Source organism: Nocardioides sp. LHD-245 (assembly GCF_030929495.1).
GTDB lineage: Bacteria > Actinomycetota > Actinomycetes > Propionibacteriales > Nocardioidaceae > Nocardioides.
This window is the reverse complement of sequence record NZ_JAVFWN010000003.1, coordinates 57,672-284,652: the sequence shown is the minus strand read 5'-3', so window position 1 is coordinate 284,652 and position 226,981 is coordinate 57,672. Positions and strand designations below refer to the sequence as shown.

The 226,981-nt window shown below is 72.0% G+C and carries 215 protein-coding genes, 1 tRNA gene and 1 pseudogene (2 of these 217 only partly in view); 91 read left to right on the top strand and 126 right to left on the bottom strand.

Annotation, left to right across the window (positions count from 1 at the left end):
- A protein-coding gene (locus RB608_RS06405) for a nuclear transport factor 2 family protein (protein ID WP_308086981.1) crosses the window boundary here: on the top strand, window positions 1-238 show its 3' portion. 137 nt of this gene lie to the left of the window's left edge; 238 of the gene's 375 nt are visible here — the last part of the coding sequence; its start codon lies off the left edge, out of view; its stop codon occupies window positions 236-238.
- Here the strand turns inward: RB608_RS06405 and RB608_RS06400 are convergent.
- The 3 genes from RB608_RS06400 to RB608_RS06390 all read right to left on the bottom strand — a co-directional run bounded on the left by RB608_RS06400 (window position 231) and on the right by RB608_RS06390 (window position 3,717).
- Window positions 231-1,685, bottom strand: a complete 1,455-nt coding sequence (locus RB608_RS06400) for a carboxyl transferase domain-containing protein (RefSeq protein ID WP_308086980.1) — start codon at window positions 1,683-1,685, stop codon at window positions 231-233. The genes RB608_RS06405 and RB608_RS06400 overlap by 8 nt on opposite strands.
- A 74-nt stretch (window positions 1,686-1,759) precedes the next feature.
- On the bottom strand, window positions 1,760-2,410 hold the full coding sequence (locus RB608_RS06395) for a response regulator transcription factor (protein WP_308087151.1): 651 nt from the start codon (window positions 2,408-2,410) through the stop codon (window positions 1,760-1,762).
- 26 nt (window positions 2,411-2,436) lie between these two features.
- Window positions 2,437-3,717 carry a sensor domain-containing protein gene (locus tag RB608_RS06390; RefSeq protein WP_308086979.1) on the bottom strand — a complete coding sequence of 427 codons (1,281 nt, stop codon included), beginning with the start codon at window positions 3,715-3,717 and terminating at the stop codon, window positions 2,437-2,439.
- A 131-nt stretch (window positions 3,718-3,848) separates the two neighbouring features.
- Here RB608_RS06390 and RB608_RS06385 point away from each other — a divergent pair, with 131 nt between their 5' ends.
- The 5 genes from RB608_RS06385 (at window position 3,849) to RB608_RS06365 (ending at window position 9,360) form a co-directional block, all read left to right on the top strand.
- Window positions 3,849-4,592 (top strand): ABC transporter ATP-binding protein, encoded by a 744-nt coding sequence (locus RB608_RS06385; protein ID WP_308086978.1) that lies wholly within the window; start codon window positions 3,849-3,851, stop codon window positions 4,590-4,592.
- Window positions 4,592-6,478: an FtsX-like permease family protein gene (locus tag RB608_RS06380; RefSeq protein ID WP_308086977.1), complete on the top strand. Its 1,887-nt coding sequence runs from the start codon at window positions 4,592-4,594 to the stop codon at window positions 6,476-6,478. The genes RB608_RS06385 and RB608_RS06380 overlap by 1 nt, the downstream gene beginning before the upstream one ends.
- Window positions 6,441-7,340, top strand: a complete 900-nt coding sequence (locus tag RB608_RS06375) for a diacylglycerol kinase family protein (RefSeq protein WP_308086976.1) — start codon at window positions 6,441-6,443, stop codon at window positions 7,338-7,340. The genes RB608_RS06380 and RB608_RS06375 overlap by 38 nt, the downstream gene beginning before the upstream one ends.
- Window positions 7,341-7,373: 33 nt before the next feature.
- Window positions 7,374-9,098, top strand: coding sequence for a lysine--tRNA ligase (lysS, locus tag RB608_RS06370; protein WP_308086975.1), 1,725 nt, complete (start codon window positions 7,374-7,376; stop codon window positions 9,096-9,098).
- A gap of 88 nt (window positions 9,099-9,186) precedes the next feature.
- The gene (locus RB608_RS06365; protein ID WP_308086974.1) at window positions 9,187-9,360 is read left to right on the top strand and encodes a hypothetical protein; all 174 of its coding nucleotides are present in this window, start codon (window positions 9,187-9,189) and stop codon (window positions 9,358-9,360) included.
- 10 nt (window positions 9,361-9,370) lie between these two features.
- On the opposite strand, the gene RB608_RS06360 is transcribed toward RB608_RS06365, so the two are convergent.
- The 4 genes from RB608_RS06360 to RB608_RS06345 are packed head-to-tail and all read right to left on the bottom strand — an operon-like array spanning window position 9,371 to window position 11,245.
- Window positions 9,371-9,721 (bottom strand): helix-turn-helix domain-containing protein, encoded by a 351-nt coding sequence (locus RB608_RS06360; RefSeq protein ID WP_308086973.1) that lies wholly within the window; start codon window positions 9,719-9,721, stop codon window positions 9,371-9,373.
- A gap of 13 nt (window positions 9,722-9,734) precedes the next feature.
- The gene (locus RB608_RS06355) at window positions 9,735-10,157 is read right to left on the bottom strand and encodes a DUF3151 domain-containing protein (protein ID WP_308086972.1); all 423 of its coding nucleotides are present in this window, start codon (window positions 10,155-10,157) and stop codon (window positions 9,735-9,737) included.
- The gene (locus RB608_RS06350) at window positions 10,154-10,696 is read right to left on the bottom strand and encodes a PDDEXK nuclease domain-containing protein (RefSeq protein ID WP_308086971.1); all 543 of its coding nucleotides are present in this window, start codon (window positions 10,694-10,696) and stop codon (window positions 10,154-10,156) included. Before RB608_RS06350 ends, RB608_RS06355 begins: the two co-directional genes overlap by 4 nt.
- Window positions 10,697-11,245: a DUF1016 N-terminal domain-containing protein gene (locus tag RB608_RS06345; RefSeq protein WP_308086970.1), complete on the bottom strand. Its 549-nt coding sequence runs from the start codon at window positions 11,243-11,245 to the stop codon at window positions 10,697-10,699.
- An 81-nt stretch (window positions 11,246-11,326) separates the two neighbouring features.
- Between RB608_RS06345 and RB608_RS06340 the strand changes: the two genes are divergently transcribed.
- Window positions 11,327-12,811, top strand: coding sequence for a DHA2 family efflux MFS transporter permease subunit (locus RB608_RS06340; RefSeq protein ID WP_308086969.1), 1,485 nt, complete (start codon window positions 11,327-11,329; stop codon window positions 12,809-12,811).
- Window positions 12,812-12,847: 36 nt separating this feature from the next.
- On the opposite strand, the gene RB608_RS06335 is transcribed toward RB608_RS06340, so the two are convergent.
- From RB608_RS06335 to fbaA, 4 genes are read right to left on the bottom strand one after another with little or no spacing between them, the layout of a single operon-like run.
- Window positions 12,848-13,186 (bottom strand): type II toxin-antitoxin system PemK/MazF family toxin, encoded by a 339-nt coding sequence (locus tag RB608_RS06335; protein ID WP_308086968.1) that lies wholly within the window; start codon window positions 13,184-13,186, stop codon window positions 12,848-12,850.
- Window positions 13,170-13,367, bottom strand: a complete 198-nt coding sequence (locus RB608_RS06330; RefSeq protein WP_308086967.1) for a hypothetical protein — start codon at window positions 13,365-13,367, stop codon at window positions 13,170-13,172. Before RB608_RS06330 ends, RB608_RS06335 begins: the two co-directional genes overlap by 17 nt.
- 42 nt (window positions 13,368-13,409) lie before the next feature.
- Window positions 13,410-14,705 (bottom strand): threonine ammonia-lyase IlvA, encoded by a 1,296-nt coding sequence (gene ilvA, locus RB608_RS06325; protein ID WP_308086966.1) that lies wholly within the window; start codon window positions 14,703-14,705, stop codon window positions 13,410-13,412.
- Entirely contained in the window at window positions 14,702-15,733 is a 1,032-nt protein-coding gene (fbaA, locus tag RB608_RS06320) for a class II fructose-bisphosphate aldolase (RefSeq protein ID WP_308086965.1), read from the bottom strand. The genes ilvA and fbaA overlap by 4 nt, the downstream gene beginning before the upstream one ends.
- A 116-nt stretch (window positions 15,734-15,849) precedes the next feature.
- Here fbaA and RB608_RS06315 point away from each other — a divergent pair, with 116 nt between their 5' ends.
- Window positions 15,850-16,704, top strand: a complete 855-nt coding sequence (locus RB608_RS06315) for a hypothetical protein (protein ID WP_308086964.1) — start codon at window positions 15,850-15,852, stop codon at window positions 16,702-16,704.
- Entirely contained in the window at window positions 16,701-17,198 is a 498-nt protein-coding gene (locus RB608_RS06310) for a SigE family RNA polymerase sigma factor (protein WP_308086963.1), read from the top strand. Before RB608_RS06315 ends, RB608_RS06310 begins: the two co-directional genes overlap by 4 nt.
- A 7-nt stretch (window positions 17,199-17,205) precedes the next feature.
- Here RB608_RS06310 and RB608_RS06305 read toward each other — a convergent pair whose 3' ends face one another.
- Window positions 17,206-17,853, bottom strand: a complete 648-nt coding sequence (locus tag RB608_RS06305) for a TrmH family RNA methyltransferase (protein ID WP_308087150.1) — start codon at window positions 17,851-17,853, stop codon at window positions 17,206-17,208.
- A gap of 85 nt (window positions 17,854-17,938) precedes the next feature.
- Between RB608_RS06305 and RB608_RS06300 the strand changes: the two genes are divergently transcribed.
- Both RB608_RS06300 and RB608_RS06295 read left to right on the top strand, forming a co-directional pair.
- On the top strand, window positions 17,939-18,694 hold the full coding sequence (locus RB608_RS06300) for a VTT domain-containing protein (protein WP_308086962.1): 756 nt from the start codon (window positions 17,939-17,941) through the stop codon (window positions 18,692-18,694).
- A gap of 61 nt (window positions 18,695-18,755) precedes the next feature.
- Window positions 18,756-19,196 (top strand): VOC family protein, encoded by a 441-nt coding sequence (locus tag RB608_RS06295; protein WP_308086961.1) that lies wholly within the window; start codon window positions 18,756-18,758, stop codon window positions 19,194-19,196.
- Window positions 19,197-19,220: 24 nt separating this feature from the next.
- Here the strand turns inward: RB608_RS06295 and pyrE are convergent, their stop codons facing one another.
- On the bottom strand, window positions 19,221-19,769 hold the full coding sequence (gene pyrE / locus RB608_RS06290; RefSeq protein ID WP_308086960.1) for an orotate phosphoribosyltransferase: 549 nt from the start codon (window positions 19,767-19,769) through the stop codon (window positions 19,221-19,223).
- Between the two features lie 184 nt (window positions 19,770-19,953).
- On the opposite strand from pyrE, the gene RB608_RS06285 reads away from it, so the two are divergent.
- Window positions 19,954-21,129 carry a pyridoxal phosphate-dependent aminotransferase gene (locus tag RB608_RS06285; protein ID WP_308086959.1) on the top strand — a complete coding sequence of 392 codons (1,176 nt, stop codon included), beginning with the start codon at window positions 19,954-19,956 and terminating at the stop codon, window positions 21,127-21,129.
- 43 nt (window positions 21,130-21,172) lie between these two features.
- Here RB608_RS06285 and RB608_RS06280 read toward each other — a convergent pair whose 3' ends face one another.
- The 3 genes from RB608_RS06280 to RB608_RS06270 form a co-directional block, all read right to left on the bottom strand.
- Complete coding sequence (locus RB608_RS06280; RefSeq protein ID WP_308086958.1) at window positions 21,173-22,252, bottom strand: hypothetical protein; 1,080 nt, start codon at window positions 22,250-22,252, stop codon at window positions 21,173-21,175.
- 135 nt (window positions 22,253-22,387) lie between these two features.
- On the bottom strand, window positions 22,388-24,997 hold the full coding sequence (gene clpB, locus RB608_RS06275) for an ATP-dependent chaperone ClpB (RefSeq protein ID WP_308086957.1): 2,610 nt from the start codon (window positions 24,995-24,997) through the stop codon (window positions 22,388-22,390).
- Between the two features lie 135 nt (window positions 24,998-25,132).
- The gene (locus tag RB608_RS06270) at window positions 25,133-25,876 is read right to left on the bottom strand and encodes a Calx-beta domain-containing protein (protein ID WP_308086956.1); all 744 of its coding nucleotides are present in this window, start codon (window positions 25,874-25,876) and stop codon (window positions 25,133-25,135) included.
- Between the two features lie 365 nt (window positions 25,877-26,241).
- Between RB608_RS06270 and RB608_RS06265 the strand changes: the two genes are divergently transcribed.
- Window positions 26,242-27,735 carry a helix-turn-helix transcriptional regulator gene (locus tag RB608_RS06265; protein WP_308086955.1) on the top strand — a complete coding sequence of 498 codons (1,494 nt, stop codon included), beginning with the start codon at window positions 26,242-26,244 and terminating at the stop codon, window positions 27,733-27,735.
- A gap of 40 nt (window positions 27,736-27,775) precedes the next feature.
- Here RB608_RS06265 and RB608_RS06260 read toward each other — a convergent pair whose 3' ends face one another.
- Together RB608_RS06260 and RB608_RS06255 are read right to left on the bottom strand one after the other, a co-directional pair.
- Window positions 27,776-28,687, bottom strand: a complete 912-nt coding sequence (locus RB608_RS06260) for an Abi-alpha family protein (protein WP_308086954.1) — start codon at window positions 28,685-28,687, stop codon at window positions 27,776-27,778.
- A gap of 13 nt (window positions 28,688-28,700) precedes the next feature.
- Window positions 28,701-30,035 carry a hypothetical protein gene (locus tag RB608_RS06255; protein ID WP_308086953.1) on the bottom strand — a complete coding sequence of 445 codons (1,335 nt, stop codon included), beginning with the start codon at window positions 30,033-30,035 and terminating at the stop codon, window positions 28,701-28,703.
- Window positions 30,036-30,297: 262 nt separating this feature from the next.
- On the opposite strand from RB608_RS06255, the gene RB608_RS06250 reads away from it, so the two are divergent.
- The gene (locus RB608_RS06250; RefSeq protein ID WP_308086952.1) at window positions 30,298-36,240 is read left to right on the top strand and encodes an Ig-like domain-containing protein; all 5,943 of its coding nucleotides are present in this window, start codon (window positions 30,298-30,300) and stop codon (window positions 36,238-36,240) included.
- 33 nt (window positions 36,241-36,273) lie between these two features.
- Here RB608_RS06250 and RB608_RS06245 read toward each other — a convergent pair whose 3' ends face one another.
- The 6 genes from RB608_RS06245 to RB608_RS06220 all read right to left on the bottom strand — a co-directional run bounded on the left by RB608_RS06245 (window position 36,274) and on the right by RB608_RS06220 (window position 42,091).
- On the bottom strand, window positions 36,274-36,660 hold the full coding sequence (locus RB608_RS06245) for a heat shock protein transcriptional repressor HspR (RefSeq protein ID WP_308086951.1): 387 nt from the start codon (window positions 36,658-36,660) through the stop codon (window positions 36,274-36,276).
- A gap of 62 nt (window positions 36,661-36,722) precedes the next feature.
- The gene (gene dnaJ / locus RB608_RS06240) at window positions 36,723-37,946 is read right to left on the bottom strand and encodes a molecular chaperone DnaJ (protein WP_308086950.1); all 1,224 of its coding nucleotides are present in this window, start codon (window positions 37,944-37,946) and stop codon (window positions 36,723-36,725) included.
- Between the two features lie 19 nt (window positions 37,947-37,965).
- Window positions 37,966-38,556 carry a nucleotide exchange factor GrpE gene (gene grpE / locus RB608_RS06235; RefSeq protein ID WP_308086949.1) on the bottom strand — a complete coding sequence of 197 codons (591 nt, stop codon included), beginning with the start codon at window positions 38,554-38,556 and terminating at the stop codon, window positions 37,966-37,968.
- Window positions 38,553-40,412, bottom strand: coding sequence for a molecular chaperone DnaK (dnaK, locus tag RB608_RS06230; protein WP_308086948.1), 1,860 nt, complete (start codon window positions 40,410-40,412; stop codon window positions 38,553-38,555). The genes grpE and dnaK overlap by 4 nt, the downstream gene beginning before the upstream one ends.
- 170 nt (window positions 40,413-40,582) lie before the next feature.
- Window positions 40,583-41,356: a sulfite exporter TauE/SafE family protein gene (locus RB608_RS06225; protein ID WP_308086947.1), complete on the bottom strand. Its 774-nt coding sequence runs from the start codon at window positions 41,354-41,356 to the stop codon at window positions 40,583-40,585.
- A gap of 108 nt (window positions 41,357-41,464) precedes the next feature.
- The gene (locus tag RB608_RS06220) at window positions 41,465-42,091 is read right to left on the bottom strand and encodes a GntR family transcriptional regulator (protein WP_308086946.1); all 627 of its coding nucleotides are present in this window, start codon (window positions 42,089-42,091) and stop codon (window positions 41,465-41,467) included.
- Between the two features lie 118 nt (window positions 42,092-42,209).
- Between RB608_RS06220 and RB608_RS06215 the strand changes: the two genes are divergently transcribed.
- Window positions 42,210-43,553, top strand: coding sequence for an SLC13 family permease (locus RB608_RS06215; RefSeq protein WP_308086945.1), 1,344 nt, complete (start codon window positions 42,210-42,212; stop codon window positions 43,551-43,553).
- A gap of 18 nt (window positions 43,554-43,571) precedes the next feature.
- Here RB608_RS06215 and RB608_RS06210 read toward each other — a convergent pair whose 3' ends face one another.
- Genes RB608_RS06210 through RB608_RS06195 form a run of 4 tightly spaced genes read right to left on the bottom strand, consistent with a single transcriptional unit; the run spans window position 43,572 to window position 45,842 of the window.
- Window positions 43,572-44,237 (bottom strand): HAD family hydrolase, encoded by a 666-nt coding sequence (locus tag RB608_RS06210; protein ID WP_308086944.1) that lies wholly within the window; start codon window positions 44,235-44,237, stop codon window positions 43,572-43,574.
- 16 nt (window positions 44,238-44,253) lie between these two features.
- Entirely contained in the window at window positions 44,254-44,856 is a 603-nt protein-coding gene (locus tag RB608_RS06205) for a hypothetical protein (RefSeq protein WP_308086943.1), read from the bottom strand.
- 42 nt (window positions 44,857-44,898) lie between these two features.
- Complete coding sequence (locus tag RB608_RS06200) at window positions 44,899-45,333, bottom strand: nuclear transport factor 2 family protein (RefSeq protein WP_308086942.1); 435 nt, start codon at window positions 45,331-45,333, stop codon at window positions 44,899-44,901.
- 23 nt (window positions 45,334-45,356) lie between these two features.
- Window positions 45,357-45,842 carry a nitroreductase family deazaflavin-dependent oxidoreductase gene (locus tag RB608_RS06195; protein WP_308086941.1) on the bottom strand — a complete coding sequence of 162 codons (486 nt, stop codon included), beginning with the start codon at window positions 45,840-45,842 and terminating at the stop codon, window positions 45,357-45,359.
- 47 nt (window positions 45,843-45,889) lie between these two features.
- Here RB608_RS06195 and RB608_RS06190 point away from each other — a divergent pair, with 47 nt between their 5' ends.
- Window positions 45,890-46,777 (top strand): TIGR03619 family F420-dependent LLM class oxidoreductase, encoded by an 888-nt coding sequence (locus RB608_RS06190; RefSeq protein ID WP_308086940.1) that lies wholly within the window; start codon window positions 45,890-45,892, stop codon window positions 46,775-46,777.
- Window positions 46,777-47,937 carry a hypothetical protein gene (locus RB608_RS06185; protein WP_308086939.1) on the top strand — a complete coding sequence of 387 codons (1,161 nt, stop codon included), beginning with the start codon at window positions 46,777-46,779 and terminating at the stop codon, window positions 47,935-47,937. Before RB608_RS06190 ends, RB608_RS06185 begins: the two co-directional genes overlap by 1 nt.
- 106 nt (window positions 47,938-48,043) lie before the next feature.
- Here RB608_RS06185 and RB608_RS06180 read toward each other — a convergent pair whose 3' ends face one another.
- Window positions 48,044-48,892, bottom strand: coding sequence for an aldo/keto reductase (locus RB608_RS06180; RefSeq protein ID WP_308086938.1), 849 nt, complete (start codon window positions 48,890-48,892; stop codon window positions 48,044-48,046).
- Between the two features lie 116 nt (window positions 48,893-49,008).
- On the opposite strand from RB608_RS06180, the gene RB608_RS06175 reads away from it, so the two are divergent.
- Together RB608_RS06175 and RB608_RS06170 are read left to right on the top strand one after the other, a co-directional pair.
- Window positions 49,009-49,803, top strand: coding sequence for an SDR family oxidoreductase (locus RB608_RS06175; RefSeq protein ID WP_308086937.1), 795 nt, complete (start codon window positions 49,009-49,011; stop codon window positions 49,801-49,803).
- Window positions 49,796-50,953 carry a sulfotransferase gene (locus RB608_RS06170; protein WP_308086936.1) on the top strand — a complete coding sequence of 386 codons (1,158 nt, stop codon included), beginning with the start codon at window positions 49,796-49,798 and terminating at the stop codon, window positions 50,951-50,953. The genes RB608_RS06175 and RB608_RS06170 overlap by 8 nt, the downstream gene beginning before the upstream one ends.
- A gap of 239 nt (window positions 50,954-51,192) precedes the next feature.
- On the opposite strand, the gene RB608_RS06165 is transcribed toward RB608_RS06170, so the two are convergent.
- On the bottom strand, window positions 51,193-51,552 hold the full coding sequence (locus tag RB608_RS06165) for a VOC family protein (protein WP_308086935.1): 360 nt from the start codon (window positions 51,550-51,552) through the stop codon (window positions 51,193-51,195).
- Window positions 51,553-51,687: 135 nt separating this feature from the next.
- Here RB608_RS06165 and RB608_RS06160 point away from each other — a divergent pair, with 135 nt between their 5' ends.
- Window positions 51,688-52,194 carry a hypothetical protein gene (locus tag RB608_RS06160; protein WP_308086934.1) on the top strand — a complete coding sequence of 169 codons (507 nt, stop codon included), beginning with the start codon at window positions 51,688-51,690 and terminating at the stop codon, window positions 52,192-52,194.
- Here the strand turns inward: RB608_RS06160 and RB608_RS06155 are convergent.
- The 3 genes from RB608_RS06155 to RB608_RS06145 all read right to left on the bottom strand — a co-directional run bounded on the left by RB608_RS06155 (window position 52,175) and on the right by RB608_RS06145 (window position 56,891).
- The gene (locus RB608_RS06155) at window positions 52,175-53,596 is read right to left on the bottom strand and encodes a cytochrome P450 (protein ID WP_308086933.1); all 1,422 of its coding nucleotides are present in this window, start codon (window positions 53,594-53,596) and stop codon (window positions 52,175-52,177) included. The genes RB608_RS06160 and RB608_RS06155 overlap by 20 nt on opposite strands.
- 93 nt (window positions 53,597-53,689) lie before the next feature.
- Window positions 53,690-56,686: an AAA family ATPase gene (locus tag RB608_RS06150; protein WP_308086932.1), complete on the bottom strand. Its 2,997-nt coding sequence runs from the start codon at window positions 56,684-56,686 to the stop codon at window positions 53,690-53,692.
- Between the two features lie 52 nt (window positions 56,687-56,738).
- Window positions 56,739-56,891 (bottom strand): hypothetical protein, encoded by a 153-nt coding sequence (locus tag RB608_RS06145; RefSeq protein WP_308086931.1) that lies wholly within the window; start codon window positions 56,889-56,891, stop codon window positions 56,739-56,741.
- A gap of 108 nt (window positions 56,892-56,999) precedes the next feature.
- Here RB608_RS06145 and RB608_RS06140 point away from each other — a divergent pair, with 108 nt between their 5' ends.
- Both RB608_RS06140 and RB608_RS06135 read left to right on the top strand, forming a co-directional pair.
- Window positions 57,000-57,665, top strand: coding sequence for a nitroreductase family protein (locus RB608_RS06140; RefSeq protein WP_308086930.1), 666 nt, complete (start codon window positions 57,000-57,002; stop codon window positions 57,663-57,665).
- On the top strand, window positions 57,665-59,641 hold the full coding sequence (locus tag RB608_RS06135) for an ABC transporter ATP-binding protein (RefSeq protein ID WP_308086929.1): 1,977 nt from the start codon (window positions 57,665-57,667) through the stop codon (window positions 59,639-59,641). Before RB608_RS06140 ends, RB608_RS06135 begins: the two co-directional genes overlap by 1 nt.
- Window positions 59,642-59,721: 80 nt before the next feature.
- Here the strand turns inward: RB608_RS06135 and RB608_RS06130 are convergent, their stop codons facing one another.
- On the bottom strand, window positions 59,722-60,393 hold the full coding sequence (locus tag RB608_RS06130) for a response regulator transcription factor (protein ID WP_308086928.1): 672 nt from the start codon (window positions 60,391-60,393) through the stop codon (window positions 59,722-59,724).
- Window positions 60,390-61,349, bottom strand: coding sequence for a sensor histidine kinase (locus RB608_RS06125; RefSeq protein WP_308086927.1), 960 nt, complete (start codon window positions 61,347-61,349; stop codon window positions 60,390-60,392). The genes RB608_RS06130 and RB608_RS06125 overlap by 4 nt, the downstream gene beginning before the upstream one ends.
- A gap of 113 nt (window positions 61,350-61,462) precedes the next feature.
- Between RB608_RS06125 and RB608_RS06120 the strand changes: the two genes are divergently transcribed.
- From RB608_RS06120 to RB608_RS06110, 3 genes are read left to right on the top strand one after another with little or no spacing between them, the layout of a single operon-like run.
- Window positions 61,463-61,921 (top strand): hypothetical protein, encoded by a 459-nt coding sequence (locus RB608_RS06120; RefSeq protein WP_308086926.1) that lies wholly within the window; start codon window positions 61,463-61,465, stop codon window positions 61,919-61,921.
- Window positions 61,908-62,393 (top strand): TrkA C-terminal domain-containing protein, encoded by a 486-nt coding sequence (locus tag RB608_RS06115; RefSeq protein WP_308086925.1) that lies wholly within the window; start codon window positions 61,908-61,910, stop codon window positions 62,391-62,393. The genes RB608_RS06120 and RB608_RS06115 overlap by 14 nt, the downstream gene beginning before the upstream one ends.
- Window positions 62,390-63,685 (top strand): ArsB/NhaD family transporter, encoded by a 1,296-nt coding sequence (locus RB608_RS06110; protein WP_308086924.1) that lies wholly within the window; start codon window positions 62,390-62,392, stop codon window positions 63,683-63,685. Before RB608_RS06115 ends, RB608_RS06110 begins: the two co-directional genes overlap by 4 nt.
- A gap of 68 nt (window positions 63,686-63,753) precedes the next feature.
- Here the strand turns inward: RB608_RS06110 and RB608_RS06105 are convergent, their stop codons facing one another.
- Window positions 63,754-64,935: a helix-turn-helix domain-containing protein gene (locus RB608_RS06105; RefSeq protein ID WP_308086923.1), complete on the bottom strand. Its 1,182-nt coding sequence runs from the start codon at window positions 64,933-64,935 to the stop codon at window positions 63,754-63,756.
- Window positions 64,936-65,041: 106 nt separating this feature from the next.
- On the opposite strand from RB608_RS06105, the gene RB608_RS06100 reads away from it, so the two are divergent.
- Together RB608_RS06100 and phaZ are read left to right on the top strand one after the other, a co-directional pair.
- Window positions 65,042-66,733 (top strand): alpha/beta fold hydrolase, encoded by a 1,692-nt coding sequence (locus RB608_RS06100; protein WP_308086922.1) that lies wholly within the window; start codon window positions 65,042-65,044, stop codon window positions 66,731-66,733.
- Between the two features lie 11 nt (window positions 66,734-66,744).
- Window positions 66,745-67,551: a poly(3-hydroxyalkanoate) depolymerase gene (gene phaZ / locus RB608_RS06095; protein ID WP_308086921.1), complete on the top strand. Its 807-nt coding sequence runs from the start codon at window positions 66,745-66,747 to the stop codon at window positions 67,549-67,551.
- Between the two features lie 10 nt (window positions 67,552-67,561).
- On the opposite strand, the gene RB608_RS06090 is transcribed toward phaZ, so the two are convergent.
- Window positions 67,562-67,750, bottom strand: a complete 189-nt coding sequence (locus tag RB608_RS06090; protein WP_308086920.1) for a DUF1918 domain-containing protein — start codon at window positions 67,748-67,750, stop codon at window positions 67,562-67,564.
- 59 nt (window positions 67,751-67,809) lie between these two features.
- On the opposite strand from RB608_RS06090, the gene RB608_RS06085 reads away from it, so the two are divergent.
- The 3 genes from RB608_RS06085 (at window position 67,810) to RB608_RS06075 (ending at window position 70,411) form a co-directional block, all read left to right on the top strand.
- A complete protein-coding gene (locus tag RB608_RS06085) occupies window positions 67,810-68,331 on the top strand; it encodes a DUF1992 domain-containing protein (RefSeq protein ID WP_308086919.1) in 522 nt (173 codons plus the stop codon).
- A 92-nt stretch (window positions 68,332-68,423) separates the two neighbouring features.
- Window positions 68,424-69,515, top strand: a complete 1,092-nt coding sequence (locus RB608_RS06080) for a CoA ester lyase (protein WP_308086918.1) — start codon at window positions 68,424-68,426, stop codon at window positions 69,513-69,515.
- A complete protein-coding gene (locus RB608_RS06075) occupies window positions 69,515-70,411 on the top strand; it encodes a CoA ester lyase (protein ID WP_308086917.1) in 897 nt (298 codons plus the stop codon). The genes RB608_RS06080 and RB608_RS06075 overlap by 1 nt, the downstream gene beginning before the upstream one ends.
- A 159-nt stretch (window positions 70,412-70,570) precedes the next feature.
- Here the strand turns inward: RB608_RS06075 and RB608_RS06070 are convergent, their stop codons facing one another.
- On the bottom strand, window positions 70,571-71,755 hold the full coding sequence (locus RB608_RS06070) for a helix-turn-helix domain-containing protein (protein ID WP_308086916.1): 1,185 nt from the start codon (window positions 71,753-71,755) through the stop codon (window positions 70,571-70,573).
- Between the two features lie 94 nt (window positions 71,756-71,849).
- Between RB608_RS06070 and RB608_RS06065 the strand changes: the two genes are divergently transcribed.
- Together RB608_RS06065 and RB608_RS06060 are read left to right on the top strand one after the other, a co-directional pair.
- Window positions 71,850-73,004 (top strand): ferredoxin reductase, encoded by a 1,155-nt coding sequence (locus RB608_RS06065; RefSeq protein WP_308086915.1) that lies wholly within the window; start codon window positions 71,850-71,852, stop codon window positions 73,002-73,004.
- A 36-nt stretch (window positions 73,005-73,040) separates the two neighbouring features.
- Complete coding sequence (locus tag RB608_RS06060) at window positions 73,041-74,282, top strand: acyl-CoA desaturase (RefSeq protein ID WP_308086914.1); 1,242 nt, start codon at window positions 73,041-73,043, stop codon at window positions 74,280-74,282.
- 6 nt (window positions 74,283-74,288) lie between these two features.
- Here the strand turns inward: RB608_RS06060 and RB608_RS06055 are convergent, their stop codons facing one another.
- From RB608_RS06055 to RB608_RS05930, 26 genes are all read right to left on the bottom strand, one after another.
- Window positions 74,289-74,765 (bottom strand): hypothetical protein, encoded by a 477-nt coding sequence (locus RB608_RS06055; RefSeq protein ID WP_308086913.1) that lies wholly within the window; start codon window positions 74,763-74,765, stop codon window positions 74,289-74,291.
- Entirely contained in the window at window positions 74,762-76,066 is a 1,305-nt protein-coding gene (locus RB608_RS06050; protein WP_308086912.1) for an amidohydrolase, read from the bottom strand. Before RB608_RS06050 ends, RB608_RS06055 begins: the two co-directional genes overlap by 4 nt.
- A gap of 37 nt (window positions 76,067-76,103) precedes the next feature.
- Window positions 76,104-77,123 (bottom strand): alcohol dehydrogenase catalytic domain-containing protein, encoded by a 1,020-nt coding sequence (locus RB608_RS06045; RefSeq protein WP_308086911.1) that lies wholly within the window; start codon window positions 77,121-77,123, stop codon window positions 76,104-76,106.
- A gap of 30 nt (window positions 77,124-77,153) precedes the next feature.
- Window positions 77,154-78,629 carry an aldehyde dehydrogenase family protein gene (locus tag RB608_RS06040; protein ID WP_308086910.1) on the bottom strand — a complete coding sequence of 492 codons (1,476 nt, stop codon included), beginning with the start codon at window positions 78,627-78,629 and terminating at the stop codon, window positions 77,154-77,156.
- Between the two features lie 196 nt (window positions 78,630-78,825).
- Window positions 78,826-79,506: a GntR family transcriptional regulator gene (locus tag RB608_RS06035; protein WP_308086909.1), complete on the bottom strand. Its 681-nt coding sequence runs from the start codon at window positions 79,504-79,506 to the stop codon at window positions 78,826-78,828.
- Between the two features lie 80 nt (window positions 79,507-79,586).
- Window positions 79,587-80,555 carry a hypothetical protein gene (locus tag RB608_RS06030; protein ID WP_308086908.1) on the bottom strand — a complete coding sequence of 323 codons (969 nt, stop codon included), beginning with the start codon at window positions 80,553-80,555 and terminating at the stop codon, window positions 79,587-79,589.
- Window positions 80,556-80,559: 4 nt separating this feature from the next.
- On the bottom strand, window positions 80,560-81,537 hold the full coding sequence (locus RB608_RS06025) for an LLM class flavin-dependent oxidoreductase (protein WP_308086907.1): 978 nt from the start codon (window positions 81,535-81,537) through the stop codon (window positions 80,560-80,562).
- Window positions 81,538-81,582: 45 nt separating this feature from the next.
- The gene (locus tag RB608_RS06020) at window positions 81,583-82,722 is read right to left on the bottom strand and encodes a M20/M25/M40 family metallo-hydrolase (protein WP_308086906.1); all 1,140 of its coding nucleotides are present in this window, start codon (window positions 82,720-82,722) and stop codon (window positions 81,583-81,585) included.
- A complete protein-coding gene (locus RB608_RS06015) occupies window positions 82,719-83,882 on the bottom strand; it encodes a CoA transferase (protein WP_308086905.1) in 1,164 nt (387 codons plus the stop codon). Before RB608_RS06015 ends, RB608_RS06020 begins: the two co-directional genes overlap by 4 nt.
- On the bottom strand, window positions 83,879-85,471 hold the full coding sequence (locus RB608_RS06010) for a methylmalonyl-CoA mutase family protein (protein ID WP_308086904.1): 1,593 nt from the start codon (window positions 85,469-85,471) through the stop codon (window positions 83,879-83,881). Before RB608_RS06010 ends, RB608_RS06015 begins: the two co-directional genes overlap by 4 nt.
- Window positions 85,461-85,889, bottom strand: coding sequence for a cobalamin-dependent protein (locus tag RB608_RS06005; protein ID WP_308086903.1), 429 nt, complete (start codon window positions 85,887-85,889; stop codon window positions 85,461-85,463). Before RB608_RS06005 ends, RB608_RS06010 begins: the two co-directional genes overlap by 11 nt.
- Window positions 85,886-87,094 (bottom strand): M20/M25/M40 family metallo-hydrolase, encoded by a 1,209-nt coding sequence (locus RB608_RS06000; protein ID WP_308086902.1) that lies wholly within the window; start codon window positions 87,092-87,094, stop codon window positions 85,886-85,888. The genes RB608_RS06005 and RB608_RS06000 overlap by 4 nt, the downstream gene beginning before the upstream one ends.
- A 152-nt stretch (window positions 87,095-87,246) precedes the next feature.
- A complete protein-coding gene (locus RB608_RS05995) occupies window positions 87,247-88,125 on the bottom strand; it encodes a sulfite exporter TauE/SafE family protein (protein WP_308086901.1) in 879 nt (292 codons plus the stop codon).
- Window positions 88,122-89,507 carry an MBL fold metallo-hydrolase gene (locus tag RB608_RS05990; protein ID WP_308086900.1) on the bottom strand — a complete coding sequence of 462 codons (1,386 nt, stop codon included), beginning with the start codon at window positions 89,505-89,507 and terminating at the stop codon, window positions 88,122-88,124. The genes RB608_RS05995 and RB608_RS05990 overlap by 4 nt, the downstream gene beginning before the upstream one ends.
- On the bottom strand, window positions 89,504-91,804 hold the full coding sequence (locus RB608_RS05985; protein WP_308086899.1) for a xanthine dehydrogenase family protein molybdopterin-binding subunit: 2,301 nt from the start codon (window positions 91,802-91,804) through the stop codon (window positions 89,504-89,506). Before RB608_RS05985 ends, RB608_RS05990 begins: the two co-directional genes overlap by 4 nt.
- Window positions 91,801-92,289 (bottom strand): 2Fe-2S iron-sulfur cluster-binding protein, encoded by a 489-nt coding sequence (locus RB608_RS05980; RefSeq protein ID WP_308086898.1) that lies wholly within the window; start codon window positions 92,287-92,289, stop codon window positions 91,801-91,803. Before RB608_RS05980 ends, RB608_RS05985 begins: the two co-directional genes overlap by 4 nt.
- Entirely contained in the window at window positions 92,286-93,158 is an 873-nt protein-coding gene (locus RB608_RS05975; RefSeq protein WP_308086897.1) for a xanthine dehydrogenase family protein subunit M, read from the bottom strand. The genes RB608_RS05980 and RB608_RS05975 overlap by 4 nt, the downstream gene beginning before the upstream one ends.
- A complete protein-coding gene (locus tag RB608_RS05970) occupies window positions 93,158-93,778 on the bottom strand; it encodes an SRPBCC family protein (protein WP_308086896.1) in 621 nt (206 codons plus the stop codon). The genes RB608_RS05975 and RB608_RS05970 overlap by 1 nt, the downstream gene beginning before the upstream one ends.
- Before the next feature lie 12 nt (window positions 93,779-93,790).
- On the bottom strand, window positions 93,791-94,165 hold the full coding sequence (locus RB608_RS05965) for a RidA family protein (RefSeq protein ID WP_308086895.1): 375 nt from the start codon (window positions 94,163-94,165) through the stop codon (window positions 93,791-93,793).
- On the bottom strand, window positions 94,162-94,986 hold the full coding sequence (locus RB608_RS05960; RefSeq protein ID WP_308086894.1) for a sulfurtransferase: 825 nt from the start codon (window positions 94,984-94,986) through the stop codon (window positions 94,162-94,164). Before RB608_RS05960 ends, RB608_RS05965 begins: the two co-directional genes overlap by 4 nt.
- Window position 94,987: 1 nt before the next feature.
- The gene (locus tag RB608_RS05955; protein ID WP_308086893.1) at window positions 94,988-95,707 is read right to left on the bottom strand and encodes an ABC transporter ATP-binding protein; all 720 of its coding nucleotides are present in this window, start codon (window positions 95,705-95,707) and stop codon (window positions 94,988-94,990) included.
- On the bottom strand, window positions 95,704-96,492 hold the full coding sequence (locus RB608_RS05950; protein WP_308086892.1) for an ABC transporter ATP-binding protein: 789 nt from the start codon (window positions 96,490-96,492) through the stop codon (window positions 95,704-95,706). The genes RB608_RS05955 and RB608_RS05950 overlap by 4 nt, the downstream gene beginning before the upstream one ends.
- A complete protein-coding gene (locus RB608_RS05945) occupies window positions 96,489-97,562 on the bottom strand; it encodes a branched-chain amino acid ABC transporter permease (protein ID WP_308086891.1) in 1,074 nt (357 codons plus the stop codon). Before RB608_RS05945 ends, RB608_RS05950 begins: the two co-directional genes overlap by 4 nt.
- Window positions 97,559-98,440: a branched-chain amino acid ABC transporter permease gene (locus RB608_RS05940; protein WP_308086890.1), complete on the bottom strand. Its 882-nt coding sequence runs from the start codon at window positions 98,438-98,440 to the stop codon at window positions 97,559-97,561. Before RB608_RS05940 ends, RB608_RS05945 begins: the two co-directional genes overlap by 4 nt.
- Before the next feature lie 3 nt (window positions 98,441-98,443).
- Window positions 98,444-99,631, bottom strand: coding sequence for an ABC transporter substrate-binding protein (locus RB608_RS05935; protein ID WP_308086889.1), 1,188 nt, complete (start codon window positions 99,629-99,631; stop codon window positions 98,444-98,446).
- A 102-nt stretch (window positions 99,632-99,733) separates the two neighbouring features.
- A complete protein-coding gene (locus tag RB608_RS05930) occupies window positions 99,734-100,525 on the bottom strand; it encodes an N-acyl homoserine lactonase family protein (RefSeq protein ID WP_308086888.1) in 792 nt (263 codons plus the stop codon).
- 272 nt (window positions 100,526-100,797) lie between these two features.
- Here RB608_RS05930 and RB608_RS05925 point away from each other — a divergent pair, with 272 nt between their 5' ends.
- On the top strand, window positions 100,798-101,460 hold the full coding sequence (locus tag RB608_RS05925; protein WP_308086887.1) for a TetR family transcriptional regulator: 663 nt from the start codon (window positions 100,798-100,800) through the stop codon (window positions 101,458-101,460).
- A 45-nt stretch (window positions 101,461-101,505) separates the two neighbouring features.
- Window positions 101,506-103,167 carry an AMP-binding protein gene (locus RB608_RS05920; protein WP_308086886.1) on the top strand — a complete coding sequence of 554 codons (1,662 nt, stop codon included), beginning with the start codon at window positions 101,506-101,508 and terminating at the stop codon, window positions 103,165-103,167.
- Window positions 103,168-103,171: 4 nt separating this feature from the next.
- On the opposite strand, the gene RB608_RS05915 is transcribed toward RB608_RS05920, so the two are convergent.
- The 11 genes from RB608_RS05915 to tenA (RB608_RS05865) all read right to left on the bottom strand — a co-directional run bounded on the left by RB608_RS05915 (window position 103,172) and on the right by tenA (RB608_RS05865) (window position 113,234).
- Entirely contained in the window at window positions 103,172-103,603 is a 432-nt protein-coding gene (locus RB608_RS05915) for a VOC family protein (protein WP_308086885.1), read from the bottom strand.
- Window positions 103,596-105,029: an aminobutyraldehyde dehydrogenase gene (locus RB608_RS05910; protein ID WP_308086884.1), complete on the bottom strand. Its 1,434-nt coding sequence runs from the start codon at window positions 105,027-105,029 to the stop codon at window positions 103,596-103,598. The genes RB608_RS05915 and RB608_RS05910 overlap by 8 nt, the downstream gene beginning before the upstream one ends.
- Window positions 105,026-106,255 carry a D-arabinono-1,4-lactone oxidase gene (locus RB608_RS05905; protein ID WP_308086883.1) on the bottom strand — a complete coding sequence of 410 codons (1,230 nt, stop codon included), beginning with the start codon at window positions 106,253-106,255 and terminating at the stop codon, window positions 105,026-105,028. Before RB608_RS05905 ends, RB608_RS05910 begins: the two co-directional genes overlap by 4 nt.
- Before the next feature lie 48 nt (window positions 106,256-106,303).
- The gene (gene tenA / locus RB608_RS05900; RefSeq protein ID WP_308086882.1) at window positions 106,304-106,996 is read right to left on the bottom strand and encodes a thiaminase II; all 693 of its coding nucleotides are present in this window, start codon (window positions 106,994-106,996) and stop codon (window positions 106,304-106,306) included.
- 55 nt (window positions 106,997-107,051) lie between these two features.
- Window positions 107,052-108,059 carry an amidohydrolase family protein gene (locus RB608_RS05895; protein ID WP_308086881.1) on the bottom strand — a complete coding sequence of 336 codons (1,008 nt, stop codon included), beginning with the start codon at window positions 108,057-108,059 and terminating at the stop codon, window positions 107,052-107,054.
- Between the two features lie 205 nt (window positions 108,060-108,264).
- On the bottom strand, window positions 108,265-108,903 hold the full coding sequence (locus tag RB608_RS05890; RefSeq protein WP_308086880.1) for a GntR family transcriptional regulator: 639 nt from the start codon (window positions 108,901-108,903) through the stop codon (window positions 108,265-108,267).
- Between the two features lie 193 nt (window positions 108,904-109,096).
- Window positions 109,097-109,795, bottom strand: a complete 699-nt coding sequence (gene tenA, locus RB608_RS05885; protein ID WP_308086879.1) for a thiaminase II — start codon at window positions 109,793-109,795, stop codon at window positions 109,097-109,099.
- On the bottom strand, window positions 109,792-110,820 hold the full coding sequence (locus tag RB608_RS05880; protein WP_308086878.1) for an ABC transporter substrate-binding protein: 1,029 nt from the start codon (window positions 110,818-110,820) through the stop codon (window positions 109,792-109,794). The genes tenA (RB608_RS05885) and RB608_RS05880 overlap by 4 nt, the downstream gene beginning before the upstream one ends.
- Window positions 110,817-111,665, bottom strand: a complete 849-nt coding sequence (locus tag RB608_RS05875) for an ABC transporter permease (RefSeq protein ID WP_308086877.1) — start codon at window positions 111,663-111,665, stop codon at window positions 110,817-110,819. The genes RB608_RS05880 and RB608_RS05875 overlap by 4 nt, the downstream gene beginning before the upstream one ends.
- Window positions 111,662-112,462, bottom strand: a complete 801-nt coding sequence (locus RB608_RS05870; RefSeq protein ID WP_308086876.1) for an ABC transporter ATP-binding protein — start codon at window positions 112,460-112,462, stop codon at window positions 111,662-111,664. The genes RB608_RS05875 and RB608_RS05870 overlap by 4 nt, the downstream gene beginning before the upstream one ends.
- A 73-nt stretch (window positions 112,463-112,535) precedes the next feature.
- Entirely contained in the window at window positions 112,536-113,234 is a 699-nt protein-coding gene (tenA, locus tag RB608_RS05865; RefSeq protein WP_308086875.1) for a thiaminase II, read from the bottom strand.
- A 114-nt stretch (window positions 113,235-113,348) separates the two neighbouring features.
- Here tenA (RB608_RS05865) and RB608_RS05860 point away from each other — a divergent pair, with 114 nt between their 5' ends.
- From RB608_RS05860 to RB608_RS05845, 4 genes are all read left to right on the top strand, one after another.
- Window positions 113,349-114,917, top strand: a complete 1,569-nt coding sequence (locus RB608_RS05860) for an amidohydrolase family protein (RefSeq protein WP_308086874.1) — start codon at window positions 113,349-113,351, stop codon at window positions 114,915-114,917.
- A 179-nt stretch (window positions 114,918-115,096) separates the two neighbouring features.
- Window positions 115,097-115,903 carry a crotonase/enoyl-CoA hydratase family protein gene (locus tag RB608_RS05855; protein WP_308086873.1) on the top strand — a complete coding sequence of 269 codons (807 nt, stop codon included), beginning with the start codon at window positions 115,097-115,099 and terminating at the stop codon, window positions 115,901-115,903.
- A gap of 146 nt (window positions 115,904-116,049) precedes the next feature.
- A complete protein-coding gene (locus RB608_RS05850) occupies window positions 116,050-116,190 on the top strand; it encodes a hypothetical protein (protein ID WP_308086872.1) in 141 nt (46 codons plus the stop codon).
- Between the two features lie 108 nt (window positions 116,191-116,298).
- On the top strand, window positions 116,299-116,454 hold the full coding sequence (locus RB608_RS05845) for a hypothetical protein (protein ID WP_308086871.1): 156 nt from the start codon (window positions 116,299-116,301) through the stop codon (window positions 116,452-116,454).
- Between the two features lie 22 nt (window positions 116,455-116,476).
- Here RB608_RS05845 and RB608_RS05840 read toward each other — a convergent pair whose 3' ends face one another.
- From RB608_RS05840 to RB608_RS05825, 4 genes are all read right to left on the bottom strand, one after another.
- Window positions 116,477-117,199, bottom strand: a complete 723-nt coding sequence (locus RB608_RS05840) for a hypothetical protein (RefSeq protein WP_308086870.1) — start codon at window positions 117,197-117,199, stop codon at window positions 116,477-116,479.
- Window positions 117,200-117,327: 128 nt separating this feature from the next.
- Window positions 117,328-118,107: a FadR/GntR family transcriptional regulator gene (locus RB608_RS05835; protein WP_308086869.1), complete on the bottom strand. Its 780-nt coding sequence runs from the start codon at window positions 118,105-118,107 to the stop codon at window positions 117,328-117,330.
- Between the two features lie 24 nt (window positions 118,108-118,131).
- The gene (locus RB608_RS05830) at window positions 118,132-118,806 is read right to left on the bottom strand and encodes an HAD family hydrolase (RefSeq protein ID WP_308086868.1); all 675 of its coding nucleotides are present in this window, start codon (window positions 118,804-118,806) and stop codon (window positions 118,132-118,134) included.
- Window positions 118,803-119,201: a hotdog domain-containing protein gene (locus RB608_RS05825; protein ID WP_308086867.1), complete on the bottom strand. Its 399-nt coding sequence runs from the start codon at window positions 119,199-119,201 to the stop codon at window positions 118,803-118,805. The genes RB608_RS05830 and RB608_RS05825 overlap by 4 nt, the downstream gene beginning before the upstream one ends.
- Window positions 119,202-119,333: 132 nt before the next feature.
- Between RB608_RS05825 and RB608_RS05820 the strand changes: the two genes are divergently transcribed.
- Genes RB608_RS05820 through RB608_RS05790 form a run of 7 tightly spaced genes read left to right on the top strand, consistent with a single transcriptional unit; the run spans window position 119,334 to window position 126,528 of the window.
- Window positions 119,334-120,545 (top strand): branched-chain amino acid ABC transporter substrate-binding protein, encoded by a 1,212-nt coding sequence (locus RB608_RS05820; protein WP_308086866.1) that lies wholly within the window; start codon window positions 119,334-119,336, stop codon window positions 120,543-120,545.
- Window positions 120,545-121,483: a branched-chain amino acid ABC transporter permease gene (locus RB608_RS05815; protein ID WP_308086865.1), complete on the top strand. Its 939-nt coding sequence runs from the start codon at window positions 120,545-120,547 to the stop codon at window positions 121,481-121,483. The genes RB608_RS05820 and RB608_RS05815 overlap by 1 nt, the downstream gene beginning before the upstream one ends.
- Window positions 121,483-122,604, top strand: coding sequence for a branched-chain amino acid ABC transporter permease (locus RB608_RS05810; protein ID WP_308086864.1), 1,122 nt, complete (start codon window positions 121,483-121,485; stop codon window positions 122,602-122,604). Before RB608_RS05815 ends, RB608_RS05810 begins: the two co-directional genes overlap by 1 nt.
- Window positions 122,601-123,380 carry an ABC transporter ATP-binding protein gene (locus RB608_RS05805; RefSeq protein ID WP_308086863.1) on the top strand — a complete coding sequence of 260 codons (780 nt, stop codon included), beginning with the start codon at window positions 122,601-122,603 and terminating at the stop codon, window positions 123,378-123,380. The genes RB608_RS05810 and RB608_RS05805 overlap by 4 nt, the downstream gene beginning before the upstream one ends.
- On the top strand, window positions 123,377-124,105 hold the full coding sequence (locus RB608_RS05800) for an ABC transporter ATP-binding protein (RefSeq protein ID WP_308086862.1): 729 nt from the start codon (window positions 123,377-123,379) through the stop codon (window positions 124,103-124,105). Before RB608_RS05805 ends, RB608_RS05800 begins: the two co-directional genes overlap by 4 nt.
- Window positions 124,106-124,138: 33 nt before the next feature.
- Entirely contained in the window at window positions 124,139-124,939 is an 801-nt protein-coding gene (locus RB608_RS05795; protein ID WP_308086861.1) for an enoyl-CoA hydratase/isomerase family protein, read from the top strand.
- On the top strand, window positions 124,936-126,528 hold the full coding sequence (locus RB608_RS05790) for an AMP-binding protein (RefSeq protein ID WP_308086860.1): 1,593 nt from the start codon (window positions 124,936-124,938) through the stop codon (window positions 126,526-126,528). Before RB608_RS05795 ends, RB608_RS05790 begins: the two co-directional genes overlap by 4 nt.
- Here the strand turns inward: RB608_RS05790 and RB608_RS05785 are convergent.
- The 5 genes from RB608_RS05785 to RB608_RS05765 all read right to left on the bottom strand — a co-directional run bounded on the left by RB608_RS05785 (window position 126,494) and on the right by RB608_RS05765 (window position 132,894).
- Window positions 126,494-127,420 (bottom strand): oxidoreductase, encoded by a 927-nt coding sequence (locus RB608_RS05785; protein ID WP_308086859.1) that lies wholly within the window; start codon window positions 127,418-127,420, stop codon window positions 126,494-126,496. The genes RB608_RS05790 and RB608_RS05785 overlap by 35 nt on opposite strands.
- A 9-nt stretch (window positions 127,421-127,429) precedes the next feature.
- Entirely contained in the window at window positions 127,430-128,245 is an 816-nt protein-coding gene (locus tag RB608_RS05780; protein ID WP_308086858.1) for a maleylpyruvate isomerase family mycothiol-dependent enzyme, read from the bottom strand.
- Between the two features lie 207 nt (window positions 128,246-128,452).
- Window positions 128,453-129,550: a family 43 glycosylhydrolase gene (locus RB608_RS05775; RefSeq protein ID WP_308086857.1), complete on the bottom strand. Its 1,098-nt coding sequence runs from the start codon at window positions 129,548-129,550 to the stop codon at window positions 128,453-128,455.
- Between the two features lie 66 nt (window positions 129,551-129,616).
- Window positions 129,617-132,115 (bottom strand): FtsX-like permease family protein, encoded by a 2,499-nt coding sequence (locus RB608_RS05770; RefSeq protein WP_308086856.1) that lies wholly within the window; start codon window positions 132,113-132,115, stop codon window positions 129,617-129,619.
- The gene (locus tag RB608_RS05765) at window positions 132,115-132,894 is read right to left on the bottom strand and encodes an ABC transporter ATP-binding protein (RefSeq protein ID WP_308086855.1); all 780 of its coding nucleotides are present in this window, start codon (window positions 132,892-132,894) and stop codon (window positions 132,115-132,117) included. The genes RB608_RS05770 and RB608_RS05765 overlap by 1 nt, the downstream gene beginning before the upstream one ends.
- 108 nt (window positions 132,895-133,002) lie before the next feature.
- On the opposite strand from RB608_RS05765, the gene RB608_RS05760 reads away from it, so the two are divergent.
- Both RB608_RS05760 and RB608_RS05755 read left to right on the top strand, forming a co-directional pair.
- Window positions 133,003-134,235: a sensor domain-containing protein gene (locus RB608_RS05760; protein ID WP_308086854.1), complete on the top strand. Its 1,233-nt coding sequence runs from the start codon at window positions 133,003-133,005 to the stop codon at window positions 134,233-134,235.
- Window positions 134,223-134,861, top strand: coding sequence for a response regulator transcription factor (locus tag RB608_RS05755; protein ID WP_308086853.1), 639 nt, complete (start codon window positions 134,223-134,225; stop codon window positions 134,859-134,861). Before RB608_RS05760 ends, RB608_RS05755 begins: the two co-directional genes overlap by 13 nt.
- A 101-nt stretch (window positions 134,862-134,962) precedes the next feature.
- Here the strand turns inward: RB608_RS05755 and RB608_RS05750 are convergent, their stop codons facing one another.
- Window positions 134,963-136,828, bottom strand: a complete 1,866-nt coding sequence (locus RB608_RS05750) for an acyl-CoA dehydrogenase (RefSeq protein ID WP_308086852.1) — start codon at window positions 136,826-136,828, stop codon at window positions 134,963-134,965.
- A gap of 206 nt (window positions 136,829-137,034) precedes the next feature.
- Here RB608_RS05750 and RB608_RS05745 point away from each other — a divergent pair, with 206 nt between their 5' ends.
- A complete protein-coding gene (locus tag RB608_RS05745) occupies window positions 137,035-137,493 on the top strand; it encodes an Rrf2 family transcriptional regulator (protein ID WP_257427916.1) in 459 nt (152 codons plus the stop codon).
- A gap of 78 nt (window positions 137,494-137,571) precedes the next feature.
- On the opposite strand, the gene RB608_RS05740 is transcribed toward RB608_RS05745, so the two are convergent.
- A complete protein-coding gene (locus tag RB608_RS05740; protein ID WP_308086851.1) occupies window positions 137,572-138,240 on the bottom strand; it encodes a hypothetical protein in 669 nt (222 codons plus the stop codon).
- A gap of 131 nt (window positions 138,241-138,371) precedes the next feature.
- Here RB608_RS05740 and RB608_RS05735 point away from each other — a divergent pair, with 131 nt between their 5' ends.
- Both RB608_RS05735 and RB608_RS05730 read left to right on the top strand, forming a co-directional pair.
- Window positions 138,372-138,824, top strand: a complete 453-nt coding sequence (locus tag RB608_RS05735) for a nuclear transport factor 2 family protein (protein WP_308086850.1) — start codon at window positions 138,372-138,374, stop codon at window positions 138,822-138,824.
- A gap of 47 nt (window positions 138,825-138,871) precedes the next feature.
- Entirely contained in the window at window positions 138,872-139,363 is a 492-nt protein-coding gene (locus RB608_RS05730; RefSeq protein ID WP_308086849.1) for an FBP domain-containing protein, read from the top strand.
- A 7-nt stretch (window positions 139,364-139,370) separates the two neighbouring features.
- On the opposite strand, the pseudogene RB608_RS05725 reads toward RB608_RS05730, so the two are convergent.
- A pseudogene (locus tag RB608_RS05725) lies at window positions 139,371-139,580 on the bottom strand (DUF2461 family protein); the annotation flags it as partial.
- A 545-nt stretch (window positions 139,581-140,125) separates the two neighbouring features.
- On the opposite strand from RB608_RS05725, the gene RB608_RS05720 reads away from it, so the two are divergent.
- From RB608_RS05720 to RB608_RS05700, 5 genes are all read left to right on the top strand, one after another.
- Window positions 140,126-141,136, top strand: a complete 1,011-nt coding sequence (locus RB608_RS05720) for an ABC transporter substrate-binding protein (RefSeq protein ID WP_308086848.1) — start codon at window positions 140,126-140,128, stop codon at window positions 141,134-141,136.
- A complete protein-coding gene (locus RB608_RS05715; protein ID WP_308086847.1) occupies window positions 141,133-141,939 on the top strand; it encodes an ABC transporter ATP-binding protein in 807 nt (268 codons plus the stop codon). The genes RB608_RS05720 and RB608_RS05715 overlap by 4 nt, the downstream gene beginning before the upstream one ends.
- A gap of 13 nt (window positions 141,940-141,952) precedes the next feature.
- A complete protein-coding gene (locus RB608_RS05710) occupies window positions 141,953-142,810 on the top strand; it encodes an ABC transporter permease (RefSeq protein WP_308086846.1) in 858 nt (285 codons plus the stop codon).
- 89 nt (window positions 142,811-142,899) lie between these two features.
- The gene (locus RB608_RS05705) at window positions 142,900-143,454 is read left to right on the top strand and encodes an HD domain-containing protein (protein ID WP_308086845.1); all 555 of its coding nucleotides are present in this window, start codon (window positions 142,900-142,902) and stop codon (window positions 143,452-143,454) included.
- A 103-nt stretch (window positions 143,455-143,557) separates the two neighbouring features.
- Window positions 143,558-144,727, top strand: a complete 1,170-nt coding sequence (locus RB608_RS05700; RefSeq protein ID WP_308086844.1) for a mandelate racemase/muconate lactonizing enzyme family protein — start codon at window positions 143,558-143,560, stop codon at window positions 144,725-144,727.
- A gap of 83 nt (window positions 144,728-144,810) precedes the next feature.
- Here the strand turns inward: RB608_RS05700 and RB608_RS05695 are convergent, their stop codons facing one another.
- From RB608_RS05695 to RB608_RS05680, 4 genes are all read right to left on the bottom strand, one after another.
- Window positions 144,811-145,443, bottom strand: a complete 633-nt coding sequence (locus tag RB608_RS05695) for a DUF2461 domain-containing protein (protein WP_308086843.1) — start codon at window positions 145,441-145,443, stop codon at window positions 144,811-144,813.
- Between the two features lies 1 nt (window position 145,444).
- The gene (locus RB608_RS05690; protein WP_308086842.1) at window positions 145,445-146,221 is read right to left on the bottom strand and encodes a DUF3592 domain-containing protein; all 777 of its coding nucleotides are present in this window, start codon (window positions 146,219-146,221) and stop codon (window positions 145,445-145,447) included.
- A 305-nt stretch (window positions 146,222-146,526) separates the two neighbouring features.
- Window positions 146,527-146,599, bottom strand: a tRNA-Gly gene (locus RB608_RS05685).
- A 30-nt stretch (window positions 146,600-146,629) separates the two neighbouring features.
- A complete protein-coding gene (locus RB608_RS05680) occupies window positions 146,630-147,403 on the bottom strand; it encodes an SGNH/GDSL hydrolase family protein (protein WP_308086841.1) in 774 nt (257 codons plus the stop codon).
- A gap of 64 nt (window positions 147,404-147,467) precedes the next feature.
- On the opposite strand from RB608_RS05680, the gene dcd reads away from it, so the two are divergent.
- Both dcd and RB608_RS05670 read left to right on the top strand, forming a co-directional pair.
- Window positions 147,468-148,043: a dCTP deaminase gene (gene dcd, locus RB608_RS05675; RefSeq protein ID WP_308086840.1), complete on the top strand. Its 576-nt coding sequence runs from the start codon at window positions 147,468-147,470 to the stop codon at window positions 148,041-148,043.
- Between the two features lie 32 nt (window positions 148,044-148,075).
- On the top strand, window positions 148,076-149,065 hold the full coding sequence (locus tag RB608_RS05670) for a siderophore-interacting protein (RefSeq protein WP_308086839.1): 990 nt from the start codon (window positions 148,076-148,078) through the stop codon (window positions 149,063-149,065).
- 83 nt (window positions 149,066-149,148) lie between these two features.
- Here RB608_RS05670 and dmpG read toward each other — a convergent pair whose 3' ends face one another.
- The 3 genes from dmpG to RB608_RS05655 are packed head-to-tail and all read right to left on the bottom strand — an operon-like array spanning window position 149,149 to window position 151,975.
- Window positions 149,149-150,180, bottom strand: coding sequence for a 4-hydroxy-2-oxovalerate aldolase (dmpG, locus tag RB608_RS05665; protein ID WP_282402689.1), 1,032 nt, complete (start codon window positions 150,178-150,180; stop codon window positions 149,149-149,151).
- The gene (locus RB608_RS05660) at window positions 150,177-151,133 is read right to left on the bottom strand and encodes an acetaldehyde dehydrogenase (acetylating) (RefSeq protein WP_308086838.1); all 957 of its coding nucleotides are present in this window, start codon (window positions 151,131-151,133) and stop codon (window positions 150,177-150,179) included. Before RB608_RS05660 ends, dmpG begins: the two co-directional genes overlap by 4 nt.
- A gap of 2 nt (window positions 151,134-151,135) precedes the next feature.
- A complete protein-coding gene (locus RB608_RS05655) occupies window positions 151,136-151,975 on the bottom strand; it encodes a fumarylacetoacetate hydrolase family protein (protein ID WP_308086837.1) in 840 nt (279 codons plus the stop codon).
- Between the two features lie 68 nt (window positions 151,976-152,043).
- On the opposite strand from RB608_RS05655, the gene RB608_RS05650 reads away from it, so the two are divergent.
- Window positions 152,044-152,808 (top strand): IclR family transcriptional regulator, encoded by a 765-nt coding sequence (locus RB608_RS05650; RefSeq protein ID WP_308086836.1) that lies wholly within the window; start codon window positions 152,044-152,046, stop codon window positions 152,806-152,808.
- Window positions 152,809-152,815: 7 nt separating this feature from the next.
- Here RB608_RS05650 and RB608_RS05645 read toward each other — a convergent pair whose 3' ends face one another.
- The 6 genes from RB608_RS05645 to RB608_RS05620 form a co-directional block, all read right to left on the bottom strand.
- Complete coding sequence (locus tag RB608_RS05645) at window positions 152,816-154,891, bottom strand: CocE/NonD family hydrolase (protein ID WP_308086835.1); 2,076 nt, start codon at window positions 154,889-154,891, stop codon at window positions 152,816-152,818.
- 85 nt (window positions 154,892-154,976) lie between these two features.
- Window positions 154,977-155,102 (bottom strand): hypothetical protein, encoded by a 126-nt coding sequence (locus tag RB608_RS05640; RefSeq protein WP_308086834.1) that lies wholly within the window; start codon window positions 155,100-155,102, stop codon window positions 154,977-154,979.
- Window positions 155,084-156,139 (bottom strand): hypothetical protein, encoded by a 1,056-nt coding sequence (locus RB608_RS05635; RefSeq protein ID WP_308086833.1) that lies wholly within the window; start codon window positions 156,137-156,139, stop codon window positions 155,084-155,086. Before RB608_RS05635 ends, RB608_RS05640 begins: the two co-directional genes overlap by 19 nt.
- 124 nt (window positions 156,140-156,263) lie before the next feature.
- A complete protein-coding gene (locus RB608_RS05630) occupies window positions 156,264-157,100 on the bottom strand; it encodes a DUF4097 family beta strand repeat-containing protein (RefSeq protein ID WP_308086832.1) in 837 nt (278 codons plus the stop codon).
- 57 nt (window positions 157,101-157,157) lie between these two features.
- A complete protein-coding gene (locus tag RB608_RS05625) occupies window positions 157,158-157,703 on the bottom strand; it encodes a toxin-antitoxin system HicB family antitoxin (RefSeq protein WP_308086831.1) in 546 nt (181 codons plus the stop codon).
- A gap of 205 nt (window positions 157,704-157,908) precedes the next feature.
- Complete coding sequence (locus tag RB608_RS05620) at window positions 157,909-159,534, bottom strand: AMP-binding protein (protein WP_308086830.1); 1,626 nt, start codon at window positions 159,532-159,534, stop codon at window positions 157,909-157,911.
- A 135-nt stretch (window positions 159,535-159,669) separates the two neighbouring features.
- Here RB608_RS05620 and RB608_RS05615 point away from each other — a divergent pair, with 135 nt between their 5' ends.
- Entirely contained in the window at window positions 159,670-160,647 is a 978-nt protein-coding gene (locus RB608_RS05615) for a hypothetical protein (RefSeq protein WP_308086829.1), read from the top strand.
- Between the two features lie 67 nt (window positions 160,648-160,714).
- Here the strand turns inward: RB608_RS05615 and RB608_RS05610 are convergent, their stop codons facing one another.
- Entirely contained in the window at window positions 160,715-164,107 is a 3,393-nt protein-coding gene (locus tag RB608_RS05610; RefSeq protein WP_308086828.1) for a (Fe-S)-binding protein, read from the bottom strand.
- Window positions 164,108-164,303: 196 nt separating this feature from the next.
- On the bottom strand, window positions 164,304-166,901 hold the full coding sequence (locus tag RB608_RS05605) for a hypothetical protein (protein ID WP_308086827.1): 2,598 nt from the start codon (window positions 166,899-166,901) through the stop codon (window positions 164,304-164,306).
- Between the two features lie 397 nt (window positions 166,902-167,298).
- Between RB608_RS05605 and RB608_RS05600 the strand changes: the two genes are divergently transcribed.
- The 3 genes from RB608_RS05600 (at window position 167,299) to RB608_RS05590 (ending at window position 170,592) form a co-directional block, all read left to right on the top strand.
- The gene (locus tag RB608_RS05600) at window positions 167,299-168,306 is read left to right on the top strand and encodes an amidase domain-containing protein (RefSeq protein ID WP_308086826.1); all 1,008 of its coding nucleotides are present in this window, start codon (window positions 167,299-167,301) and stop codon (window positions 168,304-168,306) included.
- Between the two features lie 2 nt (window positions 168,307-168,308).
- Window positions 168,309-169,016, top strand: a complete 708-nt coding sequence (locus tag RB608_RS05595) for a hypothetical protein (protein WP_308086825.1) — start codon at window positions 168,309-168,311, stop codon at window positions 169,014-169,016.
- A gap of 100 nt (window positions 169,017-169,116) precedes the next feature.
- Complete coding sequence (locus RB608_RS05590) at window positions 169,117-170,592, top strand: M1 family metallopeptidase (protein WP_308086824.1); 1,476 nt, start codon at window positions 169,117-169,119, stop codon at window positions 170,590-170,592.
- A 5-nt stretch (window positions 170,593-170,597) separates the two neighbouring features.
- Here the strand turns inward: RB608_RS05590 and RB608_RS05585 are convergent, their stop codons facing one another.
- A complete protein-coding gene (locus RB608_RS05585) occupies window positions 170,598-171,647 on the bottom strand; it encodes a serine/threonine-protein kinase (protein WP_308086823.1) in 1,050 nt (349 codons plus the stop codon).
- Window positions 171,648-171,739: 92 nt separating this feature from the next.
- Here RB608_RS05585 and RB608_RS05580 point away from each other — a divergent pair, with 92 nt between their 5' ends.
- Window positions 171,740-172,594 carry a DUF1707 domain-containing protein gene (locus RB608_RS05580; protein WP_308086822.1) on the top strand — a complete coding sequence of 285 codons (855 nt, stop codon included), beginning with the start codon at window positions 171,740-171,742 and terminating at the stop codon, window positions 172,592-172,594.
- A gap of 179 nt (window positions 172,595-172,773) precedes the next feature.
- Here RB608_RS05580 and RB608_RS05575 read toward each other — a convergent pair whose 3' ends face one another.
- From RB608_RS05575 to pdhA, 3 genes are read right to left on the bottom strand one after another with little or no spacing between them, the layout of a single operon-like run.
- Window positions 172,774-174,117 (bottom strand): dihydrolipoamide acetyltransferase family protein, encoded by a 1,344-nt coding sequence (locus RB608_RS05575; RefSeq protein WP_308086821.1) that lies wholly within the window; start codon window positions 174,115-174,117, stop codon window positions 172,774-172,776.
- A gap of 9 nt (window positions 174,118-174,126) precedes the next feature.
- A complete protein-coding gene (locus RB608_RS05570; RefSeq protein WP_308086820.1) occupies window positions 174,127-175,104 on the bottom strand; it encodes an alpha-ketoacid dehydrogenase subunit beta in 978 nt (325 codons plus the stop codon).
- Complete coding sequence (gene pdhA / locus RB608_RS05565) at window positions 175,104-176,234, bottom strand: pyruvate dehydrogenase (acetyl-transferring) E1 component subunit alpha (RefSeq protein WP_308086819.1); 1,131 nt, start codon at window positions 176,232-176,234, stop codon at window positions 175,104-175,106. The genes RB608_RS05570 and pdhA overlap by 1 nt, the downstream gene beginning before the upstream one ends.
- 557 nt (window positions 176,235-176,791) lie before the next feature.
- Here pdhA and RB608_RS05560 point away from each other — a divergent pair.
- Together RB608_RS05560 and RB608_RS05555 are read left to right on the top strand one after the other, a co-directional pair.
- The gene (locus RB608_RS05560) at window positions 176,792-177,457 is read left to right on the top strand and encodes a hypothetical protein (protein ID WP_308086818.1); all 666 of its coding nucleotides are present in this window, start codon (window positions 176,792-176,794) and stop codon (window positions 177,455-177,457) included.
- A gap of 19 nt (window positions 177,458-177,476) precedes the next feature.
- Window positions 177,477-178,316, top strand: coding sequence for a hypothetical protein (locus RB608_RS05555; RefSeq protein WP_308086817.1), 840 nt, complete (start codon window positions 177,477-177,479; stop codon window positions 178,314-178,316).
- A gap of 62 nt (window positions 178,317-178,378) precedes the next feature.
- Here the strand turns inward: RB608_RS05555 and RB608_RS05550 are convergent, their stop codons facing one another.
- Genes RB608_RS05550 through RB608_RS05540 form a run of 3 tightly spaced genes read right to left on the bottom strand, consistent with a single transcriptional unit; the run spans window position 178,379 to window position 180,756 of the window.
- Window positions 178,379-179,257 (bottom strand): hypothetical protein, encoded by an 879-nt coding sequence (locus RB608_RS05550; protein ID WP_308086816.1) that lies wholly within the window; start codon window positions 179,255-179,257, stop codon window positions 178,379-178,381.
- Between the two features lie 27 nt (window positions 179,258-179,284).
- Window positions 179,285-180,310: a hypothetical protein gene (locus tag RB608_RS05545; RefSeq protein WP_308086815.1), complete on the bottom strand. Its 1,026-nt coding sequence runs from the start codon at window positions 180,308-180,310 to the stop codon at window positions 179,285-179,287.
- On the bottom strand, window positions 180,310-180,756 hold the full coding sequence (locus tag RB608_RS05540; protein ID WP_308086814.1) for a hypothetical protein: 447 nt from the start codon (window positions 180,754-180,756) through the stop codon (window positions 180,310-180,312). Before RB608_RS05540 ends, RB608_RS05545 begins: the two co-directional genes overlap by 1 nt.
- A 40-nt stretch (window positions 180,757-180,796) precedes the next feature.
- On the opposite strand from RB608_RS05540, the gene RB608_RS05535 reads away from it, so the two are divergent.
- The 4 genes from RB608_RS05535 to RB608_RS05520 all read left to right on the top strand — a co-directional run bounded on the left by RB608_RS05535 (window position 180,797) and on the right by RB608_RS05520 (window position 183,444).
- On the top strand, window positions 180,797-181,480 hold the full coding sequence (locus RB608_RS05535; protein WP_308086813.1) for a GntR family transcriptional regulator: 684 nt from the start codon (window positions 180,797-180,799) through the stop codon (window positions 181,478-181,480).
- Window positions 181,481-181,546: 66 nt separating this feature from the next.
- Window positions 181,547-181,939, top strand: coding sequence for a phage holin family protein (locus RB608_RS05530; RefSeq protein WP_308086812.1), 393 nt, complete (start codon window positions 181,547-181,549; stop codon window positions 181,937-181,939).
- A gap of 10 nt (window positions 181,940-181,949) precedes the next feature.
- On the top strand, window positions 181,950-182,465 hold the full coding sequence (locus RB608_RS05525) for a low molecular weight protein-tyrosine-phosphatase (protein WP_308086811.1): 516 nt from the start codon (window positions 181,950-181,952) through the stop codon (window positions 182,463-182,465).
- A gap of 124 nt (window positions 182,466-182,589) precedes the next feature.
- A complete protein-coding gene (locus RB608_RS05520; protein WP_308086810.1) occupies window positions 182,590-183,444 on the top strand; it encodes a 3-hydroxybutyryl-CoA dehydrogenase in 855 nt (284 codons plus the stop codon).
- 79 nt (window positions 183,445-183,523) lie between these two features.
- Here the strand turns inward: RB608_RS05520 and RB608_RS05515 are convergent, their stop codons facing one another.
- From RB608_RS05515 to RB608_RS05495, 5 genes are all read right to left on the bottom strand, one after another.
- Entirely contained in the window at window positions 183,524-185,251 is a 1,728-nt protein-coding gene (locus tag RB608_RS05515) for an AMP-binding protein (RefSeq protein ID WP_308086809.1), read from the bottom strand.
- Between the two features lie 83 nt (window positions 185,252-185,334).
- A complete protein-coding gene (locus RB608_RS05510; protein WP_308086808.1) occupies window positions 185,335-186,843 on the bottom strand; it encodes an aldehyde dehydrogenase family protein in 1,509 nt (502 codons plus the stop codon).
- 80 nt (window positions 186,844-186,923) lie between these two features.
- Window positions 186,924-187,667, bottom strand: coding sequence for a VWA domain-containing protein (locus tag RB608_RS05505; protein WP_308086807.1), 744 nt, complete (start codon window positions 187,665-187,667; stop codon window positions 186,924-186,926).
- A gap of 209 nt (window positions 187,668-187,876) precedes the next feature.
- Window positions 187,877-188,776 (bottom strand): MoxR family ATPase, encoded by a 900-nt coding sequence (locus tag RB608_RS05500; protein ID WP_308086806.1) that lies wholly within the window; start codon window positions 188,774-188,776, stop codon window positions 187,877-187,879.
- Window positions 188,776-189,888: an NDMA-dependent alcohol dehydrogenase gene (locus tag RB608_RS05495; RefSeq protein ID WP_308086805.1), complete on the bottom strand. Its 1,113-nt coding sequence runs from the start codon at window positions 189,886-189,888 to the stop codon at window positions 188,776-188,778. Before RB608_RS05495 ends, RB608_RS05500 begins: the two co-directional genes overlap by 1 nt.
- Before the next feature lie 178 nt (window positions 189,889-190,066).
- Between RB608_RS05495 and RB608_RS05490 the strand changes: the two genes are divergently transcribed.
- Window positions 190,067-191,677: a helix-turn-helix domain-containing protein gene (locus tag RB608_RS05490; protein ID WP_308086804.1), complete on the top strand. Its 1,611-nt coding sequence runs from the start codon at window positions 190,067-190,069 to the stop codon at window positions 191,675-191,677.
- 30 nt (window positions 191,678-191,707) lie between these two features.
- On the opposite strand, the gene RB608_RS05485 is transcribed toward RB608_RS05490, so the two are convergent.
- Complete coding sequence (locus tag RB608_RS05485) at window positions 191,708-192,211, bottom strand: MarR family transcriptional regulator (protein WP_308086803.1); 504 nt, start codon at window positions 192,209-192,211, stop codon at window positions 191,708-191,710.
- 93 nt (window positions 192,212-192,304) lie between these two features.
- Here RB608_RS05485 and icmF point away from each other — a divergent pair, with 93 nt between their 5' ends.
- The 3 genes from icmF (at window position 192,305) to RB608_RS05470 (ending at window position 197,425) form a co-directional block, all read left to right on the top strand.
- Window positions 192,305-195,475 (top strand): fused isobutyryl-CoA mutase/GTPase IcmF, encoded by a 3,171-nt coding sequence (icmF, locus tag RB608_RS05480; protein ID WP_308086802.1) that lies wholly within the window; start codon window positions 192,305-192,307, stop codon window positions 195,473-195,475.
- Window positions 195,476-195,686: 211 nt separating this feature from the next.
- Window positions 195,687-196,070, top strand: coding sequence for a YciI family protein (locus RB608_RS05475; protein WP_308086801.1), 384 nt, complete (start codon window positions 195,687-195,689; stop codon window positions 196,068-196,070).
- An 83-nt stretch (window positions 196,071-196,153) separates the two neighbouring features.
- Window positions 196,154-197,425 (top strand): sigma-70 family RNA polymerase sigma factor, encoded by a 1,272-nt coding sequence (locus RB608_RS05470; RefSeq protein WP_308086800.1) that lies wholly within the window; start codon window positions 196,154-196,156, stop codon window positions 197,423-197,425.
- On the opposite strand, the gene RB608_RS05465 is transcribed toward RB608_RS05470, so the two are convergent.
- On the bottom strand, window positions 197,406-198,341 hold the full coding sequence (locus tag RB608_RS05465) for an AraC family transcriptional regulator (RefSeq protein ID WP_308086799.1): 936 nt from the start codon (window positions 198,339-198,341) through the stop codon (window positions 197,406-197,408). The two genes, RB608_RS05470 and RB608_RS05465, sit on opposite strands and share 20 nt — an antisense overlap.
- A 209-nt stretch (window positions 198,342-198,550) precedes the next feature.
- Here RB608_RS05465 and RB608_RS05460 point away from each other — a divergent pair, with 209 nt between their 5' ends.
- Both RB608_RS05460 and RB608_RS05455 read left to right on the top strand, forming a co-directional pair.
- Complete coding sequence (locus tag RB608_RS05460) at window positions 198,551-199,132, top strand: flavin reductase family protein (protein WP_308086798.1); 582 nt, start codon at window positions 198,551-198,553, stop codon at window positions 199,130-199,132.
- A 10-nt stretch (window positions 199,133-199,142) separates the two neighbouring features.
- A complete protein-coding gene (locus RB608_RS05455) occupies window positions 199,143-200,735 on the top strand; it encodes a 4-hydroxyphenylacetate 3-hydroxylase N-terminal domain-containing protein (RefSeq protein WP_308086797.1) in 1,593 nt (530 codons plus the stop codon).
- Window positions 200,736-200,785: 50 nt separating this feature from the next.
- Here the strand turns inward: RB608_RS05455 and RB608_RS05450 are convergent, their stop codons facing one another.
- Genes RB608_RS05450 through RB608_RS05430 form a run of 5 tightly spaced genes read right to left on the bottom strand, consistent with a single transcriptional unit; the run spans window position 200,786 to window position 205,126 of the window.
- On the bottom strand, window positions 200,786-201,154 hold the full coding sequence (locus RB608_RS05450) for a hypothetical protein (RefSeq protein WP_308086796.1): 369 nt from the start codon (window positions 201,152-201,154) through the stop codon (window positions 200,786-200,788).
- Window positions 201,155-201,164: 10 nt separating this feature from the next.
- The gene (locus RB608_RS05445; protein ID WP_308086795.1) at window positions 201,165-201,473 is read right to left on the bottom strand and encodes a hypothetical protein; all 309 of its coding nucleotides are present in this window, start codon (window positions 201,471-201,473) and stop codon (window positions 201,165-201,167) included.
- Window positions 201,470-203,044: a radical SAM protein gene (locus tag RB608_RS05440; RefSeq protein WP_308086794.1), complete on the bottom strand. Its 1,575-nt coding sequence runs from the start codon at window positions 203,042-203,044 to the stop codon at window positions 201,470-201,472. Before RB608_RS05440 ends, RB608_RS05445 begins: the two co-directional genes overlap by 4 nt.
- Window positions 203,041-203,820 carry a prolipoprotein diacylglyceryl transferase family protein gene (locus tag RB608_RS05435; RefSeq protein WP_308086793.1) on the bottom strand — a complete coding sequence of 260 codons (780 nt, stop codon included), beginning with the start codon at window positions 203,818-203,820 and terminating at the stop codon, window positions 203,041-203,043. The genes RB608_RS05440 and RB608_RS05435 overlap by 4 nt, the downstream gene beginning before the upstream one ends.
- Window positions 203,821-203,866: 46 nt before the next feature.
- Entirely contained in the window at window positions 203,867-205,126 is a 1,260-nt protein-coding gene (locus RB608_RS05430) for an MFS transporter (RefSeq protein ID WP_308086792.1), read from the bottom strand.
- A gap of 145 nt (window positions 205,127-205,271) precedes the next feature.
- Here RB608_RS05430 and RB608_RS05425 point away from each other — a divergent pair, with 145 nt between their 5' ends.
- Window positions 205,272-205,769: a thioesterase family protein gene (locus tag RB608_RS05425; RefSeq protein ID WP_308086791.1), complete on the top strand. Its 498-nt coding sequence runs from the start codon at window positions 205,272-205,274 to the stop codon at window positions 205,767-205,769.
- Window positions 205,770-205,859: 90 nt separating this feature from the next.
- A complete protein-coding gene (locus tag RB608_RS05420) occupies window positions 205,860-207,077 on the top strand; it encodes a DUF480 domain-containing protein (RefSeq protein WP_308086790.1) in 1,218 nt (405 codons plus the stop codon).
- Between the two features lie 168 nt (window positions 207,078-207,245).
- Here RB608_RS05420 and RB608_RS05415 read toward each other — a convergent pair whose 3' ends face one another.
- Entirely contained in the window at window positions 207,246-207,593 is a 348-nt protein-coding gene (locus RB608_RS05415) for a YrdB family protein (protein ID WP_308086789.1), read from the bottom strand.
- A gap of 17 nt (window positions 207,594-207,610) precedes the next feature.
- Between RB608_RS05415 and RB608_RS05410 the strand changes: the two genes are divergently transcribed.
- The 3 genes from RB608_RS05410 (at window position 207,611) to RB608_RS05400 (ending at window position 208,958) form a co-directional block, all read left to right on the top strand.
- On the top strand, window positions 207,611-208,354 hold the full coding sequence (locus tag RB608_RS05410; RefSeq protein WP_308086788.1) for a helical backbone metal receptor: 744 nt from the start codon (window positions 207,611-207,613) through the stop codon (window positions 208,352-208,354).
- A gap of 4 nt (window positions 208,355-208,358) precedes the next feature.
- Window positions 208,359-208,640, top strand: a complete 282-nt coding sequence (locus RB608_RS05405) for a hypothetical protein (RefSeq protein WP_308086787.1) — start codon at window positions 208,359-208,361, stop codon at window positions 208,638-208,640.
- A gap of 102 nt (window positions 208,641-208,742) precedes the next feature.
- Window positions 208,743-208,958, top strand: a complete 216-nt coding sequence (locus RB608_RS05400) for a hypothetical protein (RefSeq protein ID WP_257427806.1) — start codon at window positions 208,743-208,745, stop codon at window positions 208,956-208,958.
- Window positions 208,959-209,058: 100 nt separating this feature from the next.
- On the opposite strand, the gene RB608_RS05395 is transcribed toward RB608_RS05400, so the two are convergent.
- On the bottom strand, window positions 209,059-210,711 hold the full coding sequence (locus RB608_RS05395; protein WP_308086786.1) for a helicase HerA-like domain-containing protein: 1,653 nt from the start codon (window positions 210,709-210,711) through the stop codon (window positions 209,059-209,061).
- A gap of 148 nt (window positions 210,712-210,859) precedes the next feature.
- Here RB608_RS05395 and RB608_RS05390 point away from each other — a divergent pair, with 148 nt between their 5' ends.
- Together RB608_RS05390 and RB608_RS05385 are read left to right on the top strand one after the other, a co-directional pair.
- Window positions 210,860-211,156, top strand: coding sequence for a type II toxin-antitoxin system VapB family antitoxin (locus tag RB608_RS05390; RefSeq protein ID WP_203047238.1), 297 nt, complete (start codon window positions 210,860-210,862; stop codon window positions 211,154-211,156).
- 2 nt (window positions 211,157-211,158) lie between these two features.
- Window positions 211,159-211,701, top strand: a complete 543-nt coding sequence (locus tag RB608_RS05385) for a LytR C-terminal domain-containing protein (RefSeq protein WP_308086785.1) — start codon at window positions 211,159-211,161, stop codon at window positions 211,699-211,701.
- Window positions 211,702-211,779: 78 nt separating this feature from the next.
- On the opposite strand, the gene RB608_RS05380 is transcribed toward RB608_RS05385, so the two are convergent.
- Window positions 211,780-213,273, bottom strand: a complete 1,494-nt coding sequence (locus RB608_RS05380; protein WP_308086784.1) for a potassium/proton antiporter — start codon at window positions 213,271-213,273, stop codon at window positions 211,780-211,782.
- A gap of 73 nt (window positions 213,274-213,346) precedes the next feature.
- On the opposite strand from RB608_RS05380, the gene RB608_RS05375 reads away from it, so the two are divergent.
- Window positions 213,347-214,846: an FAD-binding protein gene (locus RB608_RS05375; protein ID WP_308086783.1), complete on the top strand. Its 1,500-nt coding sequence runs from the start codon at window positions 213,347-213,349 to the stop codon at window positions 214,844-214,846.
- 69 nt (window positions 214,847-214,915) lie between these two features.
- Here RB608_RS05375 and RB608_RS05370 read toward each other — a convergent pair whose 3' ends face one another.
- Window positions 214,916-218,311 carry an HtaA domain-containing protein gene (locus RB608_RS05370; RefSeq protein WP_308086782.1) on the bottom strand — a complete coding sequence of 1,132 codons (3,396 nt, stop codon included), beginning with the start codon at window positions 218,309-218,311 and terminating at the stop codon, window positions 214,916-214,918.
- 217 nt (window positions 218,312-218,528) lie between these two features.
- Between RB608_RS05370 and RB608_RS05365 the strand changes: the two genes are divergently transcribed.
- The 4 genes from RB608_RS05365 to RB608_RS05350 are packed head-to-tail and all read left to right on the top strand — an operon-like array spanning window position 218,529 to window position 222,592.
- The gene (locus tag RB608_RS05365; protein WP_308086781.1) at window positions 218,529-219,698 is read left to right on the top strand and encodes a pyridoxal phosphate-dependent aminotransferase; all 1,170 of its coding nucleotides are present in this window, start codon (window positions 218,529-218,531) and stop codon (window positions 219,696-219,698) included.
- Window positions 219,699-219,756: 58 nt separating this feature from the next.
- Window positions 219,757-220,209 carry a putative T7SS-secreted protein gene (locus tag RB608_RS05360; protein ID WP_308086780.1) on the top strand — a complete coding sequence of 151 codons (453 nt, stop codon included), beginning with the start codon at window positions 219,757-219,759 and terminating at the stop codon, window positions 220,207-220,209.
- A gap of 8 nt (window positions 220,210-220,217) precedes the next feature.
- A complete protein-coding gene (locus RB608_RS05355) occupies window positions 220,218-221,165 on the top strand; it encodes a hypothetical protein (RefSeq protein WP_308086779.1) in 948 nt (315 codons plus the stop codon).
- Window positions 221,162-222,592 carry a hypothetical protein gene (locus RB608_RS05350; protein WP_308086778.1) on the top strand — a complete coding sequence of 477 codons (1,431 nt, stop codon included), beginning with the start codon at window positions 221,162-221,164 and terminating at the stop codon, window positions 222,590-222,592. The genes RB608_RS05355 and RB608_RS05350 overlap by 4 nt, the downstream gene beginning before the upstream one ends.
- Window positions 222,593-222,669: 77 nt before the next feature.
- Here RB608_RS05350 and RB608_RS05345 read toward each other — a convergent pair whose 3' ends face one another.
- The gene (locus RB608_RS05345) at window positions 222,670-223,218 is read right to left on the bottom strand and encodes a hypothetical protein (RefSeq protein WP_308086777.1); all 549 of its coding nucleotides are present in this window, start codon (window positions 223,216-223,218) and stop codon (window positions 222,670-222,672) included.
- A 212-nt stretch (window positions 223,219-223,430) separates the two neighbouring features.
- Between RB608_RS05345 and RB608_RS05340 the strand changes: the two genes are divergently transcribed.
- The 4 genes in view from RB608_RS05340 to RB608_RS05325 are tightly spaced (at most 22 nt apart) and all read left to right on the top strand, a layout consistent with a single transcriptional unit that may run on beyond the window.
- On the top strand, window positions 223,431-224,435 hold the full coding sequence (locus tag RB608_RS05340; RefSeq protein ID WP_308086776.1) for a diiron oxygenase: 1,005 nt from the start codon (window positions 223,431-223,433) through the stop codon (window positions 224,433-224,435).
- Window positions 224,436-224,457: 22 nt separating this feature from the next.
- Complete coding sequence (locus RB608_RS05335) at window positions 224,458-226,158, top strand: FAD-dependent oxidoreductase (protein WP_308086775.1); 1,701 nt, start codon at window positions 224,458-224,460, stop codon at window positions 226,156-226,158.
- Window positions 226,159-226,178: 20 nt separating this feature from the next.
- Window positions 226,179-226,889, top strand: coding sequence for a TetR/AcrR family transcriptional regulator (locus RB608_RS05330; protein WP_308086774.1), 711 nt, complete (start codon window positions 226,179-226,181; stop codon window positions 226,887-226,889).
- Window positions 226,890-226,981, top strand: the beginning of a protein-coding gene (locus tag RB608_RS05325; RefSeq protein ID WP_308086773.1) for an NAD(P)/FAD-dependent oxidoreductase. It continues 1,375 nt past the right edge of the window; 92 of the gene's 1,467 nt are visible here — the first part of the coding sequence; it begins with the start codon at window positions 226,890-226,892; its stop codon lies off the right edge, out of view.

The window sequence follows — 226,981 nt, the reverse complement described above, 5'->3', positions numbered from 1 at the left end:
CACCACCCGCGAGCAGATCGCCGAGTTCTACGCCGCCCTCGACGGCCTGGAGCAGACCGGGCGCCTGCTCTTCGCCCGGGTCGCCGGCAACGAGGCGGCGTTCTCCTTCGAGCTGGTCACGAAGGCCGGCGACCAGACCTACACCCTCGCCCCGATCGACGTGATGACCTTCGACGACGACGGCCGGATCACCAGCATGCGGGCGTTCTGGGCGGGCGAGGACATGGTCGTCAGCTGAACCGCGGGTCGGCGAGGCGGGCGGCGATCTCCGCCACGACCGCGCGGGCGAGGGTCTCCGGGGTGTCGTCCTCCCGCTCGGGTACGACGCCGTGGACGTTGCCGTCCGCGAGCAGGTCGAGCGCGCCGACCTTCTGGTGGGCGGCCATCTCCGCCGCGTGGGACGGGTCGCCGTGGACGATGACACTGGCCCCCTCCGGCGGCAGCGGCGAGAGCCAGCCGCGGGAGGTGGCGAGGACGGTCCGCGCGGGGAGCAGGGCGAGCGCGCCGCCGCCGCAGCCCTGGCCGAGGATCACCGACACGGTCGGGACCGTCATCGTGACCAGGCCGGCGATGCAGCGCGCGATCTCGCCGGCCATCGCACCCTCCTCGGCCGACTGCGAGAGCTCGGCGCCGGGGGTGTCGATGACGGTGACGAGCGGGAGGCGCAGTTCCTCGGCGAGCTCCATCGCGCGGCGCGCCTCGCGCAGCGCACCGGGCCCCATCGGGGTCGCGGGCGTCTGGCGGGAGCGGTCCTGGCCGACCAGCACGCACGGGCGGCCGTCGAGACGGGTGAGGGCGATGAGGACGGTGTCGTCACGCTCCCCCTCGTCGGTGCCCTTGAGGCGCAGGGTGCTCGCGGCGCCGTACCGGATCAGGTCGCGGACCCCCACCCGTCCGGCCGCGCGGGTGGCCTCGATGTCCTCCCAGACCGGGTGGTCGAGCAGGGTCCCCGCCTCGACCGGGGTACGTCGCTCGAGGCCGGCCTCGCCGGCCGGGTCGACGAGCACACCGAGGGCGTGGTCGACCAGCGCCGGCAGGTGCTCGACCGGGACGACCGCGTCGATCACCCCGTGCGCGGCGAGGTTCTCGGCGACCTGTACGCCGGGCGGGAAGGGCCGCCCGTTGAGCGCCTCGTAGACCTTGGGCCCGAGGAAGCCCACGAGCGCACCCGGCTCGGCGACGGTCACATGGCCGAGCGAGCCCCACGACGCGTACACGCCGCCGGTGGTGGGGTGGCGCAGGTGGACGAGGTACGGCAGCCCGGCCCCGCGGTGCTCCATCAGGGCCCGCGAGATCTCGACCATCTTCACGAAGGCGCGGGTGCCCTCCTGCATGCGCGTGCCGCCCGACGAGGTGCTCGCCAGCACCGGCAGCCCCTCGGCGGTCGCGCGGCGGACCGCGGACGCGATCCGGGTCGCGGCGGCGACGCCGATCGAGCCGGCCAGGAAGCGGAACTCGTTGACCACGAACGCCACCGGCCGCCCCCGCACCGTCCCACGGCCGGTCAGCACGGACTCGTCGGTGCCCGCCTTGTCCGCCGCCGCGCGCAGCTCGGCCTGGTAGCCCTCGTCGTGGCCGCTGATGTCGACAGGTACGTCCCACGACTCGTAGGAGCCCTCGTCGAGGACCAGATCGATCAGCTCGCGTGCGGTCCAGCGGCGGGGCGTGCTCTCGGCCGTGCTCATGGACCGGATCCAACCACGCTCCAGCGGAGCGTACGTCGGCAACTTCTGCCGAAGAGCCGCACCGTCATTGGCGATCAGCCACGCAGATAGGTCAGCACGGCGGAGACCCTGCGGTCGCTGTCCGGGTCGAGGTCGAGCTTGGCGAAGATGTTGCCGACGTGCTTGCGCACCGCGGCCTCGCTGACGACGAGCTCGGCGGCGATCGAGCCGTTGGTGCGGCCCTCGGCCATCAGCGAGAGCACCTCGCGCTCCCGCTCGGTCAGCGCAGTGAGCGGGCCGTCGTCGCGCCGTCGGGCGAGGAGCTGACGGACGACGTCGGGGTCGACGACGAGGCCACCGGCGGCGACCCGGTCGACGCTGTCGAGGAACTCCCGCACGTGGCCGACCCGGTCCTTGAGCAGGTAGCCCATCCCACCGGTGCCGCCGCCGCTGTCGGTCTGGAGCAGGCCGTCGAGGTAGGCGTCGGCGACGTACTGGGAGAGGACGAGGATGCCGATGCCCGGATGGTCGGCGCGGATCGCGGCCGCGGCGCGCAGGCCCTCGTCGGAGTGGCCGGGCGGCATCCGGACGTCGGTGACGACGAGGTCGGGCGGATCCCGCCGGACGTACGCGAGCAGCGCCTCGGCCGTCTCCACCGCGGCGAGCACCTCGTGTCCCGCGCGCTCGACGATGCCGACCAGGCCCTCCCGGAGCAGGGCGAGGTCCTCCGCGATCACCACCCGCAGCCGCCGGCCGCCGGTCAGCGAGCCCGTCACGGGGTCTCGGTCCTGCACGGGCACTCCATCCTCACCTCGGTCGGCCCACCCACGGGGCTGCGTACGCCCAGCGTGCCACCGAGGGCGTCGAGCCGGGTCACCAGACCCGCCAGCCCGGTGCCCGCGCCGACCCGGGCGCCGCCGACGCCGTCGTCGGTCACCGTCACCACGAGGTCGTCGCCGGCCAGCCAGCCGGCCACGCCGACCGTGCGGGCGCCCGCGTGGCGCGCCACATTGGTCAGCGCCTCGCTCACCACGAAGTACGCCGCCGCCTCGACCGGCCCCGGCAGTCGCGGCAGGTCGAGGCCGACCGTCACCGGCACCGGCATCCGGTCCGCGACCTCGCGCACCGCGGCGGCGATCCCGTGGTCGACCAGCACCCGCGGATGGATGCCGCGCACCGCCTCGCGCAGGTCGGCCAGCGCCGCCTCGGTCTCGCGGTGCGCCTGCCGCACCAGGTCGAGCCCCGGGCCCGCCGGCACGTCCAGCTCGGCGCGGCCCAGCGTCATGCTCAGCGCGACCAGTCGCTGCTGGACACCGTCGTGCAGGTGCCGCTCGATCCGCCGGCGCTCGGTCTCGAAGGCGTCGACGAGGTCGAGCCGGGACCGGCGCAGCTGGCGGATCCGGCGCTCCAGCTCCTCCTCCCCCGGCTCGAGCAGCAGCCGGGCGAGCGCGGCCTGGGCGGCGGCCAGCACGGTGACGACGTACGCGCTCAGCACGAAGGCGAGGGGCGCCCCGATCAGCAGCAGGGGGAGCGCCTCGCCGGCCGAGTCCGGCGTCCACGCGAAGACGACCACCTGGTCGACCGCCGCGAGCAGCGGGGCCGCCACGAACACGCCGGTCAGGAACACCGCGTTGAACGCGACCACCGCGTCGACCAGCCAGAGCAGGGTGACCAGCAGGACGACGTAGCCGGCCTCCCGGCCCGACGGCGGCTCGCGCCGGCGCTGCCGCAGCCAGGCCCGCGGGCCGCCGGCGACGGGCGGGCGCGGCTCCCCCAGCGGTACGGCGCCCGGCTGCATCAGCCGGATCCGGCGCCGTTCCAGCGCCAGCACGGCGACCGCGACGAGCGGGATGGCGCCGATGAGGAGGAAGCCGACCACCACGACCGCCGTGAGCGCACCGGCGAACAGCAGGCCGAGGAGGACGACCAGGAGCGCGAGGCCGACGACGGCCGTGCTCGCCAGGTAGGCGAGCGAGCGCCACGGCCACGACGACAGCAGGAACCGCACCGGGTTGCCGCGCAGCGCACTCCAGGCGGACTCCGGGCGGGACATGCGCCCAGCGTAGGGATCCGCGGGTCCGCCCGGAGGGGGCCTGGCGCCCGGCCGCGGGTGGCGCCGGCGCTACCCCCGCTCTCGCGCGCGGGCCAGGGCGCGGACGGCCGCCGCGCGGTTGGCTCGTCGTCATGAGCACCGCGACCCTCGCCCCGCCCGCGATCGTCCTCGACGGCGTCACCCGCAGCTACGGCTCCCGGGCCGGCCGGGTGGACGCGCTGCGCGGCGTCACCCATGCCTTCGCGCCCGGCAGCTTCACCGCGATCATGGGCCCGTCGGGCTCCGGCAAGTCCACCCTCCTGCAGTGCGCCGCGGGGCTGGACCGGCCCACGGCGGGCCGGGTCCTCGTCGCCGGCCACGACCTGGGCCGGCTCGACGAGGCGGCGCTGACCCGGCTGCGCCGCAGCGCGATGGGCTTCGTCTTCCAGGCCTACAACCTGCTGCCCGCGCTCACGTCGTACGACAACGTGGCACTGCCCGCCCGGCTCGCGGGCCGCCGTCCCGCCCGCGCCGAGGTGGCTGGCGCGCTGGCGCGGGTCGGGCTGGAGGCGCACCAGCGCCGCCGGCCCGCCGAGCTGTCGGGCGGCCAGCAGCAGCGGGTCGCCATCGCCCGCGCCCTGGTGACCCGCCCGCAGGTCGTGTACGCCGACGAGCCGACCGGCGCGCTCGACCGCACCACCGGCCGCCAGGTGCTGGAGCTGCTCCGCTCGACCGTCGACGCCGAGGGGCTCACGGTGGTGATGGTGACCCACGACCCGCTCGCCGCGTCGTACGCCGACAGCGTGCTCTTCCTCGAGGACGGCCTCGTCGTCGGCCACCTCGCCCGCGGCACCGCGGCCCAGATCGCCGCCGCGATGAGCGAGCTGGAGCGGTGATGCCCCCGTCGATCCACCTCGGGCTGAGCTCGGTACGCCAGCACCGGGCGCTCTACGCCGGCTCCTTCGTCGCCGTCGCGCTCGGGGTGGCGCTCATCGCCGGCGTGGTCCTGCTGACCGTCTCGATCGGCGACCAGGGCCCGGAGGTCCAGGACGCCCTCTCCCTGTTGGGCGTGATGGCCGGCTTCGCCGGGTTCATGGCGATCTTCGTCGTGTCGAGCACGTTCTCGTTCGCGGTGACCGCGCGGCGACGCGAGCTCGGCCTGCTGCGGCTGGTCGGCGCCGCCCCGCGCCAGGTACGACGCCAGGTGCGGGTCGAGGCCCTCGTGGTCGCCGTCCTGGCGGCGGTCACGGGCGCGGTCCTGGGCCGGCTGGTCGCCCTGGCGCTGGCCGTCCTGCTCGCCGCCCAGGGCGTGACGCCCGAGCGGGTCCCCCTCACCTGGGACGTGCTGCCCCTGGTGATCTCGGCCGGCTGCGGCGTCGGCGTCGCGCTGCTCGGCGCGTGGGCCGCGGCCCGGCGGGCGGCCAAGGTGCCACCCGCGCAGGCACTGCAGGAGGCGACCGACACCGGCCGCCGGATCGGCGTGCTCCGCGGCGTCGTCGGCACGCTGTGCCTGGTCGGCGCGGGACTGATGCTGGTCGGGATCCGGGCGGGCGACCCGGTCCTGGCCCTGCTGCTCTCGATCTTCGTGCCGGAGCTGGTCGTCGTCGGCCTGGTCTGCTGGGGGCCGGTCCTGCTCCCCCTGCTCGTGCGGACGCTGACCGCACCCGTGCGGGAGCACCCCGTGCTCGGGCTGGCCCGCGCGAACGTGGGCAACCAGGCCCGGCGGACCACCTCGCTCGCCGCGCCGGTGCTGGCGATCTCCGCGATCGCGGGCTCGCTGATCCTCAGCCTGAGCTTCGCGGCGGACTGGGACCAGGGCATCACCCGCCAGCAGCTCGCCGCCCCGGTCGTCGTCACCGGCACGACGACAGCCCCCACGGCACCGGCCGGCGCCGTGGTCGACGGCCGCAATGTCGTGGCCGTGGCGACCGGGGGCGAGCTGGCGAGCGACTGGACGGCCGAGGGGATCGATCCCGCGACCGCCGTGGCCACGCGTGGCATCCGCACCCACGCCGGCGACCTGTCGCGGCTGACCGGACGCACCATGGCGATCAGCCGCTCCGCCGTGTTCGACGCGGGCTTCGGGCTCGGGTCGCAGGTGCGGGTGCGCTTCCCCGACGGCGCCCGGATGCGGCTGCGCGTGGTCGCCGTCGTCGAGGACGCCGCCACCCTGCACGACGACCTGCTGCTCCCGCGGAAGCTGGCCCGCGCCCACGGCGCGCGGCCGACCGGCACCTGGTTCGTGCTGCCCGCGCCCGGCACCGACGCCGCCGCGCTGCGCAGCCTGCTGACCAGAACCAGCACCGGAACCGGCACCGGCACCGGCGAGGTGCTGACCGCCGAGCAGTGGATCACCCGCATCGACCGGGCCCAGCGCGACCAGAACCAGGTCGGGCTCGTCGCGATCCTCGGCCCCACCGGGCTCTACGCCGGGATCGCGATCGCCAACACCCTGCTCATGGGCAGTCTCCAGCGGCGCCGGGAGTTCTCGGTGACCCGGCTGGTCGGCGCCACCGCCGCCCAGGTGCGCCGGATGGTGCTCGCCGAGTCCGCGATGGTCGCGACCGCGGCCCTGCTGCTCGGCGCCCTGGTCACCGTGACCGTCGCCGCGCTGCTCCGTGCGCCGATGACGGCCGGCCTCGACGACGTACCGCTGACGGTGCCGTGGGCGAGCCTGCTCGCGATCGCCGGCGCCTGCGCGGCGGTCACGGTCGTGGCGGCCGTGCTGCCCGTAGTGTGGCTGCGTGGCCACCCCTCCCCTGCTGCTGATCACCAACAGTGACGCCGGGACGGCGGACCAGGAGGCGGTCGACGCCGCGCTGGCGGTCCTCCGCGAGAGCGCCGAGGTCGACGTCCGCGGCACCTCGTCCCCCGAGGAGCTCGACGACGTGCTGGCCGCGGCCGGCGAACGGACGATCGTGGTGGCGGGCGGCGACGGCAGCATCCATGCGGTGGTCCAGGCGCTGCACACGCGGGGGGACCTGTCCGCGCGGACGCTCGCACTGATCCCCCTCGGCACCGGCAACGACTTCGCGCGCACCCTCGACCTGCCGCTGGAACCGGTCGCCGCGGCTCGGGTCGTCCTGACCGGCACACGCCGCCCCACCGACCTCGTCGTCGACGAGGCCGGTCAGGTCACCGTCAACAGCGTCCACCTCGGCGCCGGCGCGGAGGCCGGGAAGCGCGGCGCCCGCTGGAAGGCGCGGCTGGGCCGGATCGGCTATCCGATCGGCGCCCTGCAGACCGCGCTCAATCCGCCCAGCCTGCGGCTGCGGGTCGAGGTCGACGGCGCCGTGGTCGCGGACGCCGGCCGGCCCGTGCTCATGGTCGCCGTCGGCAACGGCGCCTCCGTGGGCGGCGGCACCGAGCTCACCCCGGACGCGGAGCCCCACGACGGTGAGGTGGACGTGCTGATCGCCACCCCGGCGAGCCCGCTGGCGCGCCTCGGCTATCTGGTCCGGCTGCCCTTCGCGCGGCACGAGGAGCACGGCGACGTCCGCATCGTGCGGGGGCGCACGGTCCGGGTGAGCGGCGACGCCTTCGACTGCAACAGCGACGGCGAGATCGACGGGCCGGTGACCGAGCGCGCGTGGCGGGTGCTGCCGGCGGCGTACGCGATGGTGGTCCCCGCCAGGGCTTTGTAAGTTATTGCGTTTAGCGCAATAGGCTTGCCTGTCGTGGCACGAGGACAGCGCAACCAGCAGGGCGACCAGCAGCAGGACCCCATCGACTGGGTGACCCGGACCGCCGACCTGGCGCTGCGGCACGCCGAGCAGGTCCATGCCCGATCCGGGGGAAGCGGAACGCTGCCGGAGCTGGTCACCTGCGCGTCCGGGATCAGCCCGTCCGGCCCGATTCACCTCGGCAACCTGCGCGAGTTCCTCACCGTGCACTTCGTGGCCGAGGAGATCCGCCGCCGCGGCATCGCCGTGCGCCATCTGCACAGCTGGGACGACTACGACCGGTTCCGCAAGGTGCCCGCCGGCATCGACACCGCCTGGAACGAGCACATCGGCCGCCCGCTGTCCGCCGTCCCCGACCCGACGGGCGAGTTCGCCAACTGGGGCGAGCGCTACAAGGCGCCGCTGCGCGCCGCGCTCGTCGAGATGGGCTGCGACATGGTCGAGGTCGACCAGACCGCGATGTACCGCTCCGGCGCCTACCGCGAGCAGGTGCTCACCGCGATCCGCAAGCGCGGCAAGATCGAGACGGTGATGTCCCGCTTCCGCACCAAGAAGGCCGACGGGGTGGAGGGAGCCGGGGAGACCTCCGCGGAGGAGGAGTCGGAGCACGGCTCGACCGAGGACCTCGCGCGCTTCCCCTACAAGCCCTACTGCCGCGGCTGCGGTCGCGACACGGTCACCCTGACGTCGTACGACGACGCCACCACCGACCTCGCCTACACCTGCGACGTGTGCGGCGACTCCTATGTCACCAACGTCGCCACCCAGGACGAGGGCAAGCTGGTCTGGAAGGTCGACTGGCCGATGCGCTGGACCTTCGAAGGGGTCCACTTCGAGCCCGGCGGGGTCGACCACGCCTCCCCCGGCTCGTCGTACACCGTCGGCAAGGAGCTCGTCGGCCCGATCTTCGGCGGCTCCGCGCCGTCCTTCGTCGGCTACTCCTTCGTCGGCGTGGCCGGCATGCCGAAGATGTCGTCCTCCAAGGGCGGCGTGCCGACCGCGGCCGAGGCACTGCGGATCCTGGAGGCCCCGATCCTGCGCTGGCTCTACGCCCGCCGCCAGCCGAAGCAGGCCTTCAACGTCGACTTCGGCCAGGAGGTGCTGCGGCTCTATGACGAGTGGGACGCCCTCACCAAGAAGGCCGCGGTCCCGGAGAAGCGCGACGCCGCCGTGCTCGCCTGGGAGCGGGCCTCCGCGACGTCGACGGCCGGGACGCTGCCGACCCCGGCGGTCGTCGTACCGTTCCGGATGCTGTCGTCGGTGGCCGACGTCACCGCCGGCTCGCGCGAGATCACCGCTCGCACGGTCGGCGCGAGCGAGGCCGACCTGGAGCCGCGGCTGTCGAAGGCGGCGACCTGGATCGAGTCGTACGTCGACCCCGAGGACCGCACCACCGTCCGCGACAGCATCGACGCCCAGCGGCTGGGGTCGCTGTCGGACCAGGAGTCGCTCTGGATCGGACTCCTGGTCAAGCGTCTCGCCGCGGCCTACGGGGCCGACGACCAGCTCGACATGCTCACCACGGTGATCTACGGCGTGCCCAAGATCGCGCGGGGGCTCACCCTGGCCGATGCGCCCACCGACGAGGTGAAGGCCGACCAGAAGGCCTTCTTCAAGCTGCTCTACGAGCTCCTGGTCGCCGCCGAGCGCGGCCCCCGGCTGCCCACGCTGTTCGCCGCCCTCGGCCACGACAAGGTGCGCTCGCTGCTCGTCCCCTGAGGCCCGCCTGCGGGAAATCTCCGAAATCCGCGTGATGAACGCCCCCGGATCCCGTCCGGTCAGGTGAAGTCTCGGAGAAGGAGATCCCATGCGGACCACCCAGCTGACCCACAAGCACCGCTCGACCGAGCCCGTCCCCGCCGGCGAGCGACCGGCGGCCACCCGGGCGCACCGTGCCTCCCGGGCGAGCGACCTGCCGATCGCGGCGGCCCTCGGCCTGATCCTGCTGGTCGCGGCCGCCTACCTCGCCCTCCGCTCCTGAACAGCCCGGCTCAGCGGCGAGCCGCACCCCGCCGCGGCCACGGCCACCACCAGCGCCGCGGGCGCGGGTGCTCGGGTGCGACGGCGTCGTCCGGCTGGCGCAGCCGGCCGCGCTCGACCCGGCCCACGATCCGGTAGCGGGTCGCCGGGTCGAGCTCACGCTCCTGCACCCACATCGGCTCCGCGCCCGGCTCCGTGCTCACCCGCACCAGGCCGGCCCGCTCGAGCTTGCGCAGGTGGCCGCGGATCGAGTCCGGCGCGATGCCGGCGTCCGCGGCGAGCTGACCGACCGTCTTGGGGGTGTCGACCGCGAGGTAGACCCACCACACCCGGGGCCCCAGGCGCGGCAGGTCTCCCGCCATCGAGGTACCTCGCTCAGCCGAGCAGCGCGTCGTACGCCGTCGGGCTGGAGTCGCGCAGGAACGTGGCGCAACGCTCCCACTCGTCGGTCTCGCCGATCGCGCGCGCGCTCAGCGCGAGCAGGGCGAGGGCGCGCAGGAAGCCGCGGTTGGGCTCGTGCTCCCACGGGACCGGACCGTGTCCCTTCCAGCCGTTGCGGCGGAGCATGTCGAGCGAACGGTGGTAGCCGACCCGGGCGTAGGCGTAGACGGTGACGTCGTCGACGCCACCGTCGCGGGCCTGCTCGGCGAGGGTGGCCCAGGCCAGCGGCGACGACGGGAGCCGGCGCACCACGTCGACCGGCTCCCGGCCCTCGGCGAGCAGAGCCTCGGCGGGGTCGACGGGCAGGTGCGTGGGAGGAGGGCCGGCCATCAGGTCGGCACCGGGTGTGATGCTCATGGCGTCCATTCTTGCGCAGGCCCTCTCGGCCGTCCCTGACCGTCCGAGAGCTCGTCCACCAGCACAGCCTCGAGCTCGCCCGCTCTTGGCAGTGCCGCCCGTGCATCATCGGGAAGTCCGAAGTAGTCCGCGACCGCCAACGGCGCGGCAGCGGAGGCCAGCGCGTAACGGACGGTCGGGCCGCTCTTCCCGGTGCAGAGCAGGATGCCGACCGTCGGGGCGTGGATCCGCGACCGCCGGTACTGGTCGTCGACGATGGCGACGTACGTCCCGAGTTGGCCGACGTGCGCGGGCTCGAGCTTGCCCACTTTGAGCTCGACCACCACGTAGCGCAATTGCTCGGTGGAGAAGAACAGCAGGTCCACGTAGAACTCGTCGACCTCATCGCTGCGGTCGTCAGGCACGGTGAGACGGACCTGCCTGCCGACGAAGGCCATGCCGCGGCCGAACTCCAGCATGGTGTCCTGGAGGCGGTCCATGAGTGCCTGCTCGACGTTGCGCTCGTCGGTCTTCTCGACCAGTGCCAGGTGCTCGAACACCTAGGGGTCCTTGACCAGTTGCTGAGCCAGGTCCGAGTCCGGCGCGTCGAGCACCGCCGGAAAGTTCGACGGCGCAGACCCCACGGCGCCTCGGAGACCGACCTTGATCTGGTGCTCCAGGACTCCGCGCGACCAACCCTCCTCGGCTGCTCGGGCGGCGTACCAGTCGCGGTCCTCGCGGCTATCGAGCCGGCTCAAGAGGACCGTGACGTGGCCCCAGGGCAATCGTGCAACGGCTTGTTGCACGAACTCGACCTCGGTCGGCCAGACCTCTGCGGCCTTCCGCATGTACAGAAGGTTCCGCCGCGACCAACCACGCTGGTCGGGGAACTCACGCTGGAGGTCCGCCGCCAGTCGGGTGACGACCTTGCTCCCCCACCCGTTCGTCTGCTGGCGACGGAGGATGTCGCGGCCGATCGACCAGTAGAGCCGGAGCACCTCGGCGTTGGCGGCGCGCGCCGCGCGCACCTGGGTCCCCCGCACCCTGGCCTTGAGGTCGGCCAGCAGATCCGCATAGCCGTCGATCTCGACGTCACTGTCCCGAGTCATGGTCGGCACGCTAGGACCAGCCCTCGACACATGCTGACCGGCGGGCAAGACCTGTCGGCGTTCGGGTGTTGACTGGTGTTCGTGACCAGCAACGCTCCCGGACCCGTCGCCTCGTCAGCTCCCGGACAGGCGACGACCAACCCCTGGCCCGCGCTGTGGGCCCTGGTCCTCGGGTTCTTCATGATCCTGGTCGACCTCACGATCGTCACCGTGGCGACGCCGACCCTGATCGAGGACCTCGACGCGTCGGTCAACGACGTCGTGTGGGTCTCCAGCGCCTACATGCTGGCCTACGCCGTCCCGGTGCTCATCACCGGACGACTCGGCGACCGCTACGGCGCGAAGTACCTCTACCTCATCGGTCTCACGGTCTTCACCCTCGCCTCGCTGGCCTGCGGTCTGACGACGACCGTCGAGGCACTCATCGTGGCGCGGGTCGTGCAGGGCCTCGGCGCCTCGCTGATGACACCCCAGACGATGGCGATCATCACCCGCATCTTCCCGCCGGCGCAGCGCGGCAGCGCGATGGCGGTCTGGGGCGCCACCGCCGGTGTGGCGATGGTCGTCGGCCCCCTGCTCGGCGGCGTGCTGACCGACGGCCTGGGCTGGGAGTGGATCTTCTTCGTCAACCTGCCGGTCGGTCTCCTCGCCTTCGTGATGGCGTGGCGGCTGGTGCCGGCCCTGCCCACCCATGCGCACCGGTTCGACTGGATCGGGGTGGCCCTGTCCGGCGGGGCGATGTTCCTGCTCTGCTTCGGCATCCAGGAGGGCCATCAGAAGGACTGGGCGAGCTGGATCATCGCGATGATCGCCGGCGGCAGCGTCGTCCTGGTCGCCTTCATCGTGTGGCAGCGGCTCAACCGCGCCGAGCCACTGGTGCCGCTCGACCTGTTCCGCGACCGCAACTTCTCGGTGTCCACGATCGCCATCACCTGCATGGGCGCCATCGCCGCGTCCTTCGGCTTCCCCCTCATGCTCTACGCCCAGGCCGTGCGCGGCTACTCGCCGACCCAGGCGGCGCTGCTGATGCTCCCGATGGCGGTGATGTCGATCCTGCTCGCGCGGCTGGTCGGCCGCCTCTCGGACCGCCAGCACCCGCGCCGGGTGCTGGGCTTCGGCTTCGCGGCCAGCCTGGTCGGCTTCCTCGCGCTCATCTGGCGTCTCGAGCCCGGGGTCCCCGTGTGGGAGCTCGCCGTCCCGATGGCCCTGATCGGCGTCGGGAACGCCTTCATCTGGGCCCCGACCGCGACCACCGCCAACCGCAACCTGCCGATGCACCAGGCCGGAGCCGGAGCCGGCGTCTACAACGCCACCCGTCAGGTCGGCTCGGTGCTCGGCGCCGCCGCGATCGCCGTGATCATGGACAGCCGGCTGGCGCACTACCTGCCCGGCTCCGCCGCCCACGGCGAGGCCGGCGCGGCCCGGATCCCCGATCCGCAGGTGGCCGAGCTGTTCAGCCGGGCGATGCAGCAGTCCCTGTGGCTGCCCGCCCTGGTCTATGTCGTCGGCCTAGTCGCGGTGATGTTCTACGAGAAGCCCCGGCACGAGGGCTTCGCGACGCACTGAACCCGGGGAAAGCAAGGGCTCACCCGACGGACGCTCTCAGGCGTCGTTGATGGTCGCCACGACGTCCCGGATCTGCCGAAGCACGACCGGACCGACATTGCCGACGCGCGCCCCCACGCGCGACGTAGCGACGGAGCGGAGGTGCTGGCACTGCGCGGCGGACACCGCGATGAGCCCGTTGTGCTCATCAGGCTCGACGGCGACCTCGGAGCCACTATCACGGATCGCACGGGTGAGGGGGACCACCTGGATGACGTTCGGCCCACCCCGGAGGATGCGCTCGGCGGTGATCACGACGGCGGGCCTGCGCAGACCCGCCTCGGCTCCCGCGGGAGTGCCGAGATCCAGCTCGACGACGTCACCCGGCGTCAGCATCGAGCCAGGCGATCTCGTCGTCGCGCAGTGGCGCGGCGAGGTCGGCTCCGATCACCTCTTGTTCGAGCAACCGCACGGCACGGGAGACGGAGTCGATCACGGTCTCGCCGCGCCGAGCGGCCAGGTCGTTGAGCGCGTCGCGGGTGGCGCGGCTGACCCGGATCGTCGTCGTGTCGCTCATCCCCCCAGCGTAGCTCCTGTAGACGATCGGGTCTACAACGCCTCAGGAGAGCACGAACCCGAACAGCGGGCTGTCCGGTGGGACCTTCTCGACCCGCAGCCGCGACTCCTCCATCCGGGCCAGCAGCCCGGCGAGGTCGTCGGGCGACTGCATCTCGATGCCGACCAGCGCGGGGCCGGTCTCCCGGCTGTTGCGCTTGGTGTACTCGAAGAGGGTGATGTCGTCGTCGGGACCGAGCACGTCGTCGAGGAACCGGCGCAGCGCGCCCGGCTCCTGGGGGAACTCGACGAGGAAGTAGTGCTTGAGCCCCTCGTGGACCAACGCCCGCTCGACGATGTCGGCGTAGCGCGAGACGTCGTTGTTGCCGCCGGAGACCACCACGACGACCCTGGAGCCGGGGGCGAGGCCCGCCAGGACCGGGTCGGCGGCCGGCAGGCGCAGGGCCGCGGGGGCCAGGGCACCGGCGGGCTCGGCGATGATGCCGTCGACCTGGTAGAGGTCGAGCATCTCCACGCAGATCAGCCCCTCGGGCACGGCCGCGATCGACAGGTCGACCAGAGCGCCCGCCCCGGCGACGGCCCGGTAGGTCAGGTCGCCGACCCGGCGCACCGCGGCGCCGTCGACGAACGGGTCGACGGTGTCGAGCTCGACCGGACCGCCGGCGTCGAGTGCCGCGGCCAGCGAGGCGGCGCCCGCCGGCTCGGCGGCGACGACGCGTACGCCGGGGAGCCGCTCCCCGAGCACGGTGAGGCAGCCGGCGATCAGCCCGGCACCGCCCACGGGGAGCACCAGCGCGTCGGGCTGCCAGCCGAGCTCGGCCGACTGGGCCAGGATCTCGGCGGCCACGGTGCCCTGGCCGGCGACGATCCCGGCGTGGTCGAAGGCCGGGACCACCGTGGCCCCGGAGGCCGCTGCGAAGTCGGCGGCCGCGACCGCCGCGTCGTCGTACGCCTCGCCGGCGATGACGACCTCCACCTGGTCGCCGCCGAGGGCGGCGACCCGGTCCCGCTTCTGACGCGGGGTCGTGCGCGGCAGGAAGATCGTCGCGTGCACGCCTGCCCGGGCGCAGGCGAAGGCGACGCCCTGGGCGTGGTTGCCGGCGCTCGCGCAGGTCACGCCGCGCGAGCGCTCCTCCTCGGTGAGACCCGCGAGCACGGTGTAGGCGCCACGCGCCTTGTACGAGCGGACCGGGGTCAGGTCCTCGCGCTTGAGCCAGACGTCGAACCCGGTGAGGGCCGAGAGCCGGTCGGCGCGCTGCAACGGGGTCGGCGGGATCACCGCGCCCAGCAGGGCGGCCGCCCGGTCGACGTCAGCGGCGGTGGGAAGCGTCTGCGTCACCCGACGGTCTTGCCGGCCGAGCGCAGGTTCTCGGCGGCCTCGACGACGCGGGCGGCCATGCCGGCCTCGGCGGCCTTGCCCCAGGCGCGCGGGTCGTAGGCCTTCTTGTCGCCGACCTCGCCGTCGACCTTCAGCACGCCGTCGTAGTTGCGCAGCATGTGGTCGGCGGCGGGACGGGTGAAGGCGTACTGCGTGTCGGTGTCGACGTTCATCTTCACCACGCCGTAGTCGACCGCGGCGGCGATCTCCTCCGCGCTGGACCCGGAGCCGCCGTGGAAGACGAGGTCGAACGGCTTCGCGTCCGCCGCGAGACCGAGCTCGGCGACGACGGCGGCCTGCGCGTCGCGCAGGATCTCGGGGCGGAGCTTGACGTTGCCCGGCTTGTAGACGCCGTGGACGTTGCCGAAGGTGAGAGCCGTCAGGTAGCGGCCCTTCTCCCCCACCCCGAGCGCGCGCACGGTGGCCAGCGCGTCCTCGGCCGTCGTGTAGAGCTTCTCGTCGATCGCCCCGACGATGCCGTCCTCCTCGCCGCCGACGACACCGACCTCGATCTCGAGGATGATCCGCGCCGCAGCCGCCTTGGCAAGCAGCTCCTCGGCGATCTGCAGGTTCTCGTCGAGCGGTACGGCGGAGCCGTCCCACATGTGCGACTGGAACAGCGGCGCCTCGCCCCGACCCACGCGCTCGGCGGAGATCGCGAGCAGCGGGCGGACGAAGCCGTCGAGCTTGTCCTTCGGGCAGTGGTCGGTGTGCAGGGCGATGTTGACCGGGTAGTTCTTCGCGACCTCGGCGGCGTACGCGGCGAAGGCGGCGGACCCGGTGACCATGTCCTTCACGGACGGACCGGAGAGATACTCCGCCCCGCCGGTCGACACCTGCACGATGCCGTCGGAGCCAGCGTCGGCGAAGCCCTTGAGCGCCGCGTTGAGCGTCTGCGAGGACGTCACGTTGATGGCCGGGAAGGCGAACGCGCCGGCCTTCGCGGCGTCGAGCATCTCGGCGTACTTCTCAGGGGTGGCGATAGGCATGCTGGCTGGCTCCTGCGCGGGGTCCGGTTACGTCCGTCTCAACCTACCGTGACAACCGATCGGGATCGGCGTGCGTATCCGTGGTTGAGTGAATCGTTCCGACCCCCGGAGGACCCGTGCAGGACATCAGCGACCGGCTTCAGACGGCCCTCGGTGAGCCGCGTACCCCGCCCGCGACCTTCGAGATCGGCACGACGATCGGCGCCGGCCGCCGCGCCGTACGCCGCCGCCGGCTGGCCCGGGGCGGAGCGGCCCTGACCCTCGCGCTCGTCGCGGGCGGCACCCTGTGGGCCGCGACCGGCCCGTCGGGCGAGCACCGCGAGGACCGGACGCTCCAGGTCGCGGCGGCCGAGGGGATCCGCACCGACGACCTCCACGCGACCGGCGACCTATCCGCCGACTTCCCCGTCGGGTACGACGCCCAGACGGGTGACACGCTCGTGCAGCGCGGCTGGACCGTGGTCGACCGCGTCAACGAGCCGATCACCGGCAGTGAGCTCGACGACGACTCCCGCATCGTCGCGTCGATCGCACTCGCCGTCCGCAACGGTGACCAGGTCGTCTGGACCATGCTCTACAAGGCCGGGGCCGAGGACGACGGCAGCAGCGCCTCCCAGAGCGGCAGCGGGGTCGCCGATCCCGAGGCGAGCGGCGTCTTCCCCGACCTGGACAGCTGGGTCGCCTACCAGGCGGACCTGCTCTTCACCGGATCCACCGACCAGCTCGTCGCCTTCGGCGACGACGGCCGGCTCGAGGCCCGGTACGGCGTGCGGCTGATGCGCCAGGGCGACCCGCTGCCCTTCCTCTCCGGTGGCGTGCCGGTCCGGCTGCGGGTCGGCTCCGAGCAGGTGTGGGGTGTGGCCCACCAGGTCGACGACCTGACCCTGCTGACCGTCGAGACCGACTACCCGCCGACCGCGGGGCGCGGCACGATGACCGGCTTCGTCGACTTCCTCCGGACCGGCCGGTGAGGCGCACCCAGCGCGAGGCGGCGTACGTCGAGTTCGCCACCGTCCGTCGCGACCAGCTGCGCCGGATCGCCTACGGCATGTGCGGCGACTGGCACCGCGCCGACGATCTCGTGCAGACCGCGCTGGTCCGGCTCTACGTCGCCTGGCCACGGGTCTCCCGCAACGGGACCGAGGACGCCTACGTCCGCAAGATCCTGCTCAACGCCGCCATCGACGAGTCCCGGCGCGCCGTACGACGCGAGGTCCCGACCGACACCCTGCCCGAGCTCGCCGCCTCTCCCGGACTCGGTGTCGAGGACCGCGACTCGCTCGTCGCGGCGCTCCAGGAGCTGCCCGCCCAGCAGCGGGCCGTCGTACTGCTGCGCCACTGGCTCGGGCTCCCGGTCGCCGAGGTCGCCGCCGAGCTCGGCATCTCCGAGGGCACGGTCAAGAGCCACACCTCACGCGGCCTGGCCGCGCTGCGGGGCCGGCTGGCGGAGGTCGAGACCGGCTGACCCGGCCTCAGCCCCGCCAGGCCCCGTCGCCGCCGAGGTCGGCGTGCTGGCGCACCCAGGAGTGCATGGCGATGGCCGCGGCGGCGGAGGCGTTGATCGACCGGGTCGAGCCGAACTGGGCGATGGAGAAGGTCCCGTCGCACGCCTCCCGCGCGCCCTCCGAGAGCCCGGGGCCCTCCTGGCCGAACAGGAAGCAGACCCGCTCCGGCAGCACCATCGTCTCGAGGTGGTCGGAGCCGGGCAGGTTGTCGATGCCGAGCAGCGGGACGTCGGACTCGGCCAGGTAGGCGTGGAGGTCGGCGACGCCGGGGTGGTGCCGGACGTGCTGGTAGCGGTCGGTGACCATCGCGCCGCGGCGGTTCCAACGACGATTGCCGACGATGTGCACCTCGGCGGCGAGGAAGGCGTTGGCGGAGCGCACGATGGTGCCGATGTTGAAGTCGTGCTGCCAGTTCTCGATCGCGACGTGGAAGCCGTGCCGGCGCTGATCGAGGTCGGCGACGATCGCCTCGACCGTCCAGTAGCGGTAGCGGTCGACGACATTGCGCCGGTCCCCGTCACGCAGCAGCGCCTCGTCGTAGACCTCGCTGCCGGCCCCCTCGGGCCACGGTCCGGGCCACGGACCGACCCCGACCTCGGGCTGCCCGTGGGGCATCGGGTCGTACGGCGCCCGCTCCTCCTCGACCACGAACCCGACCCTATCGACCAACCCGTTGGGCGGTGACGGGTAGCGTGGCGCCGTGAACTCGCTGGTCGCGACCCCGCTCGTCGTGCCGATGCTGCTCGGCATCAAGTGGCTCGATCCCGAGTGGCTGCAGCATGAGTACGGCACCATGTTCATCTGGATAGCGATCGGCATCGTCTTCGTCGAGTGCGGTCTCTTCTTCCCGTTCCTGCCCGGCGACACGCTGCTGTTCGCCCTCGGGCTGTTCATCGCGGGCAGCAACAAGACCGGCTACTCCGTCGTCGGGATCTCGAACGAGCCGGTCGAGCTGGTCATCGCGATGGCGCTGCTCATCATCGCGGCCTTCGCCGGCAATGTCGCGGGCTACGAGATCGGCCGCAAGCTCGGCCCGCCGCTCTACGAGCGCGAGGGCCGGATCCTGAAGAAGAAGTACTTCGACAACACCAGCGCCTTCTTCGACAAGCACGGCAACAAGGCCCTCGTGATCGGCCGGTTCGTGCCGTTCGTGCGCACCTACATCACCGTCGTCGCGGGCGTCACCATGATGGAGCGCCGCCGGTTCTTCACCTGGAGCGCGATCGGCGCCGTCCTGTGGGTCGTCTCCATCACGCTGCTGGGCTACTTCCTCGGTGCCGCGATCCCGGCGCTGGGCGAGAACATCGACTACGTCACGCTCGCGATCCTCGCCTTCTCCGCGGTCCCGCTGGGGTGGGAGTGGTGGCGCCACAAGCGCCCCGCCGCCAAGCGCCGCAAGGAGCTCGCGAGCTCCACCGAGGGTGCCGTGGAGGGTTCTGTCGCCGAGGAGCGATGAGTTCATCTCGAGGTGGCAGTCTTCCCGGCATCGAGTCCACCACCAGACACCGGGAGCAGCGATGAGCATCAACCTCAACCCCTACATCAACTGGCGCGGCCAGGCCCGCGAGGCGATGGAGTTCTACCAGTCCGTCCTCGGCGGCGAGCTCACCGTGATGACCTTCGCCGACATGGGCGGCACCGCGCAGGAGGTCGCCGAGAGGGACGGCGAGGTCGACTGGGTCATGCACGCGGCCCTGTCGGTGTCCGACTCGGTGCTCCTCATGGGCGCCGACCACCCGACGCACGTCCCGGGCGAGCCGCAGACCCAGCAGGTCAGCATCAGCGGCCCCGCCGAGGACGGAGACACCCTCCGCGCCTGGTGGCAGGGCCTGTCCGACGGCGCCACCGTCCACCAGCCGCTCGAGCAGGCGCCGTGGGGCGACAGCTTCGGCATGCTGCAGGACAAGTACGGCGTCGACTGGCTGGTCAACATCGCCGGCGCGCCCAGCGAGGGCTGAGCCCCTCCGGCAGGGTCGGGCGGATCAGGCCTGGCCGGCGGCGGGCCGGGCCCGGTCCAGCTCCGCCTTGGTCAGCACCGCGCGTACCTCGAGGTCGACGTCGGCGAGCGGGTTCTCCCCGGCCGGGCTGCGGTCGATCGCGCAGACCACGGTCTCGACCACGGCACCGCCCGCGCGCAGCGCGCTCGTCGCGTCGCGGACCGCGCCGCCGGTGGTGATCACGTCCTCGATCAGCACCACCTTGCGACCGTCGTACGACGGCCCCTCGGCCAGCTTGGCGGTGCCGTACTCCTTGGCCCTCTTGCGGACGAACACCACCGGCAGGCCGACGAGCTGGCTCACCGCGGTGGCGATCGGGATGCCGCCCATCTCCAGGCCGCCGAGCACCTCGGCGTCGCCCGGCAGCAGCTGCGCGACCTCGCGCGCGACCCGGGCGAGCAGCAGCGGGTCGGCCTCGAAGAGGTACTTGTCGAAGTACTCGTTGCTCACCTGGCCGGACCGGAGCACGAACTCACCCGTGAGGCGGCAGGTGGCGTCGATGTCGGCGGCGAGGTCGGTGTCGGTGGTCGTCACGGTCCCGAGGCTATGCCCTGGCGGGACCGGTGGAGGACGCGGGCAGACGGAAGGCCCCGCAGCCATGCTCGGCGCCCTCCCGGTCTCGGGTCATCATGGAAGGAGCACCGACGATCTCCGTGCCGGGACACGACGAGGTCGAGCTCGACCTCCGGGAGATCTTCTCGCAGTAGGGTCGGGTCTCGTGCACCACCCTGCCGCCCAGCGCATCACCGGGATGGGCGCGACCATCTTCGCCGAGATGTCCGCCCTCGCCGCCCGGACCGGCGCCGTCAACCTCGGCCAGGGCTTCCCCGACACCGACGGTCCGCCCGAGCTGATCGACGCGGCCGTCGCCGCGCTGCGCGAAGGGGCGAACCAGTACGCCCCCGGCATCGGTGTCCCGGCGCTGCGCGGGGCGATCGCCCGGCACCAGCGGCGGCACTACGGCATCGAGCTCGACCCCGACCGGGAGGTCGTGGTCACGACCGGCTGCACCGAGGCGATCGCCGGGGCCCTGCTCGGACTCGTCGACCCGGGCGACGAGGTCGTCGTGCTCGAGCCGTACTACGACTCCTACCCGGCGATGATCGAGTTCGCCGGCGGCGTACGACGCCCGGTGACCCTGCGCGCGCCGGACTTCCGCCTCGACCCGGCCGAGCTCGAGGCGGCGGTGTCCGCGCGGACCAGGCTGATCCTGCTCAACACCCCGCACAACCCGACCGGGCGGGTGCTCGACGCCGGTGAGCTGGCCGCCGTGGCCCGGGTGGCGATCGAGCACGACCTGATCGTGGTGACCGACGAGGTCTACGAGCACCTCACCTTCGACGACCACCGGCACGTGCCGATCTCCACGCTGCCCGGCATGGCGGAGCGGACGCTGACCCTGTCCAGCGCCGGGAAGTCCTGGTCGGTCACCGGCTGGAAGATCGGCTGGGCGACCGGGCCGGCGGAGCTCGTCGCGGCCGTGACAGCCGCCAAGCAGTGGCTCACCTTCACCTCCGGCGCTCCCCTGCAGCCCGCCGTGGCCGCGGCTCTCGACGCCGGCGACGCCTTCCCGACGGCTCTGGCCCACGACCTCCAGGAGCGGCGCGACCAGCTCGTCACCGGGCTGCGCGCCGCCGGCCTGAGCACCCATGTCCCGGAAGGCACCTACTTCGCCACCACCGACGTGGGCGAGCTGGGCTGGGCCAGCGGCGGCGACTTCTGCCGCGCCCTGCCCGAGCGGGCCGGCGTCGTGGCGATTCCCTCGGAGGTGTTCTACGACGCCCCGGACGCGCCGGGCAGCGGACGCCACCTGGTCCGCTGGGCGTTCTGCAAGCGCCCCGAGGTCGTCGCCGATGCGGTACGCCGCCTCGCGGCGGCCGACCTGACCCGCTGACCCGGGCGTCGGCCCGGGGCGCTGACCGCCCGTGGGCCCGGGCTCAGCGTCCGGCGTACCAGCGCCCGACCTCGGGCCGCACCAGCAGCCAGACCGTGCCGGCCATGGCGGCGACCAGCATGACCAGCGGCCAGGCGCTGAGGGCCAGCGCGAGCGAGAGCAGGGTAGCGGTGGCGGCCGAGACGGCGAGGGCGATCCGCGCCCAGTTCTGGCCGACGAGGGCCAGCCCGGCGAGCGCGGCCGCCGCGAGGGTCCATACGACCAGCCCGGCGATGAGGACGTAGAGGATCGCGACCAGGTCCTGCTCGCCGAGCTGGGACTCCTCAAGCATCTGCGGCTGCTGACGCTGCATCTCGGCGTACAGCTCCTCGCTCTGCGAGGGCAGGACCGCCGCGAGGACCGCCAGCACGACCACCACGAGGCCCGCAGTCAGCCAGGTGAGCGAGCAGGCCGCGACCAGCGCCCGGGGACGCACGCCGCGACGGACGGCGCGGTGGCCGCCCGGTGGCAGCGGCGCCGGGGCCGCCAGGACCGGGGCGCCGGGCTGCGGCGCGGTGGGGGCCGGCGGCGCGGGCCACCCGGACGCCGCCGGGGTGGTGGGCGGGTCGGCCGGCGGCGCGGCCGGCTGCTGCGGCGTGCTCGGCGGGCGCACCCCCGCGAGCCGGGCGGCGCGGCGCTCCTCGTAGCGCTGGATCCACGGGCGGCCGGCGTACCAGTCGCGGGTGGGCTGCAGCCAGAGCAGCGCGATGCCGGCCAGCACCATGGGCGCGAGGAAGCCGGCCGTGGCGAGGCCGCCGACGAACAGCAGCGGCGAGAGCGCGGTCAGCGCGATCCGCGCGCTCGCCGAGCGCTTGAACACCTGGATGCCGAGGATCGTGGAGGCCGTCGCGGCGCCCGCGCCGATCAGGCACAGGACCCGGATCAGCGTCGCCAGCGCGTCGACGCTGAGGCCGAGGTCGCCGGTCATCGGCTCGGTCAGGATCCGCTGGAGCTCCTCCTGCACCTCCAGGGTGTGGAGGGTGGAGACCCGCTGCCAGGCGGCGAGGACGACGAACACCGAGCCCCCGATGATGAGGGCGCCGGCCAGCGTCGCCTGTCCCGGACGGGGCTGCTCGTCGCTCATGGGTCCATTCCATCAGACCGCCCCACACGGCGTACCTCTCGGCCGGTTCTTGCGCTTGTCGACCGTCGCAAAGGCCGAGAAGCGCGGGAATCGCCGCTTCAGCGGCGATTCCCGCGCCTCCGTGGCCACCCGCCGTCAGCCGCCGGTGGTGAGCACCAGCCCGTCCTCGCCCCGGTCGACACTGACGGACCCGCCGTCGGTGACCTCGCCGCCGATCAGCAACCGCGCGAGCGCATCGCCGATGGCGGTCTGGACGAGCCGGCGCAGCGGACGGGCGCCGTACGCCGGGTCGTAGCCGACGTCGGCCAGCCAGCGCCGCGCCTCGGGGGTGACGCTCAGCGTGATCCGTCGCGCGGCGAGCCGCGCCTCGAGGAGCCGCAGCTGCAGCTCGACGATCCGCGCGAGGTCGTCGCGCGAGAGCGCGTCGAAGGTGACGATCTCGTCGAGGCGGTTGAGGAACTCCGGCTTGAATGCCTGCCGCACCACACCCATCACGGCCTGCTTCTGCGCGACCGGGTCCATGTCCGGGTCGACGAGGAACTGCGAGCCCAGGTTGGAGGTGAGGATCAGGATCGTGTTGCGGAAGTCGACCGTGCGGCCCTGGCCGTCGGTGAGGCGTCCGTCGTCGAGCACCTGCAGCAGCACGTCGAACACCTCGGGGTGCGCCTTCTCGACCTCGTCGAGCAGCACGACGGAGTACGGGCGCCGTCGCACCGCCTCGGTGAGCTGGCCGCCCTGGTCGTAGCCGACGTAGCCCGGAGGGGCACCGACGAGCCGGGCCACCGAGTGCTTCTCGGCGTACTCGCTCATGTCGATGCGCACGATCGCGCGGTCGTCGTCGAAGAGGAAGTCCGCCAGTGACTTGGCGAGCTCGGTCTTGCCGACGCCGGTGGGACCGAGGAAGAGGAAGGACCCGGTGGGCCGGTTGGGGTCGGAGATCCCGGCCCGAGCCCGGCGTACGGCGTCGCTGACCGCGCGCACCGCATCGGCCTGCCCGATCAGCCGCGCGCCGATGGCGAGCTCCATGTCGAGCAGCTTGGCGGTCTCGCCCTGCAGCAGCCGGCCGGTGGGGATGCCGGTCCAGGCCTCGACGACCTCCGCGATCTGGGTCGCGCCGACCTCCTCGCCCACCAGCTTCTCGCCCGGGAGGACGGCGTCCTCGGCGGCCTCGACCGCCTTGATCTGCTGCTCCAGCGCGGGGATCTGGCCGTAGAGGATCGCGCTGGCGCCGCCGAGGTCACCCTCGCGCTGCAGCCGCTCGGCATCGCTCCGGAGCTGGTCGAGCTGCCGGCGCAGCGCGCCCTCGCCCTCGAGCTCCGACTTCTCCCGCTCCCAGCGGATCTCCAGGCCGCGCAGCTCCTCCTCCTTGTCGGCGAGGTCGGCACGCAGCACCTCCAGCCGGTCGCGGGAGGCGTCGTCCCCCGCCGATGACACGTCCTTGGCGAGCGCGAACTCCTCCATCTTCAGCCGGTCGACCTGACGACGGAGCTGGTCGATCTCCTCCGGGGAGGACTCGATCTCCATCCGCAGGCGGGACGCCGCCTCGTCGACGAGGTCGATCGCCTTGTCGGGGAGCTGACGACCGGTGATGTAGCGGTCGGACAGCGTCGCGGCCGCCACCAGGGCGGCGTCGGTGATCCGCACCCCGTGGTGCGCCTCGTACTTCTCCTGGATGCCGCGCAGGATCTGGATGGTGTCCTCGACGGACGGCTCCCCGACGAAGACCTGCTGGAACCGGCGCTCCAGGGCGGGGTCCTTCTCGATCGACTCGCGGTACTCGTCGAGGGTGGTGGCACCGATCATGTGCAGCTCACCGCGCGCGAGCATCGGCTTGAGCATGTTGCCCGCGTCCATCTGCGAGTCGCCGCCGGCACCCGCGCCGACGACGGTGTGCAGCTCGTCGATGAACGTGATGACCCGGCCCTCGGACTGCTTGATCTCGTCGAGGACGGCCTTGAGCCGCTCCTCGAACTCGCCGCGGTACTTCGCTCCCGCGACCATGCCCATCAGGTCGAGCGAGAGGACCCGCCTGCCCTTGAGCGAGTCGGGGACGTCGCCGGCGACCACGCGCTGGGCCAGACCCTCCACGACGGCGGTCTTGCCGACGCCGGGCTCGCCGATGAGGACCGGGTTGTTCTTGGTCCGGCGCGACAGCACCTGGATGACCCGGCGGATCTCCTGGTCCCGCCCGATCACCGGGTCGAGCTTGCCCTCCTCGGCCGCGGTGGTGAGGTCGACGGAGTACTTCTCCAGCGCCTCGTACGTCGCCTCCGCGTCCTGCGAGGTGACCCGGCGGTTGCCGCGGACCGCCGCGAGCGACTCGCGCAGGACGTCGGTCGACAGGCCCGCGTCGGCCAGCACCTTCTGGGCGGTCGACTCGACGGTCGCGAGGCCGATGAGCAGGTGCTCGGTGGCGACGTACTCGTCGGTCATGGACCGGGCGAGGTCGAGCGCGGAGGCGAGGACCCGGGTCAGCGCGGCCGACCCGGCCGGCTGCTGGACCGTGGCGCCGCTGGCACGGGGAAGGCTGTCACGGGCGGTCGACGAGGCATGGACCAGCGAGGAGACGTCGACGCCCGCCTTGGCGACGAGGTGGGCGGCGGTCCCGTCCTCCTGCAGCAGCAGGGCGACGAGCAGGTGGATCGGCTCGACGCTGGTGTTGCCCGCCGTGGTCGCGGCGAGCTGGGCGGCCTCGATCGCCTCGCGGCTGCGCGTGGTGAACTTGTCGGCCCCGAATTGGCTCATGTGCAGAGTCTCTCCTGTGTCGTGGGGGAGGTACGAGTTACTACGCCAACGTCAGGAAAGCTTAGTCTGTTCCACTCAACTTTGTGGTGGAACGAAACCCGGGCGGCGCCGACGGCGCGGGCGGCTCGCGACCCGCTATTCCCCGGCGAAGCCCCCGATCGCGCCCATGCTGCCACGCACGGTCAGTCGGCACACCGGGTTCGTCCCAGCGGGCAGGCAGGCGCCGGACCAGCCCGTGAAGGTGGTCTCGGTGTTGTTCGGATCGGCCGTCAACGTCACCTCCGTGCCCGCCGCGAAGGTGAAGACGCAGGGCCTGCGCGTGCCGTTGTTGCAGACCAGGTTCCCCGGCATGATCCTGACCAGTCCGTAGCCGGCCGGACTCCCGAAGGTGAGGACGGTCAGGGAGGCCGGGCCGGCGTCCGGGGTCACCACAGGATCGTCGTCCGCGATCTGCCCGGTGCCGAGCGCGTCCCCCAGCTGAGCCGGCCCGCGCACGCGCGCCAGGCTCAGGTACATCTGCTCGGGACCCTCACTCCGGTCATCCCCGACGACCTCGATCGTGACCACGCGGGACGGCCGCCGCGGCGTCAGCCGCACGGTCCCCGTCGTGGCGACGAAGTCCTCCGCCGCGCTGGCCGACCCCGGCTGGGTCCGATAGGCGACCCGCACCGGCTGACGCGGCTTGGCCGACAGCCTGATCCGGAAGCGGAGGGCGCTCGTGCCGGCATCGACCTCCGTCGCGGAGGCGTCCGCGACCGACACCTTGAGCGGACCCGGCCGGGAGGGTGTCGCGCCTGCCTGCTGCCCGGAGGACAGCAGCGCGGCACCGAGGACGATCGACGTGGCGACCGATCCCAGCAGCGACACCCCGCGCCTCATGGCCGGAATCTACCAGCGCCGACGCGATCCTGAGGGCCGTTGGCCGCGGGCCCGACAGTCATCGGGACGGGCCCAGCGGCAGCTCCCCGCAGCGTCGGGCGGGGCCGAGCCGACCCGAGAGTGGACGTGGTGGGTGGACAGGCCTCGGGCCCGTCCACCGACCATGGGTCGTCGCGGTCGACCCGGGCCGCACTCCTCGTCCCCGGAGCAGGACGCGACCCCACATCGCGCCGGCGCCAGGGCCGACCGCGCTCGGACGACGGTCGCACGCCGCCACAGCCGGCCGCGGATTGTTTCGCCTCGGGCCCCGGGCGAAACAATCCGTTTCCACCGCCGAGCCCCGCCGACGGTGCCAGCATGACCGGGTGGCTCGGCGCACGGATGAGATCGACGACCCCACCCCTCTCGCCGGGGCGAGGATCGACATCGCGGCGCGGATCGGGTGGCTGCTGCGCATCAGCCGGGTGATGGCGGGAGTGCCGCTGCGCGAGCTCGCGGGGCGCGCCGGCGACGGCACCCGGCTCTCGCCGGCGACGCTGTCCCGCGTCGAGACCACGGGCCGGCGCAGCGGCACCGTGGTCGCGGCGTACGAGCGGGCGCTCGGCCTGCCCCACGGGCAGCTGCGCGCCCCCATCGACGTGCTCTGCCGGACCTTCTCCTATGCCCCGGCCGACACCGAGCCGTACGCCCCGGATCCGACGCTGGCCGGCTTCACCGCCGCCGTCGACGCCGTCCGGTCCGACGGGCCGAGCGCCCACGACTGGCTGCGGTTCGCCGAGTACCACGTCCGCACCCCCTTCGGCACCGACGCGCACACCATCCGCCCCCTCCTCGCCCGTCTCGTCGACGAGGTGGGCCGCTCGGCCGGTCGCGGCTATCAGCTGCGCTACGAGGCGCTGAGCAAGCTGCGCTGCAGCCCGTACGCCGACCTGGTCGCCGAGGTCGTCCGGGCGGCCGTCGAGCAACCCGGCATGCAGCGCCCGGCCGATCTGATGAGCGCCGTGACGGAGTATCCGACCCCCGACCTCGTCGCCTGGTGCGGCGAGCTGCTCACCCACGAGTCGTGGGTGATAGCACGCGCCGCGTGCCTGGGCATCCAGAACATGCGCAGCGTCGGCGGCCTGCGTCGGGCCGACTGGCCACCCCTTGTGCCCGTCTTCGCCGCCGCGTGCGACGCGGCGGTCGGCGACCCCCTGCGACAGCCGATCCTCAGCGCCACCCTGGCCTGCTGCCCACCCGAGTTCCGTACGGCGGTCCGCGGCCTCCTCGCCGCGGAGCTGGTCGAGCCGCGGCGGGCCGCCGCCTGGACCCGGACCCGCCGCAACCGTCACTTCACCTATGCCGCGGCGCTGGCCGCCGAGATCGCGGAGACCAGCGCCGGGGAGGCGATGCTCGCCCGGCTGCTCTTCGAGGTGCTCTACGACTTCCGCGCCACCCACGTGACGACGTCGTCGTTCCTGCTGGTCGCCTCACCGTTCGCCGACGACGTCCGCGCGCTGGTCTGCCGCTCCGCCCTGGAGGGCCCGGACGAGGTCACCCGGCACGGCGCCGCCTTCGCGTTCGCCAACCTGATGATCCCGTTCGACACGGCCGATCCCGCGCCGTGGCTGGCCTCCGACGACCCGGTCCTACGCGGGGCGGGCCTGAGCATCTGCGGCTTCGCCGGTGTCCCGCTGGCGAGCGACCTGCTCCACGGGCTCGTGGCACGCGACGACCAGATCGGGTACGAGGCGATGTTCGCCGCCGGGATGGCCCAGCAGCCGGAGCTGGCCGCGCTGGCCTCCGCGGCGCACCTGCCCGCCGCCGTACGGGAGGCGGCGGCGTGGTGGCTCGCCAGCGGCGGGCGCATCGTCGGCTGAGCGACCCGCTCGACCCGCTCGACCCGTCAGACCGTCCAACTCAGCCGTCGATCTCTGGCGGCGCCTCGTGCTCGGGGAGGTCGTCGCTCGCGGCGGTCACCTCGTCGACCAGGGCCAGCTTGCAGAACTCCTCACCGAACGGCGTGAGATGCACGCTGCGACGGACCACCTTGGCGAACTTGACCGAGTGCATGGCGGCCAGCACGTCGGGCTGGGCCTCGAGCACCTGGTACTCGAGGTGATCGCGCACCGCCTCGCGGGAGAACCAGACCAGGCCCAGCCGGAACAGGTTGTTGAGGTAGGACGGCACCTGCTCCAGGTAGCGCAGGCCGGCCCGCGGGCCGATCATGTTGAGCCCGGGCGCGATCAGCTGACTGCTGACCATGCCGATCGGTCCGCCGGTGCGGACGTCGACCGAGGGCTGCGGGCCGTCGCGCAGCAGCATCACGAGGATCCGTGCCTCGTCGGGGGCGAGCTCGTCGAGGATCCGGTCGAACGCCGGATGCCGGTCGTCCTTGCTCCACACGTCACGGGAGCGATGCAGCAGGTCGTTGCCGCGCTCGCGCAGCGACTGGGGGCGGGACCCGAGCACCTGGCCGTCGACCACCGGGCTGGCGACGACCTCGCGCGGACGGTCGGCGCCGCCGAGCGACTCGCCGGCCCGCAACAGGGCGGTCGCGACCGGCACCCCGTCGGAGACCTGCTTGGCGACCTCGCCGAGCGCGCCGACGTACGACCCGACGTCGCGGATGAGCGAGGCGGCCTCGTCGCGGCTGGTCACGGCCCGGCCGACCCGCATCCAGTTGCGCGTCGTCGTACGCAGACCCCAGCCGGCGGTGTGCAACGCAGCCGACCCGGCCACCCGGGCCAGACCCGGCAGCGACTCCGCGACCGCGGGCCCGGTCAGCGCGGGCAGGCGCGGCAGGCCGTCCTTGTCGAGGTCCTCGGTCATGTCACCCTTCCGGTCATGATGGCGGGAAGCCGGGGAGCCAACCCCAATTGAAGATCCCCAGGTGGAGGAAGCCGCCGGCGGCACCCATGATCGCGCCGTGGGCGTAGAGCATCCACTCGTCCTCCTTGATCGCCGCGCGCATCATCTCGACGAAGTCCTTCGGCGGGAGCTCCTTGGTGCGCCGCGCGATGAGGACCCGGATCTTCTCGGACTGCTGCTTGCTGAAGCCCGGGTCGCGGAAGGGCGTGATGGTGCGGCCCACCGCCTCCTTCGCGAAGGAGTCCTTGATGCTGTCGTACCTCCGGCCGCCCATCGCGACGTTGACCGCGCCCCGCAGCGGGCCCGCGGCCTTGTCGATCGCGGGGCGCATGGCGGTCGCGATCATCTGCCGGGTGCGGTCCCCTCGAGGACCGTCCATCAGGAAGTCGCCGATCCGCTCGAGCGTGATCACGTCCTCGGCGATGATCCGGGCGTAGACCTCTGCGCACTCGTCCTGTCGGCGCAGGAACAGGCCCTGCACCTTGATGCCGAGGATCCGCTTCGCCTCCGGCGGGTCGAAGATCAGCCACATGCCGAGCAGGTTGGTGGTCCAGCCGACGACGATGCCGAGCAGCGGAAGCAGCCACCAGATGTGCCAGGTCTGGTCGACGATCGCGACCGGGATGCCGAGCAGGAAGCCGAAGATGAAGCCGAAGGCGACCATCAGGTTGAGCTCGCGCTGCCCGACGTCCTTGAAGACCCGGACCACCAGCTCGGGGTTCTTGCGGAAGTGGTCGATGACCATGATCTTCGGGTCGAGCAGCTGGTTGATGTGGACGCCGATCTCGTCGGTGATCGTCTTGACGACCCCCGGCAGCTGCGCCTGGACCCGGTCGATGACGGCCTGGCGCACGGGGCGGGGCAGGTCGCGCCACAGCCGCGGGTGCTCGCGCATCATCACGTCGTCGACCAGCGCCGGCAGGTCCGGACGGAAGACGTTGACGATGTGCTCGGCTATCTGGTCGGGCTCGAGCTGCGCGTAGAACTCCGCCGGGGTGCCGAGCTTGGCGATGACCTTGTCGACCGCGATGCTGCCCATCTTGGCGGCACGGGCGGGCACGATGCCCTGCCAGCCCAGACCGCCGTCCATCCAGCCGGGGATCTCCTGCACCTTGCGCGGCAGGACGCCGGCCACCTCACGCAGGCCCGGGACCCGGACTCCGTAGAAGTTGATCGGCTTGAAGAGCATCCACAGCCCGGACCAGTTGATCAGCCAGCCGATGATCCCGGTGAAGAACGGGATCGACACGAACGCGAACCAGTCGACGTGGTCGGCCCAGTCACCGAGCCAACCCAGCACTGCGTCCACGCGTACCTCTCGTCCTGCGGATCCCGCCCCGCGCCCCCATGCGCCCGGCGGACCCGACGGATGGAGGTTAACCCGTGCCGCGGCCGACGGCACAAGGATCTCGCGTCGCGCCCTCACGGCGTCCGGGGCACCGCCCGACGGGGCCCGGCCGTGCGAGCGCGAGCGGCCGGATCCGGCCATCACCCCACACGATCTTGAGACGTAGGTCACACTTTCGTAGCCTGAGCCGATTGCAACGTTTCAAAGAGACAAAGGAACCGCCATGCCTGCTCTTCGCCCCGTTTCCTGGCGCGGCACTCTCGGGCGGATCGTCGTCGTACCCCTGCTGGTGCTGCTCGCCCTGCCCGTCGTCGCGACGACGCAGCCGGCGCACGCCGCGCCAGGCAAGATCTGCGCGGTGGCGCTGAGCAGCGGCGTGAACCGCGACGTTCAGCTGTCGCTGCCGACCACCGGAGGCACCGGCACCGACTCCTACGCCGGCGGCCACCTGGCGCCGGCCGCGGCGGCGGAATGGACCGACTACTCGCTCGAGGGCGACGCCACGACGCAGAACACGCTCGCGGTCTCCTTCCGGCAGGACGCTCGCAACGGCCCCGCCCTCCAGTTCTCGGCGGGCCGGAACGCTCTCGACCCGCTCCGGCTGGAGAACGGCGGCTGGGCGGCGGACGGCAGCTTCCCGCTGCCGGCCAAGACGCTCGCGGCCGGCGTTCCCTTCCACTTCAAGATTGAGGTGCGCGGCCAGCAGGTCACCGCCTGGATCGACGGCATCAAGCATGCGGAGTACTCCCGCGCCTGGCTGCCGGCCTCCGGCTCCATCGGCGTGCGAGTCTCCGGTGACGAGACCGGCACGCTGGACAACCTGGTCGTCCGGCGCCTCGACACCGGCGCCTACCTCTACGCCGACGACTTCGACGATCGGGCGCTCGGTGCGGCCGGCGCCACCGCGGCCGGCTACCAGGGCCTGGAGATCACCGACGTCTGCACCGTGCCCGACTCGCCGACCGACGCCTACTGGATCTGGAGCTCGGACGCGTCCTCGGTGAACAACTGGACGGCGTTCCGCAGGACCTTCACGATCGACGACCTCGCCGCGCTGCCGGACACCGTGAACGCACGGATCGCCGTCGAGACCAAGTACTGGCTTTACCTGAACGAGGAGCTGATCGTCTTCGAGGGCGGCGTGAAGCGTGGCCCCGACCGCGAGGACTCCTACGTCGACAACGTCGACCTGCGGCCGCACCTGAAGGCCGGCGAGAACACCCTCGCGGTCCTCGCGGTCTCCTACGGCCGTGGCGGGTACTCAGCGCCGTACTCGGGCCGGGCTGGACTGTTCTTCGAGGCGGAGGACATCGACCTGCGGTCCAACGACAGCTGGAAGGCGCTGAAGCTCGACGCCTACGGTGCGATGTCGGTCGACACCAACTACCGGCTGGCCGAACCGAACGTGAGGTACGACGCCGGGGCCGAGATCGCCGGCTGGGCGGACTGGCGGACGACCGGCTTCGACGATGCCGCCTGGCCGGACGCGGTCACCCACGGCAACGAGGGAAGCGCACCGTGGAACGACTTCGTCGACCGGCCGATCCCGTTGCTGAAGTACGACGCCGAGGTCACCACGTTCGCGGTCACGGACCCGGCGGTCACGGTGCGCACCCAGGGGGCGGTCACGGAGTACGAGGTGCGGATGCCCGTGAACCATCAGCTCACGCCCTATGTGCGGCTCGGCGCGGCCACGGAGGCCGGCAGGACGGTGGGCCTCAAGACCGATCACGCCACCGTCCGAGGCGGCGGGATCGAGCAGGCCGTCCAAGGTGAGTACGTCACCCGGGCCGGCGCCCAGGACCACGAGTCCCTGATCTGGATGAACGGCGACAAGCTGACCATCACCGCGGAGGACGGCGCGGAGGTCGAGGAGATCGGCTACCGCCTGTCCGGCTACGCCACCGAGTTCGACGGCTCCTTCGTCTCCGACGACGCGTACCTGAACAAGCTGTGGACGATGGCGCGGGACACGCTCTACGTCACGATGCGCGACTCCTACATGGACTGCCCCGACCGGGAGAGGTCCCAGTGGTGGGGCGACGCGACGAACGAGCTCGAGGAGGCCTTCTACGCCCTCGATCCCGCCGCCGCCGACCTCGCCCGCAAGGGCATCACGAACCTGATGGGCTTCCGCAACGGCGACCTGATCCCGACCCAGGCTCCGGCGGCGGACTTCTCGGAGCTCCCCGCACAGTCGCTGGCCGCGGTGATGAGCTTCTGGATGTTCTACGAGTACTCCGGCGACACGACGGCGCTCGAGGAGACCTATCTGCCGTCGGTGGCCTACCTGCGGACCTACAACATGGCGGCCGACGGGCTGCTGCAGCACGACCACGGCGGGACGTGGCACTGGCACGACTGGGGCTACGGCGAGGACGGGCGGCTGATCGACACGCTCTGGTACTACATCGCGCTGAACTCGACGCTCAAGTCGGCCGCCGCGCTCGGCGTACCGTCCGACGACGCCCAGATCGCGTGGATGCGAGGCCGCGCCGACTCGATCAGGGACAACATCGACAGGTTCTGGGTCGACGGCAAGGGCTACTACGAGTCCACGGGGGACGGCGGGGCCGACGACCGCGCCAACGCCCTGGCCGTGTACGCCGGCCTCGCGGACGAGGCCCACTACGAGCAGATCCGCGACGTGCTCGTCAACGTGAAGAAGTCCAGCCCCTATATGGACAAGTACGTGCTGGAGGCGCTGTACCTGATGGGCTACCCGGACGACGCGATCGCGCGGATGAAGGACCGCTACGCACCGATGGTCAACGACCCCGACCACTCGACGCTGTGGGAGTTCTTCGCCGGTCCCGAGCAGGATGCGGCAGGCACGTTCAACCACGCCTGGACCGGCGGCCCGCTGACCATGATGAGCCGCTACGCAGCCGGCATCCGGCCGCTCACCCCGGGCTTCGCCGAGTTCGTCGTGAACCCGGATCTCGGCTCGTTGAAGACCATCGACGCCACGGTCCACAGCGTCAACGGCATGATCGAGGTGACGATCGACGCGACCGATCCCCACGCCTACGCGCTGGACCTCTCCGTGCCCGAGGGCACCGTGGCCGAGGTGCACCTGCCGACCGGCGAGCTGGGGGACGTGTCGGAGTCGGGGGCACCGTTGAGCGCGTCGACGCCGGGGGTGCTCGACGTGCGGGTCGACGACGCCACCGGCGACACGGTGGTGCGGGTCGAGTCGGGCGCGTACGTCTTCGCGGTCGCCGGGCCGCCGGCCGAGGTCGCCGTCCCCCGGGTGGGAAAGGTGAGCCCCGGTCAGAGCGCGGCGGGCGTCGTGACCGTCGAGAACACCGGCCTGTCGGCGATCGACTCGATCTCCGGCGTGGTCACGATTCCGGGGTTGACGGCGCCGGTGACGCTGACCGGTGGCCCGGTCGCGGTGGGCGAGCGTGCGGAGCTGCCGTTCACGATCGCCGTGCCCGAGGGCGCGCGCAGCGGCTCCTCGTTCGACGCCGAGGCGGAGGTGACGGTCAGCTACGGCAGTCAGCAGCGCACCTTCACGCTGCCGGTCTCGAGCTATCTGCAGGTCGCTGCCGACGTGGCCATCGAGGCGGTCGAGCTCGGACAACGCACCGGCGCCTACCCGAGGACCGGCGCGTGGACCGTGACCGCGACCGTCCGCAACGACGGCCCCGTCCCCGTGACCGGGCGGGTGGCGGCGCGATCCGTGGCCGGCGTCCTGGAGGCGGGCGCGCCGTCGGAGCAGGTGACCGTCCCTGCGGGCGGGTCGGTGCAGGTGCCCGTCACGGTGTACGGCGGTGGCGAGTACGGGCTGCCCATCATGCAGTCGGTCACGGTCGACTTCGTCGACCGAGGATCGGTCCTGACCAGTGCCACGAGCAGCACCCGGATCAAGTGGTACGGCCCGCGCGGTCAGGGCTGGAACGCCACCGGTGCGGCGGCGGTGGCCGGTGCCACCGACTTCGTCGACTTCGGGGACGGTGGCCCCGGCTCGACGGGCAACGCTCCGGCGAACGTCAAGCCTGGTCCGACCGAGCTGGCGCACAACCTGACGTGGAACTACCGCGCCGGGATCCCGGTGGGCGGGACGAACACCGAGGGCGGCCTGAGCCGACGCTTCACCTGGGCCCGCGACGGCAGCTCGTATGCCGTCGACGTCGACGTGACCACGGGCGAGCCGTTCGTGCTGACCATGCGGGAGACGGCGGACACCTCCGGGCCCACCAGTCTCGCTGTCGTCCAGACCCGGCCCAAGGCCTACCAGATCCTGGTCGACGACGTGGTGGTCCGCCGGGTGAGGTACCTGATGCCCAACGAGGGCGTCGTCGGCAACACGCTCGCCAACTACCGGGTGCTGGTCGACGACCCGGACGCGCTGGACGCCGACGGTGACGGGAAGGTGCGCGTCACCTACCTCTACACCGGGCCCGACGAGGCGACCTACGACCCGTCGCTGACCGACCTGTGGGTGTCCGAGCCGACCACGCCGGAGACCGATGATCGTGCTCCGACGGTGTCGGCCGCTCCGGCCGACGCGACGGTCTACGGGAACAACGGCTGGATCACCGCGCCGACCGAGCTGCGGGTGGAGGCGGTCGACGACGTCGATCCGTCGCCGTCCGTCACCGTGGCGCTGGACGACGGACCACCCACGCCGTACGCGGGACCGGTCGTGGTCGGCGCCGACGGCACCCACGTGCTGCGGTACGCCGCCTCGGACGCCTCGGCCAACAGCTCCGAGGAGAAGGAGCTGAGCGTGCGGATCGACACCACCGCACCGGTGCCGGCGTTCGGCCCGTGGCCGGCCGGGCCGCTCCGGCCGGAGGACGTCCCGGACGAGCCGGCATGCCTGGGCACCGACGCCACCTCCGGCGTCGCCTCGTGCCAGCAGACGGGATACTCGAGGGCCGTCGGCCAGCACACCATCACCCAGACGGTCGTGGACAACGCCGGCAACCGGGCGACCGGGACGCTCTCCTACGTGGTGGCCGCCGTCGACAGGTCCGCCCTGGAGCTCGCGTTGCTCGAGCGCTCGGCCCTCGATCCCGACGAGTACACGACCTCGTCGTGGGCCGCGCTGACCGGCGTCGTCGAGGGTGACGCGGGCGCCCAGGCCGTCTACGACGACGCGGACTCCAGCCAGGAGGAGGTCGATGCCGCGACCGAGGCGGTGAACGCGGCCGTCGAGGCCCTGGAGAGGCGGGGCGATCCGACGGCGCTGGCGACGTTGATCGGCGCTGCCGAGGCGTTGGAGGGCTCGTTGGACGGCTTCACCGACGCGTCCGCCGACGCGCTGCGCGACGCCCTGGCCATGGCGCAGGCCGTCCACCAGGATCGGGCCGACAAGACCCAGGAGCAGCTGGACAGCGCTTCCGGCAGTCTCCAGGCGGCGCTGGGCGGTCTGACGGTGCGGCCCGCGACGAGCGACCGCACGGTCCTGCGCCACGTCTACACCGCGGCGAAGGAGCTGTCGAACGCGAACCGCACCTTCACCGAGGCGTCATGGGCCACTCTGCAGGACGAGCTGGCCGACGCCGCCGCGGTCCTGGCGGACCCGTCGGCGACGCAGTCCCAGATCGACGGCGCCGTCCAGGAGCTGACCTCGGCCGTCACGGGCCTGACGCCCGTGCCGGCAGCGGCCACGGGAGGCTCAGCCGCGGTCGTGTCGTCGGTCAAGCTGAACCAGAGGCAGCTGCGACTGGTCCGGGGCGACGCCCTGCGGTTGGCGGAGGCCGTCTACTACGCGGACGTGCATCCGGCCTACGCCGGCGCGGTCGTGTGGACGTCATCCGACCCGAAGGTGGCGACGGTGAGCTCCACCGGCGTGGTGAGGGCGAAGCGGGCGGGGAAGGCGACGATCACCGCGACCACGGTGGGGACGGACGCGTCCGGGCAGCGTCTGTCGACGAGCATCACGGCGCGAGTCGTCACGTCGAAGCCGAAGGCGAAGGTCACCAAGGTCCGGGCCGTCGTACCCCGGAGGATGCAGGTCGGTCAGTCGGTCTTCATCACCGGGAGATACCGCTCGGCGAAGGCGACCGGCGTCACGGTGACCTACCGCTCCTCGAGGCCCGGCGTCGCCGATGTCGACGCAGCGGGCCGCATCCTCGCGACCTCCCCCGGCGTGGTGACGATCACCGTCCGGGCCGGAGACCGGTCGAAGCGCTACCGGGTGAGGGTGGAATGAGGTGACCGGTCGAGGCGCCGCGACTCCGACAGGTCAGGGGTTGCGGCGCCAGACCACCACGGACTGGCCGACGGTGGCGCTCGGCAGCGCGGGCAGGTTCGACCGCGGGACCGCAGGGCGCGCCGCGGCCGCCTGCCGGAGCGCCTCGCGGGCCGCCTCGAGCTCGGCGACGAGCTCGGCGTTGCGGACCCGCAACGCGGTGACGGCGTTCTCGAGGTCGAGGATCCGCTTGACGCCCTCGATGCCGATCCCGGACGCGGTGAGCTGCGCGATCTCGCGCAGCCGCTCGATGTCGCGGTAGGAGTAGCGCCGGCCACCGCCACCGGTGCGCCCCGGCGTGATCAGCCCGACCCGTTCGTAGGTCCGCAGCGTCTGGGGGTGCAGGCCGCTGAGCTGGGCCGCGACGCTGATGACGTACACCGCCTCCTCCTCGCCCGGAGGGCCGAGGGGCCCCGGACGGCCGGAGGCGTCGCGGCCCACCATCAGCTCACGTCCTGCCGTCGGTCGCCGCGCTCCCCGCCGGCCCCTTCGGCACCGTCGGCGAACAGGCCCGAGCGCAGCCGGGTGTCGGCGGTCGCGGCCGCGTAGGCCTCCAGGGCCTCCTTGGCGTCGGCCCCGAGGCTGCTCGGCACCTGCACCTCGACCGTCGCCAGCAGGTCGCCGCGCGAGCCGTCGGCCTTGGCCGCCCCCTTGCCGCGCACCCGGAAGGTGCGCCCGTCGGGGGTGCCGGCGGGGACCTTGAGGGTCACCGGCGTGCCGCCGAGCGTGGGGATCCTGATCTCGGCACCGAGGGCGAGCTCGGCGAAGGAGACCGGTACGTCGATGGTGAGGTGCTCCCCCTTGCGGCCGAACACGCGGTGGCCCGTGACCTTCACCGTCACGTAGAGATCACCGGCCGGGCCGCCGTTCTCGCCCGGTACGCCCTTGCCGCGCAGCCGGATCCGCTGCCCGTCCTTCACCCCGGCCGGGATCTTCGCCTGGATGGTCCGGGTGTTGCGGCCCAGGCCCGAGCCGTGGCAGGTGGGGCACGGGTCGTCGTAGACGAGCTGGCGCCCACCGCACGTCGGGCAGGTCTCGTTCATGGAGAACGCGCCGCCGACCGACGCGGTGACGAACCCGCTGCCCTCGCACGTCGGGCAGACGTGCGGCTGGGTGCCGGGCTTGCCGCCCGTGCCGTGACAGGTCGCACAGGCACCGTCGGAGCTGACCCGCAGCGACACCGTGGCGCCGTCGAGCGCCTCGGTGAAGCCGATGGTCGCGGTCGTCTCCAGGTCCGCGCCCCGGGTGGCGCGCGGAGCACGGGCCCGGCCCCGGCCGCCTCCGAAGAGGTCGCCGAACAGGTCACCGAAGCCACCCCCGCCACCGCCCGCCCGGTCGCGCAGCAGGTCCTCGACGTTGACGCCGCCACCGAAGCCGCCGGCGCCCCCGAAGCCGGCCCCGGCGGGGAACCCGCCGCGGCCGAACAGCTCGCGGGCCTGGTCGTACTTCTTGCGCTTGTCGGCATCGCCGATGACGTCGTACGCCTCGGCCACCGCCTTGAACCTGTCGTGCTTGGCGGTGTCGCCGGGGTGCGAGTCGGGGTGGTTGGCGCGCGCGAGCTTGCGGTAGGCCTTCTTGATCTCGTCCTGCGTCGCCGACTTCGCGACGCCGAGCTCCTGGTAGAAGTCCTTGTTCGCCCAGTCGGACCGGATCCCGTCGTCACTCATCTCGTACCACCTCCCGTCGTCAGCCTTCCGCCGGGTCGACCACCAGCACCTGCGCGGCGCGCACCACCCGGTCACCCATCTTGTAGCCGGCCTTCGCGATCACCTTGCACGTGGTCACCTCGACCTCGGTGTCGGTGCCGATGTGCGAGAGCGCCTCGTGGATCGTCGGGTCGAACGCGTCGCCGACCTCGCCGAACTTCGTCAGGCCCAGGCCGGCGACCACGCGCTCCAGCTGATCGGCCGTGGCCTTGAAGCCGTCCTCGAGCGGAGCGTGCTCGCGGGCCCGGTCGATCGTGTCGAGGACGTCGATGATCGGCGTGAGCGCGGCGTACGTCGCGTTCTCCCGCAGCAGCTCGCGGTCACGGTCGACCCGGCGCTTGTAGTTGAGGAACTCCGCCTGCAGCCGCTGCAGGTCGAGGGTGCGCTCCTCCAGCTCCATCCGGGTGACAGTCAGCTCGTCGGCCTCGGGCGTCACCTCGTCGGCCTGGCCGGTCCCGTCGGCGCCCTCGGTGGCGGCCGCCTCGACCGGCTCGGCCTCCTGGCCCTCGGGCGAGGGAGCCGCAGTCTCCTGCAGCTCCCCCTCCTCCGGGTTGAGGTTCTCCTCGGTCACTTGGCGTCGCCCTCGGTGTCCTCGTCGACGATCTCGGCCTCGACGACGTCGTCGTCCGACTCACCGGTCGCGCCGGTGCTGCCGCCCGCGGCAGCGGAGTCGGCCTCGGCGGCGGCGTACATCGCGGCGCCCATCTTCTGGCTGGACTCGCCCAGCTTGGAGATGGCGGCGGTGAGGTTCTCCGGGTCGGTCTCCTCGGTCGCCAGCGCCGTCTTGAGCGCCTCGACGTCGGCGGAGACCTCGGTCTTCACGTCGTCGGGCAGCTTGTCGCCGTTGTCGGCGAGGAACTTCTCGGTCGTGTAGACGAGCTGCTCGCCCTGGTTGCGGACCTCGACGGCCTCGCGACGCTTGGCGTCCTCCTCGGCGTACTGCTCGGCCTCCTTGACCATCCGGTCGATGTCGTCCTTGGACAGCGCGCTGCCGCCGGAGATCGTCATCGACTGCTCGCGGCCGGACGCCTGGTCCTTGGCGGAGACGTGGACGATGCCGTTGGCGTCGATGTCGAAGGTGACCTCGATCTTCGGCACGCCGCGCGGAGCCGGCGGGAGGCCGGTCAGCTCGAAGTTGCCGAGGCCCTGGTTCTGCGACCAGATGGCCCGCTCGCCCTGGGCGACCTTGATCTCGACCGACGGCTGGTTGTCGTCGGCGGTCGTGAAGATCTCCGAGCGCTTGGTCGGGATCGTGGTGTTGCGCTCGATCAGCGTGGTGAACACGCCGCCCTTGGTCTCGATGCCGAGGGACAGCGGGGTGACGTCGAGGAGCAGCACGTCCTTGACCTCACCGGCCAGGACGCCGGCCTGGAGGGCCGCACCGACGGCGACGACCTCGTCGGGGTTGACGCCCTTGTTGGGCTCCTTGCCGCCGAGCATCTCCTTGACCAGGTCGGTCACGGCCGGCATCCGGGTCGAGCCGCCGACGAGGACCACGTGGTCGATCGCGGAGAGCGCCACGCCGCCGTCCTTGAGGACGTTCTGGAAGGGCGCCTTGGTGCGCTCGAGGAGGCTCGCGGTCAGCCGCTGGAACTCGGAGCGGGTGAGCCGCTCCTCGAAGTGCAGCGGGCCGTTCTCGCCGTGGGTGATGTAGGGCAGGTGGATCGTGGTGTCGCTGGACGACGACAGCTCGATCTTGGCCTTCTCGGCGGCCTCCTGGAGGCGCTGGGCGGCGATCTTGTCCGCGGCCAGGTCGACGCCGTTGGCGTCCTTGAACTTCTTGACCATCCACTCGACGATCGCGTTGTCCCAGTCGTCGCCACCGAGGTGGTTGTCGCCACTGGTCGCCTTGACCTCGACGACGCCCTCACCGATCTCGAGCAGGGACACGTCGAACGTGCCGCCACCGAGGTCGTAGACGAGGATCGTCTGGTCGTCGCCCTTGTCGAGGCCGTAGGCCAGCGCGGCCGCCGTCGGCTCGTTGACGATGCGGTCGACAGTCAGGCCCGCGATCTCGCCGGCCTCCTTGGTCGCCTGACGCTGGGCGTCGGAGAAGTACGCCGGGACCGTGATCACCGCGTTGGTGACGGTCTCGCCGAGGTAGGCCTCCGCGTCGCGCTTCAGCTTCTGCAGGATGAACGCCGAGATCTGCTGGGGCGTGAAGTCCTTGTCGACGGGGTCGCCGATGTGCTGGGTCCAGTCGGTGCCCATGTGGCGCTTGACCGACCGGATGGTGCGGTCGACGTTCGTGACCGCCTGGCGCTTCGCGACCTCGCCGACGAGCACCTCACCGCTCTTCGCGAAGGCGACGACGGACGGCGTGGTCCGGGCCCCCTCCGCGTTGGCGATGACCGTGGGCTCGCCGCCCTCGAGGACCGCGACGACGCTGTTCGTCGTACCGAGGTCGATGCCGACAGCTCGTGCCATGTGTGTTTCTCCTCCGTGCGTGAAGATGGTGATGCAAGTTAGTTGAGCCGGATGGACTCAAGTCTGACACAGGCTGCAACGGGCCGATCCGCCGGGTTGTTCCCGAGGCCGGGGAGCAGATTTCCGAGGCACCCGGAGCGCACGACCTGCGCGGCCCGGCGCGGTGCCACTCAGCCGACGAGCATCACCGTCGACGCGCTCACGCCGGCCACGACCACGAGCATCCGCAGCACCGCCGCCGGAAGGCGTCGGGCGATCCGGGCGCCGACATAGCCGCCGACGATCGAGCTCACCGACAGCAGCGCCACGGCGAGCCAGTCCACCTCGGCGACGACGACGAACACGAGCGCGGCCACGAGGTTCGACGCCAGCAGGGCGATCGTGCGGATGCCGGCGATCACGCGCAGGTCGATGTCGAGCGAGAGCGCGAGGGTCGCGATCATCATCACGCCGGCCCCGGCCCCGAAGTAGCCGCCGTAGACGCCGGTCAGCAGGACGAAGCCGGTCGCCATGGCCGAGAGCCGCAGCCGCGGGTGCACCTCGCGGCCGCCCCGGCCCCGCTGGGCCGCCAGCCAGGCGGAGAGCCGCGGCTGGACGCCGACCAGGAGGCAGGTGCCGAGGATCAGCCAGGGCACGACGGCCTCGAAGACGCCGGGCGGCAGGGCCAGCAGCAGCGCCGCGCCGGCCGCGCCGCCCATGCCGGTCAGCACCATGACGGCCGCGGTGATCCGCGGATGGACGCGCAGCTCCTCGCGGTAGCCGATGCCACCGCCGACACCCGAGGGCACCAGCCCGATCGTGTTGCTCACGTTCGCGACGACCGGCGGCAGCCCGACCGCCAGCAGCACCGGGAAGCTCAGCAGCGACGCGACGCCGACGGTGGTGCTCAGCACGCCGGCACCGAGACCGGCCAGGACGACGACGAGCTGCTCGAGGCCGCTCACGGAGGGCCTGGGGACACGGGCGGGGTCACGGAGGACATGGTGACATTGTCTCAGTGGCTAGGCCACCGGCCCACAGGTCCGGCGATCGGGCCGCTCGCTCCACGCGGGTCAGCCGTCGCCGAGCAGTCCGACGCAGGCCGTGGCCGCGCCGGCCGCGTCGCCGCGGATGATCGCGTCGGCCAGATCGCCGAGACCGGCCTGGAGGGCGGCCGCGGGGGCCGGGTCGGGGGCGTGGGCGGACAGGCTGTCGTCGAGATCGGCGAGCAGGGCGGAGTCGGCGAGACGGCGTACGCACCGCCAGGTGTGCTCGAAGCTGCGCGGCCGGCCGTCGTCGGCGAGCATCGCCAACCGCAGCGAGCTCTGGGGGTTGACCGCGGCCGCACGGGCGATGCCGGCGAGCACCGCCTCGCGGGCGGCGACCACCTCGGCGCGCGGGCGGGCGTCGAAGCCCGGCAGCAGCGTCCCGGCACCGGGCTCGGCCGCGGCGTCGCGCACCAGCGCGCCCACACCGTGGCGCACCTCGATCCGGCCCCGGGTCTCGAGGGAGGCGAGCGCGCGGGACAGGGTCGCCCGGCTCACACCCAGCTCGGCGGCCAGCTGGCGCTCCGGCGGCAGTCGATCGCCGCCGACCAGGCCCTGGGCCTCGATGAAGTCCGAGATGTGGCTCGCGAGGCTCTCGTAGAGCCGCTCCCGCCGCAACGGCGGCACCTGTGGGCGATCACGCGGGTCGGACATGGCGCCATCGTAGTGGTCCGGACCGCCTAGTGGACAGGTGGCCTAGCCACTGGCACACTCGACTCCGCTGTATGACACCGGTCACGTCCGCGGCCGGTCACCGACCCCAGGGGGAGCCATGTCCCACGAGCTGATCTCGCTCGCCGTCCTCGTCATCGTCTTCCTGATCGCCACGGTGCGGGGCGTCAACATGGGTGCGCTCGCCCTGGTCGCGTCGTTCATCGTCGGCCTGGCGGTGTACGACGCCACCACCGAGGACGTCCTGGCCGGCTTCCCCAGCGGGCTCTTCGTGATCCTGGTGGGCGTCACCTACCTCTTCGCGCTCGCGAAGAACAACGGCACCGTCGACTGGATCGTGCACGGTGCCGTCCGCGCCGTCGGCGGGCGGGTCGCCCTCGTGCCGTGGGCGATGTTCCTCGTCTGCGCCGCGGTGACCGCGATCGGGGCGGTGAGCCCCGCGGCGGTCGCGATCGTCGCGCCCGTCGCGATGGGCTTCGCCCTGCGCTATCAGATCCACCCCGTGATGATGGGGATGATGGTCGTGCAGGGCGCGACCGCCGGCAGCTTCTCCCCCATCGGCATCTTCGGCTCGATCACCAACGGCGTGGTCGACACCAACGACCTGCCGGGCAACCAGGGCGTCCTGTTCCTCACCACCTTCCTCGCCGCCACCGTCGTCGCGGCGATCACCTACGTCGCCTTCGGCGGGCGCGAGCTGGTGGCCCGCGGCCGTCAGGCCGTCACGCTCGGCGGCGAGGCCGAGCAGGCCGGGTACGCCGCGACCCGCGGCACCGGGCCGGCCACCCCGCACTCCGCGGTCGAGGCCCGTCGCAGCACCCGCGCCGACGCCCCCGACGACGCCACCCGCCTCGACCCGCAGCGCTCGCTGACGCTGGTCGGCCTGGCCGCCCTCATGGTCGGCGCGCTCGGGTTCGACCTCGACGTCGGCTTCACCGCACTCACCATCGCGGTCGCGCTCACTCTCGCGTTCCCGGCCTCGGCCAAGGGCGCCGTCGAGAAGATCAGCTGGGGCACCGTGCTGCTGATCGGCGGCATCGTGACCTACGTGACGCTGCTGCAGAACCAGGGCGTGGTCGACTGGCTCGGCGACGGCGTCGCCGATGTCGGCTCGCCCCTCGTCGCGGCGCTGCTCATCTGCCTGATCGGGGCCGTGGTGTCGGCCTTCGCCTCGACCACGGGCATCATCGGCGCCCTGATCCCGCTCGCCGTCCCGTTCCTGCTGACCGACCAGGTCAACGCGATCGCCCTGATCGCCGCGCTGGCGATCTCCAGCTCGGTCGTCGACTGCAGCCCCTTCTCCACCAACGGCGCCCTCGTCGTGGCGAACGCCGACACCGACCAGCGGGAGATGGTGTTCAAGCGGCTCATGCAGTGGGGCATGTCGATCGTCGTCGTGGCCCCGCTCGTCGCCTGGGCGCTCCTGGTCGTCCCGACCGCCTGAGCCCGGCTCCGGGCTGTGCTACCCGGCGCGCAGGACGCCCGCGAGCTCGCGGGCGTCGCTCAGCTCGACCGCCGGGCGAGGCCCGTCCGGGTCCACGGCGTGGCCCGGGCGGGCCAGCCTGACGACGCTGATCCCCGCCTCCAGCGCACCACGCACGTCGCGCGCGGACGCCGCGACGTGGACCAGCCGCGCCGGCGCCACCGCCCGCACCGCACCGAGGTAGATCGCCGGGTCGGGCTTGAAGGCGCCGAGCCGCTGCGAGGTCAGCAGCAGGCCGGGGTCGACCAGCTCCGCCGCCCGGGTACGCCGGGCGAGGTGGTCGTCGACGTTCGACAGGAGGCCGACGCGGGCGAGCGCGGCGACCTCGCGCACGCCCTCGGCCACGTCGGGCCACAGCGGCCATTCGCCGATGCCGTCGTGCAGGCGGGCCAGGTCGGCGTGGGCGAGACCCGGATCGAGACCGAGCTCGTCGTAGGCCAGCCGCAGCGCCTCCCGTGAGACCTCGGTGAAGGTTCGGGGCGGCCGGGCCTGCCGCTGCAGCCGCTTGTTGTGGCGGTCCCACACGTCGTACAGGTCACCACCGTCAAGTCCCCAGCCGCGCTCCTCGGAGATCGAGCCGAGGTCCGCGCCCGCGCCGGCGCGGGTGTCGGTCGCCGCGCTGAACAGGTCGAAGGTGACGATCACGGCAGGGCCTGCCCGGTCAGCCGACGGTGACGCTGATCTCGTTGCTCGTCGTACCGCTGTCGCGGTCGACCACGCGGAAGCGGTTGACGCCGCTGACGCCGGTGAAGATGTAGCTGGAGAAGGTGCCGTTGGTGACCCCGACGCTGGCCGGGAAGTCGGCCCAGTCGCCGTTCTCGAAGCGCTGGACCCACAAGATCGCGCCCTCGCCGCCCGGGTAGACGCCGCTGAAGTAGATCCGCTCGCCACTCGCGACGGACGTCGCGAGGGCCTGCAGCGAGATCTCGCCGGCGGCCTCGCTGGTGAGCTCGGTCGTCGGCTCGTCCTCGGGGAGCTCGGTCTCGGCGTCGCCGGACCCGGCCGGCTCGTCGGGGTCCTCGGTGTGCAGCGTAACCAGCGGTCCGGTGGCCTCGTCGGTCTCGACCGGGCTCGGCAGGTACATCGACTGGCGCACCGTCGACTCTCCGGCCGCGTCGCCGTCGTCATCGCCGAGGCCGAGCACCTGCGAGCCGACCAGCGCCACGAGGGCGAGGATGAGGCCGACGCCGAGGGCGACCGCGAGCAGCGCCACCAGCCCGTTGAGCACGGGACGGCCGGTAGGGGGCTGCTGCTGGTCGCTCACCCGACCATTGTCCAGACCCGCCCGAAAAACCCGAAACCGCAGTCAGAAGCCGCGCGTCCAGACGACCTGCTCGTGCAGCCGGCGCGAGCGCCAGCCGTCGGTCGTGCGGACGAACGTGTGCCGGTAGCGGCCACCGACCTCCACGACCCGCTCCCCGCCGGTCGCCCCGTCCGCGATCCGCATCGGGTTGTGGAAGTACGCCGTCACGTCGGCCTCGTCACGGGTGCCGGCGAAGTCGACGGCGACCTGCCCGACCAGGTGCACGCGGTGCTTCGAGAAGCCGGGCAGCGCCTCGGCCAGCCAGGCCTTGACGACCGGGTAGCTGTCGGCGACGCCGCCGCTCTCGGTGTAGTCGATGTGGGCGTCCGGCGTGAAGACGGTGTCGAGGGCGTCGAAGTCGCCGTCGTCGACGGCGAGGGTGTAGCGGGTGATCGCGTCGGTGATCTCGGCGCGGTCGATCAGCTCCTGCAGGTCCATGGCGTCTCCTCGGTGCGTGCTGGTCAGCGGGGCTCGAGGACGACGACCGGGATCTCCCGGTCGGTCCAGGCCTGGTAGTTGTCGAAGTCGGCGTACAGGTCGACCAGGCGCGGCCACAGGGCGGCGCGCTCCTCGGACCCGGCGACCCGGGCCCGGACCGGCCGGCTCCGCTCCCCCGGTACGGCGACGGTGGTGTCCGGGCTCGCGATGAGGTTGTGGAACCACTGGGGGTTCTTCGGCAGCCCGCCCTGGGAGCCCACGACGACCAGGTCCGGCCCGTCGGCCAGGTAGAGCAGCGGCGTCGTGAACCGGGTCCCGCTGCGGCGGCCGACGTGGTCGAGCAGCAGCACCGGAACCGGCTTGCGCCACCCCGCACCGATCCGCCACTTCGCGCCGATCCGGCCGTTGGTGAGTCGGTAGATCCACACGTTGGCCCGGGCGCCGTACTTGATGATCTTCGCGACGACGGGCTTGTCGAGGCCGTCGGGCTTCGGCTTGGTCGCTGCCATGGAACTCACTCTGGCAGAAATCTAGAACAGGTTCTAGTGTGGCGGGCATGCGCTTCTCCTTCGCCGAGGGCATGACCCACGCCGACTACTACGCTCCGCTCGCCCAGGCCTGCGAGGCGACCGGCTACACGTCGATGACCATCGCGGACAGCCTGATCTACCCACAGGAGTCCGACTCGAAGTACCCCTACACCGACACCGGGGACCGCGAGTTCCTGCTCGGCAAGCAGTTCATCGAGACCTTCATCCTGTGCAGTCACCTCTTCGCCGTGACCAGCAGCCTGCGGCTCACGCCCTTCGTGCTCAAGCTGCCGATCCGGCCGCCCGTGCTCGTCGCCAAGCAGGCGTCGTCGCTGGCGTTCCTCTCCGGCAACCGGCTCGGCCTGGGCGTCGGGCTCTCGCCGTGGCCCGAGGACTTCGCCGCCCTCGGCGTCCCGTGGGAGAAGCGCGGGAAGCGGATGGACGAGTGCATGGACATCCTGCGCGGCCTCACCCAGCCCGGCGACGAGCCGACGTTCTTCGGCTACCAGGGCGAGTTCTACGACATCGAGCCGCTCCAGCAGTGCCCCGCCCCGACCGAGCGGATCCCGCTGCTCGTCGGCGGCCACTCGGACGCCGCCCTGCGGCGCGCCGTACGCAAGGGTGACGGCTGGATGCACGCCGGCGGCGACGGCGAGGAGCTCGACCGCCTGCTCACCCGGCTCGCCGAGATCCGCGCCGAAGAGGGCGACACCCGCGACGACTTCGAGGTCCACGTGATCTCGTACGACGCCTACACCCTCGACGGCGTCAAGCGGCTCGAGGAGAGGGGCGTCACCGACTGCATCGTCGGCTTCCGGGTCCCCTACATCAAGGGCCCCGACACCGAGCCGCTGGAGACCAAGATCAAGCATCTCGAGCAGTACGCCGAGAACATCATCGCGAAGGTCTCCTGATGTCGGCGTCGCTCGAGCTGACCCAGCCCCTCCAGGACGCGATCGCCGAGGCCGAGGAGCTGATCGCGAACGCCCCGTTCATCGACAGCGAGGCCGACCGGATCGAGGGCTACGAGTACCTCGCCGGACGGATCCGGATGGCGCTGCAGACGGCGTTCGACTACGACCTCGAGCAGCCGCTGTTCATCAACCCGACCCATCAGTTCTCCAAGCAGGGCCTGGACAACCCGGACGCGATCTACTTCAACGCCTACCTGCGCGAGGGCGTCGAGTACGTCGTGCGCGGCCGGCGGGGGACCTCGGCCGACCTGTCCTTCCAGGTGATGGGCGGCGCCTACAGCGCCGACGCGGCCGCCACCTCGCTGATGGCCTTCGACGAGCGCGAGCTGGACATCGGGCCGGACGGCTCCTTCGAGTTCACCTACGTCGCCGAGCAGGGCGCCAAGACGCTGATCGTGCGCGAGGTCTTCAACGACTGGGACACCGAGGAGCGCGGCACGCTCACCATCGAGCGCCCCGACACCCTCGGCAAGCCGCGCCGGGAGCCGACCGAGGACCTGCTGCGGAGGAAGTACGAGATCGCCGCGCGCTCGCTGATCGGCTCGATCCAGACCTGGTTCGCCTTCCCCCACTTCTTCCAGTACAAGGAGCCGGTCAACACACTGACCGCACCCGCCTCGACGCCGGGGGGCCTGTCGTCGCAGTTCTCCTCGATCGGGCACTACGCGCTGGCCGAGGACGAGGCGATGATCGTGTCCGTCCCGCGCTGCGACGACTGCACCTACCAGGCGATCCAGGTCGGCTCCGACTGGTACGCCTCGACCGACTACGAGACCCACCAGACCTCGCTGACCAAGGCTCAGGCCGTCACCGATGACGACGGCGTGATGCGGTTCGTGATCTCCGAGCGACCGCCCGGCCCCGGCGGCGCCCCGGTCGCCAACTGGCTGGAGACCACCGGCCACCGCACGGGCCCGATCATGCTCCGCTGGCAGCAGCTCGCCCGCGCACTGTCGGCGGCCGACGGACCGGTCGTCGAGATCGTGCCGGTCGACGAGGTGCCGAAGCACCTGCCCGGGCTCGTCGGCCTGTCCACGGAGGAGTACGCCGAGCGGATCGCCGCCCGGCAGCGTGCGGTCGCGCGGCGGATGATCTCGTAGCGCGGCGGCGCCCACCGGGCGTCGTACCCGGCATTCGGGTCGTCATTGGGAGGCTCTGACGACCCGAATGCCGGGTATGGCACCCGGCGGGATCAGGTCCGGTCGATCAGGCCGGGATCCAGTCGAACGTGTCCGGGTTCGGGCCCTGACGGCCCGCCTCGCCCTTGTCGAGCGCGGCGAGGGCGGCCACCTCGTCGTCGGTGAGCGCGAAGTCGAAGACCTCGGCGTTCTCCGCCAGCCGCGCCCTGCTCAGCGACTTCGGGAAGACGATGTCACCGCGGTCCAGCGCCCAGCGCAGGAGCACCTGCGCGGGCGTCTTGCCGTACCGCTCGGCCAGCGCCGTCACGGCCGGGTCGGTCAGCTCGCCGCCGCCCTGGCCGAGCGGGGACCAGGCCTGGACGTGGGCGCCGTGGCCCGTGGTCGCCGCGCGGACGGCGTCGTTGGCGAAGTAGGGATGCGCCTCGACCTGGTTGACCGCCGGGACGACCCCGGTGGCCGCGACGATGCGGTCGAGGTGGTCGGGCTGGAAGTTGGAGACGCCGACCGAGGTGGTCAGGCCCGCCTCGCGCAGCTCGACGAGCGCCTCCCAGGTCGAGACGAAGTCGCCGTCGTACTGCGTGGGCAGCGGCCAGTGGATGAGGAACAGGTCGACCCGGTCGAGGCCGAGCTTGTCCAGCGAGACCCGCAGCGAGTCCTTCGCGGCGGCCGGGGCGTGCCGGTTGTTGTTGAGCTTGGTGGTGACGTACAGGTCCTCGCGGGCCAGCCCGGAGCGCGCGATCGCGGCGCCTACACCCTCCTCGTTGCCGTACATCTGGGCGGTGTCGACGTGGCGGTAGCCGAGCTCGAGGGCGTCGGAGACCACGCGCTCGGCGTCCTCCTGCGGCACCTGCCAGACGCCGAGGCCGAACTGGGGGATGGAGGTCTGGTCGTTGAGGTCGATCCGCGGAGTGCTCACCCCGGTTGCAACGACGAGCCCGGCCCGCTATTCCCGGCGTCATCCCGACGGACGCCCGCGGCCGTTTCGGCACGAACCCCTTTCCCAAAACTGAAACACGTTCTACTCTGTCCGCCATGGTGGATCTGCTGACGGACAAGGTCATCGTGCTCTCCGGCGTCGGGCCGGGGCTCGGACGCTCGCTCGGCGAGGAGGCGGCGAAGATGGGCGCCGATCTGGTGCTCGCGAGCCGGACCCCCCACCGCCTGGAGAGGATGGCGGAGACGGTGCGGTCTCACGGACGTCGCGCGCTCGTCGTACCGACCGACATCACCGACGAGGACCAGCGCAAGGCGCTGGTCGAGGCAGCCCTCGACGAGTTCGGCAGGGTCGACTGCCTGATCAACAACGCCTTCGGCATCCCGCCGATGGATCCGATCAGCACGCTCGACCTCGACGGCCTGCGCACGGCCAACGAGACCAACGTCTTCGCGCCGCTGCGCCTGTCCGCCCTCTTCGCCGACGCGCTCGCCCAGACCGAGGACAAGGTCGGCGGCTCGGTGATCATGGTCAACTCCTGCGTGATCTACAGCAGCCAGCCGGAGTACTCCGGCTACAAGCTCTCGAAGGGCACGCTCGAGCACCTCGCGCAGTCGCTCGCGACCGAGCTCGGCCCGCGCGGCATCCGGGTCAACAGCGTGGCGCCGTCGTACATCTACGAGGACGTCAACAAGGCCTACTTCGACTGGATCGCGCAGGAGTCGGGCCGCACCCACGAGGACGTGTACGCCGAGAAGGCGGCACCCACCGACCTCAAGCGGCTCGCCACCCCCGACGAGGTCGCCCGGGCCACGCTGTTCCTCGCCTCGGACCTCGCCTCGGCCGTCACCGGCCAGATGCTCAACGTCGACTGCGGCGAATTCCATGCCTGAGCCCCGCCAGCGCGCGGACGTCGGCAGCTTCGAGGACATCTGCGCCGCCGCGACCCGCACCACCGGCCTGACCGACTTCGGCTTCGCGGACGCCCCCGGCCACGAGGAGGCGTTCCGGATCCTCGTGGAAGACCTCGGCTCCGCCGAGGCGGGGCTGACCGGAGTCGGCAACTACTTCATGCGCTCGCAGGTGAAGAGCGCCCTGGTCGCGCGCCTGCTCACCCAGGCCCGGTTCACGGAGTTCCCGCAGCACGCCGACGTCGCGATCGAGCGGCCGATCTTCGTGGTCGGTCTCCCCCGCACCGGCACCACCGCGCTGAGCCGGCTGCTCTGCGCGGATCCCGGGCACCAGGGCCTCGAGATGTGGCTGACCGAGTTCCCCCAGCCCCGCCCGCCGCGAGACACCTGGGAGGACGACCCGATCTTCACCGCCATGCAGGCGGCGTTCCAGGAGCACCACGTCACCAACCCGGAGTTCATGGGAATCCACTACTCCGACGCCACCGAGCCGGAGGAGTGCTGGCGGGTGCTGCGCCAGACCGGCAAGTCACTCGGCTTCGAGTCGCTGGCCCACCTGCCGGCGTACTCCCGCTGGCTGGCGACACAGCCGTGGACCGACGCCTACGAGCGGCACCGTCGGAACCTGCAGCTGATCGGCCTCAACGACCAGGACCAGCGCTGGGTCCTGAAGAACCCGTCGCACCTGATCGCGCTCGAGGCGCTGCTGGAGGTCTACCCGGACGCGCTGGTCGTGATGACCCAGCGCGACCCGGTCACCTCCGTCGCGTCGGCCTGCTCACTGTCCGCCGAGGCCACCGCCGGCCACTCGACGACCTTCGTCGGCGAGACCCTCGGCCGCGACCAGCTCGGCCACCTCACCCGGCAATGGGACGCGTTCTGGCAGGCCCGCGAGAAGTACGACGAGGGCCAGTTCTTCGACGTCGACTACCGCGGCTTCGTGCAGGATCCCGTCGGCACCGTCGGCGCCATCTACGACGCGTTCGGCCTCACCTGGAGCGCCGAGGCGCAGGCCGCCGTCCGACGGCTCGACGAGGAGTCGCGCAGCGGCCCGCGCCGCCCCGCCCACCGCTACGACCTCGCGGACTACGGCATCACCGAGGACGAGGTGCGGGAGTCCTTCGCCCGCTGACCCCACCGATCCGACACGCTCACGCCAGACACGCGTGGCAGCGTGGCGGACGGCGGCGCAGCCGCATCGTGCGATGCCCGCGGTCCGAGCGGAGCGAGGGCCGGGCGGTGAGCGCGATATCCGACACGCTCACGCCAGACACGCGTGGCAGCGTGGCGGACGGCGGCGCAGCCGCATCGTGCGATGCCCGCGGTCCGAGCGGAGCGAGGGCCGGGCGGTGAGCGCGATATCCGACACGCTCACGCCAGACAGAGACAGAACGGATGGCCGGCGGGGTCGAGGAAGACCCGGAACGTCGTGCCGGGCTGGTGCTCGTGCTTGGTCGCCCCGAGCGCCAGGGTGGCCGCCTCGGCCTCGTCGAGGTCGTCGACGTCGACGTCGAGGTGGACCTGCTGGGGCACGTCCTGGCCGGGCCACTGCGGCGCGCGGTAGTCGTCGACCTGCTGGAAGTGGATGGGGTGGTCCCCCGACGAGACGGTCGCCCAGGTGCCGTCGGGGTCGACCTCGGGCGGCCGGCCGAGGAGGGCGCCGTAGAACTCGGCGAGCGCCTTCGGGTCGGGGCAGTCGAGGACGAACTGGGGATTGCGTGCGATGGCCATGTCCAGACCCTAGGAGGAGGTACGGACATCGCCGGGCACGCGAGCGGGTCCTTCCGACGCCGCCGGGCCGGCTCCCGTCCACAGGCCCGGGCGAGCGAGGTTTGTCCACAGCGCGGCGCTGCCGAGGCTCCGCGCATGAGTCTCACCGTGTCCCTCGCCGTCCCCCGCCGCTGGTCCACCCGCGACGCCCCCGCCCCGGGCGTCGTGGTCCTCGCCCGGGCGCCCGCGGCGACCCGGGCGGGCTTCACGCCCGAGCTGACCGTGCGCACCTGCCCGGTCGAGGGCGCGACCTCCCTCGTCGAGTGGCGCGCCACCGCGATGGCGGCGCTCGCCGGGCAGCTCGTCGATCTCGAGGTCGAGGACGCCGACGCGTTCGAGCTCGAGGGCGAGCCGGTCGTCTATCACCGGTTCTCCCACCGGCTCGGCGGCGCCGACGCGGTCGGCGGGATCGACGGGATCGACGTCTTGTGCGACCAGTGGGCCTGGCTGCGCGACGGGGTCGGCGTGACGCTGACCGGCACCGTCGCCCGCGCGGACTACGGCGACTACTACGACCTCTTCGAGGACGTCGCCGCGACCGTGGAGCTGGTGCCGGCCGCGACCGCCGGGTCGGCCGGAGGGCTCAGCGAGCGCGCCGGCTGACCCGGATCCGCGCACCCCGCCGCGGCACGCTGGTGATGTTGCGGACCTTGGGGACGTCGGTGCCGACGGCGGTGACGTCGTAGGCCTCGAAGACCTGGCGGAGCACCTCGACCCCCTCCATGAGCGAGAACCCCGCGCCGATGCAGCGCCGGACGCCGCCACCGAACGGGATCCACACGTTGAGCGCGGGCACGTCGTCCCCGAGGAAGCGCTCGGGACGGAACACGTCGGGATCGGCGAAGTTCGACTCGCGCTGGTGGCTGACCACGATCGACGGGCCGACGGTGGTGCCGCGGGGCAGGTCCCAGCCGCCCACGGTCGCCGGCCGCATCAGGGTCCGCACGACCATCGGGATGATGGGGTGCAGCCGCATCGACTCCTTGAGCACCGCCTCCAGCCACGCGTCGTCGCCGTCGTCGACCGCGCGCTGCGTGCGAGCCAGGAGGTCGGGGCTGCGGCCCACCTCGACCAACGCCCACGACAGCGCGGACGCGGTGGTCTCGTGCCCGGCGAGCAGCAGCGTGACCAGCTGGTCGCGGAGCTCGACGTCCGAGAGCCCGCCCGCCCCCGGACCCGGGTCAGCGCGATCTTCCACGTCGTGGGCGGCGAGCAGCCGGGAGAGCACATCGGAGCGGTCGGCGAGATCGGTGGCCGCCCGGCGCTCGCGGATCTCGGCGTACATCAGGCGGTCCAGCTCGACCTGGTTGTCGACGGTACGCCGCCAGGGGCCGAGCCGCTGCAGCCGCGGGTAGGCCCAGCCGAGCAGGATCGCCGGGCTGATCTCGACCGTCCGGTTGACCGCGGGCCGCAGCCGGGCCAGCCGGCGATCGTCGGTGACGCCGAAGACGACCCGCAGGATCACCTCCAGGGTCAGGGCGTTCATCCGCTCCAGGGCACGGAACTCCTCGCCCTCGCGCCAGCTCGCGACCTCGTCGCCGGCCACCTCGGCCACCATCGAGCGATAGCCGCGCAGCGCGTGGCCCAGGAAGGCCGGCATGAGCAGCTTGCGCGCCCGGTGGTGCTCCGCGGAGTCCTGCAGGAGCAGCGAGTGCTCGCCCATGATCGGGCCGAGGATCGCGTTGCCCCGCCCGGCGTGGAAGACCTCGGGATCGCCGGCGAAGATCTCCTTCGTCACCGCCGGTGCGGTGAACAGCACCAGCGGCCGGTTGCCCGGGATGAGGTTGAGGGTGAACGCCTCGCCGTACCTGCGGTGCAGCCACGGGTGGAACCAGTGCCGGAACCGCATCAGCGCCGCCGTCTGGACGAACGCCGGCCAGCGCGGGCCGGGCGGCAGCTGGTCCATCGGGACCGGTGGCAGGTCACCGCCCCCGACGACGCTCATCCGGCGGAAGCGCCGCATGGTCAGCGGCAGCGTGTCCTCGCGGTCCTCGGTCGTCGTCACCGAGCCGACGCTACGCCGCGGGTCGCGCCCGGGCACCCTCCCACGGTAGGAGATCGCTCCGGACCCCGGCGAGCCGCCCGACGGCCGGGATCCCTACGGCAACAGGTGGTCGCGGCGGGCGATCGCGGCGGCCTCGGTGCGTCCGGCGGCGCCGAGCTTGCCGAGGATGTTGGAGACGTGGACGCTCACGGTCTTGGTGCTGATGAACAGCTGCTTGCCGATCTCGCCGTTCGTGCGGCCCTCGGCCACCAGGGCCAGGATCTCGAGCTCGCGGGCGGTCAGGGTGACCGCGGGGGTCGCGCCGGGCGTCGGGGCCGCGGCGTTCGGGCCGGCGGCGGGTCGGTCACCGACCAGGTCGGCGACCAGCCGGGGCGCGCCCAGCCGCTCGGCGAGCGTACGCGCGGCGGCGGCCTCGTCGCGGGCCCGGGCGGTGTCGCCCAGGAGTCGGTGGATCTGGGCGAAGGCGGCTCGGATCCGGGCCGTCTCGGGAACATGACCGAAGCCGACCGCCCGCTCGAGCGCGAGCGACCAGGCCTCGACCAGCTCGTCACGCGGACCGGGGACGCCGGCGAGCCAGCGGACCCGGAGGTGCTCGGCATGCACGCGCGCCTCCCACATCCGTCCCTCGGGACCCCAGGGGCTGGCCCGCTCGCGGTGCCAGGCGAGCACCGCGTCGCTGTCGGCGCGCAGCTGGTCGGCGCGGGCCAGGAGCGCACGACGCTCGGTGGCGCTGGCGCGCGGCATCGCCCGGGCGACGGCGTCGAGCGTGCTCGCGACGAGCCGGACCCGCCCACCGAAGTGGTCGTGCCAGATCTGGGAGAGGACGTCGATGACCTCGTCGTACGTCGTGAGCGCGGTCGCCGCGTCGTTCCTGGCGGCCGCGACCTCGATCTCGACGCCGGCGGCGAAGACGGCGACCCCGCCCTCGTCGCGCCACAGTCGCCGGAGCCGGGCCAGGCCGGCGCGGACGTCGTCGGGCGCGACTCCCCGGGCGTTGAGCACGGCATAGCGGGCGGGCTCGAGGATGCCGCGTGGGATGTCGGGTCCGGCCTGGTCGTCGACGACCGAGACGAGGGAGAGTACGTCGTCCCAGTCGCCCAGGAGGTAGCGGATCCAGGTCAGCTGCCAGCGGGAGTCGATGACATAGGGCGCCCACACCAGGCCGGTCCGGTCGGTGCCGCCCACGGCCGACTCGAACCACCGCACGGACGGCTCCCAGTCGCCCGTGTCCTGGTAGGAGCGGCCCAGCAGCCACCGGCCGCGGACCTCGGCATCGATCGCCCCGGCGGCCACCGCGTGCTCGACGGCGGCGACGAGCGCCTCGCGCAGCCGGCTCTGCTCGTCGCCCTCGGCGATCTTGACCCGCAGCCCACCCAGCGTGGTGACGATGTCGGCGGTGAGCGCGGGCATCGCCAGGCGCTCGGCGAGGGCGAGCGCCTCGGTCGCGAACGCCTCGGCCTCGTCGGCCCGGTCGGGGTGGTAGCTGACCAGGATCCGGGCGTGCGTCGCGAGCACCTTGGCCCGCAGCATGCTCTCGCCCACCGGGCTGAGGGCGACCGCCTCGGCAGAGAGCGCGACCGCGTCGAGTGCGATCTCGGTCATCAGCAGGATGTCGGCATAGCGGCTGAGCATCCGGGCCCGGGCCGGGTCGGGCATCCCGTCGGGCTGCCGGGCGGTCGCGCTCAGCTGCGCGCCGAGCAGCTGGGCCGCACGCAGGGCGTCGCCGCCGGCGGTGAGTGCATCAGCGGCCTTGACGACGACCTTGGCGCGGTCGAGACCGAGCCGCTCGGCGCGCTCGGCGTCCTCGAGCAGCTCGAGCGCCTGCTGGTAGTGGTCCGCCGCCTCGTCGGGGCCACCCACCTCCATCGCCTCGTCGCCGGCCTCGACGCTGGCGGCGGCCGCCCGGTCGAGGTCGTTGGCGCGCCGGGCGTGGAGGGCGAGCTCGGCGGCGGTGCCGAGCCCCGGGCTGGCCGCGAGTGCGTCGGCGTAGCGCGCGTGGAGCCGGACCCGCTCGCCCGGGAGGAGATCGTCGTACACCGCCTCGCCCAGCAGGGCGTGCCGGAAGGAGTAGCGGTCACCGCCGGCCTCGATCACGTTCATCTCGACCGCTTGGCGGATGCCGTCGTCGAAGGCGCCCGACGACAGGTCGGCCGTGCCGGCGAGCAGGTCGTGGGAGACCCGCCGGCCCGCCACACTCGCCACGCGGACGACGTGACGCGCGGCCTCGCCGAGCAGGTCGAGCCGGACCAGCAGCAGGTCCGCGAGGTCGTCGGGGACGTCGGCGCAGTGGCCGGACGCGACGAGCTCCTCGACGAAGAAGGCGTTGCCCTCGGCCCGCTCGACGATCCGGGTCACCGCGCGGGCGTCGAGACCCCGCGGCTGGAGCTCGCGGACCAGCGCCCGGACGGCCGTCTCGGGCAGCGGCGCCAGTGGCAGCCGGTTGACCTGGGGCAGCCGGGACCACTCCGCCACCTGACGGCGCAGCGGGTGCCGGCGGTGCAGGTCGTCGGAGCGGTACGACGCGACGATCGCGACTGGCTGCTCGAAGGTGCGGGTGAAGAGGTAGCCGAGCATGTCGCGGGTGGACTGGTCGGCCCAGTGCAGGTCCTCGACGACGAGGAGCACCGGGGCCTCGGCGGCCGCCGCCTCCAGCACGGCCTGGACCGCGTCGAAGGTGTCGGCGCGGTCGGTGCCGCGACGGTGGTCGTCGACGTCGGCATCCCCCGCCGAACGGGTACGCCGCCCCGGCCGGAGCCGCTCGAGCGCCGGGTGCCGCGCGGCGACCTCGTCGACCAGCTCGGGACGCTGGGCGGCGATGCGACCGAGCACCTCGCTGAACGGCAAGTAGGGCAGCGCACTGTCCCCGAAGTCGAGACAGTGGCCGGCGAGCACCTGCCAGTCGCGGTCGAGGGCGTGGTCGCGGAGGGCGCGCAACAGCCGGGTCTTGCCGACGCCCGCGTCGCCCGAGAGGAGCACGACGCGGTGCGGCGTGCCGGTCTCGGCCGAGCGGACGGCGTCGTCGAGCACCGCGCTCGCCTCGGCGAGCTCGGCGTCGCGCCCGACCATGGTCAGGCTGCTGTGTGCGGCCACGGACACCATCATGTCGTCCGCCACCGACAAGGTGGGCACGGGTGGCGCCGCCTCAGCGCGAGCGGCGCTCCACGCTGGGGTCGGTCGCCACGATCCGCCGCAGCCAGGAGGCGCGGCTGCGTCCCGCCCGGCTGGCGGCCATGCCTCGGGCCGCCTGCTGGCGGCGGTAGTCGTTCTCCGCGTTGATGAAGTAGTCGTTGCTCATGACGTAGAGACTCGTCGCCTGAGGTAGGCCCCCACATCGGACAACTGCCCTATCCGCACCGCCCGGCTACCTCAGGTTGCCGGGAGGGGCCACCCCTAGGCTGGGCGGGTGGAGTTCTCCGAGGTGGTACGCCGACGGCGGATGACCCGCGCCTACACCTCGGACCCGGTGGACCCGGCGGTGCTGGAGCGGGCGCTCGACCACGCCACCCGGGCGCCCAGTGCCGGGTTCTCCCAGGGCTGGGCGTTCGTCGTGCTCGACACGCCCGATACGGTCGGCGGGTTCTGGTCCGCGCAGACCGACGCCGCCGGCCCGGACGGCGCCCCCGACCGTTGGCTGGCGGGCATGATGAGCGCTCCCGTGGTGGTCGTTCCGTGCAGCCGCCGCGCGGCCTATCTCGACCGGTACGCCGAGCCCGACAAGCGGCGCGCCGGCCTCCACGAGCACGACGAGAGCCGCTGGGCGATGCCCTACTGGCACCTCGACACCGCGATGGCGGCGCTCCTGCTGCTGCAGTCGGTGACCGATTCCGGCCTCGGCGCCTGCTTCTTCGGGCTGGTCCCCGGCCGGGTCGAGGCCGTGAAGGACGTGCTCGGCCTGCGCGACTCCGCGCAGGAGGAGGCGCCGCACCCGATCGGGGCGATCACGATCGGCCACCCGGCTCCGCGGGCGACGGGCGCGCGCGGCTCCGCGAGCCGCCGGCGTCGTACGCCGTGGCGGGAGGTGGCCCACCGCGGCCGCTGGGGCGCCGGCTGGTCCGGCCAGGAGGCCTGATGCCCCGCCCCAGTCCGGTCGTCACCCACCTGACCGCGGCCGACCTGCGCGGGCGGACGCCGGTCCTGCCCCGGATCGCCCGACTGCTGCGTCCCTATCGCGGCAAGATCGCGCTGGTCCTGGTGGCCGTGGTGGCCGCGGCGGCGCTGCAGGCGATGGTGCCGTTCCTGACCAAGGCGGTCTTCGACGACGCGCTGTTCCCGCTCGACGGCGGCGGCCCACGCCTGGACCTGCTGGCGTGGCTGATCGCCGGCATGTGCGCGATCCCGATCGTGGCCGCCCTCATCGGCATCGTGCAGATGTGGCTGACCTCGACGGTCGGGAACTCAGCGATGGCCGACCTGCGCGGCGACCTCTTCGAGCACCTGCAGAAGATGGAGCTGGCGTTCTTCACCGCCACCAAGACCGGCGCGATCCAGTCCCGGCTGGCCAACGACGTCGCGGGCGTGCGGACCGTGCTCACCGACACCGCGACGACGATCGTGCAGAACTCCGTCACCGTCACGGCGGCGTTCGTGTCGATGGTGGTGCTGTCGTGGCAGCTCACCGTGCTCACGCTGTTCGTGATGCCGCTGTTCATCGGCCTGCAGTTCCGGGTCGGCCGTGCGCGGCAGCGGCTCGCGCGGCGCACCCAGGAGTCCCTCTCGGAGATGACCGCGATCACCGAGGAGGCCCTCTCGGTGAGTGGGATCCTGCTCGCCAAGGTGTTCAACCGGTCCGCGTCGGAGGTCGAGCGCTACCGCGAGGCGAACCGGCGTCAGACCCGGCTCCAGGTCGACCAGGCGATGACCGGCCGGACCTTCTTCGCGATGGTGCAGACCTTCTTCGCGATCACGCCGGCGCTGATCTACCTCGTCGCCGGCTGGATCATCACCGGCAACGTGCCCGTGGGCGCCGACACGATCACCGCCGGCACCCTGGTGGCGTTCACGACCCTGCAGAGCCGGCTGCAGATGCCGCTGCTCCAGCTGATGCGGGTGACGCTCGACGTCCAGACGTCGATGGCGCTGTTCCGGCGGATCTTCGAGTACCTCGACCTCGAGCCCGCGATCACCGAGCGGCCCGGTGCCGTCGCCCTCGACCCGGACCAGCTGCAGGGGCACGTCGAGCTGCGCGGCGTCCGCTTCCGCTACCCCGAGCCGCGCTCACTCTCCGGCACGGTCAACCGCGACCGGTTCGGCGAGTCGGGGGTGCGGATCGACGACGACCTCGACCCGGACGGCATCGAGCGACCCGCCGGGCCGCTGTGGGCGCTCGACGACGTCTCGCTCGTCGTCGAGCCCGGACAGCTCGCGGCCATCGTCGGGCCGTCGGGCAGTGGCAAGACCACGGCGACGTACCTCGTCCCGCGGTTCTACGACGTCACCGAGGGCACCGTCCTCATCGACGGGTACGACGTGCGCGACCTCACCCTCTCCTCCCTGGCCGACGCCGTCGGGATGGTCACCCAGGAGCCGTATCTCTTCCACGGCACCATCCGCGACAACATCGCCTACGCCCGGCCCGACGCCAGCCCGGAGGAGATCGTCCGCGCGGCGCGCGACGCCAACATCCACGACCGGATCATGAGCTTCCCCGAGGGCTACGAGACGATCACGGGCGAGCGTGGCTACCGGCTCTCCGGTGGCGAGAAGCAGCGGCTCGCCATCGCCCGGGTGCTGCTCAAGGACCCGCGGATCCTGATCCTCGACGAGGCGACGTCCGCGCTCGACAACGAGACCGAGCGGCTGGTGCAGGAGGCGCTGGAGCGGGCCACCCGCTCACGCACGACCATCGCGATCGCCCACCGGCTCTCGACCATCCGCTCGGCCGACGTGATCTTCGGGCTGGAGGACGGGCACCTCGTCGAGCAGGGCAGTCACGACCAGCTGATGGCCGCCGGCGGCCTCTACAAGCGGCTGTACGACGAGCAGTTCTCCCGTGCCCCCGCCGGCACCCCCTGGTGCGACCCGCGGCGCGCCGACGTCCCGCTGTGAGCCGCCCGCCGCGGTAGTCCCTGCCTAAAAGCACCGTGGGACGGTGGATTTCGGTGCTTTTGGGCAGGGACTATCGGGGGTCACGGCTCCACGAGACCGGCCCGGATGGCGTACCGGGTCAGCTGCGTGCGATCGCTCATGCCCAGCCGGGCCAGGATGTTCGAGCGGTGCTTCTCGACCGTCTTGAGGCTGATCGACAGCAGTGCGGCGATCTCGCGGGACGAGCGACCCTCGGCGATCAGCTTGAGCACCTCGTCCTCGCGCGGGGTCAGCACCGTCTCCGGGACCCGTTCCCCGCGGGCCAGCCGGTCGAGGTAGTCGCGCACGATCGCCCCCATCGCGCCGGGGTAGACGAAGGCCTCGCCGCGCATGGCCGCCCGGCACGCCTCGACCAGGTCCTCGTCGACGACGGACTTGAGCACATAGCCGCTGGCGCCCAGCTTGAGCGCCTCGAAGAAGTACTGCTCGTTGTCGTGCATCGAGAGCATCAGGATCCGCGGCGGCTCGCGGCGGCGATTGATCTCCCGGGCCGCCTGCAGCCCGGTCATGGTGGGCATCGCGATGTCGAGCACGACGAGGTCGACCTCGTGCTCGCGCAGCAGCGCCACCGCCTCGGCCCCGTCGGAGGCCTCGGCGACCACCTCGATGTCGGGCTGCTGCTCGAGGATCAGCCGCACGCCGTGCCGGACCAGCCGGTGGTCGTCGGCCAGCAGCACCCGGATCCGGCCGCCCGCGGCGTCCGGGCGGCTCATGCGGGCACCCGCAGCCGCACCGTCGTGCCCTGGCCCGACGAGACGACCTCCACGGACCCGGCGATCAGGTCGGCCCGGTCGCGCATGCCGGCGATGCCGGTCCCGGTGCTCCCGCCGCCGGCCGGCGGCAGGCCGTGGCCGTCGTCGACGACCTCGAGCACCACCTCGTCGCCCAGCCGCAGCAGGGACAGCTCGACCCGGGACGCCCCCGCGTGGCGCACGACATTGGTCAGCGCCTCCTGCGCGACCCGGTAGATCACGATCTCCGCCTGGGGCGACAGGTCCGGCAGCCCCGGTCCGAAGGTACGCCGCACCGCGGGCCCGCCGTGCCGCGCGACGTCGGTCGCCAGCGACGCGAGCGCCGCCTGGAGACCGAGGTCGTCGAGGACCCCGGGCCGCAGCTCACGCGCCACCCGGCGTACGTCGTCCAGGCCGGCGCGGGCGCTCTCCCGGACCGCCGCGAGCTCGGCGCGCAGGTCCGGGGGCGCCTGCTCCTCGAGCCGCTTGAGACCCAGCAGTACGACGGTCAGGCTCTGGCCCACCTGGTCGTGCAGCTCCTGGGCGATCCGGTGCCGCTCGGCCTCCTGCGCGGCCAGCGCCTGGGCACTGCTGGCGCGGCGCTCGTCGTCGAGCCGCTCCAGCATGGCGTGGTAGCTCCGCACGAGCTGGGCGCCCGGACCGTCACCTCCCGCGTCGAGCCGCCGGCCGACCCCGCCCAGGCGGACCGTCGCCATCTCGTTGATGACCCGGTCGACCGGCGCGAGCGCCCGGCGCAGCAGCACGGCGGTGACGCCCAGGACCAGGGCCAGCCCGACCACGAGCACCACGGCCTCGGAGACCACGACCTGCCGCGAGACGCGGGCCGGTGAGAGCAGCAGCACCAGCAGGCTCGCGCACAGCACGGCGCCGTTGATCAGGGAGACCTTCCAGTAGAGGGAGGAGTTCGCGAGCCGCACGGTGTCCACCTTCGCCGACCGGGGCGCCGCGGACCAGGCACCACCCCCATCGGCACCGAAAATGGGGGGTAGCACCCATACCGTCGCACGCGCCCGGCGACTTGGCTTGAGCCATGGCGTCCACCCTCTCCTCCTTGCGTCGTGCCCTCGGCCTGCGTTCCGGCGGGAGGCGCGACCCCGCGCGGCCCCGGGGCGGGGACGCCCCGGGACAGCCCGTGTTCGTGGTGCCCGTGACCGTGCGCGACCGGACCGACGACGACGCCGACATCCGGCTCCTGCTGGAGGCGAAGCTGTCGTCGGCCACCCTGCCGCGCACCGAGGTCGACCGGATCACGCTCGCGCTCGTCGTACCCGCCGCGCGGGCGTGGGTACGCCGCCAGCGGCTCGCCGCCCTGGAGGACGCCCTGGGACCCCGGCTGCGCGAGGTCGAGGAGGGCGTGTGTCACCAGACCCGTGCGCTCGGCGCCGACCTGCTCTCCGTCGAGGTCGTGGCCGTGGAGCACCTGCTCGTGTCCCCGTCGGCCGACGCCGACCCCGACATCGCGCAGGGCGGTGAGCATGGGGACCGCTGAGCTGGAGCTGGCCGTCGCGGTCGGGATGCTCTGCGCGGCGCTCGGGTTCGCGATCGGCCTGGCCGTCGGGCGCGGCCGGCAGCCGCGATGGGCTGAGAAGGGCAGCTTCGTGCACAAGGTCTCGATCGGGTTCGCGACGCTCGACCGGATGGACGCCGTCCTGCTGCGGTTCGAGGTCGAGCCCGAGTCCAAGATGGCCGGCGTCGAGGTCGGCGAGCTCCGGCTGCCGCCCGGCGCCGCGATCGCGCTGGTCACCCGCGGGCCGGCGGCGCTGGTGCCTCAGGAACGGACCACCCTGCGCACCGGTGACCAGGTGCTGGCGGTCGCGGGCCTCGGCCAGGTGAGCGAGGTCGAGGACCGACTGCGCTCGGTGAGCAGGTACGGCCGGCTGGCCGGCTGGTACGAGTCGATGGAGCCGGCGAGCTCGGCGCGGAGCTTCGGCGTCCGCGGCCTCGGGCGGGGTGCGGCGTGATCCTGACCTCCGCCGCCCTCTCCATCTTCATCGTCGCCTACGCCCTCATCGCCACCGAGCGGGTCCATCGCGTGGCCGCCGCCCTCGGCGGCGTGGCGGGCATGGTGGTCATCGGGCTGGTCGACGCGAAGTCGGCCTTCTTCGACCACGAGACCGGCATCGACTGGAACGTCATCTTCCTGCTCTTCGGGATGATGGTGATCGTCGGCGTACTCAAGCAGACCGGGCTCTTCGAGTTCCTCGCGCTCTGGGCGGCCCGCAAGTCGGGCGGGCATCCCTACCGGCTGCTGGTCCTGCTCGTGCTGATCAGCGCCGTCGTCGCGCCGATCCTCGACAACGTCACCTGCGTGCTGCTGGTCGCGCCCGTCACGATCTCGGTCTGCCGTCAGCTGGGGCTGCCCTCGGCGCCGTACCTCATCTCGCTGATCCTCGCCTCCAACATCGGGGGCACGGCGACGCTGATCGGCGATCCGCCCAACATCATCATCGGCAGCCGGGCCGGCCTCAGCTTCTCCGACTTCCTGATCCACTCGCTGCCCCTCACCGTGGTCCTGCTCGCGCTGTTCGTGGTGATGGCGCGCTGGCTGTTCCGCAAGTCCTTCGGCGAGGCCGTCGACGTCGGCGACGTGCTGGGCGACCTGCGCCCGCGCGACGCGATCACCAACATGCGGATGCTGGTGCGCTGCCTGGTCGTGCTCGGGCTGGTGATGGTCGCGTTCAGCCTCCACACCGTGCTCCACCTCGACCCGTCGGTCGTCGCGATGATGGGCGCCGGCGCCACCGTGCTGGTCTCCCGCACCGAGCCGGAGGAGTTCCTCGAGGAGGTCGAGTGGGGCACCCTCGCCTTCTTCATGGCGCTCTTCGTGCTCGTCGGCTCACTCGTCCAGGTGGGCGTCATCGGCCGGGTCAGCGAGTTCGCCGCGGACGCGATGGGCGACCGCGAGCTGCTGGCGGCGACCGCCCTGCTCTTCGGCTCGGGGGTGGTCGGCGCCTTCGTCGACAACATCCCCTACACGACCGCGACCGTGCCTATCGTGGAGGAGATGGTGGCCTCGACGGCGACCTCGGGCGCCGACAGCCCGCTGTGGTGGGCGTTCGTGTTCGGCGCCGACCTCGGCGGCAACGCGACCGCCGTGGCCGCCGGCGCCAATGTCGTGGTCCTCGGCATCGCCGCGAAGGCCGGGGAGCCGATCAGCTTCTGGCAGTTCACGAAGTACGGCGTCGTGGTGACGGTGATGACCCTGCTCGTGGCCTGGCTCTACGTCTACCTGCGCTACTTCGCGCTGGCCTGACCCCCGTCGTACCGGACAAAACGGTCGTCAAATGGCCGGTTTTGCGACCGAATTGTCCGGTACGACGCTCAGCCGAGTCCGAGGATGCGGACGCACTCCAGCGCGACGTACAGCTCGGCGGCGTCGACCGGGCGGGCCAGGTCGCGGCCGGTGATCTCCTCAAGTCGCCGGATCCGGTAGCGCACGGTGTTGCGGTGCACATGCAACTCGCGGGCGGCGGTGGAGGTGGAGCCGCCGGCGGCCAGCCAGGCGCGGGCGGTGGCGAACACGACGTCGCGGTCGTCGGGCGGCAGCGCGAGCACCGGCGCCAGGACGGCGTCGACGAGCACCCGGGCCTGGTCGGGACTCGCGGCGAGGAGGACGGCGAGCGGGTCGGCGCCGAACCGCCCCACGGCGGCCGCGCCAGGCGAGACCGAGGCGCAGGCGACCCGGGCCTGGCGCCGCGCCTCCTGGACCTCGTCGAGGCGGGCCACGACGCGACTGATCCCGACCCGGGCGCGAGCCAGGCCGGTGAGCAGCTCGACCAGGTGGTCCACGCCGAAGCCGGGGCGCAGCGCGACCACGCCCTCCTGGTGGTCGTGGTCGAGCCGCCACGCCGAGCGGACGTTGGTACGCCGCAGCGCACGCTCGATGTCGGGCAGGCCCTCGCTGCCGGGCGTGGGCGATTCGGCCGAGACCACGACGTACTCCGCGGCGCGACCGAGGTCGAGCATGCCGGCCGTCTCCCCGACGTACGACGTCGCGTCGGCGTCGCCGTCGAGCAGGGAGCCGACCAGGACCGCCCGCATCTGACCGTCGCGGCGGGCGCGGTCGGCCATCGCGCGCCGGTAGGCGTCGGTGACGTCGGCCGCGAGCTGGTCACTGACCGCCCAGATGTCGGCGGCGGCGAGCAGCAGCCGGTCGCGGTCCTCGGGGTCGGCCCGCTCGACCAGAACCTCCCAGAGGAAGCGCGAGCCGACCCGGAACGCCTGCAGCACCATGGCGTACGGCACGCCCTGCTCGGCCCGGGTCGTCCCGGTCCGGGTGGGGACCTCGACCGCCGCCACGTCGCCGGCGAGATTGCCGAGGATGTAGCGGGCGTTGACGGTGCAGGAGGCGATCAGCTCGTCGTGCGTCACGACCTCGCCGTCGTCGTACACGGGGATCTCGGCGCGGATCCGGTCGGCCATCGCCGCCCCGAGCAGCTCGGCCTCGGGCAGCAGTCGCGCGCTGAGCTTGCGCACCTCGGCGCTCACGTCCGGACCACTCACAGGACTGACAGTAGGGCTCCCGTTGTGCATGCGCACACACGAAGCCGGGGAAAGTCGGTGCCGACAGCCGAAGCGCCGGGCCCGCCTCGCGACGGACTCTTGGCGCATGAGCTCCTCGACCACCACTCGCCTGGCCGACGCCGCCGCTCCGCTCGACGTACTCCTCGTCGACGCCGCCCTCGGCCCGGTCCGCCGCTTCCTGCCCGATCTGTCCACCACCCGATGGGCCGTCTCCCTCGCCCGCCGTCCGCGGACCACCGCCCGTCGCCTGGGTGCCCTCGCCGGCGAGACGGCCAAGGTCGTCGTCGGTACGTCGGACGTCACGCCCAAGCGCGGCGACCGCCGCTTCACCGACCAGGGCTGGGCCGAGAACCCGCTGCTGCGCCGCCTGGTGCAGGTCTACCTCGCGAGCGGCCGCACCGTCGACCAGCTCGTCGACGACGCCGAGCTCGACCCGCGCGACCGCAAGCGGGTCCGCTTCCTGGTGGAGAACCTCGTCGAGGCGATCGCGCCGAGCAACGTGCCGCTGGTCAACCCGGCGTCGGCGAAGGCCGTCATCGACACCGCCGGCCTGAGCCTGGTCCGCGGCGGCACCCAGCTGGTCAAGGACCTCGCGTCGGCGCCACGGGTGCCCGAGATGGTCGACACCTCCGGCTTCACCCTCGGCGAGAACATCGCCGCGACGCCGGGCGCCGTCGTCTTCCGCAACGAGGTGCTGGAGCTGATCCAGTACGTGCCGCAGTGCGACGAGGTCAGCGAGGTCCCGGTGCTGATCGTGCCGCCGACGATCAACAAGTTCTACGCGATCGACCTCTCGCCCGGCCGCAGCCTGGTGGAGTTCAGCGCGCGGAGCAACCGCCAGATGTTCGTCCTCTCCTGGCGCAACCCGGACACCCGGCACGCGGCATGGGGCTTCGACGCCTACGTCGGCGCGATCCTCGAGGCCCTCGACGCCGTCGAGGAGATCACCGGCAGCGCGCGGACCATGCTCGCCGGGATCTGCTCGGGCGGCATCCTCGCCAGCATCACCGCGGCGTACCTCGCGGGCATCGGTCGCCAGGACCGCCTCGCCGGCGTCGTCCTCGCCGTGACCGTGATCGACAACCACGACGCCGGCGCGGTCGGAGCGCTCAGCGACCCACGGATGGCCGCGCTGGCCAAGGCGCGCTCGGCACGGACGGGCTTCCTCGACGGCCGGGCGCTGGCCGAGGTGTTCGCGTGGCTGCGGCCCAGCGACCTGATCTGGAACTACTGGGTCAACAACTATCTGCTCGGCAAGCGGCCCCCGGCGTTCGACATCCTGTTCTGGAACGCCGACACCACCCGGATGCCGGCCGGCCTCCATGCCGACTTCGTCGACCTGGCGGTCGAGAACCAGCTCACCCGGGCCGACGCCCTCACGGTCCTCGGCCAGCCGATCGACCTCGGCAGGGTCACCGTCGACAGCTACATCGTCGCCGGGATCGCCGACCACATCACGCCCTGGGAGAACTGCTACCGCACCACCCAGCTCTTCGCCGGGACCACCCGGTTCATCCTGTCCACCAGCGGTCACATCGCGGCGCTGGTCAACCCGCCGGACAACCCGAAGGCGAGCTTCCACACCAACGACGACCACGGCACCGACGCTCGCGCCTGGCTCACCGGGGCCCAGGCCCACCAGGGCTCGTGGTGGAACGACGTCTCGGGGTGGCTCGACCAGCGCTGCGGCGACCTCCGGCCGGCGTCCCAGGAGCTCGGCTCGACCCGCCTGCAGCCGCTGGCCGAGGCGCCCGGCACCTACGTCTTCGACAAGTGAGGTCACCCGCGTTGGAACTCGGTCTGCGCCGGCTCACCGTTCTCGGGCACGAGATCCGGGCGGCCGTCCGCCCCGGCACCGAGCCCGGACCCCCACTCCTGCTCTGCAACGGCATCGGGGCCAGCCTCGACCTGCTGCAGCCGTTCGTCGACGCGCTCGACCCGCGGATCGGGGTGGTCCGCTTCGACGTACCCGGCGTCGGCGGCTCGCCCGACCCCAGGCTGCCCTACAACTTCCCGCTGCTCGCGCTGGGCGTCGGGGCGATGATGACCCGGCTCGGCTTCGACGAGTACGACGTCCTCGGCATCTCGTGGGGTGGCGGGCTCGCCCAGCAGGTCGCCTTCCAGCAGCCCCGTCGCTGCCGCCGCCTCGTGCTCGTGAGCACGGCCACCGGCTCGCTGATGGTCCCCGCTGCCCCGGGCGTGCTGCGCAAGATGGTGACACCCCAGCGCTACCGCGACGCCGACTACGCCGTCCAGGTCGCCGCCGAGCTCTACGGCGGCCGGATGCGCGACCGGCCCGACGACGTACGCGGCCTCATGCACGCGCACTCCCGCGTCGGCTCGCGGCGCGGCTACCTGCTCCAACTGCTCGCCGGCGCCGGCTGGTCGAGCCTGCCCGGCCTGCCCTTCCTCCGGCAGCCGACCCTGATCCTCGCCGGCGACGACGACCCGATCATCCCGCTCGCCAACGCCCGGATCATGGCGCGGCTGATCCCTCGCGCCCGGCTGCACGTGTACGCCGACGGGCACCTCGGGCTGGTCACCAGCGCCGACGTGCTGGCACCACTGGTCGCCGACTTCCTGCGGCCCGCCTGAGCAGGGCCGGTCAGGTCGGGGCGGGCACCACGTGCGCGTCGGGCCCGGGAAAGGCCAGGGACTCGTGCCCGTCCTCCCAGCGCACGAGATAGGGCGGCCCGCCGTCCGCTCCGCGCACCTCGAGCACCTCGGCCTCGCGGCGGTGCATCGAGACCGTCCGCCCCTCGACGACCAGACGGTCGCCCACCCGCGCGTGCATGTCTCCACCATGCGCCTGACCGGGCGGGGGCACAAGGCCCTTCGGGGCATAGTGGAGGCATGGAGGAGCAGCCGGCGCCGGATCCCCGGTCGGAGCACCAGCCGGACCCGAGGGCGGGGAAGGCAGCCGCCCGCGCCCGGATCGAGCAGCAGCAGACCTGGGTCGACCTCCAGGTCCGCCAGGCGATGGAGCGCGGCGACTTCGACGACCTGCCCGGCGCCGGCAAGCCGATTCCCGACCTCGGGACCACGCACGACCCGGACTGGTGGGTGAAGCGGCTCGTCGAGCGGGAGCGGATCACCGTCCTCCCGCCCGCACTCCAGCTCCGCAAGGACGACGCCGAGCTCGACGCCGCCCTCGACGCGTTGGGGTCCGAGCGCGAGGCCCGGGCGTTCGTCGAGGACTTCAACGCCCGGGTCATCCGGGCCCGCTACACCCCGGTCGACGGGCCGCCGCTGATCACCATGCCCCGCGACGTCGACGCGACGCTCGCGGCCTGGCGGGAGCGCCGGGCCGTCCGGCGTACGACGACCTCGGCCGCCGCGCCCCAGCGGCGACGCTGGTGGCGGCGCCGGCGCTAGCCTGCTCGCTTCCCGGGATCAGGTCATCCGGCGCGTCTCGCGAGACATCCGTCATACCCGGACGGCAGGTCTCACGGGTAGGTTCAGCCGACGTGAGCCACAAGAGCGCCAAGGACTTCTTCCGACCGCTGGCGGTGGGTGCGCCCCAGCCGCTGCGCGAGATCCCCGCCCGGCCGAGCCGCGCGATCCACTTCTTCGATCCCAGCAACGCGAAGATGGCCGCCAAGGTCCCCGCGATGGTCGGCACCGTGGACGTGCTGCTGGGCAACCTCGAGGACGCGATCAAGGCCGACAACAAGGTCGCCGCGCGCGAGGGGCTGGTGAAGATCGCCCAGGAGACCGACTTCGGTCCCACCCAGCTCTGGACGCGCATCAACGCGCTCGACAGCCCGTGGGTGCTCGACGACCTCACCACCCTCGTCCCCGCCATCGGCGAGAAGCTCGACGTGATCATGGTCCCCAAGGTGCAGGGCGCCGAGGACATCCACTACGTCGACCGGATCCTCGCGCAGCTCGAGGCGAAGGGCGGGATCACCAAGCCGATCCTGATCCACGCGATCTTGGAGACCGCCCGCGGCGTCGCCAACATCGAGGAGATCTGCGGTGCCTCCCCGCGCATGCAGGGCCTCTCCCTGGGCCCGGCCGACCTCGCCGCGGACCGCCGGATGAAGACCACCCGCGTCGGCGGCCCACACCCGGGCTACCTCGTCCGCGCCGACGCCCCGCGCACCGACGACGGCGGCTTCGCCTACGACGCCGCGCGCACGACGTACCAGCAGGACCTCTACCACTACACGATCGCCCGGATGGTCGACGCGTGCGTGACCCACGGGATCTACGCCTACTGGGGCCCGTTCGGCGACATCAAGGACACGGTCGCCTGCGAGGACCAGTTCCGCAACGCCTTCCTGCTCGGCTGCGTCGGCGCCTGGTCGCTGCACCCCGCGCAGATCAAGATCGCCAACAAGGTGTTCGCGCCTTCGCCTGAGGACATCGCCCACGCCCGCCGCGTGGTCGCCGCGATGGGCGACGGCACCGGCGCGGTCATGATCGACGGCAAGATGGAGGACGACGCCTCCCTCAAGCAGTGCCTGGTGCAGGTCGAGCTCGCCGAGCAGCTCGCCGCGATCGACCCCGACCTGAAGGCGATGTACGACGCCATTCCCGCCCCCGAGGAGGCCTGATGTCTCGCCCCGAGTCCACCGCGTTCAAGCCGCTGCGCTCCGTCCTCTACATGCCCAGCTCCAACGAGCGGGCGCTGGAGAAGGCCAAGACGCTGCCCGCCGACGCGATCATCTTCGACCTCGAGGACGCCGTCGCCCCCGACGCCAAGGTCGCCGCCCGGGCGTCCGCCGCCGCCGCCGTGCAGTCCGGTGAGTACGGCCGCCGTCACCTGGTCATCCGGGTCAACGGCATCGGCACCGAGTGGCACGACGACGACATCCGCGCCGCCGCCGCGGCCGGCCCCGACGTCGTACTCGTGCCCAAGGTGAACTCCGCCGAGGAGGTCCACCAGCTCGTCGCCGCCCTCGACGCTGCGGGCGCCCCCGCGAAGACCACCCTGTGGGCGATGGTCGAGACCCCGATCGGCATGCTCAACGCGCTCGCGATCGCCCAGGCCTCGGACCGGCTCACCGGCTTCGTGATGGGCACCAACGACCTGGTCAAGGAGCTGTACGCCGAGCACGTCCCCGGCCGCCGGCCCGTGATCACCGGCCTCGGCCTCGCCCTGCTCGCGGCTCGCGCTGCCGGCATCGTGATCATCGACGGCGTCTACAACGACGTGAAGAACATCGACGGCTTCCTCGCCGAGATCGAGCAGGGCCGCCAGATGGGCTTCGACGGCAAGACCCTGATCCACCCCGGCCAGGTCGAGGGCGCCAACGCCGGCTTCGCCCCCAGCGAGCAGGCCGTCGAGGACGCCCGCGGGCTGATCCAGGCCTGGGAGGACGGACGGAGTGCTCTCGGTGGGGCAACCGGCGTCGTCACCTACAACGGCAAGATGGTCGAGAGCCTCCATGTCGAGTCCGCCGAGCGCACGCTCGCGATCCACGAGGCGATCCAGACTCTGCAATCCTGACCGACCCGTCGCAGATTGAACTCAGAACACCGCCGACCCGGCGCAGATTGAACTCCTGCTGTTCAATCTGCGCCGGGTCGGCGCGGTTTTCTGTGGTGGATTCAATCCGGGCCGTGGCCGGCACCCGCCGAGCCGGTGACGCCGTCCCCGACCGGCTGATCAGCGCTCCTCGACACCGAGGGCGATGGTGAGCGCGAGCACGGTGTCGGGCTCCTCGAGTCGGTCGCCGTACAGCTCGCGGACCTGCGTCATCCGGTAGCGGATCGTCTGTGGGTGCACGAACAGCGCCGCCGCCACCTCGTCGCGCCGGCCCTGGTGGAGCAGCCAGGCACGCAGCGTCTCGCGCAGCTTGGCGGCGGTGGCGGGACGCAGGTCGTCGAGTGGCGCGAGGACCCGGGACCGGAGGTCGGCGAGCGCGGCCGGGTCGGCGGTCAGCACCAACCGCGGCAGGTGCGCCTCCGTGTCGCCGGCCAGGCCGAGGTCGCGGGCCCGCACCGCGCGGTCGTACGACGAGCGCACCTCCAGCCACGCACGCGGCGGCCCGACGACGCAGTCGCGACCCTGCACCGACCGCAGGAGGGTCGGCCGCCTGCGGTCGTGGGCGTCGGGCACGAGCAGCAGCGCGGCACCGTCGAGCTCGGGCAGGTCACTGGCCTGGATGGTGCCCCGCCGCAGGGACTGCTGCAGCGCGCCGGCCCGGGACTCGGGGACGATGACCGCGGTCAGGGTCGCGGGCGGCGCCCACTCCGCCCGTTCGGCGGCCGCCAGGACGCTCGCCTCGGGCGCTCCGGTCAGGAGCTGGCGGGCCAGCCGCTCCATCATCCGCTGCCGGACCCGGCCCTCGGTCGCGGTCTCGTCCTGGTGGCCCGCGACACAGGCCGCGGACAGCTCGTCGATGTAGGCGAAGACCAGGGCGGCGAAGGAGGCCATGGTCGCGGGCTCCATCCCCTCCTCGACCGCGCGGGCGGAGAGCCGCTGCCAGCACACCCGAGCACCGATCCGGAAGGCTGAGAGCAGGGCGTCGGTGCTGCGCCCGCTGCGCGCCTCGCCCCGGCCGAGCTGGTACGCGCCGTCGACCGCGGACGCCCGCGGCGCGAGCGCGTCGGGCCCGCGTCGGTCGCTGGTCAGCGAGAGGAAGCCGCCGAGCGCGACCTGGACCGCGCCGCGGATCGTCTCGCCCATCGGGCCGCCGAAGGCGTCCTCATAGGCGGGGACGTCGCGGATGATCTGGTCGACGACGTCGTCGGCGACGGCCGCGAGCTCGGCCCGGATCGCGGATACCGTGGCCGGCGGGAGCAGGACCCGCTCGTCCGGCCCGGCCTGGCGCAGCACCCGACGCGACATCTCGCCCCCTCTTTGTCCCTGTCGAACAAAACCGGCAGGTGGATTCACCGGCTGAGGTCATGAGTTTAACCGCCCCGACTGGGACTCTAGAGATGTGAGTACGACGACCGCCGCCCCCGACGCGGCCGCCCGGACCGGACGCCTCCGCGCCGGCCTCCGCTCGCTCCTCGACGCAGCCGTGACGCCGCTGAGCGTCGACGACCTGCTCGACCACTTCGCCCCCCTCCGCACCGGCGCCGCGACCGGCCTCCAGGGCCGGATCGTCACCGTCGAGAAGGAGACCGCCGACGCTGCGACCCTGGTGATCAAGCCGGGTCGCGACTGGGCCGGCCACATCCCGGGGCAGTACGTCCGGGTCGGCGTCGACGTCGACGGCACCCGCCTGTGGCGCACCTACTCGCTGACCCACGGCCCGCGCCGCGACGGCCACATCTCGATCACCGTCAAGGCGATCCCCGGCGGCGCGGTCTCGCAGCACCTGGTCCGGGGCGCCCGCGCCGGCCAGATGCTCCACCTGGCCCAGGCGGAGGGCGACTTCGTGCTCACGCCGCCGCAGTCCGGCCGCCGCCAGAAGCTGCTGCTCGTCACCGCCGGCTCCGGCATCACCCCGGTCATCGGGATGCTGCGCAACCTCTACTCGCGCCACGCCGCCGAGGCGAAGGCCGCCTACGACATCGTGCTCGTGCACTCGGCGATGCAGCGCGACGAGGTCATCTTCGGCGCCGAGCTCCGCGCCCATGCGGACGCCGGCCGGCTGCGCCTGATCGAGCGGCACACCGACACCGACGGCCTGCTCACCACCGCCGACCTCGAGGCCGAGGTCCCCGACCTGGCCGAGCGCGCGGCGTACGCCTGCGGCCCCGCGGGCCTCCTCGACACGCTCGAGGCCTACTACGACGAGCGGCGGCTCACGCTGCACACCGAGCGCTTCCGCCCGACCCTGGTCGACGTGGCCGCGATCGGCGCGGGGGGCGGCACCCTCACCTTCGCCGGCGCGTCCGCCGTGAGCGTCGAGACCGACGGCACCGTCCCGATCCTCGACGCCGCCGAGTCGGCCGGCGTGCTCATGCCGAGCGGCTGCCGGATGGGCATCTGCATGGGCTGCGTGCTGCCCATGAAGTCCGGCGTCGTCCGCGACCTGCGCAACGGTGAGCTCACCGTCGCCGTCCCCGGCGAGACCCACCCCGACGGCGTGAAGATCCAGACCTGCATCAGCGCCGCCGCCGGCGACTGCACCCTCGACCACTGAGACCACTGACTCCCACCCCCTGAAGGAGCCATCCCCATGACGACGATCACCAACAAGACCGAGAACCCCATCGCGCACCTGTCCGCCGAGGACGTCGAGGCGCTCGGCGCCGAGCTCGACGCCATCCGCCAGCAGGTGCTCGACGCACGTGGCGAGAAGGACGCGGCGTACATCCGCAGGATGGTCGACGTGCAGCGCAAGCTCGAGCTGGGCTCCCGCGCGGTGCTGCTGGTCAGCGCCTTCCCGCCGGCCTGGCTGCTCGGCACGGCCGGCCTGTCGGTGGCGAAGATCCTCGAGAACATGGAGATCGGCCACAACGTCATGCACGGCCAGTGGGACTGGATGCGTGACCCGAAGATCCACTCGACCACCTGGGAGTGGGACAACGCGTCGACCGCCGAGGGCTGGAAGCACTCGCACAACGAGGTGCACCACACCTACACGAATATCGTCGGCAAGGACAACGACCTCGGCTACGGCATCATGCGCGTCGACGAGGAGCAGCGCTGGTACCCGCTCTATCTCGCGCAGCCGCTGTGGAACTTCATCAACGCCTGCTTCTTCGAGTACGGCATCGCGGCGTACGACCTCGAGCTCGGCCGCAACCTGCGCCTGCCCAAGGAGAAGCGCAGCGAGGAGTTCACGCGGAGCCTCAAGAACACCCTCAAGAAGATCCGCAAGCAGGCGACCAAGGACTACGTCGTCAACCCGGCGCTCGCCCTGCCTACCGGTTCCTTCCTGCCGGCCCTCGCCGCCAACTTCACCGCCAACCTGGTCCGCAACCTGTGGTCGCACTCGGTGATCATCTGCGGCCACTTCCCCGAGGGCGTGGAGACCTTCGAGCTGAAGTCGATCCCGGAGAAGGAGACCCGCGGCGAGTGGTACCTGCGCCAGATGCTGGGCTCCGCCAACATCTCGGGCTCGAAGCTGATGCACATCATGACCGGCAACCTGTCGCACCAGATCGAGCACCACCTCTTCCCCGACCTGCCCAGCAGCCGGTACGCCGAGGTGGCGCCCCAGGTGCGCGCCGTCTTCGACAAGTACGGCCTCAACTACCACTCCGCGCCGCTCCCCCAGCAGGTCGCGAGCGCCTGGCACCGGGTGATCCGGCTGTCCTTCCCGAACGGCTGGCTCGCGACGACCAACGCGAAGAACCTGCCCGGCCAGCTCAAGCTGCTCTACGCGATGACGACGGCCGACAAGCGCAAGCGCCGCGTCATGCAGCGCCTCCTGGAGAGCGCCGCCGCGAAGAAGGAGATGGCCAAGGCCGCCTGAGGCGGCTCAGTCGGCAGCAGGAGGATGTGCTCGGCCGACGGCCCAGACGAAACCCTCCGTCGGAGCGTAGAGCCGGGCGAACGTCGCGGGATCGCGTAGCGCCAGCCACTCCCGAAGGCCGACGAATCCGGCGACCGACCCGAGGTGGGGGAAGCGCTCCCCCACCGTCGGGCTCCGGTCGTCCGCCCGCCGCGCGGGACTCCCTCCGTGCACGGCGAGGCGATCTCCGAGCACCACCGGGACGGCGTCGCGAACGTGCTCGAGGTAGTCGGACTCGCCGAACGTCAGCGAGCTGAGGAGTCGCGGGTGACCGCAGATCCACGCGGTCGTCCCCGTGATGCGGCCGAGCTCCTCCCAGTCCGCGAGCTCGAGGACCTCACCGAGGCACCGGCCCACCGCCGTCGCGAGCACGGCGGGGTCCAGGTCGTCCCGCCACGGTTGCGTGATCGACCGGCTCCCGCCACCGCCCGCGACGGCGGTCATGGCCGGATGCGGTCGAGGACGCGTTGGAAGGCCTCGTTCGCCTTCGCCAGGATCTCGTCCTGGTCGAGGTTCAGCAGACGACGCTCGCGCATCACGATCTGGCCGTCGATGATGCTGGAGTCGACACAGCTCCCATTGGCGCTGAAGACCAGGTGGGAGTAGAGGTGGTCCGGGTCGCCGTGGATCAGCGGTGTGAACATCTCGTTGCGGAGGTCGAGCGTGATCACGTCGGCCTTGCGTCCCACGGCCAGCTGACCGGTGTCGTGCTTGAGCGCGGCCGCGCCGTTGCGGGTCGCCATCCGTACGACGTCGGGCGCCTGCTGGAGGCTGGGGTCCACACGCGCGGCCCGGTGCATCAGCGAGGCGAACTTCATCACCTGGAAGGGGTCCCGGCTGTTGTTGCACTCGGCCGCGTCGTGGCCCAGACCGACGTTGATGCCGGCCTCGAGCATCTCCGGCAGGCGGGCGATCCCGTTGCCCAGCTTGGCGTTCGAGCTGGGGTTGTGGGAGATGTGCGTCCCGGTCTCCCGCATGAGGGCGATCTCGACGTCGGACAGCCAGACGCAGTGCGCGGCGATGCAGTCCGGCCCGAGCAGGCCTGCCTCGTAGGCCACCTCCGTCGGACGCTTGCCGAAGCGCTTGACGCTGTCCTGGACCTCGGTGAGCGACTCGTTGAGGTGGATGTGGATGCCGGTGTCCAGCTCGTCGGCCAGTGCCCGCGCGTCCCGCAGCAGGCCGGGGTCGGCGAGCGGGAGCCACTCGATCCCGACGTAGACCTGGATCCTCCCGTCGCCCCAGCCGTCGACCTCCCGGTGGGCGGCGAGGTTGTCCTCGAGGGTGTCGAGATCGTGCTCGGCGAGGGCGACGTCGTTGGAGAGCACCGCCCGGATGCCGATGTCACGCGCCGCGCGGGCGAGGTCGGGCAGCCTTCGGTACATGTCGTTGACCGTGGTCACGCCGGACCGGATCGACTCCATATAGCTCGCCGCGGCCGCCCAGTAGGCCGCCTCGGCGTCGAGGTTGCGGATCAGCGGGTACCAGCAGGTGTCGAGGTACTCCCACAAGGGGAGGTGATCGCTGTATCCCTTGCCGATCGCGGTGTGGTAGTGCAGGTCGACCAGACCCGGCATGACCAGCTGTCCGGACGTGTCGATCACGACGTCGCCGGACCGGCTGGGCGCGTCGCCCGCGCCCACCTGGACGATGCGGTCCTGTTCGATGACGACGTGGCCCTCGGGGTGCACGGACCCGTCGTCGTCCATGGTGAGGACGGTGCCGCCGTTGAGGACGATTCTGCTCATCGCAGCCTCCTGGGGGTGTGGGATTCGGGCATCTCTCTCACCAGACGATGACGTTGCGGCCGTTGACCTCGCGCCGGCGCAGGCGATCCAGACCGGTCCCGACCTCGTCGATGCCGTACCTGGTGTCGATCTGGGCGGAGAGCTGGCCCCGGGCGGCCAGGGCGATCGCCGTCTCCAGATCCTGCTTGGCCGCGGCAACCGAGCCCATCACTCGGACCTCCGAGAGGATCAGCTCGACCGGGTTGATCACCAGATCCTCGCCGGTGTAGCCGATGATCACGGCGCTCCCGTGCCGGCCGAGTCCGCGGATCCCCGCCAGCATGCTGGCGCTGGTGCCGACCAGCTCGAAGAAGTGGTCGGCGCCGAGCCCGTCCGTGGCCTCCTTGATGCGCTCGGCCACCGACTCGTAGCCCGCGTCGTCGAGGACGATGACGTCACCGGCCCCCGCCTCCCGGGCGAGCTCCGCCTTGGCCTCCGCGTCGGCGATCGCGATGACCCGGGCACCCGCGGCCCGGGCGACCTGGATCACCATGAGTCCGACGCCGCCGACACCGTCGACGACGACCGTGTCGTCGAGAGCGACCTCCGAGAGGCGCAGCGCGTGCACGGCGGTCATCCCGCTGCAGCTGAGCAGGGCGGCGTCCTCGAAGGTCACGTTGTCCGGCAGCTTGATCAGGTTCGCGGCGGGCACCGGGATCACGTCGCGGAAGGTGCCGTCCTGGGTGAAGCCGATCTGGCCGGCCGGGTCCGCGCACACCTCCTCACGGCCGGTGCGGCACCACAGGCACTGTCCGCAGCCGATGAAGTTGTAGATGGCGACGCGGTCGCCGACCGCGAGCCCCGTGGTCCCCGGGGGCACGTAGCGGACCACGCCCGCGCCCTCGTGACCGAGGATGAACGGGTAGGCGGGCGGCTCGAGCATGCGGTCGAGGATGTGGAGCTCGGTACCGCAGATGCCGGCGGCACGCGCCTCGACGAGGACGAGATCGCTCTCGTCCGGCTCCTGCACCTGCTCGACGTCGAATGACCCGTCGGCGCTCATCACTACGGCTTTCATGGCTGTCCTTTCGCAAGCAAGGGGTGGTGCTCAGTCGAGGTTGACCCAGACCGTCTTGGTCTGGAGGTAGTGGTCCAGGGCCTCCTCGCCGAGCTCCTTGCCGAAGCCGCTCATCTTGAAGCCCCCGAACGGAACGGCGGGGTCGAAGTAGCCGTAGGTGTTGGCGTACACGGTCCCCGCGTGGATCGCGGCGGCGATCCGGTGCACCCGGGCCACGTCGCGCGTCCAGACACCCGAGCAGAGCCCGTACGCCGTGTCGTTGGCCGCGGCGATCGCCTGCTCCTCGGTGGAGAACCTGCCGACCATCGCCACCGGCCCGAAGATCTCCTCCCGCATGATCCGCATGTCGGGGCGGACGTCGGTGAAGACGGTCGGGCGGACGAAGCTGCCGACCTCGGGGACCGCGGAGGCGGGGTCGGAGGCGATGCTCGCGCCCTCCTCCAGACCGGACCTGATGTAGCCGTTGACCCGCGCCTGCTGCTCCGCGCTGACGAGCGGACCCATCGTCGTACGCGGGTCGAGGCCGGAGCCCAGGCGGACCTCACCGACCCGATCGACGAGGCGCTTGGTGAACTCGTCGTAGATGTCGTCGTGGACGTAGACCCGCGCACCGGCGATGCAGCACTGGCCCTGGTTGAAGAAGACCGCGCCGAAGGTGCCCTCGACCGCCGCGTCGAGATCGGCATCCGCGAAGACCAGGCTCGGCGACTTGCCGCCGAGCTCCAGCGACACCTTCTTCATGTTGCCCTTCGCGGCCTCCATGATCTTCTGACCGGTCGAGGTCTCCCCGGTGAAGGTGACCTTGTCGACGTCGCCGTGCGCGGCCAGGGGGGCGCCGGCCGAGGGACCGAGACCGGTGACGATGTTGACCACGCCCGGCGGGAACCCGACCTCGGCGAGGACCTCCGCCAGCCGCAGCGCCGCGAGCGGCGTCTGCTCGGCGGGCTTGAGCACGACGGTGTTGCCCGCGGCCAGGGAGGGCCCCAGCTTGTAGCCGCACATCAGGAGCGGGAAGTTCCACGGGATGATGGCGCCGACGACGCCGACGGGCTCACGACGGGTGTAGACGTGGAAGTTCGCGCCACCCATGGGCGCGATGGTGCGCCCCTCGATCCTGCTCACCGCGCCCGCGTAGTACTTGAACAGCCCGGCCGTGAGCGGTACGTCGACGGCCAGCGACTCCGAGGTGGGCTTGCCGTTGTCGATGGCCTCGAGCTGGGCGAACTCCTCGGCGAGCTCCTCCAGGCGCGCACCGAGCCGCCACAGCAGCTCGCCGCGCTGGGCCGGGGGCAGTGCCGCCCAGCCCGGCAGCGCCGCGCGGGCGGCGGCGACCGCCGCGTCGACGTCCTCGGCGTTGGCCGAGGCGACCGTGGTCAGCAGGCCTCCCGTCGCGGGGTCGTGGACGTCGATGCGTTCGCTTCCACGTGACGCGACGAACTCTCCCCCGATGAAGAGCTGGTGCTCCCGGGACGAGAACGCCTCTACTGACTCGAGCAGTGCAACCATGGCGCATCCTCACATGTAATATCTGAGATCTGACATCCACTTTAGGCGGGCCATGTGATCTGCGTCAACGGCTTGCGGCGACCAGTCCACGTTCGTCCGCGACCCGGCGCCGGGTACGCCGATGCGCTCGCCCACCACCCGGATCACGCGGATCCGCGGCGGCGGGCGAGCGATGCCGGCCGTCGCGAGCGCCGGCTCAGGCCTCCTCGACGCGGAAGCTCCGCAGCTGATCGGTCATCACCGACCGCACATGGGCGCGCATCCGCTTCTCGGCCGCGGCGGCGTCACGCTTGAGGATCGCGGCGCAGATCTTCTCGTGCTCGCTCAGGGAGTGCTCGATCCGCCCGGGGATGCCCACGGTGAGCCGTCCGATCCGCCGCTGGTGCCCGTCGAGATCGTGGATGATGTCGTTGATCCACTTGTTGTCGGACCCCGAGTAGATCAGGCGGTCGAAGTTCTCGAAGAGCTCGATGACCCGCTCGAGCCGGTCCTCCTCCACCGCTTGGCGAGTCTCCTCGACGTTGCGCTGCAGGTCGGCCCGCAGCTGGTCGTCGTCGGCCTCGGCCGCCCGCGCGGCGCAGCGCCCCTCGAGCAGCTCGCGCACCTCGTACATCTCACGGAGATCACGCCTGCTGTAGCCGGCGACCACCGCGCCGCGGTAGGGGATCAGGTCGACGAAGCGGTCCTTCTGCAGACGGACGAAGGCCTCGCGCACGGGGGTCTTGCTGACCCCCAGGGAGGTCGAGATGTCGACCTCGCGCAGAGCCGCGCCGATGGCGAAGTCCCCGCCGATGATCGCGTTGCGCAGGTGCTCGTACACCCGGTCCTTGAGCTGGAGGTGGCGCAGCTCCCCACCTATGCGTTCCGTCGTGCTCATCGTCGGCACCTCCTCGAGACTCCTCGTGATCCGGACCGGCCACGGCGGCCGTTACGATCTCACATTGGAGATACAATATTCTACTTGTCGGTCACGAGGATTCCGTCGACCATCACGGGACGGCCGTCGAGCTCCAGGGTGGCCCGCTGCATCACGCAGTCCAGGTGGGCCGGCGCGTCCACGGTCCCGCCGTAGGCGATCGAGTTGCCGAGTGCGACGTGCGCGCTCCCCAGCGTCGACTCGGTCTCCATCGGCACGCCGCAGACCCGGCCGTTGGGGTTCAGGCCGAGGGAGACCTCGGCCAGGTTCTCCATCCGGCCGTCCGCGCACCGCTCGATCATCGAGGTCAGCCGCTCCCCCTCGGCGCCCTCGACCCGGCGGAGCGCGCCGTCCGCGAAGTGCAGCGCCACCGGCTCGTCGACCGGACCGCGCCCCATGAACAGGAAGTCACCGTCGACCACCACGACACCCGTCGAGCTGCCCTCCACCGGCGCCGTGCCCGACTCGACGTCCGGTGGGCACATGTAGGCGCCCGGCTCGCGGGCGATGCCGTACAACGCGCGTCCGCCCCGGCCCCGCACCGAGCCGCTCAGGTCGGTGCCCGCGGGGGTGGTCAACCGGTAGGTGTCGGCCGACGCCCACGCCTCGGCCAGCCGCTCGGTGACCGAGCGGAGCTCGTCGAAGTCCACGTCGAGGGGACCCCCCAGACGGAAGGTGTCGGCCACGACGCCGGGCATGCACAGGTAGCGGGTGCCGCCCGCCGTCGCCTGCTGGCGGGCCCGGCTGGACCCGATGAACGTCGAGGTCAGCTCGATGGCCGCCGAGGCGCCGTCGAGGAGCCGCGCCACGGCGTCCGGAGGCTCGCTCCCCGGCACGGCGTAGCGAGGCATCCGGGTCACCACCGCGACGCAGCCGCGGTGGTCGAGGCCCCCCACCAGCGCCTCGACCACGACGGGGTCGGTCTCCTCGTCCACGAGGAGCACCACCTCCTCGCTTCCCCGGACGCCCAGGCACTGGTCGAGGACGGTCGCGAGGGTCCGGTCGGGCACCGGGTCAGGAGACACGGGTCGCCCCCGTGACCTGGTCGAAGACCTCCTTGAAGTTGCGCATGGTCGCGAACCGGTCCTCCCCCAGCGGGAAGACCGTGATGCAGTCGATGCCGAGATCGAGCATGTTCTCGACGTGGGCACGGGCGCGGTCCGCGCCGCCGGCGAGAGCCATCCGGTGCACGAACTCGTCGGGCAGCAGACGCGCGGCCTCCTCGGCCTCCTGGAACTCGCCGCCGACGTACATCGCGCGGACCTTGTCGATCAGCTCCCGCGACAGGCCGGCCATCTCGCAGTAGCCCGGGGCGGTCTGCGGGAACCACGCGGCGATGGTCCGGCCGGCGGCCAGGGCCGCCTCCTCGTCCTCGTCGACGGCGCCGTAGGCGAACACCGTGATCTTCGGTCGCTGCGACCGGCCGGCCGCGGCGACGCCCCGGTCGATGTGCTCGAGCGCCCACTGCAATCCCTCCGGATGCAGGCCCGCCAGCAGGATGACCCCGTCGGCCACCCGTCCCGCGAGCTCCAGGGTCTTGGGACCGCTGCAGGAGACGTAGATCGGGATCTCACGGTCGGAGGCGACGCGCATGTGGGCGTCGTCGAGGCTGAACCCCGCCCCCTCGAGGGTCACGTGCTCGCCGGTCCAGAGCTGACGGATCGCGTCGATGGACGACTCCAGGCGCGCGAGCGTCGCCGGCTTGGACCCCAGTGCCAGGAGCGGCCGGTCGCCGGCGCCGATCCCCAGCGAGAAGCGACCTTCGCTGATCTCGTCGATGGTCGCGGCGGCCGTGGCCGTCACCGCGGGGTGGCGGGTCACCGGGTTGGTCACCGCGGTGCCCAGCCGCAGGGTGGAGCTGTGCCGCGAGGCGAGCGCCAGGTAGGCGTACACATTGCGCGCGTGCAGGGAGGAGTCGGTCAGCCAGAGCTCGTCGAACCCGGTCCGTTCGATCTCCTCGACCGCGTCCTCGAACTCCCGAGGCGGGTCCACCGGCTGAAGAGCGACACCACTGAGCATTGTTCCGTCCTTTCGAGGTCAAGCTGACCGTTCGGTGATGGTACGAGCGAGCGCGTGCAGGCCGAGCCGGATCGCGTCGGGGTCGATCCACTCGTCCTCGGTGTGGGTGCCGTCGCCGTAGGTGATCCCGAGGGTCACGGCCGGGATCCCGGCCGCGTAGGCGATATTGGCGTCGGTGCTGGCAGCGGTCAGCCGCGCGGTGATGCCGACCTCGGCCAGGGCACCCACCGCCGTGCGCACCAGAGGATCGTTCGGGTCGATGCGACCGGCAGGCCGGTGCCCCAGGGGCGTGACCTCGACGTCGATCCCCTCGGGTGCCTGGCCGACGATCTCGTCGACGGCGGTGTCCAGCTCGGCGAGCGCGGCAGGGTCCTCCGCGCGGAGATCGACGTCGAAGCTCGCCTGGATGGCGCGGGAGTTGATGGACTCGCCGCCCCGCAGCAGTCCGACATTGCGCGACGTTCGGACACCGGACGGCTCCGGCAGCTGCGCGACGGCATGCACCATCGCGGCAGCGACGTGCACCGCACTCGGCGCGTCGGCGTCCTCCCAGGCGTGACCACCTCGGCCGGTGATCCGCACGCGCTTGCGCACCGACCCGACCCCCACGACGTTCACCCGGCCGAGGTAGTTGCCCTCGAGCGCGATGAAGGCCTCGACCGGCCCTGGTGGGTCCCGCAGGGCGGCGCGCGCACCGGCCAGGTCGCCCAGTCCCTCCTCGCCCACCGTCGCCAGGACCCACACCGGCGCCGCGGTCCGGGACGGCAGGAGCACGTCGAGGACCGACAGGGCGGCGACGGCGACGGTGTCGTCCCCACATCCTGGTCCCACGACCCGGCCCGCGTCGTGACGCAGCCCGTGGCGCACCTCGCGGCTGAAGACGGTGTCGAGGTGGGCGGCCACGACCACCGCGCCCCGCCCCGGCTCGGTCCCCTCGCGCAGACGGGCCCAGAGGTTGCCGACCGGTTGCCGCTCGACGTCGAGTCCGTCGGCGCGCCACCACTCGGCGACGCGCGCGGATCGGTCGCGCTCCTCGAGCGGTGGCGCGGGGACCAGGGCGAGCTCGAAGGTGCGCTCCAGGACCCGGGTCGCCTCCGTGGCGCAGCGGGACCCGAGCGCGCCCGGGTCGGCGTCGACCCCCCGCTCGGTGCCGCTCATCGAGCACCCGGTCGGGAGCGCAGCTCGGCGAGGATCTCCTCGGTGTGCTCGCCCAGCCGCGGCCACCGCCCCGCGCTCGGGAGCGGCCCGTCGATCTGGAGCGGGACGCCCAGGACGGGCGTCATCGCCGGCGCTCCCGGATCGGCCCGGACCAGCCCGAGGTGGCGCACCTGGGCCGAGTCGAGGACCTGGGCGAGATCGCGAACCTCGGCCGCGGGGACCTTCGCCGCGCCGAGCAGGCCGAGCCAGTGCGCCCGGTCGCAGCGCCCCAGACGGGCTTCGAGCTCGTCGGTCAGGACGGAGCGGTGGCGGACCCGTGCCGCGTTGTCGACGAAGCGCGGGTCCTCCGCGAGCTCCGGAGCTCCCAGTACCTCGCACAGCCGCCGCCACAGGGCCTCGCTCCCCGCGCCGGCGATGACGAGATGGCCGTCCCGGGCGCGGAAGGCACCGTAGGGCGCGAAGGTCGGCGAATGGCTGCCGATCCGGCCCGGCACCTCGCCGTCGACGAAGTACGACGGCGCCACGCTGGTGAAGGTCGCCACCGCGAACTCGAGCAGCGACGCGGCGACGTGCGCTCCCCGGCCGGTGCGGTTGCGCCCGTAGAGCGCCGCCACGACGCCGAGGGCGCAGGAGACGGCGCTGCCGATGTCGAGTGCCGGCACGCCCACCTTGACCGGGCCGCTGTCGGGCTCTCCGGTCACGCTCATCACCCCTCCCTCGGCCTGGAGGATGAGGTCGAAGCCGCCGCGCTCGGCGTCCGGGCCGCTCTGGCCGTAGCCGGAGATCGAGCCGTAGACGACGTGGGGGAAACGTGCCGCGACGCCTGCCGCGTCGAGGCCGAGCTTGACCAACGCCCCGGGCCTGCCGTTCTCCAAGAACACGTCGGCGGTCTCCAGGAGCGCGTCCAGCTGTGCCCGGCCCTCGGCGGCGGCGAGGTCGAGGAGGATCGACCGCTTGCCGCAGTTGAGCGCACCGAAGAGCGCGCTCTCGCCCTCCACGAAAGCCGTGCCCTGCTGGCGATAGGGGTCGCCCGTCTCCGCGGCCTCCACCTTGATGACGTCCGCCCCGAGCGACGCCAACAGCCTCCCGGCGTAGGCGCCGGACACGAACCGGGTCAGGTCCACCACCCGGATGCCGGCCAGCGGCAGGTCGCCGCTCACCACGGCTGTGGCTCCCGATAGACGCCGAAGACCTCGCGCATCGTGTCGGCGATCTCGCCGAGCGTGGCGCCCACCCGGCCGGCCTGCATGATGTGGGGCATGCTGTTGGTCCCGTCGACCAGCGCCGTTCGCAGGGTCGCCAGCGCGGCGGCGACCGCTGCTCCGTCGCGGCCGGCGAGCCGAGCGGCGAGTCGCTCCCGCTGGCGCGCGGCGCTCGCCGCGTCGACCTCGAACAGCGGCGGCGCGACGCCGTCGTCGTCGACGTACTTGTTGACGCCGACCTTGACCCGTTCGCCCGAGCGGACCTCCTGCTCGTAGCGGTACGCCGACTCCGCCACCCACCGCTGGGGCACCCCCTGGGCGAGCAGCTCGACGAGGCCCCCGCCCTCCTCGACCCGGCGGACGAGCTCCCAGGCCCGCGCCTCGATCTCGTCGGTGAGGTGCTCCACGAAGTAGGAGCCCGCGAGGGGATCGATGACCTTCGCCACCCCGGACTCGTGGGCGATGATCTGCTGGGTCCGCAGCGCCAGGCGCACCGACTCCTCGGTGGGGATCTCCAGCGCCTCGTCGTAGCCCATGACGTGGATGGACTGCGCGCCGCCGAGCACCGCGGCGAGGCACTGCAGCGTGGAGCGGACGACGTTGTTGAGGGGCTGCTGCGCCGTCAGCGTCGCGCCCGAGCAGCCGGAGAAGAAGCGGAGCCGGGCGGAGGTCTCCTTCTGCGCCCCGAACCTCTCCAGGGCCAGGCTGCTCCACATCCGGCGCGCCGCGCGGACCTTCGACGCCTCCTCGAACAGGTCGAGCTGACTGGAGAAGTGGAACGAGAGCCGTGGCGCGAACGCGTCGAACTCCAGGCCGCGGGCGAGGAACGCCTCCGTGTAGGCGATCGCCGAGGCCATCGTGAGGCCGATCTCCTGGATCGCGTCGCATCCCGCCTCACGCGCGTGGTAGCCCGTGATCGAGATGCCGTTGAACCGCGGCAGGTGCTCCGAGCAGTACTCCACGACGTCCGCCACCAGGCGGATGGAGTGGTCCGGCGGGAAGATGAACGTCTTGCGCGCCAGGAACTCCTTGAGGATGTCGTTCTGGAGGGTGCCGGCGACCTGCGCCATGTCGGCACCCTGCCGCTCGGCGGCCACCAGGTAGAACGCCAGGATGATCGGGGCGGTCCCGTTGATGGTGAAGTTCACCGACAGCTGGTCGATCGGCAGGCCGGCGAAGACGGCCTCCATGTCCTCGACCGAGTCGATCGCCACGCCGACGCGACCCACCTCGGAGAGGACCAGTTCGTCGTCGGAGTCGTAGCCGAGCTGGGTCGGCAGGTCGAACGCGACCGAGAGCGCCGTCTGCCCCTGGTCGAGCAGGTAGCGGAAGCGCGCGTTGGTGTCGTCCGCCGAGCCGTAGCCGGCGTACTGGCGCATGCTCCACAGCCGCTCGCGGTACATCGTCCGGTAGGGCCCGCGGGTGAACGGCGGCTCCCCCGGACGGCCGAGGCGACCCGCCAGGTCCGCGGCGACGGAGGCCGCGTCGTAGACCGGGTCGAGCGGGATGCCCGAGTCGGTCACCACGGCCCGGGGCTCACTGCTCATCGGACACCTCCTCCTCGGCGGCGATCGCGAAGATGCGCGCGACCAGGTCGTCGAGCGGCGTCCCGACCGGGAAGACGTCGCGGACACCGAGGTCCCGCAGGCGGGTGACGTCGGCGGGCGGGATGGTGCCGCCGACCACCAGCGGTACGTCGCCGAGGTCCTCGCCCGCACAGGCGGCGAGGACCTGGCGGGCCGCATCGACATGGACGCCGGAGAGTACGGAGAGTCCGATCACGTCGGCGTCCTCCGCGGCCGCCGCACGGGCGATCTGGGCCGCCGTCTGCTGGAGCCCGAGATAGACGACCTCGGCGCCGGCGTCCCGCAGCGCCATGCCGACCACCTTGACCCCCCGGTCGTGCCCGTCGAGCCCCGGCTTGGCCAGCACCACGCGGGGGCGCGGGCGCACCCCTGTGCTCACGCCGATTCCCGGGGAGTGAGCGCGCGGACGGCGAACTCGGTGTAGACGCGGGTGGCCTCCACGATGTCGGCGACGGAGAGGTGCTCGTCGGGGCAGTAGACCGGCTCCCCGCCGGGGCCGAAGATGACGGTCGGGACCTTGTCGCCGAAGCTCGCCGTGTCACCCAGCCACCCGGCCGCCTGCAGCGGGGGCTCGGCACCCCCACGCACCGAGCGCACCGAGTCACGCATCAGCTCGACGACCTCGTCGCCCGGCTCGGCGAGATAGCCCTTCTTGACGTCGACGAGCTCGACCTCGGCGCGGAAGCGACTGTCGCGCGTGCGCGCGGCGGCCAGGCAGTGCTCGATCTCGGCCCGGACCTCCTCGACCGTCACCCCCGGCTGCGGCCGGCAGTCCACCCGGATCACGCACTCGTCGGGGATCATCGACGGACCGCCCGGCGGCAGTCCGCCGTAGACGCGTCCGGGAGCCATGTAGGTCTCGGCTCCGAACAGGTCGACCACCCAGTCCTCGAGTGCCGGCGTCAGGCGCGACTGGTCGAGCTCGATGATCGCGTGCGCGGCCAGCAGGTTCGCGTTGACCGCGAGCGGCTTGTGGCAGGTGTGCGCCGAGCGGCCCTGCACCGTGATGTCGAAGTAGTAGCGGCCCCGGTGACCGAGGAAGATCTCGTTGCCCGACAGCTCGCCGAGGACGGCGAGGTCCGCCGCGTACTCGTCGAAGTAGCGGATCGAGCCGAGCTGGTCGCCCATGTGGTCGGACACCGCGGCCATGGCGACCGTGCCGGCCAGGTCGACGCCGGAGTCACGCAGCGCCTCCATGGCCACGATCTGGCACACCAGTGCTGCCTTCATGTCCATGATCCCGTGCCCGTAGATGGCTCCGTCGATCAGCTCACCGGAGAACGGCGAGGTCTTCTCCCATCCGATGGACACGGGCTTGGTGTCCATGTGGCCGGTGAACACGATCCGCTTGCCCGTGCCGAAGCCGAGCTCGCCGACCGCGTTCGGCCGCTCGCCGACGACGTCCTGCAGGCCGACGCCCTCGAACCCGGAGTTCTTCATGTAGTCCGCGAGGAAGCTCGCCAGCGGACCCTCGTCGCCGAGGATGCTCGGGATCCGGCACACCTCCTGCACGAGCTCGTTCAGGCGGTGGTAGTCGATCGCCTCGACAGCCTTCTGGGCCGCGGCATCGATCAGGTCGGTCATGGATGGGTCCCTTCTACCCGGGCGAGGTGCACATATCTCGCGCTTGAGATCTGATATTCAATGTAGCGGTACCCGCGACAGCGCGCCAGCCCCCGGGGGCAACTGCCGGGACGAGGACGAGAAGAGCGGCGGGCCGGGCGCCCTACGACGGCTCAGCCCGGCGTACGGCGCCCGGCCCGGGGCGAGCGCGCCGAGGAGGCCGAGCGGGACCGGGGCCACCACCGCCGCCGGCACGCGACCGCGCAGCCGGCGACCGCGAGCACCACGGTCCCCGGCCCCAGCCACGCCGTCGGGGCGGCCTCCTGGAGAAGCACGAAGCTGCCGACGACCAGCACGAACCACCCGAAGCTGCGCCGCAGCCGGGTCTCGGACGTGCGGCCGGCGAGTCGGCTGCCGACGACGCTGCCCGCGACGGCGGCGACGGTGACTCCGGCCGCCAGGCCCCACGGGACGGACACCTGGGTGACGTAGCCGGCGAATCCCGCGCTCGACTTCATCACGATCACGACCAGCGACGTGCCGACTGCCGCCGACATCGGGATGCCGCCGCGCAGGACGAGGGCGGGCACGACGAGGAAGCCGCCCCCGGCACCGACCAGGCCCGTGACGGCCCCGACCACGACGCCGTCGACGAGCGCTCCCACCACCTGGGGTTCCTCGGTCGCCTCGATCTCGCGGGCATCGCGCAGCATCGCCAGGGCGGTGGCCAGCATCATCAGCGCGAAGCCGACGAGCAGCAGGTGACCGGGCACGCGCGCGCCGAGAATCCCCCCGCCGAGGGCACCGACGGTCCCGCCCGCTCCGAACAGCAGCCCGGTGCGCCAGCGGATCCGCCGGGCCCGCGCGTGGGACAGCGCGCCGACCGCCGACGTGACCCCGACGACCAGCAGGGAGGTGGCGATCGCCTGCTTCGGCTCGAGGCCGGCGACGTAGACCAGCAACGGGACCGTGAGGATCGACCCGCCGCCGCCCAGGGCGCCGAGAGCCACCCCCACCAGGAGCGCCAGCGCGAGGACGACCGCGAGCGTCACCCGCTCGCGACCGTGACGGGAAGACCGGCCGCGCCGGCCGCGGCGAAGTGGTCGTCGACCGCGACGACGCGGCGCCCGGCCGTGAGCAGGAAGGAGGCGGCGATCGACGCCCGGTAGCCGCTCTGGCAGTGGACCCAGACCTCGTCGTTCGGCACCTCGCCGATCCGGGACCTCAGCTCGTGGAGCGGGATGTTGCTCGCCCCGACGACGTGCCCGGCCGCGAACTCGTCGGCGCGTCGTACGTCGAGCACGGGGACGTCGCGAACCGCCGCCTCCGCGGCGAGCGCTGCGAAGTCGGCCTGATCGAAGCGGGCCGGCTCATGCTCGCTCCACTGCCGTGGCTCGCCGGTGGCAGCGCCCGAGGGTCGGTCGATGCCGATGCGGACCAGCTCCCGCTGGGCGTGCGCCAGGTCGTCGGGCGTGGCCGCGAGCAGCGTGAGCGGGGTGTTCCAGTCGATGAGCCAGCCCAGGTTGGTCGCGAACGCGCCGTCGGTGCCGAAGTTGTAGCTGCCCGGCACGTGTCCTCCGGCGAACTGCGAGCGATGCCTCAGGTCGACCACCCACTCCCCCGCCTCGATCCGGCGGCGGATCTCGTCGGCGCCCACCGCCCGCGGCGGGCTGAGGTCCGCCGCCGCGGGACCGGCGGTGTTGAGCGGCGCGATGTGCGCGTAGTAGTCGGGCCACGGCCCCAGACCTGCCAGCAGGTCGCGGACGTAGTCGACCTCGTCCTGGAGGAGGACGGCGTTGCTCGCGCGCTCCTCGCCGATCGTCGACCGGGAGGCGCGCGACTGCGACGCCGCGCAGAAGGACCCGAACCCGTGCGTCGGATACAGCGCCGCACCGTCGGGGAGCAGGGCGCCGAGGCGCCGCGCCGAGGCGTGCTGGAGGCGCGCGAGGCGATCGGTGTGCTCGGCGCCGAGGAGGTCGGGGCGACCGGTCGAGCCGTAGAGCAGGGAGCCGCCGGAGAAGACGGCCATGCCCATCGCCCCGTCACCGTCGCGCAGGACGTAGGAGAGGTGGTGGAAGGTGTGTCCGGGAGTGGCCACCGCCTCGACGCGGATCCGGTCGCCCACGGCGAGCACCTCCCCGTCCTCGACCGGATGCCGGCGGAACGCCACCTCGTCCCGGGCGCTGACGACGTAGTCGGCTCCGGTGGCCCGGGACAGCGCCAGGCCGCCGGTCACGTAGTCGTTGTGGACGTGGGTCTCCAGGACGTGGGTCAGCGTCAGGCGCTCGCGGTCGAGCATCTCGAGGACCCGGTCGATGTCCCGCTGCGGGTCGACCACGAAGGCCGCGGAGCCGTCGTGGACGACGTAGCTGCGATCGCCCAGGCTCGGGGTGTCGAGCGGTACGACGTGCAGGCCCTCCGCGACGTCGCTCACGACCTCGTCCCCTCGTCGATGCACGACCGCACCCGCTCGGCGAGCATCGGCAGCGTCGTCGGCCGAGCCCCGACGGCGTCCTCGACGGCACTCGCGAGGGTGGCCGCGCAGGGCCCGATCGGCGGCTCGCCGATGCCGCGTGCGTTGAACGGACCGACCCCCTCGCCGGACTCCAGGACGACCGCCTCGATCTCCGGGCAGTCGGCTGCGGTCGGGATCGCGTACTGGTAGAACGCCCCGGTCAGGTTGACCCCCTCGTCGTAGACGATGCGCTCGGACAGCGCGTAGCCGATCCCCTGGACCACCGCTCCCTCGATCTGGCCGCGCACGCTGGCCGGGTTGATGGCGCGGCCCACGTCGTGGGCGGCGACATAGCGCAGCGGGCGGACCTCCCCGGTGCGGGTGTCGACCTCGACGTAGGCGGCATGCGCGCCGAAGGTGAAGTCGGGGACGATCCGCTCGGCGTCGACCCGCTGGGCGACCGGCGGAGCCGTCGGGGCGAAATAGGTCTCCATCGCGTTGATCGCGACGCCGTTGGCCAGGCACATCATGACGACCTCGGCGAGGGGGACCACCCCGTCGGGCGTGATGACGCCACCCTCCGCCAGCGTCAGCGCCGCGGTCGCGTGGCCCGAGCCCCGGCCCACGCCCTCGACCAGCTGGGCGCGCAGCGCCCGGGCGGCGGCGAGCACGGCATTGCCGGACATGTAGAGCTGACGGGTGGCGGTCGTCCGTCCGGCGAGCGGGGTGCGGGCGGAGTCGCCGAAGTGGACGGTCACCTTCTCCATCGGGACGTGGAGGACCTCCGCCGCGATCTGCGCCAGCGATGACACCTGACCGCCACCGACATCGGGGACGCCGCAGCGCACCACCACGTCGCCGTTGCGCTCGCAGCCGACCCAGGCGGAGGCGGAGTCGTTCATCCAGGCCACCCGGCCGTAGGGCTGGACGTTGCAGGCCAGGCCGAGACCCACCCGGTGGTCGGGCGACGACGGCTCAGGACGGGGGCCGATCCGCTCGAGCACGGCGTCGATGCACTGCGGCAGCCACACCGCCGTCTCAATCCGCTGGCCGGCCGGGATCCGGTCGCCGGCGGTGAAGGCGTTCCGTTTGCGGATCTCCACCCGGTCCTGGCCGGTGGCGTCGGCGACCTTGTCGATCTGGGCCTCGTAGCCCAACACGGGCTGCATGCCGCCGAAGCCGCGGAAGGCCGAACCGGGGGTGTTGTTGGTGTAGGCCGCGCGGGAGCGGACGCGGACGTTGTCACACCGATAGGGACCTGCCGCGTTGAGCGTGATGTAGAGCAGCACGAATCCGCTCAGCAACGGGTAGGCGCCCGCGTCGGAGACCACCTCGATGTCGTGGGCCAGCAGCTGTCCGTCCGCCGTCGCGGCGGTGCGGTAGGACATCCGGACCGGGTGTCGCTTGGCCCGCGCGGTCAGCGACTCCTGGCGCGTCCAGGTCATCTTGACCGGCCGGCCCGTGCGCTGGACCGCGAGCGCGATGTACGGCTCGACGGTCATGTCCTCCTTGCCGCCGAAGCCGCCGCCCAGGTACGGCGACTGCACCCTCACCTTGGAGTCGGAGAGCCCGACCACGTGGGCGATCCGGCGGTAGTGCTCGATCTCCTGGGTCGAGACGCGGATGTTGATCACCCCCTCGTCGTCGAGCCAGCCGACACCCGTCTCGGGCTCGAGGTAGGCGTGGTCGACGACCTGCGCCTCGTAGCGTCCTTCGACCACGACATCGGCGTCGGCGAAGGCGGCGTCGACGTCGCCTCGGTCGATCTCCCACTGGCTGAGCAGATTGCCGCCCTCGTGCACCTCCGGTCCGTCCGGCTCGAGCGCGCGCTCGGGATCGGAGACCACCGGCAGCAGGTCGTACTCCACCTCGACGGCTGCCTCGCCGGCGGCCAGGGCACGCGGGTTCGCGGCGACCACGAGGGCGACCGGCTCTCCGTGGTAGCGGACCCGGTCGGTCGCCAGCACCCACGACGGGGGCAGCGGGCGGCCCTTGATGCCGGCGGTGTTGGTGGGGATCTCGTTGTTCGGCACGTCCTCACCGAAGAGGACGGCGACGACGCCGGGGATCGCCAGGGCGGCACTCGCGTCCTTGGCGACGATCCGGGCCGACGGGACGGGCGAGCGGACCAGCCGGGCGTGGAGCTGGCCGGCGACGTCGAAGTCGCCGGCGTAGCGGGTGCGACCGAGCAGCTTCTCCCGCGCGTCGTTGCGCAGGACCGACGTGTTGACCACCCGGGTCGGGCGTCGTACCTGATCGCGGACCGTCTCCGTCATCGGGTCGCCCCCTCCTCGGCCGCGCGGACCACGGCATCGACGATGGCTTGGTAGCCCGTACAGCGGCACAGGTTGCCGTGCAGGTGCTCACGCACCGTGGCGGGCGTGACCTCCTCGCCCGAGCGCAGCAGCTCCACGGCCGACATCAGCATCCCCTGGGTGCAGAACCCGCACTGGGCGGCACCGCTCTCCCAGAAGCAGGCCTGCAGTGGGCTCAGCTCGTCGCCGTCGGACAGCGAGACGCTGGTCTCCACTTCACTGCCGGCGACCTGGACCGCGAGGGTCGTGCAGCCGGTCGCGGCGCGACCGTCGACGAGGACGGTGCACGTGCCACAGGTCCCCTCGTTGCAGCCCTCCTTGACCTCGTAGGCGTGCGCCTGCTCGCGCAGCCACCGCAGCAATGTGGTGTCGGCCGGTGCGTACCCGGTGACCTCCGCGCCGTTCAGGGTGATCGTCGTCTCCACGCTTCCCATCGCCTCGGTCACGGCCGGCCCTTCCTCACATCGGCGCACGCGTCGCGCACGGCTCGCTCCACCATCACCTCGATCAACCGGCCGCGGTCCGCGCCGGCGCAATAGGGGTCGTCGGCCACCGTGAGCTCGGCGGCCAGACCGGCGACCGAGCGGACGGCCGATGCCACGCCCTGCCCGGTCAGACTCCGCTCCAGCTCGCCCAGGCGGATCGGCCGGTCGGCCGCTCCGGTCACCGCGATCGCCACCTCGCCGATCCGTTCGCCTTCCAACCGGACGCCCACGGCGGCGGAGGCCAGTGCGAAGTCGCCGGCACGCCGGGAGTACTCCTGGAAGCCCCATCCGTGCCCGGGGCGCAGCGGCACCCGGATGGCGGTCACCAGCTCTCCCGGTGCCAGGTCTGTCTGGTAGTAGCCCTGCGAGAACGGACCCGCTGCCCGCAGCTCGGCACCGGTCGCACTCTCGATCCGGTAGTCCGCCTCGAGCGCGTGGCAGCTCACCGGCAGCTCGGCCGCGGCGTCCCCATGGGCCACCGAGCCACCGATGGTGCCGCGGTTGCGGATCCGCTGGCTCCCGATGTGACGGGCGGCGTGGGCCAGCAGGGGAGCATGCTCGGCCACGAGCGGGTCGCTGGTGAGCTCCGCGTGGGTGACCGCGGCGCCGATGACCAGGTGCTCGCCCTCGACCGTGATCGTCCGCAGGCCCGGAACGGCCGAGACGTCGACGAGGAAGGCCGGCGCCGCGAGACCGAGGTTCATCATGGGCACCAGGCTCTGGCCCCCCGAGATCGGACGCGCGTCCTCGCCACCCTCGGCGAGCAGGACGAGTGCCTCGGGCACGCTGCGCGCCCGCTCGTAGGCCATCGTGGTGAGCACGTCGGACATCAGCGGCTCCCGATCGTGCGCAGGCGCCGGCCGAGCAGCACACCGACCACCACCGCCGCCAGCGCCACCGCCCCACCGGCAAGCGCCCGGGTCGGCACCAGCGACGCGTCGAGCAGGTTGATCGGTTCGGCCGGCGCGGGCGTGGCCGCCTCCGTACCGGGTGCGTCCACGGCCTCGGGCAGGTCGATCCTGGTCGCGAGGCAGTCGGCGAACTGGCCCATCAGCTTGGCGCTGACCTCCTTGATCGGCCCCTGGCCCAGCTGGGCGACCCGGCCGGTGAGCGCGAGCTCGGTCGACAGGCTCACCTCCGAGCCCCCCGGGACCTCGGCCAGCGCGGCCTTGATCGTCGCCGTGACCGCGCCGCCACCGCGACCGTCGCGTCCGCCCGCCCGGATCGTGGCGATCCGGTTGACGTCGTCCTTGACCACGAAGGCGGCCTCGCCCGCGTAGTTCATGCTCATCGGCCCGATGCGGAGCGCCACGCGACCGCTGAGTACGTCGTCCGCGACGGACTCCACCGTGGCCCCCGGCAGGCACGGGGCGACCCGGGCAAGGTCGGTGAGGAACTCCCAGGCCCGCTCCGGGCTGGCGGGGACGGTGAACCGGTTGTCGATGCGCACGCTTGCTCCTGACTAGTCCTGGTCGCGGGTCACGGCGATCGCCTGGACCTCGAGGCGCCATGCCGGGTCGAGGAGGCCGGAGACCTCCACCACGGTGCTCGTCGGCCGGTGGTCCCCGAAGAACCGACCGCGCACGGACGAGACCGCGGGCCCGTCGGCGATGTCGCGCAGGAAGGTCGTGATGGACACGACGTCGGTCATCGCGAGGCCTTCGTCGGCCAGACAGGCCGCGAGGTTGGAGAACACCTGCTCGGCCTGCCCGGCGACGTCGTCGCGGTGCTCGCCGTCGCCGTCGACCGGCACCTGGCCCGAGACGAAGCACAGTCCGGCCACGGTGATCGTCTGCGCGTAGGCACCGAGCGGCGCCGGTCCACGGGTCGTGCTCATGCGTGCTCCTCCACGGGGTTCTCCTCGTGGCGCGACCACTCCGACCACGAGCCGTCGTACAGCGACAGGTTGTCGTAGCCGGCCTCACGCAGCGCCACGAGTACGGCGGCCGCCGAGACGCCGCCGCCGCAGTAGAGGAGGGTCGGTCCGTCGCGGTCGACCCCGGCGGCCGCGGCCAGTGCGGCCACCTCCTCGCCCCGTCTGAACCGGCCGTCGTCCCCCACCAGGGTCGGTGCGGGGAGCCGAGTGGCGCCGGGGATCCGCCCCGCCGACGCCGAGAAGGTCTCGTCCATGCGGCAGTCGACCAGACGCACGCCGTCGCGGTCCAGCAGCGAGCGGACCTCGGCCATCGAGCGGCGCAGTCCGCCTGTGGGCCGGACGGCGAAGCGCGCGGGCTCCGGGACGGCGCTCGTCTCGTCGGTCACCCGCAACCCGGCCCGCTCCCACGCGGGCAGGCCACCGTCGAGGACGGCGACCCGCTCGTGGCCGTGGTGCAGCAGCGCCCAGGCCAGGCGCGAGGCGGTGAAGAGCGTGTTGTCGTCGTAGGCGACGACCAGGGTGTCGTCACCGATGCCCAGCCGCGACATCGCCGCCGCGAACTCCTCCGCCTCGGGCAGCATTCCCTCGACACCGTCGACGGTCGTGCCCCAGTCGGCGAGCCAGTCGGCATGGACCGCGCCCGGGATGTGCCCCGCCGCCCACAGGTCCCGGCCGCGGGGGCCGTCGGCCAGGGACGCCCGGGTGTCGACGACACGGATGTCACGGAGGTCGGGCCGGTCGAGCAGCGCCGCCAGCGCGGTCGGGTCGAGATAGAGGTCCACGTCATGCTCCCAGGTAGATCGCTCGGACACGTGCGGAGTCGGCCAGGTCGCCGGCGACGCCGTCCTCGACGACGTGGCCGGTCTCGAGGATGTAGGCGTGATCGGCGAGCTCCAGCGCCAGATGGGCGTTCTGCTCGGAGAGGAGGATCGTGAAGCCCTGGTCACGCAGCGCGACCAGCGCCTCGTAGATCCGGTTGACCAGCACCGGGCTCAGGCCCATCGAGGGCTCGTCGAGGACCAGCATCTCGGGACGCGCCATCATCGCCCGCCCCATGGCCAGCATCTGCTGCTGACCGCCGGACAGCAGTCCCGCGCGGCTGTCGCTGCGCTCGCTCAGCTCGGGGAACAGGTCATAGACCTCCCCCAGTGTCGTGGTGTCGCGCCAGCCGCCGCTGCGACGGACCGCACCCATCCGGAGGTTCTCCAGCACGGTGAGGTCGGCGAAGACCCGCCGGCCCTCGGGCACCAGCGCGATGCCGCGCCTGGCCACGGCGTGCGGCGGTATCCCGCTCAGCGAGTGCCCGTCGAAGGTGACCTGCCGGGCCCGGCTGGACTGGAGCCCCAGGACGCCGCGGATGGTCGTCGTCTTTCCGGCGCCGTTGTTGCCGACCAGGCAGGTGACCTGGCCGGGCAGGGCACGGAAGTCCACCCCGTGCACGACCTCGACCCGGCCGTACCGCACCGTGAGGCCCTCGACGACCAGTCCCTCGCCGCCGCTCATCGCGTGAGCTCCTCGGTGGTGGTCGGGCCGGGCCCCAGGTAGGCCTCGATCACCCGGCTGTCCTGCTGCACCTGCGCCGGCGTGCCCTCGGTGAGCACCTGGCCCTGATCGAGGACCACGACGTGCTCGGAGATGCTCATCACGAGCTTCATGTTGTGCTCGATGAGGAGAACGCCGATGCCGTCCGCCGCCATGCCCGCGATCGTCCGCGCCAGAGGCAGCGCGCTCGCCGGAGGCAGGCCGGCCGCCGGCTCGTCGAGCACCACCACCTCCGGCTCCATGGCCAGTACGCGCACCATCTCGACCAGCTTGGCCTCGCCGAACGGCAGCGACTCCACCAGTGAGTCGGCCCGTCCCCCGAGCCCGAACCTGTCCAGCAGCGCCCACGCCGCCTCGTCGGCCGCCCGCTCGTCGCGACGGGCCCGAGGGCCGCGGACGAGGTCGGCCAGATGGCCTCCGCGCTGACGCGAGTAGGCGCCCATCGCGACGTTCTGCAGCACCGTCATCCCGGTGAACACCTCGAGGTTCTGGAAGGTCCGGCCCAGCCGGCGCGACGCCCGGGTCATCGCACGCCCCGGCGGCAAGGTCGTGCCGTCGACGGCGACCGTGCCCGCGTCCTGGGTGACGAACCCGGAGATCACGTTGGCGAGGGTGCTCTTGCCCGCGCCGTTGGGACCGATCACCGCGGTGATCGAGCCGGCGGGAGCGCTCAGGGTGACGTCACGGAGGACCTGCAGGCCGCCATAGGCCTTGCTGACGCCACTGATCTCCAGGCCGGTGCTCATCGCCGCAGCTCCTCGGTCATCGCCGGGGTACCGACGTCCGTCCTCGTCGTTCCAGCCGGCGCCGACGAGTCGCCGAGCGACTCCCCGCTGCGCTGGGCACGCTCACGCCGGTCCTCCCAGCGGGCCGCCAGCTCGCCGGCGACACCGCGCGGGAACAACTGCACCGCGACCAGGAAGATCACGCCCATGATCAGCGGCTCGTAGTCGGCGTAGTCGGCCGCGAACACCTCGATGCCGGTGAGCAGCAGGGCACCGAGGATCGGCCCGACCATCCGGCCGGCGCCGGAGACCACCAGCGCGACGACCAGCAGCACCGCCGTCATGAAGTCGAACGTCGACGGGCTGATGAAGCGCGCGTCGAACGCCTCGAGGGCACCCGCGACGCCGGCGTAGAAGCCGCTCAGGCCGAAGGCCAGCAGACGCAGCCGGAAGGGGCTGGCACCGACGGCCAGGGCGGCCGGTTCCGAGGCGCCGTAGGCCCGCAGCGCCCGCCCGGTCCGGGACACCAGGAGGTTGTGCGCCACCACGGCGCCCAGGGCCGCCAGGACCGCGACCAGGGCGTATCTCATGATCGGCTCGGTGAACTCCAGCCCGCCGATCGAGAAGGGCGGGATGCCGACCAGCCCGTTGGGGCCGCCGGTCAGCTCGACCATCCGCCCGAACAGGAGGAAGAGCACGAACCCGGCACCGAGGGTCGCCATCGTGAAGTAGATCTCCTTGAGCCGCATCGACAGCACGCCCACCAGCAGCGCGACCAGCGTGACGACCACCGGCGCCACGACGAGCGCCGCGAGTGGTGGCAGGTCATAGCGCACGGCGGAGATCCCCGCGGCGTACGCACCGAGACCGAAGAAGCCCGCCTGCGCCAGGGAGGTCATCCCGGCCACGCCCTGGATCAGGTTCAGGCCGGTGAGCAGGATCAGGAAGATCGCCATCCGGGTCCAGATGTGCAGGGAGTAGTCCGTCGCGGAGATCAGCGGCAACACCACCAGCAGCCCGATCGTGATCCACAGCTCCCAGGCCTTGCGTCGGCGCCGGACCACACCGGCCGCGTCGCGACGGCCCCTCATGTCCGCACCGCCCGCGCCGTGCCGAACATGCCGGTGGGCCGCAGCGTGAGGATCGCCAGCAGCACGACGAAGGCGACCACGTCGGCGTACGCCGCAGCGCCGTAGCCCGACATGACGGCCTCGGCGATCCCCAGCAGCAGGCCTCCGGCCAGGGCGCCCCGCGGGTTGCCGAGCCCGCCGAGCATCGCGGCGGCGAAGCCCTTGAGCCCGAGCAGGGTGCCCGAGTCGAACGACATGACCGTCAGCGGTGCCAGCCCGGCGCCGGCCAGGGCCCCCAACGCAGCGGCGATGACGAACGCCCAGCGCGCGGTGGTCCGGTAGGAGACACCGAAGGTCTGGAGCGTCTCCGAGTCACCGGCTGCCGCCCGCAGGGTCGTGCCCAGCTTGGTGCACTGGAAGAACAGGGTGAGCGCCGCAACCGCCGCGACCGCGAGGAGCAGGTTCAGCACCGTCTGCCGACTCGTCGAGGCGCCCAGCACCTGCAGCGAGTCCGTTCCGAGGACCGACGGCAGGGCGTAGGTGTCGCGGTCGGAGATCAGCATCGCCGAGCCCTTGACGATCACGGCGATCGCGATGGTCGCGATGGTGATGCTCGCGGGGGTGCGCAACCGTCCGAAGCCGAGCAGGCCGAACTCGGTGAGCACACCGAGCAGGACCGTCACGGCGACCGCGGCCACGATGGCGACCAGGACGGGCACGTCCCAGGCCTCGTAGAGCATCGCCGCGCTCAGACCGCCGACCATGACGTACTCGCCCTGGACGAAGTTGATCGCCCCCGTGGCGTTGAAGATCACGCCGAAGCCGACCGCGACGAGTGCGTAGATCGCGCCGACGCTGAGCCCGGACAAGATGACCTGGATGAGCAGACCGGTGTCCATGGATCACTCCACGGGAAGGAAGCGGGAGCCGTCCCACTGGATCACGGCGACGTCGTCCACCGTGAGACCGCTGTGGTCGTCGGCGGTGAACTTGAAGGCGCCGGTCACGCCCACATGGGTGCCCAGGCCCTCGATGGCGTCGGCGATCTTCTCCCCGTCCGTGTCTCCGCCGGTGGCGCGCAGGGCTGCGACGGCGACCATCATCGCGTCATAGGCCTGGCCCGCGTAGACGTTGGGCTGCTCGCCGCCGTACTCCTCGGCGTAGGCGGTGGCGAAGTCCTCCATGACCGGCTGCTGCGGGTCGCTCGCGTCGATCTGGTCCCAGACGGGCAGCTTCGGCGAGACCAGGATCGTGCCCGTCGACGCCGCCCCGGCCTGCTCCATGTACCGGTCGTCCACGAACCCGAAGCCGTGCATCACCATCACGTCCCGCTCGCCGATCACGCTGCGGATGTTCTTGAGGAAGGTCACCCCCGCGGGGGTGATCGTCCAGGCCAGGTAGGCCTGTGGGTCGTTGCCGGCCAACCGCTTCACCTGCGGGGTGAGGTCGTTGGCGGCCGGGTCGAACGCAGCTGTGAAGACCTTGATCCCCGCCTCGGGGGCGAGCCGCTCGAGCTCCTCCTGCGCCGACTGCCCGAAGCTCGACGTGTCCGGCATGAAGGCGACCCGCGTGATGCCGTTGGCCTTCCAGAAGGCGATCAGCCGCTCCACCATGACGGTGTCGTTGAAGGTGGTCTTGAACGTCAACGGATGCGCTTCGGCAGCGGGCTCGACGATCTGGCGGGCGCCCTCGGTCGCGATGAACGCGACACCGCGGCCGCTGGTGATCGGGTCCATCGCCAAGGCGATGCCCGATGAGCCGCCACCGCCGACGACCAGCTCGACGCCGTCGCTGTCGAGCATCCGGTTGGTCTGCTGCACAGCCGTGGAGGTGTCTCCCGCGGGGTCGTAGAACACCCAGTCGATCTTCTTGCCGTCGATGCCGCCGTCGGCGTTGACCTGCTTGACGGCCAGCTCGGCGCCCTTGCGCATCTTGTCGCCGAGGTTGGCTCCCGCTCCCGAGACCGAGAAGAGGGTGCCGATCTTGATCGTGTCGTCGCTGTCGGTGTCGGAGCCCGAGCTGCCGAGGCCGCAGGCGGACAGGGCCAAGAGGACCGAGCAGGTCAGGAGCGTGGAGATCTTCTTCCGCATGTGTCTCCTCCGTGGAGTCGTCGCGCACATCACGTGAGTTCGGGTCGCCGGGTTCGGGCGGGGTGACGGATCGGGAGAGGGGTGGGCGAGGGAATGGGTGGGTCAGTCGGGCAGGGTTCCGATCTGGCCGAGGTCGAAGGCCTCGGTCATGTGCAGCGGCAGCACGTTGTCGCCGCCCAGCTCCTTGAGGCGCACCATCTGGTCGTACGCCTGGAAGAGGTCGGTGTGGCCTCCGGGGGGGATGACCTGGAAGTGCTCGGCCTCCTCCTCGGAGGGGTAGAAGTTCTCCTTGAGCACGCACATGCCGGCGATCACGTAGGTGCCCTCCGACGTCTTGACCACCGCGGACTGCCCCCCGTGGGTGTGGCCCGGAGTGAGCAGGAGGTCGAAGCCGTCGGCGATCTGGTAGTCGCCGTCGAGCTGGGTCAGCCCCATGTCCTCGACCCGCTGGTAGTGCTCGGCCGGGGCGAACGACGTCGCGAACATCTCGTGCGAGGGCGTGCGCTGCCACTCCTCCCGCTGCACCAGGATCTCGCTGTTGCCGAAGGGCTCCATCGTCATGCAGTGGTCCCAGTCGAGGTGGGTCAGGATCGTGACGTCGATGTCCGAGGGCTTCATGCCGCGCTCGCGCAGGTGCGACTCGATGGGCTTGACGTCGACGACGTCGGCGAAGACCTGGCCGACGTGCACCAGCTCGCGGTCGACCGGACGGATGTGCTGGTTGTAGTCGTCGGCGCTGCACCCGACGTCGACGAGAGCGGCGAACCCCTGTCCCCGCACCAGCCAGGCGACGTACGGGATGTCGATGGGCACGCCGGCGTTGTGCATGTAGGTGAACCGGCTCTTCTCGCGGTGCGGGCCGTAGGCCACGACCAGCGGCTCGATGGTGAACAAGGGACGATCCTCCTCCGGCGCCGATCCGGCGCCTCCTGGGCCTGTGCCGGACCCGGGGTCCGAGCCCGAGCCTTAACTGAACGCTGATACAGCTAGTGGGTGACGGCCGTCGATTCGGCCTGTTTTCCTGCTGTGAGTCGGGACACTAGCCGAGAATTGAGGTGCTGGGAAGTACTAACTAGACGATCAAATAGTTAGGAAGAACCGAGCATCGTGCGCGGTTGTGCCGTACTCTGCGGGGGAACACGACCGGAACCCAGGGACGGAGGCCGATGAACGAGCAGGTGGACACGGCGCCGGCCGGAAAGCGGGCCGGACGGGTCCGCGACGCGGATCGATCACGGGCGGCGATCCTCGACGCGGCCGAGCGGCTCTTCGCCGACCTCGGCTTCCAGGGCGCCTCGCTGGCCGCGATCGCGGATCGTGCGCACGTCTCCGTCGGACTGCCCGGCTACTTCTTCGGCTCCAAGGAGGAGCTGCACGACGCCGTGCTGCAGCGTGTGTTCGATCGGCGCAACGAGGCACTGGACGAGGTGGCGACCCAGGCCGAGCAGGTCCTGGATCAAGCCCCCGAGGCCGGCGAGGAGGCGCTGCGTCTGCTCATCCGCGGTTACGTCGACTTCCTTCTCGCCAACCCGACCTTCGTCTGGTTGTTGACCCGCGACGCCCTGGAGCACGCGGGTCGGCGCGAGGAGCTCCCCCGCCACGACCAGCGCTTCGCCGACCGGATGGTCGCGGTGATGACCCGGGCAGGGGTCGCCGAGGCGACCCTCGCCCCCGACCAGCTCTTCCTGAGCCTCATCGGCATGTGCTATTTCCCCCTCGAGCACGACGCCACGATCGTCGCCGGCATGGGCCAGCGGGGATGGACCCGAGCGTTCCAGAACCGGCGCGTGGACCACATCGTGCGGCTGCTCCTGCACCAGATCCCGTAGTAGCGAGGACCGACCGCCGGCTCGGTCCCATACCAGGAGGTCCCGATGGAGAACAGGCGGTGGACCGCCCTCTACACCGACGCGGTCAAGCGGGCCGAGCTCACCCCCGCCCGCTCCCTGGTCGACGCGTGGCGCGCCCGGGTCGATCGCCGGCCGGACGCACCGGCGCTCGCCTACTTCGACACGGTGCTGACCGCACGCGAGGTCGATGAGCTCACCGACGCGCTGGCCGCCGGCTTCCACTCCCTCGGCACCCGTCGCGGCGACCGGGTCGGGATCCACCTGCAGAACATCCCGCAGTTCGCCCTGTGTCTCATCGCCCTCTGGAAGCTCGGCGCGGTGGGCCTGGTGCTGAACCCGATGTACCGCGGGCAGGAGCTGCGCCGGCTGATCGACGACGCGGAGGCCGTCGGCATCGTGTGTGCCGACGCCGAGGTGCCCGACGCCGCGGAGACCCTGGTCGGCAGCACGGTCGAGTGGATGGTCAGCACCAGCGCCCTCGCCTTCCAGTCCCGCAACGACCCCCGCGTGTTCGCGGACGCCGCGCACCGCCTCGTGCCCGCGGAGTACGACGTCGAGGAGCTGATCGCGGAGTTCCGCGACACCGGGCCCCTGCCGGTGCGGCTGACCGGCAGCGACATCGCCCTGCTGACCTACACGTCCGGCACCACGGGCCCTCCGAAGGGTGCCATGAACACCCATGCCAACCTGCTCGCCGTCGCCGGCACCTACGCCAGCTGGATCGAGCTCCGCCCCGGGGACGCCGTGTTCGCCATGGCCCCGCTGTTCCACATCACCGGAGCGGTCATCAATGCGACACTCGCGCTGCTCCACGACGCTCTGCTCGTGATGACGGGGCGGTTCGACCCCGAGGTGGCGATCGACGCCTTCGTGGAGCATCGGGTCACCTTCACGATCGGCTCGATCACCGCCTTCAACGCCATCGCCCAGCTCCCGCACGCGTCCCGCGAGCACTTCGCCTCGCTGAGGTCGGTGTACAGCGGCGGAGCACCCATCCCGCCCGCGACGATCGGTCGGTTCCGCGAGCGCTTCGGGGTCTACATCCACAACATCTACGGCATGACGGAGACGTCGTCCGGCGTCATCGCCGTGCCCCTGGGTGCGGAGGCTCCGATCGACGAGGCCAGCGGAACCCTGTCGATCGGAGTGCCGCTCCCGGGACTCGACGCGCAGGTCGTGGACCCCTCGGGGCATCCGGTGTCCCCCGGCGAGCAGGGCGAGCTGGTGCTCCGGGGCCCGCAGGTCGTGCCCGGGTACTGGCACAAGCCGGAGGAGACCGCGGCGGCTCTGCCCGGCGGCTGGCTGCACACCGGCGACGGAGCGATCATCGACGCCGACGGCTGGGTGTATCTGGTCGACCGGCTCAAGGACCAGATCAACACCTCGGGCTACAAGGTCTGGCCCCGGGAGGTGGAGGACACCCTCTACCTGCATCCGGCGGTGCACGAGGCGGCGGTCGTCGGCGTCCCGGACGACTACCGCGGGGAGGTGGTGATGGCCTACGTGTCACTCGAAGCCGGAGCGTCCGTGACACCGGAGGAGCTGGTCGCGTTCGTCCGCGACCGGCTCGCGGCCTACAAGTGCCCACGGGTCGTGCACCTCGTGCCGGACCTGCCGAAGACCCAGACCGGCAAGATCCGGCGCAACGTGCTGCGGGACCAGGAGGTGGCCCGCGCCGGGCGGTGAGCGGTCAGGTCCGGGCGGGCGGGGAGGTCTCCACGAGCTCGACCAGGACCCCGCCGAAGGAGCGCGGGTGCGTGAAGGCGATCCAGTGCCCGCCCCCGCCCCGCCGCGGGGACGGGTCGATCAGCTCGACACCGTTGTCAGCGAGATGGCGGAGCACGGCCGCGAGGTCGTCGACCTCGAAGGCGATGTGGTGCAGTCCCGGGCCACGACGTGCGAGCGAGCTGCGCACGACACCGTCGCCGGTCGCCTCGAGAGCCTGCAGATGGCAGTCGCCGACCGGGAGCATCCGCTCGACGAAGCCGGGCGCCCTCTCCTCGCTGTCGACCTCGACGCCGAACAGCTCCTGCAGGCGTCCCACCAGCGCGGCGCCCTCCTCCTCCGCGAAGGCGACGTGGTGGATCCGCCGCAGGACCGGCACCGCCGGGGCCTCAGCCATGGCGGAGGAGGACGTGCTTGACGAAGGTGTACTCCTCCAGCGCATAGCTGGACAGGTCCTTGCCGTAGCCCGACTGCTTGCAGCCGCCGAAGGGCATCTCCGGGGTGACCGGGAAGTGGTCGTTGACCCAGACGGTCCCGAACCTCAGCGCCTTCGTCATCCGCATCGCCCGGCCGACGTCATGGGTCCAGACCGACGCGACCAGGCCGTACGGCGTCGCGTTCGCCGCGCGCACCGCCTCCTGCTCGTCGGCCACCCGCTGGATCGTCACGACCGGACCGAAGATCTCCTGCTGGATCAGGTCGTCGGCGTCGCTCGCTCCCGTGACGACCGTCGGCTCGAAGTAGAACCCCGGCCGCTCGGGGGCGACGCCCCCGGTCAGGACCTCCACCCCGGGCCCACGCCCCTCGACCAGACCCGCGACCCGCGCACGCTGGGACGCGCTGATGAGCGGACCGAGGGTCGTCGCCGGGTCGCCCGGGTCGCCCAGGACCAGGCCGCGGGCGCCGCGGACGACCTCCGCGACCAGCTCGTCGTAGCGGGCCGGCGTCACCAGGACCCGGGTCGCGGCGGTGCAGTCCTGTCCGGCGTTCCAGAAGCCGCCGCCCACGATGGCGGCTGCGGCCGCCGCGACGTCGGCGTCGTCGAAGACCACGACCGGCGCCTTCCCGCCCAGTTCGAGGTGTACCCGCTTCAGGGTGGTCGCCGCCGCCCGGGCGATCGCGCGGCCGGTCGCGACCGAGCCGGTCAGCGCGACCATCGCGACGTCGGGATGCTCGACGATCGCGGCACCGACATCGTTGCCGCCGGCGACCACGTTCAGCACACCGGGCGGGAGCACCTCGGCCGCCACGGCCGCCAGGCGCAGGGTCGACACCGGGGTCAGCGGAGCCGGCTTGAGCACGACGGTGTTCCCGGCCGCCAGTGCCGGCCCGATCTTCCACAGCGCCATCATCAGCGGGTAGTTCCACGGGGCGATCTGGCCGACCACGCCGACCGGCTCCCGGCGCACCAGCGAGGTCGCGCCGGGCAGGTACTCCCCGGCGCTCCTGCCCTCCAGGACCCGCGCCGCACCCGCGAAGTAGCGCAGGCTGTCGAGACCGCCGTCGACCTCGTCGCCCACCGTGCCGATCGGCTTCCCGGCGTTCTGGGAGTCATCGGCGACGAACGCGTCGCGCTGCGCGGCGATGGCGTCGGCCAGCGCGAGCAGCACACCCGACCGGTGGCCCGGCGTCGTCTCGCCCCAGGTACGAGCCGCCCGGGTCGCCGCGGCGACCGCACGGTCGACGTCCTCTCGTCCCGAGTCCGGCGCCGTCGTGAAGGCCTCCCCCGTCGAGGGATCGACGACCGGGAGCCGTGCTCCCGACTCGGCCTCGATCTGCTTTCCGTCGACCAGGTTGGCGAAGGGGGCGGGTGCGATGGTCATCGGGCGGCTCCGGATCCGATCGGCCCGAGCAGGTGCTCGAGATAAGGGTTGGTGAAGGTGCCGCCGGGGTCGAAGGCGGCCCGGACGGCGCGGAAGTCCTCCCACGCCGGGTAGCGGCGGGACAGGTCGGCGGCGCCGTACGGATGCCACTTGCCCCAGTGCGGTCGGCCGCCGAACTGCGCGAACACCCGCTCGCAGTCGGCGAACACCGCGGCGTTGTCCGCTCCCATCACCCCGGACACGGAGATGGCACACGACGCCCGCGCCGCGAAGGGGCTGAGGTAGGCATCGTCCGCCGCGACGAACCGCACCTCCAGGGGCAACGGGTGCTCCGGGTGGCCTGAGCGCAGCATCGTGCGCAGCTCACCGAGCGCGTCGACGGCCCGCTCGAGGGGGACCATGAACTCGAGCTCGTGGAAGGTCGGCTCGCACGGGTCGGCGAAGACCCGGTACGCGCGGTCGATCCGGCGCGGCGTCTCTTCCGCTTCCGCGTCCGCGGGCACCTGGTCCATCGTCTTGATCAGCACGGTGTCGTCGCCCAGCGGCGGATCGAAGGTGAACCAGGCCCGCGCTGCCGCCGAGCTCGGGAACCAGTAGCAGAGGAAGTGCCGGTGTCGCGCCAGGCGCTCGCGCCAGGTGTCGGCCAGCTCGGCGAACGTGCAGGGCTCGAGCTCGGCAGCCAGGCAGTAGGCGTCGGCGACCTGGAGGGTCAGCTCGGTCAGGACGCCGAGAGCGCCCAGCGACGTCCGCGCGGCACGCAGCCACTCCGGTGTCGACGCGTCGATGGATACGACGCTGCCGTCGGCCCGCACCAGGCGGGCCCCAACGACCGCGCTCGACAACGACCCGAGCTGCCGACCCGTTCCGTGCGTGCCGGTCGCGATCGCGCCCGCGATCTGCTGTCCGTCGATGTCGCCCTGGTTGGCCAGGCTCAGGCCGTGCTCCCACAGCAACGGCCCCAGGTCGTGGATCCGGGTGCCCGCGCGCACCCGCACCTGCCGCGCCTCCCGGTCGACGTCGACCAGGCCGGTCAGCTCACGCAGGTCGAGGACCTGACCGTCGGTCGGCACCAGCGCGACATTGGAGTGGCCGGAGCCGGCTGCCCGCACCACCTGTCCGTCCCGGACGGCCCGCTCGACGGCCGCGACCACCTCGTCCTCGGCACGGGGCCGCAGCACCGCGGCCGGCGAGCACGTCTGGTTTCCGTACCAGTTGGACCATGGCATGACTGCGCTCCTGTCGTCGTATGTCGTGGGTGCGGGCGGGGACCCGGCTCAGTCCGGCGCCACCGCGAGGTCCGGCCACTGGCGGCACTCGTAGGCCATGTCCCAGAACGCGACCTCGAGCCGGCTGGCGGTGGCGAACTCCTCGCGCAACAGCTCGCGCCGGCCCGGACCGGCACGCTCGGCGAGCTCGTCGAGGTTCGCCTGCATCCGGGCCAGCCGGGCGCCGTAGAAGTCGCCGACGAAGAACTCCATCCAACCGGTGTAGAGCGAGTCGGGAGCGATCTGGTCGACGAGCTCCAGCGCGATCTCCCGATAGCTCACCGCACACGGCATGATCACCGTCATCACGTCGAGGGCGTCGCCGCGGTAGGCCGTCGAGGTGAGGAACGAGGTGTAGGCCAGTGTCGTGGGCGCCATGCCCCTCGAGCCGCCGCGGTCCCGCGCCCCGAGGTCGATCACCCGTTGCAGCAGCTCCCGGTTCTTCGGCAGCTCGTTGTCCACGATGTTGTCCATGGAGTCCCGGAGCCAGGCCACCTCGTCGACCGACCGGGCTCGCGCCGCACCCAGGGCCATGCACTTGGCGTACTCGACCAGGTACATCGTGTCCTGCTCGAGGTAGAACCGGAAGCGCTCCAGGCTCAGCGTCCCGGTGGCCATGTCCCGCAGGAACGGATGCCCGTGCAGTGAGCCCCAGACCTGCGGACAGGACGCCCGCAGCCAGCGTGCGGTCGACTCGGCCATCTCCGGCTCGCCCTCTCCTCGCGCTGCCCGCGCCACTCTGCCTCCGTCGCCCATCTCAGTCGACCAGCCTCATGATCCGGGCGAAGTTGTCGCCGACGATGCCGTCGAGCTTGACCTGCGCGATCTCCGGCATGTCCAGCCGACGTGCGACCTCGTTGACCCCCAGCACCTTGTCCCGCAGCAGCACCGGGTCGTAGGTGAAGCCCGGGTAGTCCGACCCGAAGACCACCTTCTCCAGCGGCACGAACATCTGCTCCAGGTGCAGCAGCCACCGGTACAGCTCCTCGGAGGTCACGGTGGACACGTGGTAGCTCAGCTCGGCGAAGAAGTTCGGGTGCTTCGTGCACATGAACATGGCCTCCTCGACCCACGGTGTCCCGCAATGGGCGATGAGGAGGCGCACGTCGGGGAAGTGGCGACCGACGTCGTCGAGGAGCGCCGGACGGGCGAACTCCATCCGCGCATCGACCCGGGTGGAGCCTGCCTGGTGCACCAGCACCGGGATGTCGAGCTCCGCCGCCTTCTCGAAGATCGGGAAGGACAGGATCGGGTCGGCCGGTGACCAGTGCTGGTACATCGGGTACAGCTTGAGGCCCCGGAGGCCGAGCTCGACCACGGACCTCTCGAGCTCGGCGACAGCGGCCTTCACCCCCCGATGGTTGGGGTTGACCGAGCCGAAGCCGATGAACACGTCCGGGTGCTGGGCCTGCAGGTCGGCGATGTAGTCGTTGCACTTCTCCGGCGTCGGCGGTCCCGCCACCGACGTGACACCGAGGTTGTCGACCGTGCCGATCAGCCGGCCGTCGAGGAACTGCGGTGACATCGCCAGCAGGACGATCCGGTCGAATCCCGGATGCGCGGCGATCATCTCCTCCGGGCCGATCTCCAAGAACCCGTCGTGGGCGAGCCCGCAGGCGCCGTACTCCGCCTCGGTGGGCATCCGGTGGCTGGGCAGCTCGCCCCGCGCGCGGTAGATGCACAGGGCGCCCTCGCGGCCGTACCTCGCGGTGAACTCGGGATCGGCGGCCAGGCCGAGGATGTGGGTGTGGGCGTCGATGATCACGGGGCGGGTCCTTCGGATCAGGGCCGGGAAGTCAGATCATGTTTTGCATGTGAGATCTGAAATCGTAGCCCGTCGACGACGAGGCGACAATGGCCCGGACGAGATCAGTGAGGTCAGCCGGACGGCGCGACGCGGCGGCGGTGGCGCCCATGGCGTACGTCGCCGGCCCCGGCGACGTACGCCAGGCGGCGAGAGGAGGGCGCGGTCAGGAGGCCCGGACGAACGCCTTCAGCCGGTCGTCCATGACGCTGGCGATGTGGGACTGCATCGCGCGCTCGGCCCGACGCTCGTCACGGTTGCGGATCGCGTCGAGGATCCGCTGGTGCTGGTCGACCGACTTCTCGAGCCGGCCGGGGATGTCGACCGTCAGCCGCCCGATCCGGCGCTGGTGGCCCTCCAGGTTCTCCACGAGCTCGTCGAGCCACTTGTTGCGGGAGTGGCGGTACATCAGCTGGTCGAAGGCGTCGAGGAGCTGCGCGACCCGGTCCACCCGGCCCTTGCCCAGGGCTTCGCGGGACTGCTCGACGTTGCGCTCGATCTCGGCGACGTCCTGCTCGGTCGCATGCCGAGCTGCGGACCGCGCGCACGCGCCCTCGACGAGCTGGCGGACCTGGGAGATCTCCTCGAGGTCGGCGGCGGTGTAGCCGGCGACCACCGCGCCACGGTAGGGGATCAGCTCGACCAGACGGTCCTTCTCGAGACGGACGAAGGCCTCACGGACGGGGGTCTTGCTGACGCCGAGCCGCGACGCGATCTCGACCTCGCGCAGCGCCGCGCCGACGTCGTAGGTGCCGTCGATGATCCCGTCGCGCAGGTGGTGGTAGACGCGATCCTTCAGCTGCATGTGCTCCAGTCGACCCTGGTCGTCCACGCCCATGTGACTCCCTCGAGTGATGTCGATGTGGTGGAGCGAGACTACTGCACCAGGCACCGCGCACCCGATATCGCGCGTCCTCCCGCACAGCACCTGTCGCGCCACGCCCCCGGGCTCGCGTACCGCGGCGGAGGACGGCGCGCGGCCGGCCTCCGCCGCGGGATCAGACGAGTGCCGGCCACTGCTCCCCGGCATAGGCCGCGTCCCAGAACATCCACTCGTAGCGCGTCGCCGTGAGCGCGATCTCGCCGGCCCGCGCCCGCTCCTGACCGCCGGTCACCTGCGCCAGGACGTCGACGTCGTCGAGGATCCGGTCGACCTCGTCGAGGTAGCCGGAGCCCGCGTAGTTGTCGATCCAGCGCTGGTACGCCGGATGCGAGGACCCCCGCGCCACGAGGTGCACGCCCACCTCGGCATAGACCCACATGCACGGCAGCACGGCCGCCAGCCCCTCGAAGAACGAACCCGTGTGCACCCGCGCGGTCACGAAGTCGACGTACGCCGCAGCGGTGGGACTGGGCTCCACCCGCGCGAGGAGGTCGGCCGGCGCACCCAGCAGGGAGACCAGCTCCGCGTGCAGGGTCGACTCGGCCGCGACCGCACCGGACGCGTGCTCGAGCAGCGAGCGGGTCAGCGCCATCGTGGGCGCGGTCGCGCTGAGGGCCGCGAGCGAGCGGGCGTACTCGTTGACGTAGTAGGTGTCCTGGGCCAGGAAGCGGAGGAACGCCTCGGGCGCCAGCTCACCGGTCGTGAGGCCGGTGATGAACGGGTGCTCGAGGATGCGCAGATGGGTGGGCTCGATCGCCTCCCACAGCTCACCCGTCCAGCCCTCGCGCCGACGCTGGGCGACCTGGACCGTCATTGCGCGGCACCGCCGGCCGGCAGGAAGTCGGTGTTCACGACATCGGCCGCGTCGACCTCCTTGTCCAGCTGTCCGTTCGCGAGCAGCCAGTCGGCCAGCGCCTGCCACTCGGCGACGTCCATCTGCCCGAAGCCGTCGGGGTTCTCCAGCAGGGGCGCGGTCAGGTCGACCATGTCGCGCAGGCTCTCCTCGCTGTAGCCCTTGGCCACCGGCTTGATCGCTTCGAGTGCCGCCTCGGGGTCCTCCTGCGCACGAGCAGCGCCCTCGGCCACTCCGGCCAGGAACCGCTTGACGACGTCCTGGTAGTCCTCGTCCTTGGCCAGCTTGGACCGATTGGCGATGAGCACGAGCTCGTCGTACTTCGGGACGCCGACGTCGCCCACCGCGTAGGAGACGGGGTCGAGTCCGTTCTCCTTGAGCTCCACGCTCTCGATGTTGGGGTAGGCGCCGATGATCGCGCTGACCTGGCCGGAGATCATCGCCGGCGAGTAGCCCTGGTTGATCGCGACGAACTTGATGTCCTTGTCGGTGAACCCGTTCTCCTTGAGCGCGTACGCCCACATGGCCTCCGAGACCGGGTCGCCCGAGGAGCCGATCGGCTTGCCCTTGAGGTCCGCGATCTCCTGCACGTCGTCGGTGCGGTTGAGGATCAGGGAGTTGAGGGTGGTCGGGATCAGGGCCGCTACGGCCACGACGTCGAGCCCCTGCGCCTCGGCGTTGATCACCGCGTTGGCATAGGAGATCGCCAGCGGCATCTGCCCCAGGCTGACCATCTTCAGGGAGTCGGTGTTGTTGGACGGCGGCTGGAACTTGACCGTCAGGTCCTCGTCCTCGAAGGCTCCGATGTCCTGGGCGGTGTAGAGCGAGATGTGGTCGGGATTGGGGAACCACTCCAACAGCACGCTCACCTTGCCGTCGGCACCCGAGCCGGCGCCGTCGTCGCCGCACGCCGTCATGATGCCGGCAGCGAGCAGCAGACTGGTCCCGAGAAGAGTCGCCCTCCGGCGGACGCTGAGATTGCTCATCGGCGATCTTCCTTTCTTGCCCAAGGGCACACGAGCCGTTCGACGATCGATACGGCCAAGAAGAGTGAGATGGACATGAACGTGAGGATGAAGATCGCCACGAACACCATGTCCGTCTGCAGTTGCGACGTCGCCTGGATCATCACGTAGCCCAGCCCGTCCAAGGACCCGGCGAACTCACCGAAGACCGCGCCCACGGAGGCATAGGTCGCCGAGATCCGCAGTCCGGTGAAGAACGACGGGAGCGCCGCGGGGATCTCGACCCGCCGCAGGATCGCCCACCGGCTCGCGTCGAGGGTGCGCATCACCTTGATGAGCTCGGGGTCGACGGACGAGAGGCCGTGCATGGTGTTGACCACGATCGAGAAGAAGCAGATCAACGCCACCACGATCACCTTCGGCATCAAGGTGTAGCCGAAGATGATGGCCAGGACCGGCGCGATGACGACGATCGGCACGGCCTGCGAGCCGATGAGCAGCGGCATGAAGGCGGTCCGCAACGTAGCGGACAGGTGCAGCGCCAGCGCGATGACGACACCCACGGCGATCGCGAAGGCGAAGCCGATCAGCACCTCCTGCAGGGTCACCCACGTCGCGCTGGAGAAGGTGTCGGACCAGCGCTCGCTGGCCGAGGTCCAGATGTCGCTCAGCGAGGGCAGGATGTACTTCGGGACGCCGAAGGAGTCGCTGGCCACCTGCCAGAGGACCCCCACGACCAGGAGGATCCCGGTCGGCGGGAGGATCCGCTTCACGACCGCGGCCAGCCGCCGCTGACGTCTGGCCTGCCGATCGCCGGGCGTCGGCGCCTTGGTCCGGGACGACCGGACGGTCTCGGCGAGCGTCATTCGGCCACCTCCAGCAGGGACAGGAGCTCGTCGCGCAGCTCGGCGAAGGCCGGGTGGCGGATCAGCTCGCGTCGGTTCTCCGTCTGCGGGAGCTCCACGTCGACGGTCTGCACGATGCGGCCCGGCCGCGCGCTCATCACGACGACGGTGTCGCCCAGCAGCAGTGCCTCCTCGACGTCGTGCGTCACCAGCACCGTCGTACGCGGCGCCTCCTCGAGGGTGCGGCGCAGCCATTGCTGGAGGTCCGCACGGGTGATGGAGTCGAGTGCACCGAACGGCTCGTCGAACAGGAGCACGTCCTTGCCCGCCGCCATGGTCCGCAGGAAGGAAACCCGCTGCCGCATGCCGCCCGAGAGCTGGTGCGGGAACTTCCGTTCGAAGCCGGACAGGCCGAACCGGTCGATCAGCTCGAGCACCCGCTCGCGGGACTCCTTCTTGGAGATCCCGTGGTTCTCCAGCGCCAGGGCGGCATTGCCCGCGACATCGCGCCAGGGCAGGAGGAGGTCGCGCTGCGGCATCCACGCGCACCGCGCGAGCCGCTCCTTCATCGTCGTCGCACCCTCGACCCGGACGACTCCCTCGGTCGGGTCGAGCAGACCCGAGATCATCGACAGGATCGTCGACTTCCCGCATCCACTGGGGCCGATGATCGACATGCGACCGTGGCGAGGCAGGGAGAGGTCGGCTCCGGAGACGGCAACGGTCTCCCCGAACCGTTTCACGACATTGATGAGATCGACGCCGTCGCCCGAGCGGCTCTGTGCGGAGGGGAGCTGGCTCCCGGTTTGTGAGCGCATGTCACTCCAAGGTTCGGATGTGAGATCTGACATATGATGTCCACAGCAGCATAGAGGTGGACCTGCGGGTTGACTAGCCCGAAATCACGGGAAGGCGCGCCGCGTCCATCGCCATGTCCCAGAACTCGCTCTCGAGCCGGGTCGCATCGGCGAAGATGCGGGTCAGCCGGTCCACCTCGGCCGGCGGCAGCGGCGCCACGTCGGCATCCAAGCGCTCCCGCATCCCGGCCACCAGCGCGGCGTACTCCGCCGTGGCGAAGAAGCGGAACCACTCGGCATAGACCGGGTGCTCAACCACCCGGGCGGCGTGCCGCCGCGCGATCTCGCCGTAGCTCCACGCGCACGGCAGGATCGCCGCGCCGATCGCCACGACGTCGCAGCGCCCCGCGACGCCGAGCAGATACGAGGTGTAGTTGCGGGTCCCGGCCGCCATCACGACCTGCGTCTCCTCCTGGTCGTCGCACAGCTCGCGGACCCGGTCCAACAGCCGTCGGTTCTGCGGGATCTCGACGTCGACGATATTGGCGAGGGCGTCGGCGTAGCGGCGGAGCTCGTCGTCGTCGCGCGCCTTCGCGACAGCCATCGCGATCGCGCGCGCGTAGTGCGGCAGATACAGGAGGTTCTGGGTGACGTAGTGCCGATAGACCCGCGGCGGGAGCGAGCCGTCCGCCATCCCCCGCACGAACGGGTGCTCCGGCAGCGCGTCCCACACCTGCACCACCGCGCGTCGGGCGGACTCACTGAAACCGGCGTCGAGCGCCTGTGCGGTCATCTCATCACCTTTCGCATATCAGATATAAGATGACAGTAGCCGCGGCGCCACATCAGGTCAACGGCCTCGCCACGAGGGTTGACGTGCTCGCCGAAATCGCATCAGATATGCGATATGCCTGCTCTTCGCACTCTCGTCCTGGGCGATCCGGTCGTGTCGCTCGACCGGACCGCGACCATCGAGGACGGGGCGGTCATCGTCACGGGCACCACCATCGAGGCCGTCGGGCCCCGCGCGGACCTGGCCGCCCGCGGGCCGTTCGACCGGATCATCGGCGGCCCCGACCATGTCGTGATGCCGGGCCTGGTCAACGGGCACTTCCACTCCGAGCTCTCCGTGGGCCCCGGGCACTACCAGTACGTCTTCGAGCAGGCGAACGTGCACGTGCACGGCGGCTACGGCCCAGCCCTGGAACGCGACCTCTACCTCATCGCCCAGCACTCCATCGCCGCGATGATCCGAGGCGGACAGACCGCGGCGGTCGACATGTACTACGGCCGCCCGTCCCTGCCGCGGTTCGGCACCGAGCCGGTGCTACAGGCCTACGCCGACAGTGGCTTCCGGGTGGCCTTCGGGCTGGTGGCACGCGATCAGCACATCTACGCGCACGAGGCCGACGAGTGCTTCCTCGAGCGACTCCCTCCCGAGCTCGCGGCCGAGGTGCGGGCCTCCCCCATGGGCTACGCCTGGCCGCTCGACGAGGTCCTCGGCACCTACGAGCACCTGGCCCGCGCCTGGGACGGGTACGACGGCCGGATCCGCACCGTGCTGGCCCCCGACTGGACGCCGGCCTGCTCCGACGAGCTCTACCTGCGCTGCCGCCGGCTGGCCGACGAGTACGACACGGGCATCACCTCGCACGTCCTGGAGACCCGGGCCGAGATGCACTTCAGCCACGACCGCTACGGGATGTCGGCCGTCGAGCGCCTCCACCGCCTCGGCGTGCTCGGCCCCGACATGGTCTGCGCCCACTTCGTGTGGGTCACCGACGAGGAGCTGCGGATCTTCGCCGACAGCGGGGCGGTGGCGTCGAACAACCCCGGGTCGAACCTGCGGCTGTCAGCGGGCATCGCGCGCACCCGCGACATCATGGCGACCGGCGGCCGGGTCGCCTTCGGCACCGACGGCATCTCCTTCAACGACGACGAGGACATGTTCGCCGAGCTGCGCCTGGCGTCGTACCTGTATCGGGATCCGCGCGACTTCGAACACGTCCGCGCCGACAGCGAGCGGCTGCTGCGGACCGCCGGGGAGAACGGCGCGCGCGCCGTCCGCCACGACGATCGGATCGGGCGCCTCGCACCCGGGCTGCTCGCCGACCTGCTCGTCCTCGACCGCACCCGCATCACCGCGCCCGCTGGCCGCTACGACACGACTCCGTTCCTCGACATCCTGATCGACCGCGCCCAGCGCCACGACCTGCGCACCGTGCTGATCAACGGACAGGTCGTCATGGACGACGGTGTCCTGACGACCATCGACGAAGCGGCCCTCGCGATCGAGCTGGAGTCCGCGCTGCGCTCGCGGGTCTACCGGCCGGACGCACGCACCCGGCGACACCAGGAGCTGGGGCATCTCGTCAGCGGTGTGCTACCCGACATCTACCGCGATCCCTACGCCCGCGAGGTCGTCGGCGGGACGCTCTTCAACGCACGCTCCGTGCCGCGACACGGTCGCCCCTGAGCCGCCCGATCCCTGGCGGGGGCCTCTGTTTCATCACGGTATGTAGGTGAGCCGGTGCTTCTGTAGCGGTGCCCCGCTACAGAAGCGACGCTTCGGCTACATAACGTGATGAAGCCGTGCCCCCGGCCCCGGCCGACACCCACTCGACCCCGATGTTACCTGCGGGTAGCATCGGGGCCATGAGCACCCGCGACGGCCAGGTCAGCTGCACCCTCACCGACGGCATCGCCCACGTCCGGCTGGACCGTCCCGACAAGCTCAACGCGCTGACGCTCGACATCCTCGAGGACCTCGTCACGACGGCACACGACCTGCGGCGCGACAAGACGCTGCGCGCGGTCGTCGTCAGCGGCGAGGGGGACGCGTTCTGCGCCGGCCTCGACTTCGCGTCGGTGATGCGCAACCCGGCGGGGATCGCCAAGGCGTTCGTCCCCCGGCCGCTGCGAGGCACCAACACCTTCCAGGAGGCCCCGTGGGCCTTCCGGCGGATTCCGGTCCCCGTGATCGCGGCGGTCCACGGGCACTGCCTCGGCGGCGGCCTCCAGATCGCGCTCGCCGCGGACTTTCGGATCGCCACCCCCGACTCGCGCTGGTCGGTGCTCGAGGGCAAGTGGGGCCTGATCCCCGACATGTCCGGCGTCCAGGCCCTCAAGGAGCTCGTCGGCATCGACCAGGCCAAGCTCCTCACCATGACCGCCGAGGTCGTCGACGGCTCCCGCGCCCACGAGCTCGGCCTCGTCACCCGGCTCGACAACGACCCGGTCTCCGGTGCCCTCCGCCTGGCTGAGGAGCTCTCCCGTCGCTCGCCCGACGCCCTCGCCGCCGCCAAGCGCCTCTTCAACGACACGTGGACGTCCTCCCCCCGTCGTACCTTCGCTCGCGAGCGGATCGAGCAGGCCTACCTCCTCGCCGCGCGCAACACGAAGGCGGCCCGCGAGGCCGCGTTCAAGAAGGCCGACGCGGTCTACGGCCCCCGCGGCCGCTGAGCCCTTGGCCCGGTCGGGTCACACCCTGGTCCGTCCGGACCATCCCGGTTCGGGCCCGAACGGCCGATGAGTCGGGAGTCGCGATCGGGTCATCCTGGTCGGACCGTCGCAGCACCGCGCCGAACGAGCCGAGAGGAGGGGCCACCATGGACCGCGCCGAGCACCTCAGCCACGACCTGCCCTGCCTCGCCTGCGGGCACGCGGCGCACCCCTTCCTCGCGTGCAGCGACACCTGCGCCTGCGCCCCGACCGTGATGCCCGGGTCCGCCGCCTTCGCCGTCGCCTGACCGGCTTCCGGGATTTCCGCAAGGTTCCCGCGTCCACCGTGTCGTATCCGTACGCCCGGCTTCGTCGTCCTTGTAGAAGCAGGCACCGATCACGAAGGAGACGCGGCCATGTGGACCACCACCCCGAGCACCCAGCACCAGCACCTCAGCCACGACCTGCCGTGCCCCGCGTGCGGCCACGCCGTGCACACCTTCCTCGCGTGCAGCGACAGTTGCGACTGCGCGCCGACGGTGCTGCCGGGCTCCGCCGCCCTGGCCGCCTGAGACGATCGCGGGGCTCCGCGGATCACCCCTCGTCGCGGACCTCGTCGCGGACCTCGTCACTCCCGTCGCCGGTCCTCGCCCGCTCCTCGGCCGGCAGCTGCTGCCCTCGGCGCCGACGGATCTCGGCGCGGGCGACGACGAAGGCGACCACCACCGGTACGACGTACTGGGCGTTGTCGAGGACGAACTCGACCCAGCCCGGCACCGTGACGTCCGGCAGGTCGACGCTCGGCCACGGGATGCTCGGCAGGTCGATGCTCGGCCAGGGGATGCTCGGCAGGTCGATGTCGGGCCACGGGATGTCCGGCCAGGGGATCTTCGTCGCGAGGCGGGCCAGCAGGGCGATGACCACGATCGGGACGATGACGCCGGCGGCGGCGCCCAACGTGGTGATCGCGGTGTAGCGGCGCGGATGCGCGAGCACCTTGTCGTGGTGGACCGCGACCGGAGAGCCCGGCGCCGGTGTGAGGTCGATCCCGCCGATCAGCTCCTCCGGCCCCAGCACGGTCGCCCGCCGGGGCCGGGTCGAGAGCCGGGTGGTCCGTACGACGAGCCGCACCGCGGCGCCCTCACGCTCGTGCGGCTCGGCGAGCATGACCTTGGCGTCGGTGACCTTCTTGGTCGCCACGGGCTCGTCGTCGATGGTCCAGGAGATGAGAGGTATCAGTCCGCCGCTCATCTCGACGCGGTGGTGACGTCCCTCGACGACTCCCTCCCACACCTGCACCGGGGGCTTGTTGCTCATGATGCCTCCACGGTAGGAGGGGAGCCGACCGCGCACATCCTCCGACGGACCGGTTCCGTCCGACTTTGGTCGGGGATGGCCCGCCGGTACGGCGCCCGGAGCGCCGCGCCTCGGGACGAGATCGTGTCCTAGCCGACCGGCAGCAGGAGCAGCCGGATCCGGGCCCGCTCGTCCGGGCTCAGGTGCGGCCCGTAGTAGTCGACGAGGTCCTGGCGGGCCAAAGCCTCGGCAGTCCGGCCGTCCCGGTCGCGGATCGCCTGCAGGTAGGCGCCGTGGCGCCGCAGCGTCTCCTGGATCCGCTCCGACGGGTCCCCGGACTCTTTGAGGTTCTCGGTGGTCAGCGCCAGCACCGTGTCCCGCGCGAACTCGCTGCAGGCGCTGAAGAGCGAATTGCTCGAGCACGACGCGACAGCGAGGTGGAAGGCGACGTCGGCCGCGGAGAACGCCTCGTAGGAGACGCCGGCCGCCTCCTCCATCCGGGCGAACGCCTCCTCCATCGCCCCCAGCGCGGCCTCGTCGTGCAGCTCGGCCGCCAGGCGCACGGCGCTGCCCTCGACCACCATCCGGAACTCGATCAGCTCGCCGACGCCGATCTGACCGAGCTTGACGAAGGTCGTCAGCGCCTTCGCCAGCCGCGCCGAGGAGTTCGCCTGGACCGTGGCGCCGCCCGGGTCGCCGGGACGCGACCGGATCAGGCCGCCGCTCTCCAGGACCCGCAGCGCCTCGCGGACGGTGCCGCGCGAGACGCCGAACTGCGCCATCAGGTCACGCTCGGAGGGCAGCCGATCACCGGGCACGAGCTGGCCGGTGAACACCGCGTCCTCGATCTGCGCCACGACGCTCTCGTAGGCGCGCACCGGGGTGACGCTGGTGAACTGAGGCCGGGCCTCGTCGCGGGAGCTTGTCACCGCCTGGACTCCTCGGGATCGCGGCTAGTTCGGAAGGTCGAGCGAGGCGAGCGTATCCGGCAACCCGGTGAGATCCGGGAGGACCCCGACGACCTGCGCCGGGTCCCGGCCCTCGCGCTCGCGGTCGACGAACACCGACGGTACTCCGGCCCGGCCCGCCGGGAGGACGTCGTGGAACCAGCTGCAGGCCACATGGATCCAACGGCCGTCGGCCGGCAGCGCGCGACGCCGGAACTCCTCGAAGTGGCCGAGGTCGGGCTTGTAGGAGCCGACGTCCTCGGCCGTGACCACGACGTCGATCGGCGCGCCGAGCAGGTCGAGCGTCTGCGCGATGACGTCGTTGTCGACGTTCGAGAGGATGGCCAGGCGCCAGCCGGCGGCCCGCAGTGCCCGCAGCACACCGGCCGTCTCGGCGAACGGCTGCCAGGTCGGCATCGTGTCGGCGAGCACCGTGCCCAACCCGTCCGGTACGTCGACCCCGAGCTCCCGCGCGGACGCCAGCAGCCCGTCGCGCAGCACCTCGCGATAGCTCAGCAGCGGACGCCGCTGCTGCAGCCCCGGCTCCGCGCGGTGGTAGCCGGCGAGCAGGTCGGCGACCCGGGCCGGGTCGACCCGGGCCAGGGCGTCCTCCATGCCGGTGCGCCAGTCGACCAGGGTGCCGTAGCAGTCGAATGTCAGCCAGCCGCGCTCGGTCGTCATCGCCGCGTCCGATCCCGGAGTCGGTCGGCGATCTGCCGCGCGTCGACGATCGCCCGCTCGTGCTCGACCACCGCGCACTCGCCCAGGGCGTCGCTGAGAACCACCCGGAACCGCAGGCGCCGGCCCTCCCGGGCGATCTCGCTCGCCACCGCGGTCAGCGTCTCCCCCACCGGCGTCGGCGCCCGGTGGCTCACCGTCGCGGCCACGCCGACGGTGATCTGCCCGTCGGCCAGCTCGGCGGCGATCGCCTCGTGACAGGCGACCTCGGCGAGCCCGAGGACGAACGGCGTGGCGGCGGCCTCGGGGAAGTCGGGGCCGAAGGCGCGCGCGGTGTCGGCGGCGCTCACCTCCCGGGTGAGCGTCGCCGTGCGCGCGGCGGGGGTGGGGTCGTTCATCGCGGTCCTCTCGCAGGTCGTCGCCCGGGCGAATTTCCCACGGGCGCTTGACATGGATCACTTTCCTGCTCTTCACTCTAGCACACTGGTCCTACCAGTACACCTAGTAAGCACCACCTCAGGAGGCGCAGCATGGTCGCGAACACCGGCACGGGATCTCGGGCCACCACTCACCCCCGCCACCGCCACCGCCGGCGACTCGCGGGCGTCGGGCTCGCGGTGGCCGCCGTCGCCCTCGCCGGCACGGCCTGCGCGAGCCGCGACACGACGACCGGCGTCGCGGACGGCGACCTCGCCATCGGCGTCGGCGTCCCGCTGTCGGGCCCCTACGCCCGGGCCGGCCGGGAGACGGTCAACGCCGTCAAGATCGCGGTCGCCGAGATCAACGAGTCCGGCGGGATCGACGGGCGCAAGGTCAAGGTGCTCGAGGGCGACGACCAGGGCGAGCCCCAGACCGGTCAGTCCGTCGCCCAGAAGTTCTGCGACGACGACGCGGTCGTGGCGGTGATCGGCCACTACAACAGCGGCGTCACCATCCCCGCCTCCGACGTCTACCAGCGGTGCGGCCTGGCCCAGGTCTCTCCGCTGAGCTCCAACCCCGAGGTCACCAGCCGAGGCCTAGAGAACATCTTCCGGATCGGCGCGCGCGACGACTACATGGGCCCCGCGCTCGCGACGTACCTCGCGACGAAGACCGACCTCACCCGGATCGGCACCATCGACGACCAGTCCAGCTACGGCGTCGGGCTGGTCGACCAGTTCACGGCCAAGGCGGAGCAGGCCGGCCTCGACATCATCAAGTCGGCAGCCATCAAGGCAGGCGACAAGGACTTCCGAGCGGTCCTCGGCTCCTTCCCCGACGAGACCCAGGTGATCTACTTCGGCGGCTATCCCGCCGATGCCGCGCTCCTTGCGCAGCAGGCGCGGGAGGTCGGCCTCGACGTACTGCTCGCCGGGGGCGACGGGCTCTACGACCCCGACCTGCTCAAGGGCGGCACGGCGGTCGAGGGCACGCTCCTCACCGCCAGCGCCGGCAACCCGACCGACGACGCCCAGGCGTTCCTCGACGCCTACCGCGCCGACTACGGCCAGCCGTCCGGCTACGGCCTGCTGGAGTACAACGCCGCCCGGCTGGTGCTCCAGGCACTCGCCGACGTCGACGACCTGAGCCGCGACGCCGTCGTGGACGCCATCGGCGCCATCACCTACGAACCCGTCGAGGGCGGTGCCCCGATCGAGTTCGACGACCAGGGCGACAACGCCAACGCTCAGGTCCACATCTTCACGGTGGCCGACGGCGCGTTCGACGAGGCCGCCGTCCTCAACCCGGACGAGTTCCGCTGATGGACGTCCTCGAATCACTGCCACAGCAGCTGGTCTACGGGCTGGCCCTCGGCTCCGTCTACGCGATGATCGCGCTCGGCTACTCGATGGTCTACGGCGTGCTCGAGTTCATCAACTTCTCGCACGGCGAGGTGTTCATGGTCGGCGCGTTCGCCTCCCTGCTCACCCTGACCGCTCTGACGGGCATCGGCGGAGTGGTGTCCTGGGGACCGGTGCTGCTCCTGCTCATGCTGCTGGCCGCGATGGTGGCCAGCGGCGCGCTCGGGGTGGCCGTCGAACGACTGGCCTACCGGCCCCTGCGCCGGAGCAGCCGCCTCGCTCCGCTGATCAGCGCGATCGGCGTCAGCCTCATCCTGCAGAACATCGTGATGCTCCTGCAGGTGCGCTTCCAGGGCGACTCCCGCCCGCAGTTCGTGGCCGCGGGCGAGGTCGTCCCGGCCGGCGGCTGGGACGTGCTCGGCGTGCGGATCAGCCACACCGCGGGGCTGGTGTTCGGCGTGAGCATCGTGCTGATGCTCGCTCTCGGCGCACTGGTCACGCGCAGCTCGCTCGGTCGCTCGATGCGGGCCACCGCCCAGGACCCGGAGGTCGCGGGTCTGATGGGCATCAACGTCTCGGGGGTGATCACCCGGACCTTCCTCATCGGCTCCGGGCTGGCCGGTGCGGCTGGGTGCCTCGTGGCGCTCTACTACACGCAGATCGACTACACGATGGGCTTCAGCGCCGGGATCAAGGCCTTCGCCGCCGCGGTGCTGGGCGGTATCGGCAGCATCCGGGGCGCGATGGCCGGCGGCCTCGTGCTCGGCGTCACCGAAGCCTTCGCGGCCACCTTCATGTCGGCGGCCTACAAGGACCTCATCGCGTTCGCGCTGCTCGTCCTGGTGCTCGCCATCCGGCCCGCCGGCCTGCTCGGCCGCAAGACCCTGGAGCGGGTGTGATGACCACCCTCGCCCCGTCCCCGCCGGTCGAGACCGAGCCGGCCCGTCGCGCCTCCTCACCCGACGCCGCGTCACGGCGTACCGCCGCCAAGCAGGTCGGTGTCCTCGTGGCCGTCTGCCTGCTCGTCATCCTCGCCGCGCCCAGCGACTACTCGGTCCGGATCGCGACCCTGGTGCTCGTCTACGCCGCCCTGGCGATGGGGCTGAACGTCGTGGTCGGTCTCGCCGGCCTGCTCGACCTGGGCTTCATCGCGTTCTTCGGCGTCGGCGCGTACACCTACGCACTGCTGGCGAGCGACCTGCACGACATCCATCTCAACTTCTGGGTCCTGCTGCCGGTCGGCATGCTGGTCGCCGCGATGCTCGGCGTCCTGGTCGGGCTGCCGGCGCTGCGCACGCACGGCGACTACCTCGCGATCGTGACGCTCGGCTTCGGGGAGATCGTCTTCATCCTGCTCGTGAACCTGGACCGGCCGGTCAACATCACCAACGGGCCGCAGGGGGTGCTCGGCATCGACCTGCCGTCGATCGGCGGCTGGGAGGTCGGCAAGGAGGGCGTCTTCCTCGGGGCCTTCGGCCTGACACCGACGATGCAGTTCTTCGTCCTCGCCACGCTGTACGTCGCCGCGGTGATGTACTGCGCGCTCCGCCTCCGCGACGCGCGGCTCGGCCGCGCCTGGCGGGCGATGCGCGAGAGCGAGGCCGCGACCAGCTCGTGCGGTGTCAGCATCGTGCGGGCCAAGATGTCGGCCTTCGTGTTCGGCGCCAGCGTGGCCGGCGGGGCGGGCGTGCTGACCGCCGCCTGGTACGGCTCGGTGTTCCCCGACAGCTTCCTGTTCTCGGAGTCCATCAAGGTGCTGGCGATGGTCGTGCTCGGCGGCATCGGCAGCGTCTGGGGCGCCCTCGCGGGCGCCCTGATGCTGGTGCTCATGCCCGAGCTGCTGCGGGAGTTCGACCAGTACCGGCTGCTCATCTTCGGTCTGGTCCTGGTGCTCGTGATGCGCCTGCGGCCGCAGGGCCTGTTCGGGTCCCGCAGTCCCGGCATCCGCGCCCCCGGCACGCTCGGGAACCGGATCCGACGGCGGCTGCGCCGTCCCACCGACCGAGGAGGCAGGTCATGACCACCGAGCACCTGCTCGTGGCCCGCGGGCTCGCCAAGCGCTTCGGGGGGCTGGTCGCGGTCGACGGTGTCGACTTCGCCGTCCCGGAACGCCGGATCGTCGGCATCATCGGGCCCAACGGCGCCGGCAAAACGACGCTGCTCAACCTGCTCAGCGGCGCGCTGCGCGCCGACGAGGGCACGATCCTGCTCGACGGCGCGGACATCACCCGCCGCAACGCCGCCCAGCGGGCTGCGCTCGGGCTGCGCCGTACCTTCCAGAACATCCGGCTCTTCGGCGGGATGACCGTCCTCGAGAACGTCGTCGTCGGCATGCACGCGCAGACCCGCGGCTGGATCGCCGGCGGCATCCTCGGCGGCCCCCGGGTCGCCCGGGCCGAGCAGGACGCGTTCGACACCGCCCTCGCGGTGCTGGACGCGCTCGGCCTCGGCACGAGGGTCGACCACCTCGCCGGCAGCCTCTCGTACGGCGAGCAGCGCCGGGTCGAGATCGCCCGCGCCCTCGCGTCGTCGCCACGGATCCTGCTGCTGGACGAGCCGGCCGCCGGGCTCAACAGCGCGGAGAAGCGCGCGGCGGCCGAGCTGATCCGCACCCTGCCGGAGCGCTACGGCCTGTCCGTGGTCCTGGTGGAGCACGACATGGACCTGGTGACCCACACCTGCTCGACGGTCTCGGTGATCGAGTACGGCAGGCCGCTCTGCGCCGGCCGGCCCGCCGAGGTGTTCAGCGACCAGCGCGTCATCGACGCCTATCTCGGAACGGCGGTGGCCCGATGACGCTCGACGCGACGGACCTGGAGGTCGGCTACGGCGCGGTCAACGCCCTCAAGGGCGTCAGCCTGCGGATCGGGGACGGCGAGGCGGTGGCCCTGATCGGCAGCAACGGGGCGGGCAAGAGCACCACCCTGAAGACGCTGAGCGGCATGCTCACGCCGCGGTCGGGCGCGGTCCGGCACGACGGCACGGACATCGCCGGGGCACCCACTCACGTGATCGCCCGGCGCGGGATCGCGCACGTCCCCGAGGGGCGTCGCCTGTTCCCGCGGATGAGCGTGCGCGAGAACCTCCGCCTCGGCGCCTTCCACCGCAAGGACCGGCAGGTCCAGCAGGATCTCGACGCCCAGCTCGACCTCTTCCCCCGGCTGCGCGAACGCCTCGACCAGGAGGCCGGGACGCTCTCGGGCGGCGAGCAGCAGATGGTGGCGATCTCGCGCGCCCTGATGTCGCGACCGTCGCTGCTCCTGCTCGACGAGCCGAGCCTCGGCCTCTCCCCACTCATGGTGACCACCGTGTTCGAGGCCGTCGCCGCGATCCACGCGTCCGGTACGGCGCTCCTGCTCGTCGAGCAGAACGCCGGCCAGGCGCTCGCGGTCACCACTCGCGGCTACGTGATGCGCAGCGGCGAGATCGTCAAGGAGGGGGCCAGCCAGGAGCTGGCGACAGACCCGATGGTGCGCGAGATCTACCTCGGCGCCGCCCCCTCCCCCGAGCCCGCGGCCTGACCCGGGCCGTCCCCACCGACCAGAGGAGTACCCATGACCACCCCCGTCCCGAGCCCGACCCCGACCTCCGCCCCGGTCGTCGTCGAGTCCGCCCCCGGCGACGTCGCCGTGATCACCCTGAACCGCCCGCAGGCGCTCAACGCCCTCAACGTCGACCTGCTGGTCGGCCTCACCGATGCCCTGCGCGAGGTCCGGGACGGCGGGCCGGTCGTCGTCCGCGGCGCCGGGCGCGCGTTCTGCGTGGGCGAGGACCTCAAGGAGACCCTCGCGCCACGGACCGGCACGGCCGAGGAGCTGCGGGCCGCGTTCGAGCTGCTCCAGGACGTCACCCGGCTGATGGTGGGCAATCCCGCCCCGGTGGTCGCCGCCGTTCAGGGGTACGCCGTCGGCGGCGGTGCCGAGATCGCGCTCGCGGCCGACCTCGTGGTGCTCGAGCGGGGTACCCGCATCCGGTTCCCCGAAGTGCCGATCGGGCACGCGCACACCGGCGGCATCAGTGCCCGGCTTCCGCAGCTGGTCGGACTGATGCGGGCCAAGGAGCTGCTCTTCACCGGCCGCTGGATCGATGCCGAGGAGGCCGCACGTATCGGCCTGGTCACCACGGTGGCCGACGACGCGTCCCGCGCCGCCCTCGACCTGGCCGCCACGCTCGGCGGCCAGCCGGCGCGCTCGCTCGCGGCGACCAAGCGCGCCGTCGAGGCGGCCTGCTCGACCCAGCTCGAGCCGACCCTGCGCCTGGAGGTCGAGGCGGCGCTCTACTGCTTCGCGTCGGCCGAGGCCGAGGCCACCTTCGAGCGGTTCACGACCAGCGGCACCGTGGCGGGCGCTCGATGAGCGTGCTCGTCGGCAAGCTCGACGTCGATCGCACCCTCCCCGAGCTGCTGGACCGAGCCGCCCGCCGGTGGCCGGACCGGGTCTTCCTGCGCATCGACGGCGTCGACACGACGTTCGCCGAGTTCCGCGACCAGGTCACGCGACTCGCGAACGGGCTGGCCGAGCACGGCCTCGGCCCGGGCACCCGGCTGAACGTCTTCATGCGCAACTCGCTCGCCTGCGTGCAGACCTGGTTCGCCGCCACCTGGCTGGGCGCCTCCTGGGTCCCCGTCAACACCGAATGGCGCGGCCAGACGCTCCACAACGCGATCGCGCTCGCCGACCCCGCCGTCGTCGTCGCGGACGGCGACCTCGCCGACGCGCTCCGCGACGCCCTGGGCGACGATCTCCGGGCCCCGCTGCTGACCGCCGCGATGCCGGACGGGGTCGCCTCGCTCGCCAGGTGGATGGGCGGCACCGGCCTGCCTCCGGCCGAGCAGCGGTCGACGGACACTGCCGGGATGCTCTACACCTCGGGCACCACCGGCCGTTCGAAGGCGTGCGTGCTGTCCCACCGCTACTTCGTCTCGCAGGCGGCGATCGCGGTGCGCGACTTCGGGCTGGCTGAGGATGACGTCCTGTACTGCCCGTTCCCCCTCTTCCATGCCGACGCGACCGCCCTCACCACGGTGCCCGCGCTGCTGGTCGGCGCGACCGCCGCGCTGTCGCGGCGGTTCTCCGCGTCGCGGTTCTGGGACGAGGTCCGCGCCACCGGCGCCACGGTCTTCGACTTCATGGGCGCGACCCTCTCGATCCTCTACAAGGCCGACCCGCGGGCCGACGACCGCGACCACGAGGTGCGGCTGGCCTGGGGTGTGCCGGTCCCGGACTGGGCGCCCGAGTTCGAGCGGCGCTTCGGACTGCGGGTCGTCGAGCTCTACGGCAGCGTCGAGGCGAACATCCCCATCACCCAGCCGTGGGATCAGCCCAGGGTGCTCGGCTCCTGTGGCCGGGTCACCCCCGAGTTCGAGATCCGGCTCGCCGACGAGGGGGGCGACGACGTACCGGACGGGGAGGTGGGCGAGCTGCTGATCCGCCCCCGCATCGCGGGCACCGTGCTCGACGCCTACTTCGCGAACCCCGAGGCGACGGCGGGCGCCTTCCGCGGCCTGTGGTTCCACAGTGGCGACCTGGCCCGTCGCGACGGCGACGGCAACGTGTTCTTCGTCGGCCGCGGGAAGGACTCGATCCGGCGGCGCGGCGAGAACATCAGCGCATTGGAGGTGGAGGAGGGCATCGAGGCGCATCCCGACGTCCTCGAGTGCGCAGCGGTGGGCGTGCCCAGCGAGCTCACCGAGGAGGAGGTCAAGGTCTTCGTGGTGTCCCGTCCCGGCAGCGGCGTCGACGCCGCCTCCATCTGGAAGCACAGTGAGGCGACGATGGCCCGCTTCCAGGTGCCACGCTATGTCGCGTTCGTCGACGCCCTGCCGAAGACACCCACCGGGAAGGTGAGCAAGTCGGCGTTCGGCGAGGTGTTCGCGGACGTGCCGACGTACGAGCGCCCGGAGCGCCGGGTCACGGATACCGCAGGTCCGCGGTTTCCTCGCTGATCTCCCACAGCCGGCGCGCGTTCTCGGCGTTGCGCGCCAGCTTGCTGCGGCCGACCGTGCGGGGCCGGCCGGAGAGCTGGCGGAACCCGCCCGGGCCCACGAAGGAGTTCCCGGGCAGGTCGGCGGTCGCGGCCATCAGCGACGGCCAGGCGCCGGCCTCGGCGGACTGGGAGACCGCTTTCACGCCGGCGTCGAGGATCGTGGCGATGCCGCCGGACGAGCGGCCGTACTGGCCGTTGGCGGCGAGGTGGGTCCCCGCGAAGCCGGGGTGGGCGGCCAGCGCGCGGACCGGGAGGTCGGCCGCGCGCAGGCGGCGGTCGAGCTCGGCGGTGAGGTAGAGGTTGGCGAGCTTCGTCTGCCCGTAGACCCGCCAGGTGTGGTAGCGGCCGGTCTGCTCGCGCGGGTCGCCGAGCGGGGCCTTGCCGGCGAAGGTGTGGAACAGCGAGGACACGGTGACCACGCGGCCGTCGGCGCTCTGCACGAGCTGCGGCAGCAGCAGCCCGGTCAGCAGGAAGGGTCCGAAGTGGTTGGTCGCCATCTGCAGCTCGAGTCCGTCGGCCGTGCGGGAGTACTTCGTGCCCATCACGCCGGCGTTGTTGACCAGGACGTCGATCGGGCCGACCTGCGCGACCGCCGCGGCGGCCGTGCGGACCGAGCTGAGGCTGGCGAGGTCGAGGTGCAGCGCCTCGAGCTGGGCGCCGGCGACCTCGGCCCGGATCGCGGCGACGGTCTCCTCGACCTTGGCCGGGTTGCGGCCGGCGAGGATCACCCGGGCGCCGCGACGGGCCAGCTCGAGCGCGGTGTGGTGGCCGAGCCCGCCGAGGGTCGGGCCGGTCACCACGACGGTGCGGCCGGACTGGTCGGGCAGGTCGGCGACGTTCCAGTCAGACATCGGTGTTCCTTAGGGCGTGGTGGCGAGCCCGGCGACGATCCGCCCGCCGAGCTCCTGGTCCCCCGAGACGGTGACGGCACCGGGCGCGGCCGCACGACGGCCGCCGGCGAGCACGATGAAGCTCTCCCGGTCCATGGCGAGCGACACCGTCGGCGCGTCGGGTACGACGTCCAGGCGCTGCGCGCGGCCGTCGTCGCCGACCCGCACCGCGATCGGCGTGCTGCCCTCGACGGCGAGCACCGCCGTCGTACCGGCCGGCGGGGCGGCCCGCTTGCCGACGACGAAGCCGAAGGCCTCGACGAGGTAGTCGGCCGTGTGCTGGGCGCCCGGGGTGTCGAGGCCACCGGGGCGGCCGACCGCGCGCCGGATGTCCTGCTCGTGCATCCACACGTCGAGCGGACGATTGCGCAGCAGAGTGCGGGTGTTCCAGCCGATCAGGCCGAAGATGCCGTCGGCGGGGGCGGTGGCGTCCGTCGGCGGCGCGGCGTCGAGGGCCGCGCGACGCGCTGTCGTCGCCGTACGGATCTCGTCGACGATGGCCGCCGGCGCGCGGTCGCGACGGGTGACCACCCCGATCTCGGTGAACTGTCCCATCGGCCCCGTGACGTGCGACGGGGCACCGATGTCGGCGGTCTCCTCGGGCCCGCCGGCCAGGATCGACTCCAGGTGGGCGGTGTGCGAGGCGACCGCCTTGACGTCCCATCCGGCGAGGTCCGTCGGCGTGCTCCAGTCGTCGGGGCCGAGCTCCTCCAGCAGGGCGACGAAGTCACCGACCGCGCTCCACCAGTTCTCGACGTAGCCGGCCAGGAGGTCGCGGTCGCTCATACCTCCGACCCTACCGACCCGGGCAGCGGCCAGCGGCGGGAACGCCGGTCGAGGAGGCGCAGGGAGCGAGGAACGAGCGACCGGAGCCGAGGAGCACGGCCTTCCCGCCGCGCCGCCGTGTTGCCGCCAGGCGGACGGTGGCCGTACGCGGGCCAACCGCGAGCGCGGCAGCGCGGCGCGAGGAACGAGCGACGCGCTCGCGCCGACTCAATAGGGCGTGGGAACGCGCGCCGGGACGCCCTTGCGGGTGAGGTACTTCTTCACGGTCGGTACGCCGGCCGGGAAGGTGAGCCGCGCGGCGTACATCGCCCGGCGGCCGTACTTCTCCCCGCCGTTCCAGGCCCAGTAGCCCGCGCCCTTCGGCTTCGAGGAGTGCAGCCGCACCCAGCCGTGGAAGTAGAGCGTGGTGCGTCCCTTGTGCTTGAGCACGTCGCCGCCGGCCGGGCCGCAGAGACCTTGGGTGATGGTGCTGTCGAGCAGGACGCCCGGGACCGCCGCGGTCCAGTCGGTCAGCGACAGGGAGTGGCGCCAGGTCTGCTGATAGGAGCAGCGGGCGAAGTCGCCCTCGGAGGCGAAGAGGTAGTAGCCAGCGGCGTTGCGCAGCAGCGCCGGGTTCTCGATGACGCCCTCGGTGCGCACCAGTTCGACGCTCGGGTCGGCCGGGTTCTGGCCGGTGCGCACCTTGCGCCCGCTCCTGCTCAGCGGGAGCAGCCGGATCGACGAGGGACGGCCGTCGGTCTTGTAGAGCAGGTAGTGCTGCTTGCCCTCGGTGTAGAGCGACGGGTCGATGACGCCCCGGCTGGGCAGGTCCGGCGTGGCGACGGGGTCGTGCGCGGTCGGCACCAGCGCCCGCGACGGGCACACCAGCGGCCGCTTGCCGACCGGCTTGAACGGGTCGAGTGCCTTCTTGGCCACGGCGACGCCGATGCAGCGCCCGAACTCGCCGAGCCCGGCGACCGGCACCGCGAAGTAGAGGACCCACTTCTTGCCGACCTTCGCGATGTCGGCGGCCCAGATGCCGCCCTGCTCCGCCGCCCATGCCGGGCGCCGGGTCAGCACCGGCTGCTCGTAGCGCCAGGTCCGGCCGGGGTCCTTGTACGCGCGGTTGATCTGCGGTCCGGTCGCCACGACGACCATCCGCTTGCCGACCATGGCGACGCTGGGGTCCCCCACGTTGCCGTTGAAGAACGGCTCCGGGTAGCCCTCGCGCCGGTCGTCGGCCCGGGCCGGCGTCCCGCACAGGGTCAGCACCAGCGCGGCGAGGACGGCGAGGACGGAGGCGAGACGGGGAGCGGGTCGAGACACCCGCAGACCATAGGCCACACCGGGCCCCCGGCGTACGACGACGCGGCGAGGCCGCCACGCGGCCTGCTACTGCCGGGAGCCGATCTCGCTGGTGGGACGGGTGCGCAGGGCGGCCCGGGTGGCGACCCCGAGCGAGATCAGTGCGAGCGCGGCCATGCCGGCGACGACCGTCGCGCTGCCCAGCAGGTCAAGGCTCGGCAGGGGCTCTCCCGAGATGCCGATGCTGATCCCGACCAGCGGCGGCAGGGCGAGACCGATGCCGAGGAGGGCGGCGATCGACGCGACGAGGACCGACTCGAGGCGCATCATGGCGCGGACCTGGCCGCGGGTGGCACCCACGAGCTGCATGAGCGCGAACTCACGGGAGCGCTCTCCGGTCGCCATGGCCAAGGTGTTGACGACGGCGATCGCGATGTAGCCGAGGATCACGAAGAGGGCGATCAGGTTCACCCAGCCCTGCTGGGCCTGCGCATCGGCGCCGGCCGCCTCTCCCGATCCGTCGGCCACGGGCAGGCCGAGGTCGCCGACGGCGGCGCGGGCGGCGCTCGGGTCGTCACTCGCGACGAGGGCGAAGGAAGCGAGGCCGGCGGTGGTGTGGGAGCGCACCGTGGCCTCGTCCATCGTGACGCCGCCGAAGCCGAGTCCCCGTTCGTAGATCGCCACGACGCCGGCCCGCAGCGGGGCGCCGTCGCCGAACCTGCCGGTGACCTCGTCGCCCACCCCGACGCCGAGGCTGCGGGCGGCGTCCGTGCTGAGGGCGACCTGGCCGGCGCCGGCCAGCGCGTCGAGCGCCCCCTCCCGCACCCGCAGGTCGAGGACGTCGTCCGACGTGGCCGGGTCGACGCCTTGGAGCACCTGGTCGCTGCGCTCGAGGGTGCCGTCGAACGTCCGGTGGTCGAGGATCGCCTGGCTGATCGTCACCGGGGAGACCGCGGTGACGGACGGCAGGTCGGCGACCGCGTCGAGGGCCGGCGCCGAGAGGCCCGCCGGTACGACGACACGCAGGTCGGCGGTGACGCCTTCGGTCGCCTGGACCGCGGCCTCGTCGGCGACGATCGCCGGCGCGCCGAGCTGAACCAGACCGAGGGCGATGCCGAGCGCGATGGGGGTCACCGCACCGGCGAGCCGACGGCTGTTGGCCCGGCCGTTCGCCGTGGCGAGGAAGGCTGCCGGCGAGGTCCGGCCGAGTGCCGCCTGCGCCGCCCGGACGGCGACCGCGACGAGCCAGGGACCGAGCACCGCCGCGCCGATGATGAGCACGAGCGCGGCGCTGGCCGAGGCGCCGGCCGCCGCCTCGCCGCGGACCCAGATCGGGATCAGGGACAGGACGAGCCCGGCCGCGACGATCACGACGCCGATGACGATCCGCACGGTGCCCATCGCCGTCGGCCCGGTCGCACCTTCGCGGAGCGCGGCGACCGGATCCAGGTTCGCCGGCCGGCGGGCGGCGAGCCGAGCCGCGGCCCAGGCCGTCAGCAGGACCACGAGCACGGCACCGACGGCGGGAAGGGGTCCGTACGCGAGGGCGAAGTCGCCGGGGATCACCTCTCCAGAGACGAACGCGCGCTGCAGGACCCCGGCGAGGAGGTAGCCGGGGCCGACGCCGAGGAGGGCGGCGACCCCCGCGATCACGAGCACCTCCCGCGCCACGAGGGCGTGGACCTGCCTGGGCAGGGCGCCGACCGCACGCAGCAGCGCGAACTCCCGGCGGCGCGACTGCACGGACAACGACAAGGTGCCGGCCACGATGAACAGCGCGACGAGAAGGCTGGTGCCGGCGAAGGCGCTGCCGATGGCGACGAGCGTCGCCCGCGAGGACCCGGAGTCGAGGAACTCCGCGTCGCCTCGTGCGGATCCGGTGGCCACGGTGAGGTCGGGGTGCCGCTCGCGGATCCGGTCCGCGAGCCGGTCGGGGTCGCCCTCGGTGAAGACACCCAGCGCCTGCGCGGCGCCGTCGTGCGGGTCCAGCTCGGCGATCCGGGCTGAGGTGAGGAAGGCGTGGCGCGCGCGATCCACCGTCGTCGCCGGCGACACCAGTCCGACCACCTGGTACGACGCACGGACGCCGCCGTGCGCCAGGGTGACGTGATCGCCCACGGCCGCGCTTCCCGCGACCATGGCGACCTCGTCCGCGGCCGCGGGCTCGCGGCCCTCGGTCAGTGAGTACGGCGTCAGCCGGGTCGCGCCCCAGGGATGGGCCTCCACGGGCCCGATCGGTGCGCCCTCCCGTGTCTCGAGGAGCGGCACGGTGAGGTCCGCGACGACGCGGGTCACGCCGGGCACGGCGGCGATCAGCGAGGCGTCCGGCGCCGGCGCCCGCTCGGCGAGGCCGATGGCGAGATCCTCCGGGACGGGCACGCTCTGCTTGCCCGTGACCACGAGCGGGGCGCCGGCGTACCGCTGCGGGGCGAGTCCGCCGCGGATCCCGGACTCGACGAGCACGCCCAAGCCGGTGACCACCATGGTCGCGACGAGGATGGCGAGCGCGACGCCCGCGAAGCTGCTCCGGTTGCGGCGGAGGTCGGCGCGGACCAACGGGCCCAGGCCGGGGCGACCAGCGCTCATCACCAGTCCCCCAGACCGGTCAGGTACTGGGTGATCTGCGCCGCCGACGCTCCGTCGAGGTGGCCGGCGAACGCGCCGTCGGCCAGGAAGATGACCCGGTCCGCGTGCGCCGCGACCACGGGGTCGTGGGTCACCATCACCACCGTCTGGTCGAGCTCCCGCGTCGTGTGCGCGAGGAGATCGAGTACCTGCTGGCCGGCGCGCGAGTCGAGGGCGCCGGTCGGCTCGTCGGCGAACACGACATGGGGGCGGGTGACCAGGGCGCGGGCGATGGCGACGCGCTGCTGCTGACCGCCGGACAGGGCGCTGGGGAGGCGGCGACGCTGCTCGACGAGCCCGACCGACGAGATCAGGAAGTCGAGCCAGGCCGGCTCGACCGCGCGCTCGCCCAGCATCAGCGGGAGTGCCACGTTCTGCTCGACGGTCAGGGCAGGCAGCAGGTTGTAGGCCTGGAAGACGAACCCGACGTGGTCCCGCCGGAAGCGGGTGCGCTGCGCGGCGCGCAGGCCGGAGATCTCCGTCCCGCCCAGCCGGACGCTTCCGCTGGTCGGACTGTCGAGGCCGGCCGCCGCGTGCAGCAGGGTGCTCTTGCCCGAGCCCGAGGGTCCCATGATCGCTGTGAACGACCCGGGTGCGAGCACCAGGTCGACGCCGCGCAGCGCGACGGTCGCGGAGGCCCCGGTGCCGTACTTCTTGACGACGCCGTCGAGGCGGAGCGCCTCGCCGGCGGAGGGGAGGGACGGGGCGGCGACCTGTGCCGCACGGGTTCGTCGGATCATGCCTCCACGCTAGGAATTCGCGGCGCTCCGAAGAATCCGGCTGAGTGCCGTTCCGATGGTGGAGCTGGCTCTACCGTGCTCCGGCGCGGGGCCCGGCAGACTGGGGTCATGACGTCGGACCGGCTGCGCTCGTGGACGCGCAGCTGGCGCTTCCTCGCCGTCGAGGTCGGTGCGTCCGCCGGGTCGCTGGTGCTCTTCATGGCCCTCCTGCTGCTCACTCCGTTCATGCTGCTGACCGGGGGCGTCCTCGTGCTCCCGGAGGCGGCCCGGCTGCTGCGGCGGTGGAGCGATCGCGCCCGGGTCCGCATCGGTGCGTTCCGCGGTACGCCGATCGCCGCGCCACGCGTCCAGCAGCCCGCCGACCGCACGATCGACGCCCGGCTGCACTTCGCGTTCTCGCGGCAGACGGCACGCGAGGTCGGGTGGCTGACGATCCACGCGCTGCCCACGTTCACCGTGGGCCTGGTCTGCCTCGCGATCCCGCTCGGGATCCTCAACTCGCTGCTGGTGCCGTTCTACTGGTTCCTGGTGCCGGCCGACGAGCCGGTCGTCGCGCCGTACCCGGTGACCTCGTGGGGCCTGGCCGCGACGATGCCGTTGGTGGCGGTCGGGTACGCCGTCGTCTCGTGGTACCTCGTCCCTGCCGCGGCCCGGGCGGTCGCCGCCGTATCGGCGCGCCTGCTGACCCCGGACCGCCGTCTCGAGCTGCGGGCCCGGGTCGACTCGCTGACGCTCAGCCGCGCCGCTGCGCTGGATGCGCACGCCGCCGAGCTGCGTCGCATCGAGCGCGACCTGCACGACGGCGCCCAGAACCGGCTGGTCAGCGTCACCATGATGATGGGCCTCGCCGAGCGTGCCTTCGAGAACGGCGAGGACGGTCTTCCCCACCTGCGGCGGGCGCAGGAGGCCGCGAGCGATGCGCTCGCCGGCCTGCGCCGGACCGTGCACGACATCTACCCCCCGATCCTCGACGAGCTCGGTCTCGAAGGCGCGCTCGCGTCGCTCGCCGGCCGCAGCGTCGTACCGTGCACCCTCGAGCTCGGTGACGTCGGCCGCGTCCCCGCGGCCGTCGAGTCGGCCACCTACTTCATCGTCGCGGAGGCGCTCAACAACGTGAACAAGTACAGCGCGGCCGACACCGCGCGGGTCCGGGTCGCCGCCGACCGCGACCTGCTGCACGTCGAGATCACCGACGACGGCACCGGGGGGGCCGTCGAGCGTCCCGGCGGCGGCCTGGCCGGCATGCGGCGCCGGGTCGAGGCCTTCGAGGGCCGGCTGACCATGACGAGCCCCGAGGGTGGGCCGACGACCGTGAGGGCGGAGCTGACATGCGGATCCTGATCGCCGAGGACGACACCCTGTTGCGCGAGGGGCTCGCACTGCTGCTGCGCAGCGAGGGTTTCGACGTGGTCGCCGCCGTGGACAACGCCGACGACTTCCTCGCCCGGCTCGACGAGGCCGACGCCGCCGTGCTCGACGTGCGGATGCCGCCGACCTTCACCAGCGAGGGCCTGAAGGCCGCCGCCGAGGCCCGGGCCCGGCGTCCCGGCTTCCCGGTGCTCGTGCTGTCGGCCTATGTCGAGGACCGGTACGCCGGCGAGCTGCTCGCGCGCGGTGCCGACGGCCTCGGCTACCTGCTCAAGGAGCGCGTCGGCAAGGTGGCCGCCTTCGTCGACGCCCTGCGCCGGGTCGCCGCCGGGGGCACGGTGATGGATCCCGAGGTGATCTCCCAGCTGCTGAGCCGCCGGCGCGCCGACGATCCGGTGCGCTCGCTCACGCCCCGGGAACGGGAGGTGCTCGGCCTGATGGCGGAGGGCCTCGACAACGGCACGATCGCCGCCCGGCTGGTCGTGACCGAGACGGCGGTCAGCAAGCACATCGGCAACATCTTCGCCAAGCTCGGGCTCGTGGCGTCCGACAGCGGGCACCGCCGGGTGCTCGCCGTCCTCGCCTACCTGCGCTCCTGAGCACCGGGCCGGGCGGATCGCGCCCCGGCGTACGACGACGGCCGCCCCGGTTGCCCGGGGCGGCCGTCGTAGGCGCCGAGGCCGTCGGCGTCAGGGTGCGATCAGAACGCGGCCTCGTCGAGGTCCATCACGTCCAGGCCGGTGGCCTGGGCGATCGTGAGCTCGGCCGAGATGCGCGGCAGGTTGAGCTGCGCGAACCACTGCGCCGCGGCGACCTTGCCCTCGTAGAAGGACTTGTCGGCACCCGCGTCGCCGCCGAGCTTCTCCAGCGCCACCTCGGCGCCGCGGAGCAGCAGCCAGGCGCAGACCACGTCCCCGAGCGCCATGAGGACGCGGGTGGTGTTGAGGCCGACCTTGTAGATGTTGCGGATCTCGTCCTGGGCGGACATGAGGTCGTTGATCATCAGGCCGACGATCGCCTCGGCGTCGGCGAGGGCGGTCGCGAGGAGCTCGCGCTCGTTCTTGAGCCGGCCGTTGCCGGCCTCCGACTCCAGGAACGCCTTGATCTCGCCGGCGAGGTGGCCCAGCGCCTTGCCCTGGTCCTTGACGATCTTGCGGAAGAAGAAGTCCTGGCCCTGGATCGCGGTGGTGCCCTCGTAGAGGGTGTCGATCTTGGCGTCGCGGACGTACTGCTCGATCGGGTACTCCTGCAGGAAGCCCGAGCCGCCGAAGGTCTGCAGCGACTCGGTGCCGAGCAGCACCCAGGAGCGCTCCGAGCCGTAGCCCTTGACGATCGGGAGCAGCAGGTCGTTGACGGCCTCGGCCAGCTCGTCGCGCTCACCGGCGGCCTTGGCGCGGTAGACCGTGTCCTGCCAGGTCGCGGTGTAGAGGACCAGCGAGCGCATCGCCTCGGCGAAGGACTTCTGGGTCATCAGCGAGCGGCGTACGTCGGGGTGGTGCGTGATCGTGACCCGCGGCGCCGCCTTGTCGGAGGCCTGGGTGAGGTCGGAGCCCTGGACCCGCTCCTTGGCGTAGTCGAGCGCGTTGAGGTAGCCGGTGGACAGGGTCGCGATGGCCTTGGTGCCGACCATCATCCGGGCGTTCTCGATGACGTCGAACATCTGGCGGATGCCGTCGTGGACCTCACCGAGCAGCCACCCCTGGGCGGCCTCGCCGCCGCCGACCTGCGGGTCGCCGAAGGTGAGCTCGCAGGTGTTGGACACCTTGATGCCCATCTTGTGCTCGACGTTGGTGACGTAGACGCCGTTGCGCTCGCCGGTCAGCTCACCGGTCTGGTGGTCGAAGTGGTACTTCGGCACGAGGAAGAGGCTCAGGCCCTTCGTGCCCGGGCCGCCGATGCCCTCGACGCCCTTCGGGCGGGCGAGGACGAGGTGCATGATGTTCTCCTGCAGGTCCGACTCGGCGCTGGTGATGAAGCGCTTGACGCCGGTGATGTTCCAGGAGCCGTCCTCGTTGGGCGTGGCATAGGTCTTGCCGGCGCCGACGTCGGAGCCCGCGTCGGGCTCGGTCAGCACCATGGTGGCGCCCCACAGGCGCTCGACCATGATCTCGGCGATCCGGATGTCGCGGGCGACGCCGTTGGCGTTCTTGAAGACGACCGAGCCCATCGACGGGCCGGTGCAGTACATCCAGATCGGCGCGTGCGCGCCCAGCACCATCTCGGCGCTGCCCCAGACCAGCGACGGCGGCGCGGTGGTGCCGCCGATCTCCTCGGGCAGGCCCAGGCCCCAGAAGCCGGACTCCATCCAGGTGTCGTAGGACTTCTTGAAGGACGCCGGGACCGGCGCGGTGTTGGTCGCCGGGTCGAAGACCGGCGGGTTGCGGTCGGAGTCGACGAAGGAGGCCGCGAGGTCCTCGCGGGCGATCCGCTCGACCTCGGCGAGGATCTCGCGCGCGGTGTCGGCGTCCATCTCCTCGTAGAGGCCGGTGCCGAGGTAGTCCTGCACGTTGAAGAGCTCGAAGAGGTTGAACTCGATGTCGCGCAGGTTGCTCTTGTAGTGGCTCACAGTTCCCACCATTTCCAGGGTTCGGAGAGGGTTCTCATTGGCTGCTACTCGCCAGTAACTTCATCATACGGGGGGTGCTAGCTGCGGGCAAGCACGGGGGTCGCGGGATCGCTCACACCCGCCGCCGCCCAGCGGTCCAGGACACGGGGCCCGCGAACCCCACCTAGGTCGACTGAGTCGATCGAGCAATCTGACAGACTGTCCCCATGCGCGTCTCCGCCAAGTCCGACTACGCACTGCGGGCCCTGATCGCCATGGCGAGCCGGTCCGACGGTCGGGCGGTGAGCGCCGAGGAGCTGGGCCGGCTCCAGGACATCCCCCACGGCTTCCTCCAGGCGATCCTCGCCGACCTGCGCCGCGCGGGCATCGTGATGTCCCAGCGCGGCCAGTCCGGCGGCTGGCGGATGGCCCGCGAGGCCACGACGGTCTCGGTCGCCGACGTGATCCGCGCCGTCGACGGCCCGCTCGTCTCCGTCTACGGGCTGCGCCCCGAGGCGGTCAACTACAACGCCGCCGCCGAGGTCCTCCAGCACGTCTGGATCGCCGCCCGCCGGGCCCTGCGCGAGGTGTTCGAGGACGTCTCGATCCAGCAGCTCGCCGACGGCGAGCTCCCCGACACCGTGACCTCGCGGACCGCCGACGACGACGCCTGGGCTCCGCACTGACGACTCCCCCACGGCAGTTCACCTACCAGATCTGTCGCGAGACGCGCGCCCTGGCGACACATTCGGTAGTTGAACCGCTCAGGCCGCGCTGTTCAGCCGCCGCTTGAGCTTGCGGCGCTTGCGGTCCAGCTCCTCGAGCCGGACCTCGAGCGAGGCGTTGCGCCGGGCGAGCCGCTCGACCTCGCGCAGCGCCTCGGGGAGCGTCTGCAGCGTGGCCGTCGCGCGCGGGACACCATCGAGCCGCAGGGACGCCGTACCGAAGCCGACGGTGCGACCGAACGCCGACCAGACCTGGCCGGGCTCGAGGCCGTCGGTCTCGATGACGTGCAGGCGCTCCGGCTTGCGGCAGGCGCCATGCCATCGCGCGATCACCGGGGCCTCGTCGTCGTGGCCCGTGGTGAGCACGACGTGGACCTGGTGGTCCGCCAGGGCGTCCACGAGGAGCGCGACCTGGTCGGGGGTGGCCGCCGCCAGCAGCGACTGGCTGAAGACCAGGTCACAGCGACCCTTGCGGGCCCGGCGGACCAGGCGCGCCCACTGGCCCTCGACGTCGGCGCGCTTGAGGCCCCAGTCCTTGTGGGAGCGGGTCATCTCGACCGCGGCCCGGAAGCTCTCCGCGGTCGACCGGGCGACGGAGGCGACGCCGAGCTCGACGAGCGCGGCGTGATGGTGGGCGAGGGCGGACTCGACGACATCGCCCGCGCCGGGCATGCCCACGTGGATCCAGGCCTTCTGCTTCTTCGCCATGCTCGCACCGTGGCAGGCCACGATGAGCGGTCCGTGAACGGCCGGCGACGCGCAGCCGTCAGGAAGGCGGTCAGGAAGCCGGGAAGGGAGAAGGGGTAGAACACGTTCTAGATTCGCCCTACGATGGCCGCATGATCACCTCCGACGCGATCGTCTGGAACGCCCCCGACGACCCACACCCGGCTCGCGCGGCGTCCCAGCGCTCCTACTCCGCCGTCGCGAAGGGCGACCTGGCCGAGTGGCTGACCGTGTACGCCGAGGACGCCGTGCTCGAGGACCCGGTCGGTCCGTCGATGTTCGACCCCGAGGGCACCGGGCACCACGGCCACGCCGGCATCTCGGCGTTCTGGGAGAAGGCGATCGCGCCGATCGCGACCTTCGAGTTCCAGATCAACGACTCGTTCGCCAATCCGGGCGGCAACACCTGCGCCAACATCGGCCGGATCAAGACGTCCTTCCCGGACGGCTCGCACACCACGACCGACCTGATCATGGTCTACGTCGTCGACGACGACGGCCGGGTGAAGTCGATGAAGGCGTTCTGGGAGCCGGACCGGACGATGGCGAGCTTCACCTCCGCCTGAGCCGCCGGGCGGTAAATGGGTGGCGCCGGTTCGTAAGGTGGATCGACGTGGAGCCCCTCACCGAGCAACAGATCCGCGCCTCCTTCGTGAACTGCTCGAAGGGCGAGGCGAAGCGGCTCAACGTCCCGCGCTCGCTGAGCGAGCTGCCCTGGGAGCAGCTCGACTTCCTCGGCTGGCGCGACCCGCAGTCGCGGGTGCGGGGGTACGTCGTCGCGGAGGTCGACGGGACGCCGTACGGCATCGTGCTCCGCGCGACCGACGGGAGCGCCGGCACGCCGCGCAAGAATCTCTGCACCCTGTGCCTGACCCCGCACGGCTCCGGCGGAGTGGTGCTGATGGTCGCGCCGCGGGCCGGGAAGGCCGGGCAGAACGGCGACTCGGTGGGCACCTACATGTGCGCCGACCTGCAGTGCTCGCTGTACGTGCGGGGCAAGAAGGTCAGCGACCAGGGCCGGCTGCCGGAGTCGTTGACCGTCGAGCAGCAGGTCGGGCGGCTGACCGACAACCTGGCGGCCTTCCTGCGCCGAGTGCGCGGCTGAGGGCCCCTCACTCCGCGATCGCGTCGGCGACCCAGGTGACGAGCGGACGCCGGCACCGCCAGTCCTCGCGCAGCCGGGCCAGGTGCGCACCCGAGGCCGCGTAGATCCCGCCCCCGACGCGGACGCCGGGCACCGCCACCTCGACGTACCGGCCGGTCGGCGGTCCGACGCCCACGAACGCGCCGGGGTGCGTCTTGTACGGCGTCTTGTCCTTCGCGAAGCGGACGTCAGGGCAACGGAAATCGTTGACACCAGCTTATCCCGCATGCCAACATGGCGTATCGCTTGACGTGAATCATGTTCTTCAAGCGGTCGAGATGTAGATCGACGGTCCCGGTGATGCCGAGTGCCCCGGATGGCCGACCTTCTGCTGACGTATCCAATCGTTCGGATGCACGCCATCAATCGCGCGTGACGGACGCTACGTCAGAAAGGAGTCGATCCGAATACATCATCATCTGCTGCGACTCATCCCCTATGGGTCGCACTCGCCACTCAGTACCAAGACGCTCGTCGGCCGTTACTGAAACCGCGACACCCCGTCTCTGATTCGACGTCGTTCCCGCGACGTCAATTCGTGACCCTCTGATTCCGGGCGCGATCCTTTTTTGCGACCCAACAAATCCAATCGCTGCCTACAAGTGAGGAACTATGAAGACCATTTCAAAGCTTGCGCTCAGCGGATTGACCATTGTTCTCGGATTGACGATAAGTGCGTGTGGCTCGGGCTCGAACGCTGCCGACAAGTCGGCCCGTCAACCGGTGGAAGGCGCTACCGACACCGCGGGCTACGCCCCCGACGACGCGGCATGTCAGCGGAACAAGGATGCAGGGAAGATCACCTACATCTCATCCTACAGCTACGCCGCCAGCGGCTCGATCATGGACGTCTTCATGGCGCGAGACCTGGGCTACTACGACGCCCTGTGCCTCAACGTCGAGATGAACACCGCCGGTGCGTCGGGCCAGCAACTGGTCAACGCCAACAAGGCCCAGTTCACCTCCGTGGGGTCGGCGCCCAGTGTCCTGGACACCGTGGTCAACGCCGACAACATCACCGCAGTCGCGACCTACGGCACCACCGACCCCCACTGCATCCTGGCCAACAAGAACATCAAGACCCTCAAGGACCTGGAGGGCAAGCGGCTCGGCTACTTCACTCAGGTCGCCCCGGTCGCCCGAGCACAGCTCGCCAAGGCCGGCGTCGACCTGGACAAGGTGAAGTTCACCAAGATCACCAACTACGACCCGACCATCGTCACCCGCGGCACGATCGACGCCGAGATCGCCTACGCGTCGAGTCAGTGCGCCAGCCTCAAGGACCAGGGCATCGAGTTCAGCGAGTTCCTGCCGGCCGATGCAGGCGTCGAGAGCACCTACAGCGTGATGGAGGTGAACTCGACCTTCCTGGAGGAGCACCGGGAGACCGCCGCCGACTTCATGCGGGCCACGCTGAAGGCGCTCCAGTACTGCCTGGACAACGAGGACAAGTGCGTGGAGCACGTGACCGAACTGGCCGCCGAGGACAACCAGGGCGACTCGTTCCCGTTGGACCAGCAGAGGCGGACCTGGGCCGTGGAGTCGCAGTGGATCCGGGACAGCACGGTCAAGCCGCTGGGTGCCCACACCCGTGAGGAGTGGGAGGCAGCCGCTGCGCTGACCCGGGAGTTCAGCGAAGTGAAGGAGATCCCGGATCTCGACACTGTGGTCGACTTCGACCTGGTCACGGACCTGTACGACGCCAACAACATGCTGATCTGGCCCGGCGAATGAACGCGGCGCTGACCACCGCGGGTGCCGAGGTCACGGCACGAGGAGTCACCAAGAGGTTCGGCGTCCGGGGCCAACCGGTCACGGTTCTCGATGACGTCGATCTGCGCATCGCCCCGGGCGAGTTCGTCTCGGTGATCGGTCCCAGCGGCTGCGGCAAGTCCACCCTGCTGCGCATCATTGCCGGCCTCCTGGATGCCGACGAGGGCTCGGTCGCGATCAACGGCGAGGCGGTTCCCCAGGCGATCCGCCACAAGGCGATGGGACTCGTGCCGCAGACCCCGGCCCTGCTGCCCTGGCGCTCGGTACGCGACAACGTCCTGCTGCCCACTCAGGTGAACACCGCTGCCAACGCGGGCCGCAACCTGTTGGACGTCGACGAGCTGCTCACCTCCTTCGGCTTGGGCAAGGACCTGCGCAAGTACCCGCGGCAGCTGTCCGGTGGCATGCAGCAGCGCGTCGCGATCGCACGCGCCTTCGTGTTCGACCCGCCCGTCCTGCTCATGGACGAGCCGTTCTCGGCCCTGGACGAGATCACGCGAGACCAGCAACGGCTGGGGCTCCTGGACTTCTGGCAGTCCAACCGGCGTTCGGTCATGTTCATCACGCACTCGGTTCCCGAGGCGATCCTGCTTTCGGATCGGGTGGTGCTGATGGCGGCTCGACCGGGACGAATCGCCGAGATCACCGAGATCGACCTGCCCCGGCCCCGGGACGAATCGGTGTTCCTGAGTCCGCAGTTCCGTGAGTACGAGATCCGAATCCGGGAGGGGCTGAGGAGGGTGATGAAGAATGCCCAGGACTGAGAAGGCATCCAGCATGACCATGGAGCTGGAGCAAACGCGTCGACCAAGTACCGAGAACGCCGCCGGAAAGACCGTGAAGAGTGCGGTTCCCCAGGGTTCTGCCCGGGCGCGCTGGCGTTTCGGCCTCTGGGTCCCACCCCTGGTCACCTTCGTCCTGCTGGGGAGCTCATGGGAATATGTGGCCCACTCGAAACCCTTCGTCATCCCGCCCCTGGGAGACATTGCCGGGAGCATCGCAAACGACCCCAGCGCCTATTGGAACAATCTCGTGGTCACCCTGAAAGAGGTGGCTGTGGGAGGCGGCGCTGCCATCGTCCTGGGCTATCTGTTGGCCGTGCTGATGTGCGAGTTCAAGATTCTGGAACGCGCACTCATGCCGGTCGTGATGGTCATCATGGTGACGCCGGTCATCGCGATCGCTCCGGCCCTGGTGGTGGCCTTCGGATTCGGGATGCTGCCCAAGTACATCGTCACCATCATCGTCGCGATCTTCCCGATCCTGATCAACTCGCTGGCCGGGCTCAGGGCGGTGGACCCGGGCACGCTGGACGTGCTCCGGGTGGTCGACGCGAGCAGGTGGGAGATCTTCTGGAGGCTGCGGTTCCCGGGGAGCATGCCCTACTTCTTCGCCGGGCTGAGGATCGCCATCCCCTTCGCCATCATCGGGGCCGCGGTCGCCGAGTTCGTGGCTGCCGGAGAGGCGGCCGGGTTGGGAGCCATGGTCTCCATCGCCGCATCCCAGGCGAACCTCGAGGTGACCTGGGCCGGAATCTCGATGTTCTGCGTGCTGGGTCTGCTCTTCGTCGCCGCGTTGACGCTGCTGCGCCGTCGGATCCTGTGGTGGGACAACCACGGCCGCGCCCCCAAGTAGTGCCGGAGCCGGCCCGGGGCCCGCGCGGACGGGCGGCCGGCAGTGACGTTCAAGAGTCCACAGATGAGTGAAAGAAGAAGGTGTTCGTTGTGAGTTCCGGAGTCAAGTTCACCAGCATGATCGAGTCCACGAAGGAGGACTGGGACCTCATCACGCCGGGCTGGGCGACCGAACAGAGCAAGGTGCCCGAGCACGCCCTGCAGATGTTGCGGACTCTGGGGGACGCCAAGGGTGAGTTCCCGATCACTCGGCTCGAACACTCCCTGCAGACGGCCACCCGCGCCGAGGCAGATGGTCGGGACGAGGAGTACATCCTCTGCGCGTTGCTGCACGACATCGGGGACGTGATGGCTCCGGCCAACCACCCCGACATCGCCGCGGCGGTACTGAAGCCGTTCGTCTCCGAGGCGAACCACTGGATGGTCGCCAACCATGACGTCTTCCAGGGGTACTACTTCTGGCACCACCTGGGGTGGGACCGCAACACCCGGGAGAAGTTCCGCGGCTCCGAGTACTTCGAGTACACCGAGGAGTTCTGCTTCAAGTACGACCAGGCCGCGTTCGACCCGGACTACGTGAGTGCCCCGCTGGAGCACTTCGAGCCGTTGGTGCACAAGATCCTGTCCCGCAGGAACTCGTTCTGACCGGTGGGGTCGGGGCTGGCTCGGGCCGGCCCCGCCCGCGCCCGCTGTACCCCGGCCGCGGGTAGCTGGGGAGTTCGTCACGGTCCGGAGTGGAGGAGGGGAGATGTCGTTGCCTGTGTTCAGGGTCGAGGACCTGCGTGTGTACGAGTTCGAGTTCGATGGGTTGCCACACGCCATGGTGCGGGTGCGACTCGACCAGGGGGTGACGGGATTCGGCGAGGCGAGCGATGGATACGGGTTCGCCCATCCCGGCCTGCTGCGCACGATCGTGCAGGAGGTGCTGGCGCCGCTGCTGGGTCGACCGGGCATGGTCTCGGTGCCCCAGGTCGCCGGTCTACTGAAGTCGGAGCTGCGGCGCCGCCCCGGACTCGCCGGCCCGGTCGGCCACGCCGTGAGCGCGGTCGAGATGGCCCTGTGGGACGCGGTGGGTCGCCGGGACGGGCTCAGCGTGCGCAGCATGCTGGGCGGCCACCGGGAGCGTCTCGGGGTCTACGCCTCCAGCCACTTCCTCTTCCAGGGCGACGCCGACTGGCACGTGCACAACCTCGAGCCCTGGCTGGCGCGCGGGGTGGGGGCGGTGAAGCTCCGGCTGGGACTGGACTGGCGTACGGACCTGGCCACCCTGGCTCAGGTGCGCGATCGACTGGGGCCGACGGTCGACATCTTCGTGGACGGCACCGAGCACTACAGCCTGGACACGGCCCTGCGCGTCAGCCGGGCCCTAGCCGACCTGGGGGTCTCGATGTTCGAGGAGCCCATCCCCCAGGAGCGGCACCTGGGCGTGCAACGGCTGGTGGATCAGTCGGCGGTGGCGATCGGGTACGGCGAGCACTTCGGCATGTCGGGGGAGTACGACCGCGCGATCAGGGACGGGCGTGCCGACGTCCTCCAGCCGGACCCGGCCACTTCGGGAGGGCTGCTGGAGATGGTGCGGATCGGGGAGCTCGCCGAACTGGCCAGTGTGCCGGTCATGCCGCACTCGGCCGCCGGCCCGGTCGCCTTCGCGGCGAACCTGCACGCCTCCAGTGCCCTCAAGACGCTCCGCCTGGTGGAGTTCCCCTACTCGATGGCGGAGCCGTGGCACGAGATCCTCGACTCGAACCCCTTCACCCTCGAGCACCTGGACAGCGGTGCGTTCGTGGTGCCGACGGGGCCGGGCCTGGGCATCGAGGTGGATGAGGCCGCACTGGTCGGGCGCTCTACTCGGGTCGCCGACATCGAGGTGCCGGCCAGCACGGCTGCTTGGACGGACTGGTCACAGGGCAACGTCTGACCTGACCTGGTCGAGCGGTGTGCTGGGTGAGCCGCCCGTTCCAGGAGGATGAGCAACAGATCGGACTACTCCGACTGCTCCGACTACTCGGTGATCGCGTCGGCGACCCAGGTGACGAGCGGGCGCAGCCGGCGCCAGTCGTCGCGGACCCGGTCGAGCAGCTCGGCGGTGTGCACGAACGGCTCGAAGCCGTAGGACCGCATACCGAGCACGGTCCTCATCTTGAGCAGCTCGATGCGCGGGTGGTCCTTCTCGTAGCCCCGGGGCGCAGTCTTGAGCCGCTCGCCGGCCACCTCGAAGCCGCCGCGCTCCAGGTCGCGCAGGATCCGCTGCAGCACCTTGCCTGTCTTCTCCTCGGCCATCGCCTCGCGCAGCCGGGCGAGGCGGGCACCGGACGCCTCGTAGATCCCGCCGCCCACCCGGACGCCGGGCGCCGCCACCTCGACGTACCACCCGGTCGCCGGGCCGACGCCGACGAACGCACCCTGGTGGGTCTTGTAGGGCGTCTTGTCCTTCGCGAAGCGCACGTCGCGGTAGGGCCGGAACACCTTGGCCGCGCCGAACTCCTGGCCGAGCGCGTCGGTCAGCGCCACCATCGGCGCCTTGACGCTCTCGGTGTAGACGGCCTTGTGCGCCTCCCAGAACGACTTGGTGTTGTCGACCTCGAGATCGTCGTAGAAGTCGAGCGCCGCGACGGGGAAACCGGTGAAGTCCACGTCAGGAGGGTACGGCGGGCCGGTCGGTCGACACCCGCGGGACCGGCACGTTCCAGCGCAACGCGTGCTGGATGCCGACCACGATCCGCCGGTCGTCGGTGGGGCGGTCGGGGTCGTACCAGATCGTCGTCCGCTGCCCCTCGACGAGCGGGGCGCTGCTGGGGATCACGACGCGGCGGTGGACGCGGTAGACGGTGCCGTCGGCCCCGGTGAAGCGGAAGGCGGCCGTGGTGATCACGTTGGAGGCCTCCTCGAAGTCGTAGGGGTCGAGACCGGGCTCCACGACGGTCGCCGACACCGGAGTGCCGCAGGCGATCAGGTCGAGCTCGAGGCGCCAACGTCGCCGACGGGCCGCCGCGGCTGCGACGGCCGACAGCAAGAGGCCGACGCCGACCGCGGCTGCGATGACGGCGGCACCGACGTACCAGCCGGCGACGTCCAGCTCGGCCGCCGCGAGCAGCAGTCCGGCCGCGACCGCCGGGAGCAGGACGCCCGGGGCGTGGAGCTGGCCGAGGGCGCGCGGGTGGCGGTCGACGAGGAGCGACCACGTCAGCCAACCGACGACGGCGGCCAGCATCCCGCCGACCGTGACGAGGCCGACCGAGTCCCCCGCGACGTACGACGGCGGCGCGTCCTCGTACGCGTCGATCACCGTGCAACCGATGCCGTAGCCGGCGTACACACCGCCGATCAGGAGCAGGCACAGCGCGGTGAGGAGCCCGAGCGGCCGGCGGCGCCGGGGCTCGAAGGTGAAGGGCGGTGGCTCCGCGTGTGCCATGGCCCCATTCAACCCGATCGCCTGCCCGGCAGCGTGGCGTCGCGCAGGCGCCGTCTCGCCGCCATGCCAAGTCAGGAGGGACCCGCCCCGACCGTGGGTGGCAAGCGAGTTGCCGTCTTGCCGCCATGCCAAGCCGGGACGCGCCCAACCCGACCGCGGCGTGGCAGCGTGTCGCCGCCGGCGCCATGACCGGGCTCGGGCGGAGTGCGAGCGCAGAGAGCGAGGAACGAGCGACCGGAGCGAGGGCTCCGCCCGAGGACGGTGAGGCGCCGATCAGCGGCGACACGCTCACGCCATTCAATCCGAGCGGATGACGAGGTTCGAACTCGCGACATTCAGCTTGGGAAGCTGACGCTCTACCAACTGAGCTACATCCGCAGACCCCGGCGAACCGGAGCGTGGAGGATGCTACCCGATGGGCGCGAAGGTGGGTCGCTTCGGTGCCACCCCGTCGCCCGACGAGCGACCGGTGACCCGGCGCTGCACCCAGGGCGCCAGGTGGGTGCGCGCCCACGCGAGGTCGGCCGCACGCTGCTCGCGTGCGGTCAGGACCGGTGCCCGGACCGGATCGAGTGGCTGCAGGCCGTGGTCGACGCCGAGCGCGTCCAGGGCGGCGATCGCGATCGCCTGGTGGCCGACGGCGTTGAGGTGCAGCCGGTCCTCGTCCATCACCTCGGCGACCTTCCAGCCGCGCATCCGCCACATGTCGACCAGGGTGGCGCCGTGCCGCTCCGCGATCTCGCGGACCCACTCGTTGAAGATCGCGGTCCGGCCGCGAATCACCTTGATCACCCCGTTGAGGCCGGGGTCGGCGATGGTGAACAGCACGACATGGGCACCGCCGGCCGCGAGCCGGCCGATCGCCTCGTCGTACGACGCCGCGAGGGCGTCGATGTCGACCTTGGGACGCAGCACGTCGTTGCCGCCACCGTGGATGCTGACCAGGTCCGGGCCGAGCGCGAGGGCCGCGTCGACCTGCTCGGCGATGATCGCGGGCAGCTTGCGGCCGCGGATGGCGAGGTTGGCGTAGCCGAAGTCGACACCCTCCGCGCTCGCGTGCGCGGCGAGGGCCTCCGCCGTCCGGTCGGCCCATCCCCGCAGGCCGTTGGGACGCGCCGGGTCGGGGTCACCGACCCCTTCGGTGAACGAGTCGCCCAGGGCGACGTACCTGCTGAACGTCATCCCAGCATTCTGCGCCCGTGATCGGCGCCACGCGCAACCGGCACCGGCCGGTAGGGTGCGGGGCGTGCTGCTCAGCGACCGCGACATCACCGCCGAGATCGACGCCGGCCGGATCGGCCTGGAACCGTACGACCCCGGGCTGATGCAGCCGTCGTCGGTGGACTTCCGCCTGGACCGGTTCTTCCGGGTCTTCGACAACCACAAGTACCCCTCGATCGACCCGGCGGCCGACCAGTCCGACCTCACCCGCGTGGTGGAGCCGGAGGGCGACGAGCCGTTCATCCTGCACCCCGGGGAGTTCGTGCTCGGCTCGACGTACGAGGTCGTGACGCTGCCCGACGACATCGCCGCCCGGGTCGAGGGCAAGTCCTCGCTCGGCCGGCTCGGCCTGCTGACCCACGCGACCGCCGGCTTCGTGGACCCCGGCTTCTCGGGGCACGTGACGCTCGAGCTGGCGAACGTCGCGACGCTGCCGATCAAGCTCTACCCGGGGATGAAGATCGGTCAGTTCTGCTTCTTCCGGCTGTCCTCGCCGAGCGAGCACCCGTACGGCTCGGAGAGGTACGGCTCGCGCTACCAGGGTCAGCGCGGCCCCACGCCGTCGCGGTCGTTCCAGAACTTCCACCGCACCACGATCTGAGAACGTCTGCGGGGTTAGGTTAGCCTGACCTCATGACCGTCGAGCAGAACGAGTACGTCGCCACCCTGCCCATGCTCCTCACCGAGGTCGAGGTGCTCGAGGTGGAACGGGTCTCCCCCTCGTTCGTGCGGGTCGCGCTCGGCGGCGACGCGCTCGCGGAGCTCGGTCCGGACGGACCGGTCTACGACCAGCGGATCAAGCTGATCTTCCCCAACGCCGCCGGCACGCTGCCGTCGTTCGCGGACGCGGACGAGTCGTGGTGGACCACCTGGATGGAGATCCCCGAGCACGAGCGCGGGTCGATGCGGACCTACACGATCCGCGACGTCCTCGGCGATGGCGCGGACACCCGCCTGGTCGTCGACATCGTGGTGCACGACGCCGACGGCCACGGGGACGCCGATCTGCTGGACGGCGCCGGCAACCGCTGGGCACTCCAGGCGGCGCCGGGGCAGCGGCTGGTGGCGATGGCCCCACGGAAGGGCCACGAGTTCGGCGGCATCGAGTGGTCGCCCGGCGACGCGAGCCGTCTGCTGCTCGTCGGCGACGAGACCGCCGTCCCCGCCATCCGCGGGGTGCTGCGCGACCTGCCGGCCGACGCGACCGGCGCGGCGTACGTCGAGGTGCCGGTCGCTGCCGACATCCAGGAGCTCGTCGCGCCGGCGGGCGTGAGCGTGACCTGGCTGCCCCGCGACGGCGGCGCCCGCGGCGAGGAGCTGCACACGGCCGTCCTGGCGCACCTGACCGGCACCGCCCCCGTCGAGGCGATCGTGGTGTCCGACGAGGAGATCGACCCGGACCTGTGGGAGACCCCCGTCCACTCCTCCTCCGGCGAGGAGGTCGCCGCGGAGACGGCGGTCCCGACCGGCGACGCGCCGTACGCCGGGCTCTACGCGTGGATCGCCGGCGAGTCCAAGGTCGTGACCGGCCTGCGGCGCAAGCTCGTCAACGACCTCGGGCTGGACCGGCGCCAGGTCGCCTTCATGGGCTACTGGCGCGAGGGCGTCTCGATGCGCTCCTGACCCGCACCCGTCGTACCGGACGAAACGGTCGTGAATTCAGCGGATTCGCGACCGTTCTGTCCGGTACGACGGCGAGAGGCGGATCAGACCAGAGCGGCCTCGCGCTCGGCGACGATGGTCAGCGCGATGTCGACGATCATGTCCTCCTGGCCGCCGACGAGACGGCGGCGACCGCACTCCATGAGGATGTCGCGGACGTCGACGTCGTACTGCTCGGCGGCGCGCTCGGCGTGGCGCAGGAACGACGAGTAGACGCCGGCGTAGCCGAGGGTGAGCGTCTCGCGGTCGACCCGGACCGGGCGGTCCTGGAGCGGGCGGACGATGTCGTCGGCGGCGTCCTGGAGCTTGAAGACGTCGCAGCGGTGCTCGAAGCCCATCAGGTCGGCGACCGCGATGAACGGCTCGATCGGGCAGTTGCCCGCGCCGGCGCCGTGGCCGGCGAGGGAGGCGTCGACGCGGTAGACGCCGTTCTGGACGGCGACGACCGAGTTGGCGACCGAGAGCGAGAGGTTCTCGTGGGCGTGGATGCCGATCTCGGTGCCCTCGTCGAGGACCGCGCGGTAGGCCTGGATCCGGGCGGCGACGTCGTCCATGGTCAGCCGGCCGCCGGAGTCGGTGACGTAGACGCAGTGGGCGCCGTACGACTCCATCAGCTTGGCCTGCCGGGCCAGCTCCTCCGGGGGAGCCATGTGCGAGAGCATCAGGAAGCCGGAGACGTCCATGCCGAGCTCGCGGGCCGCCGCGATGTGCTGCGCGGAGACGTCGGCCTCGGTGCAGTGGGTCGCGATCCGCACCGAGCGGACGCCGAGGTCGTAGGCGCGCTTCAGCTCGTGGACGGTGCCGACGCCGGGCAGCAGCAGCGTGGTCAGGCGCGCGTTCTTCAGCACCGACGCGGCGGCCTCGAGCCACTCCCAGTCGGTGTGCGAGCCCGGGCCGTAGTTGACCGAGCCGCCGGCCAGGCCGTCGCCGTGGGCGACCTCGAGCGCGTCGACGCCGGCCTCGTCGAGAGCGACCACGATCCGCTTCACGTCGGCGGGCGAGATCCGGTGCCGGATCGCGTGCATGCCGTCACGCAGGGTGACGTCCTGGACGAAGATCTTGGTCTTCTCGGTCACAACGCACTCTCCTTCGCCGCAGCGATCCGCTCGGCGACCTGCAGGCCGGCCGAGGTCATGATGTCGAGGTTGCCGGCGTACGCCGGGAGGTAGTGGCCGGCACCGGTGACTTGGAGGAACACCGACACCTGGTGGGTCGGGCGCTCCGCGCCGTCGACCAGCAGCGTCTCGACCGGCTGGTCGGCGGGGATCTCGGCGATCTGGACCTTCTGGACCAGGCGGTAGCCGGGGACGTACGCCGCCACGTCGGCGACCATCTTCTCCACGCTCGCCCGGATCTCGTCGTGCAACGAGGGATCGGGCGCATGGACGAGGGCGAAGACGGTGTCGCGCATCATCAGCGGCGGCTCGGCCGGATTGAGGATGATCACGGCCTTGCCACGCTTCGCCCCGCCCACCGCGGCGATCGCGCCGGAGGTGGTTTCGGTGAACTCGTCGATGTTGGCGCGGGTGCCCGGGCCGGCGGACTTCGAGGAGATCGAGGCGACGATCTCGGCGTACTCCACCGGGACCACGCGGGAGATCGCGGCGACGATCGGGATCGTGGCCTGCCCACCGCAGGTGACCATGTTGAGGTTGGCCGCGTCGAGGTGCTCGTCGATGTTGACGGCCGGGATCACGAACGGGCCGATGGCGGCGGGCGTCAGGTCGATCAGCCGCTTGCCGAGCGGGCGCAGCAGCGCGTCGTTGTGGAGGTGCGCCTTCGCCGACGTGGCGTCGAAGACGATGTCGATGTCGGCGAACTCCGGCATCGCGATCAGGCCCTCGACACCCTCGTGGGTGGTCGGGACGCCGAGGTCGCGGGCACGCGCGAGGCCGTCGGAGTCGGGGTCGATGCCGACGAGCGCTCCCATCTCGACGTGCTGTGCGGTCTGCAGGATCTTGATCATCAGGTCGGTGCCGATGTTGCCGGACCCGATGATCGCCACCTTCGTCTTGCCGGTGCTGGCCATGGTCAGGACTCCTTCTTGCTGAAGCTGAGGGCGACGGAGCCGAGTCCGTCGATGGCGAGCTCGACGTCGGCGCCGGGCGCGGCCGGGCGCATCGGGCCGAGGGCACCGGAGAGGACCACCTGGCCGGCGCGCAGCGGGTCGCCGAGGTCGCGGGCCTGGCGGGCCAGCCACTGCAGGGCGATGAGCGGGTCCCCGAGGGAGGCGGCGCCGGTGCCGACCGAGTCGTCCTGGCCGGTGACGGTCATCGTCATGGCCGCGTCCTTCGGCACGAAGGCGCCACGGCCGTCGGAGCCGTCGAGGGTACGTCGGTCGGTGCCGAGCACGTAGCCGCCCGCGGAGGCGTTGTCGGCGACCGTGTCGGCGAAGCTGATGTCCCAGTCGGCGATCCGGCTGTCACAGACCTCGATCGCGGCGACGGCGTACGCGACGGCGGCGGCGACCTGCTCGAGATCGAGGTCGCCCTGGTCGAGGTCGGCGCCGAGCACGAAGGCGATCTCGCCCTCGACCTTCGGCTGCAGCAGACCGCTGATGTCGACGGGCGCGGAGGCGTCGTACTCCATGTCGTCGAAGAGCACACCGAGGTCCGGGGTGTCGACGCCCAGCTGCTGCTGGACGGCGACCGAGGTCGCGCCGATCTTGCGGCCGACCACGACGGCCCCGGCCTCGAGCCGGTGCGCGTTGAGCTGCTGCTGCACGGCGTAGGCGAGGGTGATGTCGCGATCGCCGATGAGGTCGCGGACCGGGGCGCAGGGGCGGTTCTCGACCAGTGCGGCGTGGAGGCGCTCGGCGGCGGCACCGACCGCGGCATCGGCGGCAGAGTCGAGAGCGGCGGATTCCGTCATGCACCCACTCTCGGGGTCCCGGCTGCAGGCAGCCACCCCGGCGTTCCACTGACCGGTACGCTGTGGGGGTGGCGGACGAGCAGGGCCTGGACACCGTTCTCGGCAAGGCCGTCGCCCTGCTGCGCGCGTTCGGGGCCGACGACCGGCTGCTCCCCCTCGCCGAGCTGGTCCGCCGGACCGGACTCCCCAAGGGCACCGTGCACCGCGTCGCCGGCGACCTGGTCCACCACCGCCTCCTGGAGAAGACCGAGCACGGCTACCGCCTCGCCGGCGGGCTGTTCGAGCTCGGCATGCGCGCGGCGACCGAGCGGACCCTGCTGGAGGTGGCGATGCCCTTCCTGCAGGACCTCTACGAGCGCACCCACGAGACGGTCCACCTCGGCGTCCGCGACGGCACCGAGGTGGTCTACGTCGCCAAGATCGGCGGGCACCGGCAGGCGCGCAGCCCCTCACGCGCCGGCGGCCGGATGCCGATGCACTGCACCGCCCTCGGCAAGGTGCTGCTCGCGCACGCCGACCCCGCGGTCCGCTCGGCCGTCCTGTCCGGCCCGCTCCCCCGGCGTACGCCGCACACGATCGTCGCGCCCGGGTTGCTCGAACAGCAGCTGGACCGGGCCCTCGAGGCCGGACTGGCCTTCGAGCGCGAGGAGTCGACGCCGGGACTGCTGTGCGTCGCCGCGCCCGTGCTCCAGCCCGACGGGGCGACCGCGGTCGCGGCGATCAGCGTCACCGGACCGATCGGGCGCTTCCGGCCCGAGGCGCACCAGAACGCCGTCCGCGCAGCCGCGACGGCGCTCGCGAGCACCCTGGCCCGCCGCCCCGGCGGGCTGTAGCCCGGCCTCAGCGCACCGCCATGGTCAACACCGACGGGTACTGCGGCCCGGTGTGGACGGTGACCGGAACCAGCTGCGTGAGCAGGTCGGTGACCGGCGAGAGCAGGTGCGGGACGTCGAAGGCCTGTACCGCGATCCGCAGCCGGTGGCCCTTCGCGATCACCGCGCCGGTCGGGAAGATCTCCACGTCGACGGGCGCCACCTGACCGGCGGGCAGCGTGGCCTTCGCCTCCCGTGTGAACGGGTGATAGGCCTGCAGCAGCTCCCCGTCGAGATAGCGCGAGCGCTCCTCGTCGAGCGCGCGGTGCGCGATGGTCTGCCAGCCCCCGCTGATCCGGGAGACCGTGCCGTCCGGCGCGACGTCCTCGACGGCCACCGACAGCATCCCGTCACCGCTCGGGGTCGAGACGTGCAGCCGGGCGTTGAGCGGGCCCTGGAAGCGCACGTCGGCATCCAGCGGCGCGGTGTCGAAGGTGACGCCGCCGAGGTCGTTGAGCTTGTTGTCCTCGAAGCACGGCAGGTCCGGGAGCAGCGCGTTCGGCAGGCCCGCGGTCCACTGGTTGGCCGAGCGGGTGCACAGTCCCGTCACCGGCAGCGGCGGTACGACGGCCGAGCCCGCCTCCGGCGTACCGGTGGTCAGGGCGCCGGCCTTCCCGCCGACCGCGGCGGAGCCCGAGAGCCGGTAGCTGCGCGCGGCGAGGTCGTCGTCGATCCACTTCGCCTTCCGCACCCACGCGCCGGACCCCTGCTCGTAGTAGGTGAGCGGCGCGATCCGGTCGAGCTGGCCGTCGATCCCGCGGATGTACTGGTCGAACCAGCGCAGCTGCAGCTCGGCGAGCGAGCCGTAGCCCGCCTTCCCGACCTCGGCGCCGGCCGAGCCCTGGAGGTGGTCCCACGGGCCGAGGATCAGCTTCGTCGGCACGCCGCGCTGCTGGAGCCGCTCGAAGACGAGCGGGGTGCCGCGCTGGAAGAGGTCGAACTCGCCACCGACGAGGAAGGTCGGGACGGTGACCTTGTCGAGGACGTCGATCGGCGATCGCTCGCGGTAGAACGGGCCGTCGTACGCCGGGTCGCCGCCCAGCAGCGCCTGGGTGGCGAGCGGCAGGGTGAAGGTGAGCCCGCCCATCAGATGGTCGAGGACCATCGCGATCCCGGCCTGCGGCTCCTGCAGTCCGTAGGCCGGCGGGACCACGCCGGTCGCGGTGACCAACCCGAGCCACAGCGGGATGAAGCCGACGTCGATCTGCCCGCCGGACGCGACGACGTCGCGGTAGACGTCGGCCGCCGGGACCTGCGGGAAGATCGCCTTGAGCCCCTTGGGCTGCTGGGCCGCGGCGAACAGCTGGGAGATGCCCATGTACGACGCGCCGGTCATGCCGACCTTGCCGTTGCTCCACGGCTGGGCGGACGCCCACTCGACGATCGCGCCGGCGTCCTTGCCCTCCCGGGCGCTGAACGCGCCCCACTGGCCCTGGGAGCCGCCGGTGCCCCGCGCGTCGACGGTGAGCTGGGCGTAGCCGCGCTTGACGAGGTACGCCGGGTCGGCCCCGGAGAGGACCGCGCCCGCGCCGGCGGAGAGGACCGTCTTGTTGTAGGCGGTGATGGTGACGATGACCGGGAGCGGGGTGGCGACCGGCTCGCCGTCGGCACCGGCCGGGCGCTGGAGGTCACCGCGGAGGACGACGCCGTCGTCCATCACGATGGGGATGTCCCGGGTCGCGACGGTGGCGCTGTAGTCGGCCGGACGCGGGGTCCACGGCGCGACCACCGCCGGGGCGGGTGCCGTCGTGGTGCCGGGTCCGCTCGCCGGCGGGACCGCGGTCGGCAGGGGGACCGCCGCCGCGCCCTTCTTCGCCTTGCGGCACTTCTTGTGCTTCTTGTGCTTCGCGGCCTTCTTGCACTTCTTCGGCTTCTGCGCGACCGGTGCGGCCGCGCCGGACCGCTCGGCCGATGCCGCGTGCCGTGCGGCGCCGTCGGCCGGCGTACCGGCGGCATCGCCGGCGAGGGGGAGCACGAAGCCGGCGGCGAGGCCGGTGCTGAGCAGGGCCGCCACCAGGCGGCGGCGCAGGGCGTGGTCGGTCATCCGGAGGTCCCTCCCGTGGTCTACTCACGGGTAACGACCGGAGGGTGGCGTCGGTCACGCGGGGCCGCTTCGCCCGCCGGCGGCCTCAGAACAGGAAGCGCGCGTAGCCGCGACGCGCGGCGCCGGCGACCCGGGTGAAGTCACCACCGACCGAGAGGGCGTCGACCGTGCCGGCCACCGGGCCGTCGCGGGTCAGCCCGAGGGCCCACACCCCGTAGGTGCCGTTGGCGCCGGGATCCCACGCGGTCGGTGCGCCGTCGGCCGCGAGGAACGAGCCGAGGTGGAGGCGGTTGAGCTTCGCCTCGGGGAAGCCGGAGAAGTGTCCGCCGACGTACACCTCGTCCGCCGTGGCCGCGATGGCCTGGACGTCTCCCGAGGTGCGGACGCGGTACAGCGGCAGGCTGCTGAGCGTCGGTCGTAGGCCCACGTCCGGTTGTTGGTCGTGCCGAAGAAGAGCCGGCCCGTCGGCGAGACGTCGAGCGAGATCGCGACACCGCCCTCCGTCGGCGCGAACGCCGTCGTGGCACCGGCGGGCGTCAGCTCCGCCGCGCCGGGACGGGACTGTCCGCCCATGACGGAGAAGGAGCCACCGGCATAGAGGCGGGAGCCGTCGTCGGTGAGCCCGAGTGCGCGGACCGTGTTGTTGGGCTGGGGTGCGAACGCCGGGTCGACCGCACCGGTCGTCTGGTCGAGCGCCGCGAGCCGAGCGATGGCGCGCCCGCCGACCCGGCTGAAGCTGCCGCCGACGTAGAGGCGACCGGTCCTGTCGGCGGCCAGCGCGCGAACCGTGTTGTTCGAGGTGGTCGTCGACCACCCGGTGACGAGTGCGCCGGTGTCCGCGGTGACCGCGGCGAGCCGACGCGGCTGGCCGTTGATGGTGGCGAAGGTGCCGCCGACGTACACCTTGCTGCCGTCGGCGGACGCCGCGAGCGCATAGACGATGCCGTCGGTCGCCGGGGTCCACGTCGGGTCGAGGGAGCCGTCCGCGCGCACCGCGGCCAGGTTGGCGCGTGGGGCGCCGTTGACCGCGGCGAAGGAGCCGCCGAGGTACGTCGTGTCGCCGATCTGCGTGATCGCGTAGACCACGCCGACGACCGTGCAGCGCGCGGCCGCGTCGTCGTACACCACGCAGTCGACCTTCGCGGTCGACGTCGTCGTCGACGACGGACTCGCCTGGGCGACGGCCGCGAGCGCCGTCGTCGCCAGCACCACCACCGCGATGCACATGCCCCGCAACCGTCGCCTCATGAGCCACTCCCCCAGGTCCACCCGGCTGCCGGTACAGCCGTTGTCGCGACGGTAGGACGGCGCTCCGAGATCCGGCGTCACCGCAATTGGGGTAGTTCCGCCGCGGCAGCGACCGCGCCCTGCCTCAGGCGGGGACGAGGGCGATGTCGCCGGAGACCGTGGTCGCACGGAGCTCCACGTGGTCGGCGCCGGGCTCGGGGCGCCCGACCGGCGGCAGGGTCGAGCTGACCCGGCCGGTCACGGTGGTGACGTCGGTCCACACCGGCGTGCCCGCGGGGATGCCGACGTGCACCCGCGTGGACGCGCCCTTGACCTGGATCCGGCCGCGGTGCGCCGTACGGACGACGACATCACCGGACCCCGTCTTGCTGGTGACGTCGGCCCGGCTCTCGCCGACCTCGAGGTCGCCGGAGCCGGTCTTGACGACCACCGTGCCGAGCGCCTGGCCCAGGCACACGTCGCCCGACCCGGTGGACACCGTGGCGGTGCGGGCGAGCCGGCCGAGGTCGACGGCGCCCGACCCGGTGCGGACCCGGACGTCGCCCTCCACCTCGGCGACGCTGATGTCGCCGGAGCCGGTCTCGACGACGACGGTCCTGGCCTGGTCGAGGGTGACCACGCCCGAGCCGCTCTTGAGCCGCGCCGTCATGAACCGGCCGCCGGCGGTGATCGACGCGCTGCCACTGCGGGCGTCGAGGTCGCTGTCGAGCGGTACGACGACCTCGATGTGCAGCTCGTCGCCGCCGCCGAAGATGCCACCACGGGGCCTCGGCGCGCGAACGGCGACACGGCGGTGGTCCTGGGTCACCCGCACCTCGTCGGCACGGGCGCCGGTGACCGTGATGTCGGTGGTCGCCTGGTCGGCGGCCCGGACGACGATCCGGCCGCGGCCGTTCTCGACGTGGAGCTTCACCGGGCCGGGAGTCTCGAGGACCTGGCGGAGGGGTTCGTGGGCGGGCATCGGGTCTCCTGTGTCGGTGGGCGAGGGGGTGAGCACGGTGAGGGTGGGCGCGGGGGGTCAGAGCCAGCCGGTCATCCGGCGATTGCCGCCGCCGGGCGTCGTACCGAACGGGAAGTCACCGGCGAACGGCCGGCTGGACAGGTCGACGTCGACCCGGAGCGCGCGCTCGCCGGTGGCCGCGCGGATCAGGGTGACCAGCCAGGTGTTGAGCGACTGCCCGGCGTGGGCGGCGGCGTCGTCGGCACGGGCCTTGAGCGACTCCGGCAGCCGCAGGCTGACCCGGGCCTGCCCCTCGTCCTCGGCGGGCGGGTCGGCCGGCGCCGGGCCGGTGACCTGCTGCGGCAGCGCCGGCTCGTCCGGCGCGCCCGGCGTGACCACGAAGTCGAGGTCGCGACCGTCGAGCCGGACGTCGACGCTGCCGGCGGACATCGTCGCGGTGATCTCCGCCGCCGCCTGACTGATCGCCTCCATCACGGCGAGCCGTACGGCCGGGTCCAGCGCGTAGCCCAGTCGCTCGGCCACCTCCCGCGCCTGCGGCCCGGCGCTGTCGGCAGCCGCCAGGAGGTCCCGGCGGAGGCTGTCGACGTACGGCGTGATGTCCATGTGCATCACTGTGACATCACCATGACGTCATTTCAAGTCACTCCGATGTCATCTCGCCGACCCGTCGCAGATGGAGTCAAAAAACGCACCGACCCGGCGCAGATTGAACAGGGTGGGGTTCAACCTGCGCCGGGTCGAGGGCGATCAGAGTTCAGTCTGCGCCGGGTCGGCGGTGATCGCGGTTCAAGCTGCGCCGGGTCGGCGCTCAGGCCAGACCGAGCAGCTCGGTCGACCGCTCGCGCATCTCCACCTTGCGGATCTTGCCGGTGACGGTCATCGGGAACTCGTCGACCAGCAGGACGTAGCGCGGGATCTTGTAGTGGGCGAGCTTGCCGGTCGCGAAGGCGCGCACGGCGTCGGCGTCGAGGGGGTCGGCCCCGGCACGGAGCCGGACCCAGGCGCAGAGCTCCTCGCCGTACTTCTGGTCGGGTACGCCGACGACCTGGACGTCCTCGACGTCGGGGTGCGTGTAGAGGAACTCCTCGATCTCGCGCGGGTAGATGTTCTCGCCGCCGCGGATGACCATGTCCTTGATCCGGCCGACGATATTGGCGTAGCCGTCCTCACGCATGACGGCGAGGTCGCCGGTGTGCATCCAGCCGTCGGCGTCGATGGCCTCGGCGGTCTTGGCGTCGTCGTTCCAGTAGCCGAGCATGACGGAGTAGCCACGGGTGCAGAACTCGCCCGGCTCGCCGCGCGGCACCGTCTCCCCCGTCACCGGGTCGACGATCCGGATCTCGACATGGGGCGCGGCGCGGCCGATGGTCGACGTACGACGGTCGAGGTCGTCGTCCGCCCGGGTCTGACAGCTCACCGGGCTGGTCTCGGTCATGCCGTAGGCGATCGACACCTCGCTCATGTGCATGTCGTTGATGCAGCGCTTCATCACCTCCACCGGGCAGATGGAGCCGGCCATGATGCCGGTGCGGAGCGTGGCGAGGTCGTAGTCGGCGAAGTCCGGCGCGTTCTGCATCGCGATGAACATGGTCGGGACGCCGTACACCGCGGTGCAGCGCTCGTCCTGGACCGCCCGCAGGGTCAGCGACGGGTCGAAACCGGGCGCGGGGATGACCATGGTGGCGCCGTGGGTGACGCAGCCGAGGTTGGCCATCACCATGCCGAAGCAGTGGTAGAAGGGCACCGGGATGCACAGGCGGTCCTGCTCGTCGAACCCGATCAGCTCGGTGACGAAGTAGCCGTTGTTGAGGATGTTGCGGTGGCTGAGCGTCGCGCCCTTCGGGAAGCCGGTGGTGCCGCTCGTGTACTGGATGTTGATCGGGTCGTCGGGCGCCAGCTCGCGCTGGCGTTCGGTGAGAGCGCCCGCGGGGAGGTCCCGACCGGCATCGACCAGGCGCTGCCAGTCGTCGCCGTCGACGTACAGCGTCCGCTCGAGACCGGGCACCTCGCCCCTGGCCGTCACCTCCTCGACCATGCCTCGGTAGTCGCTCGTCTTGAAGCTGGTCGCGGCGAGCAGCAGGCGCAGGCCGGACTGGTTGACGGCGTACGCGAACTCGTGGGTGCGGTACGACGGGTTGACGTTGACCAGGATCGCGCCGGCCTTGGCTGCGGCGAACTGGGCGATCGTCCACTCGGCGCAGTTGGGCGCCCACATCCCGACCCGGTCGCCCTTCGCGATGCCGAGGCCGATCAGGCCGCGGGCCGCCTCGTCGACCGCGCGGTCGAACTCACGCCAGGTCCACCGGCGTCCGCTCGCCACCTCGACCAGCGCCTCACGGTCCGGCCATCGCGCGACCGTGCGCTCCAGGTTGGCACCGATCGTCTCGTCCAGCAGGGGCGTGGTGGTCTCGCCGGCGGCGTACGACTCCGTCATGCCCCCATGGTGACGCCCCGGTGACCGCCATCACACCCCTCGAAAGTGGGTACGTCGCCGCCGTGGTCCGGGCGCCTTGTCCACAGCCCAGGAGTCGCGGGTGCGACGGCGGCCGGACCGGGGAATCCGTCGGGCATGTCCCCGCCAGATCCGGGCCTGCCCGCATCCTTGCTCGCGCTGCTCGAGGTCCAGGCCGGCGTCGTCGCCCGGCGTCAGGCACTCGCCGGTGGCCTGACCCGCCACGACGTCGATAGGATGCTCCGCCGGCGGGCGTGGTCCACGGTCCACCCCTGCGTCTACGTCGATCACACCGGGGCCCTCACCTGGCAGCAGCGGGCGTGGTCCGCCGTACTCGCGTGCTGGCCGGCGGCGCTGGAGGGCCGGTCCGCGATCCGGGCCCACGAGGGACCCGGGCGGAGCGGTGCCGAGAACCGGCCGATCGAGGTCATCGTGGCCCGCGAGCGAAGGATCCGGCCGCCGTCCGGGGTCGTCGTCCATCGCTCGGCCCAGTTCGACACCGCGGCCCAGTGGAACCTGTCCCCGCCGCGCCTCCGGTACGACGACGCGGTGCTCCGGGTAGCCGACGGGACCGCCCGCGAGCTCGATGCGATCGCCACCCTCGCCGATGCCTGCGGCGCCCGGCGTACGACCGCCGCCCGCCTGCGCGAGCGCCTGGACCAGCTGCCGCGGCTCCACCGGCGCGCGTGGCTCGCCAGGATCCTCGACGACGTCGCGCAGGGCACCTGTTCGGTCCTGGAGCATGGCTATCTCACCCTGGTCGAGCGGCCCCACGGCCTCCCCCGCGGCGAGCGTCAGGTCGCAGCGCTCGGCGGTGACCATCGAGCCCTGCTCCGCGACATCGTCTATCGCGATCGCCGACGGACCTGGACGCAGATCGTCGAGCTCGACGGGCGACTGGGTCACGACGGCACCGGCGGACGGGACAAGGACCTCGAACGCGACCTCGACGCCGCCCTCGACCGGGAGCACACCGTGCGCCTCGGCTACGGCCAGGTGTTCGAGCGCGGCTGCGCGACCGCGGTCAAGGTGGCCCGCCTGCTGCAGGTCCGCGGCTGGCCGGGCGCCGGGCACCCCTGTCCACGCTGCGCGTGATCCCCGAGACGCGAAGTGTGGAGCGCGGTGCGCACGATCGCGGCACCACACTCCACACTTCGCGACCTCAGAGGTCGAAGAGGGACTCCGCGGCGTTGATGTCGGCGTCGGTCCTCGGCTGGTGGGTCTCGCCGGAGGACGGCGCCGGCGCGGCCGGGGCAGCCGCCTCGGGCTCCGGGGTCGGCTCGGGTTCCGGGGTCGGCTCGGGTTCCGGGGTCGGCTCGGGCTCCGGGGTCGGCTCGGGCTCCGGGGTCGGCTCGGGCTCCGGGGTCGGCTCGGAAGTCGGCGCGGGCTCCGCCGGGGCGGCCGGAGCAGCCGCGGCGGCGGGAGCCGCCGGAGCAGCGATGTCGAACAGCGAGCCCATCGCGTTGAGGTCGACGTCCGTCGCCGGGGCAGCGGCCGATTCCGCGGGGGCCGATTCCGCTCGGGCCGGCGTAGCCGGAGCCGGCTCCGGCTCGGCGGCCGATGCCGCCGGGGCGGCCGGAGCAGCCGCAGCGGCGGGAGCCGCCGGCGCCGCGATGTCGAACAGCGACCCGCCGGCGTTCAGATCGACCGACGGCGCCGGGGCAGCAGCCGGAGCCTCAGCCTTCGGAGCCTCAGCCTTCGGAGCCTCAGCCTTCGGAGCCTCAGCCTTCGGAGCCTCAGCCTTCGGAGCCTCAGCCTTCGGAGCCTCAGCCTTCGGAGCCTCCACCTTCGGAGCCTCCTCGGCGGGGGCGGCGATGTCGAACAGCGAGCCACCGGCGCCGAGATCCGCCGCGGGCTTCTCGGCGACCGCCGGCTTCTCCTCCGCCTGCGGTGCCGCGGGGGCGGCCGCCGGGGCGGCCGGGGCGACGGGTGCCGGGGTGTCGAAGAGCGAGCCGCCCTCGTCGAACAGCGAGCCGCCATCCTCGGGGGTGGCCGGCTTCTCCTCGACCGGGGTCGCGGGGGCGGCGGGAGCCGCCGGGGCGGCCGCCGCGGGCGCAGGCGTGTCGAAGAGCGAGCCCGGGTCGTCGAACAGCGAGCCGCTGTCGGCGCCCTTCGCCTCGGGTGCCGCCTTCGCCTCGGGAGCCGCCTTCGCCTCGGGCGTCGCCGGGGCCGGCGTGTCGAACATGGAGCCCGGGTCGTCGAACATCGACGAGCCGCCACCCGAGGACGCAGCCTTCGCAGCGGGGCCGACGTCCTCGGTCGCCACGACGGTGTCCTCGGTGATGGTGACGTCGCCGGCCTCCGGCTCGGCCTTGGTCTCCACCGGTGCGGCCTTGGCCGCGGGCTGGAGCGGCGCACCCTGACCGGGCAGCAGCTTGGTGGCCTGCTCGCCCTTGACCGAGGCGAGCAGCATCTGCGCGACGTCGAGGACCTCGACCTCCTCGCGGGCCTCGCCGTCGGCCTGCATCTTGGTGAGACCGTCGGAGAGCATCACGCGACAGAAGGGGCAGCCCACGGCGACCTGGTCGGCACCGGTGCCGACGGCCTCGGCGGTGCGGTTCAGGTTGATCCGCTCGCCGATGGTCTCCTCCATCCACATCCGGGCACCACCGGCGCCGCAGCAGAAGGACTTCTCCTTGTTGCGCTCCATCTCGGCGAACTCGGCGCCGGGCAGGATCTCGAGCAGGTCGCGCGGGGGCGTGTAGACCTGGTTGTGACGTCCCAGGAAGCACGGGTCGTGGTAGGTGATCTTCCGGTTGTGCGCCCCGGCCCCAGACTCGACCGGCGTCAGCCTGCCCTCGCGCACGAGCCGGTTGAGCAGCTGGGTGTGGTGGATGACCTCGAGCTCGAGACCGAGCTGGCGGTACTCGTTCTTGAGGGTGTTCATGCAGTGCGGGCAGGTCGAGACGACCTTCTTCGCCTTGGCATCGGTGAGCGTCTCGATGTTCTGCTGCGCGAGGCCCTGGAAGACGAACTCGTTGCCGGCGCGGCGGGCGGAGTCGCCCGTGCAGGTCTCGCCGTTGCCGAGTACGCCGAACGAGACGCCCGCGAGGTCGAGCAGCTCGGCCACGGCGCGGGTGGTCTTCTTGGCCCGGTCCTCGTAGGCGCCGGCGCAGCCGACCCAGAACAGCCAGTCGACCTCGTCGAGGGACTCGATCGAGTCACCCACGACCTTGACGTCGAAGGGCAGGTCCTTGGCCCAGTCGAGGCGTGCCGTGGGTGACATGTTCCACGGGTTGCCCTTGTTCTCCAGGCCCTTGAACAGGCCGTTGAGCTCGGAGGGGAAGTTCGACTCGACGAGCACCTGGTAGCGGCGCATGTCGACGAAGTGGTCGACGTGCTCGATGTCGACGGGGCACTGCTGGACGCAGGCGCCGCAGTTGGTGCAGGCCCACAGAGCGTCCTCGTCGACGACGAAGTCGCCGCCCTCGGGCATGTAGAACCAGTCGTCGACGCCCTCGCTCTGCTCATGCCCGGCGGACCCGACCAGCGCCCGCTGCTCGGCGCCGCCGGCGACGGCGTACGCCTCCTCGCGCATCGCCATCATCATCAGCTTCGGCGAGAGCGGCTTCTCGGTGTTCCACGCGGGGCACTGCGACTGGCAGCGACCGCACTCGGTGCAGGTCGTGAAGTCGAGGATGTCCTTCCAGGAGAAGTCCCAGATGGAGCCGGCGCCGAGCATGGCGTCCTCGTCGAGATCGTCGACGTCGTCGAGCGTGATCGCCTTGCCGCCCGAGGTGAGCGGCTTGACCGCGCCGAGCGCGGTACGACCGCTGTCCTCGCGCTTGAGCCAGATGTTGAACCAGGCGGTGAAGCGGTGCCAGGCGACACCCATCGTGAGGTTCGTGGAGATGACGATGAGCCAGACCATCGCGGAGACGATCTTGATCATCGCGATGACGTAGATGATGTTCTCGAGCGAGCCGATGGAGTCGTGGCCGGTCGGGTAGAGGTTGCCGAAGGCCTGAGAGATCGGGAAGTGCAGGCCGGTGGCGTGCTCCGCATGCTCCCCGCCGTGGGCCTGGGCCAGGTTGTACTCCGCACCCCGGATGAACAGGATCGCGGAGCTCTCGAGGAGGACCATCGCCTCGACGAAGTACGCCTGCCACATGGTCGACCCGAAGAACCGGCTCTTGCGGCCGAGCTGCGTGGGCTTGTGGGTGAGGCGGTAGACGATCAGCGGGATGATCGCGAGCGTGCCGAGGAGGCCGAGCACCTCGGCGACCCACTCGTAGACGAACCACTTGCCGATGATCGGGATCGTCCACTCGGCGTCGAAGAGCTGGAAGAACGCCGCCGCGACGGCCGTGGAGAGGAAGAGGAAGGCGGCGAAGGCGAACCAGTGCAGGATCCCGACCCAGGTCCACTGCAGCATGCGCGTGTGGCCGAAGGTCTCCTTGACCATGGTCACCGTGCGGCCGACCGGGTTGCCGGTGCGACCGGGCGCCGGCTGGCCACGCTTGATCACGCCGAGCATCGAACGCACGGCACGCGCGGTCAGGGCGACGGCGACGACCGACACGGCCAGGGAGACGACGATCGCTACGATCTGCATGGTGTCCAACAGCTCCTCAGCCGGCAGGGAGTCATAGGGGCCGCGCACAGGAGTGCGCCCGACGAGCCTAGTGCCGAGCGAGGGATCCCCCGGCGATAGGCAAGCCTTACCCACGTACGCTGGCGCCGCGGGCACCGCGGATACTACCGGCAGGTAACTTCTGGGTCCCGCCCGCCTCCACCGCCGGCGCCGCGCCTCACCGCCGGAACCGCACCTTCTTGACCGTGCCGTTGGGCCGGAGCTTCACGACGACGGTCACCTTGACCGTCCGCTTGGTCTTCTTGCCGTTCTTCTTCACCTTCTTCGCCTGGGCGCAGAAGGTGAACCTCTTGTCGAGCCGGAGATAGGGCTGGCCGACCTTCGCGATCACCCGGTCGGTGGTCATCCGCTTGCGGACCATCCGCTTCCCGAGCTTCTTCGCCTTGGCCAGCGACATCCGCAGCCCCGGGTTGCGGCACGAGTCCGGGCGCACGCCGTACGCGCGCTCCCACATCTGCAGGTACGCCTCGGCGCCGCGCGCCATGTCGTCGACGATCTTGGCGCCGTCGCCGCGCTGCTGCGCCTCGGCGACCTGGCGCAGGTCCTCGACCCAGTCGGGATAGAGGCCGTACTGGGCGACGCCGTCGGTGTTGATGTCCCACACCCGCTGGCCGGCGCGCTGCTTGTCGACGGTGACCCCACCGAGGCCGACGAAGGGATAGCGCACCGGGTTGGGTACGCCGGCGCCGCGCGGGTTGCCCTGGGCGCCGAGTCCGTTGATGTCGGCGCCGAAGCCGAAGCCGAAGTAGTAGCGGGAGTCGGCCCAGCCCAGGTGGCGGCGCCACTTCTCGACGAAGCCGGTCGAGTCGCCGGCGTACGGCGTGATGAACCCACCGGAGCGGTAGATCCGCGGGTAGGTGTCGGGGGTCGACCAGGAGTGGCTGGAGATGACGCCGGCGTACCCCAGGTCCTCGATGACGTCCATCGAGGCGGCGCGCGCCTTGACGGAGAGGTGATCGGGGTCGAACACCATCCTCCGCTTCGCGAGGCCCTCGATGGTGTGGACGCCGAGGTCGGTCAGGCCGCGTCTGTTGCAGTGCGCGGGCTGCGGGTAGAGCGGCAGCGCCGGGAGGATGCCGAGCACCTTGCCGAGCGCCCCGAACAGCGCGTCCTGCTGGCCGGCACTGATGTCGGGCAGGGTGATCTGGGCGTTGTCGGCGGACTCGCCGTCCGCGGGCTCGCAGTGCTCCATCGCCCAGAACGTGCCGGTCTCGAGGAAGTTGGCGGCGTTGACCAGTGGCCCGATCGCGCCGGCGTCGCCGGCGACTCCGGCGAGTGCGTTGTCGAACTTGTTGACCAGCTCCATCTGGCGTACGCCGAGCGCCTGCATCTCGTCGAGGTTCGCGTCGATCTCGGCGGCGCTGCAGGCCGGGAAGTCACGGCCCAGCACCGTCTTGTAGGTGCAGCCGAACGGGATCGACGTCTCGATCCCCATGACGACGGCCATCTTGCCGGCGTTGATCACCCGGCGCGCCTCGAACGGGTCCTGCACGATCCGGTAGAAGCCCTTGCCCGGGCCGCCGAATTGGGCGTCGATGTAGTCCTGCATGACGCGCATGTCCTTGGCCTGCAGCCGGATCGAGGTCATGTCGTCACAGGAGTTCCGCTTGAGCGGGTAGAGCTGGCAGAGCTTGTTGTTCTCGACGAGCAGGTTGACGAAGAGCCGCTGCCCGCCGCGCCAGGCCCGCTCCAGCCACCGGTAGTAGGTGCCCTCGTGGGTCAGCGACTCCGGCGCCGGCCAGTCCTTGAAGGTCGGCCAGCCGACCGGGTCGTGCGACGGCTTGCCGGACAGCACCGACTCCAGCAGCGCGCCCTTGCCCCCGGTGAGCTTGTGGTCGGCGCAGTCCTCCAGTGCGTACGGCGCGCCGTACTCGTGCCAGGGGCGGCCGCAGTGCACCTTGCCGCCGAGGAACTCGAAGGCCATGCCGTGGGTGTGCGCGTCGACGAAGCCCCGGACCTCCTGGTACGGCGCGGCGCCGCCGAAGGGCTCGCCGCTCACGTTGATGTCCGCCTCGGGGTACGCCGGGCAGCCGCCGACCAGGCGCAGCTGGAAAGGGGTCGCGGCCGGACCCGTCGTGAGGGTGCGCCCCTGCGCGACGAGGGCGCCGGCGCCGTCGATCTGGAAGGTGAAGGCGCCGGGCCCGCCGGAGACCGTCCAGTCCGCGGCCGGGCCGGGCTTGGCGGCGATCTCCACCGACCCGTTGCCGTTGCGGGTGAGCTCGCCCTCGGCGGTGTGCAGCAGGTAGCCGCCGAGCCGGGTGGCCTTGAAGTAGTAGGGGCCGAAGGTGCCCCCGCCGCCGCTCAGCGCGTAGCAGCCGCCGGCCATCGCGAACCGGTCGGCGGGCGCGGGCGTGCGGGCCGGGTAGGCCGCGGTCGGCACGAGCCTCGGGTCGGGCAGCGCCCGCTCGCCGTCGACGTACGACGCGGCGGCCCGGCGCTCCGCGGCCGAGGTCGGGTCGACCGCCGCGCCCAGGTCGTCGCCGACGGCCAGCCCGCGGGCGACGTCGTTCTTGGTCGCGGGGTCGTTGTGGTCGTGCGGCGCCAGCAGCGCGTCGTCGTGGGGTACGCCGAGCTCGAACTTGCGCTGCTCGGCTGCGGCGGCGAGCGTCATGGTCCCGTCGTTCGCGCGGGCGCCCGGCGCCGTGCCCCCGGCCGTCGGCACCGTGAGCGCCACCCCAACCACGGACAGCGCGACCAGCGCGGCCAGTCCGACCCGCTGCCACCCCTGCGTGGGCTCGACCTGTGCTTCGACCACCACTCCACCTCCGCGCTCCGGGCGCACGACAGTGACCCCGATCACCCCGTCCAACGACGCCGGCGGTCCCGGGTGACGGTGAATGTGAATCGCTGTCACATTCGGGATGACGGTGCGACCCCGTGGCACGGACGTGGCCGCCACTCCTGCCCCCGGGAGCGGCGGTTGAGGATTTCTCGGGCTACTACGCCGTGCGGGCAGCGGTACGCCCGATCTGGCGCACCGGCGCCATCACCATCCCGACCGTGCATTCCTTCGCTACGAGCAAGCCCGCCGGCAAGAAATTCAGCAAACCCCTGATTCCTCGCCGCCGCGGCCATATTCTTCGGTGATATCACGCAACCGGCCGTCGACCCGGCCCGAGGAGCCGCGTTCGGCGCGGGCCTTCTTTGTTCGGTTGGCGTTGCTGCTGATGACGTCAAGCCTTCTTGGAGCGCCAGTCTCGCTACTGGGCGCCCCTCCAGCGGTGGCCGGCGCCGGAACCTCGCATCTGTACGCGGGTGAGTATCTGCACGGAGACCAGTACCTCGTATCGCCCAACGGCCTGCTTCTGCTGGTCATGCAGACCGATGGCAATCTTGTGGTCTACGGCTCGAGCGGTCCGGGGACAGGCTCCGTTGCACTGTGGTCGAGCGGGACCGTCGGCAACCCTGGATCCTTTGCGGTACTCCAGGGTGACGGGAACTTCGTCGTCTACCGAGGCGACGGAGTTCCCTTGTGGAGTTCGGGCACGAACGGAAGGCCCGTGCATCGCGCCGCGATGCAAGACGACGGAAATCTCGTACTCTACGGCGCGGACAATGCCGTCTACTGGGCCACTTACACCACATGGACGCCCAACCCTCGCCCTTCGTACCACTATGATCGGGACGCCGCCCGAGACTACGCGAACACCTACTGGAACACACGCCACCCAGCTTTCCCTCAAGGGTTCGAAAATGATTGCGCCAATTTTGCCAGCCAGGTCCTCTGGGCGGGCGGCATCGAGATGCGCTGGCCGAGCGGGCCGTTGCTGGGCTCGAACAATCTTCCGGACAAGTGGGCGGCGAGCGTGAACGGCTGGACACAGAGCTGGAGCATCGCACGCAGGTTGTACTCCTTCGTCACCCAGAAACTAGGGGCCGATTCGACCTACATCGCAAGCTCATCCTCGAGGCCTCCTGCCTACGTGAGCGGCTCGAAGGGGGATCTGGTCTTCTATGAGTGGGGCAATCAGGACGGTCAGCTCATCGACCACGTCAATGTGAGGGTCGCAGCAGGCAAAGATCCCCATTCTCCATTTACAGGCGACCGCGTGAACGGTCACACCTCCGACCGCCAGAAGGCGATCTGGCATCTGTGGCCGTACAATGCCAACAGAACCACCACCTTCTACTATCTCGTCCGAATCCCGAGCGGGGCGTAGCAATGAACAAGAGTCATCGGACCGTCGCGGTCGCGTCGCTCCTCGTCGCCGCGGTGGCGACCGTCGTCGCGAGCATGAGCGGGATCATGGGCGGGATCATGGGCGGGGACACGAGCGGACGCCCCGAAGCCGACGCTGATCGCGCGGCAGTCATCGATGCAGCCCTGCGCGGCATCAATACCGCGCAGAATGCCATCTCGGTGGATCCTCGATCAGGTTTGGTCGACCCCTTTCTCGTCGAGATGAGCGACGCTGGAGCCCACCGCCGCGAGTACCTCAGCCTCCCCGCCGACTATCAGGCCGGCTTGGCCACAGCACGCCATGATGTCGAGCGATTCCTCGCCGGAAGAGCCAAGGCGGAAGCACTCGCCAGGAACGACGAATGGGTTGCGTACCTGCCGGGGATCATTCCTCGACTTGTCAAGGTAGCCGCCGACCCCATCAACAACTCACTCCTTGAAGGAGATGAGGCGATCAGCTACATCCTTGCGAGCGGGGGCAAGGACTTGAAGGTGGTGACGGTCGAGTTCGGCGAGAACTCGGCCCAACTGACGGGCTCAGTGTTGCTGTGGTCGTCGGGCGTCGGCATCGGGAGCGGGCAGCTTCAGGTCTACTCACCGACAGGAATATCGGACGTTGAGATCGAACTGGTGCGAGAAGATTCGACCTGGAAGGTGTCGGACTTGAGCATGACGCCTCGGGCCCCCTGACGACCAAGTAGTCACGTCTCCGGACGCCAGGTCGACGTGCGGGCCGGGGTGAGGGACGTGGTCCGTCCTCTCTGCGACCCACCACTGCCATGATGCGTCCATGAGACGCGGCGCGCGCACCGGCGGCCTCCTGGCCGCGGCCGCCGGCTGCCTGCTGCTCGCCGCGTGCGGCGGCCTGTCCTGGCAGCCCACCGGACCGGGCGCGACGACGTCCCCGGTGCCGACCAGCTCCCCTGACAACGCGGCACCGCCCGGCGATCTGGCGATCGCGCACAACGACACCCGTGCCGACTCGGTCTACCCCGAGATCGGCGACCCGCTCGTCGACGCCCTGCACTACGACCTCGACCTCGCCTGGGCGCCCGACACGGACCGGCTCACCGCGACCGAGACGCTGACCTTCCGGGCCACGGCCGACGCGGAGCGGATCCCGCTCGACTTCAACGAGCAGCTCGCGATCAGCAGCGCCACGGTCGACGGTGCGCCCGTCGAGCTCGCCGTCGCGGGCAACGACCTCACCGTCGCGCACCCGATCACCGCCGAGCGGCAGTACGAGCTGGTGCTGGAGTACGCCGGCACCCCGGCGAGTGCCCCCGCGCCCAGCGCGCGCAGCGACTTCGCACAGGGCGTGGGCTGGAGCATCACCGACGAGCACGAGACCTGGACCCTGCAGGAGCCCTACGGCGCCTTCACCTGGTACGCCGCCAACGACCACCCGTCCGACAAGGCGCTCTACGACTTCACGCTCACCGTCCCGGCTCCGTGGGCCGGCGTCGCCAACGGCGTCCTCACCTCCTCGACCACCGAGGGTGGGCGGAGCGTGAACACCTGGCACCTCGCGGAGCCGGCGTCGGCGTACCTCGTGACGGTGGCGTTCGGCGACTTCCAGCACACGGAGCTGGAGTCGGCGAGCGGCGTGCCGATCCAGGTCTGGACCGATGCCGACGGGGAGGCCCTGCCGGGCGACACCTCGTTCGCGCCGGAGGCGATCGACTGGCTCGAGCGGATCCTGGGCCCGTACCCGTTCGACAGCTTCGGCGTGCTCGTCGTCGACAACGACAGCGGCATGGAGACGCAGACCATGGTGACGCTGGGCGACTCGCCGTACAGCCTCTCGGCGGCGGTCCTCGTGCACGAGGCCGCGCACCACTGGTACGGCGACACGGTGACCCCCGCGGACTGGTCGGACGTGTGGATGAACGAGGGCATGGCGATGTATCTCCAGGGCATGTGGGAGGCCGAGCAGGAGGGCATCCCGATCGCCCGGAAGATGGACGACTGGGCCGCCTTCGAGTCCGGCCTGCGGGCGGCGGCGGGCCCGCCCGGCGCCTTCGACCCGGCCCAGTTCGGCGACGGCAACATCTACTACGGCCCGGCCCTGATGTGGCAGGAGCTGCGCGAGCGGGTCGGCGAGAAGAGGTTCTTCGAGGTGCTCCGGGAGTGGCCGGCCGCCCAGGCCAACGACACCGCCGACCGCACCGAGTACCTCGACTGGATCGAGGACACCACCGGCGAGGAGCTGTCCGCCTTCTTCGACGACTGGCTGCTGGACCGGGCCACGCCGCCGCGCGACTGACCGGGTCAGCGGGCGGGCGGCGGGGAGGGCCACAGGCACCGGGCGGCCGCGGTGAGGACCGCGTCGCGTGGCAGCTCGTCGAGGCGGCGCACGCCGTGGCCGGCAGCGAGCGCGCGGGCGGTGCACCCGGCCACCGCGGGGTCGAGCGCGGCGTCGCGTTCGAGGGCGTGGGCGAGAGCCGCGACCTCCGGCCGGCGCCGAGCCGGGGAGTCGTCCCGGGTCAGCACCGTGACCGATCCGACGAGGACGGCCGTGATCGCGGCCGCCAGCGCCGGCTGGGCGATCCGCCGGGGCCGCCGGGGCCGCCGGGACCGGCGGGCCGGGCGGCGTCCGGGTCGGGCCGGGACGCTACTCCGCAGGTCGTCGCGCAACGCGGCGGCGGAGGGGTAGTCGCCGGCGAGGGCGTCGCGGAGCACCCGCGCGAGGCCGCGCGGGAGGCGCCCCACCGGCCGGCCGTCGTACGGCGCGCGGCCGGTCAGGCACGCGCCGAGCAGCCGGCCCAGCGCCTCCAGATCGCCCGCCACGCCGCGGTCCGGGTCGCCGCCCGCGCGACCCGCGATCCCGAAGTCGGCGAGGTAGGCGACGGTGTGGGTGCCGCGGCGGCGCAGCAGGACGTTGGCCGGCTTGACGTCGCGGTGCGCCAGCCCGGCCCGGTGCGCCTCGGCGAGCCCGTCGGCGACCTGCGCGACCAGGTCGGCCGCCTCGCCGGGCGGCAACGGGCCGTGTGCGCGCAGCGCGGCGCCGAGGTCGCCGTCGGGGACCAGCTGGCTGACGAGGTAGAGCCGGCCGTCGATCTCGCCGTGCGCGAAGACCGGCACCACGTGCGGCGAGTCCAGCGACGCCTGCGCCCGCGCCTCGCGCACGAACCGCGCCCGGAAGTCCGGGTCGTCCGCGAGCTCCGGGACGATCAGCTTGAGCGCCACCCGCCGCTCGAGCACCGTGTCGACGGCCTCGTAGACCGTCCCCATCCCGCCCCGACCGAGCCGGCGCACGATGCGGTAGGGCCCGAGCTGGTCGCCGGGTGCCGTCGTACCCGGGCGCGGCGGAGGCGGCATCCCCCCGTTCTACCGGCTCCCGGTACGGCGGGCGAACGGTCATCCCCAGCCCCCGGCCCGGCGGGCGGCCGGCGTCTGGGTAGCGTCGAGCCGTGGGCGAGCACGGCAGGTGGGCGAGCGAGGACGACCGGATGGAGGCACTGAGCCTCCTGGAGTCGGCGTACGGCGAGGGCCGCCTCTCCCGCTCCGAGTGGGAGAGGCGAGGTGAGCTCGCCCTGCGCGCGGAGACCAGGGAGGACCTCACCAGTCTCACCGACGATCTCCGGCGCGGCCCCGCCAGGGAGGAACGCCTGACGAGGTCGCGCCTCGCCGTCGCCGGGGCCGTGATCGCACTGGTGGTCACGGGAGGGGTGGCCTACACCGCCCTCGATCACGACGAGCCCGAGCCGGCCGCCACGACGGCTCCGGTCGTCCCCGCGCCGGCACCCGAGCCGGCCGACGAGCCCCGCGTGCCCGAGCCGGAGCCGCCGGCCGACGACGTGGCACCCGCCGACGAGCCTGCCTACTCCTTCACGCCCGACGGCGTGCGCGACTTCGCCGCCCTCTACCAGGAGGAGTTCGGCCGACAGCCCCGCGCGCTGGCCTTCGGCTTCACCGATCATCAGGCCGTGATCTACCGGCCCTCCCGGGCGGACGGCAAGATCCGCCGCTGGTTCCTACGGGACGGCACCTTCCTCGACGACGGTGCCCGGACACCGAGCGCACCGCTCGAGCCCGGTCTGATCGCCCTCGCCGAGGTCGACGTCGACGCGATGTTCCGGCACGTGAACACCGCACGGGACGCGGCCCTCGGGCCGGTCGACATCCTCGGCGTGACCATCCTGCGCACCGACGGCCGGGCCGCGGTGGTGGTCTCCGCGGGCAACCGCTCGAGCGGCAGCTGCTACCGGATCACCACGACCCTCGCCGGGGAGCTGCTCACCCAGGGCGAGGAGCCCTGCGGCTGAGCACCTGACACCTCCGGCGGGCCGGCCCCGGTCGTCCCCAGCCGTTGAGTCGTCACATCCTCCCGTTGAGTCGTCACGTTCTCGCGTTGAGTCGTCACGGCCTCATCGACCAACCGCCCGAGATGTCAGGTCAACGGGAGTCTGTGACGACTCAACGGGAGTCTGTGACGACTCAACCCTCAGAACAGCAGGGCGGTCGCGGGATCGCCGATCAGGTCGGCGACGTCGGCCAGGAAGCGCGAGCCCGTGGCACCGTCGATGTGACGGTGGTCGAAGGAGAGGGACAGCGTCATCACCTGGCGCGGCACGACCTGGTCGCCGACGACCCACGGCTGCGGCTTGATCGCGCCGAGGCAGAGGATCGCGGACTCGCCGGGGTTGATGATCGGCGTACCGCCGTCGACCCCGAACACCCCGACATTGGTGATCGTGAAGGAGCCGCCGGCGAGCTCGGCCGGCTGGGTGCGTCCCTCGCGGGCCGTCGCGGTCAGCGCCTCCAGCGCGTGGGCGAGCTCGACCAGCGACAGCGCGTGCGCGTCCTTGACGTTGGGCACGACCAGGCCCCGTGGGGTGGCGGCGGCGATGCCGAGGTTGACGTAGTGCTTGACCACGACCTCCTGGACCGCCTCGTCCCAGGTCGAGTTCATCAGCGGGGTGCGGCGCATCGCGAGCAGGCAGGCCCGCGCGGCCACGAGCAGGGGGCTCACCTTCACCCCGGCGAACTCGGGACGCTCCTTGAGACGCGCGACGAGCTCGACGGTCGCGGTGGCGTCGATGGTCACCCATTCGGTCACGTGGGGGGCGGTGAAGGCGGACGCGACCATGGCGGCGGCCATGTTCTTGCGTACTCCCTTGACCGGCTCGCGGGTCTCGCGTCCCGCGGGGTCGACCGCGACCGGGGCCATCGGGGCGACGCGGGCGACGGGTGCGGCCGGAGTGGCGCCACCGGCGGCGGCCAGCACGTCCTCCTTGCTGACCGTGCCCTTCGGGCCGGTCGGCACCAGCGCCGTCAGGTCGATCCCGAGGTCGCGGGCCAGGCGCCGCACCAGCGGCTTGGCGAGGGCCCGCACCGGGCGGCCCGCGGGTGCGTCCGCGCCGGCCGGCGCGGCAGGAGCGGCCGGGTCGCCCTTGCGCGCCCGGCGCTGGAGCGCCCGCTGCTTGGGTCCGTAGCCGACCAGCGTGGCGTTGCCGGTCGGCGGGATGTTGGTGTCGATGACCTCCGTCGCCGCCGGCACCTCCGTCGCCGCCGCGGGCGGCTCGGCCCCGGCGACCGGCGCCGCACCCGGCTCACCGATCCGGATGATCGGGGTGCCGACCTCGACGGTGTCGCCCTCCGCCGCCAGCAGCGCCAGCACCTGCCCGGCGTACGGCGAGGGCAGCTCGACGACGGACTTGGCGGTCTCGATCTCGACCACGACGTCGTTGATCGCGACGACGTCGCCCTCCTTGACCCGCCAGGCGACGATGTCGGCCTCGGTGAGGCCTTCGCCGACGTCGGGGAGCTTGAACTCTCGGGCGGTCATGACAGCTCCTCAGAACCCGAAGGTCCGGTCGACGGCATCGAGGATCCGGTCGAGGTCGGGCAGGAAGTCCTCCTCGATCCGGGCGGGTGGGTAGGGCGTGTCGAAGCCGCCGACGCGCAGCACCGGGGCCTCGAGCGAGTGGAAGCACTCCTCGGTGACCCGGGCGGCGATCTCGGCGCCGAGGCCGAGGGTCACGTGCGCCTCGTGCACCACCACCAGCCGTCCGGTACGACGGACCGACTCGACCACGGGGACCAGATCGAGCGGCGAGAGGGTGCGCAGGTCGATGACCTCCAGCGAGCGGCCCTCCTCGGCGGCGACGGTGGCCGCGTCCAGACAGGTGGAGACCGTCGGGCCGTAGGCGACGAGCGTCGCGTCCGCGCCCGGGCGGACCACGCGCGACTGCCACAACGGCGCCGGCGGGGCGCTCTCGTCGACCTCGGCCTTGGTGGAGTGGTAGAGCCGCTTCGGCTCCAGGAACACGACGGGGTCGTCGCTGTGGATCGCCTGCTGGATCATCGCGTAGGCGTCGGCGGGGTTCGAGCACGCGACGACCTTGAGGCCGGGCGTGTGCACGAACTGCGCCTCGGGCGACTCGCTGTGGTGCTCGACGGCGCCGATGCCGCCACCGAACGGGATCCGGATCACCATCGGGATCCGCACCTTGCCCCGGCTGCGGTAGTGGATCTTGGCGACCTGGCACACGATCTGGTCGTAGGCCGGGTAGACGAAGCCGTCGAACTGGATCTCGACGACCGGCCGGTAGCCGCGCATCGCCAGGCCGACGGCGGTGCCGACGATGCCGGACTCGGCCAGCGGGGTGTCGATCACCCGGTCGTCGCCGAAGTCCTTCTGCAGGCCGTCGGTGATCCGGAAGACGCCGCCGAGCGCGCCGACGTCCTCGCCCATCACGATGACCTTGTCGTCGTCCTCCATGGCCGAGCGCAGACCGGCGTTGAGCGCCTTGGCGAGGGTCATGGTGGCCATCAGCGGACCTCCTCGAACGAGGCGGCGTGGGCGTCGTACTCCGCCTGCTGGGCCGCCAGCTCGGCCGTCTTCTCCGCGTGGACGAAGTCCCACAGGTCGTGGGTCGAGGGGTCGGGCAGGGCGTGGCACTCGCGCCGCATCCGCTCGCCGAGGGCGTCGGCCTCGGCCGCGACCTCCGCCAGGAAGGCGTCGTCGGCCAGGCCGTTGCGCCGCAGGTAGACCTCGAGCCGGGCGATGGGGTCCTTGAGCTTCCAGTGCTCGACGTCGTCGCTGAGCCGGTAGCGGGTGGGGTCGTCGGTCGTGGTGTGGGCGCCCATCCGGTAGGTGTAGGCCTCGATCAGGATCGGTCCCTGCCCGTCGCGGGCCCGCTGCAGCGCGGCCCTCGTGACGGCGTACGTCGCCAGCACGTCGTTGCCGTCGACGCGGATGCCGGGGAAGCCGAAGCCCTGGGAGCGGCGGTAGAGCGGGATCCGGGACTGCCGCTCGAACGGCTCGGAGATCGCCCACTGGTTGTTCTGGCAGAAGAAGACGACCGGTGCGTTGAAGGAGGCCGCGAAGACGAACGCCTCGTTGACGTCGCCCTGGGACGACGCGCCGTCACCGAAGTGCGCGACGACGGCGGTGTCGCGCTCGGGGTCGCCGGTGCCGACCAGGCCGTCGCGCTGGACGCCCATCGCGTAGCCGGTGGCGTGCAGCGTCTGGGCGCCGATGACGATCGTGTAGAGGCCGAAGTTGTGCTCGGCGGGGTCCCAGTCGCCTTGGTCGACGCCGCGGAACAGGGCGAGCAGCCGGACCGGGTCGACGCCGCGGCACCAGGCGACGCCGTGCTCGCGGTAGGTCGGGAAGACGAAGTCCTGCGGCGCCAGCGCGCGGCCGGCGCCGATCTGGGCCGCCTCCTGGCCGAGCAGCTGGGCCCACAGGCCGAGCTCGCCGTGCCGCTGCAGCGCGGTCGCCTCGACGTCGAGGCGGCGCACGAGCGTCATGTCACGGTAGAAGCCGCGCAGCTCGTCGGCGGTGAAGTCGGTGTCGAAGCCGGGGTGGTGGACCCGCTCGCCCTCGGGCGTCAGGAGCTGGACGAGCTCGGGCTCGGGTGCCTGCTCGGGAGCCGGTCCGAAGACGGGGTCGGTCATATCGCCACTCCTTGCAGCCGTCCGCGGGATCGCCGCGGCACGGGTCGGGGGGTTGGTCCGTGGGTCCGGGACCGTCACAGGGGTGGCGTGACGGGTGATCCGGAGCACATCTGCGATCACCACGATACTCGTCCCCATGAACGGCAACTGGTCTGTCAACGTCGTACGACGCCGGGCGTGACGCCCAGGAGACATTTCCGGTGACCTGTACCCACGACGGCACCACCAGGAGAGCCGAAGCCCAGCAGCGCCAGCCTTCCCACCGGTCGCCTGCGCGACCATCATTCGGCTGGCGTCGCGTTGACAAACGTGGTCGCCGCCACAGTCATGAAGGACCAATGCTCCAGCGAGTCCGTGCCTGGGGCGAGAGGCCGGGCGAGAAAGAGGTGCGGGGATGCAACCTTCTGCGGGCCCGACGTGTCTCAGTATTCGAGCGGCGATCGACGCCATCACAGAACAGACGGACAGGTAGTGAGATGAGACGTATCAAGACACCGCTGGTGGGGCCGCAAAGACAACGCGCCGTTCGCCGGGCCGAGCACCCGGAGTAACTAGATATGCAACGAGTCCTTATTGCTGCACGGAGATTCCTCTTACTTGCCCTCGGATTCGCGATCGGATCGCTCGCCGTCAGCGCGTGGGCGCTGAGTCAAAATGGACGCGAAACCAACTCTGACGCCGTCAACGGCTCAAAGATCGCCATCATCGGTCAATCGTTCCACGTACCCTCGGGAGGTTGCGTGGTCTATTCGCACCTCGTCTCAAAATGGTCACCGGGCAAGCACGTCGAAGCGGGACAGCTTCGATGTGACGGGGCCACCATTGATGGCACCTGTCACAACGACCACCTGGTCATTGAGCGATTCACCGGGAGTAGCTACTACTGCGTGCAGGGCGTCACCTTCAACAACGGCCAAGGCATGATTAGCACGATCCAGCGCTATCCGAACCTCAGCTCGACTACCATGAGGGGAACTGTCGCCGGAGCAGATCTGGATCAGAGCGGGTTCACACTCGGTGTCAAAACTGTTGCGACGGCGTGGGGAGAGGCAACGAATTCCTGCCCGACGGGGGCAGCGGTTGGCATCTTCGACTACTGGGACAAGCTGGGCGCCGGCGGGGCGTGGAAGGTGGCAAAGAGCGGCGTGTTCCGCAATGCCTCCGACTGCTGGCCGACTATCAGCACACCTGCTACCGACGGAGGTTTCTATGTTCAGCGCTAGGAGGCGTAGATCCTGGCTCATGATCAGCACGGGCCTCGTGATCGGCGCAGCATCAGCCGTCGGCGTGGTCTCCGCTGCCAACGATGATGACCGCTACGACCCGTCGGCGAGGCAGCAGGTCCAACCGGGCGATGTGCCGATGAACTACTCCGGAGCGCCTCTTCGGCGACGGGGCGCATCCATCCCACAGGACGACGCGATCGAGAGCGTCGTCGCCGGCCTCGGGAAGCGAGTGTCCTTCACCGACCGCCCGGACGGTCCGCTAGAAGTCCACGTCACGACGCCATCCCTGGAAGGTCCCAACGACGTCAGGACGACGTGGACGGCCGAACTGGCGCTCGGCGCCCTCGCCGAGCTTCGGCGGACCAACGAAACCTCCTACGCCGAAGTCCTGGGCGACACCAAGATCAAGGCAGACCTTCCACTGGAGACGCTCGATCTCGACGGCGGCCACGGCTTCGTGGCGACGGGCCAAGTGTTCGCTGCTCAGGCCGACCGCCGCTCAGACGAGGCCATCGAGAGTTCATTGACCGACCAGGCGCGGAAGTTCGGCCTCGAGGTCATTGCCGTGGACGTGCTGCGACCGCTCGGTCCGGCACCGATCGTCATCCTCCGCACTCGTGGTGCCGACAAGGCCCCGGGCTGGACCATGGACAACCTTCGCGATGCGTTGGCAGGCAGTCCCCTGGACTACGAGGGCATCTACATCGAGCTCCGCGCCCCGGACGGAACCCCACTTGTCGCGGCCGGCACGTCGTACCGGACCGGCGTCGGCGGCCTCTGGTTCGAGCCCGGCCACGACGAGACATTCGGCGCTACGCATCTCGGTGGCCGCCCACAACCGGAACCAGCGAGGTAGCCAGCGGCAGCCGATAGGTCGTGAGCTGTAGCTGGGAGGACTCTGGACGGAGCCGTCAGGCGTCAGCGTCCATGGCTGGTCTCGTACGGCGATTCGTCGCGACGACGCGACCACAGCGAGAGGACCACGAGGACCAGGCCGGCCGGGGCCGCCGGCAGGAAGCCGCGCGCGTAGGGCTCGAGCGAGCCGACGACGGTGTCGAGCAGGACGCCGGCGAGCTCGCGGCGCTCCACCTCGACCCGGTCCAGCGCGGCGGACGCGAGCGGCTCGGCGGCCAGTTGCAGCGCCACGGCCGCCAGGCCCACGCCCAGCAGGGCGACGCCGACCGCCCGGCACCGGCCCCGCCAGCCGCGGGCGGCCAGCAGCGCGAGCGCGACCAGGCCCAGCCACGCGAACGGCAGGACCCGGGCGACGCCGGCGAGGGTCCGGTACGCCGGGCCGGCCTCCGCGACCTTCGCCTCCCGCTCCACGGGCACCTGGAGCGGGATGTCGGGCAGCAGCCCGACCGGGATCCCCCGGTCCTGGAGCTGCAGGAGGACCTGGGCGAGGAGCAGGCTCGCGTCGACGGTGACCGAGCCGTCGGCCGGGGCGTCGGGGTCCTCCAGGATCGTGAGCACCTGGTCGTGGAGGTCAGCGTTGGCCGTGCGCCAGAACGACGGGAACTCGGGACTCTCGACGACCACGGTGGCGGCGGCCCGGGCCCAGTCCCGCGCCGCGGCGGGCAGCCCGACCGGGGAGTACTGCTGGAGCGCCTCGATCGCGCCGTCCGCGGCGGCGTCGGCCAGGACCCGGCGCACGGTCGGGTCGTCGGCGAGGCCGGCCACCGTGTCGACGTACTCGTCCCGGTCGTCGATGCGGGCGGTCAGCCAGGTGCCCGCGATGGCCAGGGGCGCGAGGAGGGTGGCGAGCAGGACGGCCACCGTGGCGATGAGGGAGCGCACGCGGTCAGGATGCCGGACGAGCGCCGGTCAGCCGGCCTTGTCGATCTTCCAACGACCGTCCTCGCGGGCCAGGTCGATCCGGAAGTCCTGGCTGGTGCCCTGGACGGAGACCTCGACCTGCACCGTCGCGGTGCCCGCGGCCTCGTCGACCTGGGCCGGGCCGACCTCGTAGGTGACGAGGTCGCCCAGGCCGGTCGGGATCTGGTCGGCGCTGCACTGGCCGCCCTTGCTGAGGTACGCCGACGTCACGAGGTCCTCGGCGGTCGCGCAGTCCCCGGCGAAGGCGGCGTCGAAGAACGCCTGGACGACCGCGCCCGGCTCGTCGGGGACGGCGTCGGCCGTGCTGGAGCCGCCGGCCGACGGGCTCGCGCCCGAGGTGGGCGGGAGGCTGACCCCGCCGCCGGGACCATCCGTGGAGCCGGCGTCCGGGTCCTCGGAGCCCGTCGTCCGGGCGGGCGCATAGGACGACACCAGCCAGGTCCCGTCGACCTCCTCGAGCAGGAAGGTGTACGTCGCGCTGCCGGCCGGGCTGCTGAAGTCCGCCTGCACACTGGCGGTCGAGCCGTCGATGCTGGCCTCGTGGACCTCGGACTCGACGTCCTCGGTGGCGAGCAGCTCGAAGGCCTCGGAGCGGCACGGGTCCGCGGCCTTCGCCTGCTCGGTGAGCAGGCGCTCCGCCGCCGCGCAGTCGCCGTCCTCGGCGGCGTCGACGAGGTCCTCGACGACGTCCTCCGGTCCACCGGCGGAGCTGTCGTCGCCCCGGCCGTCACCATCGCCGTCATCGTCGTCGGACAGGACCACGATCAGGCCGACGATCACGCCGACGAGGAGGACCGCGCCGACGACGGCGAGCACGATCCACAGCCCCTTGCCCGAGCCGCGCTCCGGAGCGCCGGGACCGCCGGGCGGCGGCAACGGCGGCGGACCGCCGAAGGGACCGCTCGGCGGGCCACTCGGCGGACCGCTCGGCGGACCGCTCGGGGGCGGACCGGTCGGGGGTCCGGCCGGGGGCGGGGGCGGCGGGGCGCCGTACGGCGGCGGGGGCTGGCTCATCAGGGGCCCATCTGCTCGAGGTAGTCGGAGAACCAGGAGTCCATGTCAGCGGGGTCGGTGGGGAAGTCCGGGATCTCGGAGGGCATACCCGTGGGGTAGCCGGTCGGAACCCTGGTCGGCTTGTCGGCCGGTGGCGCGGGCAGGCTCGGCAGCCTGCTCGACGGCATCGTGGGCACGGTCGTCGGCAGGTCGCTCGGGAAGTCGGAGGCGTCGATCGTGGGCAGGTCGAGGGTCGACCCCGACGCCGGGGCCTCGGGCACCGTGCTGCTGGTGTCCTGGCCGACCCGGCCGCCGTCGTCGTCCCCGTCGCGCCCGGCCAGCAGGAAGGCCGCGGCGGCGACGATCGCCACCACCAGGAGCACCCCGCCCACGGCGATCACGGCGCGCAGACTCCGGCCCCCGCCCACCTCGAGGGACGGGCCGTCGGTCGGGAGCTCGGGAGGCACGGGGTCAGCCTACGGGGCCCGGTGCTTGCACAATGGGGTCATGGCCGGAGTCTTCACCCCGCTGAGCGTCGAGCACGCCTCGACGGTCACCCGGGTCGCCGCGGAGGTGCGGCGGGCGGTGTTCGAGGGCGAGCTGGAGAGCGGGACGCCGCTGCGCGAGGTCGCCCTCGCCGAGTCCCTCGGCGTGTCCCGGCCGACGGTCCGCGAGGCGCTCACGGTGCTGGTCGCCGAGGGCCTGGCGACCCGCGAGCCGCACCGTGGGGTCATGGTCGCCACACCGCGCGCCGAATCGGTCCGCGACGTGTGCCGCGCACGCTGGGTGCTCGAGGGCGCCGGGGTGCAGGCGTGGCCCACCGCGGACGCCGTACGACGGGCACGGGTGCGCACCACCCTCGACGCCTACACCGCGGCGGTCCGCGACGGGGAGGCGTCCTACGAGCAGCTCAACGAGCGACATCTCGCCTTCCACGTCTCTCTGGTGGCGCTGACGGGCAGCGCCCGGCTGGTGCAGATGGCCGAGACCCTGATGGACGAGCTCAAGCTGGCGCTCGCACAGGTGGAGCGGATGCACCGCAACGCCCACGACGAGGCGGAGTCCCACGAGGGCCTGGTCGAGCTGCTCGAGGCGGACCGGATCGAGGGCCCCCTTGGCGCTCACGCGTTCCTGCGCGCGCACATCGACGACGCCCAGGTCGAGATCATCGAGGCGCTCGGACTGGAGTAGCGGCCCGGCCGCATCGGCGCGGCCGGGTCCTCGCGGGACCGGTGGGGCCTCTGCAACACTGGCCGCATGCTGGCCTTCCTGTCCCGTTGGGCGATCACCGCCGCGGCCCTCGCCGTCGCCGCGCAGCTGATCGACGGCATCTGGTTCGAGGGCGCGACCTCGGGCCGCGCCGAGTTCGACGACAAGTGGCTGCCGCTCGTCGGGGTCGCGCTCATCTCGTGCGTGGTGACCGCCTTCGTCAAGCCGCTGCTGACCCTGCTGTCGATCCCGTTCATCCTCGTGACGCTGGGCCTGTTCCTCATCGTCCTCAACGCCCTCCTGCTGCGGTTGACCGCCTGGCTGGCCGACGCCGTCGACATCGGCTTCCACGTCGAGGGCTTCTGGCCGGCGGTCTGGGGCTCGATCATCATCAGCATCACGACGTGGTTCCTCGACGCCATCGTCGGCGTCGACGACTGAGCCCGAGTCCATGGTTGAGCCGATGCTCGCCGCTCCCCCGCCCCGCACGCCGGGGCAGTACCGGATCGCGCTCGTGTGTCTCGGCAACATCTGCCGCTCGCCGATGGCCGACGTCGTCCTGACCGCCCGTGTCACCGACGCCGGACTCGACGACCGGGTGGCGGTGGTCAGCGCCGGCACCGGCGACTGGCACGCCGGCGACCCCATGGACGGCCGGGCGGCGGCGCTCCTGGGCGCCGAGGGGTACGACGCCAGCCGGCATCGCGCGCAGCAGGTGCTCGCGTCCTGGCTGGACGAGCAGGACCTGGTGCTCGCGATGGACCGCGACAACCTGCGCGACCTGCGCTCCCTCGGCGAGTCCGACCCGGCGCGGGTCCGCCTGTTCCGCGACTTCGACCCGGAGGAGCCGGGCGGTGAGGTGCCGGACCCCTACTACGGTGGAGACGCCGGGTTCCGCACCGTGCTCACCATGGTCGAGCGGACGTCCGAGGCGATCGTCGCCGCCGTGACCGACGCCCTCGACTGACGGGACCGAGTCCCGCCGCGACGAGACCCCGGCTGGCACTACTCGCCGGTCACCCGTACGTTTGCTAGGACGTCCTAGCAACGGCCCGGCGACCGGCACGCGGCCGACGAACGAGGGGAACCTGATGACGAGCATCGCGCGTGTGGGAGTGGTCGGCGGCGGCCTGATGGGGTCGGGCATCGCGGAGGTCAACGCTCGCGCCGGCAAGGACGTGATCGTCGTCGAGTCCTCCCCCGCCGCCGCCGAGGCCGCCCGCCAGCGTCTCGAGAGCTCGCTCAAGCGCGCCGAGAGCCGCGGCAAGATCGAGTCCGCGGACGCCGTCCTCGCGAACGTCCGCGTCGTCGAGGACCTCGCCGAGCTCGCCGACCGCGACATCGTCATCGAGGCCATCGTCGAGGACGAGCAGGCCAAGACCGACCTGTTCCGCCGCCTCGACGAGATCGTCACCAGCCCCGACGCGATCCTCGCCTCCAACACGTCGTCGATCCCGATCATGAAGCTCGCCGTCGCCACGAAGCGGCCGAGCCATGTGCTCGGCGTCCACTTCTTCAACCCGGTCCCCGTGCTCAAGCTGGTCGAGCTCGTCCCGTCGCTGATGACCGACGAGGCCACCACCGAGCGGGCCCGCGCCTTCGTGCAGGACGACCTGGGCAAGACCGCCATCGACTGCCAGGACCGCGCGGGCTTCGTCGTCAACGCCCTGCTGATCCCGTTCATCCTCTCCGCCATCCGGATGTTCGAGTCCGGCTTCGCCTCCGCCGAGGACATCGACCACGGCCTGGTCCTCGGCGCCGCCCACCCGCAGGGCCCGCTCGCCCTCGCCGACCTGATCGGCCTCGACACGGTCAAGGCCGTCGCCGAGTCGCTCTACGAGGAGTTCAAGGAGCCCCTGTACGCCGCCCCGCCGCTGCTCGCCCGCATGGTCGAGGCCGGGCTGCTCGGTCGCAAGACCGGCCGCGGGTTCTACACCTACGGCTGAGGTCCCCGGTCGTACCGGACATCCGGGTCGTGAATCCACCGGGATCACGACCCGGATGTCCGGTACGACGCCAGCCGGATCAGCCCTTCAGCCCGGGGAAGTCCTCGTCACGGAACTCCCCGGCCGGGCGTGCCCCCTCGACCTCGGTCTCGCGCTGGCGCAGCTCGACCCGGCGGATCTTGCCGGAGATGGTCTTGGGCAGCTCGTAGAACTCCAGGCGGCGCACCCGCAGGAAGGGCGCGAGGTGCTCGCGGGCGTACCTCAGGATCGACTCCGCGGTCGCCGCCGACGCCTCGGCGCCCGGCACCAGCGCGACGTACGCCTTGGGCACGGCCAGCCGCACCGGGTCGGGCGCCGGGACGACCGCCGCCTCGGCGACCGCGGGGTGCTCGATGAGCACCGATTCCAGCTCGAACGGGCTGATCTTGTAGTCGGAGGCCTTGAAGACGTCGTCGGTGCGGCCGACGTAGGTGATGTAGCCGTCCTCGTCCCGGGCCGCGACGTCGCCGGTGTGGTAGCGGCCTCCGGCCATGGCGTCGGCGTTCTTCTCGGGGTCACCCTGGTAGCCGGTCATCAGCGTCAGCGGCGCGCCGGCCGGGCTGCCATGCAGGTCCAGGCAGATCTCGCCCTCCCCCACGCCGTCGACGACGGCGCCGGTCAGCGGGTCGACGAGTACCACCGGTACGCCGGGCAGCGGGCGACCCATCGAGCCGGACCTCACCGGCTGGCCCGGGGTGTTCGCGATCGCCGCGGTCATCTCGGTCTGGCCGAAGCCGTCGCGGATGGTCAGGCCCCAGCGCCGCTCGACCTGGCTGATCACCTCGGGGTTGAGCGGCTCGCCCGCGGCGATCGCCTCCCGCAGCGCCCCGGGGCCGCCGGACAGGTCGGCGTTGATCAGCATCCGCCACACCGTCGGCGGCGCGCAGAAGGTGGTCACCCCTTCCGCCCGCAGCCGGTCGAGCAGCGCGGCGGGGTCGAAGCGGGCGTAGTTGTAGACGAACACGGTCGCCTCCGCGAGCCACGGCGCGAAGAAGTTGGACCAGGCGTGCTTCGCCCACCCGGGGCTGGAGATGTTGAGGTGCACGTCGCCCGGCTGCAGGCCGAGCCAGTACATCGTCGACAGGTGGCCGACCGGGTAGGACACGTGGGTGTGCTCGACGAGCTTGGGACGCGAGGTCGTCCCGGACGTGAAGTAGAGGAGCAGCCGGTCGCCGCTCGCGTTGCCAGGGTGTGGCAGCGGCGCCGCCGGGGTGTCGTACGCCGCCCCGTAGGCCTGCCAGCCCGCCGGCGCCTTCCCCACGGCGAGGCGCGCGTAGTCGCCCGGCACCTCGTCGAACTTCGCGGCGTCAGCGGCGTTGCAGACGACCGCCCGCGCGGCGCCGCGGCCGAGCCGGTCGACCAGCTCGGCGGGCCCCACCGCGGTCGTGGTCGGCATGATCACCGCGCCCAGCCGGATGAGCGCCAGCATCGACTCCCACAGCTCGACCTGGTTGCCGAGCATCACGACGACGCTGTCGCCGCGGCCGACCCCCTGCGCGGCGAGGTGCGCGGCGACCTGCTCGGAGCGGGTGACCAGCTCGCCGAAGGAGTACGCCGCCCGGCTGCCGTCCTCCTCCACGATGACCAGGCCCGGCCGGTCGTTCTCGCGCGCGAAGCCGTCGAACCAGTCGTGCACGAAGTTGAAGGTGGGACCGACGTCCGGCCAGGCGAAGTCCGCCACCGCCGCGGCGTACGACGTGCGGCGGGACAGCAGGCCGTCGCGGGCGGCGCGCAGCGCGGTGGACGAGACGGCAGTCGTCGTGCTCATGGTGCTCACTCTCGTCGCGAGCCGCCCGGCGCGGCACCCTCGATCGAGGGCACCGCGCCGGAGCGGGAGGAGGGGGTGGACGGTCAGGCCAGCAGTGCGTTGACCGACTTCTGCTCGGTGTAGGCGTCGATCGCCGACGCGCCGAGCTCGCGGCCCCAGCCGGACTGCTTGTAGCCGCCGAAGGGCATCGCGGCGTCGAAGGCGTTGTGGCAGTTGATCCACACCGTGCCCGCCTTGATCTGGCGCGCGGTGCGATGTGCCTTGGTGACATCCCTCGTCCACACCGAGGCGGCCAGCCCGTACGGCGTGTCGTTGGCCGCCGCCGCGACCCCGCGCTCCGCGCTGAACGGGGTGGCGACGACGACCGGCCCGAAGATCTCCTCGCGGTAGACGCTGAACGAGGAGTCGACGTCGACCAGGACGGTGGGCTCGACGTAGTAGCCGGTGTCCCCGTGGCGGGCGCCGCCGGTGAGGGCCCGGGCGCCGTCGCGCAGTCCCTGGTCGACGTACCCGAGGACCCGGTCGAGCTGGGTCTGCGACACCAGCGGGCCGACGGTGGAGGTCGGGTCGAGGCCCGGGCCGAGCTTGCTCGCGGCGGCGACCTCGGCGACGCCCTGGGTGAACTCGTCGAAGATCCGGTCCTCGACCAACAGGCGGGTGCCGCTGGTGCAGGTCTGGCCGTGGTTGAACAAGAAGCCCGAGGCGGTGCCCGGGATGGCGAGATCGAGGTCGGCGTCGGCGTACACGACTTGGGGGCTCTTGCCGCCGAGCTCGAGCGAGACCTTCTTCAGATTGCCCTTGGCGGCGTCGACGACGAGCCTGCCGACCTCGGTCGACCCGGTGAACGCGATCTTGTCGACGTCGTTGTGACCGGCGAGCGCGGCCCCGGCGTCGCCGTAGCCCGTCACGACGTTGAAGACGCCGTCCGGCAGGCCGCACTCGGCCATGATCTCGGCGAGGCGGAGCGCGGTGAGCGGGGTGTCCTCGGCCGGCTTGAGCACCACGGTGTTGCCGCAGGTGAGCGCGACCGGGATCTTGAAGGCGGCCATCAGCAGCGGGAAGTTCCACGGCACGATCGCGCCGCACACACCGACCGGCTCGCGCAGCGTGTAGGCGTGCCACTGGGTGCCGGGCGCCCACGGGACGGAGACCGGGATGGTGCGCCCCTCGATCTTGGTGGCCCAGCCGGCGTAGTACTGGAACAGCTCGGCGACCCAGGTGATGTCGACGGCCTGGGCGACGCCGGCGGACTTGCCGTTGTCGAGCGACTCGAGCTGGGCGAGCTCCTCGGCGTGGTCGTAGATCGCCTCGCCGATCCGGAAGAGCAGGCGCTGGCGCTGGGCCGGCGTCCACAGTGCCCACTCGCCCTCGAAGGCGGTCCGGGCCGCGCGGACGGCCCGGTCGACGTCCTCGGCCTCGCCGTGGGCGACCCGGGTGAGCACCTGGCCGGTTGCCGGGTCGCGGGTCTCGAAGGTGCGGCCGGAGGCCGCCGCCACCCAGGAGCCGCCGATGAACAGGCCCTTGGGACGGGCGAGCCAGTCGCGCACCGCGGGGAGCGCGGCGTGGTCGGTGGGGACGAGCAGGTCGGTCATGGTTCCTCCGTTGGGGATGGGTGAGGTGCGGTGCGAGCGTCGTCCGGCCCACGGGGCGGCGGTGTTCAGCTTCTGGACATTCAGGGCGCGAGCAGCAGGTCGAGCACCGCCGGCAGCTCGGCGAGCCGCTCGAGCGAGGCGACCCGCGCACCGGCCTCCCGGGCGAAGCGACGGGCCTCCTCGTCGTCCGACGCCGGTGCGACGACCAGCAGCTCGTCGAGCCCGCGCGCGGCCGGCAGCGGGTCGACGTCGTCGGTGACCCGGCAGTCGGAGAGCAGCACCGTGATCCGGCGCCGCGCCCGCGCGCCGGCGAGCTGGTCCCGGGCGGCACGCAGGGCCGCGTCGAGCGAGGTCATGCCATGGCCGCGCAGGCCCAGGACTCGCTCGACGGTCCGACGGGCCGGGCTCGCCGTACCGAGCGCAGCGACCGTCTCGGCCCGGCGGTCGAAGGCCACGACCGCGAGCTCGCCGCCGGACTCGGCCGCACGCAGTGCGCACGCCGCGGCCGCCATCGCCGCCGTCGCGAGCCGCCGTCCGTCCATCGAGCCGGAGCGGTCCACGAGCAGGCACAGCGCGGTGGCGGGCCGCTCCCAGGCCGACGCGGTGAGCTCGCCGAGGGCCGGCGGGCGCCCCTCGCCGCGCGCCACCGCGACCGCCTCCAGCGAGGCGTCGAGGTCGAGGTCGCCGCCGCGGTCGGCCCGCACCGGCCGCAGCCGGCCGGCGCCGATCCGGCCGTGCGGACCGCTGCGTGCCCGCGCCAGCACGAGTCGCGGCACGAGTGCCTGCACCCGCGCCCGCAACGCGGGGTCGGTGGCCCGGCTCATCAGCGCGAGCAGCGGCAGGACGTCGTCCGGGTCCTCGGCGACGGCCGCCTCGACGGCCTCGACGTCGAGCTCGCCGACCTCCGGCGACAGCTCCTCGAAGCGCGGGTTGCGGGCCAGCTCCGACCGGCCGTGGGTCCGGTCCGGCCGGCCCCGGCGGGAGGCGGACGGAGGTGTCGGTGGGGTGCCGCCCGCCCCCGCGGGGGGCGGGCTCAGGCTTCCCCCGAGCGCGGCTCCTCTCCCTCGTCCGCCGCGTCGCCGGAGGGGGCCGGGCCGAAGTGCTCGGCGTAGAGCTCGACGATGACCTCCTCGGGCGACCGGGTCGACGACTCGTCGACCCGGACCCGACCGCTCAGCGCCACCAGCGCGGCATCGAGTCCGGCCTGCCAATCGCCCTCGGCGACGCCGCGGGCGCGGGCCAGCTGATGGTTGATCCCGGCCAGGTCGATCGTGCCGCGCACCGACGAGCCCACCCGCAGCTCGGGGTGCTCGCGGGTCGCCCGGACCAGCGCGACCGCGCGGTCCCGCCAGTCCTCGGACGGCACCGGCGCCCGCTGCGCCAGGATCTGGGCCTCGGCGTCGGACGACTGGTAGCCCATCGCGATCCGGCAGGTCCGGTCGTAGACGGCCGACGACACCCGGGCGGTGCCGACGGCGTCGTACGGGTTCATCGCGGCGACGACCGCGAAGCCCGGCTCCGCGCGGACCCCGCCGAGGCGGGGCACCGCGATCTCCCGCTCGGACATCACGGTGAGCAGGGTGTTGAGGGTCTCCTCGGGCACCCGGTTGAGCTCCTCGACGTAAAGCAGGCCGCCCTCGCGCATCGCGGTGAGCAGGGGACCGTCGACGAAGACGTCCGGCTGGTAGCCCCGGCTGAGCACCAGGGCGGGGTCGAAGTGGCCGACCAGCCGGGCCGGGGTCAGCTCGGCGTTGCCCTCGACGAGGGCGAACGAGCGGTCCCGGGCGGCGGCGACCCGGCGCAGCAGGGTGGTCTTGCCGGTGCCGGGAGGGCCCTCGAGGACGACGTGGGCGCCACTGGCCAGCGCCGCCTCGAGGAGCTCGGTCTCCCGCGCCCGGTCGACGACCGCGAGCGCCGCGAGCACTGCGGTCATCAGTGCTCGTGGATGACCACGCCGCGGATGTTCTTGCCGTTGAGGAGGTCGTCGTACCCCTCGTTGACCTGGTCGAGGGTGTAGGTGCGGGTGACGATCTCGTCGAGCTTGAGGTCACCGGCCTGGTAGAGGCCGAGGATCCGCGGGATGTCGACCGTGGGGTTGCAGTCGCCGAAGAGGCTGCCGCGCAGCTCCTTGCGATAGAGGGTGAGCACCGAGCCGGGCAGCTGGATGTTGGTCTCCTCCAGCTTGTTGAGACCGGTCAGCACGACCTTGCCGCCCTTGCCCACCGCGTTGAAGCCGTCGGAGACGATCTCGGAGGTCATCAGGCCGGGCGTCAGGATCGCCGAGTCGGCCATCTGGCCGCGGGTCAGGTTGGTGATCGTCTCCATGGCCAGCTCGGCCGACTCGAAGGCGTGCGTGGCGCCGAGCTCCATCGCCTTCTCCCGCTTGTTGGCGAGCGGGTCGATCGCGATCACGTTCTTGGCGCCGGCCAGCGCGGCCCCCTGGACGGCGTTGATGCCGATGCCGCCGATGCCCATGATGACGACGGTCTCACCGGCCTTGACCTCCGCGGTGTTGACCGCCGCGCCCCAACCGGTCGGGACACCGCAGCCGACCAGCACGGCCTTCTCGAGCGGCAGGTCGTCGTCCACCTTGACGCAGGAGTTCTGGTGGATGACGCCGTACTGGCTGAACGTGCCGAGCATGCACATCGCGCCGTACTGGCCCTCGGGGCCGGTGATCGGGAACCGCTCGCCGGGCAGGTAGCCGTCGAGGATGGTGGCGCCCATGTCACAGATCGACTGCTGGCCGTTGGCGCAGTAGCGGCAGGTGCCGCAGTTGGGGATGAACGAGCACACGACGTGGTCGCCCACCTTGACCCGGGTGACGCCGGGGCCGACCTCCTCGATGATGCCGGCGCCCTCGTGGCCCAGGACCATCGGCAGCCGCGCCTCCAGGTCGCCGTGGGCGATGTGGACGTCGGAGTGGCACAGGCCGGCATGGGTGTAGCGGATGAGCACCTCGCCCTCGCGCGGCTTGTCGAGGGTCAGCTCCTCGATCACGATCGGCTTGCCGGTCTCGTAGACGACTGCGGCCTTGGTCTTCATGAGGGTTCTCCTGATCTCGCGCCGGGAAGGGCTGGTGGGGCGGGGTGGGTGACGCCCGCCACACTCGCAAGACCGGCCGCGCGCGAGTGTTCAGAAACTGGACAACCGCCTCCCAACCCTGCTCCGCATACTGTGACGGCCGCCACGAGCCGTCGTGAGCCGACGCAGGGAGAGACGCGTGACGACGAAGACGCACGACCTCCGCGACCCGATCGCGGAGTCCTGGCGACGCGCCGAGCTCGCCGGGCTGACCCCGGGGTCGGCGCTGGACCACCTGACGTACGGCGACGTCGACCACACTACGCCGCTGCAGATGGCTGCCTCCCCCGTGCTCGACGAGCTCAACGAGCAGCTGGAGGGCACCATGTTCGGCACCCTCCTGGTCGACCGCGACGGCCGGATCGCGCAGCGCTGGTGCGGGGACAGCGGTGCCCGCCGCGCCTTCGACAACCTCGGCGTGGACGTGGGTGCGTCCCTCCTGGAGGAGGCGGTCGGCACCAACGCCCTCGGCACGGTGCTGGAGACCCGCACCAGCATCTCGGTCAACGGCCGCGAGCACTTCGCCGTGGCCCTGCGGCGGTTCAGTTGCTACGGCCACCCGATCTTCCACCCCACGACCCGCCGGATCGAGGGGGTCCTCGACATCACCGCGCTGATGGAGGAGGCCAGTCCGCTGCTGCCGCCGCTGGTGGCCCGGGCGGTCGCCGACATCGAGCAGCGGCTGCTGGACGGCAGCCGGGTCTCGGAGAAGCGGCTGCTCGCCGCCTTCCAGGCCGCCGCCAGCCGGCGGCGGGCCGTGGTCGCGATCGGCCACGACCTGCTGATGTCCAACCAGGCCGCCGCGGACCTGCTCGGGTCGACCGACCTGGCGCTGCTGCGGATGCTGGCCTCGGACGTGCGCGGCGACGCGTCGATCGACCTGACCCTCGAGTCCGGGCTGGAGGTCCGGGTCGAGGCCGCGCGGGTCGGCGGCGCCCGCGGCGGTGCGCTCCTCCACGTCGAGCCGCACCGCGATCCCCCACGCGCCCGCCCGGCCGCGGAGACGCCCGCCACCCACGCTCCCCTGCTGGTGTCCGGCCCGCCCGGCTCCGGGCGCTCGACCGAGGCCCGCCGCCTCGCCGACCTCCAGCCGGTCGCCGTCCTCAGCGCCGCCTCCGCCCTGCTCGACGGCTCCGACGCCTGGGCCCGCAACTTCGCCGCCCTGGTCCGGGCGGGACAGGGCACGGTGTGCGTCGACGGCTTCGACCTGCTGCCCGACGACCTCCTCGACCTCGTCGCCGCCCACCTGGCCGAGCACCGCGCGCCGCGGCTGGTCCTGGTCGGCGGTCCCCTCGACGCCCTCACCGGACGCGCCGCGGCCCTGGCCGGCGAGTGCACCGAGCGGCGGCTGCTCACCCCGCTCTCCGGCCGCCCCCAGGAGATCCCCGAGCTGGTCCGCGCCATGCTCGTCGAGCTCGGTGCGGACCCGTCGCTCCACTTCACGCCCGGCGCGCTCGGCGCCCTCTCCTCCCAGCCCTGGCCGGGCAATCTCCGCGAGCTGCGCGCGGTCGTCGAGCACGTCGTACGCCGCCAGCGCACCGGCGCCGTCGTCCTCGACGTGCTCCCCGAGGCCTACCGGGCCCAGGAGCCCGCCCGCCGCCTGGCCCCCATCGACCGGGCCGAGCGCACCGTCATCGTGGAGGCGCTGCGCGAGCACGACGGCAACAAGGTCAAGGCGGCCCAGGCGCTCGGGATCTCGCGGACCACCCTCTACGCGAAGATGCGGGCGCTGCGGATCACGGTCTACTGACGGCCGCTGACCGCAGGACCCGGACGAGCGTCAGTCCGCGAAGTCGCCCGAGGCCTGCCGCAGCTGTCGCAGCAGGCCGTAGGCGGCGGACTGCTGGTCGCCGCTCAGACCGGTGACGGCGAAGTCGATCGCGCTGACCGCCGTGGTGGCCTTGCGGACGACGGCCCGACCCTCGGGGGTGAGCCGGGCGAGGGTACGACGGCGGTCGGCCTCGTCGGGAACGCGGACCACGAATCCCTGGGCCTCGAGGCGGTCGATCGCGCTCGTGACCGAGGTGGGGTGGACCATCAGCCGCTCCCCGATCTTGCTGAGCGGCAGCGAGCCGTGCTGGCTGAAGAGCAGCAGCACGAGCACCTCGTAGCGGGAGAAGGTCAGCCCGAACGGCTTGAGCGCCGCGTCGAGCGCGCCGATCATCAGCTGCTGGACCCGCATGACCGACGTCGCCAGGCGCATCGCGGTCGCGTCGCCGAAGTGCTTCTCCCACAGATCGCCGGCACGGTCGATCGGGTCGAACGGCAGGCGGGACTCGGGCATGCGCCAGACCTTATCCGGGTGAATGGCGGCCAAGGACTTTTCCAGATTACTTGGACGTCCTACTATCGGAGGTCCAAGGAGTTTGGAGGACCGATGCCCGAGCACGCCCTGCATGTCCCGCAGCACCCCGTCCGCCTGGTGACGGCGTCCAGCCTGTTCGACGGCCACGACGCCTCGATCAACATCATGCGCCGGATCTTCCAGAGCCAGGGCTGCGAGGTGATCCACCTCGGGCACAACCGGTCGGTCGCCGAGGTGGTCGAGGCCGCGATCGAGGAGGACGTGCAGGGCATCGCCGTGTCGTCGTACCAGGGCGGACACGTGGAGTACTTCGAGTACCTCACCCAGCTGCTCCGGGAGCGCGGCGCCGGCCACATCAAGGTCGTCGGCGGCGGCGGTGGCGTCATCGTCCACGACGAGATCAACCGGCTGCGCGACTCGGGCGTCACCATCTTCTCGCCCGAGGACGGCCAGCGCCTGGGCCTGCCGGGCATGGTCAACACCGTGGTCGAGGCCTGCGACACCGACCTGTGGGAGACCGGCGGCGTCACCGCCGTGCAGGTGCTCAGCGGCGACCGCGCGGCGCTCGCGCGGGCCATCACGGGCGCCGAGCTCGGCAAGCTCGACCAGGGTCTGCTCGACCGGCTGTCCGAGGCGGCGGAGGGTCGCGCCGTACCGGTCCTCGGCATCACGGGCACCGGCGGCTCCGGCAAGTCGTCGCTGACCGACGAGCTGGTCCGCCGCCTGCGGGTCGACCAGCAGGACAAGGTCAGGGTCGCGGTGCTCGCCGTCGACCCGACCCGGCGCAAGGGCGGCGGCGCGCTGCTCGGCGACCGGATCCGGATGAACAGCCTCGACCTGAGCGGCCACGGGCTCGACCGCAACCAGGTCTACTTCCGCAGCCTCGCCACCCGCGGTGCCCATGAGGTGCCCGAGCACCTGACCGACGTGCTCACCGTGATCAAGGCCGCCGGCTTCGACCTCGTCGTCGTCGAGACGCCCGGCATCGGCCAGGGCGACGCCGCGATCGTGCCCTTCGTCGACACCTCGCTCTACGTCATGACGCCCGAGTTCGGCGCGGCCTCGCAGCTCGAGAAGATCGACATGCTCGACTTCGCCGATGCCGTCGCGATCAACAAGTTCGAGCGCCGCGGCGCCGCCGACGCGATGCGCGACGTGGGCCGTCAGCTGGTCCGCAACCGTGAGGCGTTCGGCAAGCAGCCCGCCGACATGCCGGTCTTCGGCACCTCCGCCGCGACCTTCGACGACGACGGCGTCACCGCGCTCTACCAGCACCTGCGCGGCCTCCTCGACGCCCGGGGACTCGTCACCGGGGAGGGTCTGCTCGCGCCCGTCGAGGGCAAGCGGTCCACCCGGATCCAGCAGGTGCTGCCCGCCGACCGGGTCCGCTACCTCGCGGAGATCGCCGAGACCGTGCGCGACTACCACACGGAGACCGACGTCCTCGTCGACAAGGTGCGCCGCGCGCAGCGCTTCGGCGCGGTGGCCGAGGAGCTCGGCGACATCGAGGAGCTCGCGGCCGCGGCCGCCCGCGCCAACGACGACCTCCCGCTCGACGTGCGCGACCAGCTCGCCGCCTGGCCGGGTGTCGTCGCGCAGTACGACGAGGACACGGCGACCCGGGGCCGCGAGTCCCTCTCGGGCAACCGGGTCCCGCGGGTCGCCGTACCCCGCTTCGAGGACCACGGCGAGCTGGTCCGCTACTGGCGCGGCGAGAACCTCCCGGGGCACTTCCCCTTCACCGCGGGGGTCTTCCCGTTCAAGCGGGCTGACGAGGACCCGGCCCGGATGTTCGCCGGCGAGGGCGACCCGTTCCGCACCAACAAGCGGTTCCGGCTGCTCTCCGAGGGCCAGCCCGCGACCCGTCTGAGCACCGCCTTCGACTCGGTGACCCTGTACGGTCGCGACCCCGACGAGCGGCCCGACATCTACGGCAAGGTCGGCACGTCCGGCGTCTCCGTCGCGACGCTCGAGGACATGAAGGCGCTCTACGACGGCTTCGACCTGCTCTCCCCCACGACCTCGGTGTCGATGACCATCAACGGCCCCGCCCCGACGGTGCTGGCGTTCTACCTCAACACCGCGATGGACCAGGCCCGCGAGCGGGGCATCGACCCCTACGAGGCGATCAAGTCGATCCGCGGCACGGTCCAGGCCGACATCCTCAAGGAGGATCAGGGCCAGAACACCTGCCTGTTCTCCACGGAGTTCTCGCTGCGCTGCATGGCGGACATCCAGGAGTGGTTCATCCAGCAGGAGGTCCGCAACTTCTACTCCGTCTCGATCTCCGGCTACCACATCGCCGAGGCCGGGGCGAACCCGATCAGCCAGCTCGCGTTCACGCTGGCCAACGGCTTCACCTACGTCGAGTCGTACCTCGCGCGCGGCATGGACATCGACGACTTCGCCCCGAACCTGTCGTTCTTCTTCTCCAACGGCATGGACCCCGAGTACACCGTGATCGGTCGGGTCGCCCGGCGGATCTGGGCCGTCGCCATGCGCGACAGGTACGGCGCCAACGAGCGCTCCCAGAAGCTGAAGTACCACGTCCAGACGTCCGGCCGCTCCCTGCACGCGCAGGAGATGGACTTCAACGACATCCGCACCACGCTGCAGGCGCTGATCGCGATCTACGACAACGCCAACTCGCTGCACACCAACGCCTACGACGAGGCCGTCACCACACCGTCCACGGAGTCCGTGCGCCGGGCGCTGGCGATCCAGCTGATCATCAACCGCGAGTGGGGCCTGGCCTCCAACGAGAACCCGCTGCAGGGCTCGTACGTCGTGGACGAGCTCACCGATCTCGTGGAGTCCGCCGTGCTGACCGAGTTCGACCGGATCTCGGAGCGGGGCGGCGTCCTCGGCGCGATGGAGACCGGCTACCAGCGCGGCCGGATCCAGGACGAGTCGATGCTCTACGAGCACCGCAAGCACGACGGAACCCTGCCCATCATCGGCGTCAACACCTTCCGGGCGCCCGACGCCGGCGACGGCACCCCCGACGAGATCGAGCTGGCCCGCGCCACCTCGGAGGAGAAGGACTCCCAGCTGGTCCGGCTGCGCGACTTCCAGGCCCGCCACACCGACGACGCCACCGCCGCCATCGCCCGGCTCAAGGAGGCCGCGACCACCGGCGAGAACATCTTCGCCGTCCTCATGGACGCCGCCCGGGTGTGCTCCCTCGGCCAGGTCACCGAGGCGTTCTTCGAGGTCGGCGGGCAGTACCGCCGCAACGTCTGACGGCGTTCCCCGGGCCGAGCGCGTCGCTGGTGCCCGGTGCCGCTGGTTCATCACGTTGTGTAGGCGAACCCACACTTCCCGTGCCGAGCACCGCACGGGAAGTGACAGGTCCCCTACATAACGTGATGAACCAATCTCTCGCTCGATGTCGAAAGCGCCGTCGGTCGTTCGACGTAGGTTCGGAAACACCCACCAACGAACCGAAGGACTGATGACGATGCCGCGTTTCATGGGACTCGTGCGGATGGAAGAGGGACAGGGCAACCCGCCGCAGGCGCTGATCGACGCGATGGGCGACTACATCGGCGAGCACGCGCAGAAGGGCCACTTCCTCGACGGCGGCGGGCTGTTCGGCCTCGAGGACGCCGTGAACTTCGTGGTCCGCACCGGCGAGGTCACCCGGGTCGACGGCCCGTACGCCGAGGCCCGGGAGGCCGTGGGCGGCTGGGCGCTGCTGCAGTTCGACACCCTCGAGGAGGCGATCGCCAACCAGCGGGAGTTCGCCGACCTGCACGCGAAGCACTGGCCCGAGTGCCAGATGGTCGCGACCCTGCGCCAGGTTTCCGACGAGGCGCCGACGCCGGCCGACGCGTGACTCCACGCTGAGCTCGACCCGGCTCAGGACGGGTGCAGGACGGCCGTGCGGCCGGCCAGGGAGTGACTCCCTAGGCTGGCCGCATGGCCGACGCCACCACCGCCGACGCGATCACCGCCGCCTGGCGACTCGAGTCGGCCCGCCTGGTCGGCGCACTGGCCCGGATGACCCGGGACGTCGAGCTCGCCGAGGACCTCGCGCAGGACGCCCTCGTCGCCGCCCTCGAGCAGTGGCCCGACAAGGGGATCCCCGACAACCCCGCGGCCTGGCTGATGACCACGGCCAAGCGCCGCGGGATCGACCACATCCGGCGCGCCGACACCTTGCGTCGCAAGACCGAGGAGCTCGGCCACGCCGCCCAAGCCGCGGGGGAGGTGAGCCCGATGCCCGACCTGGACGCCCAGGTGGACCACATCGAGGACGACGTCCTGCGGCTGATCTTCCTGTGCTGCCACCCCGCGCTCACTCCCGAGTCGCGGGCCGCGCTGACGCTGCGGCTGGTCGGCGGTCTGACCACGACCGAGATCGCGCGCGGCTTCCTGGTGCCCGACGCCACGATGGGCCAGCGGATCTCGCGCGCCAAGCGCACCCTCGCCGAGGCCGGCGCCCAGCTGGAGCTGCCCACCGGGGCCGAGCGCACCGAGCGGCTCGACGACGCGATGGCCGTGATCTACCTCGTCTTCACCGAGGGGTACGTCGCCACGGCCGGTGACGACTGGACCCGCCCCGACCTGGTGGTCGAGGCGATCCGGCTGGCCCGGCTGCTGGCCGAGCTGGCGCCCGGCGAGCCCGAGGCGCACGGACTGCAGGCACTGCTCGAGCTCCAGGGCTCCCGCCTGCCGGCCCGCACCGACGCCGACGGCGCGCCGGTCCTGCTCGACGACCAGGACCGCGGCCGGTGGGACGAGCTGCTCATCCACCGCGGGCTGGCCGCCCTCGCCCGCGCCGAGGAGATCGCCGCGCGCGGCGTACCGATCGGGCGCTACTACCTCCAGGCCGCGATCGCCGCCGAGCACGCGAAGGCCGCCACCGCCGCGGCCACCGACTGGTCCCGGATCGCCCGGCTGTACGACGTCCTGGCGAATGCCGCGCCCGGCCCCGTCGTCGAGGTCAACCGTGCGGTGGCCCACGGTCGCGCCGCAGGTCCCGACGCCGGGCTCGCGGTGCTGGCCGCGCTGCCGGACGACGCGCTGCGCGACTCGCCGCTGCTGCCCGGCGTCCGCGGCGACCTGCTCGAGCGTGCCGGCCGGCACGCCGAGGCGGCCGCGGCGTTCACCGAGGCGGCGCGGCGGACCCGCAACGCGGACGAGCGCGCCCTGCTCGAGCGGAGGGCGGCTAGCGCCCGCGAAGCGTGACCGACGGCGCGACGCCGTACCGGTCGCGGTAGGACGCCGCGAAGCGGCCCAGGTGGGTGAAGCCCCACCGGCTGGCGATGTCGGCCACGCTCCCCTCGGTCGTGCCGAGCAGATCGGTGTGCACCCGCTCGAGCCGGACGGCGAGCAGGTGCTGGGTCGGGGTGTGGCCGAGATAGCGCTGGAAACCCTGCTGGAGCCGCCGGATGCCGACGCCGGCCTCGCGCGCCAGCTCGGCGGCGGTCCAGTCGCGTGCGGGGTCGGCCTCGATCGCCTCGACGACCCGGGACACGATCCGGGGCCGGACCGTGCCGCAGCCGGGCTCCTCGGGGAAGGAGGCCGCGACGAAGGCCGCGGTGAGCGTCGCCGCGAGCCGGCGGGCGACCCGGTCGTCGCGCGCCAGCGCGGGGTTGCGCAGGGCCTCGGTGCCGATCGAGGCGAGCAGTCCGATCCAGGCGCGGCCGCCGTCGGTGCGCAGGTCGAGCTGGGCCGGGAGCCGGTCGGTCTGGAGGCCGACGAGGGCGGCCACCTCCTCGACGAGATAGGCCCGGTCGACGCGCATGCCGACGATCGAGCAGTCGGCCGACCACCGGGTCATCCGGGTCTCCTCGTTGGGTGGGCAGACGGTCGCCTGCCCGTCGAGGGAGAGGACGTGGTGGGCGCCGATCTGCGCCTCCAGCACACCGCTACGGGGCACGTTGACGGCCCAGGCCTCGGGGTGGTCGGACTCGACGGCGACCTCCGAGCCCCAGCCGATCCGAGCCAGCCGCACCGGCCCGAGGTCGACGGCGCGCAGGTCGGCCGGCCCGGTCGCCCGGCCCTTCACCAGCAGCCGGTGGGGGAAGTACGCACGGGCGACGGCGTCGGAGAAGTCGCCGAGCTGGTCGGACGACGCGGAGACCGTCCCGATCGCGCTCATGGTCGACCCCCTTCCGACGCGGCGCATGACGTGATGACCCTCACAGTAGGCGAACTCCGTCATCCGTAAAACGCACCCGATCCAACCGGCTGCGCAATCCGGACAGGGCCTTCGCGGAGCGGATCGCCGGCGCCGTCGTACCGGCCTAGCGTCCCGGCTCAGCGTGACCGCCATCACCGGCGGTCCCCGAGCCCCACGGAGGAGCCCCCATGGACCCGCGCACCCTGCGGTCGACCTTCGGCCGCTTCGCGACCGGCGTCACCGTGATCACCTGTCGCACGCCCGACGGTGCCCACCACGGCGCGACCGTCACCGCGTTCACTCCGATCTCGCTGGACCCGCCCCTGGTCCAGGTGGCGCTGACCCGGACGTCCAAGGCGGCGCAGTACCTCGACGGGGCGGCCTTCGCCGTCAACATCCTGGCCACCGACCAGGTCGACGTCGCCATGCACTTCGCCGGCCGGCCGAGTCCCGACCCGCTCCCCTGGTGCGACGGCACGACGGCGCCGACCCTGCGCGGCACCGCCGCGACCATCACCTGCCGACCCTGGCGGACCGACGACGGCGGCGACCACCTGCTCTTCCTCGGTGAGGTGGTCGACGTCCTCACCACCGGACGCCCGCCCCTGCTGTTCCACGACAGCGCCTTCCACCAGATCGGCGGCCGATCGTCCGACGTCGTGTGGCTCGGCTGCCAGGACGACCCCCACACCGGCTGGTTCGACGCGACCACCGAGTTCGCACCCACCCACCACGGACGGGCGCTCGTCCCGGCCGACACCCACTACTGAGGAGATCCCGATGACCGACACCCTCGCCCCCGAGTCCGCCGCCGTACCGGACGACGGCCCGCCGACCGTCAACCCCGCCGCGGGCTCGCCGGCCAACCAGCAGACCAATTTCGCGTCGCGGCCGATGACCGGCGACGAGTACGTCGAGAGCCTGCGCGACGGCCGGGAGATCTACCTCCAGGGCGAGCGGGTGAAGGACGTCACCACCCACCCGGCGTTCCGCAACCCGATCCGGATGACCGCCCGCCTGTACGACGCCCTCCACACCGGCCCGCACGTCGACGAGCTCACCGTCCCCACGGACACCGGCAACGGCGGCGTGACGATGCCCTTCTTCAAGACCCCGACGTCGTCCGCGGACCTGCTCAAGGAGCGCGACGCGATCGCGCGCTGGGCGAAGATGACCTGGGGCTGGATGGGCCGCAGCCCCGACTACAAGGCCAGCTTCCTCGGCACGCTGCACGCCAACAAGGAGCTCTACGCGCCCTTCCAGGACAACGCCGAGCGGTGGTACCGCGAGTCGCAGGAGAAGGTCCTCTACTGGAACCACGCGATCATCAACCCGCCGGTCGACCGCAACCTGCCGCCGGACGAGGTCGGCGACGTGTACATGAAGGTGGAGAAGGAGACCGACGCCGGCCTGATCGTGTCGGGTGCCAAGGTCGTCGCCACCGGCTCGGCGATCACCAACTACAACTTCATCGCCCACTACGGCCTGCCGATCCGCAAGAAGCAGTTCGCGCTGATCTGCACCGTCCCGATGGACGCGCCGGGCGTGAAGCTGATCTGCCGCACGTCGTACACGCAGCAGGCGGCGCAGCACGGCACTCCGTTCGACTACCCGCTGTCGAGCCGGATGGACGAGAACGACACCATCTTCGTCTTCGACAAGGTGCTCGTGCCCTGGGAGAACGTCTTCATGTACGGCGACGTCGACCGGATCAACGCGTTCTTCCCGCAGTCCGGCTTCCTGCCCCGGTTCACCTTCCAGGGCTGCACCCGGCTCGCGGTCAAGCTCGACTTCATCGCCGGCCTGCTGATGAAGGCCCTGGACACGACCGGGTCGGGCGACTTCCGCGGCGTGCAGACCCGGGTCGGCGAGGTCATCGGCTGGCGCAACCTGTTCTGGTCGCTCACCGAGTCGATGGCCCGCGACCCCGAGCCGTGGGTGGGCGACGCGGTCATCCCGAAGCTGGAGTACGGCCTGACCTACCGGATGTTCATGATCCACGGCTACCCGCGGGTCAAGGAGATCATCGAGCAGGACGTCGCCTCCGGCCTGATCTACCTGCCCTCGGGTGCCGCCGACTTCAAGTCCGCCGAGGTGCGCCCGTACCTCGACAAGTACGTCCGCGGCTCCAACGGCATCACCGCCGTCGACCGGGTCAAGGTGATGAAGGCGCTGTGGGACTCGATCGGCACCGAGTTCGGCGGTCGCCACGAGCTGTACGAGCGCAACTACTCCGGCAACCACGAGAACGTGAAGGCCGAGCTACTCTTCGCCGCCCAGAACCGGGGCATCGTCGACCAGATGAAGGGCTTCGCCGACGAGTTCCTCGGCGAGTACGACCTCGACGGCTGGACGGTCCCCGACCTGTTCTAGGCACCCGCGGCCGCGGTCCTGTCACCCCCAGGTGGGCTGCAGGACCGCGGTCAGCCTTCCTGGGACAGCAGGTAGATGAACCCGGCGCACAGGCCACCGAACACGATCATCGTCAGCGCCGCACCGGCCAGGATGCCGACACCCCAGGGCCGGGTGGCCGGCCGGGCGAGGAGCGGGATGGGCAGGAGCAGCGGGACCAGGATCCCGCCGACGACACCGATCCCGATCGGTGTGCCGTCGTAGTCGTTGGCCCGGGTCGAGAACGAGCTGCCGATCGCCAGTCCCAGGAGTGGGCACCCCACCGCGAGGATCGGGCCGATCAGGAGTCCGCCGAGCAGGTAGCCCAGCAGCTTGTTGGTCTTGTCCGGCGGCCGCTGCTGCGGCGGCGGGAAGTACCCCGGCGGGAACTGCTGGCTCATCTCGACTCCCTCACCTGATCCACCACCACACACCGACCCCGCCCGCGACGACGAGCGCACCGAGATAGGCCAGCACCAGCCGGGTGTCGCCGAGCAGGCACCTCGACCGCAGCAGCCCGGCCCGACGCGCCCGGGCGTAGCCGACGAAGCCCAGTGCCGCGAACCCGAGGAGCGCCACCGGGCCGAGCAACCAGCCGAGCAGCGCCACTGTCGCGAACACGCACAGCCGCAGGGGGTCGGGCAGCTCGGCGTCGGTCCGGTCCGTCGGCTCCACCCGGGCCGGTGCCACCAGGCGCGGGTCGCCGTCCGCTGCGCTCACGACGCGGTCTCCCCCGTCGCCGTCGACAGGCGGGTGCGGGCCAACGGCTCCCACGCCTGCAGGGCACAGAAGGGCGCGCACTGGTGGCCGCCGGTCGTGTCGTTGACGGTGGCCACGTGCACGCAGCACTGGGTGAGCCGCTCCTCGATCATCGTGTTCATGTCCATGAACGGCTTGACCGTGACCCGGAGGACCCGTTCCCCGAGCAGGCGGCGCAGCCGCTCCTGCTGCCCGGGAAGCCGCGCTGCGGCCAGCGTGGCCAGCGTGCCGATGCCGAGGTCGCAGGTCTGGCAGATGTCACGCCAGATGTTCGCCATCGACGGATGGCTGAGGCTGGACTGCTCCGAGAGCAGGTCGAGCAGGGAGTCCTTCACGACCCTGCGCAGGTCGGCCGGGATGGCGTCGTCGGCGATCCGGTTGGCCAGCAGGTCGGGCTCCAGGTCGAGCCACTGCTTGAGCCGCTCCGGTCCGATCAGCGACACCAGCGAGCGCCAGGTCCCGGCGTCGTCCCGCAGCAGGTAGCCCACCGAGCAGCAGTGGGGGTGGCTGCACGGGAGCGCCGTGAGGTCGCGCCACCCGACGAGTCCGCCGGTCTGCGGACCGAGCCGTGCGAGCACCCCGGTGTGGGTGAGCCGGTCCAGCGGGTCGATGCCGCTCGACCGGCCGCTGCCGAAGACCGGCTGGATCGTCACGCCACCGACGTACGGGGTGTCCAGGGCGCGCTTGACCACGAACCCGATCTCGTCGTCGTTGACGCCGAGTGCGGCGGTCATGGTGAGGGTCGTGAAGATGCCCCGGCTCGAGAGTCGCTCGATCGCGTCCTCCTTGAACCGCCGGATGTCCGCGCCGCGGTGGTGGGTGGACGCCGCGGCGCTCTGGCCGTCGTACTGCAGGTAGACCTCGACCCGCTCACGGTGCCGGGTGAGCAGGTCGAGCAGTGCGTCGTCGCGGGCGAGGAGCAGGCCGTTGGTGTTGATCAGGATCCGCACGACCGGACGCCGTGCGACCTCGTCGAGGAGCTCGGCCAGCTGCGGGTAGAGGGTCGGTTCCCCGCCCGAGAGCATCAGGACGTCGATGCGCCCGTTCTCGCGGGAGATCCGGGTGTCGATCGAGGCCAGCACCTCGGCGAGCGGGGCGACGCTCGCCAGGGCCGGGGAGGACTCGGCGAAGCAGGTGGGGCACTTCAGGTTGCAGTGGTCGAGCAGGTCGGCCAGCAGGATGCACGTGTGCTGGGTCTGCATCTCGGGCAGTCCGTTCGCGTACGCCGCGGGCACGGGCGCGAAGTTGCCGAGCAGATCGGGGGTGTGGACCTTCGTCGGCGCGGTCCACTGCTCCAGCCAGGTCAGGATCTCCGGCGACTCGTCGTAGAGCGTGCGGACGAGCCCGTGCCGTGCGCAGCCACGCTCGAGCCACACCCGGTCGTCGCGGACCACCAACCACCCGCTGAGTCGCGCCACCTGGTCGAGTGGCCGGGTCGGCTCCTCCTCGTGGCACAGCGGGCAGAAGGCGTTGACATAGCGGTGGATCCGGTCGCCGCGCAGCGGCATGCCCGCCCCACGGGGCGCCTTCACGCGACCGCTCCGGCCGGCGTACGACGCAGCCCACGGTAGGCACCACGCCGCCACCGCCACCCGATCCGGGCCAGCACCAGCGGCACGGTCGCCAACAGGAACAGCTGCGGCCGGGTGAGCCCGGCCCAGGCCACCTCGTTGCCGCGCACGAACTCGACCAGGAAGCGGAAGATGCCGTAGGCGGCGACGTACCAGACGAAGGTGGTGCCGGGCGGCAGATCGGCACGCCGCAGCCACCACCACAGCACCGCGAACGCCGCCAGGTGGAAGGCGATCTCGTAGGCGAACGACGGGTGCAGGGGTACGCCGGCCGCGAGACCGAAGCGGTCGGCGTCGGCCTCGTCGAGCCGGACCCCCCACCCGTGCCCGGTCGGGGTTCCCGGCTTCTCGGTGAGCAGGCAGCCGATCCGGCCGACGGCCATGCCGAGGGCGACGGCCGGGGCGAACAGGTCGCCGGTCCGCAGCCGGTAGCCGACGAGACGCTTCGTGACGTGCACGCCCAGCCAGGCGCCCACCAGCCCCCCGATGATCGACCGGTTGCCGTAGAGCCACTGCTCGGGCAGGGAGGCGTTCGCCCGCAGGTCGAGGTGCTGGGCCCAGGTGCCCAGCCGCATCAGCAGCGCACCCCCGACCAGGGCGCCGGTGACGACGTAGACCAGCCGCTCGTCGGTCTGCCCGCGGCGTCGCGCCTCCAGCACGAACACCGCGGCGGCCACCGCGACGCCGAGCCCGACGAAGACCTCGTGGGTCCAGGCCGGCCCGAGCGTCAGCTGCATGGGCGCCATCGTGCCACGGCCCGAGACGGCGCTCCGGGATCGAGGCTCAGCGCCCAGCGAGCTGCAGCTCGGGCGCGCCGGCCTCGACGTCGGCGGTGGCGGGCCGGGGCGAGAGCCCGGCGTTCACGACGCCCGCGGCCACGACCACCAGGGCGGCGACGATCGGCATCGCCAGCGCGGCGGAGGTGCCGAAGCGGTCGGCCAGCGTGCCGGTCACCGCCGACGACAGCGACTGACCGACGATCACGGCCGAGCCGAGGATGGTCATGACGGTGGCAGAGCGACCGACGGGGCTGCGCAGGGCGCCGAGGCTGTACTGGGTCACCATCGTCGGGCCGATGCCGCAGCCGATGAGGAGTAGGACGGCGCACATCGCCGCGACCGACGAGGCGAACGGCAGCAGGGCAGCGCCGGCCAGCATCGTGGCGCCGAAGACCAGCCAGCGGGCGCGCAGCGAGAACGAGGCGGGGAAGAGCGCCACGCCGAGGGCCAGTGCGGCGGAGCCGATCCCCATCACGCCGTACACGAGGCCGGCCGACTCGGTGCTGCCGTGGTCGGCCATGAACGACGTGAGCGAGGTGAGCGTCGAGCCGAAGAAGAGACCGACGCCGAAGATGCCGGCGACCACGGCCAGCAGGGCCGGGCGGGCGATCTCCCGTGCGGGCGCCGGCGGCACCGCGCGCTCGTCGCGGCCCGCCGCGGTCCGTGCCGACGGGTGCAGCGCGAAGGCGCTGACGAAGACCAGGGTCAGCACCGCGGCGCCGGCGACCGGCGCCCACGGGTCGAGGGTCGTGCCGAGCACGCCGACCACGAACGGGCCGACGATGAAGACGATCTCGTCGGCCGCCGACTCGTAGGCCATGGTGGCGTCGAAGGTCCGCGACCGGCGCTCCGGAGCGATGCGCGCGCCGATGATCTGCACCAGCCGGCTGCGGGACATCGGCGCGATCTGCGGCGCGCTGGCGCCGACCAGGAACGCCACCGCGAGAACCGCGACCCCCGGCAGGGGGCTGTAGACGACCCATGCCATCAGCCCGAGCGCCGCCGTCGACGCGACTCCGCTGACCAGCAGCACCCGGCGCTGGCCGAACCGGTCCGCGGCGGCGCCGAGCAGTGGGCCGACGCAGGCGGCGCCGAGGCCGACCACCGCGGAGTTGAGCCCACCGAACGCGAGCGAGTCGCGCCCGGCGACGACCAGGGTGAGCACGCCGACGACCATCATCGCGTAGGGCAGCCGCGCGATCAGCGCGATCGGGAAGTACGACGGGCCGGCGGCACGCACCAGCGTCGCGGAGTGATCAGGCATGTCCTTCGTCCAAGGGCTCAGGTGCCGCCTTGGACCGCCGGTGAGCCGGCGCGAGGTGATACACGCGGGGTGGATCTGCCCTCCGATGGTACGCCGCGGGCCGGGCCCCCACCAATCCCGAGCCCGATTCAGTAGGGTCCCGGGCATGAGCACCCAGCCGACGTACGACCAGCTCGTCACCCTGCCGGCCTTCGCCGTCCAGCCGGTCCCCAGCGCCTTCGAGGACAGCAACGGCTTCCTCAACGTCCGGCACTACCTCGGCATCGGCAGCGAGGGGCTCGACGAGTCGCTCTACGACATCGGCATCCCGTTCAACTGGCCCATGCTCAGCGGGTTCGCGTGCCTGTCGGCGGAGCACCACCTGACCTATCTGCACGAGCTCAGGACCGGCGACCAGATGTCCGTGCGGGTCCGGCTGCTCGGCCGCTCCGAGCGCGCCGCCCACGCACTCGTCTTCATCCTCGACGACAGCAACCAGCGGGTGGCGTGCGTGTTCGAGGAGATCTTCCTGTGCGTGGAGCTCGCCGACCGCAGCACCGCGCCGTGGCCCGGTGACGTCGCCGCCGGGCTCGACAAGCGCGTCGCCGAGCACGCCGCCATCCCCTGGGAGCCCCGCACCTCGGGCTGCCTCGCCCTGCGCTGACCGGGCGCTCACCTCGCACCCACACGCCGAATTCCTCCGGGCGCACCCGGCTGGCGCCGCCGCGCCGCGTGGATCGGTAGGGTCGATCCCGTGAGCGACCTGCCCGTCCTGACAGCCGAGGAGCAGCGCGTCCTGGGGAGCCTCCTGGAGAAGGAGGTGACGGTGCCGGCGTCGTACCCGATGACGGTCACCGCCGTGCGCACCGCCTGCAACCAGCAGAGCAGCCGCGAGCCGGTCGTGGACTACGACGACGACCTCGTGCACCACACGCTGCGCGGCCTCAAGCAGCGCGACCTCGTCGCGGTCACGTGGGACGACCGCGGTCGGCGCACCCTCAAGTACCTCCAGACCCTCGCGGTGCGGCTCGACCTCGCCGACGACGAGCGAGCCCTGATCACGGTGCTGCTGCTGCGCGGGCCGCAGCCGCCGGGCGCCCTCCGCACCCGCACCGAGCGGTTGCACGCATTCGGTGACCGCGGTGCCGTCGAGGCGTGCCTGCAGCGGCTCGCCGGGCGCGAGCAGCCGCTCGTCCAGGTGCTGCCCAAGCAGCCCCGTGAGCAGGACGCGCGCTGGATCCACCTCCTCGGCCCCGTCGACCTGCCCGCCGCGGCAACCGGCGCGGCAGCCCCGGCCGTCGACCGCGACGCCGTACTCGCGGGCGGCGCCGAGGCCCGGGACGCCAAGGTGCGCGCGTCGTACGCCGCCGTCGCGACGGCGTACGCCGAGGCGCTGACCGGCGAGCTCGACGCCCTGCCCTTCGAGCGTTGGCTGCTCGACCGGGTCGCCGCGCACGCCGGCACCGACCCCGTCGTCGAGGTCGGGTGCGGGCCCGGGCACGTCACGGCCTATCTCGCCGAGGCTGGCGCCGACGCGACAGGCCTCGACCTCACCCCGGAGATGGTCGCGCAGGCACGGGAGCGCTACCCGGACGGCGTCTACGAGGTCGGCGACCTGCGCACCCTCATGCGCCCGGTCAACGGCTCGGGTTGGGCGGCCGTCCTGGGCTGGTACTCGCTGATCCACCTCGCCGCGTCCGAGCTGCCCGGGGCACTCGAGGCACTGACGCGGCCGATGCGGTCGGGCGGGCTCCTGGTGCTCGCCCTCCACGCCGGAGCGGAGGTGCGCCACCACGACACCTGGTTCGACCACGAGGTCGACCTCGACGTGGTCCTCCACGAGCCGGCCGATGTCGTGGCGCTCGTCGAGCGGGCGGGGCTCGTCGATGTCGAGTGGTACCGGCGCGGGCCGGTGGCCGCCCGCGGCGAGGCCAGCGAGCGGCTGTACGTCGTGGCCCGCACACCGCTCTGACGCGCTAGTGGTCATCTCCGGAAGTTGTTCGGGAGTGGCCCGTGCACCGAGTGCGTGCATCGCAAGGCGCAGGCGCGACGCCATACCGGGTCGTCTCGCGAGCGTCTGCAACGCCGCGAGGTGCGTGCTCGGGGTGCGGGACACCCGAAGAAGTTCCGGAGATGCCCACTACCGCTCGTCGACGAGGACCCGGATGCTGGGCAGTTGCGCGAGCCCGTTCACGACCACCGAGAAGACGAGCAGGGCGATCGCCCAGTCCTGCTGCCCGGCGTCCCACAGCGCCAGGCAGGCGAGGCCGAAGACGAGGACCTTGGCGAGCGGGCGCACCAGCGGGCCGCCGTACGGCGCCTTCGGGGACGCGAAGCAGAACCACACCGCCATCGCGACGATCGGGAGCACCCAGACGAGCAGCCGGCGCGGGTCGTGGTCCCAGCCCCAGATGCCGAAGGCGGCCACGGCCAGCAGCTCGTCGACGAACACCAGTGCCAGGACCGCCCACCCGAGGATCGCGCTCACGGGGGGATGATAGGCCGGTGACCACCGACGACCTCGGGCACGCGCTGCCGCTGCCCGGACCCGCGACCCGGATCGTCTCCCTGGTCCCGTCGATCACCGAGGCGCTCGCGACCGACGTGCCCGACCTCCTCGTCGGGGCCACCGACTGGTGCACCCACCCCGCCGAGCTCACCGTCGCCCGGGTGCGGGGCACCAAGAACCCCGACCTCGGCGCGATCCGGGCCCTCGCCCCGGACCTCGTCGTCGCCAACCAGGAGGAGAACCGCGAGCTCGACGTGCGCCGCCTCCGTGCCGCCGGCGTGCCCGTCTGGGTCACCGCCATCGAGACCGTGCCGCAGGCGCTCACCTCGCTGGCCCGTCTGTACGACGAGGCGCTCGGCCTCGCCGCGCCCCCGTGGCTGGTCCGCGCGCGGGCCTGCTGGGCGGGTCCGCCGCCGGCACCACGCGGCCGGGTCGCCGTCCCCGTGTGGCGCGACCCGTGGATGGTCGTCGGCCCCCGCACCTACACCGGCGACCTGCTGCGCCGGCTCGGCTGGACCAACGCCTACGACGACGGCGACGACAGGTACCCGCACGTCGAGCTGGCCGACCTGGACACGGCGGACCTCGATCTGGTGCTGCTGCCGGACGAGCCGTACGTGTTCACCGCCGACGACGGCCCGGAGGCGTTCACGAGGGTCCCGACCCGGCTGGTGTCGGGCCGGCTGCTCACCTGGTACGGCCCGGCGATGGTCGAGGCGTACGACGTGCTGTCATCCTGACGCCGTGCGGATCCTGCCTCTGTTCGCCGCCCTGGTCGTCGTCGGCTGCGTGGCGCTGCCGCTGGGCGCGCTGGTCCTCGACGGCTCCGACTCCGGCGAGAACCTCGTCGTCCCGGTGCAGGTGCTGTTGACCACGGCCGCGGGAGCGCTGCTCGGTCGGGCTCTGCTCGACCGGGAGCGCCCGACGCGGCAGCGCCTCCTGCTCGGCGCCGGCCTCGGCGTCGTCGGCGCGCTCGTCGGCATCGTCGGGTTCTTCCTGCTGCTCAACGGGATCGACGGCGCCTGAGCGCTCGAGCCGCGAAGAGTGTCGCGGGGCTCACACCCCGGGTCACCGTCTCGTAACCGCGACGCCGAACGTCCGAAACCTCCACCGCGCAGGCTTGGGGACATGAAGAAGACGACCTCTCCCCAGACCCAGACCGCAGGGCGTCACCTCACGTCCGTCGAAGACCTCGACCCCGTCGACCGCTCCGTCGTCCGCCGCTCCGCCCTCCGCAGCCGGCACGCCCAGGGGCTCTCGCGCCTGATGGACGAGCGCACCGACCTGAGGGGCGTGAACCAGCTCGCCGACTTCGTCGACGACGCCATCCGCTGGACCGCCTGACGATTGCTCGACCGAGACCGCCCCGCCCCCGCACCGCCGGGCCGGCTCCTCACGCAGGAGCGGCCCGGCGGTGGTGTGCGAAGGGTGCGTGCCCCCGTGCCTACCTGCGTCGGCGCGCGGTGCCGAACATGCCGCGGGCGATCTCGGCGGCCGCGGTGCGCATGAACTGCTTGAACGCGGACGACTTCACGACGTCCTTGACGATCTCGCCGGCCGCGTTGCCGTCGTCCTTCTTGGCCTTCGGCGCGGGCTTGCCCTTGGCCGCGGGCTTCTCCGCCTTCTCGTCGGCCTCGGCCTGCGCGCCCTCCTCGAGCTTCTTGGCGAGGATCTCGCGGGCCGACTCGCGGTCGACGACCTCGGCGTACTTCGCCTGCCGCGGGCTGGCCGCGACGGTCGCCTCCATCGACGCCGCGCTGCTCGGCGCCATCAGCGACTCGGGCGCGCGCAGCCGGGTCCAGGCGACCGGCGTCGGAGCGCCCTTCTCGCCCATGACCGTGACGATCGCCTCGCCGATGCCGAGCGTGGTGATCACCTCGCCGAGATCGGCGTACGCGCTGCGCGGGTAGGTGTTGACGGTCGCCTTGAGCGCCTTGGCGTCGTTGGGCGTGTGGGCGCGCAGCTGGTGCTGGATGCGGGACCCGAGCTGGGCGAGCACGTCGTCGGGTACGTCGGTCGGGCTCTGCGTCACGAAGAAGACGCCGACGCCCTTGGACCGGATCAGCCGGACGGTCTGCGCGATCTGCTCGAGGAACGGCTTCGACGCGTCCTTGAACAGCAGGTGGGCCTCGTCGAAGAAGAACACCAGCTTGGGCTGGTCGATGTCGCCGACCTCGGGGAGGTCGTGGAAAAGGTCGGCCAGCAGCCACATCAGGAAGGTCGAGAAGATCGCCGGGCGGTCCTGCAGGTTGGGCAGCTCGACCAGGTTGACCAGGCCGCGACCGTCGGCGGCCTGCTGCAGCAGGTCGGCGGAGTCGAACTCCGGCTCGCCGAAGAACGCCTCGGCGCCCTGGTCGGCGAACCCGATCAGCTCGCGCAGGATCACCCCGGCCGTGGCCGAGGAAAGGCCGCCGAGCTCCTTGAGGTCCGGCTTGCCCTCAGGGCTGGTCAGGTGCTGGACCACCGCCCGGAGGTCCTGCAGGTCGAGCAGCGGCAGACCCTGCTTGTCGGCGTAGTGGAACACCAGGCCGAGGCTGGACTCCTGGGTGTCGTTGAGTCCGAGCACCCGGCTGAGCAGGATCGGCCCGAAGGACGAGACGGTCACCCGGATCGGGATGCCGATGCCCTGACCGCCGAGCGCGTAGTACTCCACCGGGAAGGCGGTCGCCGTCCAGTCCTGCCCGACGGACTTCGTGCGGGCGAGGAGCTTGTCGTTGGCCTCGCCCGCCGTGGCGATGCCGGACAGGTCGCCCTTGATGTCGGCGGCGAAGACGGGGACACCGGCGGCGCTGAGCTGCTCGGCCATCAGCTGCAGCGTCTTCGTCTTGCCGGTGCCGGTGGCGCCGGCCACCAGGCCGTGGCGGTTCAGCATGGCGAGCGGGATCCGGATGGTGCTGCCGGACAGCCGGTCGGGTCCGGTCATCAGGCCGCCCAGCTCGAGCGCGGGGCCCTCGAAGGCGTAGCCGGGAGCGATCGCCTCCTCGATGGGGTCGGTCGGCCCGGGTGTCGGGGCCGCGGCAGGCGCGGCGGGCGCGGCGGGCGGGTCGGGCGCGGCGGCGGGTGCTGCGTCGGGAGTGGACGTCTGCTCCTCGGTCATGCGGGAACTCTAGGCGTCTGGGGAGCCGGTTTCATCACGGGATGTAGCCGAATCCGAGCATCTGTAGCGGAGCTCCACTACAGATGCGACCCTTCGCCTACATCCCGTGATGAAACCACGTACCGCCCAGCCCGTAGACTCCGAAGCCGTGATCTTCAAGCGTGTGGGGGTCGGGCGTCCCTACCCCGACCACGGCCTCACCTCCAAGGGGTGGGCTGCCGTGCCCCCGCGCCAGGTCCGGCTGGACCAGCTGGTCACGACCAAGGACACCTTGCAGCTGTCGTCCCTGCTCGACGAGGACTCGACCTTCTTCGGCGACCTCTTCGCTCACGTCGTGCTCTGGCGCGGCGACTACTACCTCGAGGACGGGCTGCACCGCGCCCTGCGCGCCGCGCTCCAGCAGCGGCATGTCCTGCATGCACGCGTGATCCGGATGGAGGGCTAGTGGTGTCCGAGGGTCTCGACGTCAAGGCGGGCAGCCGCTCGGCCGTCACCATGGGTGCGCTGGCGGTCGTGTTCGTCGCCGGGACCGCCTGGGGCTGGTCCCGGGTGACCGAGCCGTTCCCCGAGAAGGTCGAGGCGGCCCCCTGCACCGACACCCTGGTCCCCGAGGGCGACGACGTCGCGCCCCCGCAGGTGATGGTGACCGTGCTCAACGGCGGCGGCGCCAACGGCCTGGCCGGCGACACCATGGACAAGCTGGCCGGCTTCGGGTTCGTCCAGGGTGATCTCGGCGATGTCGACCCGGACGGGCCGGTCGCGGCCCAGGTGTGGTCCGCGGACCCCGACGATCCCGCCGCACTGCTGCTGGCGTCGTACCTCGGCCCCGACGTCGACGTCGTCGACCAGCCCTCCGGCTACCCCGGCGTGACGATCGTCGTCGGCAAGCGCTTCAAGGGCGTCGTGGAGGGCAACCCGACGGTGACCGCCCGCAGCGACGCCCACGTCTGCATGCCGCCGCTGAGCAGCGGGCCCGACGACGTGTCCTGACCCCGTGCGCGCCGACCCGGCGCGTTCGAACGCGCCGGGTCGGCGCTCTCAGCAGGTTCAGATGCGACGGGTCGGCGGTCAGTCCTCGAGCCACTGCGCGAGACGGCCACCGTCGCTGACCTGGCGCAGCCGCCGCTCGGTGGCCTCTCGCAGCTTGCGGGGGGTGACCACGATGAGGTCGTCGCCGTGTCGCAGGACGGTACGACGCTCCGGCACCATCGTGTGCCCCTCCCGCACGATCATCGACACGTTGGCGCCGACCGGCAGTCGCAGCTCGCCCACTTCGACACCGTGCAGCCGGGACGTCGGGCTGATCGTGATCTGGAGGAGGTCGGCGGCGACCCGTTCGAGCGGGGCGGCCTCGACCTCGATGCCACGCGGCTCCGAGCGCCGCGCGACCCGCAGCAGTCGGGCGGTGAGGGGCAAGGAGGGCGCGGTGATCAGGGTGTCGAGGACGACGAGGACGAAGACGATGTCGAAGAGCCGGGTCGCGCCGTCGACGCCCTCGGCGAGCGGGATGGTGGCGAGGACGATGGGCACCGCCCCCCGCAGGCCAGCCCAGGAGAGGAACGCCAGCTCCGCCCATCTCATCGGCCGGACGACGGAGCTGACCACCACCGAGAGCGGCCGGGCGACGAAGGTGAGGAGGGTGCCGGCCACCACGGCCATGCCGATGGTCTCCCAGGAGAGGCGCCCGGGAGAGAGCAGGAGACCGAGCATGACGAACAGCCCGATCTGGGCCAGCCAGGCCAGGCCCTCCACGAACGACCGGGTGGCCGCGCGGTGCGGCAGGTCGGCGTTGCCCAGGACGAGCGCGGCGACGTACACGGCGGCGAACCCGCTGGCGTGCACGGCGGCCGCGGCGCCGTAGCCGATGAGCGTCAGGCAGAGCACCGCGATCGGGTAGAGGCCGGACGACGGCAGCGCCACGCGCCGCATCACCCAGGCGCCGCCGAAGCCCGCCGCGAGACCGAAGGCGACGCCTGCGACGAGCTCGTAGAGGACGATCCCGGTCGTGCCGAGCAGGCCGTACTCGCCGACGGCACCGGACGACACCAGGGTGACGAGGACGACCGTCGGCGCGTCGTTGAGCCCGGACTCGGCCTCCAGCGTGCCGGTGATCCGCTTGGGGAGCGGGACGACACGCAGCACCGAGAAGACGGCCGCGGCGTCGGTCGGCGAGCAGACGGCGCCGAGCAGGATGGCGAGCTGCCAGGAGAGCCCGAGGAGGAAATGCGCACCGACGGCGACCACGGCGATCGAGACGACCACGCCGAGGGTCGCCAGGGACACGCCCATCCGCATCGCCGGGCGGGCATCGCGCCAGTTGGTCGTGAGACCACCTTCGGCGAGGATCACCGCGAGGGCACCGAACCCGATCGCGTGCGCGAGCTGGGCGTCCTCGAAGCCGATGCCCAGCCCGGACTCGCCGAGGGCCACGCCCATGAGCAGATAGACGAGCAGGCTGGGGAGCCCGACCCCGGACGACATCCGCACGGCCAGCACGGCCAGGAAGGTGACCCCGGCGCCGATCAGCAGGAACGTGTCGAGCTGGTGGACGTCGAAGGACATGTAGTTGGCACTCGGCTCTCGTCGGGTGGCGGGGCCCTAGTCTATCGGTAGAACATGTTCTAGATTTCAGGGCGTGACATCTGCGAGCATCAACGTCCCGGCCGGCCTGGCCATTCCCGAAGCGCTCCCGGCGACCGTGCTGACCGACGACGCCGAGCGCTACGACGTGGTGGTGGTCGGCTTCGGCATCGCCGGCGGCTGCGCGGCGCTCGAGGCCGCCCGGACCGGTGCCCGGGCGCTGCTGCTGGAGAAGGCCGCCGTCCACGGCGGCACCTCGTCCATGTCCGGCGGGCACTTCTACCTCGGCGGCGGTACGGCGGTGCAGCGGGCCACCGGCCACGACGACTCGGTCGAGGCGATGGTCGGCTACCTGATGGCGAGCACGAAGGACCCGGACGAGGACAAGATCCGCGCCTACTGCGAGGGCTCCGTCGCCCACTTCGACTGGCTCGAGGAGCTCGGCTTCGAGTTCGAGCGCTCGTACTTCCCGGGCAAGGCGGTGATCCAGCCCGGCACGGAGGGGCTGATGTTCACCGGCAACGAGAAGGTCTGGCCGTTCCGCGAGCAGGTCGCGCCCGCGCCCCGCGGCCACAAGGTGCCGGTCCCGGGCGACACCGAGGGCACCCGGATCGTGATGGACCTGCTGCGCGAGCAGTGCGAGAAGGCGGGCGTCGAGGTCCGCTACGAGACCGGCGCGAGCAACCTCGTCGTCGACGGGGACGCTGTCGTGGGCGTGGGCTGGCGCTCCTTCGAGCGACACGGAGTGGTCCGCGCCGGCGGCGTGGTCATCGCCGCCGGCGGCTTCGTGATGAACGCCGACATGGTCGCCCGCTACACCCCCGCGCTCGGCTCGAAGCTGTTCACCCTGGGCTCGACGTACGACGACGGGCTGGGCATCCGCCTCGGTGAGTCCGTCGGCGCCGCGCTGGAGCACATGGAGGAGCCCTTCATCACCGCGCCCTTCTACCCGCCGTCCTCGCGCTGCAAGGGGATCATCGTCAACCGCGACGGGCAGCGGTTCGTCGCCGAGGACAGCTACCACGCGCGGACGTCGTACCAGGTGATGCAGCAGCCGGACGCCGTCGCCTACCTCATCGTCGACAGCGAGCACCTCGGCGAGGACCACATGCCGCTCGTCCCCCTCAAGGACGGCTTCGAGACGCTCGAGGAGATGGAGGCCGGCCTCGGCATGCCGAGCGGGTCGCTGGTCGCGACGGTCACCCGCTACAACGAGAACGCAGCCGGCGGGGAGGACCCCGACTTCCACAAGCACCCCGACTGGATCGCCCCGCAGACGGCCGGCCCGTGGGCGGTGCTCGACCTGTCCCTGGGCGTCGCGCTGTACGCCGGCTTCACCATCGGCGGCATGGCCACGACCGTCGACGGCGAGGTCCGTCGTACCGACGGCTCGGTCATCCCCGGCCTGTACGCCGCCGGCGCCTGCGCCTCCAATATCGCCCAGGACGGCGCCGGCTACTGCTCCGGCACCCAGCTCGGCGAGGGATCCTTCTTCGGCCGGCGGGCCGGCCGGCACGCCGCCGCACGGGCCCAGGTGCCCAGCGACGCGCCGTAGCCGACCCGGCGCACAGGGGAGTTCAATCTGCGCCGGGTCGGCGGGCCTGACCGTTCAATCTGCGCCGGGTCAGCGCACCCGGAGGACCACCGCCTTGCTGGTCGCCGCCCGGAACCGCGGGTCGGCCGCGACCGTGACGGTCACCCGGTGGGTGCCGGCGGAGAGCCGGGGCAGCCGCAGGACGGTCCGGCCCCGGACGTTCGGCGCGAGCGGTCCGCGCTTGACGACCTTGCCGTCGACCCGGACGACCACCCGGCCGGTCACCGGCAGCGGGCTGCCCGGCAGCGATGCCACGACGGCCACCTTCGCGCGCGCCGTGCGGCTCACGCGCTTCTTCGGGAGCGTCGCCCGCACCCCGGGCGTCGCCTTCGCGATCTGCACCCGGCCGACGCCCGACGACGCCTGCAGCCCGTCCGCGCCCGGGAACCGGGCCTCCAGACGGTGGACGCCGGGCGCGGTGCCGGCGGGCACCGCCGTCGAGGCGACGCCGTCGACGACCGGCACGGTCCAGGTCCGGCCGGCCAGGCCGAGCTCGACCGTGCCGTCGACCGCGCGCCGGTCGGCCGCGCGGACGGCCACCTGCACCCCGACCTCCTGGCCGTACGGGGTCGCGCCGGCCACGAGCAGCCCGGTCGTGGTCCCGACCGGCTCGGGCTCGGTGCCCGGCTCCTCGATGACCGCGCCGAGCTCGATCGTCCCGTCGATCGGGTCGAGCTCGGTCCCGGCCGGGTAGAAGTCGGCGAACGCCGGCGCGCCGGCCGCGGTCAGCGACGCGGGCACCGTGACGACACTCAGCGTGTCGCCGAGGGCGCGGACCCGGTCGGTGGTGGCGAGATCGGCCAGCACCACGTCGTCGTACGTCGCGAGCTCGCCGCTCGCCAGGCCGCGGGAGACGACGTCGGCCACCAGGGTCGAGCCGTCGGCGCCGATGACCAGCCGGGGGTCGGTGATCCGCAGGTCGAGCTGCGGGCCGGCACCGGTGTCGTGGCCGGTGAAGTGGACCGAGCCGCCGAGCTCGACGGTGCTGGTGCCGGCGGGGTCCCATGCTCCGTCGACGACCGGGAACGCGAAGCTGCCGTCGTCGTTGACGACCACGCCGCCCTCCGTGGTGACCGAGCCGTGCGCGATCGGGCCGCCGATGTAGCCGCGGAAGGACGCCTTCACGCCCCAGTCGACCGTCCCGCCGGTGATCTCCCGCGGATCCGTCGACGGCGCCGCGACGGTGACCGTCGCCCGGTCGCTGACGACACTGCCCACGGCATTGCTCAGCCGGGCCCGGAAGGCCGTGCCGGACAGGCTGGCGTCGACGTCCTCCAGGCGCAGCGTGGCCGCGTCCTGTCCGGGTACGTCGTGCCAGACGCCGCCGATCCGCTGCTGCCAGCGGACGTCGGGCGCGGGCGTGCCGTCGGGCATCACCTTGAGCTCGACGTCCTCTCCCGGAGCGACACTGACGTCGGCGGGCTGCACCATGATCCGCGGCGGCGTCCGCAGCGACAGGCTCACCCGGTCGCTGGCCACGCGGCCGCCGGCGTTCTCGGCGACGAGACGGTACTGACGACCGAGGTCGGCGGCGGTGACGACGGCGGTCAGGGTGGCGCCGTCCGCCCCCGCGGTGACCTCGGCCCAGGGCTGGCCCGGGATCCGGGTCTGCCAGATGAGCGCCGGCGCGGGCGTGCCGGTGACCTCGGCGGCGATGGTGACCGTCGCGGACGCGCCGGTCAGGTCCGCGACCGGAGCGGAGGGCTGCTGGGTGAAGGCGGGGCTCTGCGCGATCACCCGCAGGGTCTCCAACTGGCCGCCCCGGACGCCCAGGATGTCGCCGTCCGCATCCAGTCCGAGCAGGGCATTGTCGCCGTAGGCACCGGTGGTGAGGCCACCTCGCGAGACGATCTGCCCCCGCTCGACGCGCGTCACGTTCTGGTTGGAGTCGGTGACCCCGATCAACGTGTTGCTCGCCTCGTCGACGGTGAGCATGCTGCGGTTCCGATTGGAGTCCGAGCCGACGAGGAAGGAGACCGGGTCGGTCGCCGTGCCCAGACGGCGGGCATCGGCGTACCCGACGAGCGGGATGAAGACGGCCTTGTCGGCGCCGGCCACGGCATAGACGCCGTCGCGGGTGCGCAGGATCCGGTCCGGCAGGATGTCACCGGCCTCGGCGAGCGGCTCACCGCGGAAGGCCGAGCCGACCTGCGCGAGACGCTGGAGCGGACGGACGCCGAAGAGGCTCGTGGCGAGGATCGCCGACTTGTTCGCCCCGTCGGGGACGGCCACCAGGTTGACGATCGCGTTCTCCCACGTGGACGCGCCGGGACTGCTCAGGGTGACCGGTCCGAGCTTGCGGGCGGTCCAGGTACCGGCGAGGTCGACGACCTCCCACAGATCGGTGGCCGTGGCCGACCGGGTGCGCGCGATGACGTAACGGTCGTTGGCCTCGTCCCACGTGGCGCCGCTGCCGCTGTCGGCGACCAGATCGGGCGCATAGCCGCCGGCGACCTCGGTCATCGCGAGCGTGCTGCCGTCCCAGTGGAAGGTGGCGAGCCGCCGGTCGTCGAGGTTGTTCGTCACATTGGACGCGAAGATCGTGTCGGTCGCCGGGTCGATGGCGATCGAGTCGCGCAGGATGTTGCCGGTGACGCCGGGTCCGCCCACCCAGGCGCTGAGCGGCGCCAACGTGGCTGGGTCGAGGACCGCGATCTGGTACGTGGCGCTGCTCCAGCCCACCAGCTCGCCGCTGCTCAGCCGGCCGACGATGCGGCTCGGCAGGGCGGAGGGCTGCGGGTCGGCCGCGACGGCCTCGTAGACGGTCTGGCCGGCGACGTCCCAGGTCTCGCCGACCGGTCGGCCGCCGGGGCCGGCGTACGCGAACGTGACCGGGTCGACCACCGTGCCGGCGGCGTAGTTGAAGATCCGCTCGCCGTCCGGCGTCATGGTCGCGGCCAGGTCCGACCAGCGGGCGGTGCCGCCGGCGACGACGGGCTCGGCGTCCTCGACGTCGAGGTCGACGAGCGCGACGTCGTCGAAGGTGACCACGTCGCCGCCGGCGATCGGCCGGCTCGCCGCGTCGACGAAGAGGCTCGCCCGGTCCTCGGAGATCTCCACCCGCACGTCACTGAAGGTGAGGTCGAGGTCGCAGGGGCGCGCGTGGGTGCCGCCGATGCCGTGGCAGTGACCGAGGAACTCCACCGAGCCGTCGAGCTCGAGCAGCGTCGTGCGGGTCGCGTCGTCGTACGAGCCGCCGGCGACGGGGAAGTGGAAGGTGCCGTCCTCGTTGCGGGTGGCCCCGTCGGCGAGGGTGGTTCCCCCCTCGCCGATATAGGTGCGCCAGGACGCCTTGACGCCCCAGTCCAGGCCGGGACCGGCGGTGATCGGGGTGACGGCGGCCTGGGCCGGCGCGGTGGCGACGGTGACCAGTCCGAGCGAGCCGAGGCTCGTTGCGGAGGCCAGTGCGAGGGCCCAACGGGCCACGCGCCGACGTGGAGATCCGGACAGCATGTGGGAGTGCCTTTCGTGACGCCTAGGTTAGGCAACCCTAATGATCTTTCCGATTTTCTCGACACCTTGTCAACATCTGGACAGCTCGCCCGGGTGTCGTCGTACCGGACGTTCCGGCTGCGATTCGCCCCGGAGACGACTCGAATGTCCGGTACGACGCTCGCCCCGCGGCCTGGCTAGGGTCGACGGCGTGACCGATCGCCTGACCGCCGCCGCCCGGGCGAACGTCCCGCCCTTCCACGTGATGGACCTGCTGGCCGCGGCCGCCGAGCGGCAGCGCACCCACGGCGACCTGGTCAACCTGGTCGCGGGCCAGCCGAGCACGGGCGCGCCGGCGAGCGTCAACGCCGCGGCGATCCGGCTCCTGGGCGGTGGCGACCCGCTCGGCTACACGACCGCGACCGGCATCGTCGAGCTGCGCACGGCGATCGCGAGCCACTACCGCCGCACGTACGACCTCGCTGTCGAGCCCGACGACGTCGTCGTCACGACCGGGTCGAGCGGGGGCTTCCTGCTGGCGTTCCTGGCGGCCTTCGACGCGGGCGCGCGGGTGGCGATCGCCCGGCCCGGATATCCCTGCTACCGCAACGTGCTGGCCGCGCTGGGCTGCGCGGTCGTCGAGATCCCGACAGGCCCCGAGACCCGGTTCCAGCCCACGGTCGAGCAACTCGCCGAGGCGCATGCGCGCACACCGCTCGACGGCCTCGTCGTGGCGAGCCCCGCCAACCCGACCGGCACCATGCTGCTGCCCGAGGAGCTCGCCGCGATCGCGCGCTGGTGCGCCGACCACGGGGTGCAGCTGGTCTCCGACGAGATCTACCACGGCATCCAGTACGCCGGCTCCCGCGCCGCCTGCGCCTGGGAGACCTCGCGCGAGGCGGTCGTGTTCGGCTCGTTCTCGAAGTACTTCTCGATGACCGGCTGGCGGCTGGGCTGGATGCTCGCCCCCGAGCGGTTGCGCCGGCCGGTCGACGTGCTGACCGGGAACTTCTCGATCTGCCCGCCCGTGCTCGCCCAGCACGCGGCGCTCGGCGCGTTCGAGGACGCGGCGTACGCCGAGCTCGACGGCCACGTGCGGCGCTACGCCCGCAACCGGAGCCTGCTGCTCGACGGGCTCCAGCGCCTCGGCTTCACCCGGCTGGCGCCGGCGGACGGCGCGTTCTACGCGTACGCCGACGTCGGGCACCTCACCACCGACTCGATGGCCTACTGCCGCGACCTGCTCGCCCGCACCGGCGTCGCGGTCGCGACCGGGATCGACTTCGACACCGTCGACGGCGGCCGGTTCCTGCGGTTCAGCTTCGCCGGGACGGCCGAGGACATCACGGCCGCGCTCGACCGTCTCGACGGCAGCCTGTAGGAAGGGGGCTGCGAGCTCGGGGGTTTGACCGGGCCGGGTTAGGGGAAGGGCGCGTCTCATGTACGGCGACAGCGAGGTCATCCGGCGTCGCGCCGGCCAGCTGCGGGATCAGGGCGCCGACGTGCGCTCCCTGGCCGACCAGCTGGTCGCCCGGGTCGAGGGCCTGGGCTGGACGGGACGGGCCGCCGAGGCGATGCGCGAGCGCGTGACCGACCGCGCCAGCCACCTCCGGATGGCCGCCGATCGCCATACCGACGCCGCGGACGCCCTGGCCGACCACGCCGAGAGCGTCGACGCCGTGCGCGAGGAGATCGCCGCCACTGAGGCCCGGGTCACCGCCCTGGTCGCCGACGCCCGCGCCCGGATCGCCGCGATCGCCGCCCGCAACGAGACCGGCGACGGCCCCCGGATCTCGCCCGACCCGCTCGACGAGGTGCTCGTCGCGTTCACGCCTCCGCCCACCGGCCACCGCGACTGGCTCGCCGTCGACATCCCGGGCCTGGAGCGCTGAGCCCCGGCATGCCCACGATCGACCTGACCGGCCTGGCTCCCGTCCCGGCCGTGGCCCGACCCGGCGCCGACGGCGGGGCGCTCGCCGCCGCGCCCCGCCGGATCGGGCTCAACCTCGCCGAGCTCCAGCACGCCGCACGGCTGGCCGGCGACGCGCCGCTGCCCTTCGAGATCGCCGACGCGCAGGCGACCGACGCCATGCAGGCCCGGCTCGGACAGAGTCCTGCGGCCCTCGACGACGAGTCCTTCCGCAGGGCCGTGGACGCTCTCCACGACCCGGCCGAGTCACTCGAGCGCCGGGGCCTGCTCGCCGACGGCGTCCTCGATCCCGGCCTGGCCGGGGCGATCGGCCTGCTGGCCGCGCCACGCCTCGCCCTGGACATCGACATCACCATGGCCGGCGTGCAGGCGAAGGTGTGGCACCGCCAGGAGGGTGGTGCCGTGGCCTCCCTCGCGACCGTCGACGGGATCGTGTTCGAGCTCGGCTGGTTCGCGACGGACGCCTGGTCGGGCGAGCTGGCCCGCGTCGCCGCGGTGTCCGAGGAGGTCGAGCTCGGGGAGTCGACCGTGCCGTCGTACGTCGACCTGCCGTTCGAGCTGGCCGACGCCGCCGCCGAGGCGAGCGGGTCGGGACGCGGCGACCTGCTGCCCGTGCTCGTGGCGCGCCACGGCGGATCGGTGCGCACCCGCAGCGGCCCGCTCTCCGACGAGGCGGCCGTGGGCGTGCTGACGGCGCTCGCGGGCGAGGCGCAGGGCCGGTTGCGGGCGCTGGTCGCCGACGTGTCCGGCGCCGAGGTCGACACGGTGGGCGTCGTCTCCTGGACCCTGCTCGCCAACGGCTGGCGCGCGCTGCGCCCGCACCATGAGGAGGGCGTGCTCCGGCTCGAGGTCCGGGCCATGGCGCCGGAGGACCTCTCCCTGCTCGTCGCGCCGGCCCTCGGGGAGGCGATCCGATGACCGACGCCCACGAGACCGAGCTCGGCCGCATGGCCGGCAGCGTGGCGGACGGCGGCGAAGCCGCGTCGCGCGACGCCCGCGGTCCGAGCGGAGCGAGCGACCGTGCGGCGAGCTCGATCTCCGACACGCTCGGCCCAGACGGGCCGTACGACCAGATGCTGCGCCTGGCCGACCTGTTCGACGACGCGGGCGCCCAGATGCGGGAGTGGTCGCAGCTCGGCGCCGACGTGCTGGTCGACCCGGAGGTCGTCGACGCGGCGCCGCTCTCCCCGACCACCTGGGCGATCGCGGAGGAGGAGGTGCGCGCCGCGACCTCCGGCAAGGGCAGCCTGCTCAGCCGGTCCATCGAGCTCGACGCCGACGCGCTGGTGCTGCGGGCGACGGTGATGACCTACCGCTGGATCGACGAGCTCCAGGCGGCGGCGTACCAGACGCTCGGCTCGATCGCCGGCAGGGCGATCGGCTATCTCGCGCCCGAGGTCAATCTCGGCGGGGCCATCGTCGCCGCCGGCCTGATCGAGACCGATGCCCTCGACCGCGACGGCGTCGCGGCCTACCTCGGCGAGCTGGCCGAGGCCAACCCCGAGCTGATGGAGCACGTCACCACCGGCGGCGGCGTCCTCGACAGCCTGCAGATGCGCGGCCTGCTCACCGTCGGCGTGCTCGCCGGCGGCGCCGGGCGCTCCGCCCGGGCCGGCGGCCTGCGGGCGGCCGGGATCGCCCCCCTGGCCGACGACTGGGGCGCCGCCCTGCGCGACGTCGCGGTCGGGATCGCGGAGCCGACGCCGTCGACCGCCGCGGTGGACGACCCGGCGGAGGCGCCGGTCGGCCTCGGCGACCTGATGACCCTGCTCGACGGCAGCGCCGACGGCGACCCGGTCCGGATCCTCCGGGTCGCGCCCGGCCGGCTCCTGGCCTTCCTGTCCGGAGCACCCGCGCCCGCCCCCGTCCCGGGGCGGCTGCGCCTGGTGTCCGGCGACCTGTCCAGCGAGGCGGCCGCCGTGGTCAGCGCCCTTTCCGCCGCGGCGGGGCGGACCGAGCCCGGGGACGCGCCGGTGCGGGTGATGCTGGTCGGCCGTGGCAGCGGCGGCTCGGTCGCCCTCGAGGTGGCGACCCGCACCGAGCTGCCCGGCTTCGCGGTCGACCAGGTCGTCACGGCCGAGGCGCCCTCGACCCAGCTGGCCCGGCTTCCCGACGACGTGCGGCTGCTCTCGCTCGAGGACCGCAACGACCCGGTCGCCCTCCTGGGCTCACTCATCAACGCCGGCGCCGCCAACCGCGTCACCGTCGTGTACGACGCCGCGTCGGACCCCGACGTCCCCGCTCTCGTCGCGGGCGGGCGGGCGGCGGACCGCGCCGACCACCCGGACCTGGTCGCGGCGGTGGCCCGCTGGCGCGAGCAGGGCTACCTGCGTCCCGGAGCCTGACGCCCGCGGTCGCGGGTTCACCTACCCAATTCGTCGTCGCGGGGCCGGTCGGACGACAAATCCGGTAGGTGAACCGTTCAGATGCTGAAGTCCCCGGGCAGCTTGCCGGAGGTCCGGGCGTAGCGGACCGTCCACTCCTCGCCGTCGGGAGGCCGGTGCGCGATCGTCGCCCGGCGCTCGTCGGCCCGGCCCCTGCGCAGCGCGGCCATCGCCGCCTCGCAGCCGGCCCCGGCGTCGACGACGCGGGCGTACAGGTTGACCACCAGCCTCCCGTCACCGCCGCGCCTGCCGCGGTCGTAGCCGTCGACGTAGCCGAGTCCGCGCTCGTCGAGCACCGCCGCCAGCCACTCGCTGGCGTGGTCGATCAGGCGCTCGTCGGAGCGCTTGTCGCGGGTGGGGTACTGCACGACGATCCAAGCCCGGAACTCGTCGTCGACCTCCGCGAACCCGTCGGCGAGATAGGGAGCCGCGAGCTCCGCGGCGCTCGACGCGTCGGCGGCGAGACCGAGCTCGGTGATCCGGCCGGTCCGGCCGAGGACCCCCTCCCGGCGGACCCACTCCCCGGTCCCCTCGCTCACCCAGATCTGGACGAACCGGCTCGGTTCCCCGTCGTCGACCAGCTGCACCGCTCGCCACCCTCCCGCTCCCGCGTGGACCAGGAGCCGGACGATACCGCCGCGTCTCGGGCGATCCCCGTCACACCCCGGCGGTCGAGCCTCGGTCATGCGGACGTCTTCGCCCGATTCACTTGACAAAACCGGGGTCAATGTATGCAACATGTTGTTGCGCTAACAGCATGTACGCTCCCGCTTTCGCCGAAGAGAACGGATCGACGACCATGACCGCGACCGCCGACGCCCCGATCGACACCCCTGCTCCGAGCGACCTGGCCGGCCTGAGCTACCAGGACACGCTGCGGGTGCTCTCCGAGGCGTCGGTCCACCAGCACTTCGACGCCTTCCTCGACATCGCCTGGGACAGCCCGGAGTTCGAGGTCGTCCCGGACGACCCGCGCTGGATCCTGCCCGCGATCGACTCCCTCGGCGGCACGGAGTGGTACCAGTCGCTGCCCCGGGAGCGGCAGATCGAGATCGGCATGTACCGGATGGCCAACATCATGAAGGTCGGCCTCCAGTTCGAGCAGCTGCTCATCTCCGGTGTGATGAACCACCTGATCGGCATGCCCAACGGCCAGGCGGAGTTCCGCTACTCCACGCACGAGGTGACCGAGGAGTGCCACCACACCCAGATGTTCCAGGAGGGCGTGAACCGGATCGGCATGGACGTCCAGGGCGGCCCCGGCTGGTTCGTGAAGGTCGCCCCGCTGCTGGCGCTGGCCGGGCGCGGCCTGCCGAACATCTTCTTCATGGGCATCCTCGCCGGCGAGGAGCCGATCGACTACCTGCAGAAGTCGGTGCTGCGCTCGGGCCACGAGATGCACCCGATGGTCACCCGGGTCATGCAGATCCACGTGGCCGAGGAGGCGCGCCACATCGGCTTCGCCCACTCCTACCTGGTGGAGCGCTCGAAGGACTACGGCGCCCTCCAGCGGTTCGGCCTGTCGCTGGCCTACCCCGTGATCATGCGCGTCCTGTGCGACGTGATCATGAAGCCGACGCCGAAGATGCGGAAGGACCTCGGCATCCCCAAGAGCGTCATGCGCGAGGTCTACTGGAAGTCCGAGAAGTCCGAGAAGCTCCTGCGCGACACCTTCGGCGACGTCCGGATGCTCGCCGACGAGCTCGGCCTGATGAACCGGGTCTCGCGCCGCGTGTGGCGCGTCCTCGGCATCGACGGCCGCCCCTCGCGCTTCCGCAGCGAGCCCAAGTCCGCCGCGGTCTGAGCCGGACGCCCGAGCCCGCGCCATGGCCTATGTCGTCACGCAGTCGTGCTGCGCCGACGCCTCGTGCGTCGTCGCCTGCCCGGTCAACTGCATCCACCCCGCGCCCGGTGAGCCGGGCTTCGGCACCACCGAGATGGTGTACGTCGACGCGGCGGCCTGCGTCGGCTGCGGAGCCTGCGCCACGGCCTGTCCGGTCGGCGCCATGGTGCCGGACGCGGCGCTGACGACCAAGCAGCTGCCCTTCGTCGACCTCAACGCGTCCTACTACGACGCCTTCCCGCACGCCGACCGGACCCCGGTCGCGCTGGTGCCCCAGCAGCGGCGGCTCACCCGCCCCGGGCCGTTCCGGGTCGCGGTGGTCGGCGCCGGTCCGGCCGGGCTCTACACGGCCGACGAGCTGCTCAAGCACCCCGAGATCGACGGAGTCGACGTCTACGACCGGCTGCGCACGCCGTACGGCCTGGTCCGGCACGGCGTCGCGCCCGACCACGCCTCGACCAAGCTGGTCACCCGGCTGTTCGAGGCGATCGAGCGGCAGCCCCGGTTCCGCTACTTCCTCGACGTCGAGGTCGCCGCCGATCGCGCCGACGGCGTGACGCTCGCCGATCTGCGTGCCCACTACGACGCGGTCGTCTACGCCGTCGGCGCCTCGGCCGACCGCGGCCTCGGCATCCCCGGCGAGGACCTGATCGGCTCGATCCCCGCGACCGCGCTCGTCGGCTGGTACAACGGCCATCCCGACCAGCAGGAGCTCCAGGTCCCGCTGACGGCGGCGACCAACCCGTCGGGACGCGCTGTCGTCGTCGGCAACGGCAACGTCGCGCTCGACGTCGCCCGCATCCTGTCCCGCCCGCTCGACGTCCTCGAGCGCACCGACCTGGCCCCCGGCCCGCTGGAGCGGCTGCGGGCGAGCGGGGTCCGCGAGGTCGTCGTCCTGGGCCGGCGCGGTCCCGCCCAGGCGGCGTTCACGGTGCCGGAGCTGATCGGCCTCGCCGCGCTCGACGACGTCGACGTGATCGTCGACGCCGACCCCGCGCTGCTCGCCGGCACCGACCAGCGCAGCGTACTGCTCCGCGAGCTCGCCGAGCGGTCCGTCGACCCGACCTCCGCGAAGCGGCGGATCGTGCTCTCCTTCACGACCTCCCCCGTCGAGATCCTCGGCGTCGACGGCCGGGTCACCGGCGTCCGCGTCGCGCGCAACGAGCTCGTCGCGGACGCCGACGGCACGGTCCGCGCCGTCGCCACCGACGACATACGCACCGTCGAGACGAGCCTGGTCGTCCGCTCGGTCGGCCACCGCGGCACCCCGGTCGCCGGCCTGCCGTTCGACGAGCGGACCGCGACGGTGCCGAACCACCGGGGCCGCGTCGAGCCCGGGCTCTACGTCGTCGGCTGGATCAAGCGCGGCCCGGTCGGCTTCATCGGCACCAACAAGACCGACGCCCAGGAGTGCGTCGAGACGATCCTCGACGACCTCGACACCGGCCTTCCCGCGCCGACCGGGTCGGCGGCCGCCGTCGCCGCCCTGGTCGCCGCCCGGCACCCCCGGTCCGCCGACCTCGCCGCGTGGCAGCGGCTCGACGCCGCCGAGCGCGAGCGCGGGGCCCGCGCCGGCCGGCCCCGCGCCAAGATCACCGACGTCGACGAGCAGCGCTCGGTCTCCGCCGGGCCGGTCGCGACCCGCCGCCGCGGGCTACTTCGTCGTACGGTGTCGGCATCGTGACGGTGCGAGGAGGTGTCGCCGTGGGGACGGCCAAACGAGACCAGACCGACGGTCGCAAACGGCGCTGGCAGCAGCACAACGCCGACCGCCGGCAGTCCGTGATCGAGGCAGCGGTCACGGTGCTCGCCCGCGACCTCGAGCCCGGCGCCGAGCTGAGCGTGCAGCAGATCGCCGACGAGGCGTCGGTCCACCGCACCGTCCTCTACCGCTACTTCGACGACCGCACCGACCTCGACGTCGCCATCCAGCAGGAGATCTGCAACCGGGCCGGCGAGCTGCTGCTCGCCGCGGTCACCCTGGAGGGCACCCCGCGCGACATCGTGCACCGGATCATCGGCGCGTACGTCGGCTGGGGCGCCGAGAACGTGGCCCTGATGAGGTTCGCCGAGCGTGACATCGCGGGCGCCACCACCAAGCCGCTCGACGCCGCGATCGGCCAGATCGCCGAGCAGATCGAGCTCGTCATCGGCGGCTTCCTCGCCGTCCTCGATGCCGACGTCGAGGAGGACGACCGCGACGCGCTGACGCCGTGGGTCTTCCTGCTCGTCGGCGGCGTGATCGCCGCCGTGCGCAACTGGAGCTCCCGCGAGGAGCTGCGTCCGCCGGCCCCACAGTTCACCCGGCTGCTCGCCGACGTGACCTGGCTGCAGATCGAAGGTCTCGCAGCCTCCCGCCGGATCGAGGTGCCCGACCTCCCCATCGAGCAGCTCCTCAACGTCAAGGAAGCCTGAATGAGCCAGACCACTGACGCGACCACGCACCTCGACGTGCTGATCATCGGCGCCGGGCTGTCCGGCATCGATGCGGCGTACCACGTGAGCCA

Coding starts and splice junctions, on each gene's coding strand:
- RB608_RS06400 (WP_308086980.1), bottom strand. CDS start 1,685: ATGAGCACGGCCGAGAGCACGCCCCGCCGCTGGACCGCACGCGAGCTG.
- RB608_RS06390 (WP_308086979.1), bottom strand. CDS start 3,717: ATGTCCCGCCCGGAGTCCGCCTGGAGTGCGCTGCGCGGCAACCCGGTG.
- RB608_RS06385 (WP_308086978.1), top strand. CDS start 3,849: ATGAGCACCGCGACCCTCGCCCCGCCCGCGATCGTCCTCGACGGCGTC.
- RB608_RS06380 (WP_308086977.1), top strand. CDS start 4,592: ATGCCCCCGTCGATCCACCTCGGGCTGAGCTCGGTACGCCAGCACCGG.
- RB608_RS06365 (WP_308086974.1), top strand. CDS start 9,187: ATGCGGACCACCCAGCTGACCCACAAGCACCGCTCGACCGAGCCCGTC.
- RB608_RS06360 (WP_308086973.1), bottom strand. CDS start 9,721: ATGGCGGGAGACCTGCCGCGCCTGGGGCCCCGGGTGTGGTGGGTCTAC.
- RB608_RS06355 (WP_308086972.1), bottom strand. CDS start 10,157: ATGAGCATCACACCCGGTGCCGACCTGATGGCCGGCCCTCCTCCCACG.
- RB608_RS06345 (WP_308086970.1), bottom strand. CDS start 11,245: ATGACTCGGGACAGTGACGTCGAGATCGACGGCTATGCGGATCTGCTG.
- RB608_RS06335 (WP_308086968.1), bottom strand. CDS start 13,186: ATGCTGACGCCGGGTGACGTCGTCGAGCTGGATCTCGGCACTCCCGCG.
- RB608_RS06330 (WP_308086967.1), bottom strand. CDS start 13,367: ATGAGCGACACGACGACGATCCGGGTCAGCCGCGCCACCCGCGACGCG.
- fbaA (WP_308086965.1), bottom strand. CDS start 15,733: ATGCCTATCGCCACCCCTGAGAAGTACGCCGAGATGCTCGACGCCGCG.
- RB608_RS06305 (WP_308087150.1), bottom strand. CDS start 17,853: ATGCCCCACGGGCAGCCCGAGGTCGGGGTCGGTCCGTGGCCCGGACCG.
- RB608_RS06295 (WP_308086961.1), top strand. CDS start 18,756: ATGAGCATCAACCTCAACCCCTACATCAACTGGCGCGGCCAGGCCCGC.
- RB608_RS06280 (WP_308086958.1), bottom strand. CDS start 22,252: ATGAGCGACGAGCAGCCCCGTCCGGGACAGGCGACGCTGGCCGGCGCC.
- clpB (WP_308086957.1), bottom strand. CDS start 24,997: ATGAGCCAATTCGGGGCCGACAAGTTCACCACGCGCAGCCGCGAGGCG.
- RB608_RS06270 (WP_308086956.1), bottom strand. CDS start 25,876: ATGAGGCGCGGGGTGTCGCTGCTGGGATCGGTCGCCACGTCGATCGTC.
- RB608_RS06260 (WP_308086954.1), bottom strand. CDS start 28,687: ATGACCGAGGACCTCGACAAGGACGGCCTGCCGCGCCTGCCCGCGCTG.
- RB608_RS06250 (WP_308086952.1), top strand. CDS start 30,298: ATGCCTGCTCTTCGCCCCGTTTCCTGGCGCGGCACTCTCGGGCGGATC.
- dnaJ (WP_308086950.1), bottom strand. CDS start 37,946: ATGAGTGACGACGGGATCCGGTCCGACTGGGCGAACAAGGACTTCTAC.
- dnaK (WP_308086948.1), bottom strand. CDS start 40,412: ATGGCACGAGCTGTCGGCATCGACCTCGGTACGACGAACAGCGTCGTC.
- RB608_RS06220 (WP_308086946.1), bottom strand. CDS start 42,091: ATGTCCGACCCGCGTGATCGCCCACAGGTGCCGCCGTTGCGGCGGGAG.
- RB608_RS06215 (WP_308086945.1), top strand. CDS start 42,210: ATGTCCCACGAGCTGATCTCGCTCGCCGTCCTCGTCATCGTCTTCCTG.
- RB608_RS06200 (WP_308086942.1), bottom strand. CDS start 45,333: ATGGACCTGCAGGAGCTGATCGACCGCGCCGAGATCACCGACGCGATC.
- RB608_RS06195 (WP_308086941.1), bottom strand. CDS start 45,842: ATGGCAGCGACCAAGCCGAAGCCCGACGGCCTCGACAAGCCCGTCGTC.
- RB608_RS06190 (WP_308086940.1), top strand. CDS start 45,890: ATGCGCTTCTCCTTCGCCGAGGGCATGACCCACGCCGACTACTACGCT.
- RB608_RS06185 (WP_308086939.1), top strand. CDS start 46,777: ATGTCGGCGTCGCTCGAGCTGACCCAGCCCCTCCAGGACGCGATCGCC.
- RB608_RS06175 (WP_308086937.1), top strand. CDS start 49,009: ATGGTGGATCTGCTGACGGACAAGGTCATCGTGCTCTCCGGCGTCGGG.
- RB608_RS06170 (WP_308086936.1), top strand. CDS start 49,796: ATGCCTGAGCCCCGCCAGCGCGCGGACGTCGGCAGCTTCGAGGACATC.
- RB608_RS06165 (WP_308086935.1), bottom strand. CDS start 51,552: ATGGCCATCGCACGCAATCCCCAGTTCGTCCTCGACTGCCCCGACCCG.
- RB608_RS06160 (WP_308086934.1), top strand. CDS start 51,688: ATGAGTCTCACCGTGTCCCTCGCCGTCCCCCGCCGCTGGTCCACCCGC.
- RB608_RS06145 (WP_308086931.1), bottom strand. CDS start 56,891: ATGAGCAACGACTACTTCATCAACGCGGAGAACGACTACCGCCGCCAG.
- RB608_RS06135 (WP_308086929.1), top strand. CDS start 57,665: ATGCCCCGCCCCAGTCCGGTCGTCACCCACCTGACCGCGGCCGACCTG.
- RB608_RS06130 (WP_308086928.1), bottom strand. CDS start 60,393: ATGAGCCGCCCGGACGCCGCGGGCGGCCGGATCCGGGTGCTGCTGGCC.
- RB608_RS06120 (WP_308086926.1), top strand. CDS start 61,463: ATGGCGTCCACCCTCTCCTCCTTGCGTCGTGCCCTCGGCCTGCGTTCC.
- RB608_RS06115 (WP_308086925.1), top strand. CDS start 61,908: ATGGGGACCGCTGAGCTGGAGCTGGCCGTCGCGGTCGGGATGCTCTGC.
- RB608_RS06100 (WP_308086922.1), top strand. CDS start 65,042: ATGAGCTCCTCGACCACCACTCGCCTGGCCGACGCCGCCGCTCCGCTC.
- RB608_RS06090 (WP_308086920.1), bottom strand. CDS start 67,750: ATGCACGCGCGGGTGGGCGACCGTCTGGTCGTCGAGGGGCGGACGGTC.
- RB608_RS06085 (WP_308086919.1), top strand. CDS start 67,810: ATGGAGGAGCAGCCGGCGCCGGATCCCCGGTCGGAGCACCAGCCGGAC.
- RB608_RS06075 (WP_308086917.1), top strand. CDS start 69,515: ATGTCTCGCCCCGAGTCCACCGCGTTCAAGCCGCTGCGCTCCGTCCTC.
- RB608_RS06070 (WP_308086916.1), bottom strand. CDS start 71,755: ATGTCGCGTCGGGTGCTGCGCCAGGCCGGGCCGGACGAGCGGGTCCTG.
- RB608_RS06060 (WP_308086914.1), top strand. CDS start 73,041: ATGACGACGATCACCAACAAGACCGAGAACCCCATCGCGCACCTGTCC.
- RB608_RS06055 (WP_308086913.1), bottom strand. CDS start 74,765: ATGACCGCCGTCGCGGGCGGTGGCGGGAGCCGGTCGATCACGCAACCG.
- RB608_RS06050 (WP_308086912.1), bottom strand. CDS start 76,066: ATGAGCAGAATCGTCCTCAACGGCGGCACCGTCCTCACCATGGACGAC.
- RB608_RS06045 (WP_308086911.1), bottom strand. CDS start 77,123: ATGAAAGCCGTAGTGATGAGCGCCGACGGGTCATTCGACGTCGAGCAG.
- RB608_RS06040 (WP_308086910.1), bottom strand. CDS start 78,629: ATGGTTGCACTGCTCGAGTCAGTAGAGGCGTTCTCGTCCCGGGAGCAC.
- RB608_RS06035 (WP_308086909.1), bottom strand. CDS start 79,506: ATGAGCACGACGGAACGCATAGGTGGGGAGCTGCGCCACCTCCAGCTC.
- RB608_RS06020 (WP_308086906.1), bottom strand. CDS start 82,722: ATGAGCGGCACCGAGCGGGGGGTCGACGCCGACCCGGGCGCGCTCGGG.
- RB608_RS06010 (WP_308086904.1), bottom strand. CDS start 85,471: ATGAGCAGTGAGCCCCGGGCCGTGGTGACCGACTCGGGCATCCCGCTC.
- RB608_RS06000 (WP_308086902.1), bottom strand. CDS start 87,094: ATGACCGACCTGATCGATGCCGCGGCCCAGAAGGCTGTCGAGGCGATC.
- RB608_RS05985 (WP_308086899.1), bottom strand. CDS start 91,804: ATGACGGAGACGGTCCGCGATCAGGTACGACGCCCGACCCGGGTGGTC.
- RB608_RS05975 (WP_308086897.1), bottom strand. CDS start 93,158: ATGTCCGACGTGCTCACCACGATGGCCTACGAGCGGGCGCGCAGCGTG.
- RB608_RS05965 (WP_308086895.1), bottom strand. CDS start 94,165: ATGAGCACGACCCGTGGACCGGCGCCGCTCGGTGCCTACGCGCAGACG.
- RB608_RS05955 (WP_308086893.1), bottom strand. CDS start 95,707: ATGAGCGGCGGCGAGGGACTGGTCGTCGAGGGCCTCACGGTGCGGTAC.
- RB608_RS05950 (WP_308086892.1), bottom strand. CDS start 96,492: ATGAGCACCGGCCTGGAGATCAGTGGCGTCAGCAAGGCCTATGGCGGC.
- RB608_RS05945 (WP_308086891.1), bottom strand. CDS start 97,562: ATGAGGGGCCGTCGCGACGCGGCCGGTGTGGTCCGGCGCCGACGCAAG.
- RB608_RS05940 (WP_308086890.1), bottom strand. CDS start 98,440: ATGGACACCGGTCTGCTCATCCAGGTCATCTTGTCCGGGCTCAGCGTC.
- RB608_RS05935 (WP_308086889.1), bottom strand. CDS start 99,631: ATGCGGAAGAAGATCTCCACGCTCCTGACCTGCTCGGTCCTCTTGGCC.
- RB608_RS05925 (WP_308086887.1), top strand. CDS start 100,798: ATGAACGAGCAGGTGGACACGGCGCCGGCCGGAAAGCGGGCCGGACGG.
- RB608_RS05920 (WP_308086886.1), top strand. CDS start 101,506: ATGGAGAACAGGCGGTGGACCGCCCTCTACACCGACGCGGTCAAGCGG.
- RB608_RS05915 (WP_308086885.1), bottom strand. CDS start 103,603: ATGGCTGAGGCCCCGGCGGTGCCGGTCCTGCGGCGGATCCACCACGTC.
- RB608_RS05910 (WP_308086884.1), bottom strand. CDS start 105,029: ATGACCATCGCACCCGCCCCCTTCGCCAACCTGGTCGACGGAAAGCAG.
- RB608_RS05905 (WP_308086883.1), bottom strand. CDS start 106,255: ATGCCATGGTCCAACTGGTACGGAAACCAGACGTGCTCGCCGGCCGCG.
- tenA (WP_308086882.1), bottom strand. CDS start 106,996: ATGGCCGAGTCGACCGCACGCTGGCTGCGGGCGTCCTGTCCGCAGGTC.
- RB608_RS05890 (WP_308086880.1), bottom strand. CDS start 108,903: ATGCAGCTGAAGGATCGCGTCTACCACCACCTGCGCGACGGGATCATC.
- tenA (WP_308086879.1), bottom strand. CDS start 109,795: ATGACGGTCCAGGTCGCCCAGCGTCGGCGCGAGGGCTGGACGGGTGAG.
- RB608_RS05880 (WP_308086878.1), bottom strand. CDS start 110,820: ATGAGCAATCTCAGCGTCCGCCGGAGGGCGACTCTTCTCGGGACCAGT.
- RB608_RS05875 (WP_308086877.1), bottom strand. CDS start 111,665: ATGACGCTCGCCGAGACCGTCCGGTCGTCCCGGACCAAGGCGCCGACG.
- RB608_RS05870 (WP_308086876.1), bottom strand. CDS start 112,462: ATGCGCTCACAAACCGGGAGCCAGCTCCCCTCCGCACAGAGCCGCTCG.
- tenA (WP_308086875.1), bottom strand. CDS start 113,234: ATGACCGCACAGGCGCTCGACGCCGGTTTCAGTGAGTCCGCCCGACGC.
- RB608_RS05860 (WP_308086874.1), top strand. CDS start 113,349: ATGCCTGCTCTTCGCACTCTCGTCCTGGGCGATCCGGTCGTGTCGCTC.
- RB608_RS05855 (WP_308086873.1), top strand. CDS start 115,097: ATGAGCACCCGCGACGGCCAGGTCAGCTGCACCCTCACCGACGGCATC.
- RB608_RS05850 (WP_308086872.1), top strand. CDS start 116,050: ATGGACCGCGCCGAGCACCTCAGCCACGACCTGCCCTGCCTCGCCTGC.
- RB608_RS05845 (WP_308086871.1), top strand. CDS start 116,299: ATGTGGACCACCACCCCGAGCACCCAGCACCAGCACCTCAGCCACGAC.
- RB608_RS05840 (WP_308086870.1), bottom strand. CDS start 117,199: ATGAGCAACAAGCCCCCGGTGCAGGTGTGGGAGGGAGTCGTCGAGGGA.
- RB608_RS05830 (WP_308086868.1), bottom strand. CDS start 118,806: ATGACGACCGAGCGCGGCTGGCTGACATTCGACTGCTACGGCACCCTG.
- RB608_RS05825 (WP_308086867.1), bottom strand. CDS start 119,201: ATGAACGACCCCACCCCCGCCGCGCGCACGGCGACGCTCACCCGGGAG.
- RB608_RS05820 (WP_308086866.1), top strand. CDS start 119,334: ATGGTCGCGAACACCGGCACGGGATCTCGGGCCACCACTCACCCCCGC.
- RB608_RS05815 (WP_308086865.1), top strand. CDS start 120,545: ATGGACGTCCTCGAATCACTGCCACAGCAGCTGGTCTACGGGCTGGCC.
- RB608_RS05810 (WP_308086864.1), top strand. CDS start 121,483: ATGACCACCCTCGCCCCGTCCCCGCCGGTCGAGACCGAGCCGGCCCGT.
- RB608_RS05805 (WP_308086863.1), top strand. CDS start 122,601: ATGACCACCGAGCACCTGCTCGTGGCCCGCGGGCTCGCCAAGCGCTTC.
- RB608_RS05800 (WP_308086862.1), top strand. CDS start 123,377: ATGACGCTCGACGCGACGGACCTGGAGGTCGGCTACGGCGCGGTCAAC.
- RB608_RS05795 (WP_308086861.1), top strand. CDS start 124,139: ATGACCACCCCCGTCCCGAGCCCGACCCCGACCTCCGCCCCGGTCGTC.
- RB608_RS05790 (WP_308086860.1), top strand. CDS start 124,936: ATGAGCGTGCTCGTCGGCAAGCTCGACGTCGATCGCACCCTCCCCGAG.
- RB608_RS05785 (WP_308086859.1), bottom strand. CDS start 127,420: ATGTCTGACTGGAACGTCGCCGACCTGCCCGACCAGTCCGGCCGCACC.
- RB608_RS05780 (WP_308086858.1), bottom strand. CDS start 128,245: ATGAGCGACCGCGACCTCCTGGCCGGCTACGTCGAGAACTGGTGGAGC.
- RB608_RS05770 (WP_308086856.1), bottom strand. CDS start 132,115: ATGAGCGCTGGTCGCCCCGGCCTGGGCCCGTTGGTCCGCGCCGACCTC.
- RB608_RS05765 (WP_308086855.1), bottom strand. CDS start 132,894: ATGATCCGACGAACCCGTGCGGCACAGGTCGCCGCCCCGTCCCTCCCC.
- RB608_RS05760 (WP_308086854.1), top strand. CDS start 133,003: ATGACGTCGGACCGGCTGCGCTCGTGGACGCGCAGCTGGCGCTTCCTC.
- RB608_RS05755 (WP_308086853.1), top strand. CDS start 134,223: ATGCGGATCCTGATCGCCGAGGACGACACCCTGTTGCGCGAGGGGCTC.
- RB608_RS05745 (WP_257427916.1), top strand. CDS start 137,035: ATGCGCGTCTCCGCCAAGTCCGACTACGCACTGCGGGCCCTGATCGCC.
- RB608_RS05740 (WP_308086851.1), bottom strand. CDS start 138,240: ATGGCGAAGAAGCAGAAGGCCTGGATCCACGTGGGCATGCCCGGCGCG.
- RB608_RS05735 (WP_308086850.1), top strand. CDS start 138,372: ATGATCACCTCCGACGCGATCGTCTGGAACGCCCCCGACGACCCACAC.
- RB608_RS05715 (WP_308086847.1), top strand. CDS start 141,133: ATGAACGCGGCGCTGACCACCGCGGGTGCCGAGGTCACGGCACGAGGA.
- RB608_RS05710 (WP_308086846.1), top strand. CDS start 141,953: ATGACCATGGAGCTGGAGCAAACGCGTCGACCAAGTACCGAGAACGCC.
- RB608_RS05700 (WP_308086844.1), top strand. CDS start 143,558: ATGTCGTTGCCTGTGTTCAGGGTCGAGGACCTGCGTGTGTACGAGTTC.
- RB608_RS05690 (WP_308086842.1), bottom strand. CDS start 146,221: ATGGCACACGCGGAGCCACCGCCCTTCACCTTCGAGCCCCGGCGCCGC.
- RB608_RS05680 (WP_308086841.1), bottom strand. CDS start 147,403: ATGACGTTCAGCAGGTACGTCGCCCTGGGCGACTCGTTCACCGAAGGG.
- RB608_RS05670 (WP_308086839.1), top strand. CDS start 148,076: ATGACCGTCGAGCAGAACGAGTACGTCGCCACCCTGCCCATGCTCCTC.
- RB608_RS05660 (WP_308086838.1), bottom strand. CDS start 151,133: ATGGCCAGCACCGGCAAGACGAAGGTGGCGATCATCGGGTCCGGCAAC.
- RB608_RS05655 (WP_308086837.1), bottom strand. CDS start 151,975: ATGACGGAATCCGCCGCTCTCGACTCTGCCGCCGATGCCGCGGTCGGT.
- RB608_RS05645 (WP_308086835.1), bottom strand. CDS start 154,891: ATGACCGACCACGCCCTGCGCCGCCGCCTGGTGGCGGCCCTGCTCAGC.
- RB608_RS05635 (WP_308086833.1), bottom strand. CDS start 156,139: ATGAGGCGACGGTTGCGGGGCATGTGCATCGCGGTGGTGGTGCTGGCG.
- RB608_RS05630 (WP_308086832.1), bottom strand. CDS start 157,100: ATGCCCGCCCACGAACCCCTCCGCCAGGTCCTCGAGACTCCCGGCCCG.
- RB608_RS05625 (WP_308086831.1), bottom strand. CDS start 157,703: ATGGACATCACGCCGTACGTCGACAGCCTCCGCCGGGACCTCCTGGCG.
- RB608_RS05620 (WP_308086830.1), bottom strand. CDS start 159,534: ATGACGGAGTCGTACGCCGCCGGCGAGACCACCACGCCCCTGCTGGAC.
- RB608_RS05615 (WP_308086829.1), top strand. CDS start 159,670: ATGTCCCCGCCAGATCCGGGCCTGCCCGCATCCTTGCTCGCGCTGCTC.
- RB608_RS05610 (WP_308086828.1), bottom strand. CDS start 164,107: ATGCAGATCGTAGCGATCGTCGTCTCCCTGGCCGTGTCGGTCGTCGCC.
- RB608_RS05595 (WP_308086825.1), top strand. CDS start 168,309: ATGAACAAGAGTCATCGGACCGTCGCGGTCGCGTCGCTCCTCGTCGCC.
- RB608_RS05590 (WP_308086824.1), top strand. CDS start 169,117: ATGAGACGCGGCGCGCGCACCGGCGGCCTCCTGGCCGCGGCCGCCGGC.
- RB608_RS05585 (WP_308086823.1), bottom strand. CDS start 171,647: ATGCCGCCTCCGCCGCGCCCGGGTACGACGGCACCCGGCGACCAGCTC.
- RB608_RS05575 (WP_308086821.1), bottom strand. CDS start 174,117: ATGACCGCCCGAGAGTTCAAGCTCCCCGACGTCGGCGAAGGCCTCACC.
- RB608_RS05570 (WP_308086820.1), bottom strand. CDS start 175,104: ATGGCCACCATGACCCTCGCCAAGGCGCTCAACGCCGGTCTGCGCTCG.
- pdhA (WP_308086819.1), bottom strand. CDS start 176,234: ATGACCGACCCCGTCTTCGGACCGGCTCCCGAGCAGGCACCCGAGCCC.
- RB608_RS05560 (WP_308086818.1), top strand. CDS start 176,792: ATGCAACGAGTCCTTATTGCTGCACGGAGATTCCTCTTACTTGCCCTC.
- RB608_RS05555 (WP_308086817.1), top strand. CDS start 177,477: ATGATCAGCACGGGCCTCGTGATCGGCGCAGCATCAGCCGTCGGCGTG.
- RB608_RS05545 (WP_308086815.1), bottom strand. CDS start 180,310: ATGAGCCAGCCCCCGCCGCCGTACGGCGCCCCGCCGCCCCCGCCCCCG.
- RB608_RS05535 (WP_308086813.1), top strand. CDS start 180,797: ATGGCCGGAGTCTTCACCCCGCTGAGCGTCGAGCACGCCTCGACGGTC.
- RB608_RS05530 (WP_308086812.1), top strand. CDS start 181,547: ATGCTGGCCTTCCTGTCCCGTTGGGCGATCACCGCCGCGGCCCTCGCC.
- RB608_RS05525 (WP_308086811.1), top strand. CDS start 181,950: ATGGTTGAGCCGATGCTCGCCGCTCCCCCGCCCCGCACGCCGGGGCAG.
- RB608_RS05520 (WP_308086810.1), top strand. CDS start 182,590: ATGACGAGCATCGCGCGTGTGGGAGTGGTCGGCGGCGGCCTGATGGGG.
- RB608_RS05515 (WP_308086809.1), bottom strand. CDS start 185,251: ATGAGCACGACGACTGCCGTCTCGTCCACCGCGCTGCGCGCCGCCCGC.
- RB608_RS05510 (WP_308086808.1), bottom strand. CDS start 186,843: ATGACCGACCTGCTCGTCCCCACCGACCACGCCGCGCTCCCCGCGGTG.
- RB608_RS05505 (WP_308086807.1), bottom strand. CDS start 187,667: ATGAGCCGGGCCACCGACCCCGCGTTGCGGGCGCGGGTGCAGGCACTC.
- RB608_RS05500 (WP_308086806.1), bottom strand. CDS start 188,776: ATGACCGCAGTGCTCGCGGCGCTCGCGGTCGTCGACCGGGCGCGGGAG.
- RB608_RS05495 (WP_308086805.1), bottom strand. CDS start 189,888: ATGAAGACCAAGGCCGCAGTCGTCTACGAGACCGGCAAGCCGATCGTG.
- RB608_RS05485 (WP_308086803.1), bottom strand. CDS start 192,211: ATGCCCGAGTCCCGCCTGCCGTTCGACCCGATCGACCGTGCCGGCGAT.
- icmF (WP_308086802.1), top strand. CDS start 192,305: ATGCCCGAGCACGCCCTGCATGTCCCGCAGCACCCCGTCCGCCTGGTG.
- RB608_RS05475 (WP_308086801.1), top strand. CDS start 195,687: ATGACGATGCCGCGTTTCATGGGACTCGTGCGGATGGAAGAGGGACAG.
- RB608_RS05470 (WP_308086800.1), top strand. CDS start 196,154: ATGGCCGACGCCACCACCGCCGACGCGATCACCGCCGCCTGGCGACTC.
- RB608_RS05465 (WP_308086799.1), bottom strand. CDS start 198,341: ATGAGCGCGATCGGGACGGTCTCCGCGTCGTCCGACCAGCTCGGCGAC.
- RB608_RS05460 (WP_308086798.1), top strand. CDS start 198,551: ATGGACCCGCGCACCCTGCGGTCGACCTTCGGCCGCTTCGCGACCGGC.
- RB608_RS05455 (WP_308086797.1), top strand. CDS start 199,143: ATGACCGACACCCTCGCCCCCGAGTCCGCCGCCGTACCGGACGACGGC.
- RB608_RS05450 (WP_308086796.1), bottom strand. CDS start 201,154: ATGAGCCAGCAGTTCCCGCCGGGGTACTTCCCGCCGCCGCAGCAGCGG.
- RB608_RS05435 (WP_308086793.1), bottom strand. CDS start 203,820: ATGCAGCTGACGCTCGGGCCGGCCTGGACCCACGAGGTCTTCGTCGGG.
- RB608_RS05430 (WP_308086792.1), bottom strand. CDS start 205,126: ATGCCTGATCACTCCGCGACGCTGGTGCGTGCCGCCGGCCCGTCGTAC.
- RB608_RS05425 (WP_308086791.1), top strand. CDS start 205,272: ATGAGCACCCAGCCGACGTACGACCAGCTCGTCACCCTGCCGGCCTTC.
- RB608_RS05400 (WP_257427806.1), top strand. CDS start 208,743: ATGAAGAAGACGACCTCTCCCCAGACCCAGACCGCAGGGCGTCACCTC.
- RB608_RS05395 (WP_308086786.1), bottom strand. CDS start 210,711: ATGACCGAGGAGCAGACGTCCACTCCCGACGCAGCACCCGCCGCCGCG.
- RB608_RS05380 (WP_308086784.1), bottom strand. CDS start 213,273: ATGTCCTTCGACGTCCACCAGCTCGACACGTTCCTGCTGATCGGCGCC.
- RB608_RS05360 (WP_308086780.1), top strand. CDS start 219,757: ATGTACGGCGACAGCGAGGTCATCCGGCGTCGCGCCGGCCAGCTGCGG.
- RB608_RS05355 (WP_308086779.1), top strand. CDS start 220,218: ATGCCCACGATCGACCTGACCGGCCTGGCTCCCGTCCCGGCCGTGGCC.
- RB608_RS05350 (WP_308086778.1), top strand. CDS start 221,162: ATGACCGACGCCCACGAGACCGAGCTCGGCCGCATGGCCGGCAGCGTG.
- RB608_RS05340 (WP_308086776.1), top strand. CDS start 223,431: ATGACCGCGACCGCCGACGCCCCGATCGACACCCCTGCTCCGAGCGAC.
- RB608_RS05335 (WP_308086775.1), top strand. CDS start 224,458: ATGGCCTATGTCGTCACGCAGTCGTGCTGCGCCGACGCCTCGTGCGTC.